Consider the following 230,686-nt stretch of genomic DNA (forward strand, 5'->3'; position numbering starts at 1 on the left):
TATCACTGGACAAACCCTGCCGGTCAACGGCGGGTTCGTCATGCCTTGAACTGGAGACAGCCATGACCGATCTATCTGCAGCCGTACAAACCACCGCCAAGAGCTGGGAACAACCCGCCGGCAGCGACCTCGCCAGCTGGATGAAAACCCGTATCGCCCGCTACGAAACACGCCAGTACGACTGGAACGCGCTGAAGTTCCAGGCCGACTACGACCCAAAATTCCGGCGTGCGCAAATGCGCTACATCGGCACTGGCGGCACCGGCGTAAGCACCGACATGAACACCATCCCGTCCGAGCACTTCACCTTTTCGACCATGGTGATTCCGGCCGGTCATGAAGGCCCGCCACACCTGCACACCGACGTTGAAGAAGTGTTCTTCGTGCTGCGCGGCACGCTCAAGGTGGTGATCGAAAAAGACGGCGAACGCTTCGAAACCATCCTCACCGACCGCGACGTGATTTCCGTGCCGCCGGGGGTGTACCGCGAAGAGATCAACATCGGCGATGAAGATGCACTGATGTGCGTGATGCTCGGTGCGAAAAAACCGCTGACCCCGACTTACCCGCCAGAGCACCCTCTGGCCTCGATCAAGCGCGGATAAGCCCATGCTGCAGACCACTGACCACCTCGACCCGAGCCTTACGGCGGACCTTGAGGCGCAGCTGGGCCTGAATTTTCCCCTGCGCAGGCTGGACCTCGCGGGCGGGCAGCAGGCCCTGCGTGAATGCGGGCGTGGGCCGGCCATCGTGCTGTTGCACGGGATCGGCTCGGGCGCGGCGTCCTGGCTGGCGGTGGCGCAACTGCTGGGGCAACGGGCCCGCGTCATCGCCTGGGATGCACCCGGCTACGGCCAATCTTCGCCACTGCGTTCGCTAGCCCCCGACGCCTCGGATTATGCCGGGCGCCTGGGGCAAATGCTCGACGCACTGGGTGTCGAGCGTTGTGTGCTGGTGGGTCATTCCCTTGGCGCAATCACCGCCACCGCGTTCGCCAGCGGCGCACAGCAACAGCGGGTCAGCCGGCTGGTGCTGATCAGCCCGGCGCAGGGCTATGGCCATCCGTCACGCCAGGCCCAGGGCCGGGCGGTGCGCAAAAAGCGCCTGGCCGATCTTGAACATCCCGGCATCCAGGCCATGGCCAGGCAACGCAGCGCCTGCATGTTGTCACCTGGCGCCAGCCCCGGAGATCACGCCTGGGTGCGCTGGAACATGGCGCAGCTCAACCCCGAGGGTTATCGCCAGGCCATCGAGTTGCTGTGCGGCGAGGATCTGTTGCGCCAGCCGCCACTGTCGATGCCGTGTGACGTGCATTGCGGCGCCGCCGACGGCATCACCACGCCCGACAGCTGCCAACTGCTGGCCCGGGCATTGGGCGCCAGCTTCAGCCTGATGACCGGCGCCGGCCATGCCAGCCCCATCGAACAACCTTACGCGGTGGCGGGCCGGCTGGCCCTTGCCATCGAACACTCCCTGACAGGTGCATCGCTATGACAGATTCAGAACTGCCCAAGGACGCTCAGGACAAATACATCGTGCCGGGCCTGGAGCGTGGCCTGCTGCTGTTGTGCGAGTTCACGCGCAGCAACCGCACCCTCACCGCGCCGGAACTGGCCCGCCGCCTGGCCCTGCCGCGCTCGACGATTTTCCGCCTGCTGACCACCCTCGAAACCATGGGTTTCGTGACCCGCAGCGGCAATGAGTACCGCCTCGGCATGTCGGTGCTGCGCCTGGGCTTTGAGTACCTGGCGTCACTGGAGCTGACCGAGCTGGGGCAACCGCTGCTGGCCCGTTTGTGTGACCGGGTCAACTACCCGAGCAATCTGGTGGTGCGCGATGGCCGCTCGATTGTTTATGTGGCCAAGGTCTCGCCGCCTTCGGTGTTTTCCAGTGCCGTCAACGTCGGCACCCGCCTGCCCGCCCACGCCACCGTGCTGGGACGAATCCTGCTCGAAGACCTGTCGCTGAGCGAATTGCGCGAGCTGTATCCCGAAGAGCATCTGGAACAGCACTCACCCTGCACACCGAAAACCGCACTGGAGCTGTTCGACATGGTGCAGGCCGACCGCCAGCGCGGTTTCGTCAGCGGCGAAGGTTTTTTCGAATCGTCGATCTCGACCGTGGCCGCGCCGGTGCGCGACGAGTCCAGCAGGATCGTTGCGGCGCTGGGGGTGACCGTGCCCACCGCACAGATTGCCCACGTCAACTTCAACGAGTTGCTGCTGCAAGTACGCCGCAGCGCCGACGAGCTTTCACGGCTGCTCAACTACAACAGCGGCGCGGCCAACGATGGTCACAACCGCGTCACTGCCTTGATGAGGGATTGAGATGAGCCTTTATCAACTGCAATCCAGCACCGCGATTGTCACGGGCGGTTCTTCAGGCATTGGCCTGGCCAGTGTCGAGTTGCTGCTGGAAGCCGGGGCCGCCGTAGCCTTGTGTGGACGCAACGAAGAGCGCCTGCGCTGCGCCGAAGCTGCCTTGCGCCAGCGCTTCCCCGCAGCACGCCTGCTGGCCCGGGTGTGCGATGTGCTGGATGAAGGATCGGTAAAGGCCTTTGCCGCCGCCAGCCTCGCGGCATTGGGCCCGGCCAGCATCCTGATCAACAACGCCGGCCAGGGCCGGGTTTCGACCTTTGCCAACACCACGCCCAGCGCCTGGACCGACGAGCTGAACCTGAAGTTTTTTTCGGTGATCAACCCGGTCCACGCCTTTATGCCCCAGCTGCAAAGCCAGCCCGGGGCCGCCATCGTCTGCGTCAACTCGTTGCTGGCCAGGCAGCCGGAACCGCACATGGTCGCCACCTCGGCGGCCCGCGCCGGGGTCATGAACCTGGTGCGATCGATGGCCAGCGAATTTGCCCCGCAGGGCATTCGGGTCAACGGCATCCTGATTGGCCTGGTCGAGTCCGGTCAATGGCGCCGGCGCTTCGAGGCCCGCGAAGAACGGGCACTGGACTGGAGCCAATGGACCGCCCGGCTGGCACAACACAAACACATTCCCTTGGGGCGCCTGGGCCTGCCGATTGAAGCAGCCCGCGCGATCCTTTTTTTGGCCTCGCCTCTGTCCTCGTACACCACAGGCAGCCATATCGATGTTTCTGGAGGTCTGTCCCGCCATGCGTAATGAACATACTGTCACCGTTGGCGCCGCCATCACCGCGTTCCTGGAGCAGTGCGAGGTCAAGGCCGCGTTCGGCGTGATCTCCATCCACAACATGCCGATCCTCGACGCCTTCGCTGCGCGGGGCAATATCCGCTTTGTCATGGCCCGGGGTGAAGCCGGCGCCACCAACATGGCCGATGCCTACGCCCGCACCACCGGCGGCCTGGGTGTGTGCCTGACGTCCACTGGCACCGCGGCAGGCAATGCCGCCGGTGCCCTGGTTGAAGCACTGACCGCAGGCACGCCGCTGCTGCATATCACCGGGCAGATCGAAACGCCGTACCTGGATCAGGACTTCGCCTACATTCACGAAGCCCGCGACCAGCTGACCATGCTCAAGGCCGTGTCCAAGGCGGCATTTCGCGTGCGCAGCGTCGACACGGCAATCAGCACCCTGAAACTGGCCGTGCAAACGGCCCTTACCGCGCCTACCGGGCCAGTCAGCGTCGAGATCCCGATCGATATCCAGTCGACCTTTATCGCCATGCCCAGCGATCTCTCACCCTTGCCGGTGCCGGTTGCCGTACCCGCGCCCGAAGCCCTGGATCTGGTGGCCGAACGGCTGGCCAGTGCAAGCCGCCCGCTGCTGTGGCTGGGGGGTGGCGCGCGACACGCCGGGGCACAAGTCAAACGCCTGCTGGATATGGGCGTGGGGGTGATCACCTCGACCCAGGGTCGGGGCGTGGTCAACGAAGACGACGAGCGTTGCCTGGGGGCCTTTTCACAGAACAAGCGCGTCGAACAGTTTCTGCAAAGCTGTGATGCCCTGCTGATCGCCGGGTCGCGCCTGCGCAGCAACGAGACGTTCAAGTACGCGCTGAAATTGCCGCGCAACACCCTGCGCATCGACGCCAACCCGGCCATCGAAGGGCGCAGTTACAACAGCGAACTGTTTATTTGCGGGGATGCAGCACTGGCCCTTGATGGCCTGGCAGACCGCCTGCAAGGCCGCCTGCACATCGACCCGACCTTCCTCGCCGACCTCAAGGCCGTGCGCGAACAGTCCCGCACCCAGCTGCTCGCCGACCTGGGCCCTTACTCGGCGATGGTCGAGCAGTTGCAAGGAATGACCGGGCGCAATTTTTCCTGGGTGCGCGACGTGACCCTGTCCAACAGCATCTGGGGCAATCGCCTGCTGACCCTGTACCACCCACGCGCCGGGGTTCACGCCCTGGGCGGCGGTATTGGCCAGGGCATGCCGATGGCCATCGGTGCTGCAGTCGCAGCGGCCGAGAACGATCCTTCCCGCAAGGTGTTCGCCCTGGCCGGTGACGGCGGTTTCATTCTCAACCTCGGCGAGCTGGCGACCCTGGTGCAGGAGAACGCCAATGTGGTGATGCTGCTGATGAACGACCAGCGCTACGGGGTGATCCGCAATATTCAGGACGCGGTGTATGGCAGCCGCCACTGCTATGTCGACCTGCACACCCCGGACTACGCCATGCTGGCCCAATCGCTGAACCTGCGCCATGCACGGGTCACTGACCTGAAGGATTTCGCCAGCGTAGTCGACGTGGCACTGGGGCAACCCGGCCCCTTCCTGCTGGAAGTCGACATGCTCAGCGTCGGCAGTTTTGCCACCCAGTTCGCCGGTCCGCCGAACAGCGAAACCAAAGCGCAAAAAGCCACGGCCTGAGGACTTCGTCATGTTGCATATCACCATGGTCGGCTGCGGCGCGATTGGCGTCGGTGTACTTCAGTTGCTGGAGAGCGATGCGCAGATGTGTGTCGATTACGTTATCGCTTCAAGCGGCTCAGAGTATCTGGTGCGCCAGCGTCTGGCGGGTTTCAGACAGCCGCCGCAGGTGCTGAACGCAGTGCCTGTCGATGCCCGCCCCGACCTGCTGGTCGAGTGCGCCGGCCACCGCGCCATCGAAGAACATGTGCTGCCAGCGCTGGAGCGTGGCATCCCGTGCCTGATTGTCTCGGTGGGCGCGTTGTCCGAAGTCGGTCTGGTGGAACGCCTGGAGGCGGCCGCCGCTCGCGGCCAAACCTATATCCAGTTGCTGCCCGGCGCCATCGGCGGCATTGACGCCCTGTCGGCAGCCAAGGTGGGCGGGCTGGACGCCGTCAACTATACCGGGCGCAAACCGGCCAAGGCCTGGCAGAACACCCCTGCAGAGCAGGTTTGCGACCTGGCAAATATCAACGAAGCGACGGTGATTTTTCACGGCAGCGCCCGCGAGGCTGCGCGGCTTTACCCGAAGAACGCCAACGTCGCTGCCACCTTGTCCCTGGCAGGGATCGGGCTGGACCGCACCCAGGTGACCCTGATTGCCGACCCGGCCAGCGACGAGAACGTGCATCACTTCGAAGCCCGCGGAGCCTTTGGCGGTTTTGAAATGAGCTTGCGCGGCAAGCCGTTGCTGGCCAACCCGAAAACCTCGGCGCTGACCGTTTACAGCGTTGTGCGCGCCTTGGGCAACCACGCGCATGTGATTTCGATATGAGTAGCAGCGCCAAGTTGCAAGCTTCAAGCGGCAAGCAAGGTCGTTGCGTATCGCCTTGCTTTCTCTTGCTGCTTAAAGCTTGAAGCCTGCAGCCTGCAGCTAAGGACCCCTTATGACTCTCGAACAAACTCTACCCATCTGCATTGCCGGCCAGTGGCGCCAAGGTCGCGGTGAGCGCTACGCCACCCGCTACCCCGCCACTGGCGAAGTGGTTGCCTGGCTCAACGCGGCCAGTCTCGAAGACGTGGAAGACGCCGTACAGGGCGCCCACCAGGCTTTTTTGCACAGCGGCTGGGCGCAGCGCAAACCCCACGAGCGGGCCGCTGTGCTGTATCGCATGGCCCATCTGATCCGCGAGCGCAGCGAAGAACTGGCGCAGCTGCAGCGCCAGGACAACGGCAAACCGATCAGTGAAACCCGGGCACTGGTGGCCAGCGCCGCAGGTACATTCCAGTTTTTCGCCGCGGCCTGCGAAACCCTCGAAGAGACCATCACGCCCTCCCGTGGGGATTACGTGACCTTGAGTGTTTACGAGCCGATGGGGGTGATTGCCGCCATTACACCTTGGAATTCGCCGATCGCCAGCGAAGCGCAAAAAGTCGCGCCAGCACTGGCCGCCGGTAATGCGGTGGTGATCAAACCGGCTGAAATCAGCCCGCTGCTGGCCCTGCAACTGGCCCGTATCGGCGAAGAGGCGGGCCTGCCCAAAGGCCTGCTCAGCGTATTGCCGGGCAAAGGCTCGCTGCTCGGAGATGCCCTGACCCGCCACCCCCTGGTCAAGCGTGTGTCGTTCACCGGCGGGACCAAGACCGGTAAGCATATTGCCCATATCGCCGCCGACAAGATGATGCCGGTGTCACTGGAGCTGGGCGGCAAGTCGCCGACCATCGTGCTCGATGATGCCGACCTCGATCACGCCGTGGCCGGAGTGTTGTATGGCATTTTCAGTTCCTCGGGCGAAGCCTGTATCGCAGGCTCGCGCCTGTTCGTTGCGCGCTCCCTGTACCAGCCGTTTATGGCGCGACTGGTGGCGGCAGCTGCCGGATTGCGGATCGGTGACCCGGCCGATGAGCGCACACAAATGGGTCCGCTGATCAGCGCCGCGCACCGCGAATCAGTGGAGCGTTACGTGGCCCTGGGGCTGGCCGAGGGCGGGCGTCTGCTGCTGGGCGGCCAACGCTTGCACGGAGGCGCGTATGACCAGGGTTACTTCTACCCGCCGACCATCCTCGAAGGCCTGGGCAACCACCAGCAAGTGTGCCAGGAAGAAATCTTCGGCCCGGTGCTGGTAGCCATGCCGTTCGATGACGAAGCGCAATTGCTCGAGCAGGCCAACGACAGCCTGTATGCCCTCGCTGCCGGTATCTGGAGCCGCGACTACAAACGCGCCTGGGCCCTGGGGCGGCAAATCCAGGCCGGTACGGTGTGGATCAACACCTACAAGCAGTTCTCGATTTCCACCCCGTTCGGCGGCTGGCGCGACAGTGGTCTGGGCCGTGAAAAAGGCCGCCTCGGCATCCTGCAGTACATGGAACAGAAAAGCCTTTACTGGGGCATGAATGAACAGCCACTGGCCTGGGCCGGTGTCACACATGAAGGTGGGTTATGAGCGTTTTAGGCATTGATGAAGTCACCTACGGTGTCGAGGATCTGGACACCTGCGCACGTTTTTTCAGCGACTGGGGCCTGAGCAAGGTCAGCGAGCAAGCCGATGAGGTGATTTTTGAAACCCTCAACGGCTGTCGCGTGGTCCTGGCTGATATCCACAAGGCTGGCTTGCCGCCCGCCATCGAAGCTGGGTCGACCGTGCGCGAAGTGGTCTGGGGTGTGGCCGATGCGGCAGATCTGGCGCTGTACAGCCAGCGCATCAGCAACGACCCGGGCTTTGTCGAAGGCAATGGCCGCATCGGCTGCACCGACCCCAATGGCCTGGCCATCCGCTTGCAGGTTACCCGCAAGCGCGAACTGCACCTTGAATGCAGCGGCCACAACACCTGGCAGACCAAGGGGCGGATCAACAAGGCGGCGCCGATCTACGAGCGCGCCACGCCCGTTGAAGTCGGCCATGTGGTGTTTTTCGTCAAGGATGTAAATGCCTGCGAAGCGTTCTATCACCAGCGTTTTGGCTTCCAGGCCTCGGACCGTTACCCGGATCGCGGTGCATTTTTGCGCACCGCCGAAGAAGGCGGCCACCATGACCTGTTCATGCTGCAACTGCCCGCACCGCGAGCCGGTTTGAACCATGTCGCGTTCACCGTACGCGATGTCCACGAAGTGTTCGGCGGCGGCATGCATGTCTCGCGCAGCGGCTGGCCCACCGAAATTGGTCCGGGTCGCCACCCGGTGTCTTCAGCGTTTTTCTGGTACTTCAAAAATCCGGCCGGGGCGCTGGTGGAGTACTACGCAGACGAAGACCAACTGACCGGCGAATGGCAACCACGCACCTTCGAACCCGGCCCGACGGTCTTTGCCGAATGGGCGATCGCAGGCGGCATCGATGGCAATACCCGCCGCCAGCAACATGTTGAAGCACCGCAAGGCAAGTTCCTTACCGACAAACCGAAACCCTGAGCAGGAGTCGCCCATGTCTTCACTGAATATCGCCATTGCCGGTGCCGGGATAGGCGGCCTCACCGCCGCTATTGCCCTGCAGCGTGCAGGCCACAACGTCACCGTATTCGAGCAGTCCAGGGCCTTTTTGCGCGTGGGGGCCGACATCAACCTGACGCCCAACGCCGTGCGCGCCCTTGACGGCCTGGGGGTCGGCGCGGCGGTGCGGATTCCAGCAGCCCGCCCGACCCACCGCATCAGTCGCCTGTGGGACAGCGGCGAAGAAACCTCGCGCCTGGAAATGTCCGATGCCGCCGAAAAAAAATACGGCGCACCGCAACTGACCATCCACCGCGCCGATTTGCTGGCCGCACTGGCCGATGTGTTTCCCACTGAAAACGTACAGTTTGGCAAACGCGCCGAGCGGGTAGAACAGACCGAACAAGGCATCGAGCTGCATTTCAAGGATGGCAGCCGCCACGTTACCGACCTGCTGATCGGCGCCGACGGCATTCACTCGGTGGTGCGCAATGCGCTGTTCGGTGACGAGCAACCGCGCTTTACCGGTGTGGTCGCTTATCGCGCCGTGGTGCCCGCAGAGAGCGTGGCCCATGTGCCGAACATTCAGGCGTTCACCAAGTGGTGGGGACCAAACCCACAAAGCCAGATCGTGACCTTCCCGCTGAACCAGGGGCGCGACATTTTCATCTTCGCCACCACCGCACAAGACAGCTGGCATGAAGAGTCCTGGACCAGTGCCGGTGATGCCGACGAGTTGCGCAGCCACTATCAAGACTTCCACCCGGATGCCCGCGCCCTGCTCGATGCCTGCAGCGATGTGCTCAAGACCGCCCTGTACGAGCGCGACCCGCTGCCGTTCTGGTCCCGGGGCGGCATGACCCTGCTGGGCGATGCCTGCCATCCGATGATGCCGTTCATGGCCCAGGGAGCCGGTCAGGCCATCGAGGATGCGGTGGTACTGGCCCGTCATCTGCAAGACCTGAGCGACACCACGCAAATTGCCGGCGCCCTGCTCGCCTATCAGCACGCCCGCCTGCAACGCACCAGCCAGATCCAGATTGGCTCGCGGGGCAATCAATGGCTCAAGGACGGTGGCAATGCCGACTGGGTCTACGGCTATGACGCCTGGACCGTACCCACGCCGAGCGCTGCTTGAATCCCCCCACGGGCACCCAACAGAGGTCAATGACATGAGCACCAGCCAACCCTATGTCGAGCCGCATCAGGCCCGCAAACGTCCCAATACCCAGTTTGAGGAGCTGCTGGGCGACTCCATCGAGCGCGCCTTCGGCAATGGCGTGAACGAACTGCCCGACCTGCTCGCCCACCTCAACCGCGCCGGGCCACCCTGCCCCCTGAGCAGCGGCGAGTGGACGCCTGAAGCATATAAAAACCTGATGGCCCGGCTGGGCGAATAAGTCGCTGAAGGTATAAGAACAATGAACATGCACATAACCGTCGACCCTGTAGAAAACCTCCTTGCCAATGGTTTGAAAAACCTCTGGTTCCCCGTGTTGCCCAGCGACCATCTGGGCGAAAAACCTGTATCGATCCGCCGCCTGGGCTACAAGATCGCCTTGTGGCGCGATAACGATGGCAGCGTCCACGCCCTCGAAGACCACTGCCCGCATCGCGGCGCGCCGCTGTCCCAGGGACCGGTGCTCGGGGACCGCCTGCAGTGCCCGTACCACGGCGTTGAAGTGCGCTGTGACGGTACCGTGACCAAAGTTCCGGGCAGCCCGGGCTGCAAACTCGAAGGCAGCCGCCCGACGCGCATGTTTCATGCGCGTGAAGCCGCTGGCGCAATCTTTCTTTACAACGCTGTCGAGGCCCATGAAGAACACCCGCCGCAACTGGTGCTGCCGGAGCAATTGACTTCGCCCGGGTGGAGCAGCTTTTTATGCTATGCCGAGTGGCAAGGCGATTACCGCTATGTGATCGATAACGTCATGGACCCGATGCACGGCACCTACCTGCACAAGATGTCGCACTCCATGAGCGAAGGTGAAGCCACTGCCAGGTTCGTCACCCGCGACACCGACAAGGGCTTCTTCTTCGAGAAAGAAGGCCAGCGCGGAGTGAATTTCGACTGGACTGAATTTATGGACGACAGTTGCCACTGGTTGCGCCTGGAAATACCGTATCCGAAAACCGGTGGCCCGGGCGGCAACTTCACCATTATCGGCAGTTACACACCGAGCAGCCGCTCGCTGTCGGCCGTGTTCCACTGGCGCTGCCGACCGTTGACCGGCTGGCAGCGTGATACCTGGCGCTTCCTCTACAAAAACCGTCTGGAAGCACGCCACTGGGCCGTACTGGAACAGGACCGGGTGCTACTCGAATTCATGGAGCCGGACGCCAACCAGCGCGAGAACCTCTACCAACACGACCTGGGTGTGGTGCGCCTGCGCCGCTACCTGAAAAACGCGGCCAAGGCTCAACTGGAGCTGATCGACGCGAAGCAATTGCCATGAACGCCGCCATTACCGCACGCGTGCATACCCTGCGCTTTGAGGCTGAAGGCATTATCAGTGTCGAACTGCGCCCTTACGGCGACACCGTATTCGCGCCCTTTGACGCCGGTGCGCATATTGACCTGCATCTGCCCAATGGTCTGGTACGCAGCTACTCGTTGCTCAACTCGCCGAGCGACCAGGGTCGTTATGTGATCGGTATTCTGCGCGATCGCAACAGCCGTGGTGGTTCGGAGTATGTGCACGGTCAATTGCGGGTCGGCATGCAACTGGGCATATCCAGGCCGCGTAATAACTTCGCCCTCGACGTGAGCGCCCGCCACAGTGTGCTGGTGGCGGGCGGTATCGGCATCACGCCGATCTACTGCATGTTTCGCCAACTGCTGGCACTGGGCAAATCCGCCGAGCTGATCTACTGCGCCCGTTCGCGTCAGGAGGCCGCGTTGGTGGAAGAACTCAGCGGGCTGGGGGCCAGGGTGGTTTACCACTTCAACGATGAAAAAGGCGTACCGCCGGATCTGGCGGCGTACCTCGCCGACCAGCCCGCCGATACACATTTTTATTGCTGTGGCCCGACACCGATGCTCGATGCATTTGAACGCACCTGCGAAAGCCTGGGGTACCCGCACGCCCATATCGAACGCTTCGCGGCGGCCCAATTGCCGCCGTCTGCCGATGCGCAAAGCCGCTACAGCGTGGAGCTGAAAAAATCCGGCAAAACATTGTCGGTTGAAGCGGGGTTGAGCTTGCTGGATGTGTTGCTCGAAGCCGGTTGCGATATTGAACACAGCTGTCGCGAAGGCGTGTGCGGGTCGTGTGAGACGCGGGTGGTAGAAGGTGACATCGACCACAGGGACGGCGTGCTGACCAAGGCCGAACGGGCAGCGAACAACTCAATGATGGTCTGTGTTTCGGGCTGCAAGAGCCAGCGCCTGGTGCTCGACTTATAGTGCTGACACCGTAATTAAAAAGCCGACTCCAACGTCGGCTTTTTTGTGCAGGTGACATATATAAGCACAAACAACGTGCACTTTGGTTACTCCCTGATATGACTGTTTCATCAGCAATACAAGAAAGCTTGTCTTATATATAAATCATTGTTTTTTATATACTTATCACACCGAAGCATCTTCGGATCACTTGGCACAGTTCCTGCTCCAGCCCTGTCACGTTTATAGAGAAGACGCCGTACCACCGATAAAACAATACACGCACCCACAACGCCATTTCGCCAATTGCCCGACTCAAGGCAAACGGGAAAGTGTTGCCTGACACTTTTCAAAGTACCACTTCGCAGGGGGAGTCAAACATGAATAAGTCCGTTATAAGCCTGGGCCTGATGTTAAGCAGTTGCCTCAGTTTTGCCGCCGAACCCGTACTGGCGGCAGCCGTGGTCAAAAAGCCGTTCCCACATATTGCCTGGCGCAGTGATGACGGCCAGAGCAGCCTGGATATAGGCGGCGCATTGCGCACCAATTTTCGCGACGAACACTGGGATACCAGCGAAAACAACAACCGTTTTCTGTTCGACACCTTCCGTCTCGATGTGCAGGCGACCTACAAAAACCTTTTCAGCGATGCCGGCTACTGGTTTCAGGATGACGGCAAACGCGCCGTGGATCGTGGCTACGTGGGCTATCGCCTGAACGAGAAATCCAGCCTGCAATTGGGCGCACCGTTCAAACCGTTTGGCCTGGAGCCCTATCCGCAGTTTGGCTGGAGCTATCACCTGCCGTTCTTCATGGGCTACGGCTCCAGTACGGCGTCAGGCTTGAAATACAGCTATAAGGACCAGGACTGGGATGTGCAACTGGCTTTTTTCCCGCGCATGCTGCCGAGCGATATCCGCTTTGCTCCCGAGGTTGGCCGCTATGCCGACCTCAAGGACAATGCCATCGCGGCTATCCAGTCGCGTCAGAACAACGAGAAACGCAATCAGGTTAACGCCCGGCTGGCGCGCACCTTTGTCCACGATGGCTGGAAAGCCGAGGTCGGCGCATCGGTGGCCACCGCACACCTGTACAACGCCACCACCCGCAACGACGGCGACTACTGGGCCGGCGGGGTACACGCGATCATCAATGCAGGGCAATGGACAGTAACCGGTCAAGGCATCCGCTATGCATTCGACCCCAAGAACCCGGACGGCGTCAGCAAGGACTCGGTGCTGATGGGCGGTAACGGCCTGACGCCGGCCTACCTGATCGCTTCCAAAGCCAGCCTGGCAGCGCTGAACGTCAGCTACGACATCCTCACTCCCACGTTTGGCCCGCTGAAAAAGGTCAAGCTGTACAACGACTACAGTCGCCTGATGAAAGACAAAAGCGGCTGGGATGACTCGCAGATGTACACCGTGGGCGCGCAGTTTTTTGCCCTGCCCGTGATGGCCTGGATTGACCTGACCTGGGCGAAAAACGCCAACCCGTATGGCGGTGCCGAAAACGGCAGCGGCTTTACCAACACCAGCTCGATCGGCAGTAATCAGTGGTACTACCGCACCAACGTCAATATTGGTTATTACTTCTAAGACTCTCGCGCGCCCCTCTCCTGCGGGAGAGGATGCGCAATTAATCCTGCATGTGAGATGCACTTTTCAGGATGGCTACTGCTGTTCGTCGGGTTCAGATTAATACCGTAATTCATGTAGGAAACGCCCCACATACCCAGCAGGACCTCACTTTTAGACTGCGAGTACCCCGATAAAACGGAAGGTTACCTGTGTCTAAAGTCATCTCTCTGGCAATGTTGCTTACGCTCACCGGCGCCAACTTTGCGTCCGCAACCGACCTTCGCAAGCCTTACAACTGGGCCATTCAATCGGTCAAACATGATTCTTCGCCCTTGCATGTCAAGCGGGTCATCAAGCGCGCCCACACCTTGTTGGGCATCCCCTACCTGTGGGGCGGCATGTCACTGGAAAAGGGCTTCGATTGCAGCGGCATGCTGGTGTATCTGTTCAAGCACGAAGCCAATATCCACATCCCAAGAACCACCGCCGCCATGCTCGGCGCCGATCTGAAAAAAGTCGCACGCCATGCACTGCAACCGGGTGACGCCGTATTTTTCATCACCAACAGCGGCTCGCGAAGCAATCACGTCGGCCTGTATATAGGTGATAACCGTTTTATCCATGCACCACGCACAGGCAAGACGATCCGTATCGACTCACTGGACAATGCGTACTGGAAGAAAAACTACACCACCGCTCGCCGCTTCTAAGTCGGGAAGCCGCCCACAAAAGCGGCCGTATTGAGGGGCTGTCGAGCAGCACGTTACTGGCGAGGGGTTTAGGGGGTAAACCCCTCGCGCTGTAGCGATCAATTGAAACTTTTCAAACCCAGGTGCTCGCGCAAGGTCGGGTGTTCGTAGGCGCTGCGCAGGTAGCCGCGACGTTGCAGGATCGGTACCACCGATTCGGTGAATTCGGTGAACGTGCCGGGCAGGTAGGCAGGCGACACCACATAACCGTCGCAGGCACCCAGTTCCAGCCAGTCGATCAATTGCTGCGCCACGCTATCTGCGGTGCCCGCCAATTGCGGCACGCGGATGCTGGCGGCCATGATCGCACCGTACTCGCCAAGGGTGATATCGCGCTCCAGACGCAGCTTTTGCGCGATCACATCGGGGGTCGCCGAGTGCCTGGCGATATCGAGCAGGCGGGTATCCAGCGGGAATTGGGTAAAGTCGAAATTGGACTGGGTCGACAGGGTGATAACCCCCAGTTCTGGGTTGGCCAGGGCATTGTGCTCATCGCGCTTTTTGAGCGCTTCGGTTTCAGTGCCGCCAATAAAGGGCATGACCGCCGTGAGGATTTTGCAGTCATCAGGGTTGCGGCCAATGGCACGCATTTGCTGGTGGATGTCCTGGCGGAATTCGAGCATACGCTCTACCCGACTGTTGATGCTGAAAATCACCTCGGCCCAGCGTGAACCAAACTGGCGCCCGCGCCCCGAAGCTCCGGCCTGGATCAACACCGGCTGGCCCTGGGGTACACGGGGGATATTAAGCGGCCCTTCGCAATCAAAATAAGTACCGCTGTGCTTGAACGCGTCGATCTTGCCCGGGTCGGCGAGGATGCCGCGCACCTTGTCCAGCACCAGCGCGTCCGGCTGCCAGCTGTTCCACAGTTTGAGCACCAGCTCGACAAATTCGTCGGCGCGGGCATAGCGCTGGTCATGGGCCAGGTGCTGCGCATGGCCAAACAGGCGCGCTTCGCTGTCGTTCATCGAGGTGACGATATTCCAGGCGCTGCGCCCTTTGGAGATATGGTCCAGAGAGGCGATGGCCCGCGCCACATGGGGCGGTTGGTAGTAGGTGGTGGAGCGTGTCAGCCCCAGGCCAATATGCCTGGTGTGACCGGCCAGCAGGCTGAGGATTGGCAGCGGATCGAGCCGCGCCGCATCCTGCGCACCCAGCTCGAAGGAACGCGCACGGGATTGCCCGGCCTGATCCCCGACTGCCAGGCGATCGGCAAAAAACAGCAGGTCGAAGCAGCCGTCTTCCAGGGTCTTGGCGATTTCAATGTAGTAGTCGGGGTCGAGAAAGTGGCTATGGGTTTGCGGGTGACGCCACACCGCGTGGCTATGTACCACGGGGCCCGAGAGCATGAACCCCGCCAATGCCATTTGCTTGGCCATATGGTTTTCCTTGGTTATCAGAGTGCGCGGTCAAACATGGGAGTGACGTCGTACGGCTTTTTCAGCAGCTTGGCGTCGTAGAGGAAATCCGAGGTGGCCTGGGCTTCGCTGACAATGGTCGGCGAGATCGGCAGTACGGTGATGGCGTCGCGCTTGAACCAGGCCTTGGCGATCTCCGGGGACGACTGGTTGGCCTTGGACCAGGCTGCGGCGTATTCGTCGACATGGCTTTGGCTCCATTCCCGGGCACGGGTCAGACGCTCGACAAAGTCCTTGATGATCTCGCCCTTTTGCGCCAGCACCGGCTCATAGGCAACCACATAAGTCGGTGCGCTCATCAGCCCCTTGGCATTGCGGATCAGGGTGCTGCCTTCTTTTTCCTGCAAGGACACATAGGGTTCCCAGGTACCAAAAGCGTCGATATCGCCCTGGCTCAGGGCCATGCTCGCCTCCGCCGGCAACAGGAACTTATAGTTGACGCTGTCACGCGGCACGCCTGCTTCGTCGAGGGCCTTGAACATCATCTGCTGGCTCCAGGAGCCATTCCAGATCGCCACGGTTTTGCCCTTGAGATCAGCCACCGAATGGATGCCCGGGCGGGCCACGATCCCTACGCCATTGAGGCTGGTCTGGGTGCTGGCCACGACTTTGACCGGAGCACCGTTGGCCGCCAGGCTGATCACCGGGGTATCCCCCACCACGCCAATATCCAGAGCGCCGCTGGCCACGGCCGAGGCCACCGGCGAGCCGGTATTGAAGCGCTTGAAGTCGATGGTATAGGGCAAGTCTTTAAGCTCACCCGAAAGTTCCAGAACGATGCGATTGGAGAAGAACTGATCGCCCACAACCAGGGTCTGTGGTGCAGCGGCGTAGACGGGAGTGCCATGCAGCAGCACAGAGGCCAGGCCCAACAGGGAGAGCAGTTTTAGACGTGTTGTCATTGAAGGTTCCTACAGAGTTAACAGCTAACTCAACCATCTGTAGGCATGCAGTCTGGCATTGAGAATAGAGGCTTTATGGATCGCCAAGCGTGGCGTTTTTAGAAGCTAGCGCAATAACGATATAGGCAACTAATACTTTTAAGGCATATCCATAGAACCCTGTCCGGGTATTGGCTTAGCTGTTTTTGATATTAAGAATTTGACCAATCTAGTATTAGGGTGGCATCACCAGACCACTGGGCCTAATCGCATTTACTTCACTCATTACAGCGCCAGCGCGCCTTTGAGCGCAGGCCCGGCAAGGTCAGACCGCATGCCTAACCCACAACTTGATATCTGGGGCACCGCCCCTAGCGCCCGTTACGAACAACTGGCCGCCCCCTTTCGCCCGCTGTTTGCGCACATCGGCGCACAAGCCGCCGAAGCTGACGGTTCGCGCAGCCACCTGGGCAAGGTGATCCAGAAACTGAACGCACTGGGCTTGCCACGCTGGCGCCTGCCGGCCAGTTACGGCGGGCAGGACGCCAGCCTGGTTGAGTTGCTCGCCCTGTTAACCGAATTATCCGCAGCCGACTCCAATATCACCCAGGCCTTGCGTGGGCATTTTGGTTTTTGCGAAGAAGTGCTGGTTTCCAAGGATCGCAACTGGCAGGCAAAGTGGCTGGACAAGCTCAGCCAGGGCGTACTGCTGTCACCGGGCAGTACCGAGGTGGGCACCCAGACCCGTGGTGAATTCGAAACCCGCATCCAGCGTGCAGCAGATGGCTCATTGCGCATCAGCGGCAAAAAGTTCTACACCACCGGCGCCCTGTACAGCGACCTGATCAACACCATCGGCACTGGCGACGACGGCACGCTGTACAGCGTCGTGGTCGACCTCAAGGCTCCCGGCGTGCAGATCATTGATGACTGGAACGGCTTTGGTCAGCGCCTGACGGCCAGCGGTACCTGCATCTTCGACAACGTACGGGTGGACGATGAGCCGCGCGCCACCGACCAGCGTTTTGCCTATGGCCAGTCGTTCTTCCAGATCTACCACCTCAGCACCCTGGCCGGCATCGCCCGCCGCGCCGCCTTGAGCGGCGCCGATGAACTGCACAGCCGCTCCCGAACCTTTTCCACGGGCAATGCCGACAGCGCCGCGCAGGACGTGCAATTGCTCCAGGTAATCGGCGAAGTGGCCAGCCAAGCCTACGCGGCACAGGCCATTGCCCGGTACGCGGCGCAGCGCCTGGAAAGCACCGCGCAATACACCATTGCCAGCGAGCAGCCGTTGACCCATGAAGACCCGCAGGTGGCACTGGCCGAGCTGGAGGTGTGCCTGGCGGTGAATCCCGTGGTGGACGCCACCCTGGCTGCGACCACGGCGCTGTTCGATGCCCTGGGCGCCAGCGCCACGGCCAGCAACAAGGCACTCGATCGTCTGTGGCGCAACGCCCGTACCCTGGCCAACCACAACCCGCGCGTGTACAAGTCGCGCATTGTCGGCAACTACCTGGTCAACGGTCTGGTGCCTCCTTCGCAATGGCGGGTGGGGGTGGCCAAGAGCTGAACATTGCGCGACGGCTTCAGCCCGGCAGGCCGGGCTGAAGCTGCGCTGGTTCAATGAAAAAAATGTTAATTGTCCAGAGCCCTTGCCCCGCAGAACATGGCCGCCTGTCACGTACTTCAGCACTAGGGAAACCGGCTCCATGCATCAACACACACGCGCACCGCTGCGCACTGCAATCCACCGCCTGAGCCGGCGTACAGCGGGGGCTGTGGCCATCACCCTGGCAACCCTGGGCGGTGCCCAGGCTGCCACCTCCACTGCCGACACCATCAAGGCCTACAAACTGTGCACGGGGGCAGACAACGCCTCCCATGTACTGCAAGGCACCATCGACCAGAACATGCGCAACGACGTGACCTCGATTCACTTCAAGCAAAGCCCGGCGCATGCCAGCTATGACTGGCATAACGACCCGGAGCCGCAATACGTCATCACATTGTCCGGCACCCTGGCGTTTGCAACCCGCAATGGCGAGACATTCACCCTGCACCCCGGCGAAGTGTTGATCGCTGAAGACAACACCGGTACGGGCCACCGCTGGAACATGGTCGATGACCAGCCCTGGCGTCGCGGCTATGTGGTACTCAAGCCTGGCACAAGGGACTCGTTCATCCCCGACGACCCGGCTGCCGCCAAGGTGTGTAACGGGTCGTAGTAACAAGCGGGCGGCTATTTGAAAAAATGGCTGGGGGTTCTGCCGAACTGTTTCTTGAACATGTTGGTGAACGCGCTGGGGCTTTCATAGCCCAGTGCAAACGCCACATCGATGATCTTCTCCCCCACTGCCATGCGCTCAACCGCCAGCAGCAAACGCGCCTGCTGGCGCCACTGGCCGAAGGTCATGCCGGTGTCCTTGCGAAACAGGCGCTGGATAGTTTTTTCATCGAGGCCCAGGTGGGTGCTCCAGTCCGCCAGCGTCGAACCGTCGGCGGGATTTTTTTGCAAACTGCGGCAAATCCCATTGATACGCGGATCGGCTGGCTGCGGCAAATGCAAAGGCAGTGCGGGCAGCAGGGCCAACTCGTCCAGAATCAACTGCATCACCCGATCTTCGCGGGAGTGCGCGGCATAGGGCTGCTGCAGGCCCACGGCAACCTTGATCAACTCGCTCAACAGCGGCGAGATGCTCACGGCCTTTACCTCGGCGGGCAGATCCACCAGCGCATCGGGCCGCACAAACACACTGCGCATTTTCAGCGGCCCCACACAACGGATCGAGTGAACCCGGCCACTGGGCATCCACACCCCCCGGTTGGAGGGAACAGTCCACTGGCTCGACTCGCTGTACACCACCATGACACCCGAGATGGCATAAAGCAGTTGATGCTTCTCATGGGTGTGAGGCGCAATGACCCAGTCCTGCGGATAATCGGTAGCACTGCCGATCACCGTCCGGTTGCTTTGATCGATCTCAAGCAAAAAATCAGTAAGCAGTTTGATCGCGACGCCCCTTTTGCGATGGTTTGCTCCCTTATACAGCGAGACAGGCATGCAGGCGAATTCTAGGATGGCCCCGAGCGTCGAGCTCGCACTCCTATCGCCCGGAAGATTTGCCATGCCTACAACAACTGCATCCCCGGCCTCTGCGTCTGCCTCAGTAGCCCGGCAAGCAAGCCCGCTTGTCATGAAAGTAATCGGCGCCTGCGCGCTGGCACATTTGATCAACGACCTGATCCAGGCCGTACTCCCTTCGATCTATCCCCTGCTCAAGGCCAACTACGGCCTGAGCTTTACCCAGGTGGGCCTGATTACTCTGACCTTCCAACTGACAGCTTCGCTGCTGCAACCCTGGGTGGGTTACCACACCGATCGCCATCCCAAACCCTGGTTGCTGCCGGCGGGCATGGTCTGCACCCTGATCGGGATCTTGATGCTGGCCTTCGCCGGTAGCTTTGCCTCGATCCTGGTGGCCAGTGCCCTGGTCGGCATCGGCTCATCGACCTTCCACCCGGAGACCTCGCGCGTGGCGCGGCTGGCCTCAGGCGGTCGCTATGGCCTGGCCCAGTCAACCTTCCAGGTGGGCGGCAATGCCGGCAGCGCTTTCGGCCCGTTACTGGCTGCAGCCATCGTGATCCCTTATGGCCAGGGGCATGTTGCCTGGTTTGGGCTGTTTGCGGCTTTTGCCATCGTCGTGCTGTACGGCTTGAGCCGCTGGTATCGCAACCACCTGGCCCTGTTCAAACTCAAACAGGGCAGCCAGGCGCACCACGGCCTGTCCAAAGGGCGAGTGACAGGTGCACTGGTGGTCCTGGCCATGCTGGTGTTCTCCAAGTACTTCTACATGACCAGCTTCACCAGCTACTTCACGTTTTACCTGATCGAGAAATTCCACCTGTCAGTGGCCAGCTCCCAGCTCTACCTGTTTTTGTTCCTCGGTTCAGTGGCGGCAGGTACCTTTTTTGGCGGCCCGATTGGCGACAGGATCGGACGCAAAAAAGTTATCTGGTTCTCGATCCTGGGTGCGGCCCCGTTCACGCTGGCGCTGCCTTATGTGGACCTGTTCTGGACAGGCATACTGAGCATGGTGATCGGTTTTATCCTGGCGTCGGCGTTCTCCGCCATCGTGGTCTTCGCCCAGGAACTGGTGCCAGGCAATGTCGGCATGATTGCCGGTGTGTTCTTCGGCCTGATGTTCGGTTTTGGCGGCATCGGTGCCGCGTTGCTGGGACATCTGGCGGACATCAAGGGCATCGAGTATGTATATGGACTCTGCTCTTACCTGCCGTTGCTGGGGGTATTGACCATCCTGCTGCCGAGTACCAAAGGGGTTTGAAGAGGGGCCAGGCTGGATGGGGCAAGCCACGGCAGTCAGCAGGCCTGTGGTGGCTTTTAAAAGCGCCTCCTGATGGAGGCGCCTTGACGATCACCGGCCCTGGACCATTCCTGAAGCGAGTAGCAACCGTTCAAGCCCGATACCGAACCCAGCGCCTTGTCGGTAGGCACCGCCGCCGACAACTTGTTGTTGTGCACCCAATACAGGGCAACGCACCTCGAAGCCATTCCCTTCAAGGTAATAACTTAAGCCACGCTTCACAGCCAGATTGAGTTCATATTCCAGGCCCAGCGAATCGAGAAAGCCCGAGCAAATGTCCTGGCTACGCATCAACGCCTTGGCGGGTTCAGGACTGAGAATTTCAAGTCCCAGTTGAGTGAATTCTCGATAACGCCCGGCTTGGGGTCGCTCATACCGATAACATCGCGCCACATAGAAAAACATCGCCTCTGCGCGCGCCCCAAGAAGCACATCGCAGCGTTCCTGAAAAAGCGCAGTCGCTTCGGGGATGAGACAACATGGACGCCCGGCCTTGTCATTGAAGGCCCACATTTGTCCGATAATTTCACTCCCGCCAGCTTTGTCAATAAACGTATTCTGGCCCCAAAGTGCGGGGACTATGACCTCTTCAGCCCCCGCATCGATGAAGATAGCTCCGGAAACGACCTTCCATCTCCCGCATCATTGCAGCCTCTTTCCCGGTCACTATTCGAGTTCCGCGCAGCATAGTCATTTTCACAATCTCCAATTTCAGGCAATAAAAAAGGCGCCATTGGCGCCTTGGTTTGGTTCACTGAAGGGTCAGAGCCGATATTTCGAACGCTGAGCAATCGATGAGCGTACGCAACCGCAGCACCCTGGGCGAGGTCCGTGATGGTGATGGCGATTGCTTGGAGTAAATTGAGTCATGGGGAATCCTTGCACAAATGCGCAAGCGCCTGCAAGCCTGCACACGTTGGACTACCCCCGCCGCCACAGACCATTTCCAACCCCATAATGAGACGCTATGCGATCTTCGGCTTTGAGGACATGCTATAAACACCGCCAAAAAAAGGAGTCTCTCTGACCATGGATACAAAATGTTCGGTCTTTATCGCAGCAAGTGTTGACGGCTTCATTGCCAGGATGGATGGAGATATTGAGTGGCTCCATCGGCCTGAGTACGAGTGCCCTGCACTGAAGGGACTCACTTATGATGAGTTCATGACGACGGTCGATGCACTGGTTATGGGGCGCAAGACACTGGACAAAGTGTTGTCCTTCCCTGAGTGGCCCTATGAGAACACGCGAGTCGTGGTGCTCTCACATGGTGCGGTACCGCTACCGCCTAAACTGCGAGGCCATGTCGATGTGTTGGCCGGCGATCCGGTACTTATCGTGGCGCAGCTTGCGGCTCAAGGTCTGAAGCATCTATATATAGACGGAGGTCAGACCATCCAGGCTTTCCTCGCAGCGGGATTGATCAACGAGATCACCATTACGCGTATTCCAGTGTTGTTGGGCAAAGGGATTCCATTGTTCAGCCAGCTGGGTGATGAGCGTAAATTATGTCTGATTGACTCATCAGCATCTGATAACGGATTTGTACAAAGTCGTTATCAAGTGCTCGCATAAGCTTGCTGATTGCAGCCTATTGTATGGAGTAACGGTTAAAGGTCTCTAACGTGCAGGCCGACAGATGGCTTTTTTTAATTTCGTTGCCCTATAGACTCATTTTACCTATATTTGAATCTACAGATTCAAAGCATGGTGAGGACAATGACAGTAGCCCTGCAAGCACAGACTTTTACCAAAGATCAGTGCGTGACCGGTCTTAGAGTGGCTGTAGGCATCCTCGAAAAATGGCATGCATCGAGTGATCAGGCCTGCCGTATCCTGCGTATTTCTCGAAGTACCTATACCCGGGCCAAGCAACGAGACGTTGAATGGTCCGTGGGGCTGGACTCAGATCAGATGCAACGGATCAGTTTCGTGCTGAACATTCACGCAGCGCTTCGTCTTGTTTTCGATAACCCCGAAAACGTTTATGGCTTCCCGACGATGGTAAACGACAACGATTTCTTCAATGGCCGCACGCCACTGGAAGTCATGTCACAGGGAGACATGATCTCGCTTTACGAAACCTTTCGCCGGATCGATGTATTGCGCGGAGCACAATGGTGAATTTAAGCCAGCTGGCAGATCTGAACAGCGAGCAGTTACAGGCATATCGACTGGTCAATTCAAAATTTCCGCCGATTGCCTTATTTGACGATGTCGCCAATCCAGAGGAGTTTGAAGCCCTCTATCAGATCCAGGCATTGACCAATCCCAGGTTGCAAAATGAAGTCGGCCGTATTGAATTGATACCGCGCTCAGAGATTCCATTTGGCATCCCGGGTTGCTCTTATGCGACCGCACCCTTCACACACGTCAACCCGGAGGGTTCACGATTCAGTAATGGCAGTTTCGGGGTTTTGTACCTGGCGGCTACGATGGAAGCTGCGCTGGCGGAGGTTCATCACCATCAGGACAAATACTGGTCGAACATCCAGGGCCTGAACTACGAGCGCTTCGTGTTCCGAGGGCTGTCCTGTTCCTTTGATGAACATTCAATGAAGGATGCAACGTCGTTACCCATGAGCAACCCGATCTACGACCCGGACGATTACACCCACTCGCGTTCTCTGGGCAAGATCGTCAAAGATGCAGGACATAAGGGGCTTCGGTACAACTCAGTGCGTTTGCAAGGCAACTACTGCTGGGCGCTTATGTCTCCAACGCCAGTCTCGTCCATTGTTCAAACAGCCCACTACGAAATGATCTGGAATGGGCATATCACCGGCGTGAACAAAATCAGCGAAGCCTGACGGCTCTACGAAGAAATCTGTGCACAGCACACATTCAGATCCGCATCCCGCCAAATCCCGGGCACAAAAAAGCCGGTGATCCCTGAGGATTAAACCGGCTGTTTTGGTGTAGCGATATGGTGGGTCGTGTGGGATTCGAACCTACGACCAATTGGTTAAAAGCCAACTGCTCTACCAACTGAGCTAACGACCCGCTTCGTTGTGGGACGTATAATACTGATTTCTAACGAGAATTCAACACCCGATCAGAAATAAACCCGAAATAATTCAAAAATAACGGGTTGGGTCGCTAATTCCGGCGGCGGCGAAGCCTTCTGCGCGCAAGCGGCAGCTGTCGCATTTTCCGCAGGCACGCCCTTGGGTGTCAGCCTGGTAGCAGGAAACCGTCAGCGAGTAGTCCACGCCCAGCTTTACACCTGCCTGTACGATTTGTGCCTTGCTCATGTTTTGCAGCGGCGCCTGGATTCGGAAGCCCTGCCCCTCTACCCCGGCCTTGGTCGCCAGGTTGGCCATGACTTCAAACGCCTCGACAAACTCCGGGCGGCAGTCTGGATAACCAGAGTAATCCACCGCGTTGACACCGATAAAGATGTCGCGAGCCTGCAGCACTTCTGCCCATCCCAATGCCAGGGACAGGAACACGGTGTTGCGCGCCGGCACATAAGTGACCGGGATACCTTCACTTGGAGCTTCTGGAACATCAATCGAACTGTCGGTCAGTGCCGAGCCGCCAATACCGTCCAGGTTCAGGCCAATCACTTTGTGCTCAACAGCGCCCAGATCGCGAGCCACCCGTGCAGCGGCGTCCAGCTCGGCACGGTGGCGCTGGCCGTAGTCAAAGCTCATGGTGTAGCAGCTATAGCCTTCAGCACGGGCCATAGCCACGACAGTTGCTGAATCGAGGCCGCCGGACAACAGGATCACGGCTCTTTTTTCAGTCACAACAGTTTGTTCGGTCATCTCAGCGCCCCGGCTCGTCATTCCACAGATATTTGTGCAACTGCATTTGCAAACGTACTGGCAGGTTATCCGCCACGATCCAGTCGGCCAGGTCACGGGCCGACAAATCATGGTGGCTCGGCGAAAACAGTACTTCGCCTGCCCGTCGCTCCAGCCCGTATTCAATCAACTTGGACACAGCCCAGTCATAGTCTTCCCGCGAGCAGATCACAAACTTGACCTGATCGTTGGGTGTCAACAAGGCAATGTTTTCGTAGAGGTTACGATGGGATTCCTTGGAACCTGGCGTTTTCAAATCGAGCACGCGGCTGACGCGCGGGTCGACTGCAGAGATATCCAGCGCTCCACTGGTCTCGATAGAGACTTCGTAGCCTGCATCGCAGAGCTGCTTGAGCAAAGGAATGGCATTGGGCTGGGCCAACGGCTCGCCACCGGTTACGCACACATAACGCGGGCGATAGCTGGCAACTTGCTCAAGGATGTCGTCCAGAGGGCGCACAGTACCGCCACTGAAGGCATAGGCGCTGTCACAGTAACCGCAGCGCAGAGGGCAACCGGTCAGGCGTACAAAAACGGTGGGCAGGCCAGCCGTTCGCGTCTCACCCTGCAACGAGTAAAAAACTTCGGTAATTCTCAATGTGTCTTGCATATTCGCCACGGGCGTAACAGCTAAACAGGCTGTCCGCCTCCGTCAGGCACTCCAAAAAATCTGCTTGCGCAGGATCAAGAAGAGCGTATTTCATAAAAGGGCGTGGATTCTAACGAAAAAACCCGCGACAGGCGCGGGTTTCTCGATGAAAGCATCGTATGTATTACATGCGCTGCAGATCGCGTTGCGCCAACTGTGCAGCCGAAGTGCCCGGATACTGGGCAACAACCTGCTGCAGAATGCCTTTTACCTTGTCGGTATGACCCAAGCGGCGCTCAACATCAGCCAGCTTGTAGAGCGAGTCCGGCACTTTGGCATGCTTGGGGTACAACTGGCTGACCTTGGCAAAGGCCTGGCCTGCCGCTTGCAAATCACCCTTGGCAAGGTTCACTTCACCCAACCAGTACTGGGCATTGCCCGCATACTGGCTATTTGGGTATTTGCGCAGAAAGGCGGTGAACGCCTGGCTGGCCTTGTCGAAGTCCTTTGCCTTGATCAGGTCGAAAGCAGCATCGTAATAGAGCTTCTCTTTCGCCGGATCACCAGGCTCGGAACTGGCAGCAGCCTGAGACGCAGGCGCTGCTGTATTGCCGGCGGCATTCGCACCACCAGCAGAAGAATTATCAGGAGCGGCGGCAGGAGCAACGCCAGCACCAATACGCCGATCAAGTTCCTGGTATCGCTCCAGGCTTTCTTGTTTCATGCGCGAAATATCATTTTGCAGAACTTCGATCACACCCTGTTGGCGGGCAATCTGCTCCTGCATTTGTTGCAGCTGGTTGAACAGCTCGCCCTGTGCCGAGACAGGGGCCGAAACCCCTCCCCCGGCATAGGCGCCGCTCGCACCATAACCCGGTGACGGATAACTCCCCCCGCTATTGTTATAGCCAGAGTTGTCATCGACCACAGGAACCGCAGCCCATGCCGCTAGCGGCATGAGGCTGAGAGTCAGAATAGTTACAGCACGGCGGCACGTTCGCATGACGAATTACTTACGCAGTTCGACGCGACGGTTTTGAGCCCACGACTGTTCGTCGTTGCCAGTAGCGATTGGACGCTCTTTACCGTAGGACACCAGCTCCAGCTGTGCTGGAGAAACGCCTTGCAGTACCAGGTAGCGTTGAACGGCTTTCGCACGACGCTCGCCCAGTGCCATGTTGTACTCACGAGTACCACGGGCGTCAGTGTTACCTTCCAGAACAACGCGAGCGCCGTTAGCTTTCAGGTCTTTGGCGTGAACGTCCAGAGCGCGCATTGCTTCTGGTTTCAGGTCCGAAGAATCGTATTCGAAGTAGAAAACAGTGATAGCGCGCAGAGCAGCTTCTTCGCTCAGGGAACCATCAACAGCGCCAGTGTTTGCGCCGTAACCAGCGTTTGGATCAACAGCAGCGCCTTCACCGGCATTGTCGCCGCCTTTGGACGAGCAACCTACAGCTACAGCCATGGCCAGTGCCAGCGCAGCAAATTTACCAAACTTCAGCATTTCCATCGTAAAACTCCTAATGAACCCCAAGTGTTATGTGCAACGTACAGCTATCACCACGTCAGTTCAGGTAAGGGGACCAGGAAGGTTCTCTGACTTCGCCTTGAGCGGTAGGAAGAGGGAGCCTTACGCGTCCGTTAATGGACACGAGCATCAAGACTCCCCGGCCCTGCTGGCGGGTGGCGTAGATTACCATGGTGCCGTTGGGCGCAACAGTAGCAGACTCATCAAGGTTGGTATCTGTGAGGATTTTCACGCTTCCACGCTGCAAATCTTGCGCCGCAACACGGAAATTGGTGAAGCCGTCCTGACGATGGATCATTACCAGGGTCTTTTCGTCAGCCGAAAGCTTGGGGCTGGCGTTGTAGTTGCCGATAAAGGTCACACGCTCTGCGTTGCCGCTACCCACATTGGTCTTGTAAATCTGCGGTTTGCCGCCACGGTCGGAGGTGAAATAGATGGTGGAACCATCTTTACCCCAGAAAGGTTCTGTATCAATTGCCGGGTTGTTGGTAACACGAGTCAACCCACGGGAAGCCAGATCCATGACATAGATCTCGGCATTACCGTCCTTGGACAATACGAACGCCAGCTTGGAGCCATCCGGCGACCACGCAGGTGCACCGTTCAGACCTTCAAAGTTGGTTATCTGCTCGCGACGACCAGTATCAATGTTCTGCACAAAAATACGCGGACGTTTCTGTTCGAACGATACATAAGCGATACGCTTGCCATCGGGTGCAAAACGCGGCGACAGGATCGGCTCACGGGATTGCAGCAGGGTCACGGCGCGAGCACCGTCGTAGTCCGAACGCTGCAGGGTGTAACGGGTGTTGGTGGCGCTGGCGCGCTCAGCCGTCACATACAGCAGACGGGTTGAGAATGCACCTTTGATACCGGTCAGCTTTTCAAACGACTGATCGGAGATGTAATGCGCCATGTCCCGCAGCTGTTCAGCCGTGCCCGACACACTGCCGGTCAGAACCGGTTGCTCGGTGGCCACGTTGAACAAGGCATATTGCACCTGCAGGCGACCGCCTGCTGGCACGATATTACCGACCATGACGTACTGGGCACCCAAGGCTTTCCAGTCGCGGAAAATGACTTCGCTGGCCTGAGTCGGCAAGCCAATCATGTTCTGCTTTGGAATCGGCGCGTAGTAACCCGAGTTGCGCAGGTCATTGCCGATGATTTCAGCCATGTCGTCCGGCAGCACAGTACCGCCCTGCCAACCAAAAGGGACTACGGCAATTGGCGTTGCCCGATCGCTGCCACTGGTGACCAGGATGTTCTTTTCATCTGCTACAGCCATCCCTGCCAGGCAGCAGACGACGACCAGCAGTCCTCGAAAAAGTTTAATCACAAGGCTAGATCCTCAGGTGTGAATGTCATCTTGAACGATCGATAAGGATTAAAATCGCTGGGCTTCATACCCTGCATTTCCGTTAAACGGCCAATGTTCTTGACCGCTGCCACAGCCGAGCTGTCGAAAGGCCCGTCACCGCTGGACTTGGCAACCGTTACAGAGGTTACCGTACCATCAGGCAACATGCCGATTTGCAGCACCACTGTCATGTTTTTGCGCGCCGACGGCGGACGAGCCCACCCTTCTGCTGCACGAGCACGAATCAAGTCATCGAAACTGCCGGCGACCTCATCACCTTGCTCATCTGCCAGTGCTTGCTGGCGTTGCGGCGTATCGGAAAGCAAATCAGCCAGGGCTTGCGCCTTTTTCTCTTCGGTCGATTTACGTGCTGCTTCTACGGCCTTTTTCTTGGCGGCATCGGCAGCGGCCTTTTTCTTCGCGTCTTCGGCGGATTTCTTTTTCGCCTCGTCTGCTACGGCCTTTTTCTTGGCGTCTTCAGCTGCTTTTTTCTTCGCATCTTCAGCCGCTTTTTTCTTGGCGTCTTCCGCGGCCTTTTTCTTGGCCTCTTCTTCAGCGGCCTTCTTGGCCTCTTCCTCGGATTTTTTCTTGGCTATGTCAGCCAGTTTTTTCTCTTCGGCTTTTTTGGCTTCAGTGGCTTTTTTGGCATCGTCGGCTTTTTTGGCTTCATCAGCCTTCTTCGCCTCGTCTGCCTTTTTGGCCTCGCTCGCTTTAGCTTCGTCTGCCTTCTTGGCTTCTGCAGCTTTTTCGGCAGCCTCTTCTTTCTTTTGTTCCGCGGCTTTTACGGCTTCCTGCTCAACCTTCTTTTGTTCCATCTGCTCGACTTCGGTCTGACGCGCGGCGGATTTCTTCGCCTCACCCGCAATCTTTTGATTGGTCTGGGTGGTCGCCTGACTCTTGGACTTGAGCTGGTACAAGGTCGCCTGAACAATCGGCTTGGAAGGCGGCAGTTCCGGAGTCATGGCAAAGCTGACAAACAGCATGCCAAAAATCAGGACGTGCAGCCCTACCGCCCAGACTGTAGGCCAAAAATAGTTTTCAGAGGCGGACGGCTCCCGCTGTTCGCGCATCAGGGAGCCTCGGTTATCAAGCCAACGTTACCGACCCCGGCCTTCTGCAGACCACCCATGGCACCCATGACCGCGCCGTAATCCACGGTCTTGTCGCCGCGAATAAAGACCTGGGTGTGCTTGCCGCCTTCATTGCCTGCGCGGATGATCTTGGTCACGGCGTCAGTCATCTGGGGCAAGGTCATTGCCTTGTCCATCTGCTTGTCGGTGTCGACTTCACTGCCAAGGTTCCAGAAATAGGTCTTGTCAGCCTTGATCGAAATGGTCAGGACCTGGGTGTTGTTGTCTTGCGGCAAGGCCTCGCTGGAGACCTTGGGCAAATCAACCTTCACACCCTGGTTGAGCATCGGTGCGGTCACCATGAAGATGACCAGCAGCACCAGCATCACGTCGATGTAAGGCACTACGTTCATCTCGGCGACCGGCTTGCGCTTTTTGCGCGCTCGAGCGATTAAAGCCATTGGAAATTACCTGCTTATTCTTCGCTGGTGTGCACTTTGCGGTGCAGGATCGCCTGGAATTCATCGGCGAAGGTGTAATAGCGGCTGATCAGCGTTTCGCTACGCGCAGCAAAACGGTTGTAGGCAATAACTGCCGGGATGGCCGCGAACAAGCCGATGGCCGTTGCGATCAGTGCTTCGGCAATGCCGGGCGCTACGGTCGCCAGGGTTGCCTGCTGGGCAGTTGCCAGGCCACGGAAGGAGTTCATGATGCCCCATACGGTACCGAACAGACCGATATACGGGCTCACGGAACCTACGGTGGCCAGGAACGGCAAGCTTTGCTCAAGCTTTTCTTCTTCACGCGAAATGGCTACGCGCATGGCACGCGCAACACCTTCCATAACGGCTTCAGGGTCAACGCCCGGCTGCTGACGCAGACGCGAGAACTCTTTGAAACCGGCACGGAAGATTTGTTCAACGCCAGAGTCCGGATCAGGATTGCTGCCCGCCTGACGATACAGCTTCGACAGGTCGATACCCGACCAGAAACGCTCTTCAAAGCTTTCCAGGGCACGTCGACCGGCGCGCAGCATGGTGCTGCGCTGAAAAATCATGACCCACGAGGTAACCGATGCGGCCAGCAGGGTCAACATTACCAACTGCACAACAATGCTGGCATTGCTGACCAAGCTCCACATGGAGGAATGGTCGACGACGTTAGCTTCCACGCTTTATCTCCTGCTCTAAATGTTTACCCGCGCCGCTCACGTCGGCAAAGGCCGTACGTAAAGCTTCGGGAATGGCTCGGGGTTTAAAACTATCGGCGCGCACACAGGCCACCAAAAACTGCCCTTCACAGAGCAGCGTTGCATCTGCAGCCCGCCAGACCTGCTGTTTGAAACGCAGGCTGGCACGGTTGAGTTCCATCACTTGCGCACTTACCAACAGTTCGTCGTCCAGTCGCGCCGGCGCGTGGTAGCGCGCCTCGCTGGAATGCACGACAAATAACAGGTTCTCGCCTGCCAGCGCGGACTGGGCAAACCCCAATTCCCGCAGCCTTTCGGTCCGAGCCCGCTCCATAAACTTTAGATAATTTACGTAATACACGACGCCACCCGCATCGGTGTCCTCGTAATAAACGCGACAGCGATGTGCGAACGGCTCAAGCCTGTTTTGCGCGCGCATACTCTAGTGCTTACTCCTCAGGTTGCCAATCCGCCAAACCACTGTTTTTTACGCTTCTTGGCCTTTATGACCGAAGATTTTCAGCGCCAGTCCTTGAGACAGCAAAAACCTTAAAAAAATCGACCGCTAACGGCTTATTAATCATCCAGAGCATTCAAAAATTCGTCTACCACAGGCATATCGCCCAAACGTGACGGAATGTTTAAACCGAAGTGCAAATACGCATGCCGGGTCACCACGCGACCACGCGGCGTGCGCATGATGTAACCCTGCTGAATCAGATACGGCTCCAACACATCTTCAATGGTATGACGCTCCTCGCTGATGGCTGCGGCAAGGCTGTCGACACCTACCGGCCCACCATCGAACTTCTCGATCATGGCCAGCAGCAAACGCCGGTCCTGATGATCAAAACCATGCTCATCAACATCAAGCAGGTTCAACGCCAGGTCAGCCACCGGCTTGGTGATATGACCCTTGGCGCGCACTTCGGCAAAATCGCGCACACGACGCAACAAACGATTGGCAATACGCGGTGTACCGCGCGCGCGCCGGGCAATTTCGTACGCCCCCTCAGGATCGAGCGGCAAACCGAAGATACCCGCCGAGCGACTGACAATCGTCGCCAGGTCGTCAGTACTATAGAACTCCAGTCGCTGAACAATCCCGAAACGATCACGCAATGGGTTGGTCAGCATCCCGGCCCGCGTGGTCGCCCCCACCAGGGTAAAGGGCGGCAGGTCGAGCTTGATCGAGCGCGCAGCCGGCCCTTCACCGATCATGATATCGAGCTGAAAGTCCTCCATTGCCGGGTACAGCACCTCTTCAACAATGGGCGACAGGCGATGGATCTCATCGATAAACAGCACATCATGAGGCTCAAGATTGGTCAGCAACGCGGCCAAATCACCCGGGCGCTCCAGGACCGGGCCGGAAGTGCTTTTGATCGACACACCCATTTCCTGGGCGATGATGTTGGCCAGTGTGGTCTTGCCCAACCCCGGCGGACCGAAAATCAGCGTGTGGTCCAGCGATTCCGAGCGCCCGCGCGCAGCCTGGATAAACAGCTCCATCTGTTCGCGCACGGTTGGCTGACCAATATAGTCGGCCAGGCTCAGAGGGCGAATCGCCCGGTCCTGAACTTCTTCCCGGTCCCGCCCGCTTGAGGCCGTAATCAGTCGATCAGCTTCAATCACTTAAATCATCCCCTTGAGGGCGCGGCGAATCATGTCTTCACTGCTCAACGTTTTATCCTTGATCGCAGAAACTGCCTTGCTCGCCTCCTGAGGTTTATAGCCCAGGGAGATCAAGGCGCTGACCGCATCACTTTCAGCACTGGCCACCGGCGCCGGAGCATCCGGCTGATTAGGTACCAGAGCGAACATGCTGGGTACTTGCTCCCACGCCTTGAAGCGATCTTTCAACTCTACCAGCAGCCGTTCCGCGGTTTTCTTGCCGACCCCCGGCACTTTGGTCAAGGCCGAGGTGTCCTGGGCCTGCACGCAACGCACCAACTCATCGACCTCAAGGCTGGACATCAATGCCAGGGCCAGCTTGGGGCCAACGCCGTTGAGGCGGATCAGCTCGCGGAAAAAGTCGCGCTCGCGCTTGCCTATGAAACCATAGAGCAACTGGGCATCTTCGCGAACGACCAGATGGGTATGCAGGGTCAGCGGCTCACCGATAGACGGTAGCCGGTAGAGGGTGGTCATCGGCACTTCCAGCTCATAGCCCAGGCCGTTTACATCGAGAATCAGGTGCGGCGGCTGTTTTTCAGCCAGAGTGCCGCGCAAGCGTCCAATCACGTTTCAGATCCTTTTCTCTGGCCAGATCAATGGCTGACAAGTAGAGCGACAGAGCAGCATCATTACAGATGAAGCCCTGCCAGCAAGCTTAATTAGGTTAAAAACCGCGACTCACAGACGCAAGCGTCCGCCACGGCTGCGCGCCGCCCCCAAACCATGGGGCAGCAGGCTTGAACGCGTATGGGCGTGGCACAAGGCAATCGCCAGCGCATCCGAGGCATCGATTTGCGGCTTGCTGGTCAACTTGAGCAGGTGCATGACCATCATCATCACCTGTTCTTTATTGGCACCACCCGTGCCTGCCACGGCCTGCTTGACCTGGGTTGCTGAATACTCGGCGATTTCCAGGTTTTCTTCGGCGCCGGCAACAATAGCCGCCCCCCGGGCCTGCCCCAGCTTTAGCGCCGAATCGGCATTGCGCGCCATAAACACCTTTTCGATGCCCATGGTGACAGGACCGTACGTCTGAATAACCTCACGCACACCACGATAGACGATCTGCAACCGCTCATGCAGTTCGCCGCTACCTGTACGAATACACCCCGAAGCCACATACACACAACCACGCCCAGTGTCTCGCACTACGCCATAGCCAGTGATTCGCGAACCCGGATCGATACCAAGAATAAGAGTCATAACGCCTGCAGCTTATGAAGTGACGCCCACCGGCAAATACCCGGACAGCTTAAAGGCAGAAGCCGGAGGTGCCCAGCGCCGCGATTGTCGCGACGGAGCACCCCCGGCCTCTTGATTGACGCAGTCAGTGTTCTGCCTCTCAAATATGATTCTTTTTTGAAGAGTGGCTGTTGTTGTCAGGCAAGACGCCGCGACGACTCATAGCTGGCTATGGGGAGTAGCGGCAACGCAGCATGGCAACAACAGACGCCTTCAAAAAGGATCAATATTTGCGAGGCAGGACACTAAAGTCTCAGGCAAGCTGTTCCAGGACGGCGTCAGGGATTTCAGCGTTGGAATATACGTTTTGTACGTCATCCAGGTCTTCAAGCATGTCGATCAGCTTGAGCACCTTTTCAGCGCCCTCCAGATCCAGCTCGGCACTGGTGGTCGGCAACATGACGATTTCAGCGTCTGTCGGCTTGAACCCTGCAGCTTCCAATGCGTTACGCACAGCATAGAAACTGGAGAACGATGTGAACACATCGATCGAACCGTCTTCGTTGGTCACCACGTCGTCAGCATCGGCCTCCATCGCCGCTTCCATCAGCGCATCTTCATCGACGCCGGCGGCATAGGAGATCTGCCCCTTGCGCTCGAACAGATAAGCGACGGAGCCGTCAGTGCCAAGGTTGCCGCCACACTTGCTGAACGCATGACGCACAGCTGCTGCAGTACGGTTACGGTTGTCGGTCATGCACTCGACCATCACGGCAACACCGCCCGGGCCATAGCCTTCGTAGCTCAACTCGACCATGTCGTCGGTGTCTGCGGCGCCAGCGCCGCGGGCGACCGCACGATCAATGATGTCGCGGCTCATATTTGCACCAAGGGCCTTGTCTAGCGCCAGACGCAGACGCGGGTTGGAGCTCGGGTCGCCACCACCCTGACGGGCAGCAACGGTCAGCTCACGGATCCACTTGGTGAAAATCTTGCCTTTTTTGGCATCCTGACGCTCTTTGCGGTGCTTGATGTTCGCCCACTTAGAATGACCTGCCATAACGCACTCCGAATCCCTTTAAAAACCTTGCCAGGCCTGGGCCTGACAATAAAAATTCTCGACCAAAAAAACAAAGGCGCACCCGAGGATGCGCCTTTGCAGGTCAGACTTACTCAGCCTTGGCTTGTTCGCGCAAACGAATGTGCAGCTCGCGCAACGCTTTGGCATCTACAACGCCAGGCGCTTGTGTCATCACACAGGCAGCGCTCTGGGTTTTCGGGAAGGCAATCACTTCACGAATCGACTGGGCGCCAGTCATCAGCATCACCAGACGATCCAGGCCGAAGGCCAGACCACCGTGGGGCGGCGCGCCATATTTCAGGGCGTCCAGCAGGAAGCCGAACTTCTCTTCCTGCTCGGCTTCTTCGATACCCAGCAGGCGGAATACAGCTTGCTGCATTTCCTTGCGATGGATACGGATAGAACCGCCACCCAGCTCGGTACCGTTCAAGACCATGTCGTAAGCGCGCGAGATCGCGGTTGCCGGGTTGGCTTCCAGTTCTTCAGGCGAGCACTTCGGCGCAGTGAACGGGTGGTGCAAGGCGCTGAAGCTGCCGTCGTCGTTCTCTTCGAACATCGGGAAGTCGACAACCCACATTGGTGCCCACTCGCAGGTCAGCAGGTTCAGGTCGTTACCCACCTTGATCCGCAGCGCGCCCAGGGCCTCGCTGACGATCTTGGCCTTGTCGGCACCGAAGAACACGATGTCGCCATCGACTGCGCCAACGCGATCGAGGATCACGTTCAGGTTGGCTTCAGGGATGTTTTTAACGATCGGCGACTGCAGACCTTCCACGCCTTTGGCGCGCTCGTTGACCTTGATATACGCCAGGCCTTTGGCACCGTAGATGCCGACAAACTTGGTGTAGTCGTCGATCTGCTTGCGCGGCATGCTTGCAGCACCCGGAACACGCAGGGCCGCGATACGGCATTTAGGGTCGTTGGCCGGGCCGCTGAACACCTTGAAGTCGACGTCTTTCAGTTGATCGGCAACGTCTACCAGTTCCAGCGGGTTACGCAGGTCAGGCTTGTCGGAACCGTAACGGCGCATGGCTTCTTCGAAGGTCATGTGCGGGAATTCGCCGAATTCCAGATCCAGCACTTCCTTGAACAGGTTGCGGATCATGCCTTCGGTCAGGCCCATGATGTCTTTTTCATCGAGGAAGCTGGTTTCGATGTCGATCTGGGTGAATTCAGGCTGACGGTCGGCACGCAGGTCTTCGTCGCGGAAGCACTTGGCGATCTGGTAGTAGCGGTCAAAACCGGCAACCATCAGCAACTGCTTGAACAGCTGTGGCGATTGCGGCAGTGCAAAGAACGAACCGGCGTGGGTACGGCTAGGCACCAGGTAGTCACGTGCGCCTTCAGGCGTGGCACGGGTCAGGATCGGTGTTTCAACGTCCAGGAAGCCGTTTTCGTCGAGGTAACGACGGATGCTGGTGGTCATGCGCGAACGCAGGCGCAGCTTCTCGAGCATTTCCGGGCGACGCAGGTCGATAAAGCGATAGCGCAGGCGGGTCTCTTCGCCAACGTCGGAGAACTCGTTGAGCGGGAACGGCGGGGTTTCCGCTTCGTTCAGCACTTCGAGCTCGTAACCCAGCACTTCGATCATGCCCGAAGCCATGTTGGTGTTGCCGGCACCGGCCGGGCGCAAGCGCACCTTACCAGTGATCTTGACGACATACTCACTGCGCACACGGTCGGCGGCAGCGAAGGTTTCAGCGCGATCCGGGTCGAAAACCACCTGGGCCAGACCATCACGATCACGGATATCGAGGAAAATCACCCCACCGTGGTCACGGCGACGGTGAACCCATCCGCAAAGGGTAATTTCCTGGCCGTCCAGGCTTTCGTTCAGTTGGCCGCAATAATGGCTGCGCATCATGGTAGTGGTTTCACTTCTCGTAATTCGAAATTCGGTGGAAGTCTTGCGCACCGTCGGTGCTGGTAACCTTGCAAGAGCCCGCTTGTGTTCTGACTGCTTTCGCTCGACCTCAGTCGGATTTATCGCCGCCTGCCAGATTCTTTTTCGAACCTGTCTTGAAGTCTGTTTCATACCAGCCTGTACCGCTAAGGCGGAAGCCCGGCATGGACAGCATCTTCTTCAGCTCGGGGGCCTGACAGGCGGGACAATCAACCAGCGGTGCAGCGCTGATCTTTTGAATGGCTTCCAGCTGATGACCACAGGAAGCACACTGGTAATCGTACATGGGCATTGGCGTGTCTCGACAATCCGTGAGCGGCAACCCTTGAGCAGGGCCACACAGCAAAGAGCGAGATTATATCTGGTAAATCGAGCCATTGCAGCCGCATGAACAGCCAGAAGCCCCTAAATGCATCATAAATATTGGACGATTACAAGCCATCGACCAGACAGCTTCTACCCGCCACCTTGTTCAACCCACGAATACCTGCTGCGCCATCCCCTGGGGACCGCGCGCCCTCTTCAATAAATGCATCACACAAACGACCCGAATAAACCCGCTGAAGTTTTTCACCCCGCCATGCCGCAAGTGAACCTCCAGATCGATATAAGACAGTAGCGTGTTGATTGAACAGTTGTTGATATGTGAGATATCGGCCAAAACCTCCCAGTACACTTCCTCAAGGCGCAAACAAGTGGCAAAGCCATTCAATCGCACTGAGCGCGACAAGGGCCGGGCCAGCGTCATGCCAAAGTCCAGTATCACAGGATCGACCCTGACTCTTTGCAGTAATCGGCAGCCGGTATTTTCTTGCTGAATCAATCGTCCCATCGTAAAGCACTCCATTGCGCATCATTGGATTTGATCAATCTTTTTCAAAGAATTTGCCTCATCAAACGACATGTAAAAATTCTTATCCAGCGGATCAAACCCGCAAATCTGTAGGAGCGCTCTCGGTACGAGCGACGAATATCGACAGGCGCAAACGCGGCGCACGACGACCGCCCAGCACTCGCAACAACGGCAGCAACAACGCCCTTCTATCAAGACCTGAACGTTGCCTCCATTAATCTTGTCGACGGCAAACGTATGCATTTACCGAACGATGCCAATGCCAGGCGGCCCGATACTTTGGATAGCCAGGTAAAGCCGGGCATGAAGAGCAAGAACTGCCAACCCCGTGATTGCGTCCGGCACAAGGGACAAAGGCTTTGACGACAAGTGGTTGCCCCTGCGCGCACTTATGGCCCTCACGGCTCACGTTATCAGAGAGCAGCGTTCCTATAACTACAAGACGGGAGGACTACACACGTCTAAAACAAGGCTTTCGTAAAATGCAGAAATCGCCCAAACCTCAGCAAGCAGTCGCGCTCACCGATAGCTCTTTACGCTTAATTTGAGTAGGCCCGAGCTTTGCTGTTAAATTGGCAGCGTGTTGCCCAATTTTCGCCTCTGGCGAGGGCGCATAGGCTGATGAACTCGCGTGTCCAGCGCCTCCATTTTTTTCTGAAGCGAACCGTGCGCAGTCAGCTCTTCCTTGCGATCTATCTTAATGTGAGTCATTGAAATGTTGAAAATCGTCCACCTGATAACGGGTGCAGCGGCTTTGCTGCTGTCCTTTATTCCCAGCCTGCAACCCGAAGCCTTACCTTACCTCCAACATCCTGATGCCCTTTACCTGGCTTTTTTTGGCCTGCTGAACCTGACACTGGCCCCAGTTATTCCGTTCTGGAATAAAGGTCCGCGTCACCAACTGCAAAACCTGGTCAGCGCCCTGCTGGTGCTTTCCGTGGTCCTGCAAACACTGACCCTGTTCGGCCTTCTGCTGCCGATCGGTGATCAGCCCGCTGTACTGCTCGGCCTTACGCCTGCTGTGATTGCCGTGCTGCTGCATCTTGCTGTCAGCTTCTACAAGTCTTCACCTTCGTCATCCTCGCACAGCTATGACATGACCAACCGCGATACGGGGACGGTCAAATGGTTCAACACTTCAAAGGGTTTCGGCTTTATTTCGCGAGATTCCGGCGATGATATTTTTGTCCACTTTCGCGCCATCCGTGGCGAAGGCCACCGGGTTTTGGTGGAAGGGCAACGGGTCGAGTTCTCGGTCATGAACCGCGACAAGGGCCTGCAGGCCGAAGACGTGATCGCCGCACTGCCGCGCCGCTGATTCAAGCCTGAAAAAAACCGCGATCAGCCTGGCTGAATCGCGGTTTTTTTATGCCTGCATAAAACCATCAATAATGCGGTGGCGGAGCCTCTTCTTCAAAAGACTCGAACTGCCCGCCCATTTCCTCCTGGCGCTTGAGCAAGGCAGCCATCTGCATCTGCAGACGGTCCACTGCGTTCTGCTGGGCAACCAGCACATCATTCAATGCCTGAATGGTGTCATCCTGAAAAGCCAGGCGGCTCTCAAGGTCCATCACTCGCGCTTCAAGCGTCACGATCAACCCTCCGAAAAAATGAAACTGGCGTCAAGCTCCGACGCCAGCCTGTCGCGCACAGCACGCACCTGCGCCGGCGTATAGGGCCTGGCCGGGTGCTTGCCCCATACCGGCCCTGGCCATGCCACGTCAGCCTGGTAACGAACAATCACATGCATGTGCAACTGACTGACCACATTACCCAGGGTGGCCACATTCATTTTATCCGCGCCGAACAACGCTTTCAGCACCCGCGCCAAAGCGGTGGTCTCAGCCCACATGCGTTGCTGGTCGGCGTCATCCAATTGAAACAGTTCGGTTATACCCTCGCGCCGCGGCACCAGGATAAACCAGGGGTAATTCGAATCGTTGGAAAGCAGCAAGCGGCACAAGGGGAAGTCCCCTATCAGCCAGGTATCCTCTTGCAGACGTGTATCCAAAGCGAACACTGGGAGCTCTCCTGTTTGACCGTTCATTTCAGCACAACCCGGCACCCGATGAGACTCACCGCAGGCCAGATGACAGAAACCAAGGATACCCTTGATTGTGCCCGGCTTCACCTCGCCAGCCCGACATGCTCGGGCAAAAGGCCGCTTGGCACGGTCAATCAACAGCATTCGGACACTTGTGCACCAAAACTGCACAAAACGAATGTTTTTAGTGCGCCAAAACGTCACCTACCACCCCAGCAGGTGTTAACCGGTAACGCTTTAAGCGCACTTGCGCCGCAAGAAAGACTTCTTGCAACAAAACACAACATCCCAAGCCCAGCCTTATCGCCGTTCGACCCAAGCAAGATCAGGCCTCATAGCTCAAAAACGCAGAAGATGATTTATTTTTCATCTACCAAAGCATTTGAGCATGCTTGTTGCATAGACCCTTCTCACAGTCGCCAGGCCCGCGCAGGAGCACAACGGTCTGACGATAAATAACAATAGCTGAACCGTAGGAATTTGGAGTTTTCATTGTAGGCAATACGAAACCACCCATATGCCAAACACTGAAAACAGCACTGAATAGATGCTGAGAAATGGCTCTAAGCTGCGCGCTTGCGACATGTGGAGGGCAATTTGCGACATAGCTGTAAAGAAGCTGAAAGGTTATGAGAGCAAGTATCGCCAACATTGCCGGCGTGATATAAGTTTGCGCCGACACAAAAAGAAAGAGCCGCCCAGATAATAATTCAGGTGGGACGGCAGTACTCTTCCTAAAAACCAAAGGAGCAAATCACGATGCGCGTGATGAAGTGGAGCATGATCGCCCTGGCTGTATCAGCCGGTACTACTCAGTTCGCAATGGCCTCGTCCCAGGACGACGCAAAAGGTTTCGTTGAAGACAGCACGCTGACTTCCAAAACCCGCATGCTGTACATGAACCGTGACTTCCGTAACGGTGCTGGGAACAAGCAGCAGGCCGACGGCTCGTTCAAAAGCGGCTACCGTGAAGACTGGGGCCTGAGTGAATTGCTCAACTACCAGTCCGGCTTCACCCAAGGCACCATCGGTGTCGGTGTTGATGCGTTCGCAATGGGTACTGCACGCCTGGACGGCGGTGCTGGTCGTCAAGGCAACGGCCTGTTCGCCAGCAAGAGCGACGGTTCTCCGGAAGATACCCAAGGCAAAATCGGCGGCGCGGTCAAGTTCCGCCTCTCCGACACTGAACTGAAGTACGGCAACCAGTTCGTCGCCAGCCCGGTGTTCTCCACTGACGACAGCCGCCTGCTGCCAGAAGTTGCGACCGGTACCCTGATCACCAGCAAGGAAATCAAAGGCCTGGAGCTGACCGCAGGTCGCTTCACCGCCCTGAGCTCCCAGACTGGCATGGCGCGTGACAGCATCAACGGCAAAGGCGAACCAGGCCTGACTGCTGCCAACATTGCTGGCGCAACCTACCAGTTCACTGACAACTTCGTCGGTGGCCTGGCGGCTTCCGATGTTGATGACTACTTCAAGAAGCAGTACATCAACCTGAACTACACCCTGCCGATCGCAGAGACTCAAGCCCTGAACTTCGACTTCAACGGCTACAGAACCTCGAGCCAGGGCCAGGAACTAGCCGGCGACGTTGACAACAAAATCTGGAGCCTGGCAGCTGCCTATAGCCTGGGCGCCCACAAGTTCACCATCGCTCACCAGCGCTCCACCGGTGACAGCGCTTACTACTACGGCGTAGACGGCGGCGGCACCATTTTCCTCGCCAACTCCGTGCAATACTCCGACTTCAACCAGCGTGACGAACGCTCCTGGCAGGGTCGCTACGACCTGAACATGGCCAGCTATGGCGTGCCAGGCCTGAGCTTCATGGCTCGCTACGTCAAGGGTGACAACATCTCCACCACTGACGGCGAAGGCAAAGAGCACGAGTTCGACTTCGAGACCAAATACGTGCTGCAAGAAGGCCCGGCCAAGGACCTGTCTCTGCGTCTGCGTAGCGCGGTTTACCGCACTACCAGCAACAACGGCAATGACGTTAACGACGTACGCCTGATTGCTGAATACCCACTGAACATCTTGTAATCACGGCCTTCGGGCACTGTTTACAACACTCTGTTTAGTGAAAGCCACGCACCTGTCTCAGGGCGTGGCTTTTTATTGCCTGAAATAAAAGCAAGTTATATAGCAAGCTAACTAACAAGATCAAATGCAATTAATTATCAGTTGTTCCGAGTTGACCCACTCTTGCACGCACACCTGTAAACCCAAGTGGCAAAAACAATTAAAGGGGCTTTCGCCCCTTTAATTGTTTGCCTTTACCTGACTCAAGTGTCAGGTGCCGTTATCGGCATTATTGCGCAGCCACTTCCTGAACCACGCGAACAACACGCTGCGGGAAAGGAATATCTACCCCTTGCGCTTTCAAGCGATCGCGCGAGTGCTCGTTAAACATAAACAGCACGTCCCAGTAATCCGGGGTATTGACCCAAACACGCAGCGACATGGTAATCGCACTGTCGCCCAGGGCAGTCACCACAACGACCGGAGCCGGCTGCTTCAGTACCCGAGGGTCATCGGCCAGCGACAGCAGCACTTCACGCACCTTTTGCAGGTCCGCCTCGTAGTCCACACCCACATCAAACACCACCTTGCGCGTCGGCTGACGGTTGTAGTTGGTGATAATGCCGTTGGACAGATTGCCGTTTGGCACGATGACGGTCTTGTTGTCACCGGTACGCAGCACGGTATGGAAGATCTGAATACTGTCGACCGTCCCGCTTACGCCTTGCGCTTCGATCCAGTCACCGATCTTGAACGGGCGGAACAACAGAATCAGCACCCCGCCGGCAAAGTTCGCCAGGCTGCCCTGCAGTGCCAGGCCAATGGCCAGGCCTGCCGCACCGATGGCCGCAACAAACGAGGTGGTCTGGATGCCGATCATCGAGGCCACGCTGACAATCAGCAGCACCTTGAGGATGATATTGGCCAGGCTGCTGATAAAACCTTGCAGGGCAAGATCAGCCTTGCGCATGGCCAGCAACTGCCCGATCTTGGTGGTCAGGCGATTGATCAACCACCAGCCCACCGCCAGTGTCACCAATGCCAGCAGCACACGGCTGCCGTATTCCATGATCATCGGGATCCAGGCTTGTGAGGCCTTGATCAATTGATCCACTTCAGTGTTCAAATCCATTTACGTCTCCTCGCGCCAATACCCGGCAGCGTCAGTAATTCAGCAAAACGATAAAGCAGCCCTGGCCGCTAAATCGTTTGCGCAGCGCCCAGGAAAATCGGACGTCAATGAGCCCCATAGGTTCCCAGGCCTGTGATCAGTCGCGGAAGTTGTTGAACTGCAGCGGCATGTCGAACGTCTTGGCACGCAGTGCAGCAATGGCCTCTTGCAGATCATCACGCTTCTTGCCGGTGATGCGCACCTGCTCGCCCTGGATGGCGGCCTGAACCTTGAGCTTGGCATCCTTGACATGGGCGACGATTTTCTTCGCCAGCTCTTTATCAATGCCTTCCTTGAGCACGGCTTCCTGCTTCATCAATTTGCCCGATGCATAAGCATCCTTGACCTCAAGGCACTGAACGTCGATCTTGCGCTTGACCAGGGCCAGCTTGAGGATCTCGATCATTGCTTCAAGCTGGAAGTCGGCTTCGGCGGTCAGGTTGACCGTCAGATCCTTTTCCTTGAACTCAAAAGTGCCTTTGCCCTTGAGGTCATAACGACGATCCAGCTCCTTGACGGCGTTCTCGACGGCGTTGGTGACTTCGTGCTTGTCCAGTTCGGATACCACGTCGAACGACGGCATGTAATTTTCTCCAATAATAAAGGGCGCGCTCAACACAGATGGAGCACGCCTGGCCTGACAGTTAAAATGCGCGGGCATTATAGCGGTTCTTCGACTTCATTCACTTGCGAGCTCACATGCCAGATTCTGCCCTGCCCCTGCCCCACTTCACTACGCCTGTCACCTGGCACATCCTGGGGGCTGGCAGCATGGGCATGCTGTGGGCCACGCGTCTGACCCGGGCTGGCCTGCCCGTCAAACTCATCCTGCGCAACGCCGAGCGCCTGCAAGCCTATAAAGCGGCGCAAGGGTTGACCCTGATTGAAGACGAAGATTCGCAACAATGGGCCATCAGTGCGCAAATCCCTGAAACTGACGAGCCGATCCAGCGCCTGCTGGTCGCCTGCAAGGCCTATGACGCAGAGCAGGCCGTCGCGCAAATCGCCGGGCGGCTCACGGTTAATGCCGAGCTGATCCTGTTGCAGAACGGCCTCGGCAGCCAGCAAGCGGTTGCCGCCCTGGTGCCCCAGGCACGCTGCCTGTTCGCTTCCAGTACCGAAGGCGCCTTTCGCGATGGTGACTGGCGCGTGGTATTTGCCGGCCGCGGCCATACCTGGCTGGGTGATACCGGGCAAGCCCCGGCCCCGGCATGGCTTGAAGAGCTGCAACGCAGCGGCATTGCCCACGAATGGAGCCCGAATATTCTGAGCCGGCTCTGGCGAAAACTGGCCCTTAACTGTGCGATCAACCCACTGACCGTTCTGTATAACTGCCGCAATGGCGGCTTGCAGGCCCACACGGCTGAAGTACAGACCCTCTGCACCGAACTCGCCAGCCTGCTTGAGCATTGCGGCCAGCCCGAGGCGGCGGTTGATCTGGGCCTGGAAGTGCTGCGGGTGATCCAGGCCACTGCCAATAACTACTCATCGATGCATCAGGATGTTGCCCAAGGCCGTCGTACCGAAATCAGCTACCTGCTGGGCTATGCCTGCGAAGCAGCCCAGCGCCGACAGTTCGCGGTGCCACACTTGCAGCAGCTGCACCAGCGCTTGACCCGGCACCTGCAACAGCGCGGATTGCCCTGCAACTGAAGCCCGCGCTACCCTGCCTGCATATTCTTGTCCAGACGGCCCTCCCATGCCCTTGCGCCAGCGCCTTGAAAACCTTCCGGTAGGCCAGAAGTTGCTGGCCGCCCTGCTCATCCTGCTGGCTGCCGTATTGTTGGTGGCCAATTTGACATTTATCAGCGTGGCGTACTGGATCTCCCATGAGAGCACCGCCCCGCAGGCCCTGCAGACACTGGGGCAACTGACGTCCGAGCCGGAACTGATCGTCCATGCCCTGGACTCGCCGCAAAGCGCCAAAGCCCTGCTCAATGAAATCGGCAGCTACGCCCCCCTGCGCGCAGCGGCCATCTATGACAGCGCGGGTAACCTGCTGGTGCAGTTGCAGCATGGCGAACACTTGCCCCTGCCGGAGCACTATCGCCAGCTTGAGGCCTGGAGCCTGACCGAGCTGCGCAGCCATCAAGTGACACGCCTGCACCACGGCGACCAGCCCCCCGGGCATTTGCTGTTGATCGCCAGCAGCGAACTGCCCATGGCCTTCTATACCGGCACCTTGACTGCCAGCCTGGGCATTCTGTTATTCAGTGTTTTACTCTGGTTTGTGGTAGCCCGGCAGATCAAGCGCCTGATTACCCAACCCATTCACCGCCTTGAAGAGTTGTCCCGCCAGGTGACCCGCGAAGAGAATTACGCATTGCGTGCCGCGCCGGGCAACAACGACGAAATCGGCAGCCTGGCCGAAGCGTTCAACACCATGCTGTCGCGCATCGAAGTCCGCGATCAAGAGCTCAAGCGCGCACGTGACGAGGCCCGCCAGGCGTACGATCAAGCGCAGTCGCTGGCTGAAGAAACCCGCAACACCAATCGCAAACTGGAACTGGAAGTACAGGTACGCAGCAAAATAGAGAAGAAACTCACCGGCTTTCAGAACTATCTCAACTGCATCATCGACTCCATGCCTTCGGCGCTGATCGCACTGGACGAACAGCTCTATGTGACCCAGTGGAACCAGGAAGCCAGCGCCCTTTCGGGCACGCAACTGGATGAAGCGTTGAACAAACCCATAGAGCTGGCTTTTGCTCCTCTCAAGCCCTTCCTGCCGCAACTCAAGGACACGATTGAGCAGCATCAGGTGGCAAAAATTGAACGGGTTACCTGGACCCAGGGCGAAGATGCCCGCCACTATGCCTTGACCTTTTACCCGCTTATGGGCGGCGGTGGACGCGGCGTGGTAATCCGCATCGATGACATCACCCAGCGCCTGTCGCTGGAAGACATGATGGTGCAATCAGAAAAAATGCTGTCCGTTGGTGGCCTGGCTGCCGGCATGGCTCACGAAATCAACAATCCGTTGGGAGCCATCCTGCATAACGTGCAGAACATTCGCCGGCGCCTGTCGAGCGACTTGCCCAAGAATATCGAACAAGCCGAACAGACCGGCATCGACCTGGAGGTGGTCAATCACTACCTGCAGGCCCGGGAAATCCCGCAGCTGCTTGATGGCATTCAACAGGCCGGTGCACGCGCCGCGAAAATCGTCACCCATATGCTCAGCTTTAGCCGGCGCAGCAATCGGCAGATGAGCCCCTGTGATCTGTCGGCCCTGATTGATCAGGCTCTGGACATCGCCAGCAATGATTTCGACTTGACCATTGGCTTTGACTTTATGGGGCAAGCCATTGTCCGCCAGTTTGACCCGCAACTGGGGCCTGTTCCCGGTATCCCCAACGAACTGGAGCAGGTATTGCTCAACCTGCTGAAGAACGCCGCCCAGGCCATTCATCAACGTGCCGACCAGAGCGAGCCGGGGCGCATAACCCTGCGCACCAGACTCAACCCGCCCTGGGCGGAAATACAAGTCGAGGACAACGGCGTCGGCATGCCCGAGGCTGTACGCAAACGAATTTTCGAACCCTTCTTCACCACCAAGGAAGTTGGCCAGGGCACGGGGCTTGGTCTGTCCGTGTCGTACTTCATCATTACCAACAACCACAAGGGCCAAATGGAAGTTCACTCGACCCAGGGCCAAGGCACCTGCTTTACCCTGCGCCTGCCTTTGGCCGGCAACCAGCTGGCCTCCCCCGAACCTACCAAGGTGGAACTGTAAACATGGGCTTTCGCTTATCGAAAATCTACACCCGTACCGGCGACAAAGGCGAAACAGGGCTTGGCGACGGCCGCCGCGTTCCCAAGGATCACCCGCGTATAGAGGCCATCGGCGAAGTCGATACGCTTAACAGCCAGCTCGGCCTGCTGCTGGCCGGGCTTATTGAGCACAGTGCCCAGAATCCGGGCCTTGGCGAGCTGATTGAAGTGCTTGAGCCTTGTCAGCACCGCTTGTTTGACCTGGGCGGGGAACTGGCAATGCCCGAATATCAGGCGCTCAACAATATTGAAATCGAGCGCCTTGAAACCGCAATCGATCGCTGGAACGAAGAGCTGGGGCCACTTGAGAATTTCATTCTGCCCGGCGGTTCGAGCCTGATCGCCCAAGCCCATGTATGCCGTAGCCTGGCGCGCAGTGCCGAACGCCGCTGCCAGCAACTCAATGCACTTGAGCCACTGGCAGGCGTGGGGCTGGCGTATATCAATCGTTTATCTGACTTGCTGTTTGTCGCCGCGCGCCTGATTGCCAGGCGCCAGGGAATAGCTGAAATCCTGTGGCAAGCGGCGGCCAAGCCGAAGGCCTGACGATCAGGCACAGAACTTGTGGGAGCTGGCCTGCCTGCGATAAAGGCACCGCGCTCAGGCAGGTACATCGCAGTGATGCCATCGCGAGCAAGCCCGCTCCCACTGGGTTTTGTGCAGTTTTTTACACCTGCGGCCAGAACGCCCGAATACCTGCAACGCCCTGCGCACCAACGCTCCAGGCCTGCTGACGATCATCAGGGCCCAGTCCGCCCAGCAAAAACACCGGCTTGCTGAAATTGGCAATCAGTTGCTGTGCCTGCTCCCAACCCAGTGGCGGTGTGTCCGGGTGGGTCTGGGTCGCCAGCACCGGCGACAGGGTCACAAAGTCCACATCCATCTGCTCGGCCAGCGCCAGTTCTTCGGCGTTATGGCAGGAAGCCGCCAACCAGCGGTCTTTTGGCAATGGACGGCCCTTGGCGGCGTACTTGCGCAATTGTGCAGCGGTCAGGTGCCAGCCAGCCGACGGGAAATCCCCCAGCCACTCCAGCGGCCCCTTGAGCATCAGCTGCGCCTTGGCAGCACACAGCCCGGTGGCGTCCACCGCCAGGTCACGGTACTTGGGGTCATAGCCATTGGGCGCTCGCAACGAAATCAGCTGGGTGCCGCCAGCAATGGCCTTCTGGATACCGCGCAACAACTCCGGGGTTTCCAGGCCATCCGGGGTAATCAAGTACTGATCGGGCAAGCGGGCAGCGGCAACAATGGGCTGGTTGGCCTGCGGAAACTCGTAGCCCGCCAACTCGCGCTGGCTGACCCAAGCCAAGGGCTGACCTTCTGCCCCATGTGGTTCGCCAGTAAAATCCGACACTTCCCACACATCGAGCAAGACATGCTTGTCGGGGTAGTCATGCTGAACCTTGATCAAAGGTCGGGCAGCCTTGACCACAATACCCAGCTCCTCTTGCAACTCGCGCCCCAGCGCCGCTTCCACCGACTCACCCGCCTCGACCTTGCCGCCGGGAAACTCCCAGAGGCCGCCTTGATGCTGAGTGTCAGCGCGACGGGCGATCAGAATCTTGCCGTCTGTGCCCCGGATAACGGCCGCAGCCACATGAACTCGTTTCACCCTTGTACTTCCTCTAATCCGGCCTGTTGCCAGGCTTTAAACGCAGGCCATTGGTAAATGGCGTCGATATAGGCTTCATCTTCGGCTGACAGCGCAACACGGTAGGTACGAAGACGCACCGCCACTGGTGCGAAAAAAGCATCCGCCAGGCTCAGTCGTCCAAACAAGTACGGCCCGGGCTCGGTCGCCACGGCGCGGCACTGCGCCCACAGGGCTGTCATTCTGTCGATATCGGCCTGGGCCTCGGCAGGCATGGGCACCAGTGCCCGGTCGCGACTCAAGTCAAAGGGCAGATTGCTGCGCAAGCCAAAAAAGTCGCTGTGCATTTGCGCACACGCCGAACGAGCCTGGGCCCGCGCCGCGGTATCTGCAGGCCACATTTGCGCTGCCGGGAAGCGCTCGTTCAGGTATTCGGCAATCGCCAGGGAATCGGCGATGGTGCCGTGTTCGGTCTGGAGCAACGGTACCTTGCCCGTTGCCGAGTGCTGCAGGATCAAGGCCCGAGTGCCGGGCTGACCCAGTTTTATCAGGGTCTCGGTATAGGGAGCACCCGCCAGATCCAGCGCCAACGCGCCACGCAGGGACCACGATGAATGCAACTTGTCGCCAATGATCAGGTGGAAGCTCATACACAGACACCTTGAGAATTAGGGGGGGGAATCTGATGCCCTCAAGGCATCACGGTGCTGCCCGCGCAGGATCGGCTGGCAGCCCCGTGATGTCGAGACGACTTAGGTACGGTACTCGGCGTTGATTTTCACGTACTCGTGGGACAGGTCCGTAGTCCAGATGGTCTCGCTGCAAGCACCACGGCCCAGCTCGATGCGGATGGTGATTTCTTCGCGCGCCATCACTGCCGAGCCCTGCTCTTCGGTATATGTAGCCGAACGGGCGCCGCCGCTGGCGATGCACACTTCACCCAGGAATACATCGATCTTGCTCACGTCCAGGTCCGGCACCCCAGCACGGCCTACGGCGGCGAGGATACGACCCCAGTTCGGGTCCGAGGCAAACAGTGCAGTCTTGATCAGTGGCGAGTGGGCTACGGTGTAGCCCACGTCCAGGCATTCCTGGTGATTGGCGCCGCCATTCACTTCAACGGTGACAAACTTGGTCGCACCCTCACCGTCACGCACGATGGCCTGTGCCACTTCCATGCAGACTTCCAGCACCGCCTGTTTCAACGCAGCAAACAGCGGGCCGCTGGCTTCGCTGATTTCAGGCAAGGCGGCCTTGCCGGTGGCAATCAGCATGCAGCAGTCGTTGGTTGAAGTATCGCCATCGATAGTGATGCGGTTGAACGACTTGTTCGCACCGTCGAGCAGCAGGTTTTGCAACACGTCGCGGGCAACTTTGGCGTCGGTGGCAATGTAGCCCAGCATGGTGGCCATGTTTGGACGAATCATGCCCGCACCCTTGCTGATACCGGTCACGGTGATGATCACACCCTCGTGTTCAAACTGGCGGCTGGCACCCTTGGGCAGAGTGTCGGTGGTCATGATGCCGGTTGCAGCTTCGGCCCAGTGGTTCTCGGACAGATCATCCAGCGCGGCCTGCAGTGCGCCTTCGATCTTCTCGACAGGCAGCGGCTCGCCAATCACCCCGGTGGAATATGGCAGCACGGCACTGGCATCGACGCCGGTCAGCTCAGCCAGCCTGGCGCAGGTCCGGGTTGCAGCGATCAGCCCCGGCTCACCGGTGCCCGCATTGGCATTACCGGTATTGGTCAGCAGGTAGCGAACCGGGCCTTGCACACGTTGTTTGGCCAGGATCACGGGCGCTGCGCAAAATGCATTGAGGGTGAACACACCCGCTACGCTGGAGCCTTCGGCGCAGCGCATAACCACCACGTCCTTGCGCCCTGCGCGCTTGATACCGGCAGAAGCGATACCCAGTTCGAAACCGGCCACCGGGTGCAAAACAGGCAAAGGACCAAGACCAACAGCCATGACGCGCTCCTAAAAAGTTCTGTGCGCCGCCGCAAAAGGACGGGAATTCAATGGTAAAACGCCGCGACGGCTAATGCCGGTCGCGGCGCAGGTGTTTCAGCAGTTGAAGCGGGCTTTAGTTGATTTGCCCGTGACAGTGCTTGTATTTCTTGCCCGAGCCGCAGTAGCACAGCTCGTTGCGACCCAGCTTCGGCTCGCTGCGCGCAGGCTCGGTTGCCGCCACAACATCTTCGACGTCAGCACCTTGCAGCACCTGGGCCATCGCATCCGGCTGATCGAGGCCTGGCGCTTCGGCATGCTGGAACTGCAGGCGCGAGGCCAGATCTTCAGCTTCCTGACGCAGACGTGCTTCTTCTTCGACCGGATCCTCGCGACGAACCTGTACATGGGACAGTACACGGATCGAGTCACGCTTGATCGAGTCAAGCAGCTCGGAGAACAGGTTGAACGACTCGCGCTTGTACTCCTGCTTCGGGTTCTTCTGCGCATAGCCGCGCAAGTGGATACCGTGGCGCAGGTGGTCCATGGTCGACAGGTGGTCTTTCCACAGGTCATCCAGAACGCGCAGCACAATCTGCTTCTCGAACGTGCGCAGTGCTTCGGCACCGGCCTGCTCTTCTTTCTCGTTGTAAGCGGCAATCAGCTCGGCCAGCAGCTTCTCACGCAGGGTCTCTTCGTACAGGTGATCATCTTCGTCGAGCCATTGCTGGATCGGCAGTTTCACCCCGAAGCCGCTTTCGATGGCAGCTTCCAGGCCTGCAACGTCCCACTGCTCCGGCAACGACTGTGGCGGGATGTGAGCGCTGATGGTGCTGTCCAGAACGTCCTTGCGGAAGTCGGCGATGGTTTCACCGATATTGTCGGCCGCCAGCAACGTGTTACGCATGTGATAAATCACTTTACGCTGTTCGTTGTTAACGTCGTCGAACTCCAGCAATTGCTTACGGATATCGAAGTTGCGACCTTCAACCTTGCGCTGGGCCTTTTCGATCGCGTTGGTCACCATGCGGTGCTCGATCGCTTCGCCAGACTGCATGCCCAGGGCCTTCATGAAGTTCTTCACCCGGTCAGAGGCGAAGATGCGCATCAGGCTGTCTTCAAGCGACAGATAGAAGCGGCTGGAACCCGCGTCACCCTGACGACCGGCACGACCACGCAGCTGGTTGTCGATACGGCGCGATTCGTGACGCTCGGAAGCGATGACATGCAGGCCGCCCGACTCCAGCACTTGCTGGTGACGCTTCTGCCAATCAGCCTTGATCTGTGCGATCTGCTCCGGTGTCGGGTTTTCCAGGGAGGCAACCTCAACTTCCCAGTTGCCGCCCAGCAGGATGTCGGTACCACGACCGGCCATGTTGGTTGCAATGGTCAGCGCGCCCGGACGACCGGCCTGTGCGATGATTTCAGCTTCTTTTTCGTGGAACTTGGCGTTCAGGACCTTGTGCTCGATGCCTTCCTTCTTGAGAAGGTTGGACATGTGCTCGGAAGTCTCGATGGTGGCCGTACCCACCAGCACCGGACGGCCCTTGGCCATGCAGTCCTTGATGTCTGCCACGATCGCCGCGTACTTCTCGTCCGCGGTGAGGAATACCAGGTCGTTGTAGTCTTTACGCGCCAGCGGCTTGTTCGGCGGGATCACCATCACCGACAGACCGTAGATCTGGTGGAACTCGAACGCTTCGGTGTCCGCAGTACCGGTCATGCCCGACAGCTTGTTGTACAGACGGAAGTAGTTCTGGAAGGTGGTCGTGGCCAGGGTCTGGCTTTCTGCCTGAATATTCAGGCCTTCCTTCGCTTCGATCGCCTGGTGCAGGCCTTCGGACAAACGACGACCTGGCATGGTACGGCCAGTGTGTTCGTCAACCAGCAATACCTGGCCGTCTTCAACGATGTATTCAACGTTGCGGTTGAACAGCTTGTGCGCGCGCAGTGCAGCGTACACATGGGTCAACAGGCCCAGGTTGTGCGCCGAGTACAGGCTTTCGCCTTCGGCCAGCAAGCCGATCTGGGTGAGCATTTCTTCAACAAACTGGTGACCGGCTTCGTTCAGCTCAACCTGGCGAGTCTTCTCATCAATGGTGAAATGGCCAGGCTTGGTCACTTCGCCTTCGACTTCCTCGACATGCAGCTCAAGGCGCGGGATCAACTTGTTGATTTCGGTGTAGAGCTTGGAGCTGTCTTCGGCCTGGCCGGAGATGATCAGCGGCGTACGGGCTTCGTCGATCAGGATGGAGTCGACTTCGTCGATCACTGCGAAGTTAAGCTCACGCTGGAATTTTTCTTCCATGCTGAAAGCCATGTTGTCGCGCAGGTAATCAAAGCCAAACTCGTTGTTGGTACCGTAGGTGATGTCGGCGGCGTAGGCTTCACGCTTCTCCTGAGGCGGCTGGAACGGTGTGACAACACCGACCGTCAGGCCCAGGTATTCGTAGAGCGGACGCATCCAGTTGGCATCCCGGCGAGCCAGGTAGTCGTTCACGGTAATAACGTGTACGCCTTTGCCCGACAGCGCATTGAGGTAAACCCCAAGGGTCGCTACCAGGGTCTTGCCTTCACCGGTACGCATTTCAGCGATCTTGCCTTCGTGCAAGGTCATGCCGCCGATCAACTGTACGTCGAAGTGACGCATGCCCATGACACGCTTGCCCGCTTCGCGGCAAACCGCAAAGGCTTCCGGCAACAGTTGGTCGAGGGTCTCACCTTTGGCTATGCGGGCCTTGAACTCTTGGGTCTTGGCGCGCAATTGCTCATCAGTCAGAGCAACCATTTGCTCTTCCAAGGAATTGACGACCTGAACTGTCTTGAGCATGCGTTTGACTTCGCGCTCGTTCTTGCTTCCAAAAAGTTTCTTTAACAAAGGCGCAAACATATCGGCAGGATCTTCCACACATAGGGATGGAGGGCGGCCCCGAGAGTCGCCCGAGCAGCCCTGATGGCCGCATGCGAGCGAGCATTCTACCCGGAAACGGCGGTGAGGAAAGTGGCGTTATTCCACGATACTGGTACTGCGTTGTGAAGGGGCTTTCCTAAAATAAGGGCTTTTTGCTGAACTTCAACCCATTAACACGAGAAGTTACTCATTGATTTCGTAAATAAATCTTAATGAAACCGGATCCCCACGAGTCAACTGCCGGTTTCTGCTAAGATTGCTGCTCTGTTTTCTCTGGTGCTTGAACATGGCATTTCGCCCACATCCAGCGCGGGCACCCTCCGTCCTGTTGCGCGAGGCCAAGCCCCTAAAAGCCATTTTTGGCCATGCCAAGCGTCTGGCACACCTGCAACGCCTGCTTGAAAGCCAACTGCAGCCGGCTGCACGCGAACACTGTCACGTCGCCTCATGGCGTGAAGGCAGTTTGTTGCTGATCGTGACCGACGGCCATTGGGCCACTCGCCTGCGCTATCAGCAAAAACGCCTGCTGCGCCAGCTCCAGGCTTTTGACGAGTTTGCCAGCCTGACCCGAATTTTGTTCAAAGTGCAGCCGCCTACGGTGCTGGCCAAGGTCGCGGGGCACACACTGGACTTGTCAGTTGATGCCGCCCAGACCATTCAGGCAACGGCCGAGGGCATCACCGACCCGGCCTTGCGTGCGGCCCTTGAGCGCCTGGCGAGTCACGCTAAACCCAAGCCCTAGGCGCAAAAAACGGCGGGGGCGACGATTCGACTTGCTCGCGATGGCATCACTGCTGTCTATCTGACAGACCTTGTCGCCTGCATCGCGAGCAAGCCCGCTCCCACCAGGGCATTTTTCAGACCTGTTTATTTACGCTTGCTGCCGCCCAACAGCGACCCCAATAACCCGCGCACCAATTGGCGACCCATCTGGTTCGCAGCCTGGCGTGCCATGGATTGCAAGGCCTTGCCTGCTGCGCTACCCAAAAACTCCCCGGCCTGATCAAGCAGCCCGGGCTCATGCGGTGCAGTTGGTGCTTGTGCTTGCGCTTCAGGCACCACGCCCTTGCGCGCCATCAGAATTTCATAAGCCGACTCACGATCTATGGGCTTGTCATAGCGCCCCTGCAACGCCGAACCGCTGATCAGCGCCGCCCGCTCGGCTTCAGTAAGCGGGCCGATGCGCGATTGCGGTGGCGCAATCAGGACGCGCTGCACCATCGCCGGCGTGCCTTTTTCCTCAAGCATGCCCACCAGCGCCTCCCCCGTGCCCAGTTCGGTCAGCACGGCCAGCGCATTGAATGCCGGATTGGGGCGAAAGCCGTCGGCCACAGCTTTCAGGGACTTCTGCTCTTTCGCCGTAAAGGCCCGCAAGCCATGCTGGATACGCAACCCCAGTTGCGCGAGGACCGCATCCGGCAAGTCCGCTGGCGATTGCGTGACGAAATACACCCCTACGCCCTTGGAACGAATCAACCGCACTACTTGCTCCAGTCGGTCCTGCAAGGCTTTCGGGGTATCGGCAAACAGCAGGTGTGCCTCATCGAAAAACAGCGCCAGTAACGGCTTGTCGGCATCGCCGCGCTCGGGCAATTGCTCAAAAAGCTCTGCGAGTAGCCATAGCAGGAAAGTCGCATACACCTTGGGCGCTTCATGCACCAAACGACTGGCATCGAGCAGGTGAATCTGCCCGCGACCATCGCTGGCCGGCTGCAAGATATCTTCCAGTTGCAGTGCAGGCTCACCAAACAGGGCTTCGGCACCTTGCTGCTCAAGGGTTGCCAGGCGCCGCAACAACGCCTGGCTGGAGCCGGTGGTCATCAGGGCCGCGTCATCACCCAGTTCCTGGGGGTTATCGCGCAGGTGGTTGAGCAGCGCCTTGAGGTCTTTGAGATCGAGCAGCAACAGGCCTTCACGGTCCGCCACCTTGAACGCGGCATACAGCGCCGACTGCTGGCTATCGGTCAGTTCCAGCAGACTGCCCAACAGCAACGGCCCCATTTCACTCAAGGTTGTGCGCAACGGATGGCCGGTCTTGCCCTGTATATCCCAAAGGGTGACCGGATAGGCCTTGGGGGCGTAGTCAAGCCACGGCATGCCCGCAATTCGCTCCGCGATTTTGCCCTGGGGGTTGCCCGCGGCGCCCAGACCGCACAGGTCGCCCTTGATATCAGCCGCAAACACGGCCACCCCGGCATCGCTGAACTGCTCGGCCAGACGCTGCAGGGTGACGGTTTTACCCGTGCCCGTGGCCCCCGCCACCAGGCCGTGGCGGTTGGCCAGGCGTAAAGACTGTGCGATGGGCCGGCCCGAAAGGTCGGCACCCAGTACTAGAGCAGAAGAGTCAGGCATTTTGCCACCTTTGATTAATCTTTCCCGATCGCGGGTCGATACACACTGAATGCTAGACCAGAAAAATCCGGATTTAGCGTCGTAAAGCGCCTTAATAAACAGCCAACTTGCCCTGTTTTGGCAGTGATGTGCAGAGCGCGCGTTTTACCAGAGTGTACGCCTCACACTTTTAGACTTTAGCGGACCCTTCAAGCCATGAATAAAAACCTGCGTTTCAGCCATAAAATCCTGCTTGCCGCGTCCCTGATCGTAATAGCCGCCTTTTCGCTATTTACGCTGTACAACGATTACCTGCAACGCAACGCCATTCGCCACAACCTGGACAACTACCTCAATGAAATGGGGAGTGTCACCGCCAATAACATTCAGACATGGCTGGGAGGCCGGATTCTGCTGGCGCAAAACCTTGCCGAAGCCATCGCCCTGACCCCGGAGCCTGGCCAGGTGGCAAATCTGCTGGAGCAAAAAACCCTCAGCCATACCTTTATGTCGGTTTACTTTGGTGACAGCCAGGGCGGTTTTACCATTCGCCCCGACAGCAAGATGCCTGACGGTTATGACCCGCGCACCCGGCCCTGGTACAAGGATGCGCTCAACAGCAGCTCATCGAGCCTGACCAAGCCTTATATCGATGCCGCCACCGGGCAAATGGTCATCACCATCGGCGCGCCAGTGAAAAAAGCCGGGCAAACCCTGGGCGTAGTCGGTGCCGACATGACCCTGCAAGCCATCACCGACAGTATCAACGCACTGAATTTCAACGGCATGGGTTACGCCTTTCTGATCAATGCCGATGGCGAAATCCTGGTACACCCGGACAAAAGTCTGGTGACCAAAAACCTGAAAGATATCTACCCTCAGGACACCCCTGCGATCACTACCGACTTGAGCGAGATCCAGGTCAACGGCAAAGCCCGGATTGTGACCTTTGCCCCTGTCAAAGGGCTGGGTTCGGCCAACTGGTATATCGGCCTGTCGGTTGACAAGGAACAGGCTTTCGCCGCACTCAGCGAATTCCGCACCTCGGCGATTATCGCCACGGTGATTGCCGTGGTGTCGATCATCGCCCTGCTCGGCCTGTTGATCCGCTTGCTGATGCAACCCCTGCACGTCATGACCCGCGCCATGCAAAACATTGCCGAAGGAGAAGGCGACCTGACGCGCCGCCTGGCGGTCGAATCCCAGGATGAGTTCGGTATTCTGGGCAGCGCGTTCAACCGCTTTGTGGAACGTATCCACACCTCGATCAGCGAAGTGGCCTCGGCCACAGAACAGCTCAACGAAGTGGCCCTGCGGGTGGTCAGCGCCTCCAACTCATCGATGCTGAACTCTGACGAGCAAGCGAGCCGCACCAACAGTGTCGCCGCCGCCATCAACGAGCTGGGCGCCGCTGCGCAAGAGATCGCCCGCAATGCCGCCCAGGCCTCGCACCAGGCCAGCGACGCACGCGGCCTGGCTGAAGAAGGCCAGCAGGTGGTTGAACGCAGCATCAGCTCGATGCAACAACTGTCGCAACTGCTGGGCACCTCCAGCGGCCATATCGAAGCGCTGAACGACAAGACAGTGAATATCGGTCAGATCCTGGAAGTGATCACCAGCATTTCCCAACAAACCAACCTGCTGGCGCTTAACGCTGCCATTGAAGCGGCGCGTGCTGGTGAAGCCGGACGCGGTTTTGCCGTGGTGGCCGATGAAGTGCGCAACCTGGCCCATCGCACCCAGGAATCGGCGCAACAGGTGCAAAAAATGATCGAGGAGTTGCAGGTCAGCGCCCGCGGCTCAGTGAGCACCATGGAAGAAAGCCAGCGTCACAGCCAGGACAGCGTGGAAATCGCCAACCGCGCAGGCGAGCGCTTGATCAGCGTGACCGAGCGTATTGGCGAAATTGACGGGATGAACCAGTCCGTGGCCACGGCAACCGAAGAGCAAACCTCGGTGGTCGAGTCGATCAACATGGACATTACCGAAATCAATACGCTGAACCAGGAAGGCGTTGAAAACCTGCAATCAACCCTTCGTGCCTGCTCCGACCTGGAGCAACAGGCTGTGCGCCTGAAGCAACTGGTGGGTAGTTTCCGTATCTGATGCAGCGCAGCTGGCTTCAGGCATGTCGCCTGAAGCTTGCTGCAGCGCATCCCAAAGCCTGGCGGCATCGGGGAAGTCAGTGCCATCCTCGGGACTGAGGGCATCCGGGTCATAGCGACTCAGGCACCCTTCGCCCAAGGTAGCCGGGGCACTGGAAGTGGCCTTGTCGAGCGGATCAGTCATGACGAACCCTTCTCTTTGATCCCGCAGCCTTCAAGGAAACGGCTTGCTACGCAACCCTTCGCAGCCTGCGGCAGCGACTACTGCTTAAAATACGACTGTCTTGTTGCCATGCACCAGCACGCGGTCTTCAAGGTGATAGCGCAGGCCACGGGCCAGTACCATCTTCTCGACATCACGGCCGAATCGCACCATGTCTTCAATGCTGTCACTGTGGCTGACGCGCACCACGTCCTGCTCGATGATGGGACCGGCGTCCAGCTCTTCAGTCACATAATGGCACGTTGCACCGATCAGCTTCACGCCACGCATCGAAGCCTGGTGATAAGGCTTGGCGCCCACGAACGACGGCAGGAAGCTGTGGTGGATGTTGATGACCTGGCCAGCATATTCGCGGCACAAATCAGGCGGCAGGATTTGCATGTAACGGGCCAGTACCACCACTTCGGCATCGTGATGCTTGACCAGGCGCGACACTTCGGCAAACGCCGGCTCTTTGTTCTTGGGGTCGACCGGCACATGGTAGAACGGGATGCCATGCCACTCGACCATGCTGCGCAGGTCATCGTGGTTGGAGATCACGCAAGAGATATCGCAGTCCAGTTCATCGCTGTGCCAGCGATGCAGCAAGTCTGCCAGGCAGTGGGATTCACGGCTGGCCATCAACACCACGCGTTTTTTCTGCGCCGTATCGGTAATGCGCCACTCCATCGAAAACTCTTCGGCAATCGGGGCAAATGCCTCACGAAAAGCCTCAAGCCCGAATGGCAAGGAATCGGCACGAATCTCGTGACGCATAAAGAACCAACCGCTCTGGTCGTCCGAGTGATGGCTCGCTTCAGTGATCCAGCCATTGTGGGAGGCAAGGAAATTGCTGACCTTGGCGACAATGCCGACGCCGTCGGGGCACGCAATCACCAACCGAAAAGTGCGCATGAGGGGAAAACTCCAAAAACTTTACTAAGGCCGCCATTCTAGCGAGTGCGCAGCAAAACTGCAGTATTCGTTACACCCTGGCGCCTGCGCCATTGGGTCGCGCAGCCTGTGGCCCACGCCAGCAGCGGCGTGGCCTGCATCGGTATTTAAGGACAATTGACATGGGTTATTCATCCCCCTTAATAACCCAGCTGGCGCTTCGTCTATTTAATAGCACTCATATTGACGAGTGCGAAGTTAATGAATAAAAATTTAAATTAATCGTCTGTTACAGGTTTACTTGCAGTAACTGTCTGACTACTATTGCGCCACTGTATCCCTGTTACCCCTTTTCAACATAAGGTTATCCTCATGTCCTTGATCAACGAATATCGCGCAACTGAAGAAGCCATCAAAGAACTGCAAGCTCGCCTGAAGAACCTGTCTGAAGACGACAAACTTCAAACCGAGCTGGAATTTGAAGGCAAACTGCGCACTCTGATGGGCGAGTACCAGAAATCGCTACGCGATATCATCGCGCTTCTGGATCCGGAATCCAAAGTAAGCAAAGCACCACGCGGTGTTGTTAAAACCACCGGCACCAAACGTGCCCGCAAGGTTAAACAATACAAAAACCCACACAATGGCGAAGTGATTGAAACCAAAGGTGGCAACCACAAAACTCTGAAAGAGTGGAAAGCCAAGTGGGGCAGCGACGTGGTTGAAGGCTGGGCGACTTTGCTGGACTAAGTAACACCCCCGGTACGCAACCCTTTTGCGATGCCATTAAAAAACGCCAGCTTGCTGGCGTTTTTTATTGCCTGTGTGTCAGTCCGCGCCCTCGCCTGACGGGCTCAGCCCCACACGCCGGCTCAAGGCCTGCGCATAGCGTTGCCACTCCCCCAACAGCTTTAGCTGGGCTGGCGTGGCACTGCGCGACAACTCGTCGGCTGCCTGCATAAAGCTATCCAGGGTCATGGGCGCCCCCATTGCAGGGTCCGACAAACGCTGTTGGCAGAACACCTGCCAGCGCTCCAGTTCCTGTGCATCCAGGGTGTACGGAAAGTTTCGCGCGCGGTAACGGAATAACAATTCAGGCAAGCGCTCATCATCAAAAGGCCATGTATCTTTGGCCAATTGTTCGGGGTCACTGTTTCTGACTTGCTCACACAGGCGACGGTCTCGATCGCCGATAAAGCCGTCGTACAATTGCTGCTCGGGATCTTCACTGGGCGTGAAGTCTTCATGCGCATAAATGGCCGACAACTTGTCTTGCCAAACTTCCCGGGCCTCTACAAGGCTGCGCGCTCGCGCCTGATAGAGGTCCATGTCCAGTTGCAAACGCTGTTGATCCTGCGCGCGTACAACATTCAAGGGGGCCACCACCGGGCAACGATTAATCTGTATCAGCTTGAGCGGAATCGGTAATTGGCCGTCAGGCAATTCATCACGACGGGTATAAAGCATCTTGCGCAAAGACTCGGCATCCATATCCAGCAATGGCTGCGGATCAAAGTGCAGATCGCACACAATCAAGGCATTGCGGTTCTTCGGATGCCAGGCCAATGGCAATACCACGCCGGCATAATGCCGGGCCGCAGAAAAACGCCCCGAAATATGCAGCATGGGCTGCAACAGTCGAACTTGGTCAAGCACCCGCTGTTTGCTGCGCAACTGGAACAACCACTCATATAACTTGGGTTGTTTGTCGCGAATCAACCGGGCCAGGGCAATGGTTGCGCGCACATCGGACAACGCATCGTGGGCCTGCCCATGATCGATGCCGTTGGCCGCCGTCAAGCGTTCAAGCTTGAGGGTCACCCGGCCGTCCTCTTCTGGCCAGACGATCCCTTCCGGGCGCAGGGCGTAGGCGGTGCGCACCACATCAATCAAATCCCAGCGGCTGTTGCCACCCTGCCACTCACGCGCATAAGGGTCGAAGAAATTTCGGTACAGGCTGTAGCGGGTGACTTCATCATCGAAGCGCAACGAGTTGTAGCCCGCCCCGCAGGTGCCAGGCAACGCCAGCTGGGCATGGGTGCGGGTCATGAACTCGGCTTCGCCCAGCCCCTTGTCTTCGAGGCGGCCAGGGGTGATACCGGTGATCAGGCAGGCCATCGGATGCGGGAGGATGTCGTCGCTTGGCTGGCAATAGAGATTGACCGGCTCATCAATCTCATTGAGTTCCAGGTCGGTGCGGATGCCGGCCACTTGCACGGCCCGGTCGCAGCGCGGGTTGATGCCAGTGGTTTCGTAGTCGTACCAGAAAATAGAGGTCACGGGGTGTTCCTGAGCAGTAGACCTCGACAGTCTAGGCGCTCAAACCCGGGCAAGACCAGCCCTAGGCAGAAGCCTGCAAGGGCTGAAAGCTGAAGTAGCGTTGCAAGGCACTGATCAACCCGACGTACTCGGCAGGCGGCTGATACAGGATAAATCCGGAGTCATAGTAGTGCGGCGTAGCATCCTCGCGACACCACAGGCAGCGCGCCGTCAGATCAATAAATTGCGGGCAGCCGTCGGTATCGGGCAGCTTGAGCCGCAACTCGAAATTGGCGTCCACCAGCATCGGCAGCTGGCTGATCAGCATCAACCCGCCATCAGACACATTGCCCAGATAACCAATGGGCTTGTCCGTGAACCGATTGAACACTTTCAGGAAACACGTCAGTTGGTGCCGCAGGATAAGCCGTTCGATAACCATGTTCGAATTCACTATAGAGAGGCCATTGAGCATGGCCGCGCTGGCGTCTCGAAACGCCCTGCCCCACAACCGGGTCAACAACCCCGTGAAAATCTGCCCGCCACCTTCAGCTGAAGCTCGACATATCAAGCTGCCAAGAAGGAATAAAACCGTTTGAGTACCAACAAAAACCAAAAGCACTCAAACGAATTTAATAGTAGTCAACCGGGTACAAATGACCAGTTTAAATTTCGCTCATCATGGGATGCTCACAGGCACCCCCTGGGCGGTTGCGCCGGGGCCCGGGATGAACTTGAGAATGCGCAGTGTCTCGATCCGGGCCTTGGCCCGATAGGCATATTCACTCTTGGGAAATTCGTTGATGATGTATTGATACGTTTGGGCCGCATCCAGGTAAAACTTCGTACGCTCCAGACACAGCCCACGGAGCATAGCTGTTTGTGGCCAGATGTACGGACGGCTTCTGCTATCGCGGTCAACCTCCGACAACTCAAGCATCACCGCCTCGCAGTTACCGCGATCATAGGCCCGGTAAGCATTGTTCAAGTGATGGTTCATCGACCAACGGGTGCAACCGGCCGCACTGGCGACCAACAATAAAACGAGCACGATTCGCATGGGTATCTCCTGTTCACAACAGTGTATCGACCCCACGGCCAGATTCTTCAGACAACAGACCCGATGCACCACAACTTAAGCAGAAAGTAGTGCAGAGGAACAATGACTACAGCCAAAGACCATAGTAGCCTTTGGCAGCGCTTGAACTCAGGAGTCTTTGCATGTCTGTTCGTCGAACCAAAATTGTTGCCACACTTGGCCCTGCCAGCAATTCACCGGAAATGCTGGAACAGCTGATCCTCGCTGGCCTGGACGTTGCCCGTCTGAACTTTTCCCACGGCACCCCCGACGAGCACAAGGCTCGTGCCAAGCTGGTACGTGACATCGCTGCCAAGCACGGTCGTTTCGTAGCCCTGCTGGGTGACCTGCAAGGCCCGAAAATCCGTATCGCCAAATTCGCCAACAAAAAGATCGAGCTGAAGATCGGTGATCAATTCACCTTCTCCACCAGCCATCCGTTGACCGAAGGCAACCAGCAAGTGGTCGGCATCGACTACCCGGACCTGGTTAAAGACTGCGGCGTCGGCGACGAGCTGCTGCTCGACGACGGTCGTGTGGTCATGCGTGTAGACACCGCCACTGAAGACGCCCTGCACTGCACCGTGCTGATCGGTGGCCCGTTGTCTGACCACAAAGGCATCAACCGTCGCGGTGGCGGCCTGACCGCGCCGGCCCTGACTGAAAAAGACAAGGCCGACATCAAGCTGGCTGCCGAAATGCAGGTCGACTACCTGGCCGTGTCGTTCCCGCGTGACGCTGCCGACATGGAATACGCCCGCCAACTGCGCGATGAAGCAGGCGGTACCGCCTGGCTGGTAGCGAAGATTGAACGCGCCGAAGCCGTAGCCGATGACGAAACCCTCGACGGCCTGATCAAGGCCAGCGACGCGGTCATGGTTGCCCGTGGCGACCTGGGCGTTGAAATCGGCGATGCCGAGCTGGTGGGCATCCAGAAAAAAATCATCCTGCACGCACGTCGCCACAATAAAGCGGTGATCGTGGCAACCCAGATGATGGAGTCGATGATCCAGAACCCGATGCCAACTCGTGCCGAAGTGTCCGACGTTGCCAACGCCGTTCTCGACTACACCGACGCCGTGATGCTCTCGGCTGAAAGTGCTGCCGGTGCCTACCCGCTGGAAGCCGTGCAGGCGATGGCGCGTATTTGCGTCGGCGCTGAAAAGCACCCGACCAGCAAAACCTCCAGCCACCGCATCGGTAAAACGTTCGAAAGCTGCGACCAGAGCATTGCGCTGGCGGCCATGTACACCGCCAACCACTTCCCGGGTGTCAAAGCGATCATCGCCCTGACTGAAAGCGGCTACACACCGTTGATCATGTCGCGCATCCGTTCTTCGGTGCCGATCTACGCGTACTCCCCGCACCGCGAAACCCAGGCGCGCGCGGCGATGTTCCGTGGCGTGTACACCGTACCGTTCGACCCGGCATCGCTGCCGCCAGAACAGGTCAGCCAGGCCGCGATTGACGAGCTGCTCAAGCGTGGCGTTGTGGAAAAAGGCGACTGGGTCATCCTGACCAAGGGCGACAGCTACCACACCATCGGTGGCACCAACGGCATGAAGATCCTGCATGTCGGCGACAAAATGGTTTAAGCCCTGTAAAGCTTGAATCCAAAGCCCCGCCTGAGTGATCAGGCGGGGCTTTTTTGTGCCCTCAACTGCGCGTCAGAAAGGCATCGGCCAATAGCTGATTGCGCGGCAAGCCCGCCATAAACAAACGCCTGGCAAAGGCATCGACCGTGTCGGGGTGGCCGCAGACCAGGGCGTGGGTCTGGCGCGAGATGACACGCATCTGTAACAGGTAGTCGGGCAGCTGAGGACGCTCAAGGTATTCGACCACAAGCTGTGGGCAAGCCTGCGCCAAGGCCAGCAGCTCGTCCCGCAGGTAATGTTCAGCCTGGTCGCGGGCCACATGTACCAGCCGTATCGGACCTTGATGATCCTGGCGCAAGGCCTCGCGCAATACGCCGTACAACGGCCCCAGGCCGGTGCCGGACGCCAGCAGCCACAGCGGTTGCTCCTGCCAGTCCGGGTCATAACGCAGTGCCCCGCCACGCAGCTCGCCCAAGCGCACCACGTCACCGGGCTTGAACTGCCGCGCCGCGTCAACGAACTCACCGGGGTGCGCACAATCGAGGTGAAACTCCAGAAAGCGGTCTTCTTCGGGCAGGCTCGCCAGTGAATATGGGCGCGCAACGCCGCCGGTCCATAGCACCAGATGCTGGCCGGCGCGATAACGCAACGGGCGCTGCGGCACCAGCCGCAAGCGCAACACCCCCGGGCTTGGCCAGTCGAGCGCCGCAACCTCGGCCGGCAAACCGTCGCGCAACGGGTCGAAGGTTTCCACCTGCAAATCCCCGACCACCTGGCACTGGCACGCCAGGCGCCAGCCCTGCTCACGCTGTGCCCGGTCAAGGGCCTCGGGCTTGAGATCGAAGGGCTCGCCACGCACACAATGCACCAGGCAGGCATGGCAACTGCCCGCCCGGCAACTGTAGGGCACCGCTACACCGGCCTGATTAAGGGCGTCGAGCAGGTTGCTGCCATCGGCAACCGACCAATGCCGGTCGGCAACTTGTAGTTCGGGCACTTGGCCTCCGCAGGGTAAACCTGTGGGAGCGGGCTTGCTCACGATGCTGACGACGCGGTGAATCTCGTACACCACGGTGATGCAATCGCGAGCAAGCCCGCTCCCACAGTTGAATAATGTTGACCGATAGATCCTTATCGCAGCCTTCGGCAGCGGCTACAAAGCACACCCTACTTTCGTTTGCATCTCTACCGGTGTATCAAACAGTGTACCGGGTTATACTGCCGCGCCGTTTTTGTACCGGTCATGCGTGCCCGGTATGCCCAGCGAAGATGTTTCCGACAGACCGATGCACCAAGGTCGCAAACACCTTATTGATTGTATGTTCCCGTCTTATAGAGGAGCGCGACCCATGACCGTGATCAAGCAAGACGACCTGATTCAGAGCGTTGCTGACGCCCTGCAATTCATTTCCTATTACCACCCCGTGGACTTCATCCAGGCCATGCACGAAGCCTACCTGCGCGAAGAATCGCCAGCGGCCCGTGACTCGATGGCGCAAATCCTGATCAACTCGCGCATGTGTGCCACCGGCCACCGCCCGATCTGCCAGGACACCGGCATCGTCACCGTATTCGTGCGCGTCGGCATGGACGTGCGCTGGGATGGCGCCACCATGGGCCTGGACGACATGATCAACGAAGGCGTGCGTCGCGCTTACAACCTGCCGGAAAACGTCCTGCGCGCTTCGATCCTGGCCGACCCGGCCGGTGCCCGTCGCAACACCAAGGACAACACCCCTGCGGTCATCCACTACTCCATCGTCCCGGGCAACACCGTGGAAGTGGACGTGGCAGCCAAAGGCGGCGGCTCCGAGAACAAGTCGAAAATGGCCATGCTCAACCCGTCCGACTCGATCGTTGACTGGGTGCTCAAGACCGTTCCGACCATGGGCGCGGGCTGGTGCCCACCGGGCATGCTCGGCATCGGCATCGGCGGCACCGCAGAAAAAGCCGCAGTGATGGCCAAGGAAGTGTTGATGGAATCCATCGACATTCACGACCTGATCAAGCGCGGCCCGTCCAACCGTATCGAAGAGATGCGCATCGAGCTGTTCGAGAAGGTCAACCAGCTGGGCATCGGCGCCCAGGGCCTGGGCGGCCTGACCACCGTGCTCGACGTCAAAATCATGGACTACCCGACCCACGCAGCGTCGCTGCCGGTGTGCATGATCCCCAACTGTGCGGCCACCCGTCACGCCCACTTCGTACTGGACGGCTCCGGCCCGGCAGCCCTCGAAGCGCCACCGCTGGACGCCTACCCGGAAATCGTCTGGGAAGCAGGCCCTTCGGCCCGCCGTGTCAACCTCGACACCCTGACCCCGGAAGATGTGCAGAGCTGGAAGCCGGGCGAAACCGTCCTGCTCAACGGCAAAATGCTCACCGGTCGCGACGCGGCGCACAAGCGCATGGTCGAAATGCTGAACAAGGGTGAAACCTTGCCGGTAGACCTCAAGGGTCGCTTTATCTACTACGTTGGCCCGGTTGATCCGGTGCGTGACGAAGTGGTTGGCCCTGCCGGCCCGACCACCGCGACGCGGATGGACAAGTTCACCCGCCAGATCCTTGATCAGACCGGCTTGCTGGGCATGATCGGCAAATCCGAGCGCGGCCCTACCGCCATCGAGGCGATCAAGGAACACAAAGCCGTGTACCTGATGGCCGTGGGCGGCGCTGCTTACCTGGTAGCCCAGGCGATCAAGAAGTCGCGCGTGGTGGCCTTTGCCGAACTGGGCATGGAAGCGATCTACGAGTTCGACGTTAAAGACATGCCGGTTACCGTGGCAGTCGACAGCAACGGCGAGTCGGTACACATCACCGGCCCGGCGATCTGGCAGAAGAAAATCAGCGACAGCCTGGCCGTAGAAGTGCAATAAGCGCTTTAAGCCAGACACAAAAAAACGGCCAGGTTGATCACCTGGCCGTTTTTTTATGCCCGCAACCTTGTGGGAGCGGGCTTGCTCGCGATGCGGGCAATGGGGTGTATCAGGCGATACCGGGCCAAGGCTATCGCGGGCAAGCCCGCTCCCACAAAAGCCAGGCCTGCCAGCCGTTAAAACGCGTTGCGGAAGATCTCTTCAATCTGCCCCTGATCAGCCTTGCGCGGGTTGGTAAAGCCACAGGCATCTTTGAGCGCGTTGGTGGCCAGGATCGGGATGTCATCCAGCTTGGCGCCCAAATCCCGCAGCCCGGCAGGAATCTCGACGTCCTTGGCCAAGGTACGAATCGCCGCAATGGCTGCCTGCGCGCCCTCTTCCGGGCTTAGTCCGCGTACATCGGCACCCAGCGCATGGGCCACATCGGTCAGGCGCGTTGCGCACACACTGGCGTTGAAGGTCTGCACATGGGGCAGCAACACCGCGTTGCACACACCGTGGGGCAAGTCATAGAAACCACCCAACTGGTGCGCCATCGCATGCACAAAACCCAGCGAGGCATTGTTGAAAGCCATGCCCGCGAGGAACTGCGCGTAAGCCATGTTCTCCCGTGCGGTCAGATTTTTACCATCACTTACCGCCTGGCGCAGGTTTTGACTGATCAGCTCCATCGCCTTGATCGCACAGGCGTCAGTAATCGGGTTGGCTGCCGTCGACACATACGCCTCGATGGCGTGGGTCAACGCGTCCATGCCCGTGGCGGCCGTCAGGCCTTTGGGCATCGCCACCATCAACTCAGGGTCATTGACCGACAGCAAAGGCGTCACGTTGCGGTCGACAATGGCCATTTTCACGTGGCGCTCTTCATCTGTGATGATGCAAAAGCGCGTCATCTCACTGGCCGTACCCGCCGTGGTATTAATCGACACCAGCGGCAATTGCGGCTTGGCCGAACGGTCGACACCTTCGTAATCACGGATATGCCCGCCATTGGTGGCACACAGCGCAATGCCCTTGGCACAGTCATGGGGCGAACCACCACCCAGCGACACAATAAAGTCGCACTGATGCTGCTTGAGCACCTTCAAGCCCGCCTCGACATTGGCAATGCTCGGGTTAGGCTTGGCACCATCGAAAATCACCGAATCAATATCCTGCAACGCGAGCTTCTCGGCGATCAACGTCGCAACCCCCGCCTTGGCCAGCCCCGCGTCGGTCACAATCAACGCCTTGCGAAAACCATAGTTGCGAATCGCAGTCATGGCTTCATCCAGGCAACCGTTACCCATAATGTTTACAGCAGGAATAAAGAAAGTGCTGGTCATGTCGAGTCCTCTTCGCGGGTCATTGGCTAATTCGGTCTCCACAGCTTCCTCCAATGACAAAGCCGCAATGTTGATCTGGCTCAATACTTGAGCGTGATAAAGTCCGCTACCGCCTACGCCCTGAGACGATATTTGCGATGACCCCCTTCCAGGCATTTGATGCCCAGCTAGAAGACTGGAACCTGTTACGTACCAGCACACCGTGCAGCGGGCTGCTGATTGGCAACGGTGCCAGCATGGCCGTGTGGCACGACTTTTATTACGACTCACTGTTCGACAAAGCCAGGAGCGTCGCCGAAAAGCCCCTGAGCCAGACCGAACTCAGTGTGTTCGAGGCCCTGGGCACCCGTAACTTCGAGCACGTGCTCAGCGCCCTGAAAACCGCGAGCAAGGTCAACAAGGCACTGGCCATCAACTCGGCCTCGCCGCGCAAACGCTATTACGCGATCAAGGAAGCCCTGATCAACTGCACCCAGGATGTGCACATTCCCTGGCGCCTGATGCAGCCTGAAACCCTGGCCTGCTGGAACGAAGAACTGGCACGCTACGCCACGGTGTATTGCGCTAACTACGACCTGCTCGCGCCCTGGGCCGTGATGCAGGCACCCAAAGGCTTCAACGACCTGTTTGGCACCCCGCAGGCAACCTTTGAGCCTGCTGTGGCACTGGCCAAAAGCAGGGCCACACGGGTGCTGTACCTGCATGGCGCCCTGCATCTGGTGAAAAACCAGGAGGGCAAGGCACGCAAGCTAGCGGCCAACGAACCCACATTGCTAAGCAACTTTGCGATCAACCACTCCATCAGCGCCCTGGACGACGTACCGCTGTTTGTCAGCGAAACCGGCAGCGAGGACAAGCGCAAATCCATTCGCCAGTCCGATTACCTGTCTTTTTGCCATGAGCAGTTGATGACCCATAAAGACGCGCTGTGCATCTTCGGCCATAGCCTGGGCGAGCAGGATCAGCACCTGATTGACGCATTGCGTCAGGCACCGCTGAAAACCCTGTGCATCTCGATCTACCCGCGCAGTGAGGCGTTTATTCGCTTTCAGAAAAACCATTACACGGCGCTGTTTGCCGACAAGAAGCTTGAGCTGCGCTTCTTTGATTCAAAAACCCATCCGTTGGGCGATACCAGGCACTCAGTACCTGTGGAACGGTAAACCTGTAGCCGCTGACGAGCAGCGCGAGGCTGCGCCCGACGATGAAATCGTCGCAAACCCGATAAGCGCGATCTATCTGATGCACCAAGGCTGAGGGGATTTACGACGGCTGCGCCGCCGGACGCAGCCTCGCGCTGCTCGTCAGCGGCTACAGGGTTACAAGAGCACACATTCAGGTATCAAAATTTCTCTTTGATCACCGTAGTCGGGCCATTGTGCTTGACGCTGGCTATGCCCTTGTCCCGTGCGGCGTCCGAGGAATACAGCTCACTGGTACCGATGATCTGGTGATTGGCCGCCTTCAGGTTGAAGTACGGCTTGCCGTCCTTGGCGACTTTTTTCTCGTAGCGCTCATCCAGCGGGCTGTTGACCTGCACCGAGGCGATCCCGCCCTTGGCCGCCGCCAGTGTGGTGTATTGCTCGCTGACCAGAATGGTTTCGGCATTCGCCGCCTTCAGTACAAAACGGAACTGCCCGCTGCTGGTCTTGCTCAACTCGTACCAACCCGACATAGCCTTTCTCCTGAAATTAAGGGTTCCTGCACTTCTTCAGTAAAGACGCCACGGGCTATTTATCCATTTATCCACAGGAATGAGCGAAACCGGCAATTTCAACGAGACAAATAGCAATGGTTATCGATACCATTCGCAGCTTATTTGCATCGCTGTGTCTATAAGGATCTTCATGTCTGGCCTTGAACCCGACCCGCCCGTGGCCGATCACTTTCGTGAGTTCTATACGCAAATTTTGCACTTTCTGCGCAAGCGTACCGACAACACCAGCGATGCAGCCGACATGACCCAAGATGTTTTCACCCAATGGCTGGGCTATCAGGACCGGGGCAAAATCGAACAGCCACGGGCGTTTTTGTTCCAGATGGCGCGCAATCTGTTGCGCGACCACTGGCGTCGACAGCAAGTGCGACACGCCGTACACGGTGAGCGCAACGAAAGTGAAGCCGAGCCCTTGAGCGATGAGAGGGATGATCCAATGGTCGCAGCCCTGCGCCTGCAACGCCTTGAACAACTTAAACGGGTCCTTGCAGAACTCTCGCCCAGACGTCGCGAAGCCCTTATGCTGCACCGCTTTGAGGGCTTGAGTCAGGCACAGATTGCCGAACGCATGGGGATTTCCGTGAGCATGGTTGAAAAGCACATTGCACTGGCCTTGCTGCACTGCAAGCAACATCTACAACGGGACAGCGGCAAGGAGCAGCCACAATGAGCCCTTTTCACACAGCCGATGACGACAGCGTCGATGAACAGGCCGCCACTTGGTTTGCGCGCAACCGCAATAGCCGCGGCCACGACAACCGCGAACAATTCAACGCCTGGCATGCCAACCCGAGCCATGCCCGGGCCTATGCCGAATTTGAATCGTTGTGGGCCGACCTGGGCGAGCTTGAACAGATCAACGCCCCCGTATCGCTCCCGGTCAAGCCCCGACGCGCACACTTTGCCCTGGCCACTGCCGCCGCGGTGCTCTGTGCCGTCTTTGCTCTGAACCTCGGCGCGCCGGTGGCGCTGCATCAACAGCAGATCAACACACTGGCCCAGGGCGCGCGCACAGTATTGCTGCCCGACGGCAGCACCCTGAACGTGAATGCCAACACGCGCCTGCACCTGGACTTCAGCGCACACCAGCGTGACATCTACCTGGACCAGGGCCAGCTCTATATTGAAGTCGCCGCCAACAAGGAGCAGCCGCTGGTGGTGCATGCCGGGGATGCGCGCATCCGGGTGGTCGGCACGGGGTTTGATGTGCGCCGCAGCTCGCGCCAGCTAGTGGTCAGCGTGGCCCACGGCGAGGTTGCATTCATCCCTGACGCCAGGTCCGCCATGCTGCTGGGTGCCCAACAACGCGCCACCTGGAACTACGCCAACGGCTCGCTGCAAGCGCAAACCCTGGGCACCGGTGAAGTGGCGGGCTGGCGCTCTGGCCACCTGTCCTTTCGCAATCGTGAGTTGGCCAGCCTGGTGGACGAACTGGATTTGTACCGCCCCGGCATGATCCAGCTGGCTGAAGGCCCGCTGGCAAACTACAAGGTTTCAGGCAATCTGGACGTCAGCGATCCGCTGGCGCTGGTCAAGGCCCTGCCCGCCCTGATCCCGGTTAAAAACGTGCTGCTGGACAGCGGTAAAATCCGTATCGAACCGCGCTAAAAAAATATATGCGAATATTTTGCATTCGCATATGTGGTTTTTTCATTGTGTTGCGTCTTCCTCCGGTCTGCGTTGCTAACGCATGTCTTTTTGGCCTTTGTTGCCACACCGGGGGATTTCATGTTTCGCGTACCACATTACTTCTCGCATTTGTGCACCCGCCCGACACTGCTGGCGGCTTGCCTGGCGATCAGCCTGCAGGCCCACGCCGAGTCGATCCAGTTGCAACTGCCGGCGCAATCGCTGGCCAGTTCGCTGAGCGAGGTGGCACAGCAGGCAAACATCCAGCTGCTGTTCGACGAAGCCCTGTTACGCAACGTGAATGCCCCGGCACTCAGTGGCACCTTCGAGCCACAGGAAGCCATCCAGCGCCTGCTCAAAGACACCGACTTCAGCCTAGTGCAGATCGATCGCACCTACGTCGTGCGGCCCCGGGAGTCCGGCACCACCACCAGCAACAGCCTGGAACTGGGCGCGGTCAGCGTGGTGGGCAACGGTAGCGAAGTCGACTCCAGCAACGTCGGCAAGTCGACCATGACCCAGGAGCAAATCAACCGCTATCAGGCCAATAACATCCCCAGCCTGCTCGCCACCTTGCCGGGCATCAACCTCGGCGGCTCGCTCAAGCCCGGTGGCCAGACCATCAATATCTGGGGCATGGGTGAAGCTGAAGACGTACAAATGACCGTCGATGGCGCGACCAAAAGCGGCTTTGAACGCTACAAGCAGGGCACGATTTTTATCGAGCCCGAGCTGATCAAACGCCTGGAAGTCGAAAAAGGCCCCCACGATATCCACACCGGCAATGGTGGCTTTGCCGGTGTGGTGCACATGGAAACCAAGGATGCGACCGACTTGCTCGAAGAGGGCAAGGACACCGGCGCCATGCTCAAGTACGGCTACAGCAGCAATGACCATCAACAGGTCTACAGCGGCGCTGTCTACGGTCGCACCGAAGATGGCCGCGCCGACGCCCTGTTTTACTACACCAAGCGCGACGGCGACGATATGAAGCTGGCGGGCAAAATGCCCAACCCCGGCAATGTCTACCCGGTTAACCCCCAGCGCCTGCCCAATACCGCCCAGGACCTGGACGGACAACTGCTCAAACTCAATTTGCACCTCAATGACGAGCACAGCGTGGGCATGTCTTACTCGCGCTCGAACAACTATTTGTGGGTGCCCTTCTCGGCCGTCAGTTACCCCGCGCCACCCAGCCAGGCCAACATCGACAAGTATGGCTACGACATAGCAGCGCGGCGCTACCTGTCCAACCGCTCGACGATCGACACCACCTGGTCGGCCAAATACAAATACGAACCCCTGGACAACCCGCTGGTGGACCTGGAGGTCAAGTACTCGCACTCCAACACCGAACAAACCGACAAGCGTGACGCCCAGGCCTTCACCCAGCCCACCAGCGGCGGGCGCAAGATGGAAACCGGCTACACCGACGACATGCTCCAGGTCGAGAACATCAGCCTGTTTGCCAGCGGCCCGCTGGACCATGCAGTGACCACCGGCGTGCAGTTTCGCAAGCACCAGCGTGATGTGAACATGTGGATGCCGGGCGGCATCTACGACGTCGAAAAGTACAACTACGGCCACTACCAGCCCAACTTCATGCCCCGGGGCAAGGTCGACACCAACAGCTTCTATATTCAGGACGCCATCACCTGGGGTGACTTCACCCTGACGCCGTCCATGCGCTACGACCATGTGCGCAATCGCGGCCAGGAAAACGACGCGCCGTACTACAACCACCCGGAGTTGGGTCACGATTACAGCGACAAAACCTACACCGGCTGGTCGCCTCGCCTGTCAGCCTTCTGGAAAATCACCCCGAAAACCGCGCTATTCCTGGACTACAGCAAAACCTGGCGCGCCCCGGTAATTGACGAGCAATACGAAGTCCAAGGCGTCGGCAGCCGCACCTCCAGCAGCCTGGGCCTTGATCCGGAACGGATCACCGGCTGGCGTGGCGGCAACATCACCACCTTCGACAAGATTTTTGGCGACAACGACCACGCCCTGGTGCGCACCACCCTGTTCCGCAACACCGTCGACGACGAAATCTTCAAGGCCACGGGCGTAGGCTGCGCCGCGCAAACTCCCACGGTCAGCATGACCGATGCGTGCGGGCCCAACATGCCCAACTACCGCAATATTGGCAGCGTGACCATCAAGGGCTTCGAAATTGAGAGTTTCTACGAATCCACCTACGTGTTCGGCTCACTGTCCTACGCATGGATGACCGGCAAGCACCAAGGCGCCTACACCAACCCTTGGGGGCCTAACGTCTGGGCCCGTGACGTACCCGCTCCCAAATGGATTGCCGTACTGGGCACCAAAATCCCGAGCCTGGATGCCCGGATTGGCTGGAAGGGAGAATTCGTGCGCAAAACCGACCGTTTGCCGAGCGACAACTACTACAGCAGCCCGATCAGTGCGTTGGGCGACCGCTACTGGGACCAGTTCCCCAACGACGGCTACAACGTGCAGGGCCTGTTTGCCAACTGGAAGCCGCAGCAGCCGTACCTCAAGGGCACCGAAGTCAACTTCACCCTGGACAACATGTTCAACAAAAACTATCAGCCAATGCTCAGTGGCGAAAATGCCTACAGCCAGGGCCGCAATGCCAAGATCAGCGTGACGCGGTTCTTCTAGATGCAAGAGGGGTACGGTTGTGTAGCAGCTGCCGAAGGCTGCGTCCGGCGGCGCAGCCGTCGTGAAATCAGCTGCACAACTTACCTGACACGCCTCGGACACAGGTTTTACGATCGCTGCGCAATCGGACGCAGCCTTCGGCAGCTGCTACGAGCGTGTCAACCTTGCAAGCGCGAAACCACACTCAACCCCGGCGCCTGCACCCGGCGCTGGCTCAGGTAGCGGGTGCAGCTCACACGCAAAAACGAGGCAAAATTGACCACTTCGCCACGATAATCCATCACCTCTTCATACAGCTTGGCCACCAACTGGTTGGTGGTCATCCCGTCTGTTTCGGCAATTTCGCTGAGAATGTCCCAGAACTGGTTTTCCAGGCGCAAAGTGGTGACCACGCCGCAAATCCGCAATGAGCGCGAACGTGACTCGTAAAGAATCGGATCGGCTTTTACATACAACTCACACATGGTCCCGCCCTCGTCCTACAAGATGATTTTGGTACCGAGCAAACCCAGGAACCCTGCCAGCCACGCAGGGTGCGCCGGCCAGGCAGGTGCAGTGGCCAGGTTGCCCTGAACGTGGGCCTTGGTCACGTCGATATCGATATAGGTACCGCCCGCCAGACGCACTTCCGGCGCACACGCCGGGTAAGCGCTGCACTCACGGCCTTCCAGCGTGCCAGCAGCAGCCAGCAGTTGCGCGCCGTGGCACACCGCGGCAATCGGCTTACCCGCCTTGTCGAAGTCACGCACAAGCTCCAGCACCTTTTCATTCAGACGCAGGTATTCCGGCGCTCGGCCACCCGGCACCAGCAGAGCGTCGTAATCGCTGGCTTTGACCTTGTCGAAATCGAAATTCAGGGCAAACAGATGACCGGGCTTCTCGCTGTAGGTCTGGTCGCCCTCGAAGTCGTGAATGGCAGTGCGAACGGTCTGGCCAGAGATTTTGCCCGGACACACCGCATGCACCTGATGGCCAACCATCAACAGCGCCTGGAACGGCACCATCACTTCGTAGTCTTCGACGTAGTCGCCAACCAGCATCAGAATTTTTTTCGCTGCCATGGTGCGTGCTCCTGTGGGGTAAGACCTTGGGCCTGTAAGAGTAGCCAAGGTAACCCCTGAATGCCCGGGCGGGTAATAGCCACGTACTACGTACCCGCCAGACACCACTTACAGGTTTACTTCAACAAGCCATCGGCCTGAAGCAGGGTCTCCAGGCAGTGCTCCTGGATGTTGTAGAACGCCTTGAGCTCCTGGATTTTCACCAGCAACTGCGCCGGATCAGCCGGTTCTGCACGTTTGACCGCGAGGATCATCTTGTTCTTGTTGGTGTGTTCCAGCGAGATAAACTCGAACACCTTGGTTTCATAGCCGCAGGCTTCGAGGTACAGCGCGCGCAGGCTGTCGGTGACCATTTCGGCCTGCTGGCCCAGGTGCAGGCCGTATTGCAGCATCGGCTTGAGCAGCGCCGGGCTCTGGATTTGCAGGCGGATCTGCTTGTGGCAGCACGGCGAGCACATGATGATCGCCGCCCCGGAGCGAATACCCATATGGATCGCATAGTCAGTGGCAATATCACAGGCATGCAGGGCGATCATCACGTCGATCGGGGTGGGCGCAAAACTGCGCACATCGCCGTGCTGGAACGTCAGGCCCGGGTGTTCCAGGCGCTGGGCGGCGTTGTTGCACAGCGTGACCATGTCTTCGCGCAACTCAACCCCGGTGACCAGGCCTTCGGCTTGCAGGCTGTGACGCAGGTAATCGTGAATGGCAAACGTCAGGTAACCCTTGCCCGAACCGAAATCCACCACCTTGATCGGCTGGTCGAGCTTGAGCGGCGAGTTGCTCAGGGCGTGGGAAAACACCTCAATAAACTTGTTGATCTGCTTCCACTTGCGCGACATCGCCGGGATCAGTTCTTGCTGCTTGTTGGTCACACCCAGGTCCGCCAGAAACGGCCGGGTCAGATCCAGAAAGCGATTTTTCTCACGATTGTGCTCAGCCGACGGTACTTCGCGCTCTTGTTGGCTTTTGCCTTTGAACAGCGAGCTTTTACCCTTTTTGCTGTACTCCAGTTGCACTTCGTCGGTCAGGGTCAGCAAATGGGCATTCTTGAACGCTTCGGGCAGCAGGCCGGCAATGATCGCCACGCCTTCGTCCAGCGGGAAATTCTTGGTGATATCGCGGGTTTTGTAGCGATACACAAACGACAGGCAAGGCTGCTCCTTGACCGTGACCTGCTTGATAATCACTCGCTGCAATTCAGCCTCGGAGCCGACGTATTTGGCCAGCACCAGCTTGATAAAGGAATTCTGGGCCAGGCCGGTTTCCAGCAGGTTCAAAAATTGCGCACGATGATCCGGCACAGACGCGGCGGTGGTAGCAGTCACTGACATTGAAAAAGGTGCCTCGGGGGTGCAGGAGGGAAAATCAGAAAACGAATGGCGGGTATTTTAGGCGTGTTGGGCGCGCAGGGCACGGGGTAATTTCATGCGGGCACGGACAGTGGCGGGCATGTGCACCTTGCCAACAATTAAGAATGGCTTGTGATGTGAAAAATAACTTTAGCTCATATAAGTAGAACAGTGAGAATGCCGGCCGGCATGTGAAGATCAATATCATACACTGCACAACATGAACATTTAATAATTCAACCTTTCATAAAACCTACTAAAGCCACCAACCTATAAATCACTTATGATAACTATCCCCCAAATACTTATCCCCTCCCCCATAGATATCACCACCAAACTCAAGACTAATATCCACGCGCCCAACACCATAACCAGACGACTCGGAAGCAGAAGAGCCGAAGGGTGTATATGTACCACCGAGCACCATTTCTTCTCCTCCTCCTCCTCCTCCTCCTCCTCCTCCTCCTCCTCCTCCTCCTCCTCCTCCTCCTCCTCCTCCTCCTCCTCCTATCGCGACACTATTACTTTCGTTGTGCACAACCACTGAAGAAGGCAACAGTTCGCCCGTCGCCGACACCCAACTACAAGAAAATATCTTATTGGCATAAGCCATTCTTAGCGTGTTCCGATCTACGATACGCATATCTGGTGCACACATATAATCAAGATAACTATCAGCTCTATTACTTCTAAAGAAATCGTCAGCAGCAGCCATTAATCTTCCGAAAGTATCTGAGTGATAAATTGACAACAAACCGGTCGCAACAGCGGCTACAGCTAAAGATCCAACAAAAAAAGGCCCCGCACCGGACAAAACCACAAACGTCCCAACAACCCCTACTACATTACCCAGCAGACTGTACAGCTCACCCTTTTTAACTTCACGACCAGCCTTCACATCCATCCCTACTTTCAGGAATGTAATCGTACCTGCGACAATATTCCCTGGCAGACTAATTATTGGCACGTAGGGACCCGCCAGTTTAGTCACCGAAGTAACACTCGCCACAACCGCACCCGTCTGGGCTGATTGACTCAGTAGTGCTCCCCCCTCATTACTTGTTACAAGCTGATCTGAAACGGCAACCGCTCCCGAGCCAACGGTAACACCGTCATCAATAACACCTATAATTACTTCAATTTTACCTGCCACCTGCTATTCCTCAATTATTGTTTTAAATGCCAGGGTCATCCTGACTTGGTCACATGTATTTGAAGGTGATCGTGCGGCATGGGGGATTCGCCCGTCGAACACCACCACGCGCCTTGGTTTCGGCAATACTGCCTTGATAATATGTTCTTTAGTGTCATTGTAAAAAACCAGCTCACCGCCCCAAGAGGTCGGCCAGTACTCATTACAAAACACAACAATTGTTAAACCGGGATGTACTTTATTGTCTCGATGAATGATCGCATCCTGACCAAACGTCTGTCCGTTCGCATAAACGCCTAACAAAGTGATTTTAAAATCATGCAATGCCAGAAATCGCTCCCACACACGGATCAAAAAGCTCCAAGGCTTATTCTCCCTCAACTCTTCAAGGCTTGACTGGCCTAACGGGCGATTCTTACCTGCAATAAACACGTGCCAGCAGGGCCTGACAGCGGGCGAATTTTCATAGCTTGGCCAGTTATAGCGCCACACTTCACCCTTGAGCTGAATAGCAATCGCCCTCTCTTCAGCTTCAGTCAAGAAATCATCAACTACATAAATACCTCCCTCAACCTCCCCTATTATCATCAACCATCCTCCTACAATAATGCCGATTCCAAACACCACACCTGAATATGAAAAAACCGCAATAACTTAAAGCCAGGCACGACAACACAACCGCAAAATAATTACCACCATTGTTATATCGCACCCACCACTCAATCTGCTTACGACTCACCATCAATCGAAGTTCTTCATCATACACCGCCCATACAAATTCACTCTCACCATCAGCATCTACAGCCACCCACAACCTTTTATGCTTATGAACATCCAACAACTTTGCATCCTCACTGGAGAACTCAACCTTGTACTTATAACTCCCTTCATCTTGCCCCACCGCAAAATACAAAAAAGCTGACGACTTAGACCAATCTAAAGGATGGGTAACATATGCGCTGCGCAGCACCAACTTTTTCGGCTCCGGCGGCACTTCCACCCTCGCATTCCACATCATCAAACCAAGCCCCAACATAAGCAGACAACTCAACACCATCAACACCAAATCCACACGGGTCGCCACATAATCAAGCGGTATATACAAAGACAGTTTTTTCATCCTCACCTCTTGCGCACTTGATTTAAAAATAAACTTCAATACCTGACATAGCAACCCTACCGATGTAGGGGTCCCGAAAGCCCATATGAACCTTCACCCATACGGCCAATCTCTACTACTAATTCCATACGACTTCTGACACAGTACTTGCGCAACAACGAAGACACATGGTCCCGCACCGTAAAACCACTAATACGCAACTGTTGCGCTATTTTCTTGTTCGTGCCCCCTTGCAAAAGCAAATCAAGCACCTCTTTCTCCCTGTGCGTAAGCTTCAATCCTTTTCTCCCAAACCATTTAATTCCTTACGGAAAAACATTCAACAAAAACATTCAAACACAACACAACCTAGCCATCATTCAAAAAAATGACAACACAGTTTTTCACAGCACGGAAAATTATAATCAGAAGAAATTTATATTGCGACCCAGCAAGAACTTACTTACGAACAGACAAGAACAAACCATAAAGACAACATCATAAAAGTCCGACACTTCTCATCTAAGTGTCGGAAATATCAAAACCACTAAGAAAATGATTACAACATCACCAACCGATTCGGCAGTTGGTTGCGCGTTTGGGTTTTTGGTATGTGCTGTGCGAGCACTTCAGCGCAGGCATCGATGCAAGTGATAAAACCTTCGGCCGTATGCCCCAGCGCCACGCGCCGCACGAAATCGCTGACGATATTGCCCCAGTCGCTGTCGTCCAGATGGCGGGATATCCCTTCATCCACCAGGATTTCGACATAACGCTCGGCTTCGCTGACAAAGATCAGCACGCCGGTGCGCCCTGCAGTGTGGTGCAGCTTTTGCTCCAAAAACTGGCGTCGGGCCAGGTTGCTGGCACGCCAATGCCGCACACGGGGCGGGATCAGACGCGTGGTGATGGCCGGTATGCGAAAGATCAGGCTGAGGAAGACAAAGCTGGCCCATTGCAGCATCAGCAGGGTGTAAGTCGCCAGGCCACTATTTAAAAAGTGCACCACGGCAGGCACCACCAGGGCGATCAGGCTGGCCCACAGCAAGGGGATGTAGCTGTAGTCATCGGCACGGGGAGCGAGCACGGTGACGATTTCGGCATCGGTGTGCTGTTCGGCACGGGTGACCGCGTCTTCGACCTGCCGTTGTTGCTCGGGGGTTAATAAAGCCATAAGTCTCGATACTCGTTAAAAAGTGAATTACCAGCCACCAGAGGCTCCGCCGCCGCCGAAGCTGCCACCACCGCCGCGAAAACCGCCACCACCGCCTCCGCCGAACCCGCCACCGCCAAAACCACCGGAGCGCGAACCGCCAACGCCACCCGAATTGCAGATGCCATAGAACTGACAGGCGGCAACCACCAGTACAAACAGTATGAATAGCAGCACCACCACGCCCGGGTGTTCGGCCATGAAGTCATCGTCACTCCCCTGGCCGCTGGCGTAGGCCGGCTCGGCCAGGGGAGCACCGCCCAATACTTGCAGGATGGCGCCAACCCCGTCGCTGATACCATGGTTGTAGTTGCCAGCCTTGAACGCCGGGGTAATGACCTGGTTGATGATGACCGAGGCCTGGGCATCCGTCAGGCGATCCTCCAGGCCATAGCCGACCTCGATGCGCAACTTGCGGTCGTCGCGGGCCACGATCAGCAAGGCGCCGTTGTTCTTGTCCTTTTGCCCGATGCCCCAGGCGCGACCCAGCTGGTAGCCGAAATCTTCGATGGGCGTACCTTGCAGGTCGGGCACGGTGACCACCACCACTTGCTCGCCGGTGGTTTTTTCGTGGGCTTGCAGGGTTTGGGTCAGTTGTTCACGGGTGGCGGGGTCGAGCATTTGCCCTTCGTCCACCACCCGCCCGCTGAGCGCGGGAAAGGTCAGCGCCTGGGCCGTGGCTATAAATAGCCAGAGCAACAGGCCCAGCCCCAGTCTTGATAGGCGCATCGCTACCTCGAACGTTTGTTATCCATTGTGGGAGCGGGCTTGCTCGCGAGGCAGGCGGCGCGATCTGTCAGGCAAATCGCGTTGATGCCATCGCGAGCAAGCCCGCTCCCACAGGGGGGAAAGACATAAGGCCGTTAAAACTTCACTTCCGGCGCTTTGTCGGCGTCCGGGGTGGTGGCTTCGAATGTGGAGCGCACTGGCAAGTCGCTGTACATCACGGCATGCCACAAACGACCCGGGAAGGTGCGAATCTCGGTGTTGTAGCGCTCAACGGCGAGGATAAAGTCGCGCCGCGCCACGCTGATACGGTTTTCCGTGCCTTCAAGCTGCGATTGCAACGACAGGAAGTTCTGGTTGGATTTGAGGTCCGGGTAACGTTCGGACACCACCATCAACCGGCTCAAGGCGCCAGTCAGCTGGTTCTGCGCTTCCTGGAACTGTTTGAGTTTTTCCGGGTTGTTCAGCGTGCTCGCATCGACCTGGATCGAAGTGGCCTTGGCCCGCGCCTCAATTACCGCTGTGAGGGTGGCCTGTTCCTGTTTGGCCGCCCCCTTGACCGTCTCGACCAGATTGGGGATCAGGTCGGAGCGGCGCTGATACTGGTTCTGCACCTGCGACCATGCCGCCTTGACTTGCTCATCGAGGGTGGGAATGGTGTTGATCCCGCACCCGGCCAGCACACTGCTCAAGGCCAGCAACGCGATAACTTTCCAGCCCGGGGCGCTTATATGTTGTATACCCATGCTTGTGTTGCTCCGAAATATCGACATTAAGTTTTTTGACCACACACCACGCCTAAAAACTCCCGGCAACACTGGATTGCTTGCCGCGAATCAGCTAAAAGACTGCCAGTCATACAGGAATACTCCGCTCTAAAGGTAGGTCAATTCTTTAGTTCAAGTACTCCTGATACCTCCCCAGAACAATATCGCTGCACGAGCGTGGGCCTCCCTCGCTTCAAGTGAGCGGCTGCGCAGAAGAATCCAATGAGAAAAATGTGTTTGCTGGGCATCGTCATCAGCCTGGCCAGTCACACCGCGTGGGCTCAGGCCCCGGCGGCCCCGCTCCCTCCCAAAGACGTGTTCGTCGCCGAGCTGCTGAAAAAAATGAGCGTCGACGAAAAGATCGGCCAACTGCGCCTGATCAGCATCGGCCCGGAAATGCCCCGCGAGATGATCCGCAAGGAAATCGCTGCGGGCCGTATCGGTGGTACGTTTAACTCCATCAGCCGCGACGAAAACCGCCCGATGCAAGACGCTGCCATGCGCAGCCGCCTGCAGATCCCGATGTTTTTCGCGTACGACGTTATCCACGGCCATCGCACCATTTTCCCGATCAGCCTGGCCCTGGCTTCCAGCTGGGACATGGATGCCATTGGTCTGAGCGGCCGCATCGCCGCCAAAGAGGCCAGCGCCGACAGTATCGACCTGACTTTCGCGCCGATGGTCGACATCGCCCGTGACCCGCGCTGGGGCCGTACCTCCGAAGGGTTTGGCGAAGACACCTACCTGGTCTCGCGCATCGCCAGGGTGATGGTGCAGGCCTATCAGGGCGCATCCCCGGCCCTGCCTGGCAATATCATGGCCAGCGTCAAGCACTTCGCCTTGTATGGTGCCGTTGAGGGTGGGCGGGACTACAACACCGTCGATATGAGCCCTACACGCATGTTCCAGGACTATCTGCCGCCCTACCACGCGGCGATTGAAGCGGGTGCGGGCAGCGTGATGGTGGCCCTGAACTCGATCAATGGCGTGCCTGCCACCTCCAACATGTGGCTGATGCAGGATTTGCTGCGCAAGGAGTGGGGCTTCAAAGGTGTGGCGGTCAGCGACCACGGCGCGATCAACGAGTTGATCAAGCACGGCGTGGCCAAGGACAGCCGCGAAGCCGCCAAGCTGGCGATCAAGGCCGGTATCGACATGAGCATGAATGACAAGGCCTACGGTGAAGAACTGCCAGGACTGCTCAAGTCCGGCGAAGTACCGCAGAGCGATCTGGACAATGCCGTACGCGAAGTGCTCGGCGCCAAGTACGACATGGGCCTGTTCGCCGACCCCTACCTGCGTATCGGCAAGGCTGAAGATGACCCGGCGGACGTCAAGGCCGACAGCCGCCTGCATCGCGCCGAAGCGCGTGAAGTGGCGCGCAAGAGCCTGGTCCTGCTGAAAAACCAGAACGAAACCCTGCCCCTGAAAAAGCAGGCGCGTATTGCTCTGGTCGGCCCGCTGGCCAAAGCCCCGATCGATATCATGGGCAGCTGGGCCGCAGCCGGTCAGCCGGCTCAATCGGTAACCGTGTTTGACGGCATGCGCAATGCCATCGGCCAGCAGGACAACCTGATCTATGCCCGCGGTGCCAATATCACTGACGACCAGAAAATCGTCGACTACCTCAACTTCCTCAACTTCGATGCCCCCGAAGTGGTCAATGACCCGCGCCCGGCGCAGGTGATGATCGACGAAGCGGTCAAGGCTGCGCAGCAGGCCGATGTGGTGGTTGCGGTGGTGGGTGAATCGCGGGGCATGTCCCACGAATCGTCGAGCCGCACCAATCTGGACATTCCTGCCAGCCAGCGGGCCCTGATCACGGCGCTCAAGGCCACCGGCAAGCCGTTGGTGCTGGTATTGATGAACGGCCGACCGCTGTCGATCGATGTGCAACAGCAGCAGGCCGATGCCGTGCTGGAAACCTGGTTCAGCGGCACCGAAGGCGGCAACGCCATTGCTGACGTGCTGTTTGGCGACTACAACCCGTCCGGCAAGTTGCCGATCACCTTCCCGCGCTCCGTAGGCCAGATTCCGACCTACTACAGCCATCTGAGCATTGGTCGCCCGTTCACGCCGGGCAAACCGGGTAACTACACCTCGCAGTACTTCGATGAGGGCAACAGCCCGCTGTATCCATTTGGCTATGGCTTGAGCTACACCGACTTCAGCCTGTCCGATGTCAGCCTGTCGGCCAAAACCCTGAAGCCGGGCGCGACCCTGACGGCCAGCGTCACGGTGAAAAACACTGGCAAGCGTGCCGGTGAAACAGTGGTTCAGCTGTATGTCCAGGACGTTACCGCGACCATGAGCCGCGCGGTCAAGGAGCTGAAGAACTTCGAGAAGGTCATGCTCAAACCCGGCGAGCAGAAAGTCGTGCAATTCACCCTCGGCGAGAACGACCTGAAGTTCTACAACGCGCAATTGCAGCATGTCGCCGAACCTGGCGAGTTCAATGTACAAATCGGCCTGGATTCGCAAAACGTCCAGCAAAACAGCTTCCAGTTGCAGTAATTTCGCGCAATTGCCGGGAAGGCTTCACACCGCCTTCCCGGCCCTTCCCCGCAGCAATCCGTGCTTGACCTTTCCTATCTTTGCAGCCGCCCCAAAATGCGTTCGGACAGCGCTGTTTTTTGTGGTAGGGTTCGCGCCCTTAAAATCCGGCACACAGGATTTGTTCCGGCAAAATCCGGTGACAAACGGCTAAATGCCGGTGCAGTGCGGCCTACGTGGATATTCGAGCTTTCACACACAATTTACACACAGGGTTATCCACAGGCAGTACGTTGCACAACCCCTATAAAACGCATATCTTGTATCAGCTCCGCCAAAAAACCCCATATGTAGGGTTTCAGGCCAAAAACCCAACACAACTCAGACGAGAATTTCAAGCCCTTTTCTCGCGCCTGTCGGGTTAAACCAAACGCAGCTTTCAAAGTCCAAACCGCTCATGCGGATGGCAACCGGTTTCCAGCGTAAAAGTCGGAAAGCGGCCCGGGTGTTGCAGTAAAAATACTGTCATCCAACAGGAATACGGTTTCACGCGGTCTGCGTGAATCAAGACTTCGGCACGGAAGCGGCTTAACCCCCCTTCTGTACGTCCCGAAGTTGTTATGCCCGGCTCATTACCGGTTGTAGTGCTTCAGGACGGAACGGTGGGCACCCAAAAGGCGCCCAAACAAACATAGAGAATGTGGAGACACCCCCATGCAAACCGATACAACTCGCGAGAACTCGCAGGGTACCGATTCAAATCTGGATCTGTCTGCGACCGCGCCAGGCCAGCTGCGCGTGATCAAACGTAACGGGGCTGTGGTTCCTTACACCGATGACAAGATCACCGTTGCCATCACCAAGGCGTTTCTCGCAGTTGAAGGCGGCAATGCTGCCGCTTCGTCGCGCATTCACGACACCGTTGCACGCCTGACCGAACAGGTCACTGCAACCTTCAAGCGTCGCATGCCATCGGGTGGCACCATCCACATCGAAGAAATCCAGGACCAGGTTGAACTGGCCCTGATGCGCGCCGGCGAGCAAAAAGTGGCCCGCGACTATGTGATCTACCGTGACGCACGTTCCAAGGAACGCGCCAACCGCGCGCCGGCCGAAGACGCCGTGCAGGCGCACCCGTCGATCCGCATCACCCGTGCCGACGGCACCTTCGCCCCTCTGGACATGGGCCGCCTGAACACCATCGTTTCCGAGGCCTGCGAAGGTCTGGAAGAAGTGGACGGCGAGCTGATCCAGCGCGAAACCCTGAAAAACCTCTACGACGGCGTAGCGCTGAACGACGTCAACACCGCTCTGGTGATGACTGCGCGCACCCTGGTAGAGCGCGAGCCGAACTACTCGTTCGTGACCGCCCGCCTGCTGATGGACACCCTGCGTGCCGAAGGCCTGAGCTTCCTGGAAGTGGCAGAAAGCGCCACGCACCACGAAATGGCCGACCTGTACGCCAAGGCCCTGCCTGCGTACATCGCCAAGGGTATCGAGTTCGACCTGCTGAACCCCGTGCTGGCCACCTTCGACCTGGAAAAACTGGGCAAGGCGATCAACCACGAGCGCGACCAGCAGTTCACCTACCTGGGCCTGCAGACCCTGTACGACCGTTACTTCATCCACAAGGATGGCGTGCGTTTCGAACTGCCGCAGATCTTCTTCATGCGCGTGGCCATGGGCCTGGCGATTGAAGAGAAGCAAAAAGAAGACCGTGCCATCGAGTTCTACAACCTGTTGTCGTCCTTCGACTACATGGCCTCGACGCCGACCCTGTTCAACGCCGGTACCCAGCGTCCGCAGCTGTCCAGCTGCTACCTGACCACCGTGCCGGACGACCTGTCGGGCATCTACCACGCGATCCACGACAACGCCATGTTGTCCAAATTCGCTGGCGGCCTGGGCAACGACTGGACTCCGGTGCGTGCACTGGGTTCGTGGATCAAGGGCACCAACGGCAAGTCGCAAGGCGTGGTTCCGTTCCTCAAGGTTGTGAACGACACCGCCGTCGCCGTTAACCAGGGTGGCAAGCGCAAAGGCGCTGTATGTGCTTACCTGGAAACCTGGCACATGGACATCGAAGAGTTCATCGAGCTGCGCAAGAACACCGGTGATGACCGTCGTCGTACCCACGACATGAACACCGCCAACTGGATCCCTGACCTGTTCATGAAGCGCGTCTTCGATGACGGCCCGTGGACCCTGTTCTCGCCGTCCGAAGTACCGGACCTGCATGACCTGACCGGCAAGGCCTTCGAAGAGCGCTACGAGTACTACGAAGCACTGTCCCAGTACCCGGGCAAGATCAAGCTGTTCAAGACCATCCAGGCCAAAGACCTGTGGCGCAAAATGCTGTCCATGCTGTTTGAAACCGGCCACCCTTGGCTGACTTTCAAAGACCCGTGCAACCTGCGCAGCCCGCAGCAGCACGTTGGCGTGGTTCACAGCTCGAACCTGTGCACCGAAATCACCTTGAACACCAACAAGGACGAAATCGCCGTTTGCAACCTGGGCTCGATCAACCTGCCGAACCACATCGTCAACGGCAAGCTGGACACCGACAAGCTCAAACGCACCATCGACGTCGCCGTTCGCATGCTCGATAACGTTATCGACATCAACTACTACTCGGTACCGCAAGCGCGCAACTCGAACTTCAAGCACCGTCCGGTTGGCCTAGGGATCATGGGCTTCCAGGACGCCCTGTACCTGCAGCACATTCCTTACGCTTCGCAAGCAGCCGTGGAATTTGCCGACAAGTCGATGGAAGCGGTCAGCTACTACGCCATCCAGGCGTCCTGCGACCTGGCTGACGAGCGTGGCGCCTACGAGACGTTCCAGGGCTCGCTGTGGTCCAAAGGCATCCTGCCACTGGATTCGCAACAGATCCTGATCGAACAGCGTGGCCAGAAGTACATCGACGTTGACCTGAACGAATCCCTGGACTGGGCACCGGTTCGCGCCCGTGTACAAAAAGGCATTCGCAACTCCAACATCATGGCCATCGCACCGACCGCGACCATCGCCAACATCACTGGCGTATCGCAGTCGATCGAACCGACTTACCAGAACCTGTATGTGAAATCGAACCTGTCGGGCGAATTCACCGTGATCAACCCGTACCTGGTTCGCGACCTCAAGGCCCGCGATCTGTGGGACTCGGTCATGATCAACGACCTGAAGTACTACGACGGTTCCGTGCAGCAGATCGAACGCATCCCGCAAGAGCTCAAAGAGCTGTATGCCACCGCGTTCGAAGTGGACACCAAGTGGATCGTTGACGCCGCCAGCCGTCGTCAGAAGTGGATCGACCAGGCGCAGTCGCTGAACCTGTACATTGCCGGTGCATCGGGCAAGAAACTGGACGTGACCTACCGCATGGCCTGGTACCGTGGTCTGAAAACCACTTACTACCTCCGTGCCCTGGCTGCGACCAGCACCGAGAAGTCCACCGTCAACACTGGCAAGCTCAACGCAGTATCGAGCGGCAAAAACAGTGAAGACGTGGCCGCGGCCCCAGCCGGCCCGGCGCCGGTGCCAAAGGCTTGCGCCATTGACGAGCCGGATTGCGAAGCTTGCCAATAAGCTGAGCTGGCAGGCGGGTCAAACCGCCTGACCCAAAACCCCCGTTAAAACCTGGCAACAGTTGGGTTTGGCGGGGGTTTTGTTTTTTGGAGAAGAAAAGAAAACAGCACTGGAAAATTGGAAGCACGTCCGCCCCCAACAACTATCAAAACTCTTGCAGATAGATCCACGAATACTGAAAAGTTTTCTCCTCAACCCGATGTGTTCTTCTCCTGTAGCTACCCCAGTGATGACCCGCACAATAAGTGCAGATTTCTGCGGCCTGTATTTGCTCACGATTCACTCCCGCCGCCTCCAGCAAATAATGACAATAAAGAGCCAGATCAACCCACGCCTGGTTATGGCTTGCTGGCGCCCGAGAAAAGCCCACATCGCGCTCCGATGGTCTGCGAAGGGTTGACCAAGGTGCCTGACGCCCACGCCAAAGATGCCCATGCGTACGCTCTATTTCATCAACGAGCGGCTTTCCAACTTCATAGCAACATGGCTGTATGGACGGGCCAATTGCCACCCGTAAATGATCTAAACGAACACCTGCACGATGGAAGGCAAGCAACGAATTCTCGATGACACCAGCCGCCAATCCTTGCCAGCCACCATGAATGGCTGCAACGAACTGATCCTTTTCAGACCCGATCAAAATTGGCAAACAGTCGGCTGTCACGACCCCTATTGGACGTGTGGTACGTGTAAATACTGCATCCGCAGCGATGATGCCAGGCGCCTCTTTATCACCAACCTCAACGACTTGAGCACCATGTTTCTGGGCACAATAAAAAAGATTCGTTGGCTTGCCGCTGTTACTGACATCGCCGAATGCATGCATCACCCCCGGCAGAGCTCCTAAACCGTCGGTAAAGTAGAACATTTGAACCTCACACAAGTGTCATAAGGACTCTATAGCTCATAAGCCAACTATCACCATATGTGTCATCCATTCAATTTTATACGATGGCAAAACCCTGCATAAAATTTCAGAAACCCCCTACATTTACAACGGGCTCCTCTATTCCGCACGCCTAGCGGATTTCAAGACTGGTTACATATTTACCTGCCAGCATCACGATAGAACCCTGCCCCATCAAATCCTGACAACTGCCGGAATAAACGTGGGACGCTGTTGGTGATCATCTGTCTTTGTACATCCGTCAGGCCAACACCATGAGCACTGCTTTGAGCAACGGCACCTGGCTCGCAAAACCAGAAGCAACACCTGGCGATTCAACAATGCATTGATTCGCAAGCGCTGCCTTTACATTAAAAATGAATATGCAAGTGTTAGAAAACAACAAAGCAGACGAACAACTTCCTTAACCCTTACAACGCGCAACCTGTGAAGCCGTTAAAGGCTTGCAACAACTGGGTCGCACTGTGTGGAACCTGTCTCGCAGCACGGGCCACAGACCGCAGGACATGTAATGGACTGTACGGTCGCCGTGCACGGAGTGTGCTACCTGACCGTTCACATGTTGTTTCCCACGAAGGATGACCACCATTCGATCGAACGAAAACACATGAAAGATCTCAGCTCGATTTCCCCCTTCAGGTTTACCCCCACGGACAGCGTTGCCCGGGGGACTTCACACATCAGCGCCGGCGCCATTCCCGCCGCCCCACCTTGCAGTACACCCAAAGAAATATACGATCGTGTCCACCAGGAAATTTCCCGGCGCTATCTGTCATTCGATCAAGGCAAGGAAATGGGATTTGCCGGCAAGGCCGGAGTAACCGGTGATATCGACTTCATCACCAAAAAAGATTTGATTGGCATACTGCAACACTTGAAAGAAGATGAAAGCGCACTGCAGGAGAGCAAAAAAGACTCTGCTCGGACTCAACTTTTCGACAAGATTTATTTGATGTCCGGGGACAAGGAGACAGGCAGCAACTGGAATTTAAGACTCCACAATTACAGTGTGCGCGGCACAGGGCTTGGAGGCGAAGACATCCCCCACCGTCATCGCTGGACGCTGGCCAGCAATGTGCTTACTGGTGGTTACAACAACGTCAATTACGAAGAACGCAGTGTCTCGCAGCCCCATGCCCCCAAAGACAAATTCAACAAATACGTGCTTGGTGCATCGAGTACGCAAACAACCCAGGGCGCCAGGGGGGCAACGCTTGTAAACGAAGCCGTGATGGTTCCCTTCAAAAATGAAATTTATGCCAAGGGTGACATCAAGCATTTCCCGATTGCCCTGCCGCACAGTGTTGATACAGCCCCTGCCTATATGGGGACTACATTGACCCTGGCCCACACGGGCGTGCCTACGACAGATACGTCCATTGCTTATTACAAAGAAGCGTTCACCAGCTTGCCTTCACTGCACTTTGAAAGTGTCGAGGCCTTCAAGGCGTCCATTGACCTGCGCATCGCGCAACTTCAGGTGCTGGACTTGCAGGACAACCTGAGTACGTTCCTCAACGCCAGGCAACAGAACAACGAGCCGTTAACCCCCGACGAAACCCGGCACCTGAGGGATACCCACGAGTACAACTATGTAGAAACATCGTTGCTGCCGGCCCTGGCCATTTACAACATGGAAAAAATCAATGGCATCGAGCACCGGGAGTTCTCGGCCGACACGGCGAAATTTCTCGATAGCCAACTTTCACAGGTCAATCAACGTGTACTTAACACCCTGATCGAAGGTAACCAGACGGACCTGATGGACCAGCGCCTTTCCCTGGTACTGGAGCCCGGCGCTTTCGCCCAGGCCATGGCTGAAAGACAGGGGCAATAAACCTCGATTCGCGGATCCGCAGCGATAGCATTGCGTTCTAACTGTTGGGCACTGTGGGAGCGGGCTTGCCCGCGATTGTCCTGTTACACCGCAGCGATCCCGTCGCGAGCAAGCCCGCTCCCACAGAACGTGTAACCATCACCCCGAAACAGTGCGCCCGCGCCACAAAATGAATCACTCTGCACATTCTTCAGCCTGATATTCGCTCGCCAATAGGCACTCTGCACACCCGCCCATATGCCGTGTGCCCGCTTTTCTCCGGTTTACCCGCCCTGACAAAACAGGCCCGCTTATTGCTCTGGCTCCTGTGTGCTACCGATATCGGCGCACCCATTCGAGGCGGAGACCTGCACCATGAGTTCACCCGGCGATTTTCCTTTGAGCGAAGCCCCGCGTTCAGCCCGCAAGGGGCTGTTGTCGATTTCGATGGTGCTGTTCAGTTTCACTTTTTTCACCGGCACCATGTTTGCCGGCGGCAAGTTGGGCATGGCCTTCAACTTTGTCGACATGCTGTGGATTGCAGCCATCGGCAATACCCTGCTGGCACTGTATGCCGCCGCACTGGCCCTGATCGCTTCGCGCAGCGGCCTGAACACGGTGCTGATGGGACGCTTCTGCTTTGGCGAGGCCGGCAGCCGTCTCTCGGACTTCCTGCTCGGTTTTGCCGAACTGGGCTGGTACGCCTGGGGCACGGCAACCGTGGCCATCGTGCTGGTGAAAATGCTCGGCCTGGCCGAGGGTTTTACCCTGCCCTTGATGGTGTTTTTCGGCATGGGCTTCAGCATCACGGCGATCATCGGTTACAAGGGCCTGGATGTGCTGTCGCGGGTATCGGTGCCGCTGATGTTTGTCCTGCTGATTGTGTCCATGTATATCGCCACGCAGCATGTCGGCGGGTTTTCCGGGCTGGCAGCCGTGATCCCCCACGACACCATGAGCGTCTCGGCGGCCATCACCATGGTCTTCGGCACTTTTGCCAGCGGTGCCACCCAGGCCACCAACTGGACGCGCCTTTCGCGCAGCGGGCGTATTGCCGTCACCGCCAGCGTGGTCAGTTTCCTGCTGGGCAATGGCCTGATGATCGTCGCCGGGGCCTGGTGCGCCATGGTCTATCAGCAGGCCGATATCGTTGAAGTGATGATGCTCCAGGGCCTGTCGTTCGCCGCCGTGATCATGCTGTGCCTGAACCTGTGGACGATCCAGGGCCCGACCATCTACAACGTGGCCGCCGCCACCTGCCATCTGGTGCGCAGCGAGCGCCGACGGACCATGACTCTGCTCGCCGCTGCCGTGGGTGTGGTGCTGGCCATCGGCGGCATGTATGAGATGCTGATCCCGTTTCTGGTGTTGCTGGGTTCGATCATCCCGCCCATTGGCGGTGTGATCATGGCCGACTTCTGGTTCCGCCATCGCGGCAAGTACCCGGCGCTGGCCAGTGTCCGGCTGCCACGCTACAACCTGGCGGGGCTGACGGCCTATGCTGTGGGCGCGCTGCTGGCATTTCTGTCGCCGTGGATCGCGCCGCTGGTGGGGATTGGCGCATCGGCCCTGTGCTACCTCGTATTGCTTAAATTCAGCCGTCAACCGGCGGTGCTGCCTGCCGTCCAGGAGCCCCTTTGAGCCTCACGGTGGAAGAAATCCTTGCCCTGCCAGGGCTTGCAGACATGGCCCTGCGCGCTGGCGCGCGCAACCGCCATCGCACTGTGCGCTGGTCATATGTGGCCGAGAACCAAGGTATCGCCGGATGGGTGATGGGCGGTGAGCTGGTGTTTGTCACCGGTATCAACCATCCCCGCGATGAAGCCAACTTGTTGCAACTGGTCGAGGAAGGCAGCGAATGCGCGATTGCCGGGCTGGTGATCCTCACCGGCGAGGCGTTTATCCAGCGCATTCCCGCATCGGTAACGGCCCTTGCCGAAGCCCGTGGCCTGCCCTTGATCGAACAGCCTTACCTGCTGAAGATGGTCGTGGTCACGCACCTGATCGGCACGGCGCTGGTGCAAATGGCGCAAACCAAACGCTCGCGCCAGGACATCCTGACCCAATTGCTCAGCGGCGATTACCCCAGCCTGACCACCGCCCGGCAACGCGCGGCACATCTGCAGTTGCCGCTGGACAGCCCGCGGCGCCTGGTTGCGCTGCGCCTGTCGGCAGTCAGCGGGTTGTTCGACAACCATGCCCCGCAGGAAGCCGAGCGCCTGTTGCAGCACACCCGCCAGGCGCTACAGGAACACCTCGCGGCCTGGAGCCATGCCCGGCCCGCCGCACTGCCGGTGGTCGTCCAGGGCGATCTGTTTATCCTGTTGCTGGCCGAACAGGACAGCCTGCGTGCAGAACTGGCGTGCCTGTACCAGGATCTGCATGCCATCATCGGTGATCTCGCGTTGTTTATGGGGTTGGCAAGCAAGGTCGAGGATTGTGGGCACTATCACCGCGCCCTGAACGAAGCACGGCAGGCGCTGGAGGTGGCAGAAAACCTGCGCCCGGCCACCGGTCTGTGCGACTTCAGCGAGCTGGGTGTGCTGCGCCTGCTCCAGGCCGTGGGCGAACGCTCGGTGATCGACAGCTTTGTGCAGCAGACCCTCGGCCGCCTGATCGAACCCAACCGCAAACAGCCACACCACCTGATTGATACCCTGGATGCCCTGCTCCAGGAAAATGGCAACGCACTCAAGGCCGCACAACGCCTTAACATCCATCGCAATACCGTCAATCAACGCCTGCAACGCATCGAGCAACACAGCGGCCAGTCGCTCGATGACCCCCTCTTCAGAATGAATGCTTCGGTGGCGCTGCTGGTATGGCGCATGTCCGAAACCCAACGACAGGAACGACCATGAAGATCATCAATGCCACGCTGCGAAAAACCCCCGGCCTGCACACGATCACCTGTGAGGGCGATCAGATCGCTGCCATCACCCTGCAAGCAGGCAGCGTGCCGGCGCAGGCAGGCGAGATCGACGCCCGGGGCCAGTTGCTGATCGCGCCTTTTGTGGAGCCGCATATCCATCTGGACGCGGCCCTCACCGCGGGCCAGCCCGAATGGAACCTGAGCGGCACCCTGTTCGAGGGCATCGAGCGCTGGGCCCAGCGCAAGGCAACCATCACCCATGAGGACACCAAGCAGCGTGCCCACGCCACTATCCGCATGCTCGCCGAACACGGCATCCAGCATGTGCGCACCCATGTCGATGTCACCGACCCGACTCTGGCCGCACTCAAGGCCATGCTCGAAGTGCGTGAGGAAGCCCGCCATCTGATCGATCTGCAAATCGTCGCCTTCCCCCAGGAAGGCATCGAGTCCTATGCCGGTGGTCGCGAATTGATGACCCGCGCCGTGGAGCTGGGCGCCGATGTGGTGGGCGGCATCCCGCACTTTGAAAACACCCGCGAACAAGGGGTCAGTTCGATCAAGTTTTTGATGGACCTGGCCGAACGTACCGGCTGCCTGGTGGATGTGCATTGCGATGAAACCGACGACCCCCATTCGCGTTTTCTTGAAGTGCTGGCCGAAGAAGCCCGGGTACGCGGCATGGGCAGCCGGGTGACCGCCAGCCACACCACGGCGATGGGCTCCTATGACAATGCCTATTGCTCGAAGCTGTTCCGGTTGCTCAAAGCATCAAAGATCAACTTTGTCTCGTGCCCCACTGAAAGCATCCACTTGCAGGGTCGGTTTGATACCTTCCCGAAACGCCGTGGCGTGACCCGGGTGGCCGAAATCGACCGTGCCGGGATGAACGTGTGCTTCGGTCAGGATTCAATCAAGGACCCGTGGTACCCGCTGGGTAACGGCAATATCCTGCGGGTACTGGATGCCGGCCTGCATATCTGCCACATGATGGGTTTTGAGGACCTGGCGCGCAGCCTCGATCTGGTGACGGACAACAGTGCGCGGACGCTGAATCTGGGCGAGGGTTATGGCATTGAAGTGGGTCGCCCGGCGAACCTGGTGGTGCTGGATGCCGAGAGCGATTACGAAGCGGTACGTCGCCAGGCCAAGGCGCGGGTATCGATCCGCGCCGGCAAGGTTTTGCTGACGCGGGTGCCGGAGCAGGTTGAGTTCAGCTGAGACCCGTGACGAACATGGTGGGAGCGGGCTTGCTCGCGATGGCATCGACGCGGTTGAACTGAAACACCGCAGCGTCTGCATCGCAGGCAAGCCAGCTCCCACAGGTTATGTATTGCTCACCCACCCGATGCCCGCCGGATCATGGTCGCAGCGCTATCACGTCATCTGAATGATGGTCTGCATGATGGTGCTTTGGGTCGAGATGGTCTTGGCGTTGGCCTGGTAGTTGCTCTGGGCCTTGATCAGGTCCACCAGCTCGTTGGTCAGGTTGACGTTGGAGTCTTCCAGCGAGTTGGACTGAATCGCCCCCAGGCTGCCGATCTTCGGTGCGTCGTAACCCGCCACGCCCGAGGCGTAGGTCTCTTTCCAGGCCGTACCGCCCACTGGTTGCAGACCTTGCTCGTTGGTAAAGCTGGCCAGGGAAATCTGGCCAATCGCCCGGCTCTGATTGTTGCTGAAGTTGGCAAACATCACGCCCGAGCCGTCAATGGTCAGGTTGTTGATCTGGCCAGTAGCGTAGCCGTCCTGGGTCGGCGGGTTGCGCGAAGAGTCGGTGTTGTACTGGGTGGTTTTGGCCATATTGATGACGATGCCACCTGGCTTGGCCTCGGCGCCGTTGGTGTCCCACTTGCCGTTGATCATGGCACCCGGCTTCCAGCCGCTGACGACCAGGGTGTTTTCCAGTTGATCTTTAACCGGATCGGGCTGCGTGACACCGGTCAGCCCGCCGGCCGAGTCAAACGTCATGGTTGCAGGCACTGGCGCTACTGCGCCATCACCCGACACTGGCGTGCCATCGGGGTTGCGGCCGTCGATCAGGGTGTAGGTGCTCCAGGTGTTGCCACCGGTCTTGACCATGTACTGGTCCATCGGGTGGGCATTGCCTTGGGTGTCATACACCATGGTGCTGAATTTTTTGGTGTAGCTGGTGGATTCGTTCGGATCGAACGGGATCTTGCTCTGATCGATCGCATCGGAGCTGGAGTTCAGGTTGATCTCTGAGGTTACCGAGCCGGTTGCCTTGGGCGCCAGGTTCGAGGTGTCGATGCGCAGGTCGGTCAGCACACCGTTGACGATGTTGCCGTTGGCATCCACGCCATAGCCCTGCAAGCGCGCAGTGCCGTCGGAGCTGGTCACGAAGCCGTCCTTGTCGGCCTTGAACGTGCCTGCGCGGGTGTAGCTCAGGGCGCCGTTGTCGCTGAGCACGAAAAAGCCGCTGCCCTGAATGCCCATGTCCAGCAGGTTGCCGGTGTTGTTGACCGCACCTTGACCAAAGTTTTGCGAAACCGCTGCCAGGTTTACGCCACTGCCGATGGTCTTGCTGCCGGTACCCAGCTTGCTCGCCGAGTAGATGTCGGCGAACTCTGCACGCGAGGCCTTGAAGCCGGTGGTTGCTGCGTTGGCGATGTTGTTGCCGGTCACGTCCAGCTGCTTGTTCGCCGCATAGAGACCGCTAAGGCCGATATTGAAAGACATGTTTTTCTCCTTGAGGCGGCTTAGAGGCCTATGGTCTGGACTTTGGACATGCCAATGCTGCCCAGGCCTGCGAGGTTGAGCATGATTTCACCGCCGGTCTTGCTCAGGGTCACGCTGTTGACCGTGGCAGGCAGGTAGGTGGTGAGCGCCGTGGTGCCGGTGTCGGTTTTGCTCGATGCGGTGAAGGTGTAGGAACCCTTGTCCAGCAGTACGCCGTCGTCGTCCTTGCCGTCCCAGGTGAAGTCCGCGTTGCCGGCTTTCTGGCTGCCCATCTCAATGGTGCGGACCACTTCGCCATCCGCATCGGTAATGGTGATGGTGGGCTTGGAATCTGCGTCCTTGACCACGACGGTGCCGTTGAAGGGCTTTTCACTGGCGGGGTCGACGTAGGCTTCACCGGTTTGCACGATGACCGAACGCCCCACCAGCGACGAGGCCTGCAAGGCCTGGGAAGATTGCAAACCGCCCGACAGGGAGTTGACCGTGTCGTTGAGCGTGGTAATGCCTTCCAGGCTGCTGAACTGCGCCAGTTGCGCGACGAACGCGGTGTTGTCCTGGGGGTCCAGCGGGTTCTGGTTTTTCAGTTGGGTAACCAGCAGTTGCAGGAACGCATCCTTGCCCAGCGCTGTGTTGCCGGTAACGCCCTTGGTGGCTGCAGCCACACTGGTGTCGGTGGTCTTGGCCTGGGCAGAGTTGGCGAGCACCTGGTTAAGGGTCAAGCCGCTGGTGGAATCGGTCACACTCATTTGCGTCGCCCCTTATCACTGACCGAGGGTCAGGACCTTCTGCATCATGGTTTTGGCGGTATTCATCAGCTCGGCGTTGGTCTGGAACGAACGACTGGCGGAAATCATGTCGGCCATTTCTTCAACCACGTTGACGTTGGGGTAATACACGTAGCCCTTGGCGTCGGCAGAAGGATGATTAGGTTCATAGCGGGCCTGCAACTCGCTCTGGTCTTCAACCACGCCCAGTACCTGCACGCCTTGCCCGGCGGCGTCCTGGTTCTGGAACAGCGAATCGCCGCTGCTGCCTTGCGCGCCTTGAAACATGGTGGCAAACACCGGGTGGCGGGCGCGGTAGGTCTGGTCGATGCTCGACGATACGGTGTCGGCGTTGGCGATGTTGCTGGCCACGGTGTTAAGGCGCGTGGTCTGGGCACTCATGCCGCTGCCGGCAATGTTGAACACACTGGATAGAGACATGGGTTACTCCCCGCGCAAGGCCGACATCAGCCCTTTGAATTTGCTGTTGAGCAGGGTGAAGCTGGCCTGGAAGTTGACCGCATTCTCTGCATAGTTCGACTGCTCAAGCTGAGCGTCCACGGTGTTCTGGTCGATCGATGGCTGCATCGGCGTGCGGTACAGCAGTGACTCGTCGCCACTGCTCAGGCCCTGGGCTTCGATATGGCGGGTGTTGGTCTTGTTCAAGGCAAACGTGCCGTTCTGGTTTTTGTCGTTCTGGGCGGCGAGCACAGAGGCAAAGTCCAGATCCCGAGCCTTGTAGTTCGGGGTGTCGGCGTTGGCGATGTTGTTGGCCAGGACTTCGGCGCGCTGGGCGCGAAAGCCCAGGGCCTGCTCATGGATACCAAGCGCTTTATCGAAGCTGATGCTCATGTCGAAAAACCTTTGTGGGCTGACCTGAGAATGTGATTCAGGTTTTACATGACAGGGATAGAGCAAACCCCGTGCCAGTTTTTACAGCCCCGTAACACAAGGGTTTTGCGGGAGGTGGGAGGCGGCAACGGCAGAAAAGCGGCAATGCTTGACCGCCGGGTGCCGTTTTTCTGCCGCTTTGCAGTGACGACACATACGACATGGCACATGTGGGAGCGGGCTTGCTCGCGATGGCATCAATGCGGTTTTCTGACAAACCGCAGCGTTTACATCGCAGGCAAGCCAGCTCCCACAGGGAGGGAGGCTATTTGGCCTGGTAAATAATCCCCGGGCTGCATTGCACCATCTGGTAGTGGTCCGGCAACCCGTTCAGCGCTTCAGAGGCGCCCAGGAACAAATACCCGCCCGGCTTCAAGGTGCTGTGAATACGCAGCAGGATGTCTTTTTTCACGTCGGCCGAGAAGTAGATCAACACGTTGCGGCAGAACACGATGTCGAACTTGCCGAAGCTGGCGTAGCTGTCCAGCAAGTTGAACGGGCGAAACTCCACGCGGTTCTTGATCGGTGCCTTGATCACCCAGCGCCCCGGCCCCTTGGGGTCGAAATAACGCTGCAGACGTTCCGGCGACAGGCCCCGGCCAATCGCCAGGTTGTCGTACTCGCCGGTACGGCAAGTGTTGAGCATCTGCGCGGACAGGTCGGTGGCAAAAATCTGCACCCCGGCCTTCAACTGCCCCAGGTTGCTGCGCTCGAACTCGTCGATCGCCATCGACAGCGAGTACGGTTCCTGCCCCGAAGAGCAGGCCGCCGACCAGATGCGCAAACGCTGCCCCGGGTTCGCCTTGATCTGCTCGGGCAGCACCTTGTTCTTCAACACTTCGAAGGGGTAGGTATCGCGAAACCACAGGGTTTCGTTGGTGGTCATGGCATCGACCACCTGCTCGCGCAGCCCGCTGCGCGGCTGGCTCTGGATCCGCTGGATCAGCTCGCCCAACGACTTGATGCCTTGTTGCTCCATCAGCTTGTTCAGCCGGCTGGAGACCAGGTACTGCTTGTTTTCACCCAGCAAAATGCCACAGGCTTTTTCCAGAAATACCCGGAATTGTTCAAAATCCAAATTAGCCGTCGACAAATGTCCTGCCTCTTAAATCGTGTTGACCGCCAAGGGCTGCGCCCTTAGCTGAAGTCTGCTGCTTTGATCCGGTCAACCACCCGGGATGCCAGGTCGTCAGGCCTGAATTTGGCCAAAAAGTCATCGGCACCGACCTTTTTGACCATCGCCTGGTTAAAAACCCCGGACAACGAAGTATGCAGAATGATATGCAGCTTTTGCATCCGCGGGTCGTTGCGAATTTCTGCCGTCAGGGTGTAGCCGTCCATTTCCGGCATCTCGATATCCGAGATCATCATCAGAAACTCTTCGGCCGGGTCCTTGCCCTCTGCCACCAGCTTGCGCAGATAGTCCAGCGCCTGGCGACCATCGTTCAACGACACCACTTCCACGCCCACCGTTTGCAGGCAGCGGGCAACCTGCTTGCGCGCCACCGACGAATCGTCGACGGTCAGCACCCGCAAGGACAGCGCCTTGCTTTGGGTTTCGACATCCACCACGCCCTGGGTGATGGTTTCCGGTGAGGGCGAAACCTCCGCCAGCACCTTTTCCACATCGATGATTTCGACCAATTGGTCGTCCATGCGGGTCACGGCCGTCAGGTAATGATCGTGGCCGGTGCCCTTGGGTGGCGGATGAATATCTTCCCAGTTCATGTTGACGATACGTTCGACCGAACGCACCAGGAAGCCCTGGGTCTTGGTGTTGTACTCGGTGATGATCACAAACGGGTTGCTTTGATCTTTCAAGGCACCCGCGCCGGTGGCCATCGCCAGGTCGAGAATCGGAATGGTCGCGCCGCGAATGCTCGCCACACCGCACACCACAGGGTGGGACTTGGGGATCAAGGTCAGCTTGGGGCATTGCAGCACCTCGCGGACCTTGAACACATTGATCCCGTAAAGCTGTGGCCCATCCAGACGAAACAGCAACAGCTCCAGGCGGTTTTGCCCCACCAGTTGAGTGCGCTGGTTAACCGCATCCATCACTCCGGCCATACTCAGCTCCTCTTAAAAACTTCAAGTTTCAGCCCGTAGGTTGCATAAACGGCACGGGGCTTGCTTTTTAACGACCATGAACGCCAAAACGACAAATTCCTGCCACCGACTGTTCCCGCTGACCCTGCGCCTGCTGGCGGCGGGCACTTTGCTTGCACTCAGCACTTATAGCAGGGCTGACGCGTTTACATCGCCTGAACAGCTTATCGGCGTGACCCAGGGCTTTCTTGAATTCACGGTTGAAGACTACCTGGCCACCAGCCAGACCGAGGGGCGTTATCAGATCCAGGTCAACAACCTCGACCCGCGCCTGCGCCTGGCCCGGTGCGACAAGGAATTGACAGCCTCTCTCGAAAGCCCGGCACAACCCATGGGCCGCGTGATCGTGCGCGTACGCTGCGAAGGGCTGTCGCCGTGGACCATCTTCGTGCCGGCCCAGGTCAAGTTGTTCCGCGATGTGGTCACCGTCAACCACCCGCTCAAGCGCGGCATGGTTATCGACTACCCCGACGTCACCCTGCGCGAGCGCGATGTCAGCCTGATCAACCAGGGCTACCTGACGGCCACCGAGCTGGCCGTGGGGCAAAAACTGCTGCGCCCGATGGTCACCGACCAGGTGCTGACCCTCACCCATCTGGAGCAGGCTGCCGCCGTGCGCAAGGGCGATCATGTGGTGATCAGCGCCCGCAGCGGCACATTAAGTGTCAAGATGCCCGGCGAAGCCCTGTCAGACGGTGGCCTTAGCGAGCAAATACGGGTAAAAAACCTGAATTCCAAGCGTGTTATCCGCGCCAGGGTGACGGCACCCGGGCAAGTAGAAGTGGCATTGTAGGAAAGTTGGCATCAGTCTCGCGACTTTCCTACACTGTGGTTTGACGCAGATCAGTACAGTTCTGTGTGAAGCTATGATTAATCGAGCCTAAAGTTTTTCCGGGTATGGCCGAAAACATGGCAAGCGTCCAAATACCCCGAGGTTTAACGTTATGGTCATCGACTTCAGTCGTCTCAACAGCGCCCCGCCCCTGACCGGCAGTACGCGCAGCAACGCCAGCCAGGAAACCGGCAGCACGCCTGCGGCCCCGGCAAACAGCCCTGAGCAAACCAGCGCCAGCGCCCCAAGCGGGGAATCTGTTCACCTCAGCCAAGAGGCTCAACAGTTGCAGAAGATCAGCGACTCGTTGCGTGACCAACCTGTAGTCGATAAAAATCGGGTGGCAGAGCTTAAACAAGCCATCGCCGATGGCAGCTACAAAGTCGACAGCAACCAGGTCGCCAGCAAACTGCTTAACATGGAAGCCCAGCGCTAGGCCCACGGCCTGTGCCGCGCTTTTGGACGCTTAACTCCCAGAGCTCGCCATGCACGACGAAAATTTACTGCAACTGATCAACGATGACCTCGCCCCTGCCGAGCAATTGCTCGGCCTGTTGCAGGACGAATCCATCGCCCTTAAAGGCCGCGACATGCAGGTGCTGGAAAATATTCTGGCGCGCAAACAGTCGCTGATCATTTTGCTTGAACAGCATGGCCGCCGCCGCAGTGAAATTCTCGCCAGCCTTGGCCTGGCCACCAACCGCAGCGGCCTTGAAAGCCTGGCCAGCCATTCCAGCGTGGGCACCCAACTGCTCAGCCAGGGCGATGTGCTGAACCAGCTGCTGGCTCAATGCCAGGCTGCCAACCTGCTCAATGGTCAGTCGATCCAGACCCAGCAGGCGATCACCGCCAACCAGTTGCGCATTCTCCACGGCGGCGAAGCCCCGTCGCTGTATGACGCACGCGGCACCACCTCGATGCTTAACAAGCACCGCGCCTACAGCCAGGCTTGAACCCGCGTCACCACCGTATGTAGCGAGACACACAACATGATGGCAGAATGCCCATCTTTTGCGTGTCGCTGTATTTTGTCTGGAGATTGATCAAACGTGTTCGACGCCCAAGATGCTCCGCAACCGCCAAAGGTGCTCACCACGCCGTTGGAAATTGCCTCCAACTTGCGGATGCTGCAAGAGAGCCATGACCCGCTGATCATTACTTTCCAGGACCGCACCCAGCGCTTCCAGAGCTATGTGGTGGATGTCAATCGCGAGAGCAACAGCATGGCTCTGGATGAAATGATCCCCCGTGACGGTGAGCGTTTTCTTGAGGCGGGTGTGCCGTTCAAGGTTGAAGGCTTTCATGATGGTGTGCGCATTGCCTGGGAATGCACCACGGCACTGACCATTGATGACAGCCGCGACCACCGCTGCTACCGCGGCGCACTGCCCCGCGAAGTGGTGTACCACCAGCGCCGCAATGCGTTCCGTGCGGCCCTGCGGCTGGCCAACCTGGTCAATGTGCAGGTGGCGGGTGACAAGCTCAAGGCGCCGATCAAGGGCAAGTTGCTGGATGTTTCGGCAACCGGCTGCAAATTGCGCTTTGAGGGCGATATCAGCCAGGGCATGCAACTGGGCCAGGTGTATGAGCGCTTCAGCGCCGACCTGCCGTTCGGGTTGATGTCCACGCCGGTGGAGTTGCGTTATTTGCACTTTGAAGAGCGGCTGAACATCACCTTTGCCGGGATGCGCTTTCACAATATCAGCGGCGCGGTGCAGCGTCAGGTCGAGCGCTTTGTCTATCAACTGCAGCGCGAGGCGCGCCAGTTCGATAAAGACGATGATTATTGAACCAGTGGGAGCTGGCTTGCCAGCGATGCAGACGACGCGGTCTGGCTGACAAATCGCGCTGATACCATCGCGAGCAAGCCCGCTCCCACAGGGGTATGGTCTATGTCCTGGGCTCCGGCTCCGGCTCCGGCTCCGGTGCTGGCTCCGGTTCTGGCTCAACCTCCTCCACCACCGGCTCCTGCACCATCTGATCCTGCACCACCTGCTCGTCCACCCGTGGGTCAAGCGCAGCCACCAGCGGCGAGCTGGACATGCTGTCGGGCATGGCCACGTGATGCAGCGGCGCATCGTCGACCTGGTGCAAATTGGTCACTGCATTCGGGCGAATCCGCCAGACCAGGATCAACCCCGCCACGCTGAAAAACCCATAGAGCATCTGGCTGCCGAACAGCTTCATCAGCACCCCCGCCACCAACGGCCCCACGCTAGCACCTACGCCGTAGGTCACCAGCAACATGGCCGTCAGCGACACACGCCGCTCTGGCTCGATATGGTCGTTGGCAAAGGCCACGGCCAGCGGATAGATGCAAAATTGCAGCAAAGCCGCCAGGCAACCGGCAATAAACAGTACCTGCATGGGCACCGCCGGCAAGATCGCCAACGGCAACGCCGCCACCGCCAGCAAACCGGCGAAGATACGGATCAGCAACGGCCGGTCATAACGGTCGGACAACCAGCCCAACGGCCATTGCACCAGCAAGCCTGCAAAAATGCAGCTACCCATGTACAAGCCGACCAGCTCGGTAGACAGCCCTTGCTGCGATGCGTAGAGCGGCGCCAGACCGTAAAACGAGCCCACCAGCAAACCCGCGCCCATCACCGCGATCAAAGACTGCGGCACACGCTTGATAAAAAATTTCGGGTCCATCGGCGCCGGGTGCAAAGGCGCCGGGTGAATGCGCCGGGTCATGGCTACCGGTACCAGGCACAGGGCAAAACACAAGGCAACAACCATCAGCAACTCAAGACCGAGCTGCGGGTGAACCGCCAGGATCAATTGCCCAAGCACCAGGCCCAAATAGGAGGCGATCATGTAAAGGCTGAACACCACGCCGCGCTGCCTGGCTTCGGCCTGTTCGTTAAGCCAGCTTTCGATGACCATGTATTGGCACATCATGCCCAGACCAACAATCACCCGCAGCAGCAGCCAGATCGGCAACCAGTCCGTCAGCCCGTGACACAACACCGCCGCCCCGACGATACCGGCACACGTGGCGTAGGCACGAATATGCCCGACCCTGGCAATCAGCCGGTGGCCAATCTTGCCTCCCAGCACCAGGCCAAAGTAGTTGGCCGCCATCAGCGCACCGATCCACAGGCCGTCGACATTGTCGGCGGCCAGGCGCAGGGCCAGATAAGTACTCAACAGGCCGGAGCCGATCAACATCATCAGCGAGGCAAAATACAACGCTCTAAAGGACTTCCAGATCTGGTGCATTGGCTTTCCGTATGGCTCCTTGTGTCTGCCACCGGGAACAGGCCCGGCGCCACAGATTTAAACGGTCAAGCCTGAGCCGCCAGAACGCGACGTTCCCAGGGCGTGATTTCGTCATGGAAGCTGGTCAGTTCCAGCGTCTTGGACGCAACGTAACCTTCGATGAACTCAGTGCCGAACAGTTCAATCGCCATTTCGCTGCGGGTAAGGCGTGCCAGTGCCGCATGCAAGGTGCAGGGCAATGCCAGCGCCTCGGGCACCTGGAACTCACCCTGGATCGCAGCGGTTGGCTCAAGCCCCCGCTCGATGCCATACAACCCTGCCGCGAGGCTGGCGGCAATCGCCAGGTACGGGTTGGCATCCGCCCCCGGCAAGCGGTTTTCAACCCGCCGCGCCGCAGGCGAGCTGGCCGGAATACGCAAGCCCGCGGAGCGGTTGTCGTGCGACCAGCAGGCATTGTTGGGTGACGCATAAGGGTGGAACAGGCGCTGGTAGGAATTGACGTTCGGCGCAAACAGCGCGGTGAAGTCAGCCATGCACGCCTGCTGTCCGCCGATAAAATGGCGGAAGGTGGCTGTCGGCTGCCCTGCTTCGTCGCTGAACACGTTTTGCCCGCTGCCGGCCTGCACCACGCTCTGGTGAATATGCATCGAGCTGCCGGCCGTGTGCGCCAGCGGCTTGGCCATGCACACCACGGTCAGGCCATGTTTAAGGGCGACTTCCTTGAGCAGGTGCTTAAACAGAAAAGTCTGATCGGCCAGCAGCAACGGATCGCCGTGCAGCAGGTTGATCTCAAACTGGCTGACGCCCATCTCGTGCATCACGGTGTCGCGGGGCAACCCCAGGGCCGCCATGCTTTGATACACCTCATTGAAAAAAGGCCGCAGGCCATTGTTGGAGCTGATGCTGAATGCCGAAAAACCGGTTTCGCGGCGACCGTCCAGGCCCACGGGCGGGCGGAATGGCTGGGTCGGGTCGGGGTTGGGCGCAAACACAAAGAACTCGAGCTCGGTGGCCACCACCGGCGCCAGGCCCCGCGCCGCATAACGGGCGATCACCGCCTTCAACTGGCCACGGGTCGACAGCGGCGAGCTTTCACCGCTCAACTCATCGGCGTTGCAAATGGCCAGGGCACGGGGTGGCTGGCTCCAGGGCAGGCGATGGAGCTGGCCCGCGGCAGGTACCAAGGCCAGGTCGCCGTCCTCGCTGCCATAAAAACGCGACTCGGGGTAACCGCCCATGATGCATTGCAGCAACACCCCACGCGCCATCTGCAAGCGCCGGCCATCAAGGAACCCGGCAGCGCTCATCACTTTGCCGCGGGGCACGCCATTGAGATCGGGGGTGACGCATTCAATTTCATCGATACCCGCCAATTGTTGCGCGAGAGAGCCCTGGCCATCGCTTGTCATGCCACTTTCCTTGTTGTCGAGCAGGCCGCTGAGGGCAATGACTACAAAATACGCACCGCCTGTTCGGAATTTCAAGCGGGCACCGCACAAATCCCGCGAAAACAGTGAACCTCCCGTAGCAGCCGCCGAAGGAACGAGGCTGCGTCCGGCGACGTAGTCGTCGTAAACACTGAGAGCTAGGTTCGACTGGTACACCGCAGTGCCTGATTTCACGACGGCTTCGCCGCCGGACGCAGCCTCGTTCCTTCGGCAGCTGCTACGGAGTTCATAGCCCTTGAACGGCGCTTGACTTATTTGCCGACTAGACTCTTCGCCCACCGAGTCAGGAAGACCCAAAGGAAGATCGATGAAGATGCTGCCCCCGCTCTATACCGGCCTGTTGCTGGCCAGCCTGTTCAGCCCATCAGCTTTTGCCCAGACGCCCACCAGCGATGGCTATGTGCTGGATAAAGTCGTGCAGGTCAGCCGCCACGGCGTGCGCCCGCCTACCGCTTCCAATGAAAAACTGCTGACCTCGGTCACCCAGCGCCAATGGCCAACCTGGCTGGTGCCCTTCGGCAACCTGACCGGCCACGGCTATACCGGCGCGGTGGAAATGGGCCGCTACCGCGGCGAAGTGCTGCGGGCCGCCGGGTTGATCCCCCAGGGTTGCCCGGGTGCCAACCAGCTGCTGGTGCACGCCAGCCCCCTGCAACGCACCAAAGCCACCGCCCAGGCCCTGCTCGATGGCATGTTCCCCGGCTGCGGCCTGCAACCCACTTATGTCACGGGCGAACAGGACGCCCTGTTCCAGGCCAATGAAATGCCCTTTGCCGCCCTCGACCCGGCAACAGCCAAAGCCGACATTCTCAAGGCCCTGGGCGGCAGCGTTGAAGCCGCCCAGGCCCGCTACAAGCCCTTTGAAGAAAAGCTGCGGGAAGTTGCCTGCCTGCCCGGCGCCGATTGCCCCTACGGCAAGCAAGCCTGGACACTGGAGCAAAACGCCAAGGGCCGCTTTGCGATCAAGGGCCTTAGCGCCGGTGCCAATATGGGCGAAGTCTTCCGCCTGGAATACAGCCAGGGCCTGCCCCTGGACAAGGTTGCATTCGGCAACGCGCGTACCGCCACCGAGGTGTCCAGCCTGATGGTGCTGACCAAGGCCAAGTACGACTACCTCAACGACATCCCCTATATCGCCAGCCGCGGCGCCTCCGAGCTGATGAACCAGATTGCCCTGGAGCTCAAACTGGGCACCCCGCTGGCGCAAACAGATGCCTCCAGCACCCCGCCCGATGTACCGCTGATGCTGCTGGTGGCCCACGACACCAATATCGCTTACCTGCGCACCATGCTCGGCTTCGGCTGGAAGCAGGGCGACTACATTGAAAACAATATCCCGCCCGTGGGCACGTTGCAGTTCGAGCGTTACAAGGAAGTCAAAACCGGCGAGCTGTTTTTACGTATCGCCTTTGAGGCCCAGTCAATGGATCAGATTCGCAACCTGACGCGCTTGAGCGGCCCGCAAAAACCGCTCACCAGTGATTTCAAAAGCGTCAGTGACTGCCGCAAAACCAGTGTCGGCCTGCTCTGCCCGTTCAAGGATGCACTGGTCAAGGTTGAGCAGAACATCGACCCTACGGCCCTGACGCCCTACTCCTTCAACTGATCAGCCGCTCACACACTCACAGCGACAGGGTTTGTTTCACGTTGCTGCAACCAGTGCAGCAAGCCCTGCCCGCTCATGGGCCGGGCAAACCAGTAGCCCTGCCCTTCAACGCAGCCCATCGCCAGCAACCGCTGCAACTGGTCCAAGGTTTCAATCCCTTCGACCACCACCGCCATGCCCAGGCTGTTGCCCAGGGCCAGGGTGCTGGCGATCACGGCTGCACAACGAGGTTCATGCTCCAGGTTGCGGACAAACTCACCGTCGAGCTTGATTTCGTTGAAGGGCAACTGACACAGGCGTTGAAGCGAGGAAAACCCGGCGCCGAAATCGTCCAGCGACAAGCGGCAACCCATCATGCGCAGGCGTACCAGGTTCTCCAGACTGGCGGCCGGCGCTTGTAGCAGGCCGTTTTCCGTCAGCTCGAAGGTCAACCGGGAACCCGGCGTCCCATGCCGTGCCAGGATGCCCTTGAGGGTATAGGTCAACTGGCTGTTGGCCAGCTGTGACGTTTGCAGGTTGAACGCCATGTTCAACGGGTAACCCTGAATCCGGGCCTGCTCTTGCAGGCTCAAGGCCTGATCCAGCTGGGCGAACAACAGCTCGTCCATTAACCCGCAACGCTCGAGGACCGGGATAAACAGCGCAGGCGGCAACACGCCCTTGCTGGGGTGCATCCAGCGGCAAAGCACTTCAACACCGCACACCTCACCGCTGCGCAGGTTGAACTTGGGCTGATACCAGGCCTGCAATTGCTGCAGGGCCAGGGCCTGACGCACTTCGTCCTCGCACGCGGGCCGCACCACTGCGTCTGGCGAAGTCGCCCGGATGCAACTGCCCCGGTACTTATCCAGCAAGGCTTGCAGCTCTTTGGCCGGCAGCGGCTTGCCAACGTCACCCAGCAACTGCAGCCCCAACAGGGCAATGACCTGTTGCGCCGCACGCCGCAGGTCCGCCGACAGGGCACTGCTGAGCAACACCGCCCCGATCTGCCCCGACTGGCCCGCCCGACGCAGGAACGCCAGGCCATCCACGCCCTCCATCTGCAGGTCGCAGACGGCGATATCCACCGCCCCCACCTGCTGCAGCAGCGCCAGCGCCTGGCTGCCATCAGCGGCCTCAAACACTTCATGGCAGCCAAGGGAACGAAACATGCGCACCGCGACGGCACGCTGGAAGCTGTCATCTTCCAAAATCAAAATACGCAAGGAACTGCCAGGCATTGCAACAACCCATCGAAAAACGGTGTGAGGCAATTGTCCGAGTATCGGCAGATTTTTTACCTAGGAAATATCTCCGAAAATGTAGGGAAAATCCCAAACCTGCCCGGCTCCCCGTCAGCGCGCACTGCGGCTGAAAATGCGGATTACCTCATCCAGGTGTTCGCTCATGGCCTGGCGTGCCGCGCCAGCGTCGTGCTGCTCCAGCGCTTGCAGCACGCGCCGGTGCTCGTCCTCCGAGCGGTGGGTCATGTCTTGAGGGGTGTAGTGGTTTTGCAGGCGCTGGAACATGCTGCCATAACGATGGCCCAGCAGATGCTGGATCATCAGGGCATAGGCCGGATTGTCCGAGGCCTGGGCAATACGAATATGGAACAGGCGGTCACCAGGGTGGGTGTGGGAGCCTTCGCGGTTGTCCTGGACGTTGCGCTCAAAAGCCTCGCGAATACCTGCCAATTCCTCGTCACTGGCATTGACCGCCGCCAGTGCCGCCGCCTCTGGCTCGATCAGACGGCGGGCCTGGAGCAGGGCGAAGGGCGGGATTTCGGCGCTGAAGTCAATTTCAAGGTTCAGTTCCGGGTCCAGTTCCTTCCACTGATCCCGGGTGGCCTGGGCCATAACGGGCTCATCCGACACCGTTTGCACCGGCGGCTCACACACCAGGACGCCATTACCTACGCGCACATCCACCAGCCCGATGACTTCCAGCGCAATCATCGCCTCGCGCACCGAGGCCCGGCTCACACCCAGCAACTTGGCCAGTTCCCGCTCGGCTGGCAAGCGGCTGCCCGGCGGAAACTCACCACTGTCGATCAAGGCGCGCAGCTGATCGGCGATCTGCCGATAAAGCCGTTGGTTATCAATTACTTGAAATGGCATCAGGAAATAAGCTCTGGTTTTGGCAAAAAAAGACGCTTGTTGAAGCTTGAGGTGCATGCTACAAAAGGCCCAATGGCCTGACCATTGGACGGATATCGTAAAGCGATCATAGCAAACCTTATCCCTGCACTTGTGTCGTTTTGCCATTTGCTACGCCTTTAATGGCCTGACCATTAGGCCAACAATAAAAACAATGACATCGTAACGGAGCACCCATGGATCTTTCCGGCAAACGTGTGCTGATCACTGCCGCTGCGCAGGGGATTGGCCAGGCCACCGTCCAGGCATACCTGGCCGCCGGTGCCGAAGTCTTCGCCGCCGACATCAATGCTGGCGCCCTCGACGCCCTTGAAGGCGCGCACAAACACCTGCTCAACGTCACCGATGCTGCTGCCATTGCGCGCCTGGCCCAGGAACTGGGTCCGCTGGACGTGCTGTTCAACTGCGCAGGCGTCGTACACAGCGGCACTATTCTGGAATGCGACGAACAGGACTGGAGCTTTGCCCTGGACCTCAACGTGACCGCCATGTACCGCATGATCCGCGCTTTCTTGCCGGGCATGCTGGGCAACGGCGGCGGTTCGATCATCAACATGGCTTCTGTGGCCTCCAGCGTCAAAGGCGTGCCCAACCGCTTTGCCTACTGCGCCAGCAAGGGCGCGGTGATCGGCCTGACCCGTTCGGTTGCGGCTGATTTCGTCAGCCAGAACATCCGCTGCAACGCCATCTGCCCCGGCACCGTCGACTCCCCTTCGCTGCGCCAGCGTATCCGTGAACAGGCCGAACGCGAAGGCCGCAGTGTCGACGAGGTGTACGCCGCCTTTGCCGCACGCCAGCCCATGGGCCGCATCGGCACCGCCGAAGAAATCGCCCAGTTGGCGCTGTACCTGGGTTCGAGTGCCAGCGGTTTCACCACCGGCACGGCGCAAATCATTGATGGCGGCTGGAGCAACTAGCCTCAGCTTTTGACCTTGTGGGAGCGGGCTTGCTCGCGATGCGGACGACGCGGTTTGTCTGAAACACCGCAGCGATCCAATCGCGAGCAAGCCCGCTCCCACAACAAGCCTGCCCCTCCCCAAAAAAGGATTGTTTATGAAACTGCTGCGTTACGGTGACAAAGGCCAGGAACGTCCTGCCCTGCTCGACAACAATGGCCAACTGCGCGATTTGTCGGCAGTGGTCGCGGATATCGCAGGCCAGGCCCTGAGCCCCGAAAGCATTGCCCGCCTGCAAGATATCGACCCGTCCACCCTGCCCCTGGTGCAAGGCTCACCCCGCATCGGCGCCTGCGTCGGCCAGGTCGGCAAATTTATCTGCATCGGCCTGAACTACGCCGACCATGCTGCCGAAACCGGCGCCGCCATCCCCGCCGAACCGGTGGTGTTCAGCAAATGGACCAGCGCCATCGTCGGCCCCAACGACAACGTCGAAATCCCGCGCAATTCGCGCAAAACCGACTGGGAAGTCGAGCTGGGTGTGGTCATCGGCAAAGGCGGTCGCTATATCAGCGAAAGCGAAGCGCTTGAGCACGTGGCCGGCTACTGCGTGATCAACGACGTCTCCGAGCGCGAGTTCCAGCTGGAACTGGGCGGCACCTGGGACAAAGGCAAAGGCTGCGACACCTTCGGCCCGCTGGGGCCGTGGCTGGTAACCCGCGACGAAATCGCCGACCCGCACCAGCTCGACCTGTGGCTGGAAGTGGATGGCCATCGTTACCAGAACGGCAATACCCGCACGATGATTTTCCAGATCCCGAAAATCGTCAGCTACCTCAGCCAGTTCATGAGCCTGCAACCCGGCGACGTGATTTCCACCGGCACCCCGCCGGGCGTCGGCCTGGGCATCAAGCCCGAGCCTGTGTACCTGCGTGCCGGCCAGACCATGCGCCTGGGCATCACAGGGCTGGGCGAACAACAGCAACGCACCGTGAATGCCGACTGACAGGGAGCTGCACCATGACCACGATTACTGCCGTACGCGTCGAAGACATCCGCTTCCCCACCTCGCAATCGCTCGATGGCTCGGACGCGATGAACCCGGACCCTGACTACTCAGCGGCCTATGTGATTCTCGAAACCGACACCCCGAACCTCGAAGGCCACGGCCTGACCTTCACCATCGGCCGTGGCAATGAAATCTGCTGCGCCTCGATCAAGGCCCTGGCCAGCCTGCTGGTGGGTCTGAAGCTGGAATGGATCGCCGAAGACATGGGCCGTTTCTGGCGCCACGTGACCAGCGACAGTCAGCTGCGCTGGATCGGCCCGGACAAGGGCGCCATTCACCTGGCCACCGGTGCGGTGGTCAACGCTGCCTGGGATTTGTGGGCCAAGGCCGAAGGCAAACCGGTGTGGCGCCTGGTGGCGGACATGAGCCCTGAAGAGCTGGTGCGCTGCATTGATTTCCGCTACATCACTGACTGCATCACCCCGGCCGAGGCACTGACCCTGCTGCGCGAACGCGCCCGCGGCAAGGCCGAACGCCTGGCCCTGCTCGAAGCTGACGGCTACCCCTGCTACACCACCTCCGCCGGCTGGCTGGGCTATGCCGACGAGAAGTTGCGCCGCCTGTGTCAGGAAGCGGTCGACGCGGGCTTCTCCCACGTCAAATTGAAAGTCGGCCATGACCTGCAGGACGACATCCGCCGCGTGCGCATCGCCCGCGAAGTGCTGGGCCCGGATCGCCAGTTGATGATCGACGCCAATCAGGTCTGGGAAGTGGACGCGGCCATCGACTGGGTGCGCGAGCTGTCGTTCGCCAACCCGTGGTTTATCGAAGAGCCCACCAGCCCGGATGACGTCGAGGGCCATCGCAAAATCCGCCTGGGCGTCAGCCCGGTCAAGGTGGCCACCGGCGAAATGTGCCAGAACCGCATCGTGTTCAAACAGCTGATCATGCGTGAAGCCATCGACGTGGTGCAGATCGACGCCTGCCGTCTCGGTGGGGTCAACGAAGTGCTGGCGGTGATGCTGATGGCCGCCAAATACAACCTGCCGGTATGCCCGCACGCCGGCGGCGTTGGCCTGTGCGAATACGTGCAGCACCTGTCGATGATCGACTACCTGTGCATCGCCGGCACTCACGAAGGCCGCGTGGTGGAATTTGTCGACCATCTGCACGAGCACTTCGAAGACCCCTGTGTGATTCGCAACGCGGCCTATATGCCGCCACAGGCGCCGGGGTTTTCGATCCAGATGAAAGCCGCCTCCCGCGAACAGTACCGGTACCGGGGCTGAAGACCATGCCCGTCACCCAACCGCTGCGGCTGGACGCCCACCAGCACTTCTGGCGCTATGACGCCGCGGCCTACCCCTGGATAGGCCGCGACATGGGTTGTTTGCGCCAGGACTTTCAACCTGATGATCTGCGGCCCTTGCTGGATGCGGCCGGGCTTGACGGCTGCATTGCCGTGCAGGCCCGCGCCTGTGCCAGCGAAACCGACCAGTTGCTCAATCTGGCCAAGCGTTATCCGTGGATTCGCGCGGTGGTGGGCTGGGTCGACCTGTGCGCCAGCGACCTTGAAGCGTCGCTGGAGCGTTGGGCGCAGGCGCCGGTTTTGCGCGGCTTTCGTCATCAGTTGCAGGACGAAAGCTCGCCGGCCGGCTTTATGCAAAAACCCGAATTCCAGCGCGGCCTCGCCACCCTGCAGCGCCGGGGGCTGGTCTACGAGGTACTGGTCAAGGCCCGGGATCTGGGTGCGGTCACTGAACTGTGCCAACAGCATGACCAGCACCATCTGGTGCTCGATCACCTCGGCAAACCCGATGTGCAGGCCAACGATTTAACCACCTGGACCCGGCAACTCGCAGCGCTGGCCGCCCTGCCCCATGTCAGCTGCAAGCTGTCGGGGCTGATCACCGAAGCCCATTGGCAACATTGGAACAGCGCCCAACTGACACCGTACCTGCACACCGCACTGGAGCTGTTCGGCCCCGAACGCCTGATGTTCGGCTCGGACTGGCCGGTGTGCCTGCTGGCCAGTGACTACGAGGCCACCCGCGCCCTGGTCGCCAGCGTGTCACAACACGCAGCCATCTGGGGGGGCACGGCATGCCGCGTCTACAACATTGAGGGAGCAACGCAATGAATCTGCATCTGCAAGACAAGGTGTTTATCGTCACCGGCGGCGGCTCGGGGATTGGCGCGGCCATCACGTTGGGGCTGGCCGACGAAGGCGCGATCCCGGTGATTTTCGGCCACAGCCCGCTGTCCGATGATCTGGCGCGGCAACTGGACCAGCGCGGTTCACGCAGCCTGTTTATGCAGGTCGAACTGCGCGACGAAGGCGCCTGCCGCGCAGCCGTCGCCAGCGTGCTGCAACGCTTCGGGCGTATCGACGGGCTGGTCAACAACGCCGGGGTCAACGATGGCGTGGGCCTTGAGGCCGGGCGCGCGGCCTTTGTCGAATCGCTGGAAAAAAACCTGATCCATTACTACCTCATGACCCACCTGTGCGTGGACGCCCTCAAGGCCAGCCGCGGCGCCATCGTCAATATCAGCTCCAAGACCGCCCTCACCGGGCAAGGCGGCACCAGCGGCTATACCGCCGCCAAGGGCGCGCAACTGGCGCTGACACGGGAATGGGCCACGTCGTTATTGGCTGACGGCATACGGGTCAACGCGGTGATCCCCGCAGAGGTGATGACACCGCTGTACGAGCGCTGGATCGATACCTTCGCCGACCCGCAGGCCAAGCTGGCGAGCATTGTCGAAAAAGTCCCCCTGGGCCAGCGCATGACCACGGCCGCAGAAATTGCCGACAGCGTGCTGTTTTTGCTCTCGCCGCGCGCCTCCCACACCACCGGGCAATGGCTGGTGGTGGACGGTGGCTACACCCACCTGGACCGGGCGCTGACATGAACCGCCAGTGCCTGGCTTTGGACTTGAAGGACGACCCGGCGCTGATTGCCGAGTACGAGCACTTGCACCAACAAATCTGGCCACAGATCAGCGCCCATTTGCGCGGGCATGGCGTGCTCGACATGCAGATCTGGCGTCTGGGCACGCGGCTGTTCATGGTCATGGACACCGCTCCCGGGTTTAGTGCCGAGGCCTTTACCCGGGCCGGCGCCAGCGACCCCAGGGTGCAGGAATGGGAGGCACTGATGTGGCGCTTCCAGCAGCCCACGCCCTGGACTTTGCCCACGGAAAAATGGGCCCCGATGAAACGGATCTTCAGCTTGCCCCCGTAACCCTGTGGGAGCGGGCTTGCTCGCGATGGCATCAGCGCGATTTGCCTGAGACACCGCAGCGATCCAATCGCGAGCAAGCCCGCTCCCACCTATAGATCCTGATTCACGCAAGTCGCCAACAACAATAAAAAGGAGATGCGTCATGTCACTCAAGCACCCGAACGTCGCAGCGCCGTCCTTTACCCGGGCGGTTACGTCCTATCGCTGGGCACTGATCCTGGTCACCTGCCTGTTCTTTCTCTGGGGCCTGTCCTATGGCCTGCTCGATGTACTCAACAAGCACTTCCAGGAAACCCTGCACGTCAGCAAGGCGCAGTCGGGCCTGCTGCAAAGCGCCTACTTCGGGGCGTATTTTCTGATCGCCCTGCCCGCCGGTTTGCTGATGGACAAGTACGGCTACAAGGCCGGTATCTTGCTGGGCCTGTGCCTCTATGCCACCGGCGCCCTGTTGTTTATGCCCGCCGCTGCAGCGCAGAGCTTCCAGTTTTTCCTCTTCGCGCTGTTTGTGATCGCCTGCGGCCTGGGCTGCCTGGAAACCGCCGCCAACCCCTATGCCACTGTGCTGGGTGAGCCCGCCGGAGCAGAACGACGCCTGAACCTGGCGCAATCGTTCAACGGCCTGGGGCAGTTCTTCGGCCCGTTGATTGGTGGCGCACTGTTTTTCAGCGGCGCCAACAGCACCGACACCACGCAATCGCTGCAAATGACCTATCTGGTAATTGCCGCACTGGTGTTGCTGGTGGCCATCCTTATCGCCCGCACCCCGCTTCCCGACCTGCGCGAGCAGGAAGTGCAAGCCGCGCAACACGACCACAAAAGCCTGTGGCAACACCGTGAGTTCGTCACCGGGGTCATCACCCAGTTCTTTTATGTGGGTGCGCAGGTTGGCGTGGGTGCGTTTTTTATCAACTACGTCACCGAGCACTGGGCGCAAATGAGCAGCCAGCAAGCGGCATATCTGCTCTCGGTGGCCATGCTCAGCTTTATGTTTGGCCGTTTCTTCAGTACCTGGCTGATGGGCCGCGTCAACGCCCAGCGCCTGCTGCTGATCTACGCGCTGATCAACGTGGCGCTGTGTGCGGTGGTGGTGCTGGGGTTTGAGGGCGTGTCGGTGGTCGCACTGGTGGCGACGTTCTTCTTTATGTCGATCATGTTCCCGACGCTGTTTGCCATGGGCGTGAAAAACCTCGGCCCGCATACCAAACGTGGCAGCTCGTTCATGATCATGGCCATTGTCGGCGGCGCGCTGCTGCCCTACATCATGGGCATGGTGGCCGACCACTCCTCCACCGCGGTGGCCTATCTGTTACCGATGGGCTGCTTCCTGATCGTTGCAGCCTATGCGCGTGCTTCCCTTAAAAAAATCTGATTGCTGTACTCCACAAAAACAATAACGGAGCACCCCATGTCCAATCCCGCTTTGCAACAGGCGCTGAGCAAAATCCGCTGGCGCATCCTGCCCTTTGTCGCCCTGATGTTCGCGATGGCGATCATCGACCGTTCCAATATCGGTTTTGCCAAGCACGCCCTGCAGGCGGACACCGGCCTGAGCAACGCGGCGTTTGCCCTGGGTGCGGGGATTTTCTTTATCGGCTATGCGGTGTTCGAAGTCCCCAGCAACCTGATGCTGCACAAGATCGGCGCGCGTATCTGGCTGAGCCGGATCATGGTGACCTGGGGGTTGGTATCGGCGGCAATGATGTTTGCCCACGACGAAACCAGCTTCTATATCTTGCGGTTTCTGCTGGGCGTCGCAGAAGCCGGGCTGTCGCCGGGCGTGGTGCTGTACCTGACCTACTGGTTTCCGCAGAACCAGCGTGGCTCGGCCTATGGCATTTATTATTTTGGCGTGCCGGTGTCGCTGATGGTAGGCGGGCCTGTGTCGGGCTGGTTGCTGGAAAGCGCGCAGTTCGGCCTGACCGGCTGGCAGTGGATGTTTGTCACTGAAGGCCTCGCGGCGTCGATCATCGGCGTGTTCGCGTTCTTCTACCTGACCGACAAACCCCGGGATGCCAAGTGGCTGAACACTGAAGAAAAGGCCGCGATCGAGCACGAGCTGGAAAAAGAGCAACTGCAAAAAGCCAACAAAGGCCCGTCGTCGTGGCGTGCAGCGATGTTCAACCCGGTAGTGCTGTACTTCACCCTGATCTACTTCACCATTCAGGTCAGCGTGTATGGCGTGCTGTTCTACCTGCCGACGCGAATCGCCGAACTGCTGGGTACCGGTATTGGCCTGAAGGTCGGCGCACTGACCTCCATTCCGTGGATTGCCACCGTGATCATGCTGTACCTGGTGACCCGCCATGCCGACCGCAAGGGCCAGCAAACCCGCTATGCCGCGTTGATGTTGGCACTGGCGGCCGTGGGTATGGTTGGCTCGACCTTAAGTGGCAATCTGGTGCTGGTGATTGTGGCGTTCTGCGTGGCCGCCGCCGGTTTTATTACCGTGCAACCGTTGTTCTGGACCCTGCCTACGCGCTTTTTGGGTGGCGCGGCGGCGGCCAGCGGGATTGCCGTGATCGGTGCCCTGGGCAACCTCGGTGGTTTTCTCGCGCCAACAGTCAAGACCTGGGCCGAGGGCTACTTCAACAACCCGCATGCGGGCATGTACTTTCTGGCGGGGATGGCGGTACTGGGGGCGCTGATGCTGATCCGCTCGGCCAGGACCGGGCACGAGCCGGGCAAACTCCCGGCACCTGCGCCTGCGCCACACTGACGCTGCAGAGGTATTAACCCGGGTCACATGTGAGCTACATTGGGTGACAAACAACAGCCCGTAAACTCACAAAGGGTGACCCGTGAATACCAATCAAAAACTGCGCACCTTCGACCTGATCCGTGAAGCGGTACTGCCCGAGTACCGCGATCGGGTGAACGACTACCTGAGCCTCTACGAAGAGGCACTGCACAGCGAAAACGCCCCGGCTGCCGACATCCAGGCCAGCGCCCAGCAACTGCGCGGCTACCTGCGCGGCCTCAACACCACCCGGGTGCTGGGCATGGCCGACTGGGAAGAACTGGACCGGCGGATTAGTGAATCCTGGTTGTAAAACCTGTGGGAGCCGGCTTGCCTACGATGCTGACAACCCGGTCTGGCTGGCGCACCCCGGGGATGCCATCGCGAGCAAGCCCGCTCCCACAGAGGGACGCGGCAGCCCCCGGATTTTGTGAGCACCGCAAAAACTGTGGGAGCCGGCTTGCCTGCGATACAAACAACCCGGTCTGGCTGGCGCACCCCGGGGATGCCATCGCGAGCAAGCCCGCTTCCACATAGGGACACGGCAGACCCCGGATTTTGTGAGCACCGCAAAAACTGTGGGAGCCGGCTTGCCTGCGATACAAACAACCCGGTCTGGCTGGCGCACCCCGGGGATGCCATCGCGAGCAAGCCCGCTTCCACAGGTAATCTCGTGTTATAGGGGTCAAACCCAGATCGCGTCCCACAAGGGGTAGTCTCCCACCCGCTTGACCAGCCCGGCACGCAGCGGGTTGGCAATCACATAACGGGCCACCTGCTTGATATCTTCATCACGCCGCAAGGCATGGTCGTGGTAGCCCTGCTGCCAGCGGCGGCCTGCTTGTCCTGTAACCTGGTTGATTGCGCGGGTGCTCAACGATTTTGTGCGGCACATCAAGTTATCCAGCGAGCCCTGTTCAAGGCTGATCAGCCAATGAAAATGATCGGGCATGACCACCCATGCCAGCGAAGTGGCCAGCCCCTGCACTTGTACCTGCTTGAACTGTTCGACCACCCGTCGGCCTACACGCCAGTTCAGGAAAATGGGTTGCCGATGCAGCGTATTGGCGGTCAGAAGATAAATGCGATTTGGCTCGCTGTAACGACCACGGCGCAGACGGTGGGAGGCGGGAAAAGAAGACATGGCCTGACTCTATTAGTTGATGAATTTCAAAGGCTAGTCAGTAGCGGGCCAGCCACAGCGGGCATCGTTTGACGGGATATGTCGTGGGATTTTTTGTGAGCACCGCAAAACTTGTGGGAGTTGGCTTGCCTGCGATGCAAGCAACCCGGTCTGGCTGGCGCACCGCAGGGATGCCATCGCGAGCAAGCCCGCTCCCACAGAGGTGCGCGGCAGCCTCCGGTTTTAGTGAGCACCGCAAAACTTGTGGGAGTTGGCTTGCCTGCGATGCAAGCAACCCGGTCTGGCTGGCGCACCGCAGGGATGCCATCGCGAGCAAGCCCGCTCCCACAGAGGTGCGCGGCAGACCCCGGATTTTGTGAGCACCGCAAAAACTGTGGGAGTTGGCTTGCCTGCGATGCAAGCAACCCGGTCTGGCTGGCGCACCGCAGGGATGCCATCGCGAGCAAGCCCGCTTCCACAGAGGGGCGCGGCAGACCCCGGATTATGTGAGCACCGCAAAACCTGTGAGAGCCGGCTTGCCTGCGATGCAGGCAACCCGGTCTGGCTGGCGCACCGCAGGGATGCCATCGCGAGCAAGCCCGCTCCCACAGAGGGACGCGGGTGACCCCGGATTTTGTGTGCACCGCAAAAACTGTGGGAGCTGGCTTGCCTGCGATGCAAGCAACCCGGTCTGGCTGGCGCACCGCAGGGAGCAAGCCCGCCCCAACAAAGGCTCAGTCAGGCGGGAGCAAGCGTGGCCAAGGGCGCTTCCGGTGCCTGCGGCTCCTTGAGCAACGCAAAATAGGCAAACGCCGAACACGCCGCCACCACCGCACTGATCACGAAGGCCGAGGAAAACGAACCACTCTGCTGCACGCTGAAGCCAGTCAGGATCGGCGCAATCGAGCCCGCCAGATAACCGCCAAAGTTCTGGATCGAGCCAAACGATGCCACCCGCTCCGACGGCACGATGGTGTTGACGATCATCCACGCCGTGGCGCTGGAAATATTGATAAAGAACATGGTCAGGCACAGCAGGATCACACAGGCCACCACGTTGGTGGTAAAGGCCACGATCAGGGTAAACAGTGCCCCGCCCAGCAGGCCCAGGATCACCATCAGCTTACGGCTGGCCAGCACCCGCATGCCCCGCGCCACCAGGCGATCGCAGCATTTGCCAGCCACTATGGTACCCAACGCGCCAAACAAATAAGCCAGCGATACCACCCAGGCCGTGCGATACAAATCCAGCCCGTGCTCGCGCTCAAAATAACCGGGCAACCAGGTGAGGTTGAGCCAGATCATGTAGATCACGCCCATAAACCCGAGAAACGCGCCCCAGGTGTTGCGGTCCTTGAACAACGAGGTCCAGCGCACTTTCGGTGCCTTGACCTGGTGCACCGGCACCGGCTCCGCACGGCCTGTCTCGGCCATGTATTGCGCCTTGCTTTTGTAGAACTTGAACCAGCACACCGCCAGTAGCAGGCCCATCACGCCCGTCAGGATAAACATCCCGCGCCAGCCCAGATGCACCATGAACACTGTCAGCAACGGCGGCGCCAGGCACGGACCGATACAGGTCGAAGACCACACCCAGCCGGTCGCGGTACCGCGCTCCTGGGTATCAAACCACTCCGACAACGCCTTGGCTGCCGAAGGAAACACCGGCGCCTCGCCAATGCCCAACAACACCCTCAGCCCGACCAGATGACCGTAACTGCTGAACAGGCCAAAGGCCGCTTGCGCCACCGACCACACCACCAGCGACCCGCCCAGGGCCAGCTTGCTGCCCAATTTGTCGATCAGGGCGCCGAGGGGCAGTTGCGAAAAAGCATAGGCAATGGAAAACGCTGACAGCATCACGCCCATTTGCATCGGGCTGATGGCCAGGTCTTTCTGGATGGTGGTATTGGCGATGGATAAGGCACTGCGGTCAAGGTAGTTGACCACGCCAATCAGGAACAGGAAGAAGATCGTCAGCGTCTTGTAGCTTTTTATTGTTCTCATACGCGCCTCTCATGAGCGGTTGCGCCCCTACCCGACAGGTGGGGCGACGCTCACTTTAGAGGGCGGTTGGGCCTGTGCCCAATTACATCATTCCATCAGTTAATAACCCTGCGTTATCAAGGCGTCTGGCGTGCACCGCGCAGGGCATCGGGGCCACTCAACAAGGCGTCGATAAAGGCTTTTGCCGACCACTGCGGGACCTCGTTGCGCCGGGTAATCACCCCGTAGTCAGCCAGCACCAGCGGAAACGGCAACGTCAGCCGGGTCAGGCGACCCGCCTGGATTTCCGGCTCGACCATCGACTCGGCCAGCATCGCCACCGACGGTGTGGTTTGCAGCAGTTGCATGGTGGTCTGCAACGACACGGTTTCCACGGTGTTTTCCGGGGTTTGCATGCCTGCTTCGACAAAGGCTTTTTCCACCCGGGCGCGCATCGGCGTGCCCGTGGGGTAAATCACCCACGGCCAGCTGCCCAGATCCGCCAGCGGCACTTCACTGGCCCCGGCCAGCGGGTGCTGGCTGCCCGTGACCAGGCACAACGGCTCCGGCGCCAGCGCCTGGAAATCGAACAACTCACGATGGCGGTCGAGGGTAAACCGGGCCACCACCAGGTCCAGTTCCTTGTGTTCGAGCAAGGTCAGCATATTGGCACTGGTGCCTTCGAGCACCTGCACGGTCAGCAGCGGCCAGTCTTGCTTGACCCGCACAATGGCAGCAGGCACGGCCAGGGCCGTGGCCGCATAAATAGTGCCGACCTTGATCAGGCCATGCCCGCCCTGGCGCAGATGGTTGATCTGGCTGACAAACTGGCCGGTGTCGTTCAAGGCAATCTGGGCGAAACGGGCCACATGGCTGCCCAGGTCGGTGAGGGTCATGCTGCGCGGCAAGCGGGCAAAGACTTCAAAGCCCAGCTGATGCTCGATCTCGCGCAGCATCTTGCTCACGGCCGGCTGGCTGATGCTCATTTCCTGCGCGGTGGCATGCATGTTTTGGGTGCGCGCCAAGGTGTCGACAAGCACCAAATGGCGAAAGCGCAGCCAGTTGCACAGCTGATTGAATCCAACATCCGCCATCCGATAACCCCCGGTTATTAAGTCCTGAGAATATCTCATTGGCGATTATCGCAGCGCAATATTAGTGTGCAGGGGGTCGCACCACATAATAACAACGGACACCTGCCATGAACCTAGCCAACAAACGTGTGCTGATCACCGCTGCAGCTCAAGGCATCGGCCGCGCTTCGGTACTGGCCTTTCGCGATGCGGGTGCGCAGGTCATCGCCACCGATCTGCATGTCGAAACCCTGCGCGACATCGCCGGTATTCAAGTGCTGCCTCTGGACGTAACGCAGGCATCCGCCATCGATGCCATCCACCAACAGGTCGGCAACGTCGACGTGCTGTTCAACTGCGCTGGCTTCGTCCACAGCGGTGCCCTGCTTGAATGCGACGAGCAGGCCTGGCAATTCTCTTTCGACCTTAACGTGACCGCCATGTACCGCATGATCCGCGCTTTTTTGCCGGGCATGCTGGACAACGGTGGCGGCTCGATCATCAACATGGCCTCGGTGGCCTCCAGCGTCAAAGGCGTGCCCAACCGCTTTGCCTATACCGCCAGCAAGGCCGCGGTGATCGGCCTGACCAAATCGGTAGCCGCCGATTATGTGCGCCAGGGCATCCGCTGCAACGCCATTTGCCCGGGCACCGTGGACTCCCCTTCGCTGCGCCAGCGCATCGCCGAACAAGCCCTTGAGCAAGGGCGCAGCGAAGCCGATGTGTACCAGGCCTTTGTTGACCGTCAGCCCATGGGCCGCATCGGTAGCGCTGAAGAAATCGCACAGCTGGCGCTGTACCTGGCCAGCGATGCCAGCAGCTACACCACCGGCACCGTCCAGGTGATTGATGGCGGGATGAGCAACTGAAACCAGATTTTCCCTGTGGGAGCGGGCTTGCTCGCGATGGCATCACCTCGGTTTACATGACAGACCGCAGTGTCTGCATCGCGAGCAAGCCCGCTCCCACCCAAGAGCATTGATTTCTGCTTTTTCGATAAAGGAGCTTTTATGAAACTGCTGCGCTACGGCGATAAAGGTCAGGAAAAACCCGGTCTGCTGGACGCCCAAGGCAATATCCGCGATTTGTCGGCGCATATCGCCGATGTCGCCGGTACTGCACTGAGTGCCGCAAACCTTGCCGCACTGGGCAAGATCGACCCCGCCAGCCTGCCGCTGGTCAGCGGTTCGCCGCGCATCGGCGCGTGTGTCGGCCAGGTCGGCAAGTTTATCTGCATCGGTCTGAACTACGCCGACCATGCCGCAGAGTCCGGCCTGGCGGTGCCGTCGGAGCCGGTGGTGTTCAGCAAATGGACCAGCGCCATCTGCGGCCCCAACGATAACGTCGAAATCCCCCGCGACTCGATCAAGACCGACTGGGAAGTGGAACTGGGCGTGGTCATCGGCAAAGGTGGACGCAATATCGATGAACACAACGCACTGGAGCATGTGGCCGGTTACTGCGTGATCAACGACGTGTCCGAGCGTGAATGGCAGATCGAACGCGGCGGCACCTGGGACAAGGGCAAGGGCTTTGACACTTTCGGCCCCCTCGGCCCGTGGCTGGTGACCCGCGATGAGATCAGCGACCCGCACCAGCTCGACCTGTGGCTTGAGGTCGACGGACAGCGCTACCAGAACGGCAACACGCGCACCATGGTGTTCCAGATCCCGGCCCTGATTGCCTATCTGAGCCGCTGCATGTCGCTGCAACCGGGCGACGTGATTTCCACCGGCACACCGCCGGGGGTGGGCCTGGGCATCAAGCCGACACCGATCTATCTGCGCCCTGGCCAGGTCATGCACCTGGGCATCAGCGGCCTCGGCGAACAGCGCCAGCTCACCGTGCAGGCCGACTGATAACACGCTCAAACAACTATAAGAAACGGAGCTACACATGCGAATCCTGATCACCGGCGGCACCGGCTTTATCGGCAAACAACTGGCCCAACGCCTGCTCGACATGAACACCCTGACCTTCGAAGGCCAGGCACCGCGCACCATCGAGCGTATCGTGCTGTTCGACGCCTTTGCCGGCGAAGACGTGCCGAGCGACCCGCGTATCGAGCTGGTAACCGGTGATGTGGCCGACCCCGACGTCATCGCCCGCGTCACCGATGGCGTGGATCTGGTCTGGCATCTGGCAGCGGTGGTCAGCTCGGCGGCCGAGGCGGATTTCGACCTGGGCATGCAGGTCAACCTGCACGGCCTGATGCTGTTGCTCGAAACCCTGCGCAAGCAAGGCAATGCACCGCGCTTCGTCTATGCCAGCGGTTTTGCCGTATTCGGCGGCGCCCTGCCGCCAGTGGTGGATGACAACACCGTGCTGACACCGCAATCGTCCTACGGCATGCAAAAAGCCGTGGGTGAGTTGCTGGTCGCCGACTATGCGCGCAAAGGTTTTGTCGACGGCCGCGTGCTGCGCCTGCCAACGGTGGCAGTGCGCCCCGGCAAGCCGAACAAGGCGGCCTCGACCTTCTTCAGTTCGATCATCCGCGAGCCACTGGTAGGCCTGCCTGCCGTGTGCCCGGTGCGCCCCGACACCCGGGTTTACCTCACCTCGCCACGGCGCATTGTTGAGTCGATGCTGCTGGGCATGACCCTGTCGCCGCAGACCCTGGGCGGCGAACGCATCATTCCGCTGCCGGGCGTGACCACCACCGTGGCCGACATGGTCGCGGCGCTGCAACGGGTGGCCGGTGACGACGTGGCCAAACTGATTCGCTGGGAACCCGACGCGACTATCCAGCGTATTGTCGAAAGCTGGCCGAGCAAGGTAGAAGCGCCGCGCGCCCGTGCATTGGGCTTTACCGCCGACCCGGACTTCGACGCCATCGTGCGCGCGCATATCGAGGATACGGCCGGCAAATAACCCATCACCCCCTTGTGGGAGCGGGCTTGCTCGCGATCGAGGCAACGCGGTGCAACTGAAGCCCCGTAGCGCTCCCATCGCGAGCAAGCCCGCTCCCACAAAAAGCCCTGTCTCACAAAAATGCTGCAACGTTCACGCTACTCACAACAATAAAAACTGAGGTCGTGCCACATGACTACTCCGCTCCCCGATGTCTCGGACATCGAACAACAGACGATCAAGCGTGTGACCAGGCGCATGATTCCCTTTCTGGTCCTGCTGTTTGTAGTCGCCTTTCTGGACCGCAACAACGTCGGTTTCGCAGCTCTGCGCATGAACGAGGATATCGGCATCAGCCAGACCATCTATGGCCTGGGCGCGGGTATTTTCTTCCTCGGCTATTTCATGTTCGAAGTACCGAGCAACATCTTGCTGCACCGCTACGGCGCCCGTGTATGGATCGCGCGGATCATGGTGACCTGGGGCATCATCGCCGGCGCCATGGGCTTTTTGCAGACGCCGGTGCATTTCGTGTCCCTGCGCGTGCTGCTGGGTATTGCCGAAGCCGGGTTCTTCCCGGGGGTGATCTATCTGCTGTCACTGTGGTTCCCGAGCCGCTACCGCGCACGCATGATCGCCTCGTTTTACCTGGGCGTACCCATCGCACAAATCATCGGCGCACCGCTGTCGGTGGGCCTGATGGAAATGGGCGATGCCTGGGGCTTTGTCGGCTGGCGCCTGATGTATATCGTCGAAGCCGTACCGGCGGTGATCCTCGGCGTGGTCTGCTACTTCTACCTCACCGACCACCCGGCCGATGCCCACTGGCTGACCGACAAGCAGCGCAGCTGGCTGATCAACACCCTGGCCCAGGAAGAGCGCAATAAACCGCTGGTGGTGGGCGTGCAGCCAACCAAGGGCCAGATGATCCGCAAAGCTCTGTGCAACCGCCAGGTATGGCTGCTGGCGCTGGTGTATTTCGGCATCACCTCGGGCTCCAACGCGATGAACTTCTTTATGCCCACGGTACTGGCCTCGTTCCGCGGCACCTTCGGCCTGGAAATCGGCCTGATGCAAAACGGCCTGATCACCGCCATCCCTTACGCGGTGGCCGCTGTGGCGATGATCTGGTGGAGCCGTCGTTCTGACCGTTTGCAAGAGCGTCACTGGCACGCGGGCGGTGCCGCCATGCTCGCGGCGGTGTCGATTGCCGTGGCGCTGTGGCTCAACCAACCGTGGATCATCGTGATCGGCTTCATTCTGCTGGCGATGGGCGTGTACAGCGCGATCAACGTGTTCTGGGCCGTCCCCGGGCAAGTGCTGACCGGCGTCGGCGCGGCCGTGGGCATTGGTCTGATCAACTCCATCGGCAACCTCAGCGGTTTTATCGGCCCTTACCTGACCGGCTACCTGTTCACCGTGACCGGCAGCTACACCCCGGGCTTTATGGTGATTGCTGCACTGGTCGGCCTGGGTGGCCTGGGCATGGTGCTGATGCCGCGCAATAAAGAATCGCAGATTGGCGCCGCACTGGCCCCTGCCACTGGAGGTAAAGCATGAGCCTGCCAACCGTAGCCTTTATCGGCACCGGGATCATGGGCCAGCCCATGGCCCGCAACCTGCTGCACGCGGGCTTTGCGGTGCGGGCCTGGAACCGCTCGCCGGGCAAATTGCAGGCCCTGGCGGCGCAAGGGGCGACCGTGGCGTCGACCCCGGCTGCCGCGGCAGACGGCGCCCAGGTGTTGATCTGCATGCTTAGCGACGGCCCCACGTGTGACGAGGTGCTGTTTGGCGAAAACGGCGCCGCCCTGGCCCTGGCGCCCGGTGCGCTGGTGATCGTGATGAGTTCGATCCCGGTGGAAACCGCCGCCGCCCAGGCGCAGTTATGTGCCGAGCGCGGCCTGCGTTACCTCGATGCCCCGGTGTCGGGGGGCGAACGCGGGGCGCGGGAAGCCAGCCTGGCAATCATGGTGGGCGGTGAAGCGGCGGCCTTCGAACAGGGCCGCGACGTCCTGGCCGCCATGGGCCGCCCGGTACATGTCGGCCCGGCGGGCACCGGCGAACTGTCCAAGCTGGTCAACCAGTTGATCGTTGCCAGCACCATCGCCACCGTCGCCGAAGGCCTGCTGCTGGCCGAGCGCGGCGGCGCCGACCCGGCAAAAGTCCACGAGGCGCTGATGGGCGGTTTTGTCGACTCACCGATCTGGCGCCAGCACGGCCAACGCATGCTCAGCAACGACTTCACCCCCGGTGGCCCGGCCAAATGGCAACTCAAGGACACCCGCACCGCCCTCGCCCAGGCACAAAAACTGGGCCTCGACCTGCCCGTGGGTCGCCTGGTGGACAGCCTGTTTGCCGCGATGGTCGAGGCCGGTGACGGCGAACTCGACCACGCCGGACTGATTCGCCAGCTACGCCGCAACAACCCATTGCCCGAATAATTTGCTGGAGCCTGCCATGACCGATTCAACCCCACGCCGCCTGCGCAGCCAGCTGTGGTTCGACGACCCAAGCCACGCCGACCTCACCGCGCTGTACGTGGAACGCTACATGAACCAGGGCCTGACCCGGGCCGAGCTGCAATCGGGGCGGCCGATTATCGGCATCGCCCAGACCGGCAGCGACCTGACGCCCTGCAACCGCCATCACATCGAACTGGCCAAGCGGGTCAAGGACGGCATCCGTGACGCGGGCGGCATCCCGATGGAATTCCCGGTCCACCCGATCGCCGAACAATCGCGCCGCCCCACCGCTGCGCTGGACCGCAACCTCGCCTACCTGGGCCTGGTCGAGGTGCTGCACGGCTACCCGCTGGACGGCGTGGTGCTGACCACCGGTTGCGACAAAACCACCCCGGCCTGCCTGATGGCGGCGGCCACCACCGACCTGCCTGCCATTGTATTGTCTGGCGGGCCGATGCTCGACGGTTGGCACAAGGGCCAGCGCATCGGCTCGGGCACCGTGCTGTGGCATGCGCGCAATTTGCTCAGCGCCGGCGAGATTGATTACGAAGGCTTCATGACCCTCACCACCGCGTCATCGCCATCGGTGGGCCACTGCAACACCATGGGCACCGCGCTGTCGATGAACGCCCTGGCCGAGGCCCTGGGCATGTCCCTGCCCGGTTGTGCGAGCATCCCGGCGCCGTACCGCGAACGCGGGCAAATGGCCTATGCCACCGGCATGCGCATCGTCGATCTGGTGCGCGAAGACGTGCGCCCGTCGCAGATCATGACCCACGCGGCGTTTGAAAACGCCATCGCCGTCGCCTCGGCACTGGGCGCGTCCACCAACTGCCCGCCCCACCTGATTGCCATCGCCCGTCACAGCGGTATCGAGCTGTCACTGGAAGACTGGCAGCGCGTGGGTGAAGACGTGCCCTTGCTGGTCAACTGCATGCCTGCCGGCGAGTACCTGGGCGAAAGCTTCCACCGCGCCGGTGGCGTACCGGCGGTGATGCATGAGCTGGACAAAGTGGGCCGCCTGCACCGCGATTGCCTCACGGTCAGTGGCCGCAACATGGGTGAAGTGGTCGCCGACTGCGTCACCGGCGACCGCGACGTGATCCGCTCCTACGAAGACCCGCTGATGCACCGCGCTGGTTTTATTGTGCTCAGCGGCAACTTCTTCGACAGCGCGATCATGAAAATGTCGGTGGTGGGCGAAGCCTTCCGCAAGACCTACCTCAGCGACCCGCTGCAACCCAACAGCTTCGAGGCGCGGGCCATTGTGTTCGAAGGGCCGGAAGACTACACGGCGCGGATCAACGACCCCTCGCTGGACATCGACGAGCGCTGCATCCTGGTAATTCGCGGCTGCGGCACCGTGGGCTTCCCCGGCAGTGGCGAAGTGGTGAACATGGCCCCGCCCTCCAACCTGATCAAGGCCGGCATCGACTCCCTGCCATGCATGGGCGACGGCCGCCAGAGCGGCACCTCGGCCAGCCCGTCGATCCTCAACATGTCCCCGGAATCTGCGGTGGGCGGCGGCCTGTCGTTGCTGCGTACCGGCGATCGCCTGCGCGTCGACCTCAACGCCCGCAGCGTCAACCTGCTGGTGGACGAACGCGTGCTCAACGAACGCCGCCAGGAACCGTTACCACCGCTGGCCCCGTCGCAAACCCCGTGGCAGGAACTGTACCGCCAACTGGTCGGCCAGCTGTCCACCGGCGGCTGCCTGGAACCGGCCACCCTGTACTGGCGCGTGATCCCGGAAAACGGCCCGCCCCGCCACTCCCACTAAACCCTCCACACACATGACCTGTGGGAGCGGGCTTGCTCGCGATGGTATCACCTCGGTTTATCAAACAAACCGCAGCGCCAGCATCGCGAGCAAGCCCGCGCCCACACGGCCCGCTCTTTCAAGGATCCCGCTTATGCAAACGCTCAATCTGACCATAGAAAACACCCTGCCCGACGACTGGCAACGCGCCACCCTGGTCGGCCGCGTGTGGCTGCCCGGCGAACGTGGCGGCCCGGCTGTGGTGCTGATTCGTGACGGCGAAGTGATCGACTGCACGGCCCACTTCCCCACCCTGAGCCTGCTGCTCGACAGCGACAACCCGTTGCAAGCCGTGCGCGAAATCAGGGGCACTTCGCTGGGTACGATTGACGCATTGCTCACCAACAGCGGCGAACAGCGCGACATCGCCAAACCTTACCTGCTGGCCCCGGCCGACCTGCAAGTGATCAAGGCGGCGGGCGTGACCTTTGCCGCCAGCATGATCGAACGGGTAATCGAGGAAAAAGCCGGCGGCGATGCCTTGCGCGCCCAGGAAATCCGCGCCTTGGTACAGGACGTGATTGGCGACAACCTGCGTGACCTGCGCCCCGGCTCGCCCGAAGCCATGCGCCTCAAGCAAGTGCTGATCGAACAAAATATGTGGTCGCAGTACCTGGAAGTCGGCATCGGCCCGGATGCGGAAATCTTTACCAAGGCCCCCATCCTCGCCGCCGTGGGCAGTGGCTGCGCCATCGGCATTCACCCCGGCTCAAGCTGGAACAACCCGGAGCCGGAAGTGGTGCTGGCCGTCGACAGCCAGGGCCGGATCCACGGCGCCACCCTGGGCAACGACGTCAACCTGCGCGACTTCGAGGGGCGCAGCGCGCTGCTGCTGAGCAAGGCCAAGGACAACAACGCCTCCTGCGCACTGGGGCCGTTTATTCGCCTGTTCGACGAACATTTCAGCCTCGACGACGTACGCCACTGCGAAGTGACCCTGCGCGTGGAAGGCACCGACGGCTATGTGCTGGACGGCAAAAGCTCGATGAACCAGATCAGCCGCGACCCGGCGGACCTGGCCGCACAGACGCTCAATGCCAACCACCAGTACCCGGACGGTTTTGTGCTGTTCCTGGGCACCCTGTTCGCCCCCACCGAAGACCGTGATCAGCCGGGCCAGGGTTTTACCCACAAGGCCGATGACGTGGTCAGTATTTCGTCGCCGACACTGGGAGCGTTGCACAACCGCGTAACCGGCAGCGACCAGGCGCCACAATGGGCGTTCGGGGTCAGCGCGCTGATGAAGAACCTGGCGGTACGCGGGTTGCTGGGGCAGGCCTGAACGGCTGATTGAACGCCGCAAAAAAGGCCCCGCCTGATCAACAGTGCGGGGCCTTTGCGTATCTGGTGTCCCAGGCGGGGTTCGAACCTGCAACCTTCCCCTTAGGAGGGGGATGCTCTATCCAATTGAGCTACTGAGACAAATAACGGCGTGCATGGTAACGGGCATGCCTTTGTTTGTCATGTCGTGAGTGGTCTTTTTAAGTGTAAGACATTGCCTGTAATAGATTTCTGCAGGCACAGAGCAGCAGCACCGAGGCTGCGATCGATTGCGCAGTACAGCGGCGGTCCCAGCCGCCATCGTGCAATTTGCACTGCATCAAAAAGCCATCATTGCAAAATGCAATCAAACACTCTTGAATATGCAGCTCAACACGTTGTTTTATAAGGCTTTTAGGCCTAATTACAGTTGGCACGAAGACTGCTCTATTAACAGTATCCCGTCCATGCTCTCAGAGATGACCGCCATGAACAGCACGTTAATACTGTTAAACACCCTCGCGCTGGCTGTATTGCTGGTCTTTCACTTCCAGCCCGAACCTGTTTCGGCCGGGCAGCCTGTTGAAATGACAGCTACCTTCAACACGCCGCTGCCACAGGTTGCGGTAATGAAAGAGTCCCGTCGTGTAACACCTCGCCTGGCTACCAATCAGCCCGTTGCCGACCAGGCCCCTGCGGGTGAACGCTGGGTCTTTTGAACACACATTCAGAGAGGGGTAGGAAACCATGTCCAAAATCGCTTTGGCTCTGTTAATGCTGGCGCTGTCGAGCCTTGCCCTGGATGTCTTCACCCGTAACGAGTTGGGCAATCTGCCATTGATCGCTGCTGCGGTGTTTTTCGGCTGCTGGCTGGTCGCTCTGGTACTTGGACGCCGGTTCAAATTCGACCCGCAATTGCGCTGAGATTGCCGACAAACAAGGGCTCAGCCTCTTCAATACGATGGATGGATCGCGACTTCAGCCATTCAAGTGTATATTTTTAACAATCGCTACTGGCATAACGCCTTTATCCGGTTCAATATTTGTCACAGAATTGACGCCAGGGAAGTGGCAGATTTGAGGCATGATGCGCGCCTCTTAGCAATTCAGGTTGAACATTTGGCTATAAGGACGGTCTTAATCACATCCTGCGGCCAATTCCCGAGAACCGCTCCCCTGAACTAACCGGTTAACTAAAATGCGCCCATTGAAACAGGCTATTTACTCCAGCCGCACGGCTGACAAGTTCGTCGTTCGCCTGCCAGACGGAATGCGCGAGCGCATCGCCGAAGTGGCTCGCAACCATCATCGCAGCATGAACTCTGAAATCATTGCTCGCCTCGAGCAAAGCCTTATCCAGGAAGGCGTACTGGGTGACGAGCTGAGCATGCGCCTGGACAGCCCCGAGCTTTCCCTGCATGAACGTGAGCTGCTGCAACGCTTCCGCCAGCTGTCCCACCGCCAGCAAAATGCCCTGGTATCACTGATTGCTCACGATGCTGAAGCAGCCTCTGAAGAATCCTGATTTGATTCAGGCATAAAAAAAGCCAGCGGATGCTGGCTTTTTTTATGGGCGCTATTCGCGCCGGGTACTCCATGATCAGAGCAGGAAGATGGTCGCCAGCCCCAGGAAGATAAAGAACCCGCCACTGTCAGTCATGGCGGTGATCATCACGCTTGCACCCATGGCCGGGTCACGCCCCAGGCGGGCCAGTGTCATGGGTATCAATACACCCATCAGTGCTGCCAGCAGCAGGTTAAGGGTCATGGCCGCAGTCATCACCACGCCCAGCGACCAACTGCCGTACAGCAGATAAGCCACAACACCGATCACCCCACCCCACACCAGGCCATTGATCAGGCCTACGGCCAGCTCCTTGCGCATCAGCCGCGAAGTGCTGCCGGTATTGACCTGATCCAGGGCCATCGCGCGTACGATCATGGTAATGGTCTGGTTACCGGAGTTACCGCCAATACCGGCCACGATGGGCATCAGCGCGGCCAGAGCCACCAGCTTCTCAATCGAGCCTTCGAACAGGCCAATCACCCGCGACGCAATAAATGCCGTAACCAGGTTGACTGCCAGCCAGGCCCAACGGTTACGCAGGGATTTCCACACCGAGGCGAAAATGTCCTCTTCTTCACGCAGACCCGCCATGTTGAGAACTTCGTTTTCGCTCTCTTCACGAATCAGGTCGACCATTTCATCGATGGTCAAACGGCCAATCAGCTTGCCGTTCTTGTCGACTACAGGAGCCGAAATCAAGTCATAACGCTCAAAGGCCTGGGCCGCATCGTAGGCATCTTCGTCCGGGTGAAAACTCACCGGGTCGTTGGCCATGACTTCCGATACTTGTTTTTCAGGGTCATTGACCAGCAAACGCTTGATCGGCAGCACGCCCTTGAGCGCACCGTCGTAATCGACCACAAACAGTTTGTCGGTATGCCCCGGCAGCTCCTTGAGACGGCGCAGGTAACGCAGTACGACTTCAAGGCTGACGTCCTCACGGATGGTCACCATCTCGAAGTCCATCAGGGCGCCGACTTGATCCTCGTTGTAGGACAGTGCGGAGCGGACGCGCTCACGCTGCTGGCCATCCAGGGTCTCCATCAGCTCATGGACGACGTCTCGCGGCAGCTCGGGGGCCAAGTCAGCAAGTTCGTCGGCGTCCATCTCCTTGGCGGCAGCCAGGAGCTCGTGATCGTCCATGTCGGCGATCAGGGTTTCACGTACCGAATCGGATACTTCAAGCAGGATGTCGCCATCGCGATCAGCCTTGACCAGCTGCCAGACCGTCAGGCGGTCGTCCAGCGGCAATGCTTCGAGGATATAGGCAACGTCTGCGGAGTGCAGGTCTTCCAGCTTGCGCTGGAGTTCAACAAGGTTCTGCCGGTGGACCAGATTCTCGACCCGGTCATGGTGATGGCCTTCCTGACGATGTGTCAGGTCTTCGACCACACGCTGGCGATTAAGCAGCTCGATAACTTGAGCAAGGCGGCTTTGCAGGCTTTCTTGTGTTTTCTTTACTTCAACTTCGGTCATAGGCGAACTCCACTCCCAGCAGCAGGGCACGCCGGAAGGATCAATCAGTCAATTCATGATTGGTAAAGCGGGATGCTGAGTTACTACTGGGTAAGTCCATGGAGGTATTCCACAAGCCCCGGCGGGGCTGACGGGCGCAATCATACACGGCTTGAAAATTAATGACGCAAAAATCTTGGCAATAACAAAAGCTTGCGAAGCACCGTCATACGGTGCCTGCGCACTGCTTGTGCGACGCAGGATGAGAGTCGCAGGACACAACTCAAAGATGAAACTCAGCCTTGTAGCAGCTGTCGAGCTGCACGAGGCTGCGTGCGACGATGTAATCGTCGCAAACCCTTGAATCACGGTGCATCTGAATGGCGGGTCGCATGGTCTACGACTGCTGCGCAGCCGGACGTAGCCTCGCGCTGCTCGTCAACTGCTACAAGAACCAGAATAAACACAAGACAAGTCGCCAGGATGACAGCAATAGCTAAATCGTAGACAGCAAAAAGCCCGCACAAGGTGCGGGCTTTTTGGTGTTTGGTGCACTCGACAGGATTCGAACCTGTGACCGCTCGGTTCGTAGCCGAGTACTCTATCCAGCTGAGCTACGAGTGCAAGTTGTGTTTGATAGACCAGACCACCCTGGTTGAAGCCAAGTTAATCGCCGAAGCAATTGACTCTTAAATGGTGCACTCGACAGGATTCGAACCTGTGACCGCTCGGTTCGTAGCCGAGTACTCTATCCAGCTGAGCTACGAGTGCAAGTTGTGTTTGATAGACCAGACCACCCTGGTTGAAGCCAAGTTAATCGCCGCAGCAATTGACTCTTAAATGGTGCACTCGACAGGATTCGAACCTGTGACCGCTCGGTTCGTAGCCGAGTACTCTATCCAGCTGAGCTACGAGTGCAAGTTGTGTTTGATAGACCAGACCACCCTGGTTGAAGCCAAGTTAATCGCCGAAGCAATTGACTCTTAAATGGTGCACTCGACAGGATTCGAACCTGTGACCGCTCGGTTCGTAGCCGAGTACTCTATCCAGCTGAGCTACGAGTGCATTTGAAGCGGCGCATTATAGACCGTTGAATCTCTCTGGCAAGATTTTTTTCAATAATTTCAACAACTTATCGAAACCTGCCAAACCCAACGTGCTACATGAATAATGGCGGAGAAGGGGGGATTCGAACCCCCGACACCCTTTTGAGATGTACTCCCTTAGCAGGGGAGCGCCTTCGGCCACTCGGCCACCTCTCCGCAACACGGGGCGTATAATAACCAGCCTTTTCCCCGCATGCAACTAAAAACTTAAATAAAATTAGAGACTTGGTTCTTCGCCCTTTTCATTCTTGATCCGCAGGTAGATCTCTTCACGGTGCACAGCCACTTCCTTGGGAGCATTCACACCAATGCGCACCTGGTTGCCTTTGACACCGAGAACGGTCACGGTAATTTCGCCATCGCCTATGATCAGGCTTTCCGCACAACGGCGAGTCAGAATCAGCATACGTTTCTCCTCACGCTTTCATTTCAGGGACAACAGTCTGCAAAAAAAAAGGGCTTCGGACTACTAGCTAAACAGCTATAGCCCGCCGCTCCTTAGTATTGACCCGCATGACGACGTACGCCCACACAAGCCAAAAAACAAAGGGCGCGGATCAACCGCGCCCCTGGTACAACGTTTTACTCGCCCTGGCGGTCAGGTGCATCCAGATCAAAAGCCGTGTGCAGGGAACGCACGGCCAGCTCCAGGTACTTCTCTTCAATCACCACCGACACTTTGATTTCGGAGGTGGAGATCATCAGGATATTGATGTTCTCTTTGGCCAGGGATTCAAACATGCGGCTGGCAACGCCTGCGTGGGAGCGCATGCCCACACCGACAATCGAGACCTTGGCAATGTTGGTGTCACCCACCACTTCGCGAGCACCGATTTCGCGAGCAGTGTTTTCCAGCACGCTTTGCGCCGCGTTGTAGTCATTGCGGTGCACGGTAAAGGTGAAATCGGTGGTGTTATCGTGCGCAACGTTCTGCACGATCATGTCGACTTCGATGTTGGCCGCGCTGATCGGGCCCAGAATCTTGAACGCCACGCCCGGGGTATCCGGCACGCCACGGATGGTCAGCTTGGCTTCGTCGCGATTGAACGCGATACCAGAAATGATCGGCTGTTCCATGGATTCCTCTTCATCAATAGTAATGAGGGTACCTGGACCCTCCTTGAAGCTGTGCAAAACGCGCAGCGGAACGTTGTACTTGCCGGCGAACTCGACTGCGCGGATCTGCAACACCTTGGAGCCCAGGCTGGCCATTTCCAGCATTTCCTCGAAGGTGATCTTTTCCAGGCGCTGGGCCTTGGCCACTACCCGCGGATCGGTGGTGTAAACGCCATCGACATCGGTATAGATCTGGCATTCATCGGCCTTGAGGGCCGCTGCCAGCGCTACACCTGTAGTGTCGGAGCCACCACGGCCCAGCGTGGTGATATTGCCGAGCTCGTCAACACCCTGGAAACCTGCAACCACAACCACACGCCCGGCCTGCAGGTCTGCGCGAATCTTCTGGTCGTCAATTTTCAGGATGCGGGCTTTGGTGTGCGAACTGTCCGTAAGGATGCGCACCTGGCTACCGGTGTAGGACACCGCTGGCACGCCGCGCTTGTTCAGCGCCATGGACAGCAGACCAATGGTCACCTGCTCACCCGTGGATACAATCATATCCAGCTCCCGCGGCAACGGCTGATCGCTGATCTGCTTGGCCAGGTCGATGAGGCGATTGGTTTCACCGCTCATTGCCGAAAGCACGATCACCAGATCATTGCCGGCTTCGCGGAACTTCTTAACTTTATCGGCGACCTGCTCGATTCTCTCGACAGTGCCGACCGAGGTGCCTCCGAATTTCTGTACGATCAAAGCCATTTCAAAGCAGCCTCAGCCCCTAAAGGGCGCCCATTTATCATTCAAACGACGCGCCGTTACTAGACAACGGCGCGTTCTGGACCTCAGATACCCTGCTCGACAAATGGCACGGTCAGGGCCAGCGCGGCGTCCAGGGCTGCAGCATCAACACCGCCGCCTTGCGCCATGTCCGGACGACCACCGCCCTTCCCGCCCACTGCCGCAGCAGCCTGCTTCATCAAATCACCGGCTTTGAGTTGGCCAGTCAGGTCCTTGGTCACGCCTGCAACCAGTACAACCTTGTCTTCATGGACACTGCCGAGCAGGATCACTGCACGACCGAGCTTGTTCTTCAGCTGATCAACCAGCGCCAGAAGCGCCTTGCCATCTTGACCGTCCAGGCGAGCGGTCAATACTTTCACGCCTTTTACGTCCACTGCCGACGATGACAGGTCATCACCGGCAGCGCTTGCGGCCTTGGCCTGCAATTGCTCAAGCTGTTTTTCCAGCTGGCGGTTACGTTCGAGCACAGCCGACAGTTTGTCGACCAGGTTCTCGCGCGAACCCTTGACCAGGCTGGCAGCTTCCTTGAGCTGCTCTTCGGCAGCATTCAGGTAAGCCAGTGCGGCTGCGCCGGTCACGGCTTCAATACGACGAATACCCGAGGCTACGCCACCTTCGCTGATGATTTTCATCAGGCCGATATCACCGGTGCGCTTGGCGTGGATACCGCCACACAGCTCAACCGAGAAATCGCCGCCCATGCTCAGCACGCGCACGTTGTCGCCGTACTTCTCGCCAAACAGCGCCATGGCGCCTTTTTGCTTGGCGGTTTCGATGTCGGTTTCTTCGGTTTCGACCGGTGTGTTCTTGCGAATCTCGGCGTTGACGATATCTTCCAGCGCCTTGATCTGCTCAGGCTTGATCGCTTCAAAGTGGCTGAAGTCGAAACGCATGCGCTGGCTGTCTACCAGGGAACCCTTCTGCTGAACGTGTTCGCCCAGCACCTGGCGCAACGCTGCGTGCAGCAAGTGCGTGGCCGAGTGGTTCAGGGCCGTGGCGTGACGCACATCGGCATCCACCTGGGCATCAACGGTTTCGCCCACTTTCAGGCCGCCCGCAGCAACCACACCGTGATGCAGGAAGGCACCGCCGGTCTTGGTGGTGTCGCGCACATCAAAGCGCGCAGCGCCAGCTTGCAGGTAACCGCAATCGCCGACCTGACCACCCGATTCGGCATAGAACGGGGTCTGGTCAAGAATCACCACGCCCTCGTCGCCTTCGTTCAGGCTGGTAACCGACTGCCCTTCTTTGTACAGGGCAACCACTTTGGCCGAAGCCTGGGTAGCGTTGTAACCAACAAACTCGGTCGGCACGTCGACCTTGACCAGGGTGTTGTAGTCCAGGCCAAAGGAGCTGGCCGAACGGGCACGCACACGCTGGGCTTCCATCTCGCGCTCGAAGCCTTCTTCGTCCACGGTCAGGTTACGCTCGCGGGCGATATCTGCGGTCAGGTCCATCGGGAAGCCGTAGGTGTCGTAGAGTTTGAACACTACGTCACCAGGTACCACGGTGCCCTTGAGCTCGGCCAGGTCCAGTTCGAGGATTTTCAGGCCCTGTTCCAGGGTCTTGGAGAACTGCTCTTCTTCAGCTTTAAGCACGCGCTCGATGTTGGCCTGCTCGCGCACCAGCTCCGGGAAGCTTTCACCCATCTCGGCAACCAGGGCCGCGACGATCTTGTAGAAGAAATTGCCGGTAGCGCCCAGCTTGTTACCGTGACGGCAGGCGCGACGAATGATGCGGCGCAGTACATAGCCGCGGCCTTCGTTCGACGGCAGCACGCCATCGGCGATCAGGAAGCTGCACGAACGGATATGGTCCGCTACAACCTTGAGCGAGGCCTGGCCTTCGTTGGCGCAGCCGATCGCGTCAGCCGCTGCGGTCAGCAGGCTCTGGAACAGGTCGATATCGTAGTTGGAGTTGACGTGCTGCATCACCGCACTGATCCGCTCCAGGCCCATGCCGGTGTCTACCGACGGCGCTGGCAACGGATGCAACACGCCATCGGCGGTGCGGTTGAACTGCATGAACACGTTGTTCCAGATTTCGATGTAACGATCACCGTCTTCGTCTGGCGAGCCCGGCGGGCCACCCCAGATTTCCGGGCCGTGATCGTAGAAAATCTCGGTGCACGGACCGCACGGGCCGGTATCGCCCATGGTCCAGAAGTTGTCGGATGCGTAAGGCGCGCCCTTGTTGTCACCGATGCGGATCATGCGCTCGGCAGGTACGCCGACGTCTTTGGTCCAGATGTCATAGGCTTCGTCATCGCTGGCGTAGACGGTTACCCAGAGCTTGTCTTTAGGCAGCTTGAGCACACCGGTCAGGAAGGTCCAGGCGAAGTTGATCGCATCCTTCTTGAAATAATCGCCAAAGCTGAAGTTGCCGAGCATTTCAAAGAAAGTGTGGTGACGGGCGGTGTAACCGACGTTTTCCAGGTCGCTGTTCTTGCCGCCGGCCCGCACGCACTTCTGGCTGCTGGTCGCCCGGGTGTAGGCACGTTTTTCTTGACCCAGGAAACAGTCCTTGAACTGGTTCATCCCCGCGTTGGTGAACAGCAGGGTCGGGTCGTTATTAGGGACCAAGGAGCTGGAAGGGACACGGGTGTGACCTTGCTCCTCGAAGAAGCGAAGGAAGGCTTCACGGATTTCTGCGCTTTTCATAGGTTCTTCCACGGAGGCTGCGGCCAGAGGCAAGTAAATCACGTCAATCGACAGTGCGACTCGCAAAGGGCCGCATTATATCGGCCCTTCGCCCCGGGTACAGCGTGTTTATACGATAGCGACAAGCAATTGGACGGATTGAAAGCTTATTGGCGGGAAAACTCGGCAAAAACAGCGATTACCTGCTCGATCTGACTGCGACTGACATCCATGTGCGTCACCATTCGCAAGCGCGGCGCCGCGCTGAGCCTGATGCCCTGCTCCGCCGCAAAGGCCTTGAGCGCCTCGGCGCGATCACCAACCTGGGCGTAGACCATATTGGTCTGCACCGGCTCGACGTCATAGCCGGCTGCGCGCAGGCCGTCTGCCAGCAACTGGGCGTTGGCATGGTCATCAGCCAGGCGCGCCACCTGATGATCCAGCGCATACAGCCCGGCAGCCGCCAGCTGACCGGCCTGGCGCATGCCGCCGCCGACCATCTTGCGCAGGCGCCGCGCCCGGGTGATCAAGTCGGCGGTGCCGCACAACACCGAGCCCACCGGCGCACCCAGGCCCTTGGACAGGCACACCGAGACCGAGTCGAAGTGGCGGGTGATATCACCGGCATCAACCCCCAGCTTGACCGCTGCGTTGTACAGCCTTGCGCCATCGAGATGCAGGGCCAGGCCGTGCTCACGGGTCAGCCGGCTGGCTGCCGCCAGGTACTCGGTGGGCAGCACCTTGCCCTGCATGGTGTTTTCCAGCGCGAGCAGGCGGGTGCGGGCAAAATGGAAGTCATCGGGCTTGATCGCGGCAGCCACCTGCTCCAGATCAAGCGAGCCATCGGCCTGCACCTCCAGCGGCTGCGGCTGGATGGAACCCAGGACCGCCGCCCCGCCGCCTTCATACTTATAGGTGTGGGCCTGCTGCCCCACGATATATTCATCACCGCGCCCGCAATGGGCCATCAGCGCCAGCAGGTTGCTCATGGTGCCGGTGGGCACGAATAGCCCTTTGGCAAAGCCCAGGCGCAATGCCAGCTCGGACTCCAGCTTGTTGACTGAAGGATCTTCGCCATACACATCGTCGCCCAGCGGCGCATTGGCCATGGCCTCGCGCATGCCGGTGGTGGGTTGGGTCACGGTGTCACTACGAAGATCGATAACAGACATGGCAAAGGCCTCGGCAAGGTTTGATCAGTGCTGAATGCTAAACATGCAATTCCCGTCAGAACAAGCCTACTCTGCAGTGGGCGACAATATTCGGATGTTCATGTAAGAACTTACTTATTAAGCAAGCGAAAAAACTGATAGCTATTAGCAAAAAGCATCAATGCACACTTGAATTATTTGTGATACAAAATGCCCGCCGCCAGAATGGCTGGCGGCAACGTTCTCAGGGCGGGGTGCGACTCCCCACCGGCGGTAATTGCGCGCAAAGCGCATAGCCCGCGAGCGCTTGGCAGATTCCGGCTCCGGTTGAGAATAGGTCAAGGTCAGCAGACCCGGTGTGATCCCGGGGCCGACGGTCATAGTCCGGATGAAGAGAGAACGGGATTGGCGCCAAAGGGCCGTCAACCGGGTGGGCAAGTGGCGATGCCGAACAGCCGTGCGCTGCCCACCTGAACGCACCCTTTAATCCCATTCGATTCATATGCCCTGTTTTTCACACAAACAGGAATCTGAACATGCAACCTACAGCTATTCACCACAACGAACGTGTCGCGTTTATCCAGGCTTCCTGGCACAAAGAGATTGTCGACCAGAGCCGCAAAGGCTTCCTGGCCGAAATGCTGGTGCTGGGCTATCAGGAAAGTGACATCGATTTCTTCGAAGTCGGCGGCGCGTTCGAGATCCCGCTGCACGCCAAGCTGCTGGCCAAGACCGGTCGTTACGCCGGGATCGTCGGCGCCGCCCTGGTCGTGGATGGCGGCATCTACCGTCACGATTTTGTTGCCCAGTCGGTCGTCAGCGGCCTGATGCAAGTGCAACTTGAAACCGAAGTGCCGGTGTTCTCCGTCAGCCTGACCCCGCACCACTTCCATGCCGGCGAAGAGCATCAGAAGTTTTTCTTTGAGCACTTCGTTCACAAGGGCCAGGAAGCGGCCAGGACGTGCGTGGATACGCTGCAGAAAATCCGCGCTATCAAGCGCCTGGATCCGCAGCAAAAGCGCGCGGTGTAATACAGCTGCAAGCCTGCACCGCAGCCCGAACAGGGTCGGTGCAGGCAGAGCGATAACTATGTAAAGCACACCCGGGCTCTCAAAGCGTTTCAATCGTCTGCAACTGGTGCTCAGCCACCTCTCGACCATTGATACCACTCTTTGGAATCTCGCCCATGTGCCCTACTCCTCCACTTGCAACAACAGACCCGCAACCCGCCACCCATCATTTCGAGTTCGACGGCGCAGCCCGCGCGCCCCTTGAGCGAACCCGCACAGAGGTCACAACACCTCTGCCCAATGTGACTGAAACCACTGTCCAGAGCATTCTTCATATTGGTGATAACGCCACCCTCGTGCGCTACGTAAGCGAATCCGTGCTGTATCCCGCGCCTGTTGATCGCCTGGTGTTCAGCGCCACTGTGCCGCGTGCATCCATCTGCGTCAGCAAAGGCAAAAACGATACGCTTGTGATCGACCTGAACCATGAGCGCTATATGATAAAACCGGCCAGCGCGAAACAAATCATCGAAATCCATACCCGGCATGGCGATGACACGGTCTATATCGCTGACACCATCAAAAATCGGCTGCATATCGAGACTGGCGCCGGCCACGACACCGTAGTCTCGAGCTCGGGTTACGCCACCATTAAAACTGGCAGCGGCGATGACCTGGTGATGACGCGTGAAGGCATCAGCTATATAGAAACCGCAGACGGCAACGACATTGTCAGTGCCAACGGGTCAGGCACCGTAGTTGCCTATACCGGCAAAGGAGATGACTTTTTTCGTGGCGGCACAGGCCTGGCCTATGTGGATGCTGGCCAGGGCAACGACACACTGACAGGCGGCCAGGGCCACAACATCCTGTGCGGCGCTGAAGGTGACGATCTGATAACTGCTGGCCCGCGATCCAATGTCATTTACCCGGGACAAGGCAGCAACATCCTTAACGAACTCAAACAGACCGACACGGTTTTCACCGAGAGTGAGCCCACCCATCTTTCAGAGGGGCAAGTGATAACTGCCAAGGAGGCTGAAAACACCTCGGGCAGGCCCGGCCCGAAATCATTCAAGGTCAGTGCCAAACCGCTGTCCGAATCCGGTTTTATCATTCAAGGCAGCGATGAGTTTATCGAGCGGGTGAAGAACGACTTGACGCAGCTTCTTGGCTCCGGTGTTGGCCACCAGTTGCTTTCAGCGCTTACCCAAAGCATTCGCCAGAGCCACAAGCCCATTACCATCGCCGAACTCAAGCATATCGACAGCGGCCTGTACATTCCAAACCTGGGCGATGGCAGGTCCTACATCAAGGTCGACAAGGCAGGCCTGCCGGACTTCGGCGGCACGATTTACTACAACCCGTCATTCGCCAGGTACGGCTTTATACCCTTGGTCGTCCTCTATCACGAACTTTGCCACGCTTACAATTTCGTCACCGGAACCCAATTCCAGGGTTTGAGCCCCGACGGTCATGGCGGCACCAAAGCTGCACCGCAAGTGAGCAACTATGAGTTGCAGGCCGCCGGTTTACCTTGCAACGTGGCGCCGTTTGACTTCGATCAGGACCCCACCACCCCGGCCCTGACCACCAATCCCAAGCCCTTTAGCGAAAACGGCTTGCGCGAAGAGTTGGGCCTGCCCCTGCGCAAAACCTACATAACCTACTCGGATGACTAGCTCACGGAGGCAAGGGTGGCTGGCTCAATAATCATCCCGGCGCGCAGGCCATTCTTGACCTTGGGGTTGGGGAAGATGATCCGCGCGCCCTCTTCCTCGACAATCCAGCGGGTTTTGCCGGCGTCCTGCGCCAGCAGATAGCCCTTGGGCAACTCACTGAAGTTTTCGACATCGGCGGGCAAGTGCAGGATAAAGGCATCGCTGTGCTTGATGACTTCGCGGGCCACGCTGAACAGCTGCAAGCCGTCGAGCGAGGTATCGGCCTGCGCCGGCTCGGTGCCTTCGATCATCTGCTGCAAACGCAGCTCAAGACGCTCGACATTGACCCCGCCGTTCTGCCCGAAAGGCCGGGCCTTGCCCAGCTCAAGGGTAAAGGCCTCGGCGCCCAGCTGATCGTAGGTATAGGCACTGAAGACAATAGAAGGCTTGTTTTGCAGCAACACCGCCTCCATCCCGGCCGCACGCAAGCGCGACAGCTCGGAGCGAGAGTGGGCACGACCTTCTTTATAGGGATACAACGCAAACTGCTCGATCTTCGAACCGCGAATGGCAGTGTGCAAGTCGTAGTGCAGCCGGGTACGCTCAGGCAGGCTGAAAAAGGTTTCGGCCAGGTGCTCAAGCTCGCAGGCCCGCAGGGCCTCGGGGCCGCTGCTGCTTTCGTGACGACCGTTAAACAGGCGGTTGAGGTCCTCTTCGACAAATCGCGCGCCGGTACGCATGGCACCGGGGTTGCCGAACAAAAACAGAATTCGTGCACGGGGCTTGATAACGCCCCGTGCGATGGCCTGCAACAGGCGATCGAGCAATTCGATCGGCGCTGTTTCATTGCCATGCACGCCGGCCGACAACAACAGATCCATGCCGTTGTCACGAGCCTCGGGCGGGCGCACTTCAAGTGCGCCTTCGGTCAGCCAGCGCATGCGCACGCCGTCGACAGTCAGTTGAGTCTTCTCGGCCGGTTCACGTCCGGCCAGGGTCAGTTCAAGCAGTTTGCCGAGAGCGAGCATAGAGCTTCCTTATCAGTGGTTGCAGTCTGGACCGTGTACATGACCGTCTTCGTCATCGCTCATATCAGCCGGTTCCATTTCCAGTTGCAGGCTGACAAGGTTAGTCGCTAATGGACGCAGCAGCAGGTTGGCGTATTCGGCATCGCCTTCTTCAACGTCAACACCGATCAGCAACTGGCCACGGCCGTCCTGCTGGATCCACAGCTCCTTGCCCTGCCACATCACGGCAACGCGGGTGCAGGAAGTTTCCAGCTGGGTGCCGTCGGTGTCTTCAAGGATCAGCTTCAGGGTATCGGTCATTATGTCGCTCTCATTTTTGGGGGGGAAAGGGGCGTGCCTGGTCTCATGATCGCTCAGGCACTGCGCCGCTCAATTGATCTGGAAAGGGTAAACCGCGCCCAGTTTAAGGATTTGCGTCAGTTCATCCAATGCCGTGCGACATTCAAGTAACAATTGCGGGTCGGCCAGGTCGCTTTCGCGCAGGGCATCGCGATAATGTTTGTTCACCCAGGCCGTCAGGGTGTCGTACAGCGCCGGGGTCATGATCACACCGGGGTTGACCGCCGCCAGCTCGGTTTCATTGAGCGCGACCCGCAGACGCAGGCACGCCGGGCCACCGCCATTCTGCATGCTCTGCTTGAGATCGAACACCTTGACCTCACGGATCGGCCCGCCAGCCGCCAGCAACCCTTGCAGGTACTGCCACACACGCGGGTTGGCACGGCACTCTTCAGGCACGATCAACAGCATCGAACCATCGGCGCGGCTCAGCAGCTGGCTGTTGAACAAGTACGAGCGTACAGCATCTTCCACGGCCACCTGATCGCGGGGCACGCTGATCGACTGGAAGTTGCCTCCACGCGCCGCCAGCTTGCCATGCAACTCGGCGAGCATCTGCTCGGTGTTGAGGAACGCATCCTGGTGATGGAACAACAGCTCGCCATTTCCCACAGCGATCACATCGTTATGAAATACGCCCTGATCGATGACCGCCGGGTTTTGCTGGGCAAATACCACGCCCTCTTCGCTCAGGCCGTGCAGACGGGCTACAGCCTGGGAGGCTTCGAGGGTCTGGCGCGCCGGGTATTTTTGCGGCGCCGGGTAACGGCTGTCGAAGGCACTGCGCCCGAACACGAAAAACTCCACGCCCGCCTCGCCATAATCCCGGCAAAAGCGTGTGTGGTTGGCCGCACCTTCGTCGCCGAACTGCGCCACTGCCGGCAATGCCGCGTGGTGGGCAAAGTGCTGTTGATCGGCAAACATCGCGCCCAGCACGCGGCTGGTGGTCGGGTGCTCGATGCTGCGGTGGTATTTGCAATTGAGGTTGGCGGCGGTGAAGTGCACGCGACCGTCGGAGGTGTCTGCGCTGGGGCTGACCGTGGCCGCATTGGCCACCCACATGCTGGAGGCCGAGCAACTGGCGACCAGCAAGGGCATGGCCTCTTTGGCGGCGCGCTCGATGACCTGCGCGTCAGTGCCGGCAAAACCCAGGCTGCGCAACGCCGCGACGTCGGGGCGTTCCTGCGGTGCCAGCACGCCCTGGACAAAGCCCATGTCCACCAGCGCTTTCATTTTTTCCAGGCCTTGCAGCGCGGCTTCCCTGGGGTTGGAAGCCTGCTGGCTGTTGCTCTGGGAGGCGACGTTGCCGAACGACAAACCGCCATAGTTATGGGTCGGCCCCACTAAACCGTCAAAATTGACTTCAAAGGACTTCATCAGCGAGGCTCCGGAAAACGGTGTATGGCTAAAGGTCTTACTGTTCACCCCCCTGTGGGAGCGGGACAAGCGTTACGACAAGCGCACGCCCGGGGTCAGGGCTGCGGGCAAGGCCAGTGTCGGGGTTTCAAGGGAAGCCACCGGATACGCGCAGTAATCGGCCGCGTAATAGGCACTGGCGCGATGATTGCCCGACGCCCCGATACCGCCAAACGGCGCACTGCTGGCAGCGCCGGTCAGCTGCTTGTTCCAGTTGACGATGCCAGCCCGGCTCTCAAGCCAGAACTGCTGGTAACGTGCTTCGGAGTCCGACAACAAGCCCGCCGCCAGACCAAATGCGGTGTTGTTGGCCTCGGCTATCGCAGCGTCAAAGTCGGCGTAGCGGATCACTTGCAGCAGTGGCCCGAACAACTCTTCATCCGAACGCTCGCTGACTTCAGTGACATCGATAATGCCCGGTGTCAGCAGGGCCGCATTGCTGTCAGGCTGATGCATTTCCAGCAAGGCCACGGCACCCGAACCCAGCAACACCTCCTGGGCATCCATCAAGGCACGCGCGGCACCCAGGGAAATCACCGAACCCATGAATGGCGCTGGCTGCTGATCAAATGCACCGACTTCGATACTCTGGCTGACTTCGACCAGACGCGTCAGCAGGCTGTCGCCCCAGGCGCCCTGCGGCACCAGCAAGCGGCGGGCACAGGTGCAACGCTGCCCGGCGGAAATAAAGGCCGACTGGATGATGGTGTAGACCGCTGCATCCAGATCCTCGACCTGATCGACCACCAGCGGGTTGTTGCCACCCATTTCCAGGGCCAGGATCTTGTCCGGACGCCCGGCAAACTGCTGGTGCAGGGCGTTGCCGGTGCGACTGGAACCGGTGAAGAACAAACCGTCGATGCCAGTGTGCGCCGCCAGGGCAATACCGGTGTCGCGCGCGCCCTGCAGCAGGTTGAGCACGCCCGCAGGCAGACCCGCTTCGATCCAGCACTTGACCGTCAGCTCGGCGACTTTGGGGGTCAGCTCGCTAGGCTTGAACACCACGCTGTTACCGGCCAGCAACGCCGGAACAATATGGCCGTTGGGCAAATGGCCGGGGAAGTTGTACGGGCCGAAAACCGCCACCACACCGTGGGGCTTGTGGCGCAAAACAGCCGTGGCATCGCCCAGCGGGCCGCTTTTTTCACCCGTGCGCTCGCGGTAGCTTTGCACCGAGATCGCCACTTTATTGATCATGCTGGTGACTTCGGTAGCCGACTCCCAGAGGGGCTTGCCGGTTTCTTCACCGATGCAGCGCGACAGTTCATCAGCATGGTTTTTAAGACTTGCCGCAAACGCTTCGAGTACGCTCAGGCGCTGCTCGAATGTCTGCCTGGCCCACTGCGGGAAAGCCTGGCGTGCGGCCTTGACGGCCGCATCCACTTGCCCGGCATCGGCACCCTGGCCAGCCCACAGCACTTGCTGGGTAACCGGGTTCAGCGACTCAAAGGCCTCGCCCTGGCCGTCCTGCCAGGCACCTGCGATATACAACGTACTCATTATTTCGACTCCCGTGGGGCCACTGGCTGGGCGGACAAGGCAACGGCGCGCACCTGGTCGCCCGCGCTCAGTTGCAAGCGTTTGGCGGTCAATGGATCGACCACCAGGGTGCCTGCAGCCAGCCGCGCCGGGGCGGCCGTGATGCGGCAATCTTCGCGTTTGCGGTTGTGCATCAGGTAAGGCGTGGCATCGTCACCCGGGGTACCGATGGCCAGCACCAGGGCTTCGCTGTCGCGTACCGCACGGATCTTGCTGGTTTCGCACTCGACCGCCGGGCCTGCGTCGAAGATGTCGACGTAACCCTGATAGCTGAAACCCTCGCTTTTAAGCATGTTCAAGGCCGGCTCGGTGTGGGTATGCACCTTGCCGATCACCGCACGCGCATCCTCGGACAAGAAGCAGGTGTACACCGGGAACTTGGGCATCAGTTCGGCGATAAAGGCCTTGTTGCCCACACCGGTGAGGTAGTCAGCCTGGCTGAACTCCATCTTGAAGAAGTGTCGGCCCAGGCTTTCCCAGAACGGCGAGCGGCCGTTTTCATCGGACATGCCACGCATTTCGGCAATGATCTTGTTGCCAAACAGCTCCGGGAACTCGGCGATAAACAGCATCCGCGCCTTGGCCAGCATGCGGCCATTGAGCCCGGTGCGGTAGTCGGCACTGAGGAACAACGAGCACAGCTCGGAATTGCCGGTCAGGTCGTTGGCCAGAAACAGGGTCGGGATTTCGCGATAAATATTCAGTTCCTGTGAGGCGCTGACTGTCAGGCCCACACGGAAGTTGTACCAGGGCTCGCGCAAGCCCACGGCGCCAGCAATGGCAGAAATTCCCACCACCTTGCCGTCGTCGTTTTCCAGCACGAACAGGTAGTCCGCATCGCCGCGCTCGGCTTCGCCACGGAAAGTTTTTTCAGCCCAGGTCACCCGGTGCAGCAAGCGCTCTTCGTTGGCCGGCAAGGTGGTCAGGCCAGTGCCGGTGCTGCGTGCCAGCTCAATCAGGGCCGGTAAATCGCTGTTGCGTACAGGACGAACGATCATGCTATCTCCTTGGACGGGGCTCGCTGACGACCCCCGCGAAACTCGCTCAAACGCGTTAAACCGCCACCACTCGCACGCTGGCACCTTCGCCAACGCCAAGTGCTTCGGCCGCTTCCAGATCCAGCGTGACCGGCTTGCCCGGTGCCCAATCCAGCTCCAGCAGTACCGCGCGGTAATCCTGCAGCTGGGCGTTGGCCACCAGGTACTGACGACCGCCGCCTTTGCTCGACTCGCCGATCTTGACAGGCACCACGCGGCTCTGGGCGATCGAGCGGATGCCCGACACCCGTGCATGCAGGGTCGGGCCACCGTCGAAAATATCGATGTAGTGATCGGTCTCGAAGCCTTCGCGCATCAGGATGTCGAAGGTGATCTGCGCACGCGGATGTACCTGCCCCATTGCCTCCTGGGCCGTGTCGGGCAGCAACGGCACATAGATCGGGTAATGGGGCATCAGCTCGGCGAGGAAGGTGCGGCTCTTGAGTCCGCACAGGCGCTCGGCGGCGGCATAGTTCAGGTCGAAGAAGTTGCGGCCAATGGCGTCCCAAAATGGCGAGTCGCCATTTTCATCGCTATAGCCCACGATCTCGGTCACCACGGAATCGGCAAAACGCTCCGGGTGGTTGGCCACAAACAGCAGGCGGCCACGGGAGTTGAGTTCGGACCAGGTCGAGCCCACCAGTTCCGGGACCACATAAAAACTGGTCAGCAGGCTGTTACCGGTCAGGTCATGGCACTGCGACAGGACGTGGATCTTGTTGTGGATCTTCAGCTCGCGGGAGGCGTGCACGAACGTCTCGTTACGGAAGCTGTAGAACGGCTCCGAGTAACCGGCCGATGCCACGATCGCCGAGCACCCCACCAGCTTGCCGGCGGCAGTGTCTTCAAGGACGAAAAAGTAGCTTTCCTCGCCATTGAAGCTGACTTCGGCGGCAAACGAAGTTTCGGACGCGGCGATCTTGTCGCGCAGGCGTTCGATATCGTCGGGCAATGAAGTGACACCAATCGGGCTGTCCGCAGCCAGACGCTGTACCTCGCCCAGATCAGCCATTTGCGCAGGGCGCATCACCAGCATGGTGTCACTCCTTAATCCTTGAACCACATAGAGGGGGAACATGCCGAACAGTCGAATACACCCGGGACCTCAACTGTGGGAGCGGGCTTGCTCGCGATGGCATCACTGCGCCATGACTGACACACCGCGCTGCCTGTATCGCGAGCAAGCCCGCTCCCACACTCAAAGCCCCGTGCATTGAGCCTGACTCGGCACATTAAATTAGGTCAGGCACCCGGTAATCCGGGCGCCGGGGTCACACTCAGGCTTGCGTCAGATTCTTCACGGCACGTTCGAAGCGATCCAGGCCTTCTTTGATATCGGCCTCTTCAACCACCAGGCTTGGCGCAAAACGCACCACGTCGGGGCCGGCCTGCAGAATCATCAGGTTTTCTTTTTCAGCGGCGTTGAAAATGTCCTTGGCGCGGCCCTTCCAGGCATCGCTCAATACACACCCCAGCAACAGGCCCATGCCGCGCACTTCGGTGAACAGGCCGTATTGCTGGCCGATTTGCTCAAGACGGGTCTTGAACAGGTCATGCTTGGCCTTCACGCCCTGCAGCACCTGCGGGGTATTGATCACATCGATCACTGCATTGCCGACGGCGCACGCCAGCGGGTTGCCACCATAGGTGGTGCCGTGGGTACCCACAACCAGATGCTTGGCCAACGCTTCGGTGGTCAGCATGGCTGCGATCGGGAAACCGCCGCCCAGGCTCTTGGCGCTGGTAAGGATGTCCGGGGTCACGCCGTAATGCATATAGGCAAACAGCTCGCCAGTACGGCCCATGCCGGTTTGCACTTCGTCAAACACCAGCAGCGCATTGTGCTGGTCGCACAGTTCACGGGCGCCCTGCAGGTAAGCCTGCTCGGCCGGCAGCACGCCGCCTTCGCCCTGGATCGGTTCCAGCACCACGGCGCATGTCTTGTCCGAGATCGCCGCTTTCAGCGCGGCAAGATCGTTGAACGGGACATGGGTAATGCCGGTGATTTTCGGGCCGAAACCGTCGGAGTACTTCGACTGCCCGCCCACGTTCACGGTAAACAGCGTGCGGCCGTGGAAGCTGTTGAGTGCGGCGATGATTTCGTACTTCTCGCTGCCGAAACGGTCATGCGCCACGCGACGGGCCAGCTTGAAGGCGGCCTCGTTGGCTTCAGCGCCCGAGTTGCAGAAGAACACGCGCTCGGCGAAGGTCGAATCCACCAGTTTTTTGGCCAGGCGCAGGGCCGGCTCGTTGGTGAACACGTTGGACACATGCCAGAGAGTATTCGCCTGCTCGGTCAAGGCACCGACCAATGCCGGATGCGCATGACCCAGTACGTTAACGGCAATGCCGCCTGCGAAGTCGATCAGCTCTCGACCGGCCTGGTCCCACACTCGGGAACCGGCGCCACGCACAGGAATAAAGGCTGCAGGTGCGTAGTTGGGAACCATGACCTGATCGAAATCGGCGCGTTGCACCGGGGCTTGCTCAACGGACATCGGAGTCTCCTGAAGAGGAACGCCTGCCTAAACTGGCGAGCGATGGGGGGATTGTAGGGACACATCGGGGGCTCGCCTTGTCGCCAAGCGACAACTTCTTATAGCGCCAAACCACGATTTACCAAGGCTTACGACAATGCGACATATTCCGTCACAAAGGCGCAGTTTAAACGCTGGGGCGTGTTTACGGCAGCACTGCGGGGTGCTGATTTGCCGCAAACGCATGAGCCTTGCCATCACGGCAAGTCATGCAGGTTTGGACAGCAGGCTGTGACAGGCTGTTTTCAGCCGCGCTCGGCGGGTGCCGACGACAGTTCGAACGGGCTGCTGCTGCGGCGCTGGTTGCGGTCTTCACGCGGGGTCGCGCCAAAGAAGTTGCGGTAGGCGCTGGAGAAATGCGGCCCCGACGAGAAGCCACAGGACAAGCCGATCTGGATGATCGACTTGCTGGTTTGCATCAGCATCTGCCGCGCCTTGTTCAGGCGCAGTTCGAGGTAGTACTGGCTGGGTACGCGATTGAGGTACTGCTTGAAGATGCGCTCCAGTTGCCGACGGGAAACGCACACATGCTGGGCGATTTCGTCGGTGGTCAGGGGCTCTTCGATATTGGCCTCCATCAGCAGCACAGCCTGGGTCAACTTGGGATGGCTGGAGCCAAGGCGGTTTTGCAGGGGAATGCGTTGACGCTCGCCACCTTCACGGATGCGCTCGACCACCAGCTCTTCAGACACCGCTCCGGCCAGCTCGGCACCATGATCGCGAGCCAGTACCGCCAGCAACAGGTCGAGCACCGACAAGCCGCCACAGGCACTGAGACGGTCACGGTCCCAGTCAAACAGATGACTGGTGGCAATCACCTTGGGGAAGCGCTCGGCAAAATCATCCTGCCAGCGCCAGTGAACCGCCGCACGGTAACCATCGAGCAGGCCCAGTTGTGCCAGCGGGTAAACGCCCGCTGACAATCCGCCAATGACGCACCCTGCCCGCACCAGCTGTTTGAGCGCACTGCTCAAGGCCGGGGCCAGGGCCGCTGGCGGCTCATCGGCGAGCAAAAACAGTTTTTGGCAGCCTTCCAGCTTGCCGTTCCAGGGCTCACCGGGCAATTGCCAGGCACCCTCGAGCGGCGCTTCGGCCTGCAGGAACAACAATTCGTAAACGACTTCAGGATGCACGCGCTGGGCAACACGCAACGCTTCCTCGGCCAGCGCCAGGGTCAGGGCCTTGGTGCTGGGCCAAATGAGGAAACCAATTCGATGGGCGGTCATAGCGTGCTATCCGGAACGAGAACAGGAATAAAACCAATACACCCAGCCTAGGCCAGCTGCGCGGGATGCGGAGCATGACCTATTTTGGTGCATGGCGGCAGTGTTAAAACTGCAGTTACTTCAAGCTGCCCGACAAAAACTGCTGCAAACGCTCGCATTGCGGGTTGACCAGCACTTCACGCGGGTCGCCGCTCTCTTCAACTATCCCCTTGTGCAGGAACACCAGCTGGTTCGACACTTCACGGGCAAAACCCATTTCGTGGGTCACCACCACCATCGTGCGGCCTTCCTGGGCCAGGTCCTGCATCACCTTGAGCACATCACCCACCAGCTCCGGGTCAAGTGCTGACGTTGGCTCGTCAAACAGCATGACTTCCGGCTCCATCGCCAGGGCGCGGGCAATCGCCACACGCTGCTGCTCGCCACCCGACATATGCCCCGGGTAGGCGTCCTTGCGATGGGACACGCCCACTTTCTGCAGGTAGTGCTCAGCCTTGTCACGGGCCTCGGCCTTGGACATGCCCAGCACATGCACCGGCGCTTCCATGATGTTTTCCAGCGCGGTCATATGTGACCACAGATTGAAATGCTGGAACACCATCGACAGGCGCGAGCGCATGCGCTGCAACTGCTTGGGATCGGCGGCCTTGAGCGCGCCATCTTTGCTGGCGATCAGCTTGAGCTCTTCGCCGTTGAGCAGGATCTTGCCGGCATGGGGCTGCTCGAGCAGGTTGATGCAACGCAAGAAGGTACTTTTGCCGGAACCACTGGAACCGATGATGCTGATCACATCGCCTGCCTTGGCGGCCAGTGAAACGCCTTTGAGCACTTCATGACTGCCATAGCGTTTATGCAGGTCTTGGACTTCAAGTTTGTACATGCTGTCGGTTCTCACAAAAACAGTCAGTCGTTGAGCAAGCGCCCGTGGCGCAAAGGCTCTCGCCCCGCCACTTTAGCCAGCCAGAAACCGGGTTGGGCATAACGCAGGCGCTCAACGGCAAATAACACGCCGGATGTTCCTGCGCATACCGTACTGACCCGGTCAGATAAAGGATCAATCACTTCAAACAGCGGCTCGCCCTTTTCAACCCAGGCGCCCACCGGACGTAAAAAACTCACCACACCAGGGTGCGGTGCAAACAATAACTCAGTGCCTTCAAACGGCATGCCTTCGCAGGTGTCATGCTGTGCAGCAGGCCAGTCGCCATTGATCAGCCCTTGTTCGGCCAGAAACGCCAGAATACCCTCGGCATACGCTTCGGCCTGGGGCCTGCCGGTATCGGCCTGACCGCCCAGCTCCAGGGTGGTGGACATGCAGGCCAATGGAATCTGCGCATCGGCAAACCGGCGCTGCAAACGCAGCCAGGGTACTGAGCAGGCTTCATCGAAGGAGCTGCCACCCGAGTCTTCAGCCAGCAAGCCAACCCGAACACCCAGATGCGCAGCCAGCGAACGCCACTGCGGCCAATGCTGGGGCAACGCGTACATGTGCAGGGCAGCGTCGGTTTCACAGTGCAGGTCCAGCACAATGTCCGCATTGCAGGCATGGCTCAACAAGACACGCTGCATACCTTGCAACGGGCTGGTCGCCGCTGGCAACCCGGCCAGCACCTCCAGCATGGCCTGGCGGATCAGCCGGGTATTGGCGTGGGGATCATCCCCCAGGCGACCTGCCAGCCGCTGCGCTACCGGCTCACTCAACTCGACAAAATCGCGATTGAAGTTCTTGCCGCTGTCAAACTCGAAACGCCCCTGGTGGCTGCCTTGCAGCAACTGGCCAAGCCCCAGGGGGTTGGCCACGGGCACCAGCTCAATCACACCGTTCAAGGCGCCACGGGCTTCAAGTTCGCTCAGGCGTTTCTTCAGCTCCCAGGCACAACGCATGCCCGGCAGCTCGTCGGCATGCAGGCTGGCCTGGATATAGGCCTTGCGCTCACCTGCGCCGAACCGGAACACCGTCAAATGACGCTCGCAACCCAGGTTGCTCCAGGGCAGCAGGTGATCGATACGTTCCATCGGTCAGGCCTTGCGCGGGGCCATATAGCCCAGCCAGCGGCGCTCGGCCAGTTTGAACAGGCGCACCAGAATGAACGTCAGGCACAGGTAGAAAGCACCAGCCGTGATATAGGCCTCAAACGGCAGGTAGTACTGGGCATTGACCGTACGCGCAGCGCCGGTGATGTCGATCAGGGTCACGATGGAGGCCAGGCTGGTGGTCTGCAACATCATGATCACTTCGTTGCTGTATTGCGGCAGCGCCCGGCGCATGGCCGACGGCAACAGAATGCGGCGATACATCTTGGAACGGGACATGCCCATCGCCTTGGCTGCTTCAATCTCGCCATTGGGCGTGGCCCGCAAGCTGCCGGCAATGATTTCGGCAGTATAGGCACTGGTATTGATGGCAAATGCCAGGCAGGCGCAGAAGGTGGCACTGGACAACAGCGGCCACATAAAGCTGTCACGGATGACTTCGAACTGGGCCAGACCGTAATAGATCAAGAACAGCTGCACCAGCATCGGCGTGCCACGAATCACATAGGTAAACAGCCAGGCAGGAAAGTTGACCCAGGCCTGCTTGGAGACCCGCATCAAACCCAGCGGCACGGCCGCCAGCAAGCCGAAAAACAGCGAGATACCCAGCAGTTTCACGGTTTCCAGCAGCCCGCTCAGGTACAGCGGCATGCTGGCCCAGATGACGTTGTAGTCAAAGATCATAGCTCAGCCGCCCTAACGCCTACCGAGTAGCGCTTCTCAAGTTGTCGCAGTGCCAGCAGCGAAACACTGGTCAGTACCAGGTACATCGCTGCAACGGCCAGGAAGAAGGTGAACGGCTCGCGGGTGGCATCCGCCGCCTGCTTGGCCTTGAACATCATGTCTTGCAGGCCCACCACCGAAATCAGCGCCGTAGCCTTGGTCAACACCAGCCAGTTATTGGTAAAGCCAGGGATCGCCAGGCGAATCATCTGCGGCACCAATACCCGGAAAAACACCTGGAACGGACTCATGCCATACGCCATGCCGGCTTCAGCCTGCCCCTTGGGGATGGCCATGAACGCACCACGAAACGTCTCGGACAGGTAGGCACCAAAAATAAAGCCCAGGGTGCCGATACCGGCAGCCAACGGGTTCAAGTCAATGTAATCGTCGTAGCCCAGCATTGGCGCCACGCGATTGAGCAAGTCCTGACCGCCGTAGAAAATCAGCAAAATCAGCACAAGGTCGGGAATCCCGCGGATTACCGTTGAATACAGATCGCCCATCCAAGCCAGCCAACGTACCGGCGACAAGCGCAACGAAACACCGATCAGACCTAGAACAATGGCCAGGGCCATGGACGACAAGGCGAGCTGAAGCGTCAGCCAAGCGCCATCGAGGATGACAGCCCCGTAGCCTTTCAACATGATTCCGGCCCTCTAGAAAAATAGCTCGAAAATGAGGATGAAAAAATGGCGCAAACTTCAGAGATCCTGTCGCTTGCGCCATTCAGACGTACTGCTGCGATGTATTACTGACCGTAAATATCGAAGTTGAAGTACTTGTCCTGGATTTGCTTGTACTTGCCGTTTTCACGGATAGCCGTGATGGCAGCGTTGATCTTGTCTTTCAGGGCGTCGCCCTTGCGCACGGCGATACCCACGCCATCACCAAAGTATTTCACGTCGGTGAAAGCCGGGCCTGCGAACGCATAGCCTTTGCCAGCCGGGGTTTTCAGGAAACCGTCTTCCAGCAAAGTGGCGTCGGCAACGGTACCGTCAAGACGACCCGCTTCAACATCCAGGTAGATTTCGTTCTGCGAGCCGTAAGGCACGACTACTGCGCCTTTGGGTGCCAGGACTTCCTTGGCGAAACGGTCGTGGATCGAACCACGCTGCACGCCGATTTTCTTGCCTTTGAGTTCATCAAGGCTGTCGCTGACCACAGTACCTTCCTTCATCACCAGGCGAGCCGGGGTCAGGTAGTACTTGTTGGTGAAATCAACCGACTTCTTGCGGTCTTCGGTGATGGACATCGAGGACAGGATCGCGTCGATTTTGCGCACTTTAAGCGCAGGGATCAGACCATCGAATTCTTGCTCGACCCACACACACTTGACCTGCATCTGCTCGCACAGTGCATTACCGATGTCGTAGTCAAAACCCACGATACTGCCATCCGGGGCTTTGGAAGCGAACGGAGGGTAAGCCGCTTCAATACCAATTTTCAGAGGTTTGTCAGCAGCAAAAGCCTGCAGGGACAGCACGGACAGTGCCAGGGCGCCAAGAAGCACGAGTTTCTTCATCTTAGGACTCCATCGGTAAAGGCAATAAAAGCAGAGTGAGCCTGAGCCCAATATGCGGAGGTTAAACCGGGAATGCGGCGCCACGTCCTACTGGCGTTGCGCTGTGACCAGCACAACAACGACGAGCGAGTGATCGGCATTCTAACGACAGGCTTCAAGCCGTTATTTCTTCAATGCGACAACTAATTACAGATGCATCGAAAAAGGCGGCCTTGCGTGTTGACATCTCTGCAAATAAATGCAAGAGGAAAAGACGTAGAACCTATAGAAGCTGCAAATAGCGGGCCTATTATTCGCAAACCCTTCTATTCCGGCAAGTGCAGCGTTTAATCTTATTTTTTCAGGGCACCAGAAGGGCTCTAAATCGGTGCTTTGGGTGTCGCAAAGCCCCATCTTGGAGCCGTCGGTTACATATTCGGTAACACCGCCCGCCTGCGCGCACAGTTGCAATTGTCTTGCCGGCCCTGAATGCACCTTGTGGGAGCGGGCTTGCTCGCGATGACGGCGCTTCGGTTTATCTAGCACACCGCATCGCCTGCATCGCGAGCAAGCCCGCTCCCACAAGGTGCATTCAGGGCCACCATAAAAAAGCCCCGCCAGGCAACACCGGACGGGGCTCGATGACGCTCGGAACGCCTTATGCGACTTTCATGCCTTTATGGGTATCGATCAAGTGCTGCACCACACCCGGGTCAGCCAGGGTTGAGATATCGCCCAGGCCGTCGTACTCACCGGTGGCAATCTTGCGCAGGATACGGCGCATGATCTTGCCCGAACGGGTTTTCGGCAGGCCCGGCGCCCACTGGATAACATCCGGCGAGGCGATTGGACCAATCTCCTTGCGCACCCAATTTTTCAGTTCAAGACGCAACTCTTCGCTTGGCTCTTCGCCACCATTGAGGGTGACGTACACATAGATGCCCTGCCCCTTGATGTCATGAGGCACGCCCACCACTGCAGCCTCAGCGACTTTGGGGTGAGCCACCATCGCGCTTTCGATTTCCGCGGTACCCATCCGGTGACCGGACACGTTAAGCACATCATCCACGCGGCCGGTGATCCAGTAGTAACCGTCTTCGTCACGGCGCGCGCCGTCACCGGTGAAGTACATGCCACGGAAGGTCTTGAAGTAGGTGTCGACGAAACGGTCATGATCGCCGTACAGGGTCCGCGCCTGGCCCGGCCACGAATCGAGAATCACCAGGTTACCTTCAGCCGCCCCCTCTATAAGGTTGCCCAGGTTATCCACCAGCCCCGGTACCACACCAAAGAACGGACGCGCCGCAGAGCCAGGCTTGAGTGCATGCGCACCCGGCAGCGGGCTCATCATGCAAGCGCCGGTTTCGGTCTGCCACCAGGTATCCACAATCGGGCAGCGTTCCTTGCCAACGGTTGTGTAGTACCAGTTCCAGGCCTCGGGGTTGATCGGCTCGCCCACCGAACCCAGCAGGCGCAAGCTGGAACCATCGGCATCCTTAACCGCCGCCTGACCTTCGGCCATCATGGCGCGAATGGCTGTAGGCGCGGTGTAGAGAATATTGACCTTGTGCTTGTCGACGATTTTCGACACCCGGGTAATGTCCGGGTAGTTCGGCACGCCTTCGAACAGCACGGTGGTCGCGCCGTTGGCCAACGGCCCGTAGACGATATACGTGTGACCGGTTACCCAGCCGACGTCCGCCGTGCACCAGTACACCTCACCCGGGCGGTAGTCGAACACGCGCTCGTGGGTCAACGCGGCATAGAGCAGGTAACCGCCGGTGGTGTGCTGCACACCTTTGGGCTTGCCGGTAGAACCGGAGGTATAAAGGATGAACAGGGCTTCTTCAGCGCCCATTTCTTTAGGCGCACAGTGAGTCGAGGCCACGGCCATCAGGTCGTGGTACCAGATATCACGGTGCTTGTACCAGGCAATGTCGCCGCCGGTGCGCTTGAACACGATGATCTTCTGTACGCTGGAGGTATCCGGGTTGGTCAGGGCCACATCGACATTGGCCTTGAGCGCGGTACGCTTGCCGCCGCGCAAGCCTTCATCGGCGGTGATCACCACCTTGGATTTGCAGTCGATGATCCTGCCGGCCAGCGCCTCTGGCGAGAAGCCGCCGAACACCACCGAGTGAATGGCACCGATCCGGGTACATGCCAGCATGGCGACCACAGCCTCGGGCACCATCGGCATATAAATAGTGACCACGTCACCCCGGTGCACATCCTGACCGCGCAAGGCGTTGGCCAGCTTGCACACTTCCTCGTGCAGTTCACGGTAGGTAATGTTGCGTTGCTCGGAAGGGTCATCCCCTTCCCAAATGATCGCTACCTGATCGCCGCGTTCGGCAAGGTGGCGGTCCAGGCAGTTGTAGGAAACGTTGAGGGTGCCGTCCGCGAACCACTTGATATCAACATGATGGTCGTCGAAAGACGTCTGCTTGACGGTAGTGAAAGGCTTGATCCAGTCGAGACGCTTTGCTTGTTCGCGCCAGAAGCCATCCGGGTTGACGACGGACTGCTGGTACATCGCCTTGTAGGTCGCCTCGTCGGTCAGCGTATTGGCAGCGACTTCAGGGCGTACGGGATACAGGGAAGCGGCACTCATGTTTCATACCTCAATGCTTGTAGTTGTTGTTTTATGACCCTGTTTTAGCCGGGCCAAGCCGTGAGTTCCATTCGACGTTGGTAGTAAGAAACACGCAGAAAACTCGTGGTTTTTCTGCGCAAGGCTCAAGCACAGTACTTACAGCGATTTGCTGCTTGCCATGCACCTTGCAAACGTCAGAAATGAGCCCTGTTTTCGACGATTGTTGCAGAAACTGTCAACAGTCTTTATCAAAACCCCCTCTATATGCCCGCACGGCACAGGCCTAAAATTCATCTCGCCAACCAAGGCACCGCGATTAACCCAAGTTACAGCCCCCACGAAGGCAAGTTTAGTCGCTCTTAAATACTCAGTTTCACACACAGCCTCACAAGGGCTGTGTGACCCCACTCGACCGAAAACAGGTAAATCTGAAATGAAAGCGTTGTTAGTTCTGGCCCTGAGCAGTGTGTGTCTGACCGCCATGGCTGATGAAGTGAACACACCCGCTGCGCACTCGCAACCTGCCGTAGAACAGTATTCCTACTCGTCCGAACTGGATATCGCCAAAGTCATTTCCATGAGCGAAATCCCCAGCGTCTGCGAAGTGGTACCGGCCCAGATGGTCTACGAAGACTCGCAAGGCAAGCAGCACACCCTTGAATACCGCGTGATGGGCAACGGCTGCTCCAACGGCTGATTAACGACCGGCGATTTATTCCAGCTTTAATCAACTCACTTATTTAAGCGAACCAACGCGGCGCTTAATTGCAACTTCCAACCTGACTTATATAACGTTGAAAAGTTGCCCGCCTGCGCTTGTATCGCTCGGGAATTATTTAATGAAACGTTCATTGATTGTGGCTTTGAGTTTTTCCGTCCTGGCCAGTTCGGCCTTTGCCGCCGACGGTTATGACCGCACCCACACCGCCACTTTTACTGAAGATGGCTACAACAGTACCCGCTCGGCCAACTTTGCCGAAGATGGCTACGACAGCACCCGCTCCGCCAGTTTTGCCGAAGACGGTTATAACCGCACCAACGGCCATCGCCTCAGCTAACACCGCCTCGACCTGACGCCCGGTATCTTCCGGGCGTGGTCTGCCTTGCATCAAATCCCCGCTCATCCCCGCTCATGCCACAGGTCATTTGGTCGCCCCGACCCATGACAAAAAAACTTCTGCCCCGGCAAACCCTCGCTCAGCCGCAGCCATGCCTAAGCCCAGGACCAATTTAGGGCGTTTCGTCGCATCCCCTGAAAAAAAACTGGCTGAAATACCTTGTGCAAAAGCCTTATACTGCGGCCATCAAAAAGGCTTGGCATATCCCCTTCGCGGGCTATAAAACCACGCTGCTACGGCCTCAAGGCCCAGGGTGAGTGCAGGCACGACCTCCTCCCCTGAGCGACAGCGGTACAAGCCAACGTACACATTCATGTTTTTGCGTGAGCACAACGCTACTGCAAGCAACATTTCTTAGATCCAAGTGGCCTATGGCCGTGTAAAAACCAAACCATCAGTGTTTTCACACGGGCATCTGGCCCTCACGCAGGAGACGACACGTCATGCTGAGCTGGGACGAATTCGACAAAGAAGACGAAGGCGAAGTCGCTGTTAAAGGCGCCAACGCAGGCCACGCAACCGAAGCCAACATGGACCGCCTCGACGCAGCTGGCGGCGTAGCTGCCCAGGAAGCCCGTGCAGTCACGGCTACCGACTCGGCTGCGATTATTCGCGCCAAGGCCGCGCTGGACAACCTCGACATCGCTGAAGGTCTGGCCGAACTCGAAGGCGCTTCCGCCCGTGTTGCGGTTGACGAAAAGATGATGATCAACTGCCGCGCCGACCTCAACCAGCTCGTGCCGTTCAAGTACGACTGGGCGTGGCAGAAATACCTGGACGGTTGCGCAAACCACTGGATGCCGCAAGAAGTCAACATGACCGCCGACATCGCCCTCTGGAAAAACCCGGAAGGCCTGACCGACGACGAACGCCGCATCGTGATGCGCAACCTGGGCTTCTTCTCGACTGCCGACTCCCTGGTCGCCAACAACCTGGTACTGGCTGTTTACCGCCTGATCACCAACCCGGAGTGCCGCCAGTACATCCTGCGCCAGGCCTTCGAAGAGGCGATCCACACCCACGCCTACCAGTACTGCATCGAATCGCTGGCCATGGATGAAGGCGAGATCTTCAACATGTACCACGAGATCCCGTCGGTTGCCAAAAAAGCCACCTGGGGCCTGAAATACACCCGTTCGATCTCTGATCCTAAGTTCGAGACCGGTACTGTCGAAACCGACAAGGAACTGCTGCGCAACCTGATCGCCTACTACTGCGTTCTGGAAGGCATCTTCTTCTACTGCGGCTTCACCCAGATCCTGTCGATGGGCCGTCGCAACAAAATGACCGGTGTTGCCGAGCAGTTCCAGTACATCCTGCGCGACGAATCCATGCACCTGAACTTCGGCATCGACGTGATCAACCAGATCAAGATCGAAAACCCGCACTTGTGGGACGCTGAAATGAAGGAAGAAGCTTCGCAGATGATCCTGCAAGGCACCCAGCTGGAAATCGAATACGCGCGTGACACCATGCCACGCGGCGTACTGGGCATGAACGCGGCAATGATGGAGGACTACCTCAAGTTCATCGCCAACCGCCGCCTGTCGCAAATCGGCCTGAAAGAAGAATACCCGGGCACCACCAACCCGTTCCCATGGATGAGCGAAATCATGGACTTGAAGAAAGAGAAAAACTTCTTCGAAACGCGGGTTATTGAATACCAGACCGGCGGCGCGCTGAGCTGGGATTGATACGCGCGGCTTGAGTCAAGCCATACGCAGAACGTAAAAAAGGGCCAACTATGTTGGCCCTTTTTTTGTGCCTCTGTATGTTCAGTTGTTTTTTATAAAACTCAAGAACTCGGTATCTTCCTGCCACAGCTCAGCCAGTATTTTGCAGGACTTGTCAGCAGCCTCCAGACGCTTGAGTTCCTCCACTGCTACCGCCCACCAAAGCAACTTGCAAGTCTCAAGGTAGGGGCATCGATTGGCCCGCTTACCCAACAGATAGAATTTTGCAGCCTTGCGCGGTACAGCACCTTGCCGCATGAATTTCCATTTCAACCGCAAGCGATCGCGCAGCGGGTTTCTTGGAAGACGGTCAGGAACAGCGAATGAAGCCTCTGGCAAATCATCGCGATAGCCTTCGCCCTGCTCATGGAAAAACGCACGGTACATTGCATGGTGATAGCGCTTTACGGCGTAGTAATGATTGAGGCAATCATTGGCCTCGACGACTCTTCGACCGTAGAGCATAAACGACAAGGCGATTTGCTCAATTGTAAGGATTCTTGCACCCAGATGAGCCCATTGATCAATCAAACTGATTGCGCCTTCGACAATATGACCGTTGGCGTTTGTCATCCCGCAAACTCCACTATTGAACAGTCTCAACGCAGGTGCAGGGGCTATAAATTCAGCATCAAGAAGTGTAACAAGCGGACGATACCACGCGCGCCGAGAGGCTTGAGCCCAACTCAGCTCAAACTCATCCATTAAAAACTGGTCATCAGTGACGCGTTTGAACAGCAAAGCAGGGTCTTTGAAAAAAACCGTATCGGTATCAATAAAAATGGTTTTTCCGGCAAGCATGACTCCTGCCTGGATGGCACAAGCTTTACGTCGATGAGAATACCCCCCTGCACCCTGCCAAATACCCAGCGTCTCCTCACTCAAAGAGAGCACTGTGATTGGCCAGCCGTCAAATGCTTCTGGCTGGTCTGTCATCAGTGTGATCGTAAAATCAGCCAAATTCTTTCTGTGGCGTAATGCCGACAAAATACTGAACTTCGCTTCAAGCCGATAAACCTCCTTGTCGCCGTACAGCAGGTAAAGAAGTTGATGGGGCCCGATGACGGACCTATTTATGTGTTGTGTCATTTATTCCGATACCATTACTTAAGATAATGGGGAGTGTTCAAACAAACATCATCGAACCACTGAAAAAACCCTTTTCAGGTCTTCTGTTAGGTCCATACCGGGCAGACATGCTGACGCCCTCCCACGACTCGTTAATCTAGATGTGGGATTAACTCGCAGGCAAGAGTGTCTTAATGCCCCTGAACGGGATCAAGTTTCAGTTTTTTTTAAGAAAAAATATTTAGGATATTTCTGATTTCAGCTAAGAATTTTCTCTACTTACCTAATCTTCGGGCTAGCCTGCTAAGGCGCGAAAATTTATGCTGAAAAAGGGCGTATTGAACAGATAGACCGTAGGTCGTCAGGGGGGGGGGGGGGGGGGGGGGGGGGGGGCGGGGGCAAAATGGGGGCAAAAACACCGGCGCTAGCCCGGTATCAGATTACGTCTAGGCTTCTACAATTAACAAGAGACATTCAAACCGCAAGCAGAGATAAAATCAAATATTGGTATATCAAGAAAGCTACTCTCTCCAGAGAAAATAACATCTTGCAATGTGACGATGCCTTTTTCAAGATCCAAAGAAACGTCAAAGCAATTAAACTCGAACCCCCTGTAAAAGTCTCGACTTGATCTGACACCCCTCTTGAAAAAGAACGGGGCTACCGGGTTGATGTTGTACGAAACAGTATTCTGCGAGAAGCGAATATCATCAGCAGTACAAGTTGCTGCATTGCCTGCCCCTTTTGCACCAAGTCAATAATCGGCTTTTCCTATACTGGCCCCCAATAGCCATGAAATGGATCTTGAGGGGAAATCAATCTCCACGTTTCACTTGACACTATGCATTTGAACCACTTCTCTTCAAATCCTGGCCCCGCATAGTTTTCCTGAACAGGAGTCTGCTCTACCATCCCAGCTTTAACCTGCCCAGTGATCCAGGCAACAAACCGCTCATATTCCTTTGGCGATGAAAACTCTTCTATAACTTCCCAGTTACAATCATTCATTTTCTTATCCATGAGGTATCAATTTTGAAATCTTTAGGAAACAGCACCTGACTGCCACCGCCAACTAACCCACCTTGAGGAGCAGCCACGCCTTCAAAATACTTAGTACCTATAGGAACTTCAATTTTGACCACGCTTGTAGCGGTGTGTAGTGGTCTAATGAGACCGGACACCCATTTAGGCGAGAATGCTCGCCATATCGAGGTGTCAGATGACCAAACAACGTCGTGTTTTTTCCGCTGAATTCAAACGCGAGGCTGCCGACCTCGTACTCAAGCAAAACTACAGTTTCATTGAAGCCAGTCGTTCACTCGGCATTGGCGAGTCGGCCCTGCGCCGTTGGGTTAGTCAGCTTCTGCAGGAGCGGGCTGGCGTCACCCCGCAGAGCAAGGCGCTGACCCCAGAGCAGCAAAAGATCCAAGAACTGGAAGCCCGAATCGCCCGTCTCGAACGAGAGAAATCGATATTAAAAAAGGCTACCGCGCTCTTGATGTCGGAAGATCTCGAGCGTTCGCGCTGATCCATCAGCTAAGCGCCCATGAACCTGTTGACTGCTTGTGCGAGGTGTTCGAAATCACCCGTTCGACTTACTACGCCCATCGCCTCAGACGACGATCTCCGGGCATCGAGAGAATTCGTTTACGCAGTCGAGTCAACGAACTGTTCACCCAGAGCCGAAGCGCTGCTGGCAGCCGCAGTATTGTGTCGATGATGCAGGATGATGGCGAGCAGATCGGGCGTTTCAAGGTGCGTGGCTTGATGCGGGAACTGGGGTTGATCAGCAAGCAGCCGGGCTCGCATGCCTACAAAAAAGCAACGGTCGAGCGGCCTTACATTCCAAACACACTGAATCGTGAGTTCGATGTTCCCGAGCAAAACAAGGTTTGGTGCGGTGACATCACCTACATCTGGGCGCAAGGAAAATGGCACTGCCTGGCCGTGGTTATGGATCTCTATGCTCGCCGGATAGTGGGCTGGGCGTTGTCAGGAAACCCGGATGCTGACTTGGTCACGACGGCTCTGGATATGGCCTATCAGCAACGTGGAAAGCCTCAAGGGCTGCTGTTTCACTCCGACTAGGGATCGTAATATGGAAGTCGCCACTTTCGCCAGCGTCTGTGGCGGTACCGTATCAGACAGATGCATGAGTCGCCGGGGCAATTGCTACGACAACTCGCCTATGGAACGTGTATTTCGCAGCTTGAAAACCGAGTGGATACCTTCAGTGGGTTATATGTCGGTTCAGCAGGCGCAACGGGACATCAGCCATTATTTGATGCATCGCTACAACTGGATACGGCCTCATACATTCAATGGCGGGCTCACGCCCGCTCAGGCCGAGAAAAACTTAACGCAGTGTCCGGAATTAGTTGACCACTACAAACTGGCCCTGGTGGCCTGACCTCTACTTATGGTGAATGCTAAGAATGGGGGGATTACCCGACCGCGAAGGCATCAACAATCGGTGGCTACTTCAGAACTTCCTTAGATAAACAATCCTATTGATTAGGATTGATAATCATCAAACTCCCAGGAAAACACCTTCCCCAGCTTTATCACGATAGTTTCCCAGCTATCCCCCTCGCAGCGACTCACATACTCATGAATCAATCCATTAATAGTCGAAAAATCATATTCTCGAACAATTAATAGACCTCTCCCCCAACGAGGCTCCCACATTCTCTCTTCTAGCCACTTTGGAGTGCAGATGAAAAGCTCAAAATCATCTGCCCCTTGCGTACAATCAAGCCCAATTCGAATACGAAGACTTAAGGAAAAATTGTCTACGCTTTCAGGAACGTAGGTCCCGACATCAAAAACATCATTAGAAATACCTTTTATAACAGCACGCATCATTTCTCCTAGTCAACCACATTCAGATGGCCGTTACTTACTTTTATGCGCTGACCTGCCGGGTTGATGTTGTACGTTTCAAAATTGGCCTGCACGCCTGTCGTTGCAAAAGATGAATCTTTGGGTATTGGCGGCCTATATACACGAGTGCCGTCTGCGCTAATCAAACCAAGCCCATCACTTGTTTTTGTCGCACCATCTCCAACCCAGGTTTTACCCAACTGATTAGCTTCGGAAGATGTACCTTGACCTATAGAGAAGTTCGGATTTTTCGTTCCACTGCCGTTCACAGCCGCAGCTAATCTTAAGTCCTGAGCCGCAATATTGCTCAGGTTTTCTTGTATCAGTTGATCCTTCAGCTTTGGATACAAGGCCGCATTTTCAGCGCCGGAGCTAGCAGCTCCACCTTTTGCACCAACAACTGCAGAAGCCTTCCCAGCGGCTATCTTCTCCAGAACCGTCTCAACAACAGCCTTAGCGCCCTTACCTGCTGGCATCAGCAGCATAGCAGCATCGAGCTCGGGTGAAACCGTCAAAACTCCTTTACTGGCTAAATCAGACAACCGCTGAGCAGCAGCCCTTACATTAGACTCAGCACTGGACAACTGGCCAATTTCTTTCGAATGCTCGCTGGTTTTGTCCTGCCCGTATTGACGCCATTGGTCATAAACTGTTCCTTGACCATGTGAGATCGAGGAACTGAATAACGTGGAGTCATTGAACTGTTTTTCTGTTGCGTTAAATGCAAAGACCTTATCGCCATTCGCTACAATCTGACTTCCATCGTTCCATTTCAGAGGAATTTTCTGTGCCGCCAGCTGATCAATAATGCCTTTTGCAACGTCCAATTCTTTCATTAAACGTCGGGACTCAGGGTCATTCCCTTGGGACTGCAAGACCAAACTGTTTAAACGTGCTTCGTCAGCAGCATCAACAGAACCTCCCGCGGCGATCATCAACAGATCTATCCAACGCGCACTGGAACCTGGCTTACCTAAAGTGTTATCCAGCTCGTCAGCTTTTTTCTCCAGAACTGGAATTTCTTGTTGCTTATGCAACTGTCGGTTAAAGGCCTCAACACCAAATCCAGTCCCTCCGCCCACAACCGCCCCGCCAGCGCCATTACCCGATCCAGCCGCAGCTCCAATGCCGCTCGCAATCAACGAAGCAACAGCATCTCGTTCCGATTTCGACATCCCGCTGCCAGCCAGTGCTTGGTCAATGGACGGCATCAACGCTGCTGATGCTCCAGCCCCCAACACTCCGTTTTGCGTACTGCCGCTCGATAAACCGATTGCTGCACCCGCCAATGCATGCAGCAAAATGCGCGCCGCTCCGCCTTCATCCCAGGCTGCCTTGACTGCACTGTCAGTGGACTTATCTCTTTGCGCAGTAGCGAAATTACCGATTTTTTTGAAAATCTCACTGGATGACACGTTCGCAACAACCCCAACAGCGGTGCCACCCGTCGCCCCTCCCAGGCCTGCAGCGATGAGGCCCGATGCAATATCGGCCATCAACCGTTCATCGCCGCCGACCAGCCAGCTCTTGGCATCATCCAGGGCAATTGCAGCCGCTTGCTTTTGCTCTGGGGTCGTCGCTTCAGTGGCCAGTTTGGTTGCCGCGTTGGCCTTGGCCTTCGCCACGGTATTAATCACGCTGCTGGACAGCTGCGCCGAACTCTGGATCACGTCTATGCGCTCTTGCATGGCCTTTTCATCAGGCCGATCCAGATGCTGATTAGCGTTGGCGGTGTCGCGGTTCAGCCCTACCAGATCATTGGCGCCATCAGGGTTGCGTATGGTGATGGTGCCTTCGCTGATGGCGCTTTGGGTTTTGCTCTTGTCGGAGTCTTTGAGCAGCACCGGCATCGCGCCGCCAGCGCCCGAGCGGGCATCCACTCCATCTCCTTCCATGGCCCCGGAATAGCTCAAACTCCCGGTCTGGCTTGTTATTTCGCTTTTGTTTTTGATGTCACTGACAAACAGGCGATCAGTGCTGAGATGGTTTTTGTCTGCCGTTGCATAGCTGGCAATTACAGCGCCTTGAAGCGTGGTAGTTTTTCCGACACTGATGTCGTAGCCGCCTTGGCCCGCCGTCAAGCCCGTTTGATCGATCACGGCCTGATAATTGCTATTCATTTTGCTGCCAGCAATATTGGCGGAGCCCGAAACAGGGGCGCCTACACAGAACGGTGGAACACAGATGCTGGCGCCCATGCCGCCGCTGGTTTGCTTGTTCTTCTGGCTGGCTTCGTCCTGACGTGAGGCCATGTTCAAGCTGCCAGCAATATCAGCCTTGATGGCATCAGCCCGCACTTGAGCGCCAGCCAGCGTAGTATCCTGACCGCTTTTGAGCACGAGAAGCCCAGTATCGACCGTACTGTTGACCTGGCTGACTGCATGGCCTTTACCCATGCCCTTGGCAACTTGTGCACCGAGGTCGAGGGTGAAACCAAATTGCTCACCGATATTAAAACTGGCACCAATACTGGTTTTGTTGCTATTACTCTTGTTGTCCCAATTTTTCCGCTCTTGGGCGCTTTCCAGGGTGATGCCATTCTCCGCCATTAACAGGGTGTCAGCGGCCTTGATACTGCTGCCAATGACGTGAATATCGCCCTTAGTATCTGGCGCGGTGCCCGTTGCAACAATTGCCAGACTGCCGCCACTGTTTAGGGTTGATTGCTTGACCGTTTCGGCGTTGTACTCACTGCTACTTTTCTTGTTCGTTGATGCCAGTTCAGTGCCGATTTTAATCACTGAGCCGCCACTGTTGGCAGGCTTTCCTTCCGATACGTTAGCCGCGCTGGCATTCGTGTTGTTGACCGCGTTATAAGCCGAGAGCAACGCTTGCGCACCTTTGACCGCTTTGAGACGACTGTCGTCAGCCTCCTGCGAAGCCTTTATGTCGTTACGAATACTGTTGACCGTATCGACCGCCATGCCACCCACCACCCGGCCAACGGCCAAGCTCCTGGAGCTGTCTTTGGTGGTCTGATGCGCAGTTTCGGTAGCCGCCGCGATGGTGACGTTGGAACCGCTCAGGCTCATGTCTTGGGTGCTGACCACATCGCTGGCTATCACCGTCAGTTCTCGCCCGGCGACTAATGCTACGTTGCCAGTGCTGGAACCAATGGTGCTGCCTGTCAGGGTCATCTCCTGAGCTGAACCGTTGTGCATTTGACTACTGATGGACAGGTGCTGGTTACCGGTAATGTCATCCAGCCCAAAGTTGTTTGCGGTCAGCACGCCTGTCAGGTCGCGATTTTTCTTCTTGTGCATCTCGGTTCGAGAGAACGTATTTACGGCTGCATCAACGCTCAGATCACGCCCGGTTTGAACAACAAGATCATCGGTACTGACCAGCGCCGAGCCTGTTACTTTGACGTCTTGCCCGGCAGCCACGCTCACCGTGTCACCCGAAACCATACTTCCTACTGCTGTGGTGCTGGTTTCACTGATCTTGTCCTTGACCTTGCTTGAGCTCAGCCCCCCCCAACTGCTTTTGCTTTTAATGCTCTCGTGACGTGCACTGCTGGAGTCACTGACGGCAAGGATCTGGATATCGCTTCCCGCCATCAATTTGACAGCACCTTTCTCGGCATTTACCGCGCTGCCTTGCAACAGCATATCGTCACCGGCCACCAAGGTACTGTTACCACCCGAGCTAACCAAACTGCCTACATTGGTGTGAGTATCGGTTTCGTTAAGGCGAAAGGATTTACCGGACGAGCTTTTTTTGGTCTTGCTGTAGAAGCTGTAGTCCTGTTCCTCTGCGGACTTAAGTTCTAGATTCCCACCCGCCACCAAATAAGCCTCACTCCCCGCCTCGACCCGGCTGGCGATCAATGCCAAATCCTGCCCCGCGCTCAAGGTCACGCTGCCAGCGGCCTTGACCGTGGTCGATACCTGGCTGACATGATCGTCCCGGGTTTTGACTTTTTTAGTATTGAGCGAGCTGTGTTGTTCGTTCGCCGCCGAAGCCAGGGTCAGGTCACCGCTTGCGGCCATGGCGATGTCGCGGGCAGCATCGATTTGGCTGGCGATGGCGCTGATGTCTCGCGCTGCAACGATCTTGAAGTCGCGGCCCGCCTCGACGACCGAGCCGTATTGAGTGGTGCTGTCGCCACGGGACAGCGTGCCTGCAACCTGGCTGTTGCGCTGTTCTGAGGCAACAAGGTTGACGTCACGACCCGCCTTGATGGTGGTGTCTGCGCCACTTTTGATCAGACTGCCGACGCTGTTGACGTCGCGCCCGGCTTGCAGGGTCAGATTATTCGCCGCTTCGATGCGGGCGGCGTTGTCCACAAAATCAGTGCGTTCGGTACGGTAGCCGTTGCTGCTGTTATGACTGGTGACGGTGCGCTCGTTGAGTACATCACCTCCGGTCGCCGTCAGGCTTATATCGCGCCCGGCAATAATGCCGCCTGCCTTGTTGGTCAGGTTGTTACCCGCCAACAGTTCGAGGCGGTTACCGGCATCGATCAGGCCACTGTTTGCAAGGTTGTTGCCCGCACTGGCCAAGAGATTTTCGGTGGCTCGCAGGGTGCCTAGGTTGTTGAGGTTTTTACCGGCGATCAGCTTGACGTCGTGACCGGCAATCAATGCGCCATTGGGAGCGAGCCGCTTGTTGGCCTGGGCCAGGTACAAGACCGGTACCAGTACTTGTTCGTCGTTGATCGTGGTGTTTTCGAGCCAAACGATATCGTGGGTCAGGGCCGCGACCTGTTCGCTTGTGAGGGTGATACCCACGGACAGGTTGAGCGCCTGCTTGCTGGCGATCGCGTTGTCCATCAGATATTTGAACGTCGCCGCATCGCTGGTTTGGCCGTCGATAAAGCGCTGCCCAGTACGGGCGGTGACAGCCTGCTGGATAAGGCGTTGTTCATAGAAACCGTCCCCCAAGCGTTTCTGGCTTTGGTCCGGGTCGTAACCCAACTTCGACAGCAGGTAGTCCGAGCCCATAAATTGCTTGAGGTTGGTCAGTGTCGGGTTGGTTTCGATCAGGTACTTGTGCGGGCGAGATGCACTGCTTGCATCAGGCAGGCCTTGTACGCGATTGATGGCCTGGGCGTCGGCCGGAATTGCAGAGTTGGCTATAGCCCCGAGATCTATCGGTGTGGTTGGCGAGCGATCTGCCGTGGCGACGCTGGAGCCTCCCAGGGCCCAGCTCTGCGGACCATCAGTGCTCGGAGTGCTGCTGTCTTGTGCACTCAGACGGAACAAGCCGTTCTGCCCTTCAGGCAAACTGAAACCGGGTAGCCCCACCGGGTTGACTTGCTGTTGTGCCATATCAGGCGGCAATTGGGAGTTGATCTGAATCGGCGTTGAGTAGCCACTCCCCGCGCCCGTTTCGGTTGGAGTGTGGCCGGCAGCAACGTAGGCGTAGTGAGGCCGTACAACGCTGTTGTTGATGTTCTGCTCGGCATTGAGGTCGACGCTGCCGCCGGCCTGGATGACGGCATCGTAGGACTGTCCTTCGATGTTCCGGGTACTGGTGGTGTGCGAGAGTTTGCCGCCGCCCAACAGGCCAATAAAGTAGCTCAGATCTGCTTCGACTGTGGCCGAAGGTGTGGGGCTGTTCTTGGCATTAAAGTTTGCCGCCGCTGGAACGGCCGCGAAGATCTGTGTGACATAGTTCCAGTAAGTGCGGGTGGTTTTGATCTCCTGCCCTTGCACGCCCAGGTTGTTGATGGTGTCCGCGTTGGCGGTGAGGTTACCTGCGGCGGCGATAGTGCTGCTGTGGTTATTCAGTATCCCGGCGTTGATTTCAAGATCCGCGCCACTGCTCAACATGGACGCAAGGGTGCTGCGGATAATCTTCAGGCTGTCGATTTCATCAATTCGCCACAGCCCGTTTCGACGGCCACCACTGCGGAAGTCGCAGCCCGCAATGGGTATTGCATTGCAATCAAGTTCGGTAATGGTCACCAAGCTTTTTTCATGGGCCGAGTACTCCAGCACATCCCTGACATTATTGACCGTCATGGCGCTGATGGTGAGCTTCTTCGCGCTCTCGATATTGCCCGAACGGTTATCCAGCAAATCTGCTTTAGTCTGGCCCACGTCCCTGGCGATCAGTACATCGCCCAAGGCATAGACCTGTGCATAGGCATTAGTGAAACTTGAAGCCAGCAACTGCATGTCGGCGCCGCTAAAAATCAGGCCATCGCGGTTGAGCAGTGTGTCGGCATCGAGTGTCAGCTTGCTCCCCGCTCCCAGAGTGCCGGAGTTGACTACATCATCGGCACTCAGGCTCAGGTCGGTCGCAGAGGTCAGGCGCCCAGCGTTGTTCAACTGCCCCGCCACAGTGACCCAGGTATCACCGCCACCGGCCAGGGTGGCGGCTTCGTGGAGGTTCATGCGCGCGGCGCCAAGGTCCAGGGTTCCAAGGCTGCTTACTCGGCCACTGGCCGAGTAAGTGCCAACGAGGTCGAGGCTCAGATTACCGTCACTGGCGAGCTAGCCGTCGTTGGACCAGTTCCCGCCAGTGCCGGCAAAACGGTCGGATGCGAGCAACTGGCCGCTGACAGTTTGATTCAGACTATTGACGTTGACTGTCAGGCGTGCGGCCTGAATCACGCTGCTATTGGTCCAGGCATCCTGTTTGAGGGTCAAGCCGCCGCGGCTCACCAGACTGCCACCCACGTTGTCGAGGAGCGACGGATCGATGGCGAAGGTGCCACTGCCTGAATGCAATACATTGCCGCCAGCGTTCTGGAAGCTGCCCGCGAGCAACGTCAAGTCAGTGTTGGCGCTCTCAAGGGTGCCATTGCGGTTGTCCAGCAGCCCGCCAATCTGAAACAGGGTATTTCCGCTATTACCCAGGGTACGCAGTTGCCCTGCCCGGTTATCTACACTGGCAGCGCTGACATTGAAGAGGCTGGCACTTTCAATAATGCCTTTTTGGTTGTTCAGAGTGCCGCTCAGATCGAAGATGACTTGTTGCGCAGCCACACGCCCGCCTGCCTCGCCGCTGTTATCGAAGGAGTTTGCGGTAACTTCCAATAAGCTCTTGGCGAAAAGACTACCGGCGCGATTATCTAAAACGCCGGTGGTAACGAAGGCATCCCCCGTTTGTGCGTAGATGCGGCCGCCGACGTTATCAATACTGTCCGCGTTCAGGTTCAAAAGCTGGCCTTGGATAACACCTGCGAAACCGTTGCGCAGTAAGCCGACTACGCGAGCATCGAGCGCTCCCTTGAGGCTGGCGAGTTCGCCTGCACGATTGTCCAGGTTGGCGACCTTAAGCTTCAGGTCGCCGTTTTGGGCAATCAATTTGCCGCCCTGATTATCGAAATCGTCAGCAATGTCCAGATGCAGGCTGGTCTTGCTTTGCACCTTGCCCTTGACGTTGTCCAGACTGTTCGCGGTAAGTCTCAGATCGGCGTCCTGGCTGTAGATCAGACCGTCATTGCTGTTTTGCACCAGGCCACTGGCGCTGATGTCCAACCTGCCATCTGCCGCAACTGTGCCGCGGTTACGGTTGTCCAGGCCAGCAGTCAACAGGGTCAGCAAGCTCCGGCTGACCAGTTCACCACCTTGGTTGTCGATCTGCGTCGCCCCCTGGATCAGCATCGGGCCGCCGCTGGACAGCTTGCCGCGGGTATTGGTCAAGGTGCCCGGCAGGTCGAGGGTTGTGGCAATGGCGCTATTGATACTGCCAGCACTGTTGTCGAGGTCATGCGCGCTCAGGTCCAGAGTCGCGCCACTGTCGATTACACCGCCTTGGGCGTTGTTCAGTAAACCGCTGACGTTAAGGGTTTGGGCGTCAGCACTGGTTATATTGCCCTTGCCACTGTTATCCAGATCAGCCGCTGTAACGGTCAGTTTTTTTTGGCTGACCAGAACACCTGCGCCGCTGTTAAGAAGGCTGGAGCTGAGGTGTGCGTCAAGGTTGCCATAAAGGCTCGACAGCTTGCCGCCGTTGCGGTTGTCGAGCGTTGCGCCGGTGAGACTCAAGCCCTGCCAGCCAGAGATCAGCCCACCCTGGTTAAGCAGGCTGTGGCCATTGATGTCCAACAGGTTATTGCTGATCAGCTTGCCGGTACTGTTATCGAGGTTGCGACCACTCAGGTTTAGGGTTTGCGTTGTGGAAATTTCGCCGCCACGGTTGTTCAGGTCTCGCAGATTCTTTAGGAGCAAGGGACCCTTGGTAGTGATCAGGCCGCCGGAATTGTTCAGATCGCCCGTTGCCGTACCGAAGTCCAGTGCGATGGCCTTGCCCAGCAACGAACCATTATGGTTGTTCAGCTCTCCACTGTTGATGGTCAGTGTATTGCCCGCTTCGATAAGCCCCTGGTCCCGGTTGCTCAACAGGCCCTGAACATCCAGTTGCAGATCGCCAAGGCTGGTCAGGGAACCGGAGTTGTTGTCGAGGTTTGCCGCTCGCCCATCCATCGTCGCTGCGGCGATCAGGCCTTTGATATTGGTCAGGGCCTGAGCAATGCGCAGGGACAGCCCGCCATCACTCAGAAGTTGGCCATTGCTGTTATCGAGGTTATCCGCCGTCAAGGTAAAACCTTGGCGACTGGAGATTTCGCCACCCTGGTTATTGACGCCCTTGAGGTTTTTCATTACCAGCAGCGGTCCGTTGATCAGGCCGCTCTGGTTGTTTAACTGACCGTATTTGAGGTCCAGGGTGAGTACGGTTTTGCTGGTAAGTTGTCCGCCCTGCTGATCCAAACCAGTGACGCTAGCTGTCAGGGCTTTGGCGCTAACGATGCTGCCCTCACGGTTGTCCAACTGGCCCGCCGTGATAGTGAGATCGCCTGCCGTGTTGATGCCGCCGCTCTGGTTATCCAGTGCGCCGGTGTTGATCTGTAGCGCTTGCCGGGCACTCAAGGTGCCCTTTGCGCTGTTGTCGAGGCTGGCGCTGCGCACGTCGAGACCGGCATTTGTATCTACACTTCCCCCTCGGTTATCCAGGGCGCCATCAGTGGTGACACTGAGTTGGTCACTACTGGACAACTTGCCCAGACTGTTAACAAGAGTCCCCGCCGAAATGCTCAACAAACCTTCAGAGCTGATCAGGCCCTGACTATTTTCTATACCTGCACTGAAAGCAAGCCTGCTGTCCTTTTGACTGGAGAGCCTGCCCTCCCTGTTGTCCAGACGCTTACCGGTCAACGTCACGCTGGCCAGGCTCGTCACCTCGCCGCCGCGGTTGTTGATATCTGCCACATCAAGCAGCACCCCTCGAGTACCGCCGACCAGACCGCCCTGGCGATTGTCCAGGGTGTCACTGATCAGATGCACAACACCTTGGCCAATCAGTTGACCATTGCGGTTGTTGAGCTCCTGCGCCTTGATCTTGAGGTTCTGTTTGCTGGAAATCTGACCGCTGCTGTTATTGAGGCTGCTGGCGGTGACATGTGCACTCCCATCAGCCACCACCATCCCACTCTGGTTTTGCATTTTGCGGTCAACGCTCAAACCCAGCGCACCCAGGCTACTGAGCATGCCATTGCGGTTATCCAGGCTGCCAACCCGGGCGTCGACGCTGCTGGCTGAAACCAGCCCCTTGCTGTTAAGCAACCGATCGGCTTTGAGGTCGAGATCACCGCTACTCAGTACCCGTCCCTTGTTCTGGTTATCCAGAGTGTCTGCGCGGATGCTGGCGATCTGTTTGGCACTCAGTGTGCCGCCTTGATTGTTCAGGGTTTGGGCGTTAACCGTCAGTTTGCGGCTGGCGACAATGCTGGCGTCTGAGTTAATCAGTACCTGTGCTTTGATTTGCACATCGCCAGCCGTGTTGCGTGAATTTTCTGAATCGACCCCGGCTTCGATAACGCCGTGATTGGTCAACTGTGCGCCGCTGGAGAGCTTGATGCTGTCGCGGGCCACGAGATTTTTACGAATGGTGAGGTTGCCTTGAGCCTGCATATCCAATGTGGTGCCAGCATAGATCGCCCCTAGGGCATCTAGGCTCGCAGCTTTAACATTAAAATCAGCGCCAGCCGTGGCCTGCGCCATGCTCAAATGCCCATTGGCATCAAGCAGAATATCCCCGCCACTGGCGGCCAACGTACCGTCCAGCTTGACCCCTACTCCCGCTTCAGAGCCCACCAGCCTGATGGCACCTGCGTACATGCCGCCCAAGGCGCTAGAGTCAATGGCCAATTGCGGCTTGGCACTGCCGTCATCCGTACGCGCAGTGGCATGCAGTGTCCGGGCATTGACGTCGTTACGACCGGCAATCACCGTCAAATTGCGCGCATTGATCTGGGCGTTGATCTTCGCCGAGCGGGTGATCATGTCGAAGCGGTCGACATTGCTGGCGTTCAAGCCCTGACCATCGATGGTCACCGTGCCGCCATCGACCTGATAACGATCCAGACGACCATCATCAAAGACTGGTTTGCCCGTGCTCAAAGTGACGCTAGGAGTGTTGATAAAACCGCAGCCATTACAGGTAATGCCGTACGGGTTGGCCACGATGACCTTGGCCGATTGTCCCGCTACCTCGGTGTAGCCGCGCAACTGGCTGGGGCTGCTGCCGTTTACTTCATTGAGGATGATGTTGGCAGCATTGCCATGCAGGTTCGGGTTGCCAAGGATGATCCCGCCCAGCTGGGTTGAATGTGTACGGTCGACCCCGTTGTTGAGAATCAGGCCATTGGCCCCGACGTTGTAGTCACTGAACTGGTTGTGCGACAAGCCACTGTCGTTGGGTGCTGCAATATTGACGATGGGTACACCATTGCCCGCCGCTCCCAGGCTTGTGCCTGGACCGCTGACTACGATGCCTTCGGCCTGCACCAACAGTGGTTGCCAGAAAATCGCATTGGCCAAAATAAAGGCCAGCCCACGTTTGGGCATTCCCCAAAAGGATTCCCGGGGTTGCAGGGCAGCTGAAGGCTGGCGAGCCAAAAAGGCTAAATGTCGATCATCCATGTCATTTTCTCGATACAACAAAACGTTGAATTACAGGAAAAAATCCATCCGAAAGTAGATCGGAGCTTCGCGCTCGGTGAGCACATCCGGTCGTTCCAGGGAGCGGGCAAAGGTCACGCTGGTACTGAAGTTACGGCCACGGGCAAACAGCTCCAGCGAGTTGCTGGAGACTCTGCCACTGGCCTCGCGGTTGTAACGCCCGTGACGAATCACGCCCTGGTCGTAGCCCAGGGTGGTGCCGTAATCGGTCAATACCGGGCGCAGCCAGTCCAGGGTTACCGGGCGCGACCAGCGCAGGTCGTTGCGCCAATAACCACCGCTGTCACCCGAAAGTTGTTGGTTCTTGTAGCCACGCACCGAGGCTGAACCGCCCAGGCTTATCCGTTGCGGACTGAACAGCGCATCCTCACTGCGTTGGCCGGTAGCCATACTGGTAAAACTGAGGGACTCGCCCCATAGCTTGAATGGCTGCAAATAGCTGATGGTCGCGGTGTATTTGCGATAGCGGGCGTTTGGCGTGCCCGGTTTAGAGCTGTGACTCCCTTGGGCATCAAAGGCACCGATGCCCTTTTGCAGGCCGACATCCAGATTGACGAAGGAACTCGCGATACGCCGACCATGGTTGATGCCAAATTGGAATTCGCTGAGCCGGTGACTGCTGTTGCGCAGTCGCGTATCGCGTACATAGTTATTGGAGCGCATATGCGCCAGACCGGTATTGAGCGAGGTTTTACTCATCGCGTCGCGATGGATCACCCGCTCGGCACGCAGTTGATGGTTTGTACTTTCACCGGATTGCTTGAAATCAAAGGTGTTGGCTTGGGCCACCGAGCGGTAATCGCTCTGGCTGTAGGTATAAGCGAAGTTCCACCAGCCCCACGGCAGGTTGTAGTAAAGCATCGCGCTCTTCGAAGATTTCTGGTTATCACTACTCGCATCATGGCCACCTCGCATAACCAATTGATCCGCCAGGCCTAGCGGGCTGTCCCACTCAAAGCCGGTACCCCACTGTTGCTCCCCAGTGCTTTTCTGGCCGTCGTTGTTACGCGCCAGGCTGACGCGCCACGGCTTTTGCGGATTGTTTTTTACCACCACCGCGCTGCTGCCCACTTCATTGCCCGGGGCCAACTCCATTTGCGCCTGATTGGATGGCAAGCGGTTGAGCTGATCAATCGCCTGCTCGACTTCCCGCAGACTGAGCCGGCTACCGGCCTGACCGGGAAAACTCATGGTTAATTCGCGACGGGATAGTTTGCTGTTGTCGGCGCCCTTCAAGCTTTCGAGCTTGCCCTCAACCACCAGCATTTGCAGATGACCCTGGGACAAGTCCTGTTGTGGCAAGTAAGCGCGAGTGGTCACCAGCCCCCTGTCGATGTAGTGGTTGGTGATGACCTTGAGTAGTTCGTTGAGCTGGGACACGCCCAGACACTGCCCGATATAGGGCTGGAACATGGTGTCACGCTCGTTGGCGGACAGGCTGTCGGCGCCTTTGAGCTGGATCTCTTGTATGGGGAAACAACGACTATCGGCTGCCTGAACTGGAACCCCAGGAGAAATCTGCTTGCCGGGAAGCTCCTGAAGCTCTTCCAGCCGGCGCCGTTGTTCTTCGAGCAGGCGCTCCTGACGATCGCGAATCAGATCCAGATCACCCGGTTTAGGCAATGACGCTTGCGTGGCATAAGCCTGACCCGCCAAGGGGCCGAGCAGAACCAAAGATAACAACCTCAACCCGAAGTGAGATACCGACATGCTGACTTCCATCCATACACCGTTAATCTGGTAAAGGGACTAACTCGCAGGCACAAACGGCGGAATCTCCCTGAATGGAGGTAAGTCTCGGGCTTGATTGAAATAAAAGAGTTAGGACGTTTCCGATATCTACGAAGATAAGTCCGCGAATTGGTCTAGCGAGATGAGGCGATCAACACGCCGATTTTTCCGCACAGACAAAACTACACACATCCTATTATCGAAATTTTCGACCCTTGCCCCCCACGCAAAAGCCCGTAAAAAAGCATCCTCCCAGCAGATTCCGCCGCTCGGCACTGATCAAAAAATGAATTTGTCCCAGAGATAAAATAACTGTATAAAAACACAGTATATTTTCAAGCACTGAATCCGACCTGGAGAATCCCCATGCCCCATTCAGCCACGCGCAGTACGTTTGAACGCATCGTCATCAATCAATTTACCCCGCTACATTGCGCGCAAGCGCGTGAAATGCTGGGCTGGGATCGCGAGCAGCTGAGCGAGCAATCAGGGGTTTCAGTTGCGGCAATTGAACGCTTCGAGGCACAAGCCCCCGTGCGCGACGTTACCCGGCTGGCCCTGGCCTACAGCCTTGAGGCGCAAGGCCTGGTGTTCTTCCCCGGGTTTAGCCCCGGTCGCGGGGGCAATGTTCGCGGCACAACGCCAGACCCGATGGGCCGCGAAGATTTTGCCCTGATAGAGTGAAATACGACCCTACTGCCCTGGGGTTTCCACCTCCAGCCACCAAGCATGGCCCGGGTGAGGCGTTAGCAGATTGAACGCCTCACCCATTTGTGGCGTTGTAATGAGCACATCGCGCTGCTCTGCCAACGCCACAATGCGGTCAAATGGCTCGGACCAAGCATGGAAAGCCAGGTCAAAGGTGCCATTGTGAATCGGCAGCAACCACCGCCCGTTGAGGTCAAGATGTGCCTGCAGGCTGTGCTCCGGTTGCATATGCACATGGGGCCAATCCACGTTGTATGCCCCTGTCTCCATCAGGGTCAGATCAAAGGGGCCGAACTGCTCTCCGATCTGCTTGAAACCGTCAAAATAGCCCGAGTCACCACTGAAGAAAATTCGCACATCATCAATGATCATCACCCAGGAAGCCCAAAGGGTCTGGTTGTGATCAAACAGCCCGCGCCCCGAAAAGTGCTGTGATGGGGTAGCGACAAAACGGATGCCTGCAAGCCAGGTGTCCTGCCACCAATCCAGTTGCTGAACTTTACTGGCAGGCACGCCCCATTTGACCAGCAAGTCGCCGACACCCAGCGGCGCCAGAAACTGCTCCGTTTTGGCAGCCAGTTGCACGACAGTTTTCTGGTCCAGATGGTCGTAATGATTGTGGGAAAGAATCACCGCGTCCAACGGTGGAAGCTCATCAAGGCTGATGGGGGGCGCATGAAAACGCTTTGGGCCAGCCCACTGGAACGGCGAGGCACGTTCGGCATAAACCGGATCGGTCAGCCAGTATTTGCCTTTGAGCTTGAGCAGCAAGGTTGAATGCCCCAGCCTGTAAACACTGAAGTCCGCGGCCTCAGCCAGTTGTTCACGGGTCAGCGGCTTGACCGCAATCACACCGGTTGGGCGAGTGCTCGCAGGTTTCTGAAATATCATCCGCCAAAAAATGCCCAAGGTTTTACCCAGACTGGAGGACGGCCTGACGCCCGTATTTTGAAATGCACCTTGATGACGCTCAGCGGGCTTGGGGCCCTCTGCACTGCTTGAGTCGAGTGCCATGGCTTGAAGGCTCCAGTCAAAAGTGATTAATGCTCTGTTTGCAGTCGTCGCTGCCTGCGCCGACGCTTGCCCTTGGCTTAATAAGCTAATCTAGACCCCACGGCAGTTTCAAAATTTTCGGAATCTGTGCGATGTATTCTCGACATGACTAACCGAGCAAGCCAACAATCAGCCGTGCAGTACCGTCGTCAGAAACTCAGGCCGAACATCTTGCGCAGATAGCCATGGACAATAAAAGAGGCAAAGGGTTGTCGTTCGCCAAGCGTATTTATGCGCCGCGAGTGATTGGTTCAGGGTTTGGCAGTATCGGGCTAATGGCCGCCCTCTACCCCCTCGATAGATCCATATGGGTGTGGCTACTGCTGCTGATTAATGCGTTCGCATGGCCTCATCTGGCCTATCAATTGTCATCACGTGCAACCTATCCCTACCTGGCAGAACGTCGCAATATTTTGCTTGATTCCCTGTGCGGAGGATTTTGGGCAGCAGCTATCGAGTTCAACCCGCTGCCGACCGTCATCATTGTGTCGATGATGACGATGCACAACGTGGCCGCAGGTGGGCCAAAGCTGCTGGCCCGGGGTGCGCTGGCGCAGTTGGCGGGTGCCCTGGTGGCCGTGCTGCTGTTCGGCTTTGCGTTTACGCCCCATACCACCAGCCTGCAAGTCTATGCCTGCGTGCCGGTGCTGATCCTTTACCCTTTCGCTGTAGGCATGGTCAGTTATGGGCTGGCAATCACCCTGGCCGAGCATAAACGCGCCCTGAGCACCCTCAGCCGTACCGACAGCCTGACCGGCCTGCTTAATCACGGCTCATGGAAAGACCTGCTGCAGCTCAGTTTCCAGCAGAGCCTGGAGCGGCATTCTCCGGCGACTCTGGCGCTGATTGATATCGACCACTTCAAGCAGATCAACGACACCTACGGCCATATTGTCGGCGACAGTGTGTTGCGCCAGCTCAGCAAGGAACTCAAGGACAATTTGCGCACTGAAGATCTCGCTGGCAGGTACGGCGGTGATGAGTTCTGCGTCATCCTGCCCAATCGCACCCTGGAGCAGGCCCAGGAAATCATGGAGCGCCTGCGCCATGTATTTGCCAATTATCAACACACCGACGAACCCGGGCTGTGCGTTAGCCTGAGCATCGGCCTGGCCACTTGCCGCCCCGAATTCCTCCACGCCAGCATGTGGCTGAACGAGGCCGATAAAGCGCTGTATATCGCAAAGAATACGGGGCGCAACAAAATCAGCGTTGGCGCAGCAGACACCCTGCCTGAGTCAGTCCTGGGCAATGGCCCGGTTTAGCAACAGGGCCAGGCAGTTCGACTCAACGGATACAGCGACGCTCGGCCGAAATCTCGGGCACGTCCTGGCGCTGCATGTAGACCCGCAGGGGTTCGGTGATATTCAGGCGATCATCGATATTTTGATCCAGCAGCAGCTGAATCAGCTCGCGTTTGAGGGTCATGGTCTCGGCGCCATTGGCCTGCCAGACAAATTCGCTGGTCGGAGTAATGTTGTCGTCGGCGACATCCATGCCGAAAGAATCTTCGCTAAAACGGACAATGTGCTGGCCTGTCTTACGATTGAAACCAACAAAGCCGTTAAGTAGGTCGGCGGCCTGGCAGATGAGTTGCGAAGTGATACGCATGGTAAACCTCACTGATGAGCCCAAAGGCTCTGGAACGATGGTTTACACGCAAGATTCAAGGCTTGCCCCTCTACCGGGGACGTTGATAGGGCCAAGAGTACTGCACATCAGCCTGAAAAATCGCTAAAAAACACACTCCGTTTTTCTGATGGAAAGGATTTCAACCAATGTCCGACACTTTTGGCAAAAGCGCCCTGCTGCTGAGCCTGATCCTGGGTATGGGCCAGGCTCAGGCCAACAGCGTACCAAGCTCCACCGAGGCAGCACTGGCCAATGTGCACGGTATCCCCCACCCCGCCGTCATCGCCCATCGCGGTGCATCCTTCGATGCCCCGGAGTCAACCGCGCCAGCCTATACCCTCGCCCGCGACCTGGGCGCCGATTACCTGGAAATGGACCTGCAGCGCAGCAAGGACGGCGTGCTGCTTGCACTGCATGACAACAGCCTGCTGCGCACCACCGATGTGGCGAAAAAATTCCCGGAGCGCAAGGACAGCCCCGCCAGTGCCTTCACCCTGGCGGAACTTAAAACCCTGGATGCTGGCAGCTGGTTCAACCAGGCCTACCCGGATCGGGCACGCGCGTCCTACGTTGGCCTGCCCATTTTGACCCTGGATGAAATCATCGATATTGCCCAGGGCAACCCCGAGCACACACCGGGCCTGTATATCGAAACCAAGCAACCCAAGCTGTTCCCGGGCATTGAGCACGACCTGCACCACACACTGAGCAAGCGCGGCTGGCTTGCGCCTGTGACAGGGACAACAACAGGTTCGCAGGTGGGTTTGGGCAAGGGCCGAATCATTTTGCAGACGTTCGATAAAAACAGCCTAGAACTGCTGCAAAAAGAAATGCCCGATACCCCGAAGATCCTGCTGCTATGGGTGGGTGAAGGCGGCATGACGCCCGACACCAGCGTCAGTTTCGCCGACTCGGGGGCAAAGGATAAAGCCGCGTACTACGCCAAGCAGCAGCCCAAGGACCAGACCGAGTTCACCCAGTGGCTCGACTTTGCCAAGGCTAACGGCGCCATCGGCACTGGCCCTTCGGCAGCCTTGACCCACGGCGGCGACCAGAGCTATTTCGACCTGATCCAGCCCTGGATGAACAAGGCCACTCATGACCGGGGCATGCTGGTACATGTATACACCCTCGACGCCCCCATCGACTTCAAGAAGGCAATGGACGCAGGTGTCGATGGCATTTTCACCAACCGCGCCAGCGAGTTGCTCAAGTACTACCAGCGCCCGGCGCCACACAGCGTCAATCAGTTGCTGGAGAACAATGGCTTCTAAACCTGAGCGCCGGTAGCAGGGCGAAAATTAAGGGTGAGTTAAGTTGTGCCGGTTAATCTGATCCCACTTAAACAGATCAACCCAAAGGGACTCAACATGAAAACACTTAACCTGGTATTTGCCACTGTTGCCCTGGCGCTGACCGCCGGTATTGCCCAGGCCGATGTTCGCCCTGACCATATTCCAGGGCTGCTCAAATCGGGTGAAATCACCTCGTTTGAAAAGTTGAATCAAGCCGCGCTGGATAAACACCCGGGGGCGACCATTGTTGATACCGAGCTTGATCACTCTTACGGCAAGCTGGTGTATGAGGTTGAATTGCGCGATACCAAAGGTATCAAGTGGGACGTGGACCTCGACGCCAAAACGGGCGAAGTACTGCAAGACAAACAAGACACCTGAGTTGATTTGAATAAAAACCGCGCCACTCTTTATGAGTCGCGCGGTTTTTTTATTGAGTGCCTGCTGATCAATGAGTGCCGTGTACAAGTGTTCTGGCTAGAATCAGCTTTTTAAGCACGAGCATTTTCCATGGCGCCAGGCGTGGTCGACGATATCGCAACGATTAACCGGATCAGCGCAGTGCCGGCGATGCTTCAGGTGATCGCGGAAATGACCGGCATGCGCTTTGCCGCCGTTGCCCGTGTGACCCAGACAACCTGGACTGCCTGCGCCGTGCTCGACAACCTGGGTTTCGGGTTGCAGCCCGGGGGCGAGCTGGAGCTGGTCAGTACCCTGTGCTTTGAAAGCATGCACTCGCACCAGCCCATCATCATCGACCATGCCAGCGCTGACCCGCTGTACCAGCATCATCACACCCCCAGGATGTACCGCTTTGAAAGCTATATCACGATCCCGGTATGGCGCACTGACGGCCGCTTCTTCGGCACCTTGTGCGCTCTGGACCCGGAGCCTGCCAGCCTGAAAGACAGCACCATCCAATCCACAATGGAGTCTTTTGCCCGGCTGCTCTCGCTGCAGATTGACGCTGAAGAGAACCAGCAACGCACCGAGACTGCCTTGCTGCAAGAGCGTGAAAATGCAGAATTGCGCGAGCAGTTTATCGCCGTGATCGGCCATGACTTGCGCAACCCGCTCTTCGCCATTACCACGGCAGCCGAGCGCCTGTTGCGCAAGTATCCCAACCCACCGAGCGATGTGCTCGCGCAGCATATCCTCAGCTGTGGACATCGCGCTTCGCAGTTGGTGGAGGACGTCCTGGACTTTGCCCGGGGCCGCCTGGGCAGCGGTATCCCCCTGACCTTGAGCGAGTGCGGCAATCTCGACCAGGTGTTGCGCCACGTTGTTTCAGAAATTCAAAGCGTACACCCCGACCGCTTGATCCAGTCAGATATCGAGCCACTCACAGGCATCCAATGTGACAGTGGCCGTTTGGCGCAACTGCTCTCCAACCTGCTGATCAATGCCATTACCCACGGTGGCCCAAGCGGTGCCGTGCGCGTCAGCGCCCTGACGCTCGATGGGATGTTCAGCCTCAAGGTGTTCAACCAGGGCACGCCCATAGCCCCCGAGTTACTGCCGCACTTGTTCAAGCCCTACTCACGACCGGCCAATCACACCCCCCAGGCCGGTCTCGGCCTTGGCTTGTACATTGCCAGCCAGATCGCCCTGTCCCATGGTGGCCATCTCGAAGTCGCTTCCAATCAAGCACAGGGCACGGTCTTCACCTTCAGCCTGGCGTTAGCGCAAGCCTGAGCCCGCCTTTTCTTGCCTCGCTTGGTATGTTGGATGACATCTTTGGCAGGTCACCCATAAAGATGGCCATTTGCTGTATCAGAGCTAAGGTACTCATTACAAACGTTTGCATCGCTGTTCTGCCATGTACGAAAGGAGTCGTTCATGCACACTGCAACTGATCTGAAAACGCGCGCACTGCGTCGTATCGGCCAATTCGCTGCGCTGCTCTACAGCCTGTTGAGCTACCTGTTTTTCCTGCTGACATTCCTCTACTTCATGGGCTTTGTGGGCAATGTCGGGGTCCCGAAAAGCATTGATTCGGGAACAGGCCTGGCATGGCCTTGGGCGCTGGTGAGCGATATTTTGCTGATCAGCCTGTTTGCCCTGCAGCACAGCCTCATGGCGCGCAAAAGCTTCAAGGACCGCTGGCGCTTTATCATCCCGGCACCCATCGAACGTGCCACCTATGTCTTGGTCTCCAGCGCGGTTCTGGCGCTGCTGTGCGGGTTATGGCAACCGATCACCAGCGTTGTCTGGAAAGTTGAGTCGCCAGTGGCCACAGGCTTGCTTGTCGCCCTGTACTGGCTCGGATGGGCGATCGTGCTGGTGGCAACGTTCCTGTTCAGCCACTTTGAACTGTTCGGCATCAAGCAGGCCCTGGCGCCATTGCTGCGGCCCGCCTCGGTAAACCCCGTATTTCGCACACCTACACTGTACAAAGTTGTACGCCACCCGATGTACCTGGGGTTTTTGATCGCATTCTGGGCCACACCCGAGATGACTGTCGGGCACCTGGTATTTGCGCTGACCAGCACGTCGTACATCCTGATCGGCACACATCTGGAAGAGAAAGATCTGGTTACCCTGTTTGGTGACAACTACCGCCGTTATCAAAAAAACGTCGCCATGTTGCTGCCCTTTGTACGCCGCAATTCAGGTTCTGAAGACTGACGTGGGAATAAATCTGTATTTGGCTCGATGATCGGTAGAAACTGTAGCGCTGTTCAGCGGTAACTGATCTCAACCATCAGCTACCTCCTATTGCGCCTCAACAGAACTCTGATATGAACACCCGCCTCTGCGCTTACGAAGACCTGACGCTGCGCCAGCGCGAATTACTGCGCGAGATTGAGGTAAGACCTGAGCAAGTGCCATTCTGCGGCACTGTCGAATCGGCCCTGCACGCCCTGCCCACCAAGCCGCACGCGGGTATCAAAGGGTTGGCGTTACTGCGCGATGAACGGCCGGTGGCCTTCTTGCTGCTCAAGCGCGAGCCGTTACTGGCGCATTGGGCCGAAGCCGGCAGTGCCACCCTGCATGCCTTGCAAGTCGACAGCCGGGTCCAGGCTCAGGGGCTGGGCAAGGCCTGCTTGCGCGAACTGCCCCGGGCCATTGATCAGTTCTGGCCCGAGATCCGTCAGTTGATGCTTTCTGTCAGCCCGTTCAACACCAGCGCGCTGGCCTTTTACCTGGGCCAGGGCTGGGTCGAGCGCGGCGAGGCCTATCGTGGCGAAAGGCGCCTGGTGCTTTCACTGCCGGCCTCACCACTGCCACAACTGCAAGCAGGCTAGGCCGCCTTTTTGATCGGCAACCAGATCTCTACCCGACCCGTGCCGGCGTCCGGATTGAAGTCGGCGCTGTAACGCTCGAACTCGGGCGCGTCGACGGCGGCGTACCCAGACTGCGGCAACCACTGCTTCCAGATAGCCTGAAAGGTCTGGGCCAGGGTATCCAGTGGCCCGTGATGCTCGAACACCGCGTAGGACTGTTCTTGCAGCTCAATCCAGCGATAGCGCTCGGGCAGGTCGTCCAGCTTGCTGATGGCCACACCGGCAATGTATTCGAAACCGCCTTCGCCATCTGGATTACAACAAACACCGTAGGTTTCTTCCCCTATCTGGCTAGGTACCTTACCCAACTCAGGAAGGAATGTGTCCCACAGCTGAGGAATTCGACCTGCGGTCTCTTGAGTGAAACGGCCACCAAAACCCGCAATCAGTTGAAAGGGACCTTTGGTGAATCGCGGCGCTGACAGCTCGAACTTTTTTAGTTGATCCATGGGGCATACTCGATGGAGTAAGTAGGAAACCTAGCAACTTAGTATAGGAACAAAAACACAAGCGAGTCGGATCAGCAAAAAATAGCGCCTGTTGCCATCTAGACAAAAGTACCTCAGCGCCCTTATTGTCTGGCCCAGACCACCGCAGTGGTCAACGTCGCTCGGACGGTTCCGGGCGCTTACGTACCAGAGGCACACATGGCAGACCAAGGTTCGCCGCGACGCTTTGCGCGCATAGATCGACTCCCCCCTTACGTTTTCAACATCACGGCTGAACTGAAGATGGCCGCCCGACGTCGTGGCGAAGACATCATCGACTTCAGCATGGGCAACCCTGACGGCCCGACACCGCCGCATATCGTTGAAAAACTTTGCACCGTCGCACAGCGTGAAGACACTCACGGCTACTCGACTTCGCGTGGCATTCCGCGCCTGCGCCGGGCCATTTCTCGCTGGTATGCCGACCGTTACAACGTTGAAATCGATCCTGAGCACGAAGCCATTGTCACCATTGGCTCCAAGGAAGGCCTGGCGCACTTGATGCTAGCCACCCTGGACCAGGGCGACACAGTTCTGGTGCCCAACCCCAGCTACCCGATTCACATCTACGGTGCCGTGATTGCCGGTGCCCAGGTGCGTTCGGTGCCGCTGATCCCCGGCGTGGACTTTTTTGCCGAGCTGGAAAAAGCCATCCGCGGCTCGATCCCCAAGCCGAAAATGATGATCCTGGGCTTCCCGTCCAACCCCACGGCGCAATGTGTCGAGCTGGATTTCTTTGAACGTGTGGTGGCCCTGGCCAAACAATACGATGTGCTGGTGGTCCACGACCTGGCCTACGCCGATATCGTCTATGACGGCTGGAAAGCGCCTTCGATCATGCAGGTACCCGGCGCCAAGGACATTGCGGTGGAGTTCTTCACCCTGTCCAAAAGCTACAACATGGCCGGCTGGCGTATCGGTTTTATGGTCGGCAACCCAGAGCTGGTCAATGCCCTGGCGCGGATCAAGAGCTACCACGACTACGGCACCTTCACCCCGCTGCAAGTGGCGGCGATTGCGGCGCTTGAGGGTGACCAGCAGTGCGTCAAGGATATTGCCGAGCAGTACCGCCAACGCCGCAACGTGATCGTCAAAGGGCTGCACGAACTGGGCTGGATGGTCGAAAACCCGAAGGCTTCGATGTATATCTGGGCCAAGATTCCCGAACACTACGCCCACCTGGGCTCACTGGAGTTCGCCAAGAAGCTGCTGGCGGATGCCAAGGTCTGTGTGTCGCCTGGGGTAGGATTTGGTGAGTATGGTGACGACCATGTGCGCTTTGCCCTGATTGAAAACCAGGATCGCATTCGTCAGGCGCTGCGTGGGATTCGCGCCATGTTCCGGGCTGACGGCTTTAACCCGGGCTAAGCCATAAACCCGTGTGGGAGCGGGCTTGCTCGCGATTGGATCGCTGCGGTGCAATAGATACACCGCATTACGCCCATCGCGAGCAAGCCCGCTCCCACAGGTTTGGTGGCGCTTAAACCACCAACGACAGCAGCAGAATAAAGATCAAGCCGACAATCGACAGAATGGTTTCCATCGCGGTCCAGGTCTTGAAGGTTTCAGCCACGGTCATGTTGAAGTACTGCTTCACCAGCCAGAAACCCGCATCGTTGACGTGAGACAGGATCAACGAACCCGCGCCGGTCGCCAGTACCAGCAACTCGCGGTTCACACCCGGAATCAAGTCCACCACCGGCAACACAATCCCCGCCCCGGTAATGGTCGCCACGGTCGCAGAACCCGTCGCGATACGAATCACCGCCGCCACCAGCCAGGCCAGCAGGATCGGCGAGATTTGCGCGTTCACGGCCATATGGCCGATCACGTCACCCACACCGCTGGCTACCAGCATCTGCTTGAAACCGCCGCCCGCACCAATGATCAGAATGATCGCTGCGGTAGGGGCCAGGCTTGCGTCCAGCAGCTTGAGGATACGCTTGGAGTCGATCCCCTGACGGGCGCCAAAGGTGTACAGCGCCAGCAACAATGCCAGCAACAGCGCACTGATCGGGTGACCGATCATGTCCATCCACACGCGGAAGAAGTTGCCGTCAGGCAGCGCAACGTCTGCAAACGTCTTGAGCAACATCAGGAACACCGGCAACAGCACGGTCACCAGGGTGATGGAGAAGCTTGGCAGGGTGCTGGATTCCGGCTCGCTGGCCAGTTGGTCCATCAGGTCCTGGGAAGCATGCCCCGGGATGTACTTGGCGATAAACGTGCCGTAAATCGGCCCGGCAATGATCGCGGTCGGCAGCGCTACGATCAGACCGTACAAGATGGTCTTGCCGATATCGGCACCAAACACGCCAATGGCCAGCAGCGGACCCGGGTGCGGTGGTACCAGCCCGTGTACGGCGGACAAGCCGGCGAGCAGCGGGATGCCGATCTTGATGATCGACACGCCGGTACGGCGCGCAACGATAAACACCAACGGGATCAACAGCACAAAGCCGATTTCGAAAAACAACGGAATACCGACCAGGAAGGCGGCAAACATCATTGCCCACTGCACCTTGTCCTTGCCGAAGGCACGGATCAGGGTGCGGGCGATCTGGTCTGCCCCCCCGGAGTCGGCCATCATTTTGCCAAGCATGGTGCCCAGTGCCAGGATGATCCCGACAAAGCCCAGCACGCCACCAAAACCGTCCTGGAACGACTTGATGATCAGGTTGGCAGGCATGCCGGCAGTCAGGCCCAGAAACGCCGAGGCAATAATCAGGGCGATAAAGGGGTGCAACTTGAATCGGGTGATCAAAACGATCAGCCCGATAATGGTCACTACTGCATCAAGCAGCAGAAACGTATTGTGGGACATGCCTAGCATGGGGCTTCTCCTGCCTTTTTGTTGTTATCAAGTACGGGGGTGCCGCTACGGCCGAGGCAGATAGCGCTATCTGTTTGAAACAACATCATGAAGTTGCCATTACCGTCTGCTCGCTCCACCAGTCTCGGGCGGCGCTTGCTAATTGTTTAACGTTCATCTGAGCTGCGTTGAGGGTCAGCACCAAAGACTCATTGGTCGGTGATTCAAGTGCAGCGAACTGGCTGTCGATCAGGGTCTTGGGCATGAAATGCCCCGGACGATCGGCCACTCGGGCAGCCGCAACCTCGGGGGTCAGCTCCAGGAACACAAAGCCCAGACCGTCTACCGAACTGCGCAGGCGCTCGCGGTAACGCAGTTTCAGTGCCGAACAGGTCAGCACCGGGCGCTGACCATTGGCAACCGCACGACGCAATTCATCGCACAGGCTGTCAAGCCAGCCGGCGCGATCTTCATCGGTCAGGGGGATGCCGGCACTCATCTTGGCAATGTTGGCCGCCGGGTGAAAAGCATCGCCTTCAATCGGGGTCGCGCCATTGAGCTGGCACAGTGCCTGGCTAACGCTGGATTTGCCGCAGCCGGCAACACCCATGATGACCAGAGCAGTGATAGGTTGACTCATGAAACACCTCAGTCCGTAGACAGCGCTGTCTTTGTTCATGCGTTCAATACTTGAAAGCAAAGCACAAAGCTTAGGCTACCGACGTCTATTTCTCATTTTTATGGGGAGACGCGGAGACGCTCTCGACATACAAAGCTGGGGTAACTGATTTACACGCAATCAGGCAATTGCGGGTCCGATTGGACAGCGCTACCTTAGTGACTTGTTTTTTGTTTGGCAAGCCGCCCTGATGACCACCTCCAAAAACGACAAAAACACCCGAACCACGGGTCGCCCTACCCTTAATGAAGTTGCCCGCCTTGCGGGGGTCAGCCCCATCACCGCTTCGCGTGCTCTGCGCGGCATCAGCAGCGTTGCCACCGAGCTCGCTGCCAAGGTGCGCATTGCGGCCGACGAGCTCAATTATGTGGTCAACCCGGCTGCCCGGGCGCTGGCCTCGGCGCAGAGCCACTCGGTGGTGGTGCTGGTGCCTTCATTGTCCAACCTGTTGTTTATCGACACCCTCGAAGCCATTCATGACGTATTACGCCCCCGGGGCTTTGAAGTACTGATCGGTAACTTTCACTACTCGCGCGACGAAGAAGAAAACCTGCTGCGCAACTATATGGCCTACCAGCCACGCGGGCTGTTGCTGACAGGCTTTGACCGCTCCGAAAGCTCGCGCCGGATGATCGAGACCAGCAATGTGCCCTGCGTGTACATGATGGAGCTGGATGCGGCCGAGGGTGTGAACTGTGTCGGTTTTTCGCAGTTGCAGGCTGGGGAAACCGCCGCCCGCCACCTGATCTCCCGTGGTCGCCGACGCCTGGCCTATATCGGCGCCCAGCTTGATCAGCGCACGTTGCTGCGTGGCGAAGGGTATCGCCGTGCCTTGCAGGAGGCCGGTTTGTACAACCCGGATCTGGAAATGCTGACGCCTCGCCCGTCTTCCGTCGGCCTGGGCGGGGAACTGTTCCTGCAATTGCTGGCCAGCCATCCGCAGGTGGATGCGATCTTTTTCGGCAACGACGACCTTGCCCAGGGCGCTCTGCTGGAAGCCGCACGCACCGGCATCAAGATTCCGGAGCAAATCGCCATATTGGGCTTCAACGACCTGCCGTCGTCGGAGTTTATGGTGCCGCGCCTGAGCAGCATTCGCACCCCCCGCGAAGCCATTGGCCGTCGCGCAGCCGAGCAAATGCTGACCTTGATGGCCGGTAATAAAGTGGCCAACCCGGTGCAGGACATGGGCTTTGAGTTGATGGTGCGCGAAAGCAGTTAAAGCTCCCACAACAAACTCCGTAGCAGCTGCCGAAGGAACGAGGCTGCGTCCGGCTGCGCAGTAGTCGCAATCCCGGTGTGCACGATCTCACTGAAACACCGGGGCCGAATGGTTCTGCGAGCGCTTCGCACTCGAACGTAGCCTCGCACGGCTCGTCAACTGCTACAGGGGGTTGCTGCAGCTTTAATGCAGTTGCAACGTCGAGTTGAACTGGCTGATGGCATCGACCACATGCCGGGAGCCTTGCTGGATTTCCAGGATGGCCTCCCCCGCTTCATTGGCCAGCGACACGCCAAGGCCGGTGCGGCTCAAGCTCGATTGCATGCTGGTGACCGCGCTCAGCGACAAGTCATGGTTGCGGCGCACTACCTCGACAATTTCCAGGGTGGCGGCACTGGTGCGCGCTGCCAGGCTGCGGACCTCATCGGCCACCACGGCAAAACCGCGACCATGCTCGCCCGCCCTCGCGGCCTCAATTGCAGCATTGAGTGCCAGCAAGTTGGTCTGGTCGGCAATGCCGCGGATGGTCTGCACGATTTTGCCGATACTGTCGGACTGCTTGCTCACCGCATCAATGCTCTGCGCTGCTTCATTGAGATCTTTGGAAATAGCTTCGATGATTTGCACGGTTTGCTGCACCACCTGCGAACCTTTCTGCGCACAGGCATCGTTTTGCACTGAAGTACTGTGGGTCGATTCAGCAGCCGTTTGCAGATTCGTGACCTGAGCGGTGATATCACTGGCGAACTTCACCACCTTGTACAAGCGCCCCTTGGCATCGAAGATCGGGTTGTAGGACGCCTCGAGAAACACCGTATGACCGTATTTATCGACCCTCTCAAAACGTCTGGAATGGAACTCCCCGCGATTAAGCGAAGCCCAGAAGGCTTTGTAGCCAGCCGACTCGGCCTCACTGCGGCGACAGAACATACCGTGGTGCTGGCCGACAATTTCGCTCAATGAGTAATGCATGGTGTCGAGAAAGTTCTGATTGGCATTGATCACCCGCCCGTCAGGTGAAAACTCGATCACCGCCATCGACCGCCCCAGGGCATTCACGATGCTCTGGTTTTCGTGCTCTTTGTTGATGCGGTCGGTGATATCCGACGCGACCTTGATCACCCGGGTAACCTGCTGGTCTGCACCGACAATGGGCATGTAGCTGGCTTCCAGCCACACCTCGCGCCCTGCCTTGTCGAGCCGTGAAAAGGTGCCACTCAAGGCGGCGCCTTGGCTCAGATCCCGCCAGAAATGGCTGTACTCGCTGGATTTGACGTAAGCCTCTTCACAAAAAATCCGGTGGTGCTTGCCGCGAATCTCGTCGGCGGTGTAGCCCACTACCCTGCAAAAGTTCTCGTTGGCCTCCAGGATAGTGCCGTCGGGGGCAAATTCAATAATCGCCATAGAGCGGCTGACCGCCTCCAGCTTGGCCGTCATGTCATTTAACGCGTCGTTAAGACGGTGATTCTCAAGCAGGTCGGCTTTGCGATGCGAATTAAACATGGCTCAATCCCTGGAGGTGCTGTCTATTGATAATTCAAAAGTTTCAAGACGCAGCCAGTCAGCTGGGTTTCTCACTCTTAACGTTAGAGCTGTACACACTTCAAGGGTTTGAGCTCTTATGGCCACGGCCCCGTAAACAAAGAGCATAGCTAGCCAAATCACGCGCGCAAGCAAATAGCCATCAACCTGCGACGGAACGCTCACGCTTCAAAAACTTACCAAATGGATGATGCCCAATTTAAAAGTTACAGGGTCCCGACGAGCGAGTCCCTGCGAAAATCTACTTAATGGCCAAACAAGCCGACGTCAGTTTTCTTGGCCTTTTTATCAGCGCGTTTTTCATCAGCTGTTTTGGCGGGCTTTTTCTTCGCTGCTTTTTTTGAATCCATACCTTTAGACATGTTATGCACTCCAGCAATCAGGATTGTTAACTGAGGTATAGCACTGATCCGTGGTGAACTTGCATTTAAAGTCAGTTATTCAAAAATGAATGCGATTATGTACGTTTTAATTCCGAATACAGCTCACTCACACTATTCAGCCAACCCGCAGAAATTTATCTTTTGATTATTTATACTACGCGCCCCTTCCTTGAGCCTGTGGACTTATGACTGCCATTATTTACGCCCCGCTTGAAGCGGTTCTATGGCCATTGATGAACAAGTTTTATCGCGCACATCAATCATCGATGAAAGCGGTCAGGGATGCGCAGTTATGGGTAGCACGTCAGGAGGAGATTATTGCCGGCCTATGTTTGCGGCCGATGGCACACGGCTACTGGCTGACCGGATTGTTTGTCGCGCCAGGGCTACGCGGCCAAGGGGTGGCCGGGGCACTGGTCAGCCAGGCAGTCGCCGCCTCCGATGGCCCGGTCTGGTTGTTCTGCGACCCGCAGTTGCAGGATTTCTATGAAAAACTCGGGTTTAGCCTGGACGTAGAGTTGCCCCACGCCCTGCACGAGCGGCTGGTTCGCTATCAACGCAACAAAGCGATGATAGCGATGGGCCTTACTCCTTGGTGCCTGGCTCCAGATCAGGAAACAGCACCTCAATAAAACCGAATTTGCTGAAGTCCTTGATCCGTGAAGGGTACAGACGACCGATCAAGTGATCGCACTCATGCTGCACAACCCGCGCATGAAACCCCTCTGCAACCCGTACGACTGGCTCGCCTTTAGGGGTGAAACCTTCGTAACGGATCTTGTGAAAGCGCTCTACGACCCCGCGCAGGCCCGGCACTGACAGGCAGCCCTCCCAGTCTTCCTCAAGCGCCGGGCTCAAGGGCGTGATAAGGGGGTTGATCAGAATGGTCTGGGGCACGGCTTCGGCATCCGGGTAGCGCTCGCTGTGCTCAAAACCAAAGACCACCAATTGCAGGTCAACGCCAATCTGCGGCGCTGCCAGGCCCACGCCGCCAGCGTGCTCCATGGTCTGCAACATGTCGTCGAGCAATTGCCAGAGTTCTGGCGTGTCGAACATTTCAGCCGGTACCGGCCGGGCTACGCGCAATAGACGCTCATCGCCCATTTTCAGGATTTCACGAATCATGGTCAGGTTTCATCTGAAGTGGCTTTAAGGGAGTGGTCGCGGCCAAGGCCGGATACATGCTGCTTGGGATCAGAATCGTCAGACTCATCGAATGTCTTCTCGCCGGGGTTCTTGCCTTCAGCCGACATATGTTCGATCACGGCATTCATTTCAGCACCCAGCAACAACACCGCCGATGAAATGTAGAAGTACAGCAACAGCACGATGATTGCACCGATACTGCCATACATGGCGTTGTAGTCTGCGAAGGTTTTGACATAAAAAGCAAAACCCAAAGACGCCACGATCCAGACCACCACGGCCAGTACCGAGCCCGGCGTAATAAAGCGAAACTTCTGCTCCACATCGGGCATCACGTAATACATCAATGCCACGGCTACCATCATCAGCAAAATAATCGCCGGCCAGCGCAGGATGGTCCACAACGTCACGACAAAGTCTTCAAGGCCCACCTGCCCCGCCAGCCAGCTCATGACTTGCGGCCCGAGCACCATCAGTGCGGCGGCCACCAGCAGCATGCCGGCAATGCCAATGGTGTAGAAAATCGACAGCGGAAAACGCTTCCAAATGGGCCGTCCTTCAACCACGTCATAGGCGGCGTTCATCGCACTCATCATCAAGCGCACACCCGCCGAAGCCGTCCACAGCGCAATCACGATACCCACCGAGAGCAGGCCACCCTTGGATTGCTGCAGCTGGTCGATCACCGGGTTGACCTGCTCCAGCGCCTGCGGCGGCAGGACCAGTTCAGACTGCAGGCGCAGCCAGGTAAAGAAATCAGGCAGATGCAAAAAGCCGATCAATGCGATCAGGAACAGAATGAACGGGAATAACGAAAACAGCATTTGATAGGCCAGCGCCGAGGCGTAGGTCGACATTTCATCGTCGATAAATTCCTTGACCGTTCGGATCAAGACTTTGCCCAAAGGCAGGCCGTTCAAGCCTGGGAATAACATAGCGTCTCCTTTCGCCGCATCGTTAATGAGGTCAACACGCCTCCAAGCGAAGGGTTTTACCTAAAAGTAGCCCAATTGGCGACTTTGAAAACACCGGATCGCCAAACCCGTAAAAAGGCCAACCCAACATTGACCCTGTGGCCCGGCATCGAGTTTCATTTATTTTCTGCCCATCATTTCGTCGATCAGCGCAGGTTGGGCTTTATGTTTGCCCGCTAACCCCCGAGAATACGCGACGTATTCAGGCTATGGCGCTGAAGATCCGCAATTGTAGGAAGGTTATGAAACTCGATAAAAAGCTGGCTATTGCCCGCAGAAACCAGGAACTCGGCGGCGCGGTACTCGGCGTCAACAACTGCCATTTCGCCGCACTGAACACCAACAAGAACATCTGGTGGTTCGATATTCCGCTGGCTCGTCTGGCTGTGGGCCAGTACGAATGGGTGCATTTGTTACTGCACACCCCAAGCACCGACGAACTGCTGCACCTGAAGGTGACCACTGCATTCCTGCGTGAAAAGCGCGAAGGCATGGTAGTACGTGCGACGCATAAGCGTACGCCGACCATGAGCCTGGAGTTGAGTGCGGACAAGGATTCCTATTTGCAGGACGTTCGCCCTACAGGTACTGGTGTTAACTTCGCACAGTTCTTGCAGAAATAAACCCAAGGGCCAAAACCTGTGGCCGAACTGTAGATACTCTGTTGCAGGTCAAGCCCAACCAAAAGCCCCTCACCCTAGCCCTCTCCCGGAGGGCGAGGGGACTGACCGCACGCGGCCTGAAAATTTCCATAGATCAGCGCCCTCTCCCTCCGGGAGAGGGTTGGGGTGAGGGGCTTTCAGCCATCACTTTTTCCCCAGCTGCTACAACAGGTCTTGGCCGTTTCAAAATGAAAAAGCCCCGCAATGCGGGGCTTTTTCGTATCCAGGCCGGTTACTTCTTGAGACCCAGCTTTTTCAGTTCTTCATCGCGCAACTCACGACGCAGGATCTTGCCTACGTTGGTAGTCGGCAAGCTGTCGCGGAACTCGACGAATTTGGGCGCTTTATAAGCCGTCAGATTGGCGCGCATATGCTTCATGACCTCATCCTTGGTCAAGGTCATGCCCGGCTTGACCACGATAAACACCTTGATCAGCTCACCGGTTTTCTCATCCGGAATACCGATTGCCGCAGACTGCAGCACGCCAGGCAAGGAAGCCATGACATCTTCCAGCTCATTGGGGTACACATTGAACCCCGACACCAGAATCATGTCTTTTTTGCGGTCGACAATCCGGATATAGCCATCGGGCTGAATCACGGCGATATCACCGGACTTCAACCAGCCTTCACTGTCCATGATTTCGGCGGTAGCGTCAGGGCGCTCCCAGTAGCCTTTCATGACTTGCGGGCCCTTGATGCACAGCTCGCCGACTTCACCCAGCGGCAGCTCTTCACCGGCATCGTTGATCACTTTGCACAAGGTCGAAGGCACTGGAATGCCAATGGTGCCAACCTGGATGCTCTGGGCCGGGTTGACCGTGGCCACCGGGCTGGTTTCGGTCATGCCGTAACCTTCGCAGATCGGGCAACCGGTCACGGTTTTCCAGCGCTCGGCCACCGACAGCTGCAAGGCCATGCCGCCCGACAACGTCACCTTGAGGGCCGAAAAGTCCAGTTTGCGGAACGCTTCGTTATTGCACAACGCCACGAACAGGGTGTTAAGGCCCACAAAGCCGGTGAACTTCCACTTGGACAGCTCTTTAACCATCGCCGGCAAATCCCGGGGGTTGCTGATCAGTATGTTGTGGTTACCCAGCAACATCATCGCCATGCAGTGAAAGGTAAAAGCATAGATGTGGTACAGCGGCAGTGGCGTGATCAGGATTTCACAACCTTCATCGAGGTTGGAAGCCATCAGCGCCTTGCACTGCAACATGTTGGCAATCAGGTTGCGGTGGCTCAGCATCGCGCCCTTGGCCACACCGGTGGTGCCGCCGGTGTATTGCAGCACGGCAACATCACTGCTTACCGGGCTGGCTTCCTTGACCGGCTGGCCCTGCCCCTTGCTCAGCACATCGTTGAACTTGATGGCCTGCGGCAAGTGATAAGCCGGGACCATCTTCTTCACATACTTGATGACGCTGTTGATCAGTACGCGCTTGAACGGCGACAGCATGTCGGCCACTTCAGTGACGATCACATACTTGACCGAAGTCTGCGGCACGACCTTTTCGGCCAGGTGCGCCATGTTCGCCAGGCACACCAGGGCCTTGGCGCCGGAATCCTTGAATTGGTGTTCCATTTCCCGCGCGGTGTACAGCGGGTTGGTGTTGACCACGATCAAGCCGGCGCGGATGGCTCCGAACACAGCGATCGGGTATTGCAGCAGGTTGGGCAACTGCACGGCGATGCGATCGCCCGGCTGCAGGTCGGTGTGCTGTTGCAACCAGGCTGCAAACGCGCCGGACTGCTCATAAAGCTCACCGTAGGTGATGGTTTTACCGAGGTTACTGAACGCCGGTTTGTCGGCGAACCGCTGACAAGATTCCCGCAGTACCGTCTGAATATTTGGGTATTCATCAGGATTGATCTCAGCAGCAATCCCAGCTGGGTACTTATCCTTCCAAAAGCCTTCAATCATGGAAGCCCACTCCTCAGCGTCGCGAATTCTTCACCGCATCGGGTGCGGTTCTTATTTGTTTGATTTTTATAATGGAAAGCTCTGACTTGCTCTTACCCTGAAGTCACAAAGCGCGCCGAGAGTAGCAGCTTTGCCAAAGGCCGCCTAGAGCCTGCAAGCGTGTTTAGAGTCACATTCCTGACTGTAGGACAATCCAAAGTCATCATTAGTGCAAATACTCTATTAGCTTCGAGAACCCTCTGTACCGGGCTTTTCAGAGCATTATCATAGACATAAAAAAACGCCCGCAGCCTTTCGGCATACGGGCGTCTGTCGCCAGGCTGTAAGAATCAGACGGTATCACGCAACTCACGACGCAGGATTTTCCCCACCGGCGTCATGGGCAAGGAATCACGCAATACAATCTGCTTGGGCACCTTGTAGCCGGTGAAATTTTCCTTGCAGTAGGCCTTGAGCTCTTCAACCGTCACCCCGCCTGCGCGCGGCACCACAAACAGCTTGACCGCCTCCCCCGTGCGCTCGTCGGGCACGCCGATAACCGCGCAATTGGCCACCTGGGGATGGGCCATGACGATGTCTTCGATTTCATTGGGGTACACATTGAAACCGGAAACGATGATCAGGTCTTTTTTACGGTCGACGATGCGGACAAAGCCGTCCGGGTCGATCACCGCTATGTCACCGGTCTTGAACCAGCCCTCGGCGTCCAGCACCTCGGCCGTGGCCTCAGGGTTTTGCCAGTAGCCCTTCATCACTTGCGGGCCTTTGACACACAACTCGCCCCGCTCGCCCAGGCCCAGGTCAACGCCCTCATCGCTGATGACCTTCATGGCGGTGCCCGGCACCGGCATGCCCACCGTGCCCAGCCGTGCCAGCTGGCCGCAGGGGTTGGCGCTGGCCACCGGCGAGGTTTCCGTCAGGCCGTAACCTTCGACGATACGGCAACCGGTAAGTTTTTCCCAACGCTCGGCAGTGGCCTTGACCAGCGCGGTACCGCCCGAGTTGGTGATCTTGAGCCCGGAGAAGTCCACTGACTTGAAGTCCGGGTGGTCCATCAGCGCGACAAACAGGGTGTTAAGCCCCAAAAAGCAGGTGAATTTCCAGTTTTTCAGCTCCTTGATAAAGCCCTTGATGTCACGCGGGTTGGTGATCAGGACGTTATGATTGCCCGTGACCATCATGCCCATGCAATTGGCCGTGAATGCATAGATATGGTAGAGCGGCAACGGCCCGATCATGATCTCGCGCCCGTCCTTGAGCATCGGCTGGCCATCCGCGCCGTGCTGGGACAGGCACGCGCGCAGTTGCTGCATATTGGCGATCAGGTTGCCGTGGGTCAGCATCGCGCCCTTGGGCAGGCCGGTGGTACCGCCGGTGTATTGCAGCACTGCAGTGTCATCCAGCCCGACCACCAGCGGCCGGATCACCTGCCCGGCACCGCGGCGCAACACGCTCTTGAAGGAAACGGCCTGGGGCAGCGAGTAGGCCGGTACCAGTTTTTTCACCTTGTCGACCACCAGGTTGGTGATCCAGCCTTTGGCGGCCGGCATCATGTCGCCCATTCTGGCTTCGATCAGGTAGTCGATTTCAGTGTCTTGCAGCACTTCCTGCACACGCTTGCCGAACATGTTCAGGTACACGAGGGCACGAATGCCGGCGCTCTTGAACTGATGGCGCATCTCGCGCGAGGTGTAGAGCGGGTTGGTGTTGACCACAATCAGCCCGGCACGCATAGCGCCAAACACGGCAATCGGGTATTGCAGCGTATTGGGCATTTGTACGGCGATCCGGTCACCCGGCTTGAGATCGGTGTATTCCTGCAGGTAACCGGCAAACGCGGCGCTGTGGCGCTCAAGCTCGGCATAGGTGATGGTCACACCCAGGTTGCTGAAGGCCGGGCGATCCGCAAACTTCTTGCAGGAGCGTTCAAATACGTCAACGACCGACTTGAAGGCCGTCATGTCGATATCCAGCGGTACACCGGCAGGACGTTTGTCATTCCAGAAATCAGGTTGCATTGTTTTTATCCTCGTACCTGAGTGTGCCTGGCCGCGTCTTTCACTCACTGGAAAACAGCAATGAAAAGCGGAATATGCGGACGTTAACAGTTATCAAGTAGTAGGCAAATACAGCGATCTTCGCCATTTACATCTTGAATCTTATTGCTACGCGATGGCCTGTTAAGTGGCTGCAGCGCAAATGCGCTATACACTGCTACGACAACATGTAAAGGAATTGCCATGACCGCCGAGACTTTTTGGCTGGAAACGAATGACCGCAGCGGTCTGTTCGTTCACCAGTGGCTGCCCGCTGGCACGCCCAAGGCCATTGTTCTATTGGCTCATGGCATGGCCGAACATAGTGGCCGCTATGCCTGCCTGGGCCAGACGCTGGGTGATGCCGGTTTTGCCCTGTATGCCCATGACCAGCGCGGCCACGGCAAGACGGCCGGGCATGGCACCCTCGGCTACTTTGCCGACCACGACGGCTGGTGCACGGTGGTCAGCGACGTGGCCAGCCTGAGCCGGCATATCAGCCAGAGCCATCCCGGCGTACCGATTTTCCTGCTCGGGCACAGCATGGGCAGCTATATCGCACAGGCGTACTTGATGCATCACGGCGCCAGCCTGCAAGGGGCGATACTCAGCGCCTCCAACTTCCAGCCGGTGGCGCTCTATCGTGCCGCCAGCCTGATTGCCCGTTTCGAGCGTTGGCGCCAGGGGCCAAAGGGGCGCAGTGCGTTGATCGAGTGGTTGTCATTCGGCTCGTTCAATAAAGCCTTCAAACCCAATCGCACGCCTTATGACTGGCTCAGCCGGGACCCGGTCCAGGTCGATGCCTACGCCAGCGACCCGCTGTGCGGCTTTCGCTGCACCAACCAACTGTGGATCGACCTGCTTGGCGGGTTGCAGCAAATCAGCAAAGCGTCCAATCTCGCTCAGATCGATCCGGGCCTGCCTTTACTGATAATGGGTGGCGAATGTGATCCGGTGAGTGAAGGCAAGCGTCTCACTGATCTGGCCAACGCTTTGCGAAGTGCCGGCAATCGTCAGTTGCAACTTAATTTGTACCCGCAGGCGCGGCACGAACTCTTCAACGAAACCAATCGCGACGAAGTCATGGCTGATGTCATTGCCTGGCTCAACCAGGCCTTGAGCCGCACACGGCCTGCACGCAGCGAATGAGCAAAACAGACTTTCAATTAAAAAGCTTTTAAAATCATAGACTTAAAACCAAAAACTCGTCACAGGACATGCGCTAGATGACTCAGGTTACCAACACCCCGTACGAAGCCCTCGAAGTCGGCCAGACTGCCAGCTACAGCAAAACCGTCGGAGAGCGTGACATTCAGCTTTTTGCGGCCATGTCCGGCGACCACAACCCGGTGCACCTTGACCCTGAGTTCGCCGCCGCGACCATGTTCAAAGAACGCATTGCCCACGGCATGTTCAGCGGTGCGTTGATCAGTGCCGCCGTAGCCTGCGAGCTGCCTGGCCCGGGCACCATCTATGTCGGCCAGCAGATGAGCTTTCAAAAGCCGGTAAAAATCGGTGACACCCTTACCGTGCGCCTGGAAATCCTGGAAAAAATGCCCAAGTTCCGCGTGCGCATTGCCACTCGCGTGTTCAACCAGCGTGATGAAATCGTGGTGGATGGCGAAGCCGAAATCATCGCCCCGCGCAAGCAGCAGACCGTTACCCTGCCGGTATTGCCTGCGATCAGCATTGGCTAAAAATGAATGTGGGAGCGGGCCTGCTCGCGATTGCATCAGCTCGGTCAATATGATTCACCGAGTTGTTTGCATCGCGAGCAAGCCCGCTCCCACATGTGTGGATCTACAGCGTCAAGCTAATCATGCACGGGCACGGGCCTGATTGCGCAGTGCCTTGACCTGATCGTGGTTACGTTGCACGCCGTGATACTGACGCTCGACCAGATCACGAATACCCACCAGGTTGTGCTTGCTGATTTTTTCCAGCGCTTCTTTGTAAGCTTTTAGCGCATGGTCTTCGCCGCGCTCGGCTTCGTTGAGCACCGCTTCTTCGTCCTTGCCGGTAAACACCGATTTGACGTCCACCCAACGGCGGTGCAAGTCACCTGCCACGCTGGTGCTGGTTTCCGGGTCGCCTCCCAGGGCACGCACCTGAGCCTGCAGTTCGGCAGCGGCGGTTGCACATTCAGCCGAACGCTTGGCAAACAGCGCCTTGAGCTCCGGGTGCTTGATATCTTCGGCACAGGATTTAAACCCTTCCTGACCGTCTTTGCTGGTTTCGATCAAATCGTTCAGGACGCTAATGGCTTCTTTATTGAGATCAGTCATTGTTCAATTCCTTACAAGGTTGAGGATCGTGCAATAGAGATTGCAGGGCTCGTGCCAGTTTTAGAATTAAATAAAATCCTTATAAATCAATAACTTAATAAATAACCGAAAATCTGTATCCGGTTTTTATGCATGATCTGTCAATTGGCCTTCATGCAAATTGCCTGTATTTTTCATCCCATGCCTGTACGCACTTGAAGGCCACTGCATGAACCCCGAAAAACTCGAACTGCTGGTCACCCGTGAAATGCCCTTTGGCAAATACAAAGGCCGAATCATTGCCGACCTGCCTGGCCAGTACCTCAACTGGTTTGCCCGCGAGGGGTTCCCCCACGGAGAGCTGGGCGGCTTGCTGGCCCTGATGCAAGAGATCGATCACAACGGCCTGTCGGACCTGCTCGACCCGTTGCGCGCCAAACACTCAAAACCCAAACCTCGCCATTAATTGAGTTGCCCCATGCCAAGGATTGAAGACAACGCCCGCGACGAACACTTCTGGCACGCCATCGCCCAGCGCTACGACATAGCTGCGGGGCCGATCAATCTGGAAAACGGCTACTTCGGGCGCATGACTCGCGAAGTGGCACAGGACTACCAGCGCAATATCGACTTTATTAACCGCCACAACTCGGTGCCTGTGCGCCAGCACTTCGATACCACCCAGGGCCTGGAAATTCGCAATTCGCTGGCCGGGCTGCTCGGTGTGGCCCCTGCCGGCCTGGCGCTGACCTTTTGCGCCTCAGATGGCCTGCAATCATTGATCCGCAACTACAACGGCCTGCAAGCGGGCGACCAGTTACTGATCAGCGATCTGGAATACCACAGCGTCGAGTACGCCATGCGTGGGGTTGCACGCCAACGCGGCCTTGAAATTATCGAAATTTCCCACACCCACCCCGCCACGTTTGAAAGCCTGGTGGCCAGCTATCGCCAGGCGTTTGAGCGCAACCCGCGGATCAAGCTGATGGCCCTCACTCACGTTACCCATCGCACCGGCCTGGTCATGCCTGTGGAAGCGATTGTTGCGGCGGCAAAAGAGCATGGGGTGGATGTGATTCTCGATGGTGCCCATGCCCTGGGGCAGATCGAACTGGACCTGCCGGCACTGGGCGTGGCCTTTGCCGGTTTCAACCTGCACAAGTGGATTGGTGCGCCACTGACCCTGGGCCTGATGTATATCGACCCACAGCGCCTGGGGGACATCGACCCCGATATGGGCAACGAGCGCTACCCCGAGCCGGATGTGCGCAACCGCGCCGTGTATGGCACGGTCAACATCCCGGCCTGGCTGACCCTGACCAAGGTGCTGCAGGAACACCATGAGATGGGCGGCGCCAGAGGCAAGGGGGCCCGGCTCAACTACCTGCGTAACCTGTGGGTCAGCGAGGCGCGCAAGATCGAGGGCATTGAAGTGCTGGTCAGTGATGATCCGCGGCTGTACTGCGCAATCACCTCACTGCGCTTTACCCATGTGCAGGATCAGCAGCCGATGGCCGAACGCCTGCTCAAGGATTACAACCTGTTTACCGTGGCGCGCAATGGCTCGGCGTGCGGCAGTTGTATACGCATTACCGTGGGGTTTGCCACTACGCTGGAAGACATCAACCAGCTGGTGCGGGCGTTGCGCGAGCTTTCGCAAGCTCATGCATAACCCTTGTGGGAGCGGGCTTGCTCGCGATGCTAACGACGCGGTTTTTCATATAGACCGCAGCGATATCATCGCGAGCAAGCCCGCTCCCACAGTTGGTGTGTAGTGTTCAGGCAAAAAAAAGGTGCGCCGACCAAGCGCACCAAAAACCGTAGAACACCCAACAAGTTCGTCGCTAAAACATCAATCCAGCAAGGCCAGCGCCTCGGCGGTGCATTCCTGGATCCGGGCCCAATCGCCGTTCTTGATCCATTCACTGTCCAGCATCCAGCTGCCGCCTACGCACATCACGTTTTTCAACGCCATGTAGTTGCGGATATTGGCCGGGCCAACACCGCCGGTCGGGCAGAATTTCACTTCGCCGAAAGGTCCGCCCAGCGCCTTGATAGCCGCCACGCCACCGCTGACTTCAGCCGGGAACAGTTTGAAACGGCGGTAACCCAAGCCATAGCCTTCCATGATCCCGGAAGCATTGCTGATGCCCGGCAGCAGCGGGATATCGCTGGCCACGCTGGCTTCGAGCAAGTCACGGGTAATGCCCGGCGTAACAATAAATTGCGAACCGGCTTCTTCGGCGGCCGCCAGCATGTGGCGATCGAGCACGGTGCCGGCACCGGTGACCAGTTCAGGTCGCTGATCACGCAACACACGGATCGCCTCAAGGCCGAACTCGGAACGCAGGGTGACTTCCAGCGCCGTCAGACCACCAGCTGCCAGCGCATCGGCCAGCGGCAGGATGTCCTGCTTACGGGCGATGGTAATCACCGGCAGGATGCGTGCCTGGGCACACAGTTGGTCGATCAGGGCGACTTTATCCGCCATCGATACGTTCGCAGTTTTTATTGTCATGGCAGCTGATCCTTGGCTCATGGGCACCAGTAAATCTCTAACGTAGGTTGCAGAAAGGCACGAATCGGCAAGGCGGCAACATCAGTGCCCCCCAGCGCTTCGTTGAGGGTGTTCAATTTGGATTGCCCCTGGATCGACAGCACCTTGTGTTTCGCACTGGCCAGCAGGCTGCGGCTCATGCTCAGGCGCTGGTGCGGCACGGTGGGTGCCAGCATCGCCCAGCAACGGCGCGAGTTGTCCAGTTGCAAGGCTTCGCTCAGGTTCGGGCTGTTGGGGAACAGCGACGCGGTATGCCCGTCATCGCCCATGCCCAGGATCAGTACATCGATCGGCGGCAACTCGGCCAGCCCCTGATCCGCTTCCAGCGCCGCCCTTTCAACCGTGGCGGCAGCGTTATACAAACCGACAAAGCGCGCTTTGGCAGCCGAGCCCTGCAGCAGATGCTTCTTCAGCAGGCCGGCATTGCTGTCGGCATGTTCCACCGGCACCCAGCGCTCATCCGCCAGGCTGACAACCACTTTCGACCAGTCGAGCGGCTGCTTGACCAGGCTTTCAAAAAACGCCACCGGGCTGCGACCGCCGGACACCACCAGGGTGGCAACGCCCTGCTCGGCGATAGCCTGGTTCAATTGCGCGGCAACGCTGCTTGCAAGCCCCTCGGCCATCGAGGCCGGGTTCTTGAAGGTGTGCGCGTTGACCCCTTGCGGCAGTTTCAAATCAGATATCGCCATACCAAGACCTCCCGTCCCGCGTAATCAGTGCAATGGAACTCATCGGTCCCCAGGAACCCGCCGCGTACGGCTTGGGCGCATCGCCAGACTTTTTCCAGCCGGCGATCAACTGGTCGCACCATTTCCATGCCGCTTCAATTTCATCTTTGCGTACAAACAGGTTCTGGTTGCCGCGCATGACTTCAAGCAACAAACGCTCGTAGGCATCCGGAATCCGTGTGCTGCGATAAGTGTCGGAAAAATTCAGTTGCAACGGGCCACTGCGCAGTTGCATGCCTTTGTCCAGGCCCTGGTCCTTGGTCATCACCCGCAAAGAAATACCTTCGTCCGGCTGCAGGCGAATGATCAGCTTGTTGCCGATCTGCAGGCGCTGCTCCGGAGCGAAGATGTAGTGCGACGGTTCCTTGAAGTGGATGACGATTTGCGACAGTTTTTGCGGCATGCGTTTGCCAGTGCGCAGGTAGAACGGCACACCTGCCCAGCGCCAGTTGCGGATATCGGCGCGCAGCGCGACAAAGGTCTCGGTGTCGCTCTGGGTGTTGGAGTTTTCTTCCTCCAGGTAACCCGGCACCGACTGGCCTTCGCTGTAACCGGCGATGTACTGGCCGCGCACCACCTGGGTAGTCAGGCCTTCGGCACTGATCGGGGCCAGGGCCTTGAGCACTTTGACCTTCTCGTCGCGAATGCTGTCAGCCGACAGGTCAGCCGGCGGGTCCATCGCAATCAGGCACAGCAGCTGCAACAGGTGGTTCTGAATCATGTCGCGCAGTTGGCCGGCCTTGTCGAAGTAGCCCCAGCGGCCCTCGATGCCGACTTTCTCGGCCACGGTGATTTCAACGTGGGAGATGTAGCGCTGGTTCCACTGGGTCTCGAACAGGCTGTTGGCAAAACGCAGCGCGATCAGGTTTTGTACGGTTTCCTTGCCCAGGTAGTGGTCGATCCGGTAGGTGCGGTTCTCGGGGAAGAACTGCGCCACGGAATCGTTGACCTTGCGCGAGGACTCCAGATCCGAGCCGATGGGTTTTTCCAGCACCACGCGGGTGTTTTCAGCCAGACCGACGGCGGACAGGTTCTCGCATATGGCGCCGTACACTGCCGCCGGTGTGGCGAAATAAGCGATCAGGCGCTGCTCGGTGCCGGCCAGTTCAGCCAGGGCGAGGTAATCTTCAGTCTTGAAAAAATCCACATGCAGATAGCTCAAGCGAGCCAGGAAGCGCTTCAGTGCCTCGACTTCGATGTCCTTTTCGCCCAGGTACTGGCGCAGCTGGCTGTCAATATGTGCCAGGTGCGAAGAGGCGTCGCCCGGCTCGCGAGCCAGTGCGAGAATGCGCGTATCGGCATGCAGCAGGCCGGCACGGTCCAGTTGGTACAAGGCAGGAAACAGCTTGCGCAAGGCCAGATCGCCAAGGGCGCCGAACAAGGCAAAGGTGCACGGTTCAACCGTAATCGAAGGCATGATGTTGGTTCTTTTATCAAGTTAAGCTACAAATACCTTTTTTCAAGGTATCACTCAAGGAAAAATGTAGTAATAAACACAACATTTTCTGAAAATACAGATTCCTGCTAGTGGTCGTCCCGGGCCACCAGTAGGATAGGCCACCTCTCAGAACCGCTTTAGCCCGGTTCTTGCATCGCTGACCCAAGGATCATAAATGGACCGCGTGCGAAATTTACTCGAACAGATCAAGGGCCGCCTCGAAGACCTGAACAAGGCCGAGCGCAAAGTGGCCGAAATCATTTTGCAGAACCCGCAGCAGGCGACCCGGTTCAGCATCGCTGCGCTGGCGCAGGCGGCATCGGTCAGCGAGCCGACGGTCAACCGTTTCTGCCGTTCATTTGGCGTCAGCGGCTACCCCGAATTAAAGCTGCAACTGGCACAAAGCCTGGCCAGCGGCGCAGCTTACGTGAGCCGTGCCGTCGAGGCTGACGATAATCCGGCTGCCTACACACAAAAAATCTTCGGCAGCGCCATCGCCTCCCTGGACAGTGCCTGCCAGGCACTGGACCCCAACCTTATCAGCCGCGCTGTCGACTTGCTGATCCAGGCCCGGCAGATCCACTTTTTTGGCCTGGGCGCATCCGCTCCAGTGGCACTGGATGCGCAACACAAGTTCTTCCGCTTCAACCTGGCCGTCACCGCCCATGCCGACGTGCTGATGCAGCGCATGATCGCCTCGGTGGCACATACCGGTGAGTTGTTCGTAATTATTTCCTACACCGGTCGCACCCGTGAACTGGTGGAAGTGGCGCGCATTGCCCGCGCCAACGGTGCCTCGGTGCTGGGTCTGACCGCGGAAAATTCGCCACTGGCCAAGGCCAGTACCCTGAGCCTGAATATCCCGTTGCCTGAAGACACCGACATTTATATGCCCATGACTTCGCGCATCATTCAGCTGACCGTACTGGATGTACTGGCCACCGGCATGACCCTGCGTCGTGGCGTGGACTTCCAGCCGCACCTGCGCAAAATCAAGGAAAGCCTCAACGCCAGCCGCTACCCGGTCGGTGATGAGTTCAACTGACAGTATTTGCCCCGCCCCCTTGTAGCCGCATTCGTCTGCCCGACAATCGGCTACGCCCTCTTCTGCCCCTGTCGTAGGCGCCATGCCCAGCTTTATAAGAAAGCAGGCTAATTGGCGCGTTCTGCCTTCTTCTTTACTGTCAGATCTGACAGGTTACAAGTGTTGTAATCAGCCCTATCGTGAACTCCTCGGGGCCATTTTGCAGCAGGGTCAAACGAGACGGTAACGTCCTGGGCACTTGCCCGGCGTTCGGTTTACAGCGTCTGCCTGCCTGATAAAAAAGCAGGCAACCCACGCTCCGATTGCCGGGCAAACAACTGCCAACATCCGTTCATGGCTCCCGGCCACTCCTGCACCCCTTCCGTTGCGTCCCGTTCCTCAAGCAATTCTCGCCCTGCAGGAGTTCATCATCATGGCTCAAGAACCGCTCAGCATTTCTGCACCCTCACTGCCCAAAGGCGGCGGGGCGATTCAAAGCCTCGGCAAAGGCTGGGCAGCGGTTGGCATGACCGGGGCTGCCTCGGTGGCCATCCCCTTGCCCATAACCGCCGGGCGCGGTTATGCCCCGGCCCTGAGCCTGAGTTACAGCAGCGCCGGCGGGCGCACCGAGTTCGGCCAGGGCTGGTCAATCAACCGCCCCTGCATCAGTCGGCAAACCAGCAAGGGCACCCCCCAGTACGAACCCGACAGCAATGGCAAAATGGCCGAGCCGGTTTACCTGTCCCCCTCCGGCGATGTGCTGCTACCGGTGCGCAATGCCAGCGGCCAGCCCGCAACGCGTACTGCCTCGGCTTTTCGCGGCCGGCCGTTGACCGGCAACTATGCCGTCACCGCTTACCGACCACGGGTGGAAGGCGAATTCAGCACCCTCGAGCATTATGTTGGCGCAACCGGTTCGTTCTGGCTGATTCAGCTCGCCGATGGCTCCGCCCATGTGTATGGCCACAATGAAAACGCGCGTCTGCAACATCGCCAGGGTGCCTCGACCTGGGTGGCCGAGTGGTTTCTTGAAGAGTCCGTCGCCGCCAATGGCGAGCATGTGTTGTACGAATACCTATCTGAAAACGATAAATCCCTGAACACTCTGACAGGCCCGACCGCCGTTGCCTGGCAAGGGCGTGACAGCAGTACCCATCGTTACCTGCAACGCGCGCGTTACGGCAACCTGACGGGCGATCGGGTGCCTTATGTACTGCAACAAACGGTAGTGCCCGAATGGTTGTTCGATCTGGTGTTTGATTATGGCGAGGCCGACACCCGACTGACGACCACGCCCCTTTACCCTCGCACCCCGGGTAGCGAGTGGCCGCTTCGCGCCGACCCGACCAGCAATTACCGCTACGGGTTCGAAGAGCGCACGCTGCGCCTGTGCCATCAGGTACTGATGTTTCACTGGTGCGCTGATGGCCCGGGCAACAGCGGCCCGGTCTTGCTGCAAGACGAGCCCGTGCTGGTTCAGCGCCTGCAACTGGAATACAACCAGCAGCCGGCAGCCTCCTTGCTGACGGCTGCCCATGTGATTGGATATGCCGGGGCGGATGCGCAATTTAACCCGCCCCTGGAGTTTGCCTACAGCACATTTACCCTCACTGGCGAGTCCGCAAGTTTCTCGCCGTTTTTTGCCGCGCAGTCCACCCGGCAGGATCCGGGTATTGATGCCGGGCTTTATCAACTGGTGGATCTGTACGGTGACGGCCTGGCCGGGATCCTCTATTGCCTGCAAAACGCCTGGTATTACCGGCGCCCCATCCGCGACCCAGTGCCGGGCCAGCATCAAGACGCCGTGACGTATGCGCCCCGCGAGCGGCTCGAACATATCCCCGTGGCTAACCTGGGCTCATCCACGATCCAGGCGCTTACAGATATCACTGGCGACGGCCAGCTCGACTGGTTGCTGGCCCAGCCTGCACTTGCGGGGTTTTTCACCCTGGACAGCCATCGGCAATGGCGGCACTTCACACCTTTCGCGGCCTTCCCCAGCGAGTTTTTCAGCCCGCAGTCGCAACTGGCCAGCCTGATGGGCAGCGGCCTGTCCGATCTGGCGATGATCGGCACGCGTAGCGTGCGCCTGTATGCCAATCAGCAAAGCCGCGGGTTCGACAGCCCGCTGCAGGTGGCTCGCCAGCCAGGTGAAACATCCCTGCCGGTGGTCAGCGACGAACGCTACGATCTGGTGGCGTTCAGTGATCTGCTGGGCTCGGGGCAACAGCACCTGGTACGCATCTGCGCGCAAGGTGTGAGCTGCTGGCCCAACCTGGGAGGCGGACGATTCGGTGAGCCGGTCAACTTTGGCAAACTCGAGTTTGCCGGCGAATTCAACCCGGCCCATATCCGCCTTGCCGACCTGGATGGTTCCGGCGCGGCCGATATCCTGTACTGGCAAAGCGGTTCGGTGCAGGTCTTTATGAACCTCAGCGGGCACGGCTTCGCGCCGCCTGTCACCCTCGCCTTGCCTGCCGGGCTGCGCTACGACTCGCTGACCAGCATCAGCGTGGCCGACCTGCAGGGGTTGGGCTGCTCCAGCCTGGTGGTGACCAGCCACACACACTTGCCGGCACTTGCCCCCGACCATTGGCGCTGCGATTTTGTGGCTGGCCACAAACCGTATCTGCTGTGTGCCACCGACAACAACATGGGCACCTCGGGCGAAGTTGTTTATCGCTCCTCGGCCCAGGAATGGCTGGACGAGAAAGCCCAACTGCCAGACCCGTCCCAGGCAAACGCCGAAATGCCTTTTCCAATCCATGTCGTGAGTGAGCAGCACCAACTGGACCAGATCACCGGCAACCATCTGGCGCAGTTCTTCAGCTACCGGCACGCCTACTACGATGGCGCGGAGCGGGAATTTCGCGGCTTCGGCCTGTTGCTGCAAACTGATACCGAGACATCCTCCGCCAGCGCCGAAGGCCAGGGGTTTACTGCGCCGGTACTGAGCAAGACCTGGTTCCATACGGGCAAGGCCCTGCACATGCCAGCAGACGATGGCTGGGACGGTGATGAACGGCTGGCCCCGCTGGGCGACACCCTGTGTACCCAACGCATTGATGGCACCGAGCAACTCCACACGGACTGGGACGCCTCGACCCTGCATGACGCGGCCCGCACATTGAGCGGTTCGGTATTGCGTTCCGAGACCCTCGGCGCAGACGGCAACCCCGTGCCTTACAGCGTGACCCAAAACCGCTATGGCGTACGCCTGCTGCAGGCCCGCAGCGACATCGACCGCTACTGCATCATGCTGCCTGTGGCCTTCGAGCAGCGCAGCCTGAACTACGAGCGCCAGGCCGATGACCCGCTGTGCCAGCACCAGATCAATCTGGCCATCGATGACTATGGCAGCGTCACACACAGCGTATCCGTTGCCTGTGCGCGTCGGGCCGACATCCTCCCGCCCTACCCCGATGATGTCGAGCACGCCCACTTGCGGCGCTGGTGGCAAGATGCCCGAGATGATGCCCAACAGTGCTTCTACCTGAGTGAATCACAGGTGCGGTTGCTGCATGTCAGGCAGACCGACTACCTGCGCCTCGGTCTGCCCTACCGCAGCCAACAGACCGCCTACGTTATCCCGTCAATTGAGCAGATCGGCTACGAAGCCTTTATTGGCCCGCAATCGCCACTGGGCACAACGCCTTTGAATGGCCAGCGCATCCTCGCGGGCCAGAGCCGCGTGCAGTACCAGGGTTGCGCGGACGGAACAGTCAACTTTGATGCGTTGCCTGAATACAGTGAACAGGCCGAGCTGGACGCCACAGCCCTGCAAGCCTATGTGGTGAAAGATGATCAGGGCGCAGAAACCAACCTGCTGGGTGCCACCCCGGAGCAGGTCAACGCCCGGCTCGCAGCGGCGGGCTATACAGACGTCGGCCAATGGCGCCCGGCGAGCAATACCGTCGATACCGGCATCAACCTGTGGGCGTCACGCACGGGTTATTCAACCTTCGCCGGCGTCGAACACTTCAACCTGCTGCTCGAACAAAAGCCGGTGGTGTGGGTCACCCCTTCCCGAGTCAGTTATGACAACCTGTGGTTGCTGCCTGATCGATTCACGGCGCCTGACAGCGGCATCACTGACGTGATCTATACCTACAGCACGCTGCAGGCCAAATGGATTCGCGACCCCAACCAAAATGTCAGCGAAGCCCGTTATGACGCGATGGGCCGCGTGGTGCTGACCACTTTCTGGGGCACGGAATGGGATGAAGCAAGCCAGGCCGCCATCGATGTGGGCTTTGCCAACATGGCCAGCCATACATGGGTACCTGCCAGCGCACACCATGCCATCGCCGACAGCACGGTCATGGGCGATATGGCCGCGGCCATGTTCTACGAGCCCTGCAGCTGGATGGGCCAGGCGGCGCAGACCCTGCTGCCCAATGGCGTGGAGCTGGGCGTGCTGATGCCCGGCGGCTATTTGCGCGCCAGTGCGCGAGCGCGCCTGGCCAAGGGTGAGTACCCGCCAGATCAGTTGCCTGCGCCGACCTGCCAGGCCCTGCTGGCCTTGCCTCGTGAACCGGCCTGGTCGGCAGTGCTGCAGGCTGACCGTTACCCGGGCGACCTGCAACGGCAAGTACGGATGCAGATCAGCGCCGCGGATGGCTTTGGCCGCGCCTTGCAAAGCAAACAAAAAGTCGAGGCGGGCCTGGCTTACGCCGTCGACGACGAAGGTAACCTGCAAACCCTCGCAGGCGAGCCGCAACAGGTGCAGGCCAACGAGCGCTGGCGCGTCAGCGAACGGGTGGAATACAACAACAAAGGCTTGGCGGTTCGCGTCTATCGGCCTTACTTCGCCAACCATCATCGTTACATCAACGATGAGTCCTTCCGCCTGTTCGGCTACTGCGACCAGCAGTTCTACGACCCCCTGGGCCGCCCTACCCAGACCATCACCGCCAGTGGCTACTGGCGCCGCCAGACCTACCTGACCTGGTACAGCATCGCCGAGGATGAAAACGATCTGTATCAGGAAATGCTGGACAGCTTAAGAGCGGCAACGGTCGTGCAGGCACAGGGCGACCAGCTTGAGCCGATGCAAGCCCTGACGGGTGTCACTGTGCAGGTTGAATACCCGGGCATGCTACCGACCGACAGAATCACCCTGAACTGGACAGGCGCGGAAGGAGCAGGCACCCCGGCCCTGGCGGAAAAACCGGGCAACTTGAGCGGAGGGGTATTGTTTGACATACCGAAGAACGCGGTAGGGGCCAACCTGGGCAGAACCGTTGAAGTGAGCTACAGGGTGAGCCGTGCTGGCGGACTTCTCCAATCGGAGGTGCTGAACCTGAACATCGCCACGCTTCCCATGGCGCAGATCAGCAATAAAATCTCTGTGGAAAAGGAAACTGGCGGAATACTGGATATTGCGCTGGCCCCCAACGGGGTCAATGTCGATATCCTCACCTGGCCTTTTATCGCTATCGGCCAGAAAGTCTGGCTGAGCCTGGAAGGTCAGAAAGCCGATGGTTCACCGCACATATTGACGTTATGGACTGCCACTCCAGTGAATGGTACCGAGGTCAATCGAGGTTACTTGCGCAAAGTCGCCGGCGCCGCCTATCTGCAGCAACTGGCTGACGGCTGCACCCTCGAGGTGACGTTCAAGGTGGCCTTCACGGGCAGCGATCCCACACAGGCGCTGGCCTTCCCGGTCAAAACCCTGGGGATCCTGAACAGTGCCAACCCTCCACTTTAACGGTGAGTGTCGTCAAGGCGTGCCGCAAAAAGGGCGGTTCTATATTTAAAGCGATATTTACAGCTGCGTGTACACGTTTTTCAGCCCTGATTACACAAGTGATCAGGGCTGAAAAAACAGCTCAATTTTGCATTGAGCAATTACACCTTGAGCCAGTAGCGCCTCAAGCCTCCACCAACCCCGCCCGCGCCTGCAAGCTCAAATGCGCCTGCTCACCCGGGGCAAGGGCCTGGTTATGGGTGCCGCCGCTGGTGGACTCCACGCACACAAAACCCATCACTTCGTTCCAGCTCACGCCCAGCAACGGCCGCTTGCCAGGATGCCAGACCACTGTACTGCCCTGATCACCCGTGTCGATGCTCAAGGCCCGTTGCCAGGCATGATCATTGAGCTGCATTTCCCCCTCATGCTGGAATACCCGCTGACACCCCCCCGCCACCCGCAATTCACCCTTCTGCTGGCAGACCTCACGGTTCAACTGGTCGTAGCCGTGTACCCCGTCCAGGCCAGACAGCGCTACCTCGGCAACATCACCAATACGCCAATACGCGCGCAGCGCCTGGCTCACCTGGCAGGGTTCGTCGTCCTGGTGTTCAGTACTCAGGCGCAACTCCATTTCTTCGCCCAGGCGCGCATGCAAATCCACCTGCCAATCGCACAACTGCAAGCGCCAGTGCAGGCTCACACCTTCTTCGTCACTGCTGCTGTCGAGCAGTTTCCAGTCGATCAAGCGCGCCCAGCCGTGGGATGGCCATGCGTTCTCACTGGGGTGGCGACCGTACCAGGGCCAGAAGATCGGTACTCCACCGCGGATCGCACCCACCTGCGGCCACTTGGCAGCGCACCACAGCCAGGGTTTCTGCCCGGTTGGCTTGAAGTGCAGCAACTGTGCGCCCTGACGGCTGAACACCGCCTGGCAATGTGGATGGTCGATCACCAGCACGTCGCGCTGCTGAAAGCGCTCCCACTGGAAGATCGGCTGCTCACGCCTGGATTTGAAAAAACGGTGAAGCGGATGCTCATGCATGTGCCGCAGTCCTGAAATTCATGCGCCGAGGTGTGCAGCCCCGAAAAAAAGCGGATAGCCAAGGCTATCCGCTGGGAAAACAAGGAGCTTAGCGCATTTAGAACGTCGACTGAATTTTCAGTCCGGCCACCAATGCGTTGTCTACCTGGTCCACACCACCCGGGTGAGTGATGTACTGCAGGTTTGGACGCACCGTCAGCCAGTTGGTCACATGGAAGCCGTAGTTGAGTTCGTAGTTGTACTCGGTGTTGCGCAGCGGCGTGTACAGCGGGTCACTGTAGTCGGTGGCGCCAATGGAAGCGTTAATCAGCTCGGCGCTTTTCTTCACGTCGTCGTTAACGTGGATACGGGCGGCGCCAATGCCGATGTCATCCTTGGGCCGGGCATCGAACGGGCCCTTGTACACGAACATCAGCGACTGGTAATTGTCGACGATATTGGTGGCCTTGTCGTGGAAGGTGGCGTTGGCCGCGATATGCAGACCGCGCGCAGCGTCACCGTTGTGGCTGGTGAGCTGCTGTTGCACGACAAACCAGTAACCGTGCTTGCTGTCGCGTACGCGGTAGTCTTCACCATCAGTGGTGATATTGACCTTCACGTCATCGGCAGGCGCAGTGCTCTTGTAGTAACCGACACGGTATTCGCCCGGCAGGTCGTTGACCTTGGGCGACCACACCAGTTCAACCGGCAATACGGTGCCCTTGGTGCCACTGCCGCTGAGCTTGAAGCCGTTGCCGTGCTCCAGTTGCGACGGGTTCTGGTTGTAGGCACCGATTTGCGCGTACAGCTCAGGGGTAATGTTGTACTTGATCCGCAGTGCCGCCTGGCTGACCGGCCAGTTGTACCAGAGGTTGGTGGCCCAGTTGCCCACTTGCGAGCCACAGAACGCCAGGTTCTGGAATTCGCACGGGAAGGTGTTGAAGTCTTCGCCTTCGCCGAAATAACCGGCCTTGACGTCCAGCTTGCCATCGAGGAACTGGTGCTGAATCCACAATTGGGTCAGGCGCACCATATGGCCACGACCATAGACTTCCTGCGAGGAGCTCAGGGTGCCGGCACGCGGATCACCGACACGGTCATTGGAGATGTTCTGACCATTACGGTTGGTCAGCTGGATCTTGGCCTGGGTGTTGTCCCAGCCCCACAGCTTTTGCAGGTCCAGGGCTACGCCCAGGCCAAACTGGTCGCTGTAGCGCGCGGTCTTGTCGTCGTTGTAGCCGCCATGCAGGTTGGCACCCACTTCACCGACATAATCGGCCTTGATGTCGATACCCTGCTCGATCAGCTTGGTGCGCTCACCGCCCCAGTCGCCGGTCATCCATTTCGAATCGGCACTGAACGCTTCGTCAGCGTAGACACTGCTTGCACCCAGGCTCAGCGCCACAATGGCCGACAGCTGGCAAGCCAGACGGGTACGGGTCATTCTGTTAGTCATCCCTTAAATCCTCGTTGTTTTCTTATTGGCTTTGTTTAACGCGGCACCACTCAAGGAGGCCCGGTAACAGGCTCCCTGTTGACTTAACGACCCTTGAATTGCGCCACGTTATCAGCCCGGCCTTGAGCCTGGGGCGAGCTCATCGCCCCCAGACGCTCACCCGTATTCGCATCAAACAGTAGCACTTTGGCAGGATCGAACTGCAAATTGAGGCTCTGGCCGACCGCAGGTGCATCGTCTGGGGCCAGGCGGCAGCACACCTTGATGCCATTGAGGCTGACAAAAACCAGAGTGTCCGGGCCGGTTGGCTCTACAACCTGCACTTCGGCGCGAATCACCGGCAGGCCATTGGCCTCGGCTGGGGCCAGCACAATCTGCTCGGCGCGGATGCCCACGATCACATCGCGGTCCTCCAGCCCTGCGTCCTGCATGCCCAGCGGCAGCTCGCAACGCGCCTGGCCGCTGTCGAGCAGGGCCAGCAAACGGCCGTCGCGGCGTTGCAAGCGCAGAGGGATAAAGTTCATCGGCGGCGAGCCAATAAAGCTGGCGACAAACAGGTTGGCCGGGTCGTTGTAGATCTGCTTCGGGGTGCCGAACTGTTGAATGATGCCGTCCTTCATCACCGCCACCTTGTCGCCCAGGGTCATGGCTTCGATCTGGTCGTGGGTCACATAGACGGTGGTGGTTTTCAGGCGCTGGTGCATCAGTTTCATTTCGGTACGCATCTCGACCCGCAGCTTGGCGTCGAGGTTGGACAACGGCTCGTCAAACAGATAAATCTTCGGCCGCCGCGCCAGCGCCCGGCCCATGGCCACCCGCTGCTGCTGACCACCGGACAACTGGCCGGGCTTGCGGCCCAGCAGGTGTTCGATCTGCAGCAGCTTGGACACCCGCGCCACCTCTTCATCAATGGCTGCAGCGCTCATCTTGCGGATCTTCAGGCCGAAGGCGATGTTGTCGCGCACGCTCATGGTCGGGTACAGCGCATAAGACTGAAACACCATGGCGATATCACGGTCCTTGGGGCTCATGCCACTGATGTCGGCGTCGTCCACCAGGATCGCCCCGCCACTGATGGTCTCAAGCCCGGCAATGCAGTTCATCAGGGTCGATTTGCCGCAGCCCGAAGGCCCGACCAGAATCAGGAACTCGCCGTCATCGATTTTAAGCTCGATGTTTTTCAGCGTGTCGGGCAAACCCTTGCCGTAGGATTTATTTACGTTGCGTAATTCGAGAGTCGCCATGCCTTACCCCTTGACCGCGCCGGACGTCAGCCCGCGCAGAAAATACTTGCCCGCAAAGATGTAGACCAGCAGCGTCGGCAGCCCCGCGATCATGGCCGCAGCCATGTCCACGTTGTATTCCTTGGCGCCGGTGCTGGTATTGACCAGGTTGTTGAGCGCCACCGTAATCGGCTGCGCATCGCCACTGGCAAACACCACACCAAACAGAAAGTCGTTCCAGATTTGAGTGAACTGCCAGATCAGGCAGACCATGACGATGGGCACCGACATCGGCAGCAGGATGCGCCCGAAAATCGTGAAAAAGCCTGCACCGTCCAACCGCGCAGCCTTGACCAGCGCATCCGGGATGCTGACGTAGTAGTTGCGGAAAAACAGCGTGGTAAAGGCCAGGCCATAGACCACGTGCACCAGCACCAGGCCGGTGGTGGTATTGGCCAGGCCCAGTTTGCCGATGGTGAATGAGGCCGGCAGCAACACGGTTTGAAACGGCAGGAAGCAACCGAACAGCAACAGGCCGAAAAACAGCTGCGAGCCGCGAAAACGCCACATCGACAAGACATAACCGTTCATGGCGCCGATAAAGGTCGAGATCAGTACCGCTGGCACGGTGATTTTCACCGAGTTCCAGAAATAACCGCCCACCGTGTCCCAGGCCTTGATCCAGCCGATACCGTCGATCACTTGCGGCCAGCTCAGCAGGTTGCCGGTGCGGATGTCTTCGGGGCTTTTGAAGCTGGTAAGCAGCATCACCACCAGTGGCACCAGGTACACCGCCGCCGCCAGGATCAGGGTGGCGTAGATCGCCACACGGCTGAAGGTAAAACGCTGAGTATTAATCATGGCGCTTGTTCCTCAGCTCGGAGTACAGATACGGCACGAGGATGGCCAGGATCGCCCCCAGCATCATGATCGCACTGGCAGAACCCACACCCATTTGCCCACGGCTGAAGGTGAACGAATACATGAACATCGCGGGCAAGTCCGAGGAGTAACCCGGGCCACCGGCGGTCATCGCCGACACCAGGTCGAAACTCTTGATGGCAATGTGCGCGAGGATCATGAAGGCGCTGAAAAACACTGGGCGCAGGCTCGGCAAGACAATACGCAGGTAGATGGTCGGCAAACTTGCGCCGTCGACCTGGGCGGCACGAATGATCGACTGATCGACCCCGCGCAACCCGGCCAGGAACATCGCCATGACAAACCCGGAGGCCTGCCATACCGCCGCGATCACCAGGCAGTACACCACCCGGTCCTGATCCAGCAGCCAGTCAAAGCGAAAACCTTCCCAGCCCCAGTCACGGAGCATCTTGTCCAGGCCCAGCCCCGGGTTGAGCAGCCATTTCCAGGCTGTACCGGTAACGATCATCGACAGCGCCATCGGGTACAGATAAATGGTGCGGATAAAGCCTTCCTTGCGGATCCGCTGGTCGAGGAGTATCGCCAGGAACACGCCGATCACCAGGCTGATGACGATAAACATGCCGCCAAACACCGCCAGGTTCTTGCTGGCAACCCACCAGCGGTCGTTGGCCATCAACCGTGCATATTGCTGCAGGCCGACCCACTGGTAGCTGGGCATAAAGCTGGAGTTGGTGAACGAGAGCAAAAACGTCCAAAAAATGTAGCCATAAAAGCCGACCAACACGATCAGCATGCTCGGTGCCAAAACCAGCTTGGGCAACCAGCGCTGCAGCGCATCAAAGGGCGAGGCCTTGCTGAACACAGCCACGGAACTCATCGAAATACTCCCGGCAGGGTATGCCGGCATCTGCCAATGCAGATGCCGCACAACCAGGGACAAGGGGGGAGCCACGCGCAAGGCGTGGCGGGTCAGCTCAACGAATTACTGTGCCGACTTGATGGCCGAGTAGAGCTTTTTCCCGGCCGTGGCCGGATCAGCATTCTTGTCGCTCATAAAGTTGCTCACCGTGTCGAAAATCGCGCCCTGCACTGCCAGCGAGGTGGCCATGTTATGCGCCATGCTCGGCAACTGGCCGTGGGTTTTGCCGGCTTCGGCGAAGTCTTTGGCGGAGGCCTGGGCACAGCTGTCGAACTTGCTCATGTCCAGGTCACTGCGAACCGGGATCGAGCCCTTGTTCTGGTTGAACACGTACTGGAATTCAGGCTCAAGCGCGACTTTGGCCACGTCGTTCTGCGCGGCGATATTGCCCGGCGTGTTGTTTTTCGCCGAGAGCTTGAACATTGCCAGCGAATCGATGTTGTAGGTGAAGCTGCCCTGGGTGCCCGGGAACGGCACGCACTCGAAATCAGTGCCGGCCTTTTTGCCCGCCGCCGCCCATTCGCTTTTCGCCCAGTCGCCCATGATCTGCATACCGGCCTTGCCGTTGATCACCTTGGCCGCTTCCAGGTTCCAGTCCTGGCCAGTGCCATCAGGGTCCATATAGCCCTGAAGCTTTTTCAGGTTACTGAACACTTCAGCCATCTGCGGGCCGGTAAGGGTTTTTTCATCAAGGTCGACGAAGGCTTTTTTGTAGCCTTCAGGGCCCATGACGCTCAGCACCAGGTCTTCAAACACCGTGCTGTCCTGCCAGGGCTGGCCACCGTGGGCCAGGGGGATAAAGCCGGCGGCCTTGAGCTTGTCGCCCGCAGCAAAAAGTTCGTCAAGGGTGGCAGGAGCCTTGTCGATACCGGCCTTTTTGAACACTTCAGGGTTGATCCACAACCAGTTCACCCGGTGGATGTTCACCGGCACCGCCACATAGTGGCCGTTATATTTCATGGTGTCGGATACGGTCTTGGACAGCATCGCGTCCCAGTTATTGGCCTTGGACACCTCATCGAGGTTGGTCAACAAACCCAGTGCGCCCCACTCCTGCAAGTCGGGGCCCTTGATCTGTGCCGCTGACGGCGGGTTGCCCGATACGGCGCGGGTCTTGAGCACGGTCATGGCCGCAGCACCGCCACCGCCGGCTACAGCGCTGTCCTGCCAGGTGTAACCGTCTTTTTCGATCAGTTTTTTCAGTACATCAACCGCTTTGGCTTCACCACCGGATGTCCACCAATGCACCACTTCAACCGTGCCTTTGGAGTCGGCAGGGGCGGCAGCATAAGCACCCAGGGGGAACAGTGTGGCAAGCGAAATGACAACGGCGAGGCGATTGAATGAATTCATGTCGAGACCTTTCTTGTTGTTATAGCTGTGCAAGTCTTTTGCTTGCGCTGCCAAAGAGTTTATCCATCAGGGGCGGCCCGCGCGTAACGAACAGACGGGCAAATGTCACAAGCTGGTGACATAGCGGCTCGGCGAGCCCCTGGTTCCAAAAATACTTCGACTGAGTCCAGATGTGCATTCTCAAAACCCCTGAAGCGGTGCCTACAACCTGGCAAAGCAATTTCCGCGTTGCATGTAGGACGCATCCCGAAGTCGTTTTCCCACGTTGAACCTGAAAATAACTTCAGCGAGTCTGCAACACGTCGCCACAATTCAAGAACGGATGCAGGTCCCCATCAGGAGATGAGACTCATGCCAAAACATCAGGCTGCGCCCCGCAACCACTGCTTTATTTGCCTGCTCAAACACCACGACGGTTGCCCCTACGCCTGGAAACTGGATATTCAGCGCTCAGGCAAAGTGCATATCCACCTGTTCAACTTCGCCGACTACGGCGGCGAGGCCGCAGCCCTGGAAGCGGCCGAAAGCCTGCGTAACCAACTGGTGCTGAAAATGCCCCAGGTGTTCAGCTACGAAAGCCGCCAGCGCCTGATGCCCCACAACACCAGCGGCCACCCGGGGGTCTACCGGGTGCAGTCCAACCATATTGACTACTGGCGCGCGACCACCCGGATTCACGGCTACAACCTGAGCAAGAGCTTTCGTGTAGATCGTTATGGCGAGGAGCAGGCCAAACAGCTGGCGCTGCAAGAGCGTGAGCGACAACTGAGCCTGTGCAACGAGCCCTATGACGTGGCGATGAAAAAGCTGCAACAGCACTTCAGCCAGACCAGCAGGCGCGTGCGCGAAAACCGGATCAATGCCGCCATGAACACACCCCGCCCGGCCAAACCGGCGATTGAAAAGTGCTCAAGCCCCCATCAGGAGCCCCTGCTGCCCATCAGCCCCGAGCAGGCCAGCCTGTCGATCAATCGCCATTTCGCGGCAAGTGCAAAGTAACCCGCAACCCGCCGGCGCGCAGGTTTTGCAAACTGACTTCGCCGCCGTGGCTATGGGCAATGCTGCGGGCAATCCCCAGCCCCAGGCCGTAACCCTGTTGTTGTCCGGCCAGGCGAAAGTGCGGTTCAAAGACCTGCTCCAGACGTTGCTCGGGCACCCCTGGCCCCTCATCGTCAACGGTGAGCACAAACGCCTGCTCATTGTCATCGATCCGCAAGTGGGCGTTTTTGCCGTACTTGAGCGCGTTGTCGATCAGGTTGCCCATGCAGCGCCGCAGCGCCAGAGGTTTGCCGGGATAAGGGCGCAAGGCTCGCCCTTGTAGCGTCACGCGACCATTCCCCTGGGGGCGCAAATAAGGTTCGATCAAACAATCGAGCAGGTGATTCAAGTCCACAGGCTCGATATTTTCGTGAATATCGGTGTCTTTCACGCATTGCAGCGCGCCCTTGACCAGCATTTCCAGCTCATCCAGATCACGGCCGAACTTGTATTGCAGTTGCTCGTCTTCCAGCAGCTCGACGCGCAGGCGCAGGCGGGTGATGGGCGTGCGCAGGTCATGGGAAATGGCGCTGAACAACTGGCTGCGCTCCGTCAGGTAGCGGCTGATGCGGGCACGCATGGTGTTAAGGGCACGCCCCACCTCAACCACTTCGCTGCCCCCGCCCACCTCGACCGGCTTGACCTCGTCCTCGCCCAGCGACATATCCCGGGCAGCCCGGGCCAGACGCTTGAGCGGGCGGCTTTGCCAGTGCACCAGCAGGCCGATGAACAGCAGTAAAAAAACACTGCTGAGCACAATAAACCACACCTGCAGCGCGGGCAGCCCTTCTTCTTCAAGGCTGGTATAGGGCTGGGGCAGCAGGGAGGCGATATACAACCACTCTCCGGGCACCATCTGGATTTGCGTCACCAGTACCGGCGGGTTGACCGGCTCCAGGGTCAAGGCAAAGTGCGCCCAGGAACGGGGCAGCTCGTCGAGCTTGAGGCCGGCATTGAAAATCCGCAGGTCCTGGGGGCTGACAAATCTTACCGACATATCGACATTGGGCCCCACGGCCTCGCGCAACACCTGATCCACCGCATCCAGCACCGCTTGCTTGCGCTGGGTGATCGGCAACACCTGCATGTCCAGCGGCTTGTCATTGAGGCTGACAACAAACCGCGTACCGCCCATGCTGCGCAGCTGGTCCAACACCAGCGGGCGATAGGCCAGCGGCAAGGAACGCAAATAGGTCACGGTGGCGTTCATCGAGTGCGCCATGCTACGCGCACTGTTGACCAGGCCTTCGAGCTGGGTGGTGCGCAACTGCGACAGCCAGATGGCACTCGACAGGGTTTGCGCCAGCAAAATGGCCAGCAAGGTGAGCAATAACATGCGCCCCAGCAGTGAGCGTGGCATATGCCATTGGCGCAGGGGTTTAAAGCTCATTGGCGGTCGAGACCTGGGCCGCCAGCTGATAACCGCTGCCGCGAATGGTGCGGATCAGCCGAGGAGGCTTGTCGGTGTCGCGCAGGCGCTGGCGCAAGCGGCTGACCGCCATGTCGACGATGCGATCGAGGGGCATCAGCTCACGCCCACGGGTGGCATTGCCGATGGTATCGCGATCGAGAATCTGCTGGGGGTTGTCCAGAAACAGCTTGAGCAGGGCGAAATCGGCCCCCGACAGGATCACCTCTTCGCCATCGGTGTGGAACAGCCGGTGGGTGACGGTATTGAGCCGCCACTCTTCAAAAGCCAGCACTTCGTTGCCCGAGGCCGGAGCGGCAAATTGCGCCCTGCGCAATAACGCCTTGATCCGCGCCAGCAATTCACGCGGGCTGAAGGGCTTGCCCAGGTAATCGTCGGCGCCCAGCTCCAGGCCGATGATGCGGTCGGCTTCGTCGGAACTGGCGGTCAGCATGATAATCGGGACCTGGGCAAAGCGCGGATGCTGGCGCACCCAGCGGCACAGGCTGAAACCGTCTTCATCGGGCAACATGACATCGAGGATCAGCAGATCGCTCGCCGCGCTGTCCAGTGCTTCGCGAAAACCGCCACCATCGCCCACAGTGCGCACCTGAAAACCGGCGCGGGTGAGATAGATATCAAGAAGCTCTCGAATTTCCTGGTCATCATCGACCAGCAAAATGGATTTGCCGGGTGTGCTCACAGTGGTGTTCCTTATTGTTATAACCCCTGTGGGAGCGGGCTTGCTCGCGATGGAACCGCAGAGGCTTACCTGACAGACCGCAGCGTCTGAATCGCGGGCAAGCCCGCTCCCACAGTAAAAGCGCTGCTATCAGCCAAACGCCTGCTGCAACGCCACCCCTGCGCCGATCAGGCCAGGGTAAGGTGCCGTCACCAGCCACACCGGAATACCCTTGAGGTAGTCACTCATGCAGCCCTTGTCGGCAAAACTGCGGGCAAAACCACTGGCCAGGAAGATATCGGCAAACCGTGGAATCACACCACCGACGATATACACCCCGCCACGCCCGCCAATGGTCAGCACATTGTTGCCCGCCACACGCCCCAGCCAGCAACTGAAATGCTCCAGAACCTGCAGCGCCACAGGATCACCCGCCAAAGCAGCAGCGGTAATGGCGCGGTCACTGTCCAGTACCGGCGTATGGCCATCCACCGCACAAATCGCCCGATAGACCCGCGGCAGGCCGCTGCCGCTCAAAATGCTCTCGGCACTGACATGGCCGATCTCATTGTAGATGTGCTGCCACAACTGCACTTCACGCGGGTTGCTCATGGGCAGGTCAACGTGCCCGCCCTCCCCCGGCAAGGCCATAAACTGGCCCTCGCCGAGGTTGAGCAAGGTGCCCACCCCCAGCCCGGTGCCCGGCCCGATCACGACCGCCGGACGCGTCGGGTCGACAATGCCCGGGCAAACCTGGCGTACGTCTTCGGGCTGCAGGCGGGTCATGCCCAGGGCCATCGCACTAAAGTCGTTGATCAGCAGCAGATTGTCGATGTGCAGCGCCTGGCAAAAGCCCGAACGGCTCAAGCGCCAATGGTTGTTGGTAAAGCGGAACTCATCGCCACTCACCGGGCCGGCAACCGACAGGCACACCGAGCCTACAGAGCCCGGGGCCAGTTGCAGCGTGTCCAGGTACAGCTTGATGGCATCTTCCGGGCAGGCGAAGTCTGCCGTGGGCAACACACTGACCGAATGCAGCTGGTCGTTTTCCCACAACGCAAAACGTGCGTTGGTACCGCCAATATCACCGACCAGAGCGAGCTTCATTTGAGGTTTTCCAGGGACGAGGTAAAGGTGCTCGCGCCCTGCTCGGCCGAACTGAAGGCCTGACGCATAAACGCAAACAACTCACGCCCGGTGCCGACGGCATTATCCAGCGTGCCGACAGCCGGGGTGCGTGCGGCAAATTCTGCCTCATCCACCAGCAGTTGCAACGTACCTTTTACCCCGTCCACGCGAATCATGTCGCCGTCCTGAACCCGCGCCAGCGCGCCGCCAATCGAAGCCTCGGGGCTGACATGAATGGCTGCCGGGATCTTGCCCGACGCGCCTGACATCCGCCCGTCGGTAATCAGTGCCACTTTGAAGCCGCGGTCCTGCAACACACCCAGAAACGGCGTCATCTTGTGCAGCTCGGGCATGCCGTTAGAACGCGGCCCCTGAAAACGCATCACGGCCACAAAGTCGTGCTCCAGCTCGCCGGCCTTGAACGCATCGGCCAGTTGCTGCTGGTCCTGGAACACCCGCGCCGGGGCTTCGACGATCTGATGCTCCGGCGCGACCGCCGAAACCTTCATCACGCCACGGCCCAGGTTGCCTTCCATGACTCGCAGGCCACCCTCGCCAGAGAACGCACGGGCTACCGGGCGCAGGATCGACTCGTCGAGGCTTTCAATCGGGCCTTCGCGCCAGACCAGTTCGCCATCCACCAGGAACGGTTCGCGGGTGTAGCGGCTCAGGCCATAGCCCGCCACCGTGTTGACGTTTTCGTGGAGCAGACCGGCTTCCAGCAGTTCGCGAATCAGGAACGCCATGCCGCCAGCGGCCTGGAAGTGGTTGATATCGGCCTTGCCGTTCGGGTACACGTGGGACAGGGTCGGCACCACCTCGGACAAGTCGGCCATGTCCTGCCAGGTCAGCTGGATACCCGCCGACATGGCAATCGCCGGCATGTGCAGGGTGTGGTTGGTCGAGCCGCCGGTGGCGTGCAATGCCACGATGGAGTTGACCAGCGAACGCTCGTCCACGATCTCGCCCAGCGGCATGAAATCGCCGTTTTGCTTGGTCAGACGGGTAACCTGATGGGCGGCTTCGCGCGTCAGCGCATCACGCAACGGTGTGTAAGGATTAACGAAAGAGGCGCCCGGCAAATGCAGGCCCATGACTTCCATCAGCAACTGGTTGGTGTTGGCGGTGCCGTAGAACGTGCAGGTGCCGGGGCTGTGGTAGGACTTCATCTCCGATTCCAGCAGCTCTTCGCGGCTGGCCTTGCCTTCGGCGTAGCGCTGACGCACGTCGGCTTTTTCCTTGTTGGAAATGCCCGACGGCATCGGCCCGCCCGGCACAAAGATGGTCGGCAAGTGACCAAAACGCAGTGCGCCCATCAGCAGGCCCGGCACGATCTTGTCGCAAATACCCAGCATCAGCGCTGCATCGAACATGTTGTGGGAAAGCGCCACGGCCGTGGACAAGGCAATCACTTCACGGCTCAGCAAGCTCAGTTCCATGCCCGGCTCACCCTGGGTCACGCCGTCACACATGGCTGGCGTGCCACCTGCAAACTGACCCACGGAGCCAATTTCACGCAGGGCTTTTTTGATTTGTTCTGGAAAGTGCTCGTACGGCTGATGCGCCGAGAGCATGTCGTTATATGACGAAACAATTGCCACGTTGGCCGCGTTCATCATCCGCAGGCTGTTTTTATCTTCAGTGCCACACCCTGCCACGCCGTGGGCGAAGTTCGCGCATTGCAGCTTGCCGCGTTGCGGGCCGTCGCCGGCAGCGCCACGAATAAGCGCCAGATACGCCTCGCGGGTGGCACGACTGCGGGCAATAAGACGCTCGGTGACTTCAAGAACGCGGGGATGCATGTGTTGAACTCCAGGCTAACGGATGTGGCGACCTGTGCGTGTCCTATGCTGACCGAAGGGCTCCGGGGAGCGACTTCAATCATTCGGACCCGTTGATTCAGGTCACTCGTTGTAGATAAAACAAAATATTGCCACTTAAATGGCTTGTTTTCTATTTTTATGCGAATAATCTTGTAATTCCAACAACAAATCGATGGCAGGCGCTTTCCATGACTCTACGAATCGCAATCAATGGTTTTGGCCGTATCGGCCGTAACGTCCTGCGCGCACTGTATACCCAAGGCTACCGTCAGGACCTGCAGATCGTCGCCATCAACGATCTGGGTGACAGTACGATCAATGCCCATCTGCTCAAATACGACACGGTTCATGGCACGTTCGACGCCAATGTCGAACACGATCAGGAAAGCCTGACCGTCAATGGTGACCGCATCAGCGTGACCGCCATTCGCAATCCGGCCGAACTTCCGTGGGCGGCACTGAACATCGATGTGGTGTTTGAATGCACAGGTTTGTTCACTGAACGCAGCAAGGCACAAGCGCATATTACCGCTGGCGCCCGTAAGGTGATTATCTCCGCTCCCGGCAAAAATGCCGATGCGACGGTGGTCTACGGTGTCAACCACGACATTCTGCGCCAATCCCATCAAATTATTTCCAATGCTTCCTGCACCACCAACTGCCTGGCACCGGTGGCGCAAATCCTGCACCGCGAGTTCGGCATTGAAAACGGCCTGATGACCACCATCCATGCCTACACCAATGACCAGAACCTGACCGACGTCTACCACTCGGATCCGTACCGCGCACGTTCGGCCACCCAGAACATGATCCCGAGCAAAACCGGCGCCGCCGAAGCCGTGGGCCTGGTATTGCCCGAACTCGCCGGCAAGCTCACCGGCATGGCCGTGCGGGTACCGGTGATCAACGTGTCGCTGGTCGACCTGACCATTGAACTCAAGCGCGAAACCACCGCAGCTGAAGTCAACGCGCTGTTCAAGGAAGCCGGCCAGCACTCCAAAGTACTGGGTTACAACACCCTGCCGCTGGTATCGAGCGACTTCAACCACAACCCGCTGTCGTCGATTTTCGATGCCAATCACACCAAAGTCAGTGGCAAGCTGCTTAAAGTGCTGGCTTGGTACGACAACGAGTGGGGCTTCTCCAACCGCATGCTTGATAACTGCCTGGCGCTGCACAACGCGGAGTGACGCGATGATCGGTATCAGCTTCACCACGGCCACCCTGGCGGCGCGCAAGCGCATCGCCCTGGTGGCCCATGATCACTGCAAGGGCTTTTTGCTGGACTGGGCCGAGCGCCATAAAGCGCAGCTCAGCCAGCATGACCTGTGCGCCACCGGCACCACCGGGCTGCTGCTGGGCCAGCGCCTGGGGTTGCCGATCGAAAGCATGATCAGCGGCCCCCTGGGCGGCGATCAGCAAGTGGGGGCGCGGATCGCCGAGCAGCGGGTCGACATGCTGGTGTTCTTCTGGGATCCGTTTGAGCCCCAGCCCCACGACCCGGACATCAAGGCATTGCTGCGGGTTGCGGCAGTGTGGAACATCCCCGTGGCGTGCAATGAATGCAGCGCCGACTACCTGCTCAGCAGCCCTTTGATGAGCCAGCCCCACGAACACCGCATCCCGGACTACAGCGCGTACCTCAAGGGCCGTGCCTGAATCTGGCATCTATTGTGTAGCAGCTGCCGAAGGCTGCGTCCGGCTGCGATGCAGTCGTGGAATCATGTTATGCGGTGGTTCAGACATACCGTGCATTCAGGATTTACGGTCGCTTCGCAACCGAACGCAGCCTTCGGCAGCTGCTACAAGATAATCACAGCTTTGCAAAACATTACTTGACCAATAGCACAGATGATAAGCATTATCATTCGCTCAAAATCGGTCGGGTAGCACTGTGAGCCAGTCCCACTTCAATCAAGTCTTCCTTACCCAACGGGTATCCCTGCTGCGCACGCTGGAGCGGATGGTCAACAACCACAGCACCGCCGAAGACCTGCTGCAGGAGACTTACCTGCGCGTAACCCGGGCCTTGAGCGAGCGTACCGTCGAGCACCTTGAGCCCTTTGTGTTCCAGACCGCACGCAATCTGGCACTGGACCACCTGCGCGCCCGGCGCATCCAGTCACGCACCGTGGTCGAAGATGTGCCCAGCGAGGTTATCGAAGGCGTTGCCTCCCCCCTCAGCACCCCCGAAGAAGCCCATCAAGCCGCGCAATTGCTGGAGCGCCTGAGTGTGAGCCTGAGCCAGTTAAGCGCCCGTCAACAACGGATTTTCATCCTCAGCCGCCTGCACGGCTGCAGTTATCAAGAGATTGCCGAAGAGCTTGACGTTTCCTTGAGCACGGTTCAAAAGGAACTCAAACTGATCATGGCAATCTGCATCGGGGTAGCCGACAGACTCAATCGCCCTTAACCTTGACCGGCGATGCCTGTAAGAACGCTCTGAAACTGCCAAGGAACATCCGTGACGGACACTCACAAATCTGCCGTGCCAGAACTGGCGCACGACGTGCTGCAGGACAGCGCCATGGATCAGGCTCTGGACTGGCTGATTACCCTTGAGTGTGCGAGCGACGAACAAAAGCGCGCCTTCGAAACCTGGCTCAATGCCGACCCTGCCCATGCCCAGGCCTTTGCCAAGGCCAACGCGATCTGGAACGGCGAACCGCTTTTGGCCGCCGCGCAAAACCTGCAAATCCGCCGCACGCCCAGCCTGCTGCGGCGCATCGGGCGGCACTGGAAGCACCTGGCAACCGCCGCAGTGGTGATTATCAGCGTCGGCAGCTACAGCAATGTCCCGTTACGCCTGCAAGCCGATCACCTGACCGTGGTGGGCGAGCGTCAGCGCCTGCAACTTGAAGACGGCTCCAAAGTGCTGCTTAACACCAACTCGGCGTTTTCCAGCAAGGTGGTCAATGCCCAGAGCAGCGCGCGCCTGTATCAGGGCGAAGCGTACTTCGAGATCCCCGCCGATCTGGAGTTCCCGCTGGTACTCGACGCCGGCCCCGTGCGCGTCAGCGTGCGCGACACCGCCTTTGCGGTGAGCTACCTCAACGGCGAGGCGCAGGTGCGGGTGCAACGCGGCGATGTCGATTTACGGGTCAATAGTGCCGGCGCACAAATGCGCCTCTCGGCCGGTAACAGCGTGCGCATTGGCCCCAACGGCTTCAGCAAGACCGCCCGGCTCAACCCCCAGACCGACCTGGCCTGGGTACAGGGGCGCCTGGTGTTTGAAAACTGCCCGATGGGCAAGGTGCTGGACGAAGTGCGGCGCTACTACCCCGGCTGGATCGTCAACAACAACGACAAACTCGCCAACGTGGCAGTCACCGGCAACTACCGGCTGGATCAGCCGCTGGATATCGTCCGTTCACTGGCCCACATCACCTCAAGTAGCCTTTCAGAATTTCCGGCTTTGGTAATTCTTAATTAAAAGTAGGTTTTTTTACTCGATAGCCTAAGGTCATACGTCTCGTTGTAGTCAATGCAACTGATTCGCATTTTGAGTCAGCTTCGCAACTATAAAAGATTCGTTCACCACGGAGCGCTATCAATGCCCACTCGTTTCAACAGCCGGACCTCATCCAACGCCCGCAAGGGCGGTTTGCAGCAGTGCACGTTGTCGTTGTTGACCGCCGCCATGCTTCTGGCCGGTGTACAGGCGGCTCCAGTCCTGGCGGCGACCGATGAGCAGCCGGCGACGCGCTCCGTGGGCAATTACAAGTTTGCGATCTCCCAGCAGCCACTGGCCTCTGCCCTGAATGACTTCAGCGCTGTCACCGGCTGGCAGGTCGGCCTGCCGGCAGAGCTGGCGCAGAATGTGTCCTCGCCCGGTGTACGCGGCTCGCTTACCCCGGAAAAAGCCCTGGACCGCCTGTTGATCGGCACCAACCTGGGCTACCGCAAACTGGCCAGCAACAATATCGTGCTGGAAAAGCGCAGCAGCTCCACCGGCACCCTGGCCCTGCAACAAGTGACCATCAGCGCCACCCGCCAGGAGCAGGACGTTAACTCGGTGCCCAGCACCATTACCGTCCATGACCGCCAGGATATGGACCGCGATAACGTCAACACCATCAAGGACCTGGTGCGCTATGAGCCGGGTGTCTCGGTAGGCGGCGCCGGCCAGCGTGGCGGCATCAGCAACTACAACATCCGCGGCATCGACGGCGACCGGATCCTGACCCAGGTGGACGGCGTCGAGATCCCCAACTCGTTCTTCAACGGCCCGTACGCCAAGACCCAGCGCAACTACGTCGACCCGGAAATCATCAAGCGCGTCGAAATCCTGCGTGGCCCGGCGTCCGTGCTGTACGGCAGCAATGCCATCGGCGGCGCCGTCAGCTACTTCACCCTCGACCCCAATGACATCATCAAGCCGGGCCAGGACGTCGGCGCCCGCCTCAAGGCCGGCTACAGCTCGGCCGATCGCAGCTGGCTGAAATCCGGTACCGTGGCCGGCCGCTCCGGCGACTTCGACGGCCTGCTGCACCTGAGCCAGCGCGACGGCCATGAAACCGAGTCCTACGGCGATCACGGCGGCACCGGCCTGTCCCGCACCGCGGCCAACCCGGAAGACACGAAAACCACCAACGTACTGGCCAAGCTGGGCTGGAACTACAACGATGACGACCGTCTGGGCTTCACTTACGAGAAGTACAAGGACCGCCTCGACATCAATGAAAAAAGCGCGGTCGGTGGCCCGTTCAACAATGGCCAGCCGCTGGGCATGTACCTGTCGCGCAACGGCAAGGACACCATCAGCCGCGAGCGTTTCGGCCTGGAAAACAGCATGGCGCTGGACACCGCCGTGGCTGACCACTTCAAGTGGAGCCTGAACTACCAGATCGCCAAGACTGACCAGAACACCCTGGAAGACTACTTCCCCTTCAGCCGTCATGTGATGCGTTCGCGCAACACTACCTACGAAGAAAAAACGTGGGTCCTGGATGCCCAGGCAGACAAGGCTTTCCATATTGCTGACACCGATCACCTGCTGACCTACGGTGCCACTATCAAGCACCAGAAAGTCACCGGTTCGCGCAGCGGCTCGGGCACCTGCCTGGCCGTCGGCAGTGGTTGCACCGCCGTAGGCGCCGACAGCCCGAAAGACTATCTGGTCAAGTCCAGCGACTTCCCGGACCCGACCATCAACACCTACAGCCTGTTCGCCCAGGACCAGATCAGCTGGAACAACTGGACCTTTATGCCGGGCCTGCGCTACGACTACACCAAGCTGACGCCGCATATCACCCAGGAATTCCTCAACACCGTCAACAGCGACCAGAAAGGCACCGTCAGCGATGACGACAAAACCTGGCATCGCCTGTCGCCAAAACTGGGCATCACTTACGCGTTCAACGACAACTACACCTGGTACGGCCAGTACGCCGAGGGTTTCCGCACCCCGACCGCCAAGGCGCTGTATGGCCGCTTTGACAACCTGCAGGCGGGCTACTCGGTAGAGCCGAACCCGGACCTGGAACCGGAAAAAAGCAAAAGCTACGAGACCGGCCTGCGCGGCAACTTTGACGCTGGCTCCTTCGACGTGGCGGTGTTCTATAACAAATACCGCGACTTCATCAATGAAGATGCCATCACCCCCGGTTACGACGATCTCAAGTTCCAGGCCAACAACATCAAGCACGCCACCATCAAGGGTGCCGAGGTCAAGGGCCGCTTGAACCTGGACGCTTTCGGCGCGCCACAGGGCCTCTACACCCGTGGTTCGGTGGCTTATGCCCACGGCCGCAACGAAGACACCGGCCAGCCGATCAACAGCGTCAACCCGCTGACCGCCGTCATGGGCCTGGGCTACGAGCAGCAGAACTACGGCGCACTGGTGAGCTGGACCCTGGTCAAGAGCAAGGATCAGGTTGACGACACCAGCTACTTCGCCCCCGATGGCACCAGCAAGCAGTTCAAGTCGCCGGGCTATGGCGTCGTCGACCTGACCGGCTTCTATAAAGTCACCAAGGACGTCACCGTCAACGCCGGCCTGTACAACCTGACCGACAAGAAATACTGGAACTGGGATGACGTGCGCGGCTACGACAGCGTGGGTGAAGCCGGCGTGCTGAACCCGGCCAATATGGAGCGCTTGACGGCTCCGGGCCGCAACTTCTCGATCAACCTGGTATGG

General features: G+C 58.4%; 202 protein-coding genes, 7 tRNA genes, 3 pseudogenes and 1 riboswitch (2 of these 213 cut by a window edge). Of the genes and pseudogenes, 95 read left to right on the forward strand and 117 right to left on the reverse strand.

The window, feature by feature from the left end:
• The 15 genes from BLU25_RS07785 to BLU25_RS07855 all read left to right on the forward strand — a co-directional run.
• On the forward strand, positions 1–49 hold the end of the coding sequence (locus BLU25_RS07785; protein WP_139803916.1) for an SDR family oxidoreductase. 716 nt of this gene lie to the left of the window's left edge; only the last 49 of its 765 coding nucleotides appear in the window; its start codon lies beyond the left edge, outside the window; its stop codon occupies positions 47–49.
• A gap of 13 nt (positions 50–62) precedes the next feature.
• Positions 63–605, forward strand: a complete 543-nt coding sequence (locus BLU25_RS07790; RefSeq protein ID WP_016782261.1) for a cupin domain-containing protein — start codon at positions 63–65, stop codon at positions 603–605.
• Between the two features lie 4 nt (positions 606–609).
• Entirely contained in the window at positions 610–1,494 is an 885-nt protein-coding gene (locus tag BLU25_RS07795) for an alpha/beta fold hydrolase (RefSeq protein WP_016782260.1), read from the forward strand.
• Complete coding sequence (locus tag BLU25_RS07800) at positions 1,491–2,327, forward strand: IclR family transcriptional regulator (protein ID WP_016782259.1); 837 nt, start codon at positions 1,491–1,493, stop codon at positions 2,325–2,327. Before BLU25_RS07795 ends, BLU25_RS07800 begins: the two co-directional genes overlap by 4 nt.
• 1 nt (position 2,328) lies before the next feature.
• Entirely contained in the window at positions 2,329–3,126 is a 798-nt protein-coding gene (locus BLU25_RS07805; protein ID WP_016782258.1) for an SDR family oxidoreductase, read from the forward strand.
• A complete protein-coding gene (locus BLU25_RS07810) occupies positions 3,119–4,801 on the forward strand; it encodes a thiamine pyrophosphate-binding protein (RefSeq protein WP_016782257.1) in 1,683 nt (560 codons plus the stop codon). The genes BLU25_RS07805 and BLU25_RS07810 overlap by 8 nt, the downstream gene beginning before the upstream one ends.
• A gap of 10 nt (positions 4,802–4,811) precedes the next feature.
• Complete coding sequence (locus BLU25_RS07815) at positions 4,812–5,615, forward strand: aspartate dehydrogenase (RefSeq protein ID WP_016782256.1); 804 nt, start codon at positions 4,812–4,814, stop codon at positions 5,613–5,615.
• Between the two features lie 112 nt (positions 5,616–5,727).
• On the forward strand, positions 5,728–7,224 hold the full coding sequence (locus BLU25_RS07820) for an aldehyde dehydrogenase (protein ID WP_016782255.1): 1,497 nt from the start codon (positions 5,728–5,730) through the stop codon (positions 7,222–7,224).
• Positions 7,221–8,186: a VOC family protein gene (locus BLU25_RS07825; RefSeq protein WP_016782254.1), complete on the forward strand. Its 966-nt coding sequence runs from the start codon at positions 7,221–7,223 to the stop codon at positions 8,184–8,186. The genes BLU25_RS07820 and BLU25_RS07825 overlap by 4 nt, the downstream gene beginning before the upstream one ends.
• A gap of 13 nt (positions 8,187–8,199) precedes the next feature.
• The gene (locus BLU25_RS07830) at positions 8,200–9,342 is read left to right on the forward strand and encodes an FAD-dependent monooxygenase (RefSeq protein ID WP_016782253.1); all 1,143 of its coding nucleotides are present in this window, start codon (positions 8,200–8,202) and stop codon (positions 9,340–9,342) included.
• A 34-nt stretch (positions 9,343–9,376) separates the two neighbouring features.
• The gene (locus tag BLU25_RS07835) at positions 9,377–9,604 is read left to right on the forward strand and encodes a recombinase-like helix-turn-helix domain-containing protein (RefSeq protein ID WP_016782252.1); all 228 of its coding nucleotides are present in this window, start codon (positions 9,377–9,379) and stop codon (positions 9,602–9,604) included.
• A gap of 21 nt (positions 9,605–9,625) precedes the next feature.
• Positions 9,626–10,660 carry an aromatic ring-hydroxylating oxygenase subunit alpha gene (locus BLU25_RS07840; RefSeq protein ID WP_016782251.1) on the forward strand — a complete coding sequence of 345 codons (1,035 nt, stop codon included), beginning with the start codon at positions 9,626–9,628 and terminating at the stop codon, positions 10,658–10,660.
• Positions 10,657–11,610, forward strand: a complete 954-nt coding sequence (locus BLU25_RS07845; protein WP_083369585.1) for a PDR/VanB family oxidoreductase — start codon at positions 10,657–10,659, stop codon at positions 11,608–11,610. The genes BLU25_RS07840 and BLU25_RS07845 overlap by 4 nt, the downstream gene beginning before the upstream one ends.
• A gap of 359 nt (positions 11,611–11,969) precedes the next feature.
• Positions 11,970–13,187: a hypothetical protein gene (locus BLU25_RS07850; RefSeq protein WP_016782249.1), complete on the forward strand. Its 1,218-nt coding sequence runs from the start codon at positions 11,970–11,972 to the stop codon at positions 13,185–13,187.
• 215 nt (positions 13,188–13,402) lie between these two features.
• The gene (locus BLU25_RS07855) at positions 13,403–13,879 is read left to right on the forward strand and encodes a C40 family peptidase (protein WP_016782248.1); all 477 of its coding nucleotides are present in this window, start codon (positions 13,403–13,405) and stop codon (positions 13,877–13,879) included.
• 98 nt (positions 13,880–13,977) lie between these two features.
• On the opposite strand, the gene BLU25_RS07860 is transcribed toward BLU25_RS07855, so the two are convergent.
• Together BLU25_RS07860 and BLU25_RS07865 are read right to left on the reverse strand one after the other, a co-directional pair.
• Positions 13,978–15,297 carry an LLM class flavin-dependent oxidoreductase gene (locus BLU25_RS07860; RefSeq protein ID WP_016782247.1) on the reverse strand — a complete coding sequence of 440 codons (1,320 nt, stop codon included), beginning with the start codon at positions 15,295–15,297 and terminating at the stop codon, positions 13,978–13,980.
• A 17-nt stretch (positions 15,298–15,314) separates the two neighbouring features.
• Positions 15,315–16,238: an ABC transporter substrate-binding protein gene (locus BLU25_RS07865; protein WP_016782246.1), complete on the reverse strand. Its 924-nt coding sequence runs from the start codon at positions 16,236–16,238 to the stop codon at positions 15,315–15,317.
• Between the two features lie 313 nt (positions 16,239–16,551).
• Between BLU25_RS07865 and BLU25_RS07870 the strand changes: the two genes are divergently transcribed.
• Together BLU25_RS07870 and BLU25_RS07875 are read left to right on the forward strand one after the other, a co-directional pair.
• On the forward strand, positions 16,552–17,790 hold the full coding sequence (locus BLU25_RS07870; RefSeq protein ID WP_083369586.1) for an acyl-CoA dehydrogenase family protein: 1,239 nt from the start codon (positions 16,552–16,554) through the stop codon (positions 17,788–17,790).
• A gap of 139 nt (positions 17,791–17,929) precedes the next feature.
• The gene (locus BLU25_RS07875) at positions 17,930–18,445 is read left to right on the forward strand and encodes a cupin domain-containing protein (RefSeq protein ID WP_016782244.1); all 516 of its coding nucleotides are present in this window, start codon (positions 17,930–17,932) and stop codon (positions 18,443–18,445) included.
• A gap of 14 nt (positions 18,446–18,459) precedes the next feature.
• On the opposite strand, the gene BLU25_RS07880 is transcribed toward BLU25_RS07875, so the two are convergent.
• Positions 18,460–19,281 carry an AraC family transcriptional regulator gene (locus BLU25_RS07880; protein WP_016782243.1) on the reverse strand — a complete coding sequence of 274 codons (822 nt, stop codon included), beginning with the start codon at positions 19,279–19,281 and terminating at the stop codon, positions 18,460–18,462.
• Positions 19,282–19,345: 64 nt separating this feature from the next.
• Between BLU25_RS07880 and BLU25_RS07885 the strand changes: the two genes are divergently transcribed.
• Positions 19,346–20,563, forward strand: a complete 1,218-nt coding sequence (locus BLU25_RS07885) for an MFS transporter (RefSeq protein WP_029611575.1) — start codon at positions 19,346–19,348, stop codon at positions 20,561–20,563.
• A gap of 90 nt (positions 20,564–20,653) precedes the next feature.
• On the opposite strand, the gene BLU25_RS07890 is transcribed toward BLU25_RS07885, so the two are convergent.
• Positions 20,654–21,214: an ATP phosphoribosyltransferase regulatory subunit gene (locus BLU25_RS07890; RefSeq protein ID WP_029611574.1), complete on the reverse strand. Its 561-nt coding sequence runs from the start codon at positions 21,212–21,214 to the stop codon at positions 20,654–20,656.
• Between the two features lie 417 nt (positions 21,215–21,631).
• Here BLU25_RS07890 and BLU25_RS07895 point away from each other — a divergent pair, with 417 nt between their 5' ends.
• From BLU25_RS07895 to BLU25_RS07905, 3 genes are all read left to right on the forward strand, one after another.
• Complete coding sequence (locus tag BLU25_RS07895) at positions 21,632–22,177, forward strand: dihydrofolate reductase family protein (protein ID WP_016782240.1); 546 nt, start codon at positions 21,632–21,634, stop codon at positions 22,175–22,177.
• 144 nt (positions 22,178–22,321) lie between these two features.
• Positions 22,322–22,726, forward strand: coding sequence for an antitoxin Xre-like helix-turn-helix domain-containing protein (locus BLU25_RS07900; RefSeq protein WP_016782239.1), 405 nt, complete (start codon positions 22,322–22,324; stop codon positions 22,724–22,726).
• The gene (locus tag BLU25_RS07905; protein WP_016782238.1) at positions 22,720–23,412 is read left to right on the forward strand and encodes an RES family NAD+ phosphorylase; all 693 of its coding nucleotides are present in this window, start codon (positions 22,720–22,722) and stop codon (positions 23,410–23,412) included. The genes BLU25_RS07900 and BLU25_RS07905 overlap by 7 nt, the downstream gene beginning before the upstream one ends.
• Before the next feature lie 117 nt (positions 23,413–23,529).
• Here BLU25_RS07905 and BLU25_RS07910 read toward each other — a convergent pair.
• The 17 genes from BLU25_RS07910 to BLU25_RS07990 form a co-directional block, all read right to left on the reverse strand.
• Positions 23,530–23,605: transfer RNA gene (locus BLU25_RS07910), tRNA-Lys, on the reverse strand.
• A 74-nt stretch (positions 23,606–23,679) separates the two neighbouring features.
• Positions 23,680–24,354 (reverse strand): 7-cyano-7-deazaguanine synthase QueC, encoded by a 675-nt coding sequence (gene queC / locus BLU25_RS07915; protein WP_037001506.1) that lies wholly within the window; start codon positions 24,352–24,354, stop codon positions 23,680–23,682.
• 19 nt (positions 24,355–24,373) lie between these two features.
• The gene (gene queE / locus BLU25_RS07920; protein ID WP_016782236.1) at positions 24,374–25,021 is read right to left on the reverse strand and encodes a 7-carboxy-7-deazaguanine synthase QueE; all 648 of its coding nucleotides are present in this window, start codon (positions 25,019–25,021) and stop codon (positions 24,374–24,376) included.
• Positions 25,022–25,184: 163 nt separating this feature from the next.
• Positions 25,185–26,003 carry a tol-pal system protein YbgF gene (gene ybgF, locus BLU25_RS07925; protein WP_029611573.1) on the reverse strand — a complete coding sequence of 273 codons (819 nt, stop codon included), beginning with the start codon at positions 26,001–26,003 and terminating at the stop codon, positions 25,185–25,187.
• A 6-nt stretch (positions 26,004–26,009) separates the two neighbouring features.
• Entirely contained in the window at positions 26,010–26,510 is a 501-nt protein-coding gene (pal, locus tag BLU25_RS07930) for a peptidoglycan-associated lipoprotein Pal (RefSeq protein WP_003441254.1), read from the reverse strand.
• A gap of 55 nt (positions 26,511–26,565) precedes the next feature.
• A complete protein-coding gene (gene tolB / locus BLU25_RS07935) occupies positions 26,566–27,816 on the reverse strand; it encodes a Tol-Pal system beta propeller repeat protein TolB (protein ID WP_016782234.1) in 1,251 nt (416 codons plus the stop codon).
• A 47-nt stretch (positions 27,817–27,863) separates the two neighbouring features.
• On the reverse strand, positions 27,864–28,958 hold the full coding sequence (gene tolA, locus BLU25_RS07940) for a cell envelope integrity protein TolA (protein WP_016782233.1): 1,095 nt from the start codon (positions 28,956–28,958) through the stop codon (positions 27,864–27,866).
• Entirely contained in the window at positions 28,958–29,410 is a 453-nt protein-coding gene (gene tolR / locus BLU25_RS07945) for a protein TolR (RefSeq protein WP_162200692.1), read from the reverse strand. The genes tolA and tolR overlap by 1 nt, the downstream gene beginning before the upstream one ends.
• A 23-nt stretch (positions 29,411–29,433) precedes the next feature.
• Positions 29,434–30,129, reverse strand: a complete 696-nt coding sequence (tolQ, locus tag BLU25_RS07950) for a protein TolQ (protein ID WP_016782231.1) — start codon at positions 30,127–30,129, stop codon at positions 29,434–29,436.
• Positions 30,119–30,586, reverse strand: a complete 468-nt coding sequence (gene ybgC / locus BLU25_RS07955; protein ID WP_016782230.1) for a tol-pal system-associated acyl-CoA thioesterase — start codon at positions 30,584–30,586, stop codon at positions 30,119–30,121. The genes tolQ and ybgC overlap by 11 nt, the downstream gene beginning before the upstream one ends.
• A gap of 137 nt (positions 30,587–30,723) precedes the next feature.
• Complete coding sequence (gene ruvB, locus BLU25_RS07960; RefSeq protein WP_016782229.1) at positions 30,724–31,782, reverse strand: Holliday junction branch migration DNA helicase RuvB; 1,059 nt, start codon at positions 31,780–31,782, stop codon at positions 30,724–30,726.
• Positions 31,783–32,391 carry a Holliday junction branch migration protein RuvA gene (ruvA, locus tag BLU25_RS07965; protein ID WP_016782228.1) on the reverse strand — a complete coding sequence of 203 codons (609 nt, stop codon included), beginning with the start codon at positions 32,389–32,391 and terminating at the stop codon, positions 31,783–31,785.
• Between the two features lie 111 nt (positions 32,392–32,502).
• Positions 32,503–33,027, reverse strand: a complete 525-nt coding sequence (ruvC, locus tag BLU25_RS07970; protein WP_029611572.1) for a crossover junction endodeoxyribonuclease RuvC — start codon at positions 33,025–33,027, stop codon at positions 32,503–32,505.
• Positions 33,028–33,319: 292 nt separating this feature from the next.
• Entirely contained in the window at positions 33,320–34,066 is a 747-nt protein-coding gene (locus tag BLU25_RS07975) for a YebC/PmpR family DNA-binding transcriptional regulator (RefSeq protein ID WP_016782226.1), read from the reverse strand.
• Between the two features lie 109 nt (positions 34,067–34,175).
• Positions 34,176–35,951 (reverse strand): aspartate--tRNA ligase, encoded by a 1,776-nt coding sequence (gene aspS / locus BLU25_RS07980; protein WP_016782225.1) that lies wholly within the window; start codon positions 35,949–35,951, stop codon positions 34,176–34,178.
• Positions 35,952–36,060: 109 nt separating this feature from the next.
• A complete protein-coding gene (locus BLU25_RS07985) occupies positions 36,061–36,282 on the reverse strand; it encodes an FmdB family zinc ribbon protein (protein ID WP_029611571.1) in 222 nt (73 codons plus the stop codon).
• A 180-nt stretch (positions 36,283–36,462) separates the two neighbouring features.
• Positions 36,463–36,822 carry a ribbon-helix-helix domain-containing protein gene (locus tag BLU25_RS07990; protein ID WP_037001504.1) on the reverse strand — a complete coding sequence of 120 codons (360 nt, stop codon included), beginning with the start codon at positions 36,820–36,822 and terminating at the stop codon, positions 36,463–36,465.
• A gap of 736 nt (positions 36,823–37,558) precedes the next feature.
• Here BLU25_RS07990 and BLU25_RS23840 point away from each other — a divergent pair.
• The gene (locus tag BLU25_RS23840) at positions 37,559–38,161 is read left to right on the forward strand and encodes a cold-shock protein (RefSeq protein WP_016782222.1); all 603 of its coding nucleotides are present in this window, start codon (positions 37,559–37,561) and stop codon (positions 38,159–38,161) included.
• A gap of 67 nt (positions 38,162–38,228) precedes the next feature.
• Here the strand turns inward: BLU25_RS23840 and BLU25_RS08000 are convergent, their stop codons facing one another.
• Together BLU25_RS08000 and BLU25_RS08005 are read right to left on the reverse strand one after the other, a co-directional pair.
• A complete protein-coding gene (locus tag BLU25_RS08000; RefSeq protein ID WP_029611570.1) occupies positions 38,229–38,435 on the reverse strand; it encodes a SlyX family protein in 207 nt (68 codons plus the stop codon).
• A 2-nt stretch (positions 38,436–38,437) separates the two neighbouring features.
• Positions 38,438–38,863 carry an HIT family protein gene (locus BLU25_RS08005; RefSeq protein WP_016782220.1) on the reverse strand — a complete coding sequence of 142 codons (426 nt, stop codon included), beginning with the start codon at positions 38,861–38,863 and terminating at the stop codon, positions 38,438–38,440.
• Between the two features lie 783 nt (positions 38,864–39,646).
• On the opposite strand from BLU25_RS08005, the gene BLU25_RS08010 reads away from it, so the two are divergent.
• Positions 39,647–40,930: an OprD family porin gene (locus BLU25_RS08010; RefSeq protein ID WP_016782219.1), complete on the forward strand. Its 1,284-nt coding sequence runs from the start codon at positions 39,647–39,649 to the stop codon at positions 40,928–40,930.
• A 268-nt stretch (positions 40,931–41,198) separates the two neighbouring features.
• On the opposite strand, the gene BLU25_RS08015 is transcribed toward BLU25_RS08010, so the two are convergent.
• Both BLU25_RS08015 and BLU25_RS08020 read right to left on the reverse strand, forming a co-directional pair.
• The gene (locus BLU25_RS08015) at positions 41,199–42,041 is read right to left on the reverse strand and encodes a mechanosensitive ion channel family protein (protein WP_016782218.1); all 843 of its coding nucleotides are present in this window, start codon (positions 42,039–42,041) and stop codon (positions 41,199–41,201) included.
• Positions 42,042–42,177: 136 nt separating this feature from the next.
• Entirely contained in the window at positions 42,178–42,663 is a 486-nt protein-coding gene (locus BLU25_RS08020) for a YajQ family cyclic di-GMP-binding protein (protein ID WP_007906601.1), read from the reverse strand.
• A 194-nt stretch (positions 42,664–42,857) separates the two neighbouring features.
• Here BLU25_RS08020 and BLU25_RS08025 point away from each other — a divergent pair, with 194 nt between their 5' ends.
• The 3 genes from BLU25_RS08025 to BLU25_RS08035 are packed head-to-tail and all read left to right on the forward strand — an operon-like array spanning position 42,858 to position 46,400.
• The gene (locus BLU25_RS08025) at positions 42,858–43,733 is read left to right on the forward strand and encodes a putative 2-dehydropantoate 2-reductase (RefSeq protein WP_037001503.1); all 876 of its coding nucleotides are present in this window, start codon (positions 42,858–42,860) and stop codon (positions 43,731–43,733) included.
• A 46-nt stretch (positions 43,734–43,779) separates the two neighbouring features.
• A complete protein-coding gene (locus BLU25_RS08030; RefSeq protein ID WP_016782216.1) occupies positions 43,780–45,816 on the forward strand; it encodes a sensor histidine kinase in 2,037 nt (678 codons plus the stop codon).
• Positions 45,817–45,818: 2 nt separating this feature from the next.
• Positions 45,819–46,400: a cob(I)yrinic acid a,c-diamide adenosyltransferase gene (locus tag BLU25_RS08035; RefSeq protein ID WP_016782215.1), complete on the forward strand. Its 582-nt coding sequence runs from the start codon at positions 45,819–45,821 to the stop codon at positions 46,398–46,400.
• Between the two features lie 121 nt (positions 46,401–46,521).
• Here the strand turns inward: BLU25_RS08035 and BLU25_RS08040 are convergent, their stop codons facing one another.
• From BLU25_RS08040 to secA, 4 genes are all read right to left on the reverse strand, one after another.
• Positions 46,522–47,466 carry a Nudix family hydrolase gene (locus BLU25_RS08040; protein ID WP_016782214.1) on the reverse strand — a complete coding sequence of 315 codons (945 nt, stop codon included), beginning with the start codon at positions 47,464–47,466 and terminating at the stop codon, positions 46,522–46,524.
• Positions 47,463–48,095, reverse strand: a complete 633-nt coding sequence (locus tag BLU25_RS08045; RefSeq protein ID WP_016782213.1) for a glutathione S-transferase family protein — start codon at positions 48,093–48,095, stop codon at positions 47,463–47,465. Before BLU25_RS08045 ends, BLU25_RS08040 begins: the two co-directional genes overlap by 4 nt.
• A gap of 102 nt (positions 48,096–48,197) precedes the next feature.
• Positions 48,198–49,415, reverse strand: a complete 1,218-nt coding sequence (argJ, locus tag BLU25_RS08050) for a bifunctional glutamate N-acetyltransferase/amino-acid acetyltransferase ArgJ (RefSeq protein ID WP_016782212.1) — start codon at positions 49,413–49,415, stop codon at positions 48,198–48,200.
• 115 nt (positions 49,416–49,530) lie between these two features.
• Positions 49,531–52,284 carry a preprotein translocase subunit SecA gene (gene secA / locus BLU25_RS08055; protein WP_016782211.1) on the reverse strand — a complete coding sequence of 918 codons (2,754 nt, stop codon included), beginning with the start codon at positions 52,282–52,284 and terminating at the stop codon, positions 49,531–49,533.
• Positions 52,285–52,591: 307 nt separating this feature from the next.
• On the opposite strand from secA, the gene BLU25_RS08060 reads away from it, so the two are divergent.
• The gene (locus BLU25_RS08060) at positions 52,592–53,047 is read left to right on the forward strand and encodes a DUF721 domain-containing protein (RefSeq protein WP_016782210.1); all 456 of its coding nucleotides are present in this window, start codon (positions 52,592–52,594) and stop codon (positions 53,045–53,047) included.
• A 125-nt stretch (positions 53,048–53,172) separates the two neighbouring features.
• Here BLU25_RS08060 and BLU25_RS08065 read toward each other — a convergent pair whose 3' ends face one another.
• Positions 53,173–54,657, reverse strand: coding sequence for a helicase HerA-like domain-containing protein (locus BLU25_RS08065; RefSeq protein WP_016782209.1), 1,485 nt, complete (start codon positions 54,655–54,657; stop codon positions 53,173–53,175).
• Between the two features lie 339 nt (positions 54,658–54,996).
• Between BLU25_RS08065 and BLU25_RS23920 the strand changes: the two are divergent.
• Both BLU25_RS23920 and BLU25_RS23925 read left to right on the forward strand, forming a co-directional pair.
• Positions 54,997–55,836 (forward strand): annotated as a pseudogene (locus BLU25_RS23920) (cache domain-containing protein); the annotation flags it as partial.
• 141 nt (positions 55,837–55,977) lie between these two features.
• Positions 55,978–56,742, forward strand: a complete 765-nt coding sequence (locus tag BLU25_RS23925) for a methyl-accepting chemotaxis protein (protein ID WP_369782759.1) — start codon at positions 55,978–55,980, stop codon at positions 56,740–56,742.
• Between the two features lie 267 nt (positions 56,743–57,009).
• On the opposite strand, the gene purU is transcribed toward BLU25_RS23925, so the two are convergent.
• Entirely contained in the window at positions 57,010–57,858 is an 849-nt protein-coding gene (gene purU / locus BLU25_RS08080) for a formyltetrahydrofolate deformylase (RefSeq protein ID WP_016782207.1), read from the reverse strand.
• 351 nt (positions 57,859–58,209) lie between these two features.
• Here purU and mvaT point away from each other — a divergent pair, with 351 nt between their 5' ends.
• Complete coding sequence (mvaT, locus tag BLU25_RS08085) at positions 58,210–58,587, forward strand: histone-like nucleoid-structuring protein MvaT (protein WP_016782206.1); 378 nt, start codon at positions 58,210–58,212, stop codon at positions 58,585–58,587.
• Positions 58,588–58,665: 78 nt separating this feature from the next.
• Here mvaT and sbcB read toward each other — a convergent pair whose 3' ends face one another.
• The 3 genes from sbcB to BLU25_RS08100 all read right to left on the reverse strand — a co-directional run bounded on the left by sbcB (position 58,666) and on the right by BLU25_RS08100 (position 61,156).
• A complete protein-coding gene (gene sbcB, locus BLU25_RS08090; RefSeq protein ID WP_016782205.1) occupies positions 58,666–60,117 on the reverse strand; it encodes an exodeoxyribonuclease I in 1,452 nt (483 codons plus the stop codon).
• A gap of 61 nt (positions 60,118–60,178) precedes the next feature.
• Positions 60,179–60,538, reverse strand: coding sequence for a PilZ domain-containing protein (locus tag BLU25_RS08095; RefSeq protein WP_016782204.1), 360 nt, complete (start codon positions 60,536–60,538; stop codon positions 60,179–60,181).
• Between the two features lie 237 nt (positions 60,539–60,775).
• On the reverse strand, positions 60,776–61,156 hold the full coding sequence (locus BLU25_RS08100) for a tetratricopeptide repeat protein (protein ID WP_016782203.1): 381 nt from the start codon (positions 61,154–61,156) through the stop codon (positions 60,776–60,778).
• A 161-nt stretch (positions 61,157–61,317) separates the two neighbouring features.
• Here BLU25_RS08100 and pyk point away from each other — a divergent pair, with 161 nt between their 5' ends.
• Positions 61,318–62,769 (forward strand): pyruvate kinase, encoded by a 1,452-nt coding sequence (gene pyk, locus BLU25_RS08105; protein ID WP_016782202.1) that lies wholly within the window; start codon positions 61,318–61,320, stop codon positions 62,767–62,769.
• A gap of 61 nt (positions 62,770–62,830) precedes the next feature.
• On the opposite strand, the gene BLU25_RS08110 is transcribed toward pyk, so the two are convergent.
• On the reverse strand, positions 62,831–63,766 hold the full coding sequence (locus BLU25_RS08110) for an iron-sulfur-binding ferredoxin reductase (RefSeq protein WP_016782201.1): 936 nt from the start codon (positions 63,764–63,766) through the stop codon (positions 62,831–62,833).
• A 352-nt stretch (positions 63,767–64,118) separates the two neighbouring features.
• On the opposite strand from BLU25_RS08110, the gene BLU25_RS08115 reads away from it, so the two are divergent.
• The gene (locus tag BLU25_RS08115) at positions 64,119–65,642 is read left to right on the forward strand and encodes a fumarate hydratase (protein WP_016782200.1); all 1,524 of its coding nucleotides are present in this window, start codon (positions 64,119–64,121) and stop codon (positions 65,640–65,642) included.
• A 176-nt stretch (positions 65,643–65,818) separates the two neighbouring features.
• Here BLU25_RS08115 and yiaY read toward each other — a convergent pair whose 3' ends face one another.
• On the reverse strand, positions 65,819–66,967 hold the full coding sequence (yiaY, locus tag BLU25_RS08120) for an L-threonine dehydrogenase (RefSeq protein ID WP_016782199.1): 1,149 nt from the start codon (positions 66,965–66,967) through the stop codon (positions 65,819–65,821).
• Between the two features lie 137 nt (positions 66,968–67,104).
• On the opposite strand from yiaY, the gene BLU25_RS08125 reads away from it, so the two are divergent.
• Positions 67,105–68,130, forward strand: coding sequence for a DUF4917 family protein (locus BLU25_RS08125; protein ID WP_083369587.1), 1,026 nt, complete (start codon positions 67,105–67,107; stop codon positions 68,128–68,130).
• 179 nt (positions 68,131–68,309) lie between these two features.
• Here the strand turns inward: BLU25_RS08125 and BLU25_RS08130 are convergent, their stop codons facing one another.
• Positions 68,310–68,642 (reverse strand): YegP family protein, encoded by a 333-nt coding sequence (locus BLU25_RS08130; protein ID WP_029611568.1) that lies wholly within the window; start codon positions 68,640–68,642, stop codon positions 68,310–68,312.
• 172 nt (positions 68,643–68,814) lie between these two features.
• Between BLU25_RS08130 and BLU25_RS08135 the strand changes: the two genes are divergently transcribed.
• The 3 genes from BLU25_RS08135 (at position 68,815) to BLU25_RS08145 (ending at position 72,959) form a co-directional block, all read left to right on the forward strand.
• Positions 68,815–69,354, forward strand: coding sequence for an RNA polymerase sigma factor (locus BLU25_RS08135; RefSeq protein WP_016782197.1), 540 nt, complete (start codon positions 68,815–68,817; stop codon positions 69,352–69,354).
• The gene (locus BLU25_RS08140) at positions 69,351–70,292 is read left to right on the forward strand and encodes a FecR family protein (protein WP_016782196.1); all 942 of its coding nucleotides are present in this window, start codon (positions 69,351–69,353) and stop codon (positions 70,290–70,292) included. The genes BLU25_RS08135 and BLU25_RS08140 overlap by 4 nt, the downstream gene beginning before the upstream one ends.
• A gap of 120 nt (positions 70,293–70,412) precedes the next feature.
• Positions 70,413–72,959 (forward strand): TonB-dependent receptor, encoded by a 2,547-nt coding sequence (locus BLU25_RS08145; RefSeq protein WP_016782195.1) that lies wholly within the window; start codon positions 70,413–70,415, stop codon positions 72,957–72,959.
• Positions 72,960–73,117: 158 nt separating this feature from the next.
• Here BLU25_RS08145 and BLU25_RS08150 read toward each other — a convergent pair whose 3' ends face one another.
• The 10 genes from BLU25_RS08150 to BLU25_RS08195 all read right to left on the reverse strand — a co-directional run bounded on the left by BLU25_RS08150 (position 73,118) and on the right by BLU25_RS08195 (position 80,309).
• Positions 73,118–73,423, reverse strand: a complete 306-nt coding sequence (locus tag BLU25_RS08150) for a ribbon-helix-helix domain-containing protein (RefSeq protein ID WP_016782194.1) — start codon at positions 73,421–73,423, stop codon at positions 73,118–73,120.
• Between the two features lie 15 nt (positions 73,424–73,438).
• The gene (locus BLU25_RS08155; RefSeq protein ID WP_016782193.1) at positions 73,439–74,020 is read right to left on the reverse strand and encodes a DJ-1/PfpI family protein; all 582 of its coding nucleotides are present in this window, start codon (positions 74,018–74,020) and stop codon (positions 73,439–73,441) included.
• Positions 74,021–74,136: 116 nt separating this feature from the next.
• Entirely contained in the window at positions 74,137–75,354 is a 1,218-nt protein-coding gene (locus tag BLU25_RS08160; protein ID WP_016782192.1) for a class I SAM-dependent methyltransferase, read from the reverse strand.
• A 295-nt stretch (positions 75,355–75,649) separates the two neighbouring features.
• The gene (locus BLU25_RS23575) at positions 75,650–76,525 is read right to left on the reverse strand and encodes a hypothetical protein (protein ID WP_172832034.1); all 876 of its coding nucleotides are present in this window, start codon (positions 76,523–76,525) and stop codon (positions 75,650–75,652) included.
• A gap of 3 nt (positions 76,526–76,528) precedes the next feature.
• The gene (locus BLU25_RS08170) at positions 76,529–77,065 is read right to left on the reverse strand and encodes a 2OG-Fe(II) oxygenase (RefSeq protein ID WP_228795889.1); all 537 of its coding nucleotides are present in this window, start codon (positions 77,063–77,065) and stop codon (positions 76,529–76,531) included.
• A 28-nt stretch (positions 77,066–77,093) separates the two neighbouring features.
• Positions 77,094–77,645, reverse strand: a complete 552-nt coding sequence (locus BLU25_RS08175; protein ID WP_016782190.1) for a hypothetical protein — start codon at positions 77,643–77,645, stop codon at positions 77,094–77,096.
• Positions 77,646–77,701: 56 nt separating this feature from the next.
• Complete coding sequence (locus tag BLU25_RS08180) at positions 77,702–77,923, reverse strand: LuxR C-terminal-related transcriptional regulator (protein ID WP_081481076.1); 222 nt, start codon at positions 77,921–77,923, stop codon at positions 77,702–77,704.
• A 260-nt stretch (positions 77,924–78,183) separates the two neighbouring features.
• Positions 78,184–78,798, reverse strand: coding sequence for a TPM domain-containing protein (locus BLU25_RS08185; protein WP_016782189.1), 615 nt, complete (start codon positions 78,796–78,798; stop codon positions 78,184–78,186).
• A gap of 27 nt (positions 78,799–78,825) precedes the next feature.
• Positions 78,826–79,566, reverse strand: coding sequence for a TPM domain-containing protein (locus BLU25_RS23845; RefSeq protein ID WP_016782188.1), 741 nt, complete (start codon positions 79,564–79,566; stop codon positions 78,826–78,828).
• A 134-nt stretch (positions 79,567–79,700) separates the two neighbouring features.
• Complete coding sequence (locus BLU25_RS08195; RefSeq protein ID WP_029611567.1) at positions 79,701–80,309, reverse strand: LemA family protein; 609 nt, start codon at positions 80,307–80,309, stop codon at positions 79,701–79,703.
• 243 nt (positions 80,310–80,552) lie between these two features.
• Here BLU25_RS08195 and bglX point away from each other — a divergent pair, with 243 nt between their 5' ends.
• Positions 80,553–82,844 carry a beta-glucosidase BglX gene (bglX, locus tag BLU25_RS08200; protein WP_083369589.1) on the forward strand — a complete coding sequence of 764 codons (2,292 nt, stop codon included), beginning with the start codon at positions 80,553–80,555 and terminating at the stop codon, positions 82,842–82,844.
• Positions 82,845–83,537: 693 nt separating this feature from the next.
• Complete coding sequence (locus tag BLU25_RS08205) at positions 83,538–86,411, forward strand: ribonucleoside-diphosphate reductase subunit alpha (protein ID WP_016782185.1); 2,874 nt, start codon at positions 83,538–83,540, stop codon at positions 86,409–86,411.
• A 145-nt stretch (positions 86,412–86,556) separates the two neighbouring features.
• Here the strand turns inward: BLU25_RS08205 and BLU25_RS08210 are convergent, their stop codons facing one another.
• On the reverse strand, positions 86,557–87,279 hold the full coding sequence (locus BLU25_RS08210) for a purine nucleoside phosphorylase YfiH/LACC1 family protein (protein WP_081481075.1): 723 nt from the start codon (positions 87,277–87,279) through the stop codon (positions 86,557–86,559).
• A 646-nt stretch (positions 87,280–87,925) separates the two neighbouring features.
• On the opposite strand from BLU25_RS08210, the gene BLU25_RS08215 reads away from it, so the two are divergent.
• From BLU25_RS08215 to codA, 4 genes are all read left to right on the forward strand, one after another.
• Positions 87,926–89,155, forward strand: coding sequence for a hypothetical protein (locus BLU25_RS08215; RefSeq protein WP_139803914.1), 1,230 nt, complete (start codon positions 87,926–87,928; stop codon positions 89,153–89,155).
• Positions 89,156–89,509: 354 nt separating this feature from the next.
• Entirely contained in the window at positions 89,510–90,775 is a 1,266-nt protein-coding gene (gene codB, locus BLU25_RS08220) for a cytosine permease (RefSeq protein WP_016782181.1), read from the forward strand.
• Positions 90,772–91,995: a PucR family transcriptional regulator gene (locus BLU25_RS08225; protein WP_016782180.1), complete on the forward strand. Its 1,224-nt coding sequence runs from the start codon at positions 90,772–90,774 to the stop codon at positions 91,993–91,995. The genes codB and BLU25_RS08225 overlap by 4 nt, the downstream gene beginning before the upstream one ends.
• The gene (gene codA, locus BLU25_RS08230) at positions 91,992–93,227 is read left to right on the forward strand and encodes a cytosine deaminase (RefSeq protein WP_016782179.1); all 1,236 of its coding nucleotides are present in this window, start codon (positions 91,992–91,994) and stop codon (positions 93,225–93,227) included. Before BLU25_RS08225 ends, codA begins: the two co-directional genes overlap by 4 nt.
• 156 nt (positions 93,228–93,383) lie before the next feature.
• On the opposite strand, the gene flgE is transcribed toward codA, so the two are convergent.
• From flgE to BLU25_RS08260, 6 genes are all read right to left on the reverse strand, one after another.
• The gene (flgE, locus tag BLU25_RS08235; protein WP_016782178.1) at positions 93,384–94,703 is read right to left on the reverse strand and encodes a flagellar hook protein FlgE; all 1,320 of its coding nucleotides are present in this window, start codon (positions 94,701–94,703) and stop codon (positions 93,384–93,386) included.
• A gap of 20 nt (positions 94,704–94,723) precedes the next feature.
• The gene (gene flgD / locus BLU25_RS08240; RefSeq protein ID WP_016782177.1) at positions 94,724–95,449 is read right to left on the reverse strand and encodes a flagellar hook assembly protein FlgD; all 726 of its coding nucleotides are present in this window, start codon (positions 95,447–95,449) and stop codon (positions 94,724–94,726) included.
• A gap of 15 nt (positions 95,450–95,464) precedes the next feature.
• A complete protein-coding gene (gene flgC, locus BLU25_RS08245; protein ID WP_016782176.1) occupies positions 95,465–95,908 on the reverse strand; it encodes a flagellar basal body rod protein FlgC in 444 nt (147 codons plus the stop codon).
• Between the two features lie 3 nt (positions 95,909–95,911).
• The gene (flgB, locus tag BLU25_RS08250) at positions 95,912–96,319 is read right to left on the reverse strand and encodes a flagellar basal body rod protein FlgB (RefSeq protein ID WP_016782175.1); all 408 of its coding nucleotides are present in this window, start codon (positions 96,317–96,319) and stop codon (positions 95,912–95,914) included.
• 304 nt (positions 96,320–96,623) lie between these two features.
• Positions 96,624–97,451 (reverse strand): protein-glutamate O-methyltransferase CheR, encoded by an 828-nt coding sequence (cheR, locus tag BLU25_RS08255; protein WP_029611565.1) that lies wholly within the window; start codon positions 97,449–97,451, stop codon positions 96,624–96,626.
• A 44-nt stretch (positions 97,452–97,495) separates the two neighbouring features.
• Positions 97,496–98,428 (reverse strand): chemotaxis protein CheV, encoded by a 933-nt coding sequence (locus tag BLU25_RS08260; protein WP_016782173.1) that lies wholly within the window; start codon positions 98,426–98,428, stop codon positions 97,496–97,498.
• A 76-nt stretch (positions 98,429–98,504) separates the two neighbouring features.
• Here BLU25_RS08260 and flgA point away from each other — a divergent pair, with 76 nt between their 5' ends.
• From flgA to BLU25_RS08280, 4 genes are all read left to right on the forward strand, one after another.
• The gene (flgA, locus tag BLU25_RS08265; protein ID WP_016782172.1) at positions 98,505–99,260 is read left to right on the forward strand and encodes a flagellar basal body P-ring formation chaperone FlgA; all 756 of its coding nucleotides are present in this window, start codon (positions 98,505–98,507) and stop codon (positions 99,258–99,260) included.
• Between the two features lie 151 nt (positions 99,261–99,411).
• On the forward strand, positions 99,412–99,735 hold the full coding sequence (gene flgM / locus BLU25_RS08270; protein ID WP_016782171.1) for a flagellar biosynthesis anti-sigma factor FlgM: 324 nt from the start codon (positions 99,412–99,414) through the stop codon (positions 99,733–99,735).
• 49 nt (positions 99,736–99,784) lie between these two features.
• Positions 99,785–100,252 carry a flagella synthesis protein FlgN gene (locus tag BLU25_RS08275; protein ID WP_016782170.1) on the forward strand — a complete coding sequence of 156 codons (468 nt, stop codon included), beginning with the start codon at positions 99,785–99,787 and terminating at the stop codon, positions 100,250–100,252.
• Positions 100,253–100,348: 96 nt separating this feature from the next.
• Positions 100,349–101,089, forward strand: a complete 741-nt coding sequence (locus BLU25_RS08280) for a flagellar brake protein (protein WP_016782169.1) — start codon at positions 100,349–100,351, stop codon at positions 101,087–101,089.
• Positions 101,090–101,189: 100 nt separating this feature from the next.
• On the opposite strand, the gene BLU25_RS08285 is transcribed toward BLU25_RS08280, so the two are convergent.
• Both BLU25_RS08285 and BLU25_RS08290 read right to left on the reverse strand, forming a co-directional pair.
• Positions 101,190–102,527, reverse strand: a complete 1,338-nt coding sequence (locus tag BLU25_RS08285; protein WP_016782168.1) for an MFS transporter — start codon at positions 102,525–102,527, stop codon at positions 101,190–101,192.
• A gap of 65 nt (positions 102,528–102,592) precedes the next feature.
• Positions 102,593–103,834, reverse strand: a complete 1,242-nt coding sequence (locus BLU25_RS08290) for a glutamine synthetase family protein (RefSeq protein WP_169716032.1) — start codon at positions 103,832–103,834, stop codon at positions 102,593–102,595.
• A gap of 448 nt (positions 103,835–104,282) precedes the next feature.
• Here BLU25_RS08290 and BLU25_RS08295 point away from each other — a divergent pair, with 448 nt between their 5' ends.
• A complete protein-coding gene (locus BLU25_RS08295) occupies positions 104,283–105,581 on the forward strand; it encodes a histidine-type phosphatase (RefSeq protein WP_016782166.1) in 1,299 nt (432 codons plus the stop codon).
• An 8-nt stretch (positions 105,582–105,589) separates the two neighbouring features.
• On the opposite strand, the gene BLU25_RS08300 is transcribed toward BLU25_RS08295, so the two are convergent.
• Positions 105,590–106,801: an EAL domain-containing response regulator gene (locus BLU25_RS08300; protein ID WP_083369590.1), complete on the reverse strand. Its 1,212-nt coding sequence runs from the start codon at positions 106,799–106,801 to the stop codon at positions 105,590–105,592.
• 114 nt (positions 106,802–106,915) lie between these two features.
• The gene (locus tag BLU25_RS08305; RefSeq protein ID WP_029611564.1) at positions 106,916–107,677 is read right to left on the reverse strand and encodes a FadR/GntR family transcriptional regulator; all 762 of its coding nucleotides are present in this window, start codon (positions 107,675–107,677) and stop codon (positions 106,916–106,918) included.
• Positions 107,678–107,892: 215 nt separating this feature from the next.
• On the opposite strand from BLU25_RS08305, the gene BLU25_RS08310 reads away from it, so the two are divergent.
• From BLU25_RS08310 to BLU25_RS08350, 9 genes are all read left to right on the forward strand, one after another.
• Positions 107,893–108,633: an SDR family oxidoreductase gene (locus BLU25_RS08310; RefSeq protein ID WP_016782163.1), complete on the forward strand. Its 741-nt coding sequence runs from the start codon at positions 107,893–107,895 to the stop codon at positions 108,631–108,633.
• A 136-nt stretch (positions 108,634–108,769) separates the two neighbouring features.
• Entirely contained in the window at positions 108,770–109,618 is an 849-nt protein-coding gene (locus BLU25_RS08315; RefSeq protein ID WP_016782162.1) for a fumarylacetoacetate hydrolase family protein, read from the forward strand.
• 14 nt (positions 109,619–109,632) lie between these two features.
• Positions 109,633–110,910: an L-fuconate dehydratase gene (locus BLU25_RS08320; protein WP_016782161.1), complete on the forward strand. Its 1,278-nt coding sequence runs from the start codon at positions 109,633–109,635 to the stop codon at positions 110,908–110,910.
• Positions 110,911–110,915: 5 nt separating this feature from the next.
• Positions 110,916–111,761: an amidohydrolase family protein gene (locus BLU25_RS08325; protein WP_016782160.1), complete on the forward strand. Its 846-nt coding sequence runs from the start codon at positions 110,916–110,918 to the stop codon at positions 111,759–111,761.
• Positions 111,758–112,534: an L-fucose dehydrogenase gene (locus tag BLU25_RS08330; protein WP_016782159.1), complete on the forward strand. Its 777-nt coding sequence runs from the start codon at positions 111,758–111,760 to the stop codon at positions 112,532–112,534. Before BLU25_RS08325 ends, BLU25_RS08330 begins: the two co-directional genes overlap by 4 nt.
• Positions 112,531–112,866, forward strand: coding sequence for an L-rhamnose mutarotase (locus tag BLU25_RS08335; protein ID WP_016782158.1), 336 nt, complete (start codon positions 112,531–112,533; stop codon positions 112,864–112,866). Before BLU25_RS08330 ends, BLU25_RS08335 begins: the two co-directional genes overlap by 4 nt.
• 142 nt (positions 112,867–113,008) lie before the next feature.
• Entirely contained in the window at positions 113,009–114,235 is a 1,227-nt protein-coding gene (locus tag BLU25_RS08340) for a sugar MFS transporter (protein ID WP_016782157.1), read from the forward strand.
• A 36-nt stretch (positions 114,236–114,271) separates the two neighbouring features.
• Entirely contained in the window at positions 114,272–115,582 is a 1,311-nt protein-coding gene (locus BLU25_RS08345) for an MFS transporter (RefSeq protein ID WP_016782156.1), read from the forward strand.
• An 82-nt stretch (positions 115,583–115,664) separates the two neighbouring features.
• Entirely contained in the window at positions 115,665–115,916 is a 252-nt protein-coding gene (locus tag BLU25_RS08350; RefSeq protein ID WP_016782155.1) for a hypothetical protein, read from the forward strand.
• 372 nt (positions 115,917–116,288) lie between these two features.
• On the opposite strand, the gene BLU25_RS08355 is transcribed toward BLU25_RS08350, so the two are convergent.
• The 3 genes from BLU25_RS08355 to BLU25_RS08365 form a co-directional block, all read right to left on the reverse strand.
• On the reverse strand, positions 116,289–116,747 hold the full coding sequence (locus BLU25_RS08355; RefSeq protein ID WP_016782154.1) for an REP-associated tyrosine transposase: 459 nt from the start codon (positions 116,745–116,747) through the stop codon (positions 116,289–116,291).
• A gap of 717 nt (positions 116,748–117,464) precedes the next feature.
• The gene (locus BLU25_RS08360; RefSeq protein WP_016782153.1) at positions 117,465–118,733 is read right to left on the reverse strand and encodes an MFS transporter; all 1,269 of its coding nucleotides are present in this window, start codon (positions 118,731–118,733) and stop codon (positions 117,465–117,467) included.
• Between the two features lie 116 nt (positions 118,734–118,849).
• Entirely contained in the window at positions 118,850–119,806 is a 957-nt protein-coding gene (locus BLU25_RS08365; RefSeq protein WP_016782152.1) for a LysR family transcriptional regulator, read from the reverse strand.
• 107 nt (positions 119,807–119,913) lie between these two features.
• Between BLU25_RS08365 and BLU25_RS08370 the strand changes: the two genes are divergently transcribed.
• The 7 genes from BLU25_RS08370 (at position 119,914) to BLU25_RS08400 (ending at position 128,198) form a co-directional block, all read left to right on the forward strand.
• A complete protein-coding gene (locus BLU25_RS08370) occupies positions 119,914–120,654 on the forward strand; it encodes an SDR family oxidoreductase (RefSeq protein WP_083369591.1) in 741 nt (246 codons plus the stop codon).
• Positions 120,655–120,795: 141 nt separating this feature from the next.
• Positions 120,796–121,644, forward strand: coding sequence for an ureidoglycolate lyase (locus BLU25_RS08375; RefSeq protein ID WP_016782150.1), 849 nt, complete (start codon positions 120,796–120,798; stop codon positions 121,642–121,644).
• 37 nt (positions 121,645–121,681) lie between these two features.
• The gene (denD, locus tag BLU25_RS08380; protein ID WP_016782149.1) at positions 121,682–122,656 is read left to right on the forward strand and encodes a D-erythronate dehydrogenase; all 975 of its coding nucleotides are present in this window, start codon (positions 121,682–121,684) and stop codon (positions 122,654–122,656) included.
• A 171-nt stretch (positions 122,657–122,827) separates the two neighbouring features.
• A complete protein-coding gene (locus tag BLU25_RS08385; protein ID WP_016782148.1) occupies positions 122,828–124,195 on the forward strand; it encodes an MFS transporter in 1,368 nt (455 codons plus the stop codon).
• Positions 124,192–125,076: an NAD(P)-dependent oxidoreductase gene (locus BLU25_RS08390; protein ID WP_083369592.1), complete on the forward strand. Its 885-nt coding sequence runs from the start codon at positions 124,192–124,194 to the stop codon at positions 125,074–125,076. The genes BLU25_RS08385 and BLU25_RS08390 overlap by 4 nt, the downstream gene beginning before the upstream one ends.
• Positions 125,077–125,092: 16 nt before the next feature.
• Positions 125,093–126,877, forward strand: coding sequence for an IlvD/Edd family dehydratase (locus tag BLU25_RS08395; RefSeq protein WP_083369593.1), 1,785 nt, complete (start codon positions 125,093–125,095; stop codon positions 126,875–126,877).
• 133 nt (positions 126,878–127,010) lie between these two features.
• A complete protein-coding gene (locus BLU25_RS08400) occupies positions 127,011–128,198 on the forward strand; it encodes a fumarylacetoacetate hydrolase family protein (protein WP_016782145.1) in 1,188 nt (395 codons plus the stop codon).
• 63 nt (positions 128,199–128,261) lie between these two features.
• Here the strand turns inward: BLU25_RS08400 and BLU25_RS08405 are convergent.
• Positions 128,262–128,338, reverse strand: a tRNA-Arg gene (locus BLU25_RS08405).
• A 161-nt stretch (positions 128,339–128,499) separates the two neighbouring features.
• Between BLU25_RS08405 and BLU25_RS23580 the strand changes: the two genes are divergently transcribed.
• From BLU25_RS23580 to BLU25_RS08415, 3 genes are all read left to right on the forward strand, one after another.
• Entirely contained in the window at positions 128,500–128,895 is a 396-nt protein-coding gene (locus BLU25_RS23580) for a hypothetical protein (RefSeq protein ID WP_169716031.1), read from the forward strand.
• Positions 128,896–128,923: 28 nt separating this feature from the next.
• Positions 128,924–129,100, forward strand: a complete 177-nt coding sequence (locus BLU25_RS23585) for a PA3371 family protein (protein WP_016782143.1) — start codon at positions 128,924–128,926, stop codon at positions 129,098–129,100.
• Positions 129,101–129,374: 274 nt separating this feature from the next.
• Positions 129,375–129,701, forward strand: a complete 327-nt coding sequence (locus BLU25_RS08415) for an Arc family DNA-binding protein (RefSeq protein WP_016782142.1) — start codon at positions 129,375–129,377, stop codon at positions 129,699–129,701.
• A gap of 75 nt (positions 129,702–129,776) precedes the next feature.
• Here the strand turns inward: BLU25_RS08415 and mgtE are convergent, their stop codons facing one another.
• The 10 genes from mgtE to ltaE all read right to left on the reverse strand — a co-directional run bounded on the left by mgtE (position 129,777) and on the right by ltaE (position 137,975).
• On the reverse strand, positions 129,777–131,219 hold the full coding sequence (gene mgtE, locus BLU25_RS08420; RefSeq protein WP_016782141.1) for a magnesium transporter: 1,443 nt from the start codon (positions 131,217–131,219) through the stop codon (positions 129,777–129,779).
• Positions 131,220–131,745: 526 nt separating this feature from the next.
• Positions 131,746–131,822, reverse strand: a tRNA-Arg gene (locus BLU25_RS08425).
• Positions 131,823–131,892: 70 nt separating this feature from the next.
• Positions 131,893–131,969, reverse strand: a tRNA-Arg gene (locus BLU25_RS08430).
• A 70-nt stretch (positions 131,970–132,039) separates the two neighbouring features.
• Positions 132,040–132,116, reverse strand: a tRNA-Arg gene (locus BLU25_RS08435).
• A 70-nt stretch (positions 132,117–132,186) separates the two neighbouring features.
• A tRNA-Arg gene (locus BLU25_RS08440) sits at positions 132,187–132,263 on the reverse strand.
• A 106-nt stretch (positions 132,264–132,369) separates the two neighbouring features.
• Positions 132,370–132,460: transfer RNA gene (locus tag BLU25_RS08445), tRNA-Ser, on the reverse strand.
• A 61-nt stretch (positions 132,461–132,521) separates the two neighbouring features.
• A complete protein-coding gene (csrA, locus tag BLU25_RS08450; protein ID WP_016782140.1) occupies positions 132,522–132,710 on the reverse strand; it encodes a carbon storage regulator CsrA in 189 nt (62 codons plus the stop codon).
• A 176-nt stretch (positions 132,711–132,886) separates the two neighbouring features.
• On the reverse strand, positions 132,887–134,122 hold the full coding sequence (locus BLU25_RS08455) for an aspartate kinase (protein WP_016782139.1): 1,236 nt from the start codon (positions 134,120–134,122) through the stop codon (positions 132,887–132,889).
• Between the two features lie 83 nt (positions 134,123–134,205).
• Positions 134,206–136,824 carry an alanine--tRNA ligase gene (gene alaS, locus BLU25_RS08460; RefSeq protein WP_016782138.1) on the reverse strand — a complete coding sequence of 873 codons (2,619 nt, stop codon included), beginning with the start codon at positions 136,822–136,824 and terminating at the stop codon, positions 134,206–134,208.
• 146 nt (positions 136,825–136,970) lie between these two features.
• The gene (gene ltaE / locus BLU25_RS08465; RefSeq protein ID WP_016782137.1) at positions 136,971–137,975 is read right to left on the reverse strand and encodes a low-specificity L-threonine aldolase; all 1,005 of its coding nucleotides are present in this window, start codon (positions 137,973–137,975) and stop codon (positions 136,971–136,973) included.
• 215 nt (positions 137,976–138,190) lie between these two features.
• Positions 138,191–138,359, forward strand: a riboswitch (FMN riboswitch).
• A gap of 131 nt (positions 138,360–138,490) precedes the next feature.
• On the opposite strand from ltaE, the gene BLU25_RS08470 reads away from it, so the two are divergent.
• Together BLU25_RS08470 and BLU25_RS08475 are read left to right on the forward strand one after the other, a co-directional pair.
• Complete coding sequence (locus BLU25_RS08470; protein WP_016782136.1) at positions 138,491–138,985, forward strand: 6,7-dimethyl-8-ribityllumazine synthase; 495 nt, start codon at positions 138,491–138,493, stop codon at positions 138,983–138,985.
• A gap of 155 nt (positions 138,986–139,140) precedes the next feature.
• The gene (locus BLU25_RS08475; RefSeq protein ID WP_081481074.1) at positions 139,141–140,646 is read left to right on the forward strand and encodes a M91 family zinc metallopeptidase; all 1,506 of its coding nucleotides are present in this window, start codon (positions 139,141–139,143) and stop codon (positions 140,644–140,646) included.
• On the opposite strand, the gene astE is transcribed toward BLU25_RS08475, so the two are convergent.
• The 14 genes from astE to acs form a co-directional block, all read right to left on the reverse strand.
• Positions 140,643–141,653 (reverse strand): succinylglutamate desuccinylase, encoded by a 1,011-nt coding sequence (gene astE / locus BLU25_RS08480; protein ID WP_016782134.1) that lies wholly within the window; start codon positions 141,651–141,653, stop codon positions 140,643–140,645. The two genes, BLU25_RS08475 and astE, sit on opposite strands and share 4 nt — an antisense overlap.
• Before the next feature lie 12 nt (positions 141,654–141,665).
• Entirely contained in the window at positions 141,666–141,953 is a 288-nt protein-coding gene (locus BLU25_RS08485; protein ID WP_083369594.1) for a topoisomerase II, read from the reverse strand.
• A 69-nt stretch (positions 141,954–142,022) separates the two neighbouring features.
• Positions 142,023–143,369 (reverse strand): N-succinylarginine dihydrolase, encoded by a 1,347-nt coding sequence (gene astB, locus BLU25_RS08490; RefSeq protein ID WP_016782132.1) that lies wholly within the window; start codon positions 143,367–143,369, stop codon positions 142,023–142,025.
• Between the two features lie 72 nt (positions 143,370–143,441).
• Positions 143,442–144,911 carry a succinylglutamate-semialdehyde dehydrogenase gene (gene astD / locus BLU25_RS08495; protein WP_172832039.1) on the reverse strand — a complete coding sequence of 490 codons (1,470 nt, stop codon included), beginning with the start codon at positions 144,909–144,911 and terminating at the stop codon, positions 143,442–143,444.
• On the reverse strand, positions 144,908–145,945 hold the full coding sequence (astA, locus tag BLU25_RS08500) for an arginine N-succinyltransferase (protein ID WP_016782130.1): 1,038 nt from the start codon (positions 145,943–145,945) through the stop codon (positions 144,908–144,910). Before astA ends, astD begins: the two co-directional genes overlap by 4 nt.
• 55 nt (positions 145,946–146,000) lie before the next feature.
• A complete protein-coding gene (gene aruF, locus BLU25_RS08505) occupies positions 146,001–147,020 on the reverse strand; it encodes an arginine/ornithine succinyltransferase subunit alpha (protein WP_083369595.1) in 1,020 nt (339 codons plus the stop codon).
• A 241-nt stretch (positions 147,021–147,261) separates the two neighbouring features.
• Positions 147,262–148,482, reverse strand: coding sequence for an aspartate aminotransferase family protein (locus tag BLU25_RS08510; protein ID WP_016782128.1), 1,221 nt, complete (start codon positions 148,480–148,482; stop codon positions 147,262–147,264).
• A gap of 284 nt (positions 148,483–148,766) precedes the next feature.
• On the reverse strand, positions 148,767–149,747 hold the full coding sequence (argR, locus tag BLU25_RS08515; protein WP_016782127.1) for a transcriptional regulator ArgR: 981 nt from the start codon (positions 149,745–149,747) through the stop codon (positions 148,767–148,769).
• A 115-nt stretch (positions 149,748–149,862) separates the two neighbouring features.
• Positions 149,863–150,627: an ABC transporter ATP-binding protein gene (locus BLU25_RS08520; RefSeq protein WP_016782126.1), complete on the reverse strand. Its 765-nt coding sequence runs from the start codon at positions 150,625–150,627 to the stop codon at positions 149,863–149,865.
• Positions 150,628–150,650: 23 nt separating this feature from the next.
• The gene (locus BLU25_RS08525) at positions 150,651–151,763 is read right to left on the reverse strand and encodes a succinylglutamate desuccinylase/aspartoacylase family protein (protein WP_016782125.1); all 1,113 of its coding nucleotides are present in this window, start codon (positions 151,761–151,763) and stop codon (positions 150,651–150,653) included.
• Between the two features lie 3 nt (positions 151,764–151,766).
• A complete protein-coding gene (locus BLU25_RS08530) occupies positions 151,767–152,465 on the reverse strand; it encodes an ABC transporter permease (RefSeq protein WP_016782124.1) in 699 nt (232 codons plus the stop codon).
• Positions 152,462–153,151, reverse strand: coding sequence for an ABC transporter permease (locus BLU25_RS08535; protein ID WP_016782123.1), 690 nt, complete (start codon positions 153,149–153,151; stop codon positions 152,462–152,464). Before BLU25_RS08535 ends, BLU25_RS08530 begins: the two co-directional genes overlap by 4 nt.
• Before the next feature lie 104 nt (positions 153,152–153,255).
• The gene (locus tag BLU25_RS08540) at positions 153,256–154,029 is read right to left on the reverse strand and encodes an ABC transporter substrate-binding protein (RefSeq protein WP_016782122.1); all 774 of its coding nucleotides are present in this window, start codon (positions 154,027–154,029) and stop codon (positions 153,256–153,258) included.
• A 637-nt stretch (positions 154,030–154,666) separates the two neighbouring features.
• Entirely contained in the window at positions 154,667–156,622 is a 1,956-nt protein-coding gene (acs, locus tag BLU25_RS08545; protein ID WP_083369596.1) for an acetate--CoA ligase, read from the reverse strand.
• Positions 156,623–157,037: 415 nt separating this feature from the next.
• On the opposite strand from acs, the gene BLU25_RS08550 reads away from it, so the two are divergent.
• From BLU25_RS08550 to BLU25_RS08560, 3 genes are all read left to right on the forward strand, one after another.
• Complete coding sequence (locus BLU25_RS08550; RefSeq protein ID WP_016782120.1) at positions 157,038–157,301, forward strand: DUF2790 domain-containing protein; 264 nt, start codon at positions 157,038–157,040, stop codon at positions 157,299–157,301.
• A 142-nt stretch (positions 157,302–157,443) separates the two neighbouring features.
• A complete protein-coding gene (locus tag BLU25_RS08555) occupies positions 157,444–157,662 on the forward strand; it encodes a heme utilization protein (protein ID WP_083369597.1) in 219 nt (72 codons plus the stop codon).
• 503 nt (positions 157,663–158,165) lie between these two features.
• Positions 158,166–159,416 carry a ribonucleotide-diphosphate reductase subunit beta gene (locus BLU25_RS08560; RefSeq protein WP_016782118.1) on the forward strand — a complete coding sequence of 417 codons (1,251 nt, stop codon included), beginning with the start codon at positions 158,166–158,168 and terminating at the stop codon, positions 159,414–159,416.
• Positions 159,417–159,497: 81 nt separating this feature from the next.
• Here BLU25_RS08560 and BLU25_RS08565 read toward each other — a convergent pair whose 3' ends face one another.
• Complete coding sequence (locus BLU25_RS08565; RefSeq protein WP_083369598.1) at positions 159,498–160,544, reverse strand: hypothetical protein; 1,047 nt, start codon at positions 160,542–160,544, stop codon at positions 159,498–159,500.
• A gap of 750 nt (positions 160,545–161,294) precedes the next feature.
• Entirely contained in the window at positions 161,295–161,543 is a 249-nt protein-coding gene (locus BLU25_RS23390; RefSeq protein WP_139803928.1) for a hypothetical protein, read from the reverse strand.
• A gap of 199 nt (positions 161,544–161,742) precedes the next feature.
• On the opposite strand from BLU25_RS23390, the pseudogene BLU25_RS08575 reads away from it, so the two are divergent.
• Positions 161,743–162,905, forward strand: a pseudogene (locus tag BLU25_RS08575) (IS3 family transposase).
• A 132-nt stretch (positions 162,906–163,037) separates the two neighbouring features.
• Here BLU25_RS08575 and BLU25_RS08580 read toward each other — a convergent pair.
• The 4 genes from BLU25_RS08580 to BLU25_RS08590 form a co-directional block, all read right to left on the reverse strand.
• On the reverse strand, positions 163,038–163,385 hold the full coding sequence (locus tag BLU25_RS08580) for an immunity 8 family protein (RefSeq protein ID WP_016782115.1): 348 nt from the start codon (positions 163,383–163,385) through the stop codon (positions 163,038–163,040).
• 8 nt (positions 163,386–163,393) lie between these two features.
• Entirely contained in the window at positions 163,394–169,750 is a 6,357-nt protein-coding gene (locus BLU25_RS23880) for a hemagglutinin repeat-containing protein (protein ID WP_016782114.1), read from the reverse strand.
• Positions 169,751–169,849: 99 nt separating this feature from the next.
• Positions 169,850–174,208 (reverse strand): two-partner secretion domain-containing protein, encoded by a 4,359-nt coding sequence (locus tag BLU25_RS23885; RefSeq protein WP_307626276.1) that lies wholly within the window; start codon positions 174,206–174,208, stop codon positions 169,850–169,852.
• A 105-nt stretch (positions 174,209–174,313) separates the two neighbouring features.
• Entirely contained in the window at positions 174,314–176,032 is a 1,719-nt protein-coding gene (locus BLU25_RS08590; protein WP_016782112.1) for a ShlB/FhaC/HecB family hemolysin secretion/activation protein, read from the reverse strand.
• A gap of 387 nt (positions 176,033–176,419) precedes the next feature.
• Between BLU25_RS08590 and BLU25_RS08595 the strand changes: the two genes are divergently transcribed.
• Positions 176,420–176,737, forward strand: coding sequence for a helix-turn-helix domain-containing protein (locus tag BLU25_RS08595; RefSeq protein ID WP_016782111.1), 318 nt, complete (start codon positions 176,420–176,422; stop codon positions 176,735–176,737).
• A 9-nt stretch (positions 176,738–176,746) separates the two neighbouring features.
• Here BLU25_RS08595 and BLU25_RS08600 read toward each other — a convergent pair whose 3' ends face one another.
• Positions 176,747–177,775, reverse strand: coding sequence for an MBL fold metallo-hydrolase (locus BLU25_RS08600; protein ID WP_016782110.1), 1,029 nt, complete (start codon positions 177,773–177,775; stop codon positions 176,747–176,749).
• A 224-nt stretch (positions 177,776–177,999) separates the two neighbouring features.
• On the opposite strand from BLU25_RS08600, the gene BLU25_RS08605 reads away from it, so the two are divergent.
• Positions 178,000–179,079, forward strand: a complete 1,080-nt coding sequence (locus BLU25_RS08605) for a diguanylate cyclase (RefSeq protein WP_029611561.1) — start codon at positions 178,000–178,002, stop codon at positions 179,077–179,079.
• A gap of 22 nt (positions 179,080–179,101) precedes the next feature.
• On the opposite strand, the gene BLU25_RS08610 is transcribed toward BLU25_RS08605, so the two are convergent.
• Positions 179,102–179,425, reverse strand: a complete 324-nt coding sequence (locus tag BLU25_RS08610) for a DUF2025 family protein (protein ID WP_016782108.1) — start codon at positions 179,423–179,425, stop codon at positions 179,102–179,104.
• Between the two features lie 167 nt (positions 179,426–179,592).
• Between BLU25_RS08610 and BLU25_RS08615 the strand changes: the two genes are divergently transcribed.
• From BLU25_RS08615 to BLU25_RS08635, 5 genes are all read left to right on the forward strand, one after another.
• Positions 179,593–180,720, forward strand: coding sequence for a glycerophosphodiester phosphodiesterase (locus BLU25_RS08615; RefSeq protein ID WP_016782107.1), 1,128 nt, complete (start codon positions 179,593–179,595; stop codon positions 180,718–180,720).
• A gap of 96 nt (positions 180,721–180,816) precedes the next feature.
• On the forward strand, positions 180,817–181,122 hold the full coding sequence (locus tag BLU25_RS08620) for a PepSY domain-containing protein (protein ID WP_016782106.1): 306 nt from the start codon (positions 180,817–180,819) through the stop codon (positions 181,120–181,122).
• 129 nt (positions 181,123–181,251) lie between these two features.
• On the forward strand, positions 181,252–182,436 hold the full coding sequence (locus BLU25_RS08625; RefSeq protein ID WP_016782105.1) for a GAF domain-containing sensor histidine kinase: 1,185 nt from the start codon (positions 181,252–181,254) through the stop codon (positions 182,434–182,436).
• Positions 182,437–182,580: 144 nt separating this feature from the next.
• Positions 182,581–183,369 (forward strand): methanethiol S-methyltransferase, encoded by a 789-nt coding sequence (gene mddA, locus BLU25_RS08630; protein ID WP_016782104.1) that lies wholly within the window; start codon positions 182,581–182,583, stop codon positions 183,367–183,369.
• Positions 183,370–183,482: 113 nt separating this feature from the next.
• Complete coding sequence (locus tag BLU25_RS08635) at positions 183,483–183,989, forward strand: GNAT family N-acetyltransferase (protein ID WP_016782103.1); 507 nt, start codon at positions 183,483–183,485, stop codon at positions 183,987–183,989.
• Here the strand turns inward: BLU25_RS08635 and BLU25_RS08640 are convergent.
• Positions 183,986–184,477: a GyrI-like domain-containing protein gene (locus BLU25_RS08640; protein WP_016782102.1), complete on the reverse strand. Its 492-nt coding sequence runs from the start codon at positions 184,475–184,477 to the stop codon at positions 183,986–183,988. The two genes, BLU25_RS08635 and BLU25_RS08640, sit on opposite strands and share 4 nt — an antisense overlap.
• A gap of 198 nt (positions 184,478–184,675) precedes the next feature.
• Between BLU25_RS08640 and alaC the strand changes: the two genes are divergently transcribed.
• Positions 184,676–185,884, forward strand: coding sequence for an alanine transaminase (alaC, locus tag BLU25_RS08645; protein ID WP_016782101.1), 1,209 nt, complete (start codon positions 184,676–184,678; stop codon positions 185,882–185,884).
• Positions 185,885–185,996: 112 nt separating this feature from the next.
• On the opposite strand, the gene BLU25_RS08650 is transcribed toward alaC, so the two are convergent.
• Together BLU25_RS08650 and BLU25_RS08655 are read right to left on the reverse strand one after the other, a co-directional pair.
• Positions 185,997–187,349 carry a GntP family permease gene (locus tag BLU25_RS08650; protein ID WP_016782100.1) on the reverse strand — a complete coding sequence of 451 codons (1,353 nt, stop codon included), beginning with the start codon at positions 187,347–187,349 and terminating at the stop codon, positions 185,997–185,999.
• An 85-nt stretch (positions 187,350–187,434) separates the two neighbouring features.
• Complete coding sequence (locus tag BLU25_RS08655; RefSeq protein WP_016782099.1) at positions 187,435–187,968, reverse strand: gluconokinase; 534 nt, start codon at positions 187,966–187,968, stop codon at positions 187,435–187,437.
• Positions 187,969–188,197: 229 nt separating this feature from the next.
• On the opposite strand from BLU25_RS08655, the gene gntR reads away from it, so the two are divergent.
• On the forward strand, positions 188,198–189,229 hold the full coding sequence (gntR, locus tag BLU25_RS08660) for an HTH-type transcriptional regulator GntR (RefSeq protein WP_029611559.1): 1,032 nt from the start codon (positions 188,198–188,200) through the stop codon (positions 189,227–189,229).
• Positions 189,230–189,412: 183 nt separating this feature from the next.
• On the opposite strand, the gene BLU25_RS23930 is transcribed toward gntR, so the two are convergent.
• The gene (locus tag BLU25_RS23930) at positions 189,413–189,985 is read right to left on the reverse strand and encodes a methyl-accepting chemotaxis protein (RefSeq protein ID WP_414860510.1); all 573 of its coding nucleotides are present in this window, start codon (positions 189,983–189,985) and stop codon (positions 189,413–189,415) included.
• Between the two features lie 24 nt (positions 189,986–190,009).
• Positions 190,010–190,732 (reverse strand): annotated as a pseudogene (locus BLU25_RS23935) (PAS domain-containing protein); the annotation flags it as partial.
• Between the two features lie 607 nt (positions 190,733–191,339).
• Here BLU25_RS23935 and BLU25_RS08670 point away from each other — a divergent pair.
• Positions 191,340–191,786, forward strand: a complete 447-nt coding sequence (locus tag BLU25_RS08670; protein WP_081481072.1) for a GNAT family N-acetyltransferase — start codon at positions 191,340–191,342, stop codon at positions 191,784–191,786.
• Here the strand turns inward: BLU25_RS08670 and def are convergent.
• Both def and BLU25_RS08680 read right to left on the reverse strand, forming a co-directional pair.
• Positions 191,740–192,279, reverse strand: a complete 540-nt coding sequence (gene def / locus BLU25_RS08675; protein WP_016782094.1) for a peptide deformylase — start codon at positions 192,277–192,279, stop codon at positions 191,740–191,742. The genes BLU25_RS08670 and def overlap by 47 nt on opposite strands.
• Before the next feature lie 2 nt (positions 192,280–192,281).
• Positions 192,282–193,235, reverse strand: a complete 954-nt coding sequence (locus BLU25_RS08680; RefSeq protein WP_016782093.1) for a YihY/virulence factor BrkB family protein — start codon at positions 193,233–193,235, stop codon at positions 192,282–192,284.
• A 281-nt stretch (positions 193,236–193,516) separates the two neighbouring features.
• On the opposite strand from BLU25_RS08680, the gene BLU25_RS08685 reads away from it, so the two are divergent.
• A complete protein-coding gene (locus BLU25_RS08685; RefSeq protein ID WP_016782092.1) occupies positions 193,517–193,897 on the forward strand; it encodes a hypothetical protein in 381 nt (126 codons plus the stop codon).
• A 271-nt stretch (positions 193,898–194,168) separates the two neighbouring features.
• On the opposite strand, the gene fadD1 is transcribed toward BLU25_RS08685, so the two are convergent.
• Together fadD1 and fadD2 are read right to left on the reverse strand one after the other, a co-directional pair.
• Positions 194,169–195,860: a long-chain-fatty-acid--CoA ligase FadD1 gene (fadD1, locus tag BLU25_RS08690; RefSeq protein ID WP_016782091.1), complete on the reverse strand. Its 1,692-nt coding sequence runs from the start codon at positions 195,858–195,860 to the stop codon at positions 194,169–194,171.
• Between the two features lie 329 nt (positions 195,861–196,189).
• Positions 196,190–197,878 carry a long-chain-fatty-acid--CoA ligase FadD2 gene (gene fadD2, locus BLU25_RS08695; RefSeq protein WP_016782090.1) on the reverse strand — a complete coding sequence of 563 codons (1,689 nt, stop codon included), beginning with the start codon at positions 197,876–197,878 and terminating at the stop codon, positions 196,190–196,192.
• Between the two features lie 222 nt (positions 197,879–198,100).
• On the opposite strand from fadD2, the gene BLU25_RS08700 reads away from it, so the two are divergent.
• On the forward strand, positions 198,101–199,045 hold the full coding sequence (locus BLU25_RS08700) for an alpha/beta hydrolase (protein WP_016782089.1): 945 nt from the start codon (positions 198,101–198,103) through the stop codon (positions 199,043–199,045).
• Positions 199,046–199,122: 77 nt separating this feature from the next.
• Complete coding sequence (locus BLU25_RS08705; protein ID WP_016782088.1) at positions 199,123–199,593, forward strand: MaoC family dehydratase; 471 nt, start codon at positions 199,123–199,125, stop codon at positions 199,591–199,593.
• Between the two features lie 120 nt (positions 199,594–199,713).
• On the opposite strand, the gene BLU25_RS08710 is transcribed toward BLU25_RS08705, so the two are convergent.
• Positions 199,714–200,181: a ferritin-like domain-containing protein gene (locus tag BLU25_RS08710; RefSeq protein ID WP_083369599.1), complete on the reverse strand. Its 468-nt coding sequence runs from the start codon at positions 200,179–200,181 to the stop codon at positions 199,714–199,716.
• Positions 200,182–200,389: 208 nt separating this feature from the next.
• Here BLU25_RS08710 and BLU25_RS08715 point away from each other — a divergent pair, with 208 nt between their 5' ends.
• Complete coding sequence (locus tag BLU25_RS08715) at positions 200,390–200,626, forward strand: DUF3820 family protein (protein WP_016782086.1); 237 nt, start codon at positions 200,390–200,392, stop codon at positions 200,624–200,626.
• Between the two features lie 12 nt (positions 200,627–200,638).
• Entirely contained in the window at positions 200,639–201,832 is a 1,194-nt protein-coding gene (locus BLU25_RS08720; RefSeq protein ID WP_016782085.1) for an aminotransferase class V-fold PLP-dependent enzyme, read from the forward strand.
• 180 nt (positions 201,833–202,012) lie between these two features.
• Here BLU25_RS08720 and BLU25_RS08725 read toward each other — a convergent pair whose 3' ends face one another.
• From BLU25_RS08725 to zwf, 3 genes are read right to left on the reverse strand one after another with little or no spacing between them, the layout of a single operon-like run.
• Positions 202,013–202,699 (reverse strand): bifunctional 4-hydroxy-2-oxoglutarate aldolase/2-dehydro-3-deoxy-phosphogluconate aldolase, encoded by a 687-nt coding sequence (locus BLU25_RS08725; RefSeq protein ID WP_169845150.1) that lies wholly within the window; start codon positions 202,697–202,699, stop codon positions 202,013–202,015.
• Positions 202,696–203,409, reverse strand: coding sequence for a 6-phosphogluconolactonase (pgl, locus tag BLU25_RS08730; protein WP_016782083.1), 714 nt, complete (start codon positions 203,407–203,409; stop codon positions 202,696–202,698). The genes BLU25_RS08725 and pgl overlap by 4 nt, the downstream gene beginning before the upstream one ends.
• On the reverse strand, positions 203,396–204,865 hold the full coding sequence (gene zwf / locus BLU25_RS08735; RefSeq protein WP_016782082.1) for a glucose-6-phosphate dehydrogenase: 1,470 nt from the start codon (positions 204,863–204,865) through the stop codon (positions 203,396–203,398). Before zwf ends, pgl begins: the two co-directional genes overlap by 14 nt.
• A gap of 205 nt (positions 204,866–205,070) precedes the next feature.
• Here zwf and BLU25_RS08740 point away from each other — a divergent pair, with 205 nt between their 5' ends.
• Together BLU25_RS08740 and BLU25_RS08745 are read left to right on the forward strand one after the other, a co-directional pair.
• Entirely contained in the window at positions 205,071–205,931 is an 861-nt protein-coding gene (locus BLU25_RS08740) for a MurR/RpiR family transcriptional regulator (RefSeq protein ID WP_169845242.1), read from the forward strand.
• A 412-nt stretch (positions 205,932–206,343) separates the two neighbouring features.
• Positions 206,344–211,623: a SpvB/TcaC N-terminal domain-containing protein gene (locus BLU25_RS08745; RefSeq protein WP_016782080.1), complete on the forward strand. Its 5,280-nt coding sequence runs from the start codon at positions 206,344–206,346 to the stop codon at positions 211,621–211,623.
• 163 nt (positions 211,624–211,786) lie between these two features.
• On the opposite strand, the gene BLU25_RS08750 is transcribed toward BLU25_RS08745, so the two are convergent.
• From BLU25_RS08750 to BLU25_RS08775, 6 genes are all read right to left on the reverse strand, one after another.
• Complete coding sequence (locus tag BLU25_RS08750) at positions 211,787–212,650, reverse strand: D-hexose-6-phosphate mutarotase (RefSeq protein WP_016782079.1); 864 nt, start codon at positions 212,648–212,650, stop codon at positions 211,787–211,789.
• A gap of 97 nt (positions 212,651–212,747) precedes the next feature.
• Positions 212,748–214,085, reverse strand: a complete 1,338-nt coding sequence (locus tag BLU25_RS08755) for a carbohydrate porin (protein ID WP_029611558.1) — start codon at positions 214,083–214,085, stop codon at positions 212,748–212,750.
• Between the two features lie 83 nt (positions 214,086–214,168).
• Positions 214,169–215,329 (reverse strand): ABC transporter ATP-binding protein, encoded by a 1,161-nt coding sequence (locus tag BLU25_RS08760; protein ID WP_083369600.1) that lies wholly within the window; start codon positions 215,327–215,329, stop codon positions 214,169–214,171.
• Positions 215,330–215,332: 3 nt separating this feature from the next.
• Entirely contained in the window at positions 215,333–216,169 is an 837-nt protein-coding gene (locus tag BLU25_RS08765; RefSeq protein ID WP_016782077.1) for a carbohydrate ABC transporter permease, read from the reverse strand.
• On the reverse strand, positions 216,162–217,070 hold the full coding sequence (locus tag BLU25_RS08770; RefSeq protein ID WP_016782076.1) for a carbohydrate ABC transporter permease: 909 nt from the start codon (positions 217,068–217,070) through the stop codon (positions 216,162–216,164). Before BLU25_RS08770 ends, BLU25_RS08765 begins: the two co-directional genes overlap by 8 nt.
• A 105-nt stretch (positions 217,071–217,175) precedes the next feature.
• Positions 217,176–218,465, reverse strand: a complete 1,290-nt coding sequence (locus BLU25_RS08775; RefSeq protein WP_029611557.1) for an ABC transporter substrate-binding protein — start codon at positions 218,463–218,465, stop codon at positions 217,176–217,178.
• Between the two features lie 351 nt (positions 218,466–218,816).
• Here BLU25_RS08775 and BLU25_RS08780 point away from each other — a divergent pair, with 351 nt between their 5' ends.
• Positions 218,817–219,464 carry an AP2 domain-containing protein gene (locus tag BLU25_RS08780; RefSeq protein WP_083369601.1) on the forward strand — a complete coding sequence of 216 codons (648 nt, stop codon included), beginning with the start codon at positions 218,817–218,819 and terminating at the stop codon, positions 219,462–219,464.
• On the opposite strand, the gene BLU25_RS08785 is transcribed toward BLU25_RS08780, so the two are convergent.
• From BLU25_RS08785 to edd, 4 genes are all read right to left on the reverse strand, one after another.
• Complete coding sequence (locus BLU25_RS08785) at positions 219,433–220,893, reverse strand: ATP-binding protein (RefSeq protein WP_029611556.1); 1,461 nt, start codon at positions 220,891–220,893, stop codon at positions 219,433–219,435. The two genes, BLU25_RS08780 and BLU25_RS08785, sit on opposite strands and share 32 nt — an antisense overlap.
• On the reverse strand, positions 220,883–221,614 hold the full coding sequence (locus tag BLU25_RS08790) for a response regulator (RefSeq protein ID WP_016782072.1): 732 nt from the start codon (positions 221,612–221,614) through the stop codon (positions 220,883–220,885). Before BLU25_RS08790 ends, BLU25_RS08785 begins: the two co-directional genes overlap by 11 nt.
• Before the next feature lie 129 nt (positions 221,615–221,743).
• Complete coding sequence (locus tag BLU25_RS08795) at positions 221,744–222,700, reverse strand: glucokinase (RefSeq protein ID WP_016782071.1); 957 nt, start codon at positions 222,698–222,700, stop codon at positions 221,744–221,746.
• Positions 222,697–224,523: a phosphogluconate dehydratase gene (gene edd / locus BLU25_RS08800; protein ID WP_016782070.1), complete on the reverse strand. Its 1,827-nt coding sequence runs from the start codon at positions 224,521–224,523 to the stop codon at positions 222,697–222,699. Before edd ends, BLU25_RS08795 begins: the two co-directional genes overlap by 4 nt.
• 209 nt (positions 224,524–224,732) lie before the next feature.
• On the opposite strand from edd, the gene gap reads away from it, so the two are divergent.
• The 5 genes from gap to BLU25_RS08825 form a co-directional block, all read left to right on the forward strand.
• Positions 224,733–225,734 carry a type I glyceraldehyde-3-phosphate dehydrogenase gene (gene gap, locus BLU25_RS08805; RefSeq protein ID WP_016782069.1) on the forward strand — a complete coding sequence of 334 codons (1,002 nt, stop codon included), beginning with the start codon at positions 224,733–224,735 and terminating at the stop codon, positions 225,732–225,734.
• A gap of 4 nt (positions 225,735–225,738) precedes the next feature.
• Positions 225,739–226,203, forward strand: a complete 465-nt coding sequence (locus tag BLU25_RS08810; protein ID WP_016782068.1) for a methylglyoxal synthase — start codon at positions 225,739–225,741, stop codon at positions 226,201–226,203.
• A gap of 235 nt (positions 226,204–226,438) precedes the next feature.
• Complete coding sequence (locus BLU25_RS08815) at positions 226,439–226,957, forward strand: RNA polymerase sigma factor (protein WP_029611555.1); 519 nt, start codon at positions 226,439–226,441, stop codon at positions 226,955–226,957.
• Positions 226,958–227,008: 51 nt separating this feature from the next.
• The gene (locus BLU25_RS08820) at positions 227,009–227,977 is read left to right on the forward strand and encodes a FecR family protein (RefSeq protein WP_016782066.1); all 969 of its coding nucleotides are present in this window, start codon (positions 227,009–227,011) and stop codon (positions 227,975–227,977) included.
• A gap of 120 nt (positions 227,978–228,097) precedes the next feature.
• On the forward strand, positions 228,098–230,686 hold the 5' portion of the coding sequence (locus BLU25_RS08825) for a TonB-dependent receptor (RefSeq protein WP_016782065.1). The gene runs 9 nt beyond the window's last position; 2,589 of the gene's 2,598 nt are visible here — the first part of the coding sequence; its start codon is at positions 228,098–228,100; its stop codon lies beyond the right edge, outside the window.

Origin of the sequence: Pseudomonas fragi, assembly GCF_900105835.1 — a bacterium.
Classification (GTDB): domain Bacteria; phylum Pseudomonadota; class Gammaproteobacteria; order Pseudomonadales; family Pseudomonadaceae; genus Aquipseudomonas; species Aquipseudomonas fragi.

Excerpts from the sequence above, each read along its gene's own strand:
- BLU25_RS07790 (WP_016782261.1), top strand. The coding sequence starts at position 63 with ATGACCGATCTATCTGCAGCCGTACAAACCACCGCCAAGAGCTGGGAA.
- BLU25_RS07795 (WP_016782260.1), top strand. The coding sequence starts at position 610 with ATGCTGCAGACCACTGACCACCTCGACCCGAGCCTTACGGCGGACCTT.
- BLU25_RS07800 (WP_016782259.1), top strand. The coding sequence starts at position 1,491 with ATGACAGATTCAGAACTGCCCAAGGACGCTCAGGACAAATACATCGTG.
- BLU25_RS07805 (WP_016782258.1), top strand. The coding sequence starts at position 2,329 with ATGAGCCTTTATCAACTGCAATCCAGCACCGCGATTGTCACGGGCGGT.
- BLU25_RS07810 (WP_016782257.1), top strand. The coding sequence starts at position 3,119 with ATGCGTAATGAACATACTGTCACCGTTGGCGCCGCCATCACCGCGTTC.
- BLU25_RS07815 (WP_016782256.1), top strand. The coding sequence starts at position 4,812 with ATGTTGCATATCACCATGGTCGGCTGCGGCGCGATTGGCGTCGGTGTA.
- BLU25_RS07820 (WP_016782255.1), top strand. The coding sequence starts at position 5,728 with ATGACTCTCGAACAAACTCTACCCATCTGCATTGCCGGCCAGTGGCGC.
- BLU25_RS07825 (WP_016782254.1), top strand. The coding sequence starts at position 7,221 with ATGAGCGTTTTAGGCATTGATGAAGTCACCTACGGTGTCGAGGATCTG.
- BLU25_RS07830 (WP_016782253.1), top strand. The coding sequence starts at position 8,200 with ATGTCTTCACTGAATATCGCCATTGCCGGTGCCGGGATAGGCGGCCTC.
- BLU25_RS07835 (WP_016782252.1), top strand. The coding sequence starts at position 9,377 with ATGAGCACCAGCCAACCCTATGTCGAGCCGCATCAGGCCCGCAAACGT.
- BLU25_RS07840 (WP_016782251.1), top strand. The coding sequence starts at position 9,626 with ATGAACATGCACATAACCGTCGACCCTGTAGAAAACCTCCTTGCCAAT.
- BLU25_RS07845 (WP_083369585.1), top strand. The coding sequence starts at position 10,657 with ATGAACGCCGCCATTACCGCACGCGTGCATACCCTGCGCTTTGAGGCT.
- BLU25_RS07850 (WP_016782249.1), top strand. The coding sequence starts at position 11,970 with ATGAATAAGTCCGTTATAAGCCTGGGCCTGATGTTAAGCAGTTGCCTC.
- BLU25_RS07855 (WP_016782248.1), top strand. The coding sequence starts at position 13,403 with ATGTTGCTTACGCTCACCGGCGCCAACTTTGCGTCCGCAACCGACCTT.
- BLU25_RS07860 (WP_016782247.1), bottom strand. The coding sequence starts at position 15,297 with ATGGCCAAGCAAATGGCATTGGCGGGGTTCATGCTCTCGGGCCCCGTG.
- BLU25_RS07865 (WP_016782246.1), bottom strand. The coding sequence starts at position 16,238 with ATGACAACACGTCTAAAACTGCTCTCCCTGTTGGGCCTGGCCTCTGTG.
- BLU25_RS07870 (WP_083369586.1), top strand. The coding sequence starts at position 16,552 with ATGCCTAACCCACAACTTGATATCTGGGGCACCGCCCCTAGCGCCCGT.
- BLU25_RS07875 (WP_016782244.1), top strand. The coding sequence starts at position 17,930 with ATGCATCAACACACACGCGCACCGCTGCGCACTGCAATCCACCGCCTG.
- BLU25_RS07880 (WP_016782243.1), bottom strand. The coding sequence starts at position 19,281 with ATGCCTGTCTCGCTGTATAAGGGAGCAAACCATCGCAAAAGGGGCGTC.
- BLU25_RS07885 (WP_029611575.1), top strand. The coding sequence starts at position 19,346 with ATGCCTACAACAACTGCATCCCCGGCCTCTGCGTCTGCCTCAGTAGCC.
- BLU25_RS07895 (WP_016782240.1), top strand. The coding sequence starts at position 21,632 with ATGGATACAAAATGTTCGGTCTTTATCGCAGCAAGTGTTGACGGCTTC.
- BLU25_RS07900 (WP_016782239.1), top strand. The coding sequence starts at position 22,322 with ATGACAGTAGCCCTGCAAGCACAGACTTTTACCAAAGATCAGTGCGTG.
- BLU25_RS07905 (WP_016782238.1), top strand. The coding sequence starts at position 22,720 with ATGGTGAATTTAAGCCAGCTGGCAGATCTGAACAGCGAGCAGTTACAG.
- queE (WP_016782236.1), bottom strand. The coding sequence starts at position 25,021 with ATGCAAGACACATTGAGAATTACCGAAGTTTTTTACTCGTTGCAGGGT.
- ybgF (WP_029611573.1), bottom strand. The coding sequence starts at position 26,003 with ATGCGAACGTGCCGCCGTGCTGTAACTATTCTGACTCTCAGCCTCATG.
- pal (WP_003441254.1), bottom strand. The coding sequence starts at position 26,510 with ATGGAAATGCTGAAGTTTGGTAAATTTGCTGCGCTGGCACTGGCCATG.
- tolB (WP_016782234.1), bottom strand. The coding sequence starts at position 27,816 with ATGGCTGTAGCAGATGAAAAGAACATCCTGGTCACCAGTGGCAGCGAT.
- tolA (WP_016782233.1), bottom strand. The coding sequence starts at position 28,958 with ATGCGCGAACAGCGGGAGCCGTCCGCCTCTGAAAACTATTTTTGGCCT.
- ybgC (WP_016782230.1), bottom strand. The coding sequence starts at position 30,586 with ATGCGCGCGCAAAACAGGCTTGAGCCGTTCGCACATCGCTGTCGCGTT.
- ruvC (WP_029611572.1), bottom strand. The coding sequence starts at position 33,027 with ATGACTCTTATTCTTGGTATCGATCCGGGTTCGCGAATCACTGGCTAT.
- BLU25_RS07975 (WP_016782226.1), bottom strand. The coding sequence starts at position 34,066 with ATGGCAGGTCATTCTAAGTGGGCGAACATCAAGCACCGCAAAGAGCGT.
- aspS (WP_016782225.1), bottom strand. The coding sequence starts at position 35,951 with ATGATGCGCAGCCATTATTGCGGCCAACTGAACGAAAGCCTGGACGGC.
- BLU25_RS07985 (WP_029611571.1), bottom strand. The coding sequence starts at position 36,282 with ATGCCCATGTACGATTACCAGTGTGCTTCCTGTGGTCATCAGCTGGAA.
- BLU25_RS07990 (WP_037001504.1), bottom strand. The coding sequence starts at position 36,822 with ATGGGACGATTGATTCAGCAAGAAAATACCGGCTGCCGATTACTGCAA.
- BLU25_RS23840 (WP_016782222.1), top strand. The coding sequence starts at position 37,559 with ATGTTGAAAATCGTCCACCTGATAACGGGTGCAGCGGCTTTGCTGCTG.
- BLU25_RS08010 (WP_016782219.1), top strand. The coding sequence starts at position 39,647 with ATGCGCGTGATGAAGTGGAGCATGATCGCCCTGGCTGTATCAGCCGGT.
- BLU25_RS08015 (WP_016782218.1), bottom strand. The coding sequence starts at position 42,041 with ATGGATTTGAACACTGAAGTGGATCAATTGATCAAGGCCTCACAAGCC.
- BLU25_RS08020 (WP_007906601.1), bottom strand. The coding sequence starts at position 42,663 with ATGCCGTCGTTCGACGTGGTATCCGAACTGGACAAGCACGAAGTCACC.
- BLU25_RS08025 (WP_037001503.1), top strand. The coding sequence starts at position 42,858 with ATGCTGTGGGCCACGCGTCTGACCCGGGCTGGCCTGCCCGTCAAACTC.
- BLU25_RS08030 (WP_016782216.1), top strand. The coding sequence starts at position 43,780 with ATGCCCTTGCGCCAGCGCCTTGAAAACCTTCCGGTAGGCCAGAAGTTG.
- BLU25_RS08035 (WP_016782215.1), top strand. The coding sequence starts at position 45,819 with ATGGGCTTTCGCTTATCGAAAATCTACACCCGTACCGGCGACAAAGGC.
- BLU25_RS08045 (WP_016782213.1), bottom strand. The coding sequence starts at position 48,095 with ATGAGCTTCCACCTGATCATTGGCGACAAGTTGCATTCATCGTGGTCC.
- argJ (WP_016782212.1), bottom strand. The coding sequence starts at position 49,415 with ATGGCTGTTGGTCTTGGTCCTTTGCCTGTTTTGCACCCGGTGGCCGGT.
- secA (WP_016782211.1), bottom strand. The coding sequence starts at position 52,284 with ATGTTTGCGCCTTTGTTAAAGAAACTTTTTGGAAGCAAGAACGAGCGC.
- BLU25_RS08060 (WP_016782210.1), top strand. The coding sequence starts at position 52,592 with ATGGCATTTCGCCCACATCCAGCGCGGGCACCCTCCGTCCTGTTGCGC.
- BLU25_RS08065 (WP_016782209.1), bottom strand. The coding sequence starts at position 54,657 with ATGCCTGACTCTTCTGCTCTAGTACTGGGTGCCGACCTTTCGGGCCGG.
- BLU25_RS23925 (WP_369782759.1), top strand. The coding sequence starts at position 55,978 with ATGCTGAACTCTGACGAGCAAGCGAGCCGCACCAACAGTGTCGCCGCC.
- purU (WP_016782207.1), bottom strand. The coding sequence starts at position 57,858 with ATGCGCACTTTTCGGTTGGTGATTGCGTGCCCCGACGGCGTCGGCATT.
- mvaT (WP_016782206.1), top strand. The coding sequence starts at position 58,210 with ATGTCCTTGATCAACGAATATCGCGCAACTGAAGAAGCCATCAAAGAA.
- BLU25_RS08095 (WP_016782204.1), bottom strand. The coding sequence starts at position 60,538 with ATGGTTATCGAACGGCTTATCCTGCGGCACCAACTGACGTGTTTCCTG.
- BLU25_RS08100 (WP_016782203.1), bottom strand. The coding sequence starts at position 61,156 with ATGCGAATCGTGCTCGTTTTATTGTTGGTCGCCAGTGCGGCCGGTTGC.
- pyk (WP_016782202.1), top strand. The coding sequence starts at position 61,318 with ATGTCTGTTCGTCGAACCAAAATTGTTGCCACACTTGGCCCTGCCAGC.
- BLU25_RS08115 (WP_016782200.1), top strand. The coding sequence starts at position 64,119 with ATGACCGTGATCAAGCAAGACGACCTGATTCAGAGCGTTGCTGACGCC.
- yiaY (WP_016782199.1), bottom strand. The coding sequence starts at position 66,967 with ATGACCAGCACTTTCTTTATTCCTGCTGTAAACATTATGGGTAACGGT.
- BLU25_RS08125 (WP_083369587.1), top strand. The coding sequence starts at position 67,105 with ATGACCCCCTTCCAGGCATTTGATGCCCAGCTAGAAGACTGGAACCTG.
- BLU25_RS08130 (WP_029611568.1), bottom strand. The coding sequence starts at position 68,642 with ATGTCGGGTTGGTACGAGTTGAGCAAGACCAGCAGCGGGCAGTTCCGT.
- BLU25_RS08135 (WP_016782197.1), top strand. The coding sequence starts at position 68,815 with ATGTCTGGCCTTGAACCCGACCCGCCCGTGGCCGATCACTTTCGTGAG.
- BLU25_RS08140 (WP_016782196.1), top strand. The coding sequence starts at position 69,351 with ATGAGCCCTTTTCACACAGCCGATGACGACAGCGTCGATGAACAGGCC.
- BLU25_RS08145 (WP_016782195.1), top strand. The coding sequence starts at position 70,413 with ATGTTTCGCGTACCACATTACTTCTCGCATTTGTGCACCCGCCCGACA.
- BLU25_RS08150 (WP_016782194.1), bottom strand. The coding sequence starts at position 73,423 with ATGTGTGAGTTGTATGTAAAAGCCGATCCGATTCTTTACGAGTCACGT.
- BLU25_RS08155 (WP_016782193.1), bottom strand. The coding sequence starts at position 74,020 with ATGGCAGCGAAAAAAATTCTGATGCTGGTTGGCGACTACGTCGAAGAC.
- BLU25_RS08160 (WP_016782192.1), bottom strand. The coding sequence starts at position 75,354 with ATGTCAGTGACTGCTACCACCGCCGCGTCTGTGCCGGATCATCGTGCG.
- BLU25_RS08175 (WP_016782190.1), bottom strand. The coding sequence starts at position 77,645 with ATGAAAAAACTGTCTTTGTATATACCGCTTGATTATGTGGCGACCCGT.
- BLU25_RS08185 (WP_016782189.1), bottom strand. The coding sequence starts at position 78,798 with ATGGCTTTATTAACCCCCGAGCAACAACGGCAGGTCGAAGACGCGGTC.
- BLU25_RS23845 (WP_016782188.1), bottom strand. The coding sequence starts at position 79,566 with ATGCGCCTATCAAGACTGGGGCTGGGCCTGTTGCTCTGGCTATTTATA.
- BLU25_RS08195 (WP_029611567.1), bottom strand. The coding sequence starts at position 80,309 with ATGGGTATACAACATATAAGCGCCCCGGGCTGGAAAGTTATCGCGTTG.
- bglX (WP_083369589.1), top strand. The coding sequence starts at position 80,553 with ATGAGAAAAATGTGTTTGCTGGGCATCGTCATCAGCCTGGCCAGTCAC.
- BLU25_RS08205 (WP_016782185.1), top strand. The coding sequence starts at position 83,538 with ATGCAAACCGATACAACTCGCGAGAACTCGCAGGGTACCGATTCAAAT.
- BLU25_RS08210 (WP_081481075.1), bottom strand. The coding sequence starts at position 87,279 with ATGTTCTACTTTACCGACGGTTTAGGAGCTCTGCCGGGGGTGATGCAT.
- BLU25_RS08215 (WP_139803914.1), top strand. The coding sequence starts at position 87,926 with ATGAAAGATCTCAGCTCGATTTCCCCCTTCAGGTTTACCCCCACGGAC.
- codB (WP_016782181.1), top strand. The coding sequence starts at position 89,510 with ATGAGTTCACCCGGCGATTTTCCTTTGAGCGAAGCCCCGCGTTCAGCC.
- codA (WP_016782179.1), top strand. The coding sequence starts at position 91,992 with ATGAAGATCATCAATGCCACGCTGCGAAAAACCCCCGGCCTGCACACG.
- flgE (WP_016782178.1), bottom strand. The coding sequence starts at position 94,703 with ATGTCTTTCAATATCGGCCTTAGCGGTCTCTATGCGGCGAACAAGCAG.
- flgD (WP_016782177.1), bottom strand. The coding sequence starts at position 95,449 with ATGAGTGTGACCGATTCCACCAGCGGCTTGACCCTTAACCAGGTGCTC.
- flgC (WP_016782176.1), bottom strand. The coding sequence starts at position 95,908 with ATGTCTCTATCCAGTGTGTTCAACATTGCCGGCAGCGGCATGAGTGCC.
- flgB (WP_016782175.1), bottom strand. The coding sequence starts at position 96,319 with ATGAGCATCAGCTTCGATAAAGCGCTTGGTATCCATGAGCAGGCCCTG.
- BLU25_RS08260 (WP_016782173.1), bottom strand. The coding sequence starts at position 98,428 with ATGGCCGGAGTGATGGATGCGGTTAACCAGCGCACTCAACTGGTGGGG.
- flgA (WP_016782172.1), top strand. The coding sequence starts at position 98,505 with ATGAACGCCAAAACGACAAATTCCTGCCACCGACTGTTCCCGCTGACC.
- flgM (WP_016782171.1), top strand. The coding sequence starts at position 99,412 with ATGGTCATCGACTTCAGTCGTCTCAACAGCGCCCCGCCCCTGACCGGC.
- BLU25_RS08275 (WP_016782170.1), top strand. The coding sequence starts at position 99,785 with ATGCACGACGAAAATTTACTGCAACTGATCAACGATGACCTCGCCCCT.
- BLU25_RS08285 (WP_016782168.1), bottom strand. The coding sequence starts at position 102,527 with ATGCACCAGATCTGGAAGTCCTTTAGAGCGTTGTATTTTGCCTCGCTG.
- BLU25_RS08290 (WP_169716032.1), bottom strand. The coding sequence starts at position 103,834 with ATGAGCGCTGCCGGGTTCCTTGATGGCCGGCGCTTGCAGATGGCGCGT.
- BLU25_RS08295 (WP_016782166.1), top strand. The coding sequence starts at position 104,283 with ATGAAGATGCTGCCCCCGCTCTATACCGGCCTGTTGCTGGCCAGCCTG.
- BLU25_RS08300 (WP_083369590.1), bottom strand. The coding sequence starts at position 106,801 with ATGCCTGGCAGTTCCTTGCGTATTTTGATTTTGGAAGATGACAGCTTC.
- BLU25_RS08305 (WP_029611564.1), bottom strand. The coding sequence starts at position 107,677 with ATGCCATTTCAAGTAATTGATAACCAACGGCTTTATCGGCAGATCGCC.
- BLU25_RS08310 (WP_016782163.1), top strand. The coding sequence starts at position 107,893 with ATGGATCTTTCCGGCAAACGTGTGCTGATCACTGCCGCTGCGCAGGGG.
- BLU25_RS08315 (WP_016782162.1), top strand. The coding sequence starts at position 108,770 with ATGAAACTGCTGCGTTACGGTGACAAAGGCCAGGAACGTCCTGCCCTG.
- BLU25_RS08320 (WP_016782161.1), top strand. The coding sequence starts at position 109,633 with ATGACCACGATTACTGCCGTACGCGTCGAAGACATCCGCTTCCCCACC.
- BLU25_RS08325 (WP_016782160.1), top strand. The coding sequence starts at position 110,916 with ATGCCCGTCACCCAACCGCTGCGGCTGGACGCCCACCAGCACTTCTGG.
- BLU25_RS08330 (WP_016782159.1), top strand. The coding sequence starts at position 111,758 with ATGAATCTGCATCTGCAAGACAAGGTGTTTATCGTCACCGGCGGCGGC.
- BLU25_RS08335 (WP_016782158.1), top strand. The coding sequence starts at position 112,531 with ATGAACCGCCAGTGCCTGGCTTTGGACTTGAAGGACGACCCGGCGCTG.
- BLU25_RS08340 (WP_016782157.1), top strand. The coding sequence starts at position 113,009 with ATGTCACTCAAGCACCCGAACGTCGCAGCGCCGTCCTTTACCCGGGCG.
- BLU25_RS08345 (WP_016782156.1), top strand. The coding sequence starts at position 114,272 with ATGTCCAATCCCGCTTTGCAACAGGCGCTGAGCAAAATCCGCTGGCGC.
- BLU25_RS08355 (WP_016782154.1), bottom strand. The coding sequence starts at position 116,747 with ATGTCTTCTTTTCCCGCCTCCCACCGTCTGCGCCGTGGTCGTTACAGC.
- BLU25_RS08360 (WP_016782153.1), bottom strand. The coding sequence starts at position 118,733 with ATGAGAACAATAAAAAGCTACAAGACGCTGACGATCTTCTTCCTGTTC.
- BLU25_RS08365 (WP_016782152.1), bottom strand. The coding sequence starts at position 119,806 with ATGGCGGATGTTGGATTCAATCAGCTGTGCAACTGGCTGCGCTTTCGC.
- BLU25_RS08370 (WP_083369591.1), top strand. The coding sequence starts at position 119,914 with ATGAACCTAGCCAACAAACGTGTGCTGATCACCGCTGCAGCTCAAGGC.
- BLU25_RS08375 (WP_016782150.1), top strand. The coding sequence starts at position 120,796 with ATGAAACTGCTGCGCTACGGCGATAAAGGTCAGGAAAAACCCGGTCTG.
- denD (WP_016782149.1), top strand. The coding sequence starts at position 121,682 with ATGCGAATCCTGATCACCGGCGGCACCGGCTTTATCGGCAAACAACTG.
- BLU25_RS08385 (WP_016782148.1), top strand. The coding sequence starts at position 122,828 with ATGACTACTCCGCTCCCCGATGTCTCGGACATCGAACAACAGACGATC.
- BLU25_RS08390 (WP_083369592.1), top strand. The coding sequence starts at position 124,192 with ATGAGCCTGCCAACCGTAGCCTTTATCGGCACCGGGATCATGGGCCAG.
- BLU25_RS08395 (WP_083369593.1), top strand. The coding sequence starts at position 125,093 with ATGACCGATTCAACCCCACGCCGCCTGCGCAGCCAGCTGTGGTTCGAC.
- BLU25_RS08400 (WP_016782145.1), top strand. The coding sequence starts at position 127,011 with ATGCAAACGCTCAATCTGACCATAGAAAACACCCTGCCCGACGACTGG.
- BLU25_RS23585 (WP_016782143.1), top strand. The coding sequence starts at position 128,924 with ATGTCCAAAATCGCTTTGGCTCTGTTAATGCTGGCGCTGTCGAGCCTT.
- BLU25_RS08415 (WP_016782142.1), top strand. The coding sequence starts at position 129,375 with ATGCGCCCATTGAAACAGGCTATTTACTCCAGCCGCACGGCTGACAAG.
- mgtE (WP_016782141.1), bottom strand. The coding sequence starts at position 131,219 with ATGACCGAAGTTGAAGTAAAGAAAACACAAGAAAGCCTGCAAAGCCGC.
- csrA (WP_016782140.1), bottom strand. The coding sequence starts at position 132,710 with ATGCTGATTCTGACTCGCCGTTGTGCGGAAAGCCTGATCATAGGCGAT.
- BLU25_RS08455 (WP_016782139.1), bottom strand. The coding sequence starts at position 134,122 with ATGGCTTTGATCGTACAGAAATTCGGAGGCACCTCGGTCGGCACTGTC.
- alaS (WP_016782138.1), bottom strand. The coding sequence starts at position 136,824 with ATGAAAAGCGCAGAAATCCGTGAAGCCTTCCTTCGCTTCTTCGAGGAG.
- ltaE (WP_016782137.1), bottom strand. The coding sequence starts at position 137,975 with ATGTCTGTTATCGATCTTCGTAGTGACACCGTGACCCAACCCACCACC.
- BLU25_RS08470 (WP_016782136.1), top strand. The coding sequence starts at position 138,491 with ATGCAACCTACAGCTATTCACCACAACGAACGTGTCGCGTTTATCCAG.
- BLU25_RS08475 (WP_081481074.1), top strand. The coding sequence starts at position 139,141 with ATGTGCCCTACTCCTCCACTTGCAACAACAGACCCGCAACCCGCCACC.
- astE (WP_016782134.1), bottom strand. The coding sequence starts at position 141,653 with ATGCTCGCTCTCGGCAAACTGCTTGAACTGACCCTGGCCGGACGTGAA.
- BLU25_RS08485 (WP_083369594.1), bottom strand. The coding sequence starts at position 141,953 with ATGACCGATACCCTGAAGCTGATCCTTGAAGACACCGACGGCACCCAG.
- astB (WP_016782132.1), bottom strand. The coding sequence starts at position 143,369 with ATGAAGTCCTTTGAAGTCAATTTTGACGGTTTAGTGGGGCCGACCCAT.
- astA (WP_016782130.1), bottom strand. The coding sequence starts at position 145,945 with ATGATCGTTCGTCCTGTACGCAACAGCGATTTACCGGCCCTGATTGAG.
- aruF (WP_083369595.1), bottom strand. The coding sequence starts at position 147,020 with ATGCTGGTGATGCGCCCTGCGCAAATGGCTGATCTGGGCGAGGTACAG.
- BLU25_RS08510 (WP_016782128.1), bottom strand. The coding sequence starts at position 148,482 with ATGTCCGTTGAGCAAGCCCCGGTGCAACGCGCCGATTTCGATCAGGTC.
- argR (WP_016782127.1), bottom strand. The coding sequence starts at position 149,747 with ATGACCGCCCATCGAATTGGTTTCCTCATTTGGCCCAGCACCAAGGCC.
- BLU25_RS08520 (WP_016782126.1), bottom strand. The coding sequence starts at position 150,627 with ATGTACAAACTTGAAGTCCAAGACCTGCATAAACGCTATGGCAGTCAT.
- BLU25_RS08525 (WP_016782125.1), bottom strand. The coding sequence starts at position 151,763 with ATGGAACGTATCGATCACCTGCTGCCCTGGAGCAACCTGGGTTGCGAG.
- BLU25_RS08530 (WP_016782124.1), bottom strand. The coding sequence starts at position 152,465 with ATGATCTTTGACTACAACGTCATCTGGGCCAGCATGCCGCTGTACCTG.
- BLU25_RS08535 (WP_016782123.1), bottom strand. The coding sequence starts at position 153,151 with ATGTTGAAAGGCTACGGGGCTGTCATCCTCGATGGCGCTTGGCTGACG.
- BLU25_RS08540 (WP_016782122.1), bottom strand. The coding sequence starts at position 154,029 with ATGAAGAAACTCGTGCTTCTTGGCGCCCTGGCACTGTCCGTGCTGTCC.
- acs (WP_083369596.1), bottom strand. The coding sequence starts at position 156,622 with ATGAGTGCCGCTTCCCTGTATCCCGTACGCCCTGAAGTCGCTGCCAAT.
- BLU25_RS08550 (WP_016782120.1), top strand. The coding sequence starts at position 157,038 with ATGAAAGCGTTGTTAGTTCTGGCCCTGAGCAGTGTGTGTCTGACCGCC.
- BLU25_RS08555 (WP_083369597.1), top strand. The coding sequence starts at position 157,444 with ATGAAACGTTCATTGATTGTGGCTTTGAGTTTTTCCGTCCTGGCCAGT.
- BLU25_RS08560 (WP_016782118.1), top strand. The coding sequence starts at position 158,166 with ATGCTGAGCTGGGACGAATTCGACAAAGAAGACGAAGGCGAAGTCGCT.
- BLU25_RS08565 (WP_083369598.1), bottom strand. The coding sequence starts at position 160,544 with ATGACACAACACATAAATAGGTCCGTCATCGGGCCCCATCAACTTCTT.
- BLU25_RS23390 (WP_139803928.1), bottom strand. The coding sequence starts at position 161,543 with ATGGATAAGAAAATGAATGATTGTAACTGGGAAGTTATAGAAGAGTTT.
- BLU25_RS08580 (WP_016782115.1), bottom strand. The coding sequence starts at position 163,385 with ATGCGTGCTGTTATAAAAGGTATTTCTAATGATGTTTTTGATGTCGGG.
- BLU25_RS23880 (WP_016782114.1), bottom strand. The coding sequence starts at position 169,750 with ATGAACCTCCACGAAGCCGCCACCCTGGCCGGTGGCGGTGATACCTGG.
- BLU25_RS23885 (WP_307626276.1), bottom strand. The coding sequence starts at position 174,208 with ATGCCCAAACGTGGGCTGGCCTTTATTTTGGCCAATGCGATTTTCTGG.
- BLU25_RS08590 (WP_016782112.1), bottom strand. The coding sequence starts at position 176,032 with ATGTCGGTATCTCACTTCGGGTTGAGGTTGTTATCTTTGGTTCTGCTC.
- BLU25_RS08595 (WP_016782111.1), top strand. The coding sequence starts at position 176,420 with ATGCCCCATTCAGCCACGCGCAGTACGTTTGAACGCATCGTCATCAAT.
- BLU25_RS08600 (WP_016782110.1), bottom strand. The coding sequence starts at position 177,775 with ATGGCACTCGACTCAAGCAGTGCAGAGGGCCCCAAGCCCGCTGAGCGT.
- BLU25_RS08605 (WP_029611561.1), top strand. The coding sequence starts at position 178,000 with ATGGACAATAAAAGAGGCAAAGGGTTGTCGTTCGCCAAGCGTATTTAT.
- BLU25_RS08610 (WP_016782108.1), bottom strand. The coding sequence starts at position 179,425 with ATGCGTATCACTTCGCAACTCATCTGCCAGGCCGCCGACCTACTTAAC.
- BLU25_RS08615 (WP_016782107.1), top strand. The coding sequence starts at position 179,593 with ATGTCCGACACTTTTGGCAAAAGCGCCCTGCTGCTGAGCCTGATCCTG.
- BLU25_RS08620 (WP_016782106.1), top strand. The coding sequence starts at position 180,817 with ATGAAAACACTTAACCTGGTATTTGCCACTGTTGCCCTGGCGCTGACC.
- BLU25_RS08625 (WP_016782105.1), top strand. The coding sequence starts at position 181,252 with ATGGCGCCAGGCGTGGTCGACGATATCGCAACGATTAACCGGATCAGC.
- mddA (WP_016782104.1), top strand. The coding sequence starts at position 182,581 with ATGCACACTGCAACTGATCTGAAAACGCGCGCACTGCGTCGTATCGGC.
- BLU25_RS08635 (WP_016782103.1), top strand. The coding sequence starts at position 183,483 with ATGAACACCCGCCTCTGCGCTTACGAAGACCTGACGCTGCGCCAGCGC.
- BLU25_RS08640 (WP_016782102.1), bottom strand. The coding sequence starts at position 184,477 with ATGGATCAACTAAAAAAGTTCGAGCTGTCAGCGCCGCGATTCACCAAA.
- alaC (WP_016782101.1), top strand. The coding sequence starts at position 184,676 with ATGGCAGACCAAGGTTCGCCGCGACGCTTTGCGCGCATAGATCGACTC.
- BLU25_RS08650 (WP_016782100.1), bottom strand. The coding sequence starts at position 187,349 with ATGCTAGGCATGTCCCACAATACGTTTCTGCTGCTTGATGCAGTAGTG.
- BLU25_RS08655 (WP_016782099.1), bottom strand. The coding sequence starts at position 187,968 with ATGAGTCAACCTATCACTGCTCTGGTCATCATGGGTGTTGCCGGCTGC.
- gntR (WP_029611559.1), top strand. The coding sequence starts at position 188,198 with ATGACCACCTCCAAAAACGACAAAAACACCCGAACCACGGGTCGCCCT.
- BLU25_RS08670 (WP_081481072.1), top strand. The coding sequence starts at position 191,340 with ATGACTGCCATTATTTACGCCCCGCTTGAAGCGGTTCTATGGCCATTG.
- def (WP_016782094.1), bottom strand. The coding sequence starts at position 192,279 with ATGATTCGTGAAATCCTGAAAATGGGCGATGAGCGTCTATTGCGCGTA.
- BLU25_RS08680 (WP_016782093.1), bottom strand. The coding sequence starts at position 193,235 with ATGTTATTCCCAGGCTTGAACGGCCTGCCTTTGGGCAAAGTCTTGATC.
- BLU25_RS08685 (WP_016782092.1), top strand. The coding sequence starts at position 193,517 with ATGAAACTCGATAAAAAGCTGGCTATTGCCCGCAGAAACCAGGAACTC.
- fadD1 (WP_016782091.1), bottom strand. The coding sequence starts at position 195,860 with ATGATTGAAGGCTTTTGGAAGGATAAGTACCCAGCTGGGATTGCTGCT.
- fadD2 (WP_016782090.1), bottom strand. The coding sequence starts at position 197,878 with ATGCAACCTGATTTCTGGAATGACAAACGTCCTGCCGGTGTACCGCTG.
- BLU25_RS08700 (WP_016782089.1), top strand. The coding sequence starts at position 198,101 with ATGACCGCCGAGACTTTTTGGCTGGAAACGAATGACCGCAGCGGTCTG.
- BLU25_RS08705 (WP_016782088.1), top strand. The coding sequence starts at position 199,123 with ATGACTCAGGTTACCAACACCCCGTACGAAGCCCTCGAAGTCGGCCAG.
- BLU25_RS08710 (WP_083369599.1), bottom strand. The coding sequence starts at position 200,181 with ATGACTGATCTCAATAAAGAAGCCATTAGCGTCCTGAACGATTTGATC.
- BLU25_RS08715 (WP_016782086.1), top strand. The coding sequence starts at position 200,390 with ATGAACCCCGAAAAACTCGAACTGCTGGTCACCCGTGAAATGCCCTTT.
- BLU25_RS08720 (WP_016782085.1), top strand. The coding sequence starts at position 200,639 with ATGCCAAGGATTGAAGACAACGCCCGCGACGAACACTTCTGGCACGCC.
- BLU25_RS08725 (WP_169845150.1), bottom strand. The coding sequence starts at position 202,699 with ATGAGCCAAGGATCAGCTGCCATGACAATAAAAACTGCGAACGTATCG.
- pgl (WP_016782083.1), bottom strand. The coding sequence starts at position 203,409 with ATGGCGATATCTGATTTGAAACTGCCGCAAGGGGTCAACGCGCACACC.
- zwf (WP_016782082.1), bottom strand. The coding sequence starts at position 204,865 with ATGCCTTCGATTACGGTTGAACCGTGCACCTTTGCCTTGTTCGGCGCC.
- BLU25_RS08745 (WP_016782080.1), top strand. The coding sequence starts at position 206,344 with ATGGCTCAAGAACCGCTCAGCATTTCTGCACCCTCACTGCCCAAAGGC.
- BLU25_RS08750 (WP_016782079.1), bottom strand. The coding sequence starts at position 212,650 with ATGCATGAGCATCCGCTTCACCGTTTTTTCAAATCCAGGCGTGAGCAG.
- BLU25_RS08755 (WP_029611558.1), bottom strand. The coding sequence starts at position 214,085 with ATGACTAACAGAATGACCCGTACCCGTCTGGCTTGCCAGCTGTCGGCC.
- BLU25_RS08760 (WP_083369600.1), bottom strand. The coding sequence starts at position 215,329 with ATGGCGACTCTCGAATTACGCAACGTAAATAAATCCTACGGCAAGGGT.
- BLU25_RS08765 (WP_016782077.1), bottom strand. The coding sequence starts at position 216,169 with ATGATTAATACTCAGCGTTTTACCTTCAGCCGTGTGGCGATCTACGCC.
- BLU25_RS08770 (WP_016782076.1), bottom strand. The coding sequence starts at position 217,070 with ATGAGTTCCGTGGCTGTGTTCAGCAAGGCCTCGCCCTTTGATGCGCTG.
- BLU25_RS08775 (WP_029611557.1), bottom strand. The coding sequence starts at position 218,465 with ATGAATTCATTCAATCGCCTCGCCGTTGTCATTTCGCTTGCCACACTG.
- BLU25_RS08780 (WP_083369601.1), top strand. The coding sequence starts at position 218,817 with ATGCCAAAACATCAGGCTGCGCCCCGCAACCACTGCTTTATTTGCCTG.
- BLU25_RS08785 (WP_029611556.1), bottom strand. The coding sequence starts at position 220,893 with ATGAGCTTTAAACCCCTGCGCCAATGGCATATGCCACGCTCACTGCTG.
- BLU25_RS08795 (WP_016782071.1), bottom strand. The coding sequence starts at position 222,700 with ATGAAGCTCGCTCTGGTCGGTGATATTGGCGGTACCAACGCACGTTTT.
- edd (WP_016782070.1), bottom strand. The coding sequence starts at position 224,523 with ATGCATCCCCGCGTTCTTGAAGTCACCGAGCGTCTTATTGCCCGCAGT.
- gap (WP_016782069.1), top strand. The coding sequence starts at position 224,733 with ATGACTCTACGAATCGCAATCAATGGTTTTGGCCGTATCGGCCGTAAC.
- BLU25_RS08810 (WP_016782068.1), top strand. The coding sequence starts at position 225,739 with ATGATCGGTATCAGCTTCACCACGGCCACCCTGGCGGCGCGCAAGCGC.